The sequence below is a fragment of the Pseudomonas sp. NPDC087029 genome (assembly GCF_044745345.1).
GTDB lineage: Bacteria > Pseudomonadota > Gammaproteobacteria > Pseudomonadales > Pseudomonadaceae > Aquipseudomonas > Aquipseudomonas faucium.
On the sequence record NZ_JBIVAB010000006.1, the window covers coordinates 56,978 to 282,224 of the forward strand.

General features: G+C 63.9%; 210 protein-coding genes, 1 tRNA gene, 1 other RNA gene and 5 pseudogenes (2 of these 217 cut by a window edge). 101 read left to right on the forward strand and 116 right to left on the reverse strand.

Features of this window, described 5'->3' with window-relative positions:
- The 3 genes from ACIPG5_RS12390 to ACIPG5_RS12400 form a co-directional block, all read left to right on the forward strand.
- On the forward strand, positions 1-703 hold the 3' portion of the coding sequence (locus ACIPG5_RS12390; protein WP_176511038.1) for a transglycosylase domain-containing protein. 2,435 nt of this gene lie to the left of the window's left edge; only the last 703 of its 3,138 coding nucleotides appear in the window; its start codon lies beyond the left edge, outside the window; the stop codon is at positions 701-703.
- Between the two features lie 88 nt (positions 704-791).
- Complete coding sequence (locus ACIPG5_RS12395) at positions 792-1,337, forward strand: PadR family transcriptional regulator (protein WP_176511037.1); 546 nt, start codon at positions 792-794, stop codon at positions 1,335-1,337.
- Complete coding sequence (locus tag ACIPG5_RS12400) at positions 1,330-2,088, forward strand: siderophore-interacting protein (protein ID WP_401375292.1); 759 nt, start codon at positions 1,330-1,332, stop codon at positions 2,086-2,088. The genes ACIPG5_RS12395 and ACIPG5_RS12400 overlap by 8 nt, the downstream gene beginning before the upstream one ends.
- A 118-nt stretch (positions 2,089-2,206) precedes the next feature.
- Here the strand turns inward: ACIPG5_RS12400 and ACIPG5_RS12405 are convergent, their stop codons facing one another.
- Together ACIPG5_RS12405 and ACIPG5_RS12410 are read right to left on the reverse strand one after the other, a co-directional pair.
- On the reverse strand, positions 2,207-2,848 hold the full coding sequence (locus tag ACIPG5_RS12405; RefSeq protein WP_401375294.1) for a Pr6Pr family membrane protein: 642 nt from the start codon (positions 2,846-2,848) through the stop codon (positions 2,207-2,209).
- A gap of 1 nt (position 2,849) precedes the next feature.
- Positions 2,850-3,071, reverse strand: a complete 222-nt coding sequence (locus tag ACIPG5_RS12410; protein ID WP_176511034.1) for a VF530 family DNA-binding protein — start codon at positions 3,069-3,071, stop codon at positions 2,850-2,852.
- A gap of 168 nt (positions 3,072-3,239) precedes the next feature.
- On the opposite strand from ACIPG5_RS12410, the gene ACIPG5_RS12415 reads away from it, so the two are divergent.
- The 5 genes from ACIPG5_RS12415 (at position 3,240) to ACIPG5_RS12435 (ending at position 12,491) form a co-directional block, all read left to right on the forward strand.
- Positions 3,240-5,291: a TonB-dependent receptor gene (locus tag ACIPG5_RS12415; RefSeq protein WP_401375297.1), complete on the forward strand. Its 2,052-nt coding sequence runs from the start codon at positions 3,240-3,242 to the stop codon at positions 5,289-5,291.
- A gap of 277 nt (positions 5,292-5,568) precedes the next feature.
- Positions 5,569-6,903, forward strand: a complete 1,335-nt coding sequence (locus tag ACIPG5_RS12420) for a carbohydrate porin (RefSeq protein ID WP_401375300.1) — start codon at positions 5,569-5,571, stop codon at positions 6,901-6,903.
- A gap of 28 nt (positions 6,904-6,931) precedes the next feature.
- Complete coding sequence (locus tag ACIPG5_RS12425) at positions 6,932-9,343, forward strand: glucose/quinate/shikimate family membrane-bound PQQ-dependent dehydrogenase (RefSeq protein ID WP_176511031.1); 2,412 nt, start codon at positions 6,932-6,934, stop codon at positions 9,341-9,343.
- Between the two features lie 183 nt (positions 9,344-9,526).
- Positions 9,527-11,947: an endopeptidase La gene (gene lon / locus ACIPG5_RS12430; RefSeq protein ID WP_401375303.1), complete on the forward strand. Its 2,421-nt coding sequence runs from the start codon at positions 9,527-9,529 to the stop codon at positions 11,945-11,947.
- A 151-nt stretch (positions 11,948-12,098) separates the two neighbouring features.
- Positions 12,099-12,491: a protease inhibitor I42 family protein gene (locus ACIPG5_RS12435; RefSeq protein WP_176511029.1), complete on the forward strand. Its 393-nt coding sequence runs from the start codon at positions 12,099-12,101 to the stop codon at positions 12,489-12,491.
- Positions 12,492-12,498: 7 nt separating this feature from the next.
- Here ACIPG5_RS12435 and ACIPG5_RS12440 read toward each other — a convergent pair whose 3' ends face one another.
- A complete protein-coding gene (locus ACIPG5_RS12440; protein WP_176511028.1) occupies positions 12,499-13,419 on the reverse strand; it encodes an alpha-xenorhabdolysin family binary toxin subunit B in 921 nt (306 codons plus the stop codon).
- A gap of 14 nt (positions 13,420-13,433) precedes the next feature.
- On the reverse strand, positions 13,434-14,621 hold the full coding sequence (locus ACIPG5_RS12445; protein WP_401375306.1) for an alpha-xenorhabdolysin family binary toxin subunit A: 1,188 nt from the start codon (positions 14,619-14,621) through the stop codon (positions 13,434-13,436).
- A gap of 258 nt (positions 14,622-14,879) precedes the next feature.
- Here ACIPG5_RS12445 and cmoA point away from each other — a divergent pair, with 258 nt between their 5' ends.
- Entirely contained in the window at positions 14,880-15,623 is a 744-nt protein-coding gene (gene cmoA / locus ACIPG5_RS12450; protein ID WP_401375308.1) for a carboxy-S-adenosyl-L-methionine synthase CmoA, read from the forward strand.
- The gene (gene cmoB / locus ACIPG5_RS12455) at positions 15,620-16,576 is read left to right on the forward strand and encodes a tRNA 5-methoxyuridine(34)/uridine 5-oxyacetic acid(34) synthase CmoB (protein ID WP_176511025.1); all 957 of its coding nucleotides are present in this window, start codon (positions 15,620-15,622) and stop codon (positions 16,574-16,576) included. The genes cmoA and cmoB overlap by 4 nt, the downstream gene beginning before the upstream one ends.
- A gap of 70 nt (positions 16,577-16,646) precedes the next feature.
- Here the strand turns inward: cmoB and ACIPG5_RS12460 are convergent, their stop codons facing one another.
- On the reverse strand, positions 16,647-16,853 hold the full coding sequence (locus tag ACIPG5_RS12460; protein ID WP_236235165.1) for a hypothetical protein: 207 nt from the start codon (positions 16,851-16,853) through the stop codon (positions 16,647-16,649).
- 334 nt (positions 16,854-17,187) lie between these two features.
- Between ACIPG5_RS12460 and ACIPG5_RS12465 the strand changes: the two genes are divergently transcribed.
- Positions 17,188-17,859, forward strand: coding sequence for a heavy metal response regulator transcription factor (locus ACIPG5_RS12465; protein ID WP_176511023.1), 672 nt, complete (start codon positions 17,188-17,190; stop codon positions 17,857-17,859).
- Positions 17,859-19,241 (forward strand): heavy metal sensor histidine kinase, encoded by a 1,383-nt coding sequence (locus ACIPG5_RS12470; protein ID WP_401375311.1) that lies wholly within the window; start codon positions 17,859-17,861, stop codon positions 19,239-19,241. The genes ACIPG5_RS12465 and ACIPG5_RS12470 overlap by 1 nt, the downstream gene beginning before the upstream one ends.
- Before the next feature lie 113 nt (positions 19,242-19,354).
- Here ACIPG5_RS12470 and pdxJ read toward each other — a convergent pair whose 3' ends face one another.
- From pdxJ to rpoE, 10 genes are all read right to left on the reverse strand, one after another.
- A complete protein-coding gene (gene pdxJ, locus ACIPG5_RS12475; protein ID WP_371871918.1) occupies positions 19,355-20,077 on the reverse strand; it encodes a pyridoxine 5'-phosphate synthase in 723 nt (240 codons plus the stop codon).
- A gap of 61 nt (positions 20,078-20,138) precedes the next feature.
- Positions 20,139-20,822: a DNA repair protein RecO gene (recO, locus tag ACIPG5_RS12480; protein ID WP_176511020.1), complete on the reverse strand. Its 684-nt coding sequence runs from the start codon at positions 20,820-20,822 to the stop codon at positions 20,139-20,141.
- Between the two features lie 53 nt (positions 20,823-20,875).
- The gene (gene era / locus ACIPG5_RS12485; protein ID WP_176511019.1) at positions 20,876-21,778 is read right to left on the reverse strand and encodes a GTPase Era; all 903 of its coding nucleotides are present in this window, start codon (positions 21,776-21,778) and stop codon (positions 20,876-20,878) included.
- Positions 21,771-22,460, reverse strand: a complete 690-nt coding sequence (rnc, locus tag ACIPG5_RS12490) for a ribonuclease III (protein WP_016395642.1) — start codon at positions 22,458-22,460, stop codon at positions 21,771-21,773. Before rnc ends, era begins: the two co-directional genes overlap by 8 nt.
- 162 nt (positions 22,461-22,622) lie before the next feature.
- The gene (gene lepB, locus ACIPG5_RS12495) at positions 22,623-23,477 is read right to left on the reverse strand and encodes a signal peptidase I (RefSeq protein WP_176511018.1); all 855 of its coding nucleotides are present in this window, start codon (positions 23,475-23,477) and stop codon (positions 22,623-22,625) included.
- A 5-nt stretch (positions 23,478-23,482) separates the two neighbouring features.
- The gene (gene lepA, locus ACIPG5_RS12500) at positions 23,483-25,282 is read right to left on the reverse strand and encodes a translation elongation factor 4 (protein ID WP_176511017.1); all 1,800 of its coding nucleotides are present in this window, start codon (positions 25,280-25,282) and stop codon (positions 23,483-23,485) included.
- 183 nt (positions 25,283-25,465) lie between these two features.
- Entirely contained in the window at positions 25,466-26,872 is a 1,407-nt protein-coding gene (locus ACIPG5_RS12505; RefSeq protein ID WP_371871917.1) for a DegQ family serine endoprotease, read from the reverse strand.
- Between the two features lie 208 nt (positions 26,873-27,080).
- The gene (locus tag ACIPG5_RS12510) at positions 27,081-28,046 is read right to left on the reverse strand and encodes a MucB/RseB C-terminal domain-containing protein (protein ID WP_401375317.1); all 966 of its coding nucleotides are present in this window, start codon (positions 28,044-28,046) and stop codon (positions 27,081-27,083) included.
- 12 nt (positions 28,047-28,058) lie between these two features.
- The gene (locus ACIPG5_RS12515; RefSeq protein ID WP_176511014.1) at positions 28,059-28,652 is read right to left on the reverse strand and encodes a sigma-E factor negative regulatory protein; all 594 of its coding nucleotides are present in this window, start codon (positions 28,650-28,652) and stop codon (positions 28,059-28,061) included.
- 31 nt (positions 28,653-28,683) lie between these two features.
- On the reverse strand, positions 28,684-29,265 hold the full coding sequence (gene rpoE, locus ACIPG5_RS12520; RefSeq protein ID WP_003252049.1) for an RNA polymerase sigma factor RpoE: 582 nt from the start codon (positions 29,263-29,265) through the stop codon (positions 28,684-28,686).
- A gap of 435 nt (positions 29,266-29,700) precedes the next feature.
- Here rpoE and nadB point away from each other — a divergent pair, with 435 nt between their 5' ends.
- The gene (nadB, locus tag ACIPG5_RS12525; RefSeq protein WP_401375320.1) at positions 29,701-31,305 is read left to right on the forward strand and encodes an L-aspartate oxidase; all 1,605 of its coding nucleotides are present in this window, start codon (positions 29,701-29,703) and stop codon (positions 31,303-31,305) included.
- A 107-nt stretch (positions 31,306-31,412) separates the two neighbouring features.
- Here nadB and ACIPG5_RS12530 read toward each other — a convergent pair whose 3' ends face one another.
- Entirely contained in the window at positions 31,413-31,871 is a 459-nt protein-coding gene (locus tag ACIPG5_RS12530; RefSeq protein WP_401375323.1) for a protein YgfX, read from the reverse strand.
- Positions 31,855-32,109 (reverse strand): succinate dehydrogenase assembly factor 2, encoded by a 255-nt coding sequence (locus ACIPG5_RS12535; RefSeq protein ID WP_008094993.1) that lies wholly within the window; start codon positions 32,107-32,109, stop codon positions 31,855-31,857. Before ACIPG5_RS12535 ends, ACIPG5_RS12530 begins: the two co-directional genes overlap by 17 nt.
- Before the next feature lie 133 nt (positions 32,110-32,242).
- Here ACIPG5_RS12535 and ACIPG5_RS12540 point away from each other — a divergent pair, with 133 nt between their 5' ends.
- Positions 32,243-33,184, forward strand: coding sequence for a YgfZ/GcvT domain-containing protein (locus ACIPG5_RS12540; RefSeq protein ID WP_401375326.1), 942 nt, complete (start codon positions 32,243-32,245; stop codon positions 33,182-33,184).
- Positions 33,185-33,215: 31 nt separating this feature from the next.
- Positions 33,216-34,022, forward strand: coding sequence for an HDOD domain-containing protein (locus ACIPG5_RS12545; RefSeq protein ID WP_176511010.1), 807 nt, complete (start codon positions 33,216-33,218; stop codon positions 34,020-34,022).
- 50 nt (positions 34,023-34,072) lie between these two features.
- Here the strand turns inward: ACIPG5_RS12545 and ACIPG5_RS12550 are convergent, their stop codons facing one another.
- Positions 34,073-35,452 carry a sensor histidine kinase gene (locus ACIPG5_RS12550; RefSeq protein ID WP_176511009.1) on the reverse strand — a complete coding sequence of 460 codons (1,380 nt, stop codon included), beginning with the start codon at positions 35,450-35,452 and terminating at the stop codon, positions 34,073-34,075.
- Complete coding sequence (locus ACIPG5_RS12555; protein ID WP_176511008.1) at positions 35,445-36,116, reverse strand: response regulator; 672 nt, start codon at positions 36,114-36,116, stop codon at positions 35,445-35,447. The genes ACIPG5_RS12550 and ACIPG5_RS12555 overlap by 8 nt, the downstream gene beginning before the upstream one ends.
- 199 nt (positions 36,117-36,315) lie before the next feature.
- Between ACIPG5_RS12555 and ACIPG5_RS12560 the strand changes: the two genes are divergently transcribed.
- From ACIPG5_RS12560 to ACIPG5_RS12580, 5 genes are all read left to right on the forward strand, one after another.
- Positions 36,316-37,605 (forward strand): OprD family porin, encoded by a 1,290-nt coding sequence (locus ACIPG5_RS12560; RefSeq protein WP_401375331.1) that lies wholly within the window; start codon positions 36,316-36,318, stop codon positions 37,603-37,605.
- Positions 37,606-37,650: 45 nt separating this feature from the next.
- Positions 37,651-38,631: a tripartite tricarboxylate transporter substrate binding protein gene (locus ACIPG5_RS12565; RefSeq protein WP_176511006.1), complete on the forward strand. Its 981-nt coding sequence runs from the start codon at positions 37,651-37,653 to the stop codon at positions 38,629-38,631.
- A 133-nt stretch (positions 38,632-38,764) separates the two neighbouring features.
- Complete coding sequence (locus tag ACIPG5_RS12570) at positions 38,765-39,223, forward strand: tripartite tricarboxylate transporter TctB family protein (protein WP_236235175.1); 459 nt, start codon at positions 38,765-38,767, stop codon at positions 39,221-39,223.
- A 3-nt stretch (positions 39,224-39,226) separates the two neighbouring features.
- Complete coding sequence (locus tag ACIPG5_RS12575; RefSeq protein ID WP_401375335.1) at positions 39,227-40,741, forward strand: tripartite tricarboxylate transporter permease; 1,515 nt, start codon at positions 39,227-39,229, stop codon at positions 40,739-40,741.
- Positions 40,734-41,765 (forward strand): AbrB family transcriptional regulator, encoded by a 1,032-nt coding sequence (locus ACIPG5_RS12580; protein WP_176511003.1) that lies wholly within the window; start codon positions 40,734-40,736, stop codon positions 41,763-41,765. The genes ACIPG5_RS12575 and ACIPG5_RS12580 overlap by 8 nt, the downstream gene beginning before the upstream one ends.
- Before the next feature lie 77 nt (positions 41,766-41,842).
- On the opposite strand, the gene ung is transcribed toward ACIPG5_RS12580, so the two are convergent.
- The gene (ung, locus tag ACIPG5_RS12585) at positions 41,843-42,535 is read right to left on the reverse strand and encodes a uracil-DNA glycosylase (RefSeq protein WP_176511002.1); all 693 of its coding nucleotides are present in this window, start codon (positions 42,533-42,535) and stop codon (positions 41,843-41,845) included.
- A gap of 127 nt (positions 42,536-42,662) precedes the next feature.
- On the opposite strand from ung, the gene ACIPG5_RS12590 reads away from it, so the two are divergent.
- Positions 42,663-43,769, forward strand: a complete 1,107-nt coding sequence (locus ACIPG5_RS12590) for an enoyl-CoA hydratase/isomerase family protein (protein WP_401375339.1) — start codon at positions 42,663-42,665, stop codon at positions 43,767-43,769.
- A 43-nt stretch (positions 43,770-43,812) separates the two neighbouring features.
- Here the strand turns inward: ACIPG5_RS12590 and ACIPG5_RS12595 are convergent, their stop codons facing one another.
- Positions 43,813-44,241, reverse strand: coding sequence for a hypothetical protein (locus tag ACIPG5_RS12595; RefSeq protein ID WP_401375342.1), 429 nt, complete (start codon positions 44,239-44,241; stop codon positions 43,813-43,815).
- 211 nt (positions 44,242-44,452) lie between these two features.
- Here ACIPG5_RS12595 and ACIPG5_RS12600 point away from each other — a divergent pair, with 211 nt between their 5' ends.
- The 6 genes from ACIPG5_RS12600 (at position 44,453) to ACIPG5_RS12625 (ending at position 50,312) form a co-directional block, all read left to right on the forward strand.
- Positions 44,453-45,943 carry a diguanylate cyclase gene (locus tag ACIPG5_RS12600; protein WP_401375345.1) on the forward strand — a complete coding sequence of 497 codons (1,491 nt, stop codon included), beginning with the start codon at positions 44,453-44,455 and terminating at the stop codon, positions 45,941-45,943.
- A complete protein-coding gene (locus ACIPG5_RS12605) occupies positions 45,936-46,184 on the forward strand; it encodes a cysteine-rich CWC family protein (RefSeq protein WP_401375348.1) in 249 nt (82 codons plus the stop codon). The genes ACIPG5_RS12600 and ACIPG5_RS12605 overlap by 8 nt, the downstream gene beginning before the upstream one ends.
- 34 nt (positions 46,185-46,218) lie before the next feature.
- A complete protein-coding gene (locus ACIPG5_RS12610; RefSeq protein WP_401375351.1) occupies positions 46,219-46,911 on the forward strand; it encodes a pseudouridine synthase in 693 nt (230 codons plus the stop codon).
- Between the two features lie 448 nt (positions 46,912-47,359).
- A complete protein-coding gene (locus tag ACIPG5_RS12615) occupies positions 47,360-48,247 on the forward strand; it encodes an alpha/beta fold hydrolase (protein ID WP_176510996.1) in 888 nt (295 codons plus the stop codon).
- 107 nt (positions 48,248-48,354) lie between these two features.
- Positions 48,355-48,428, forward strand: a tRNA-Gly gene (locus ACIPG5_RS12620).
- Positions 48,429-48,581: 153 nt separating this feature from the next.
- Positions 48,582-50,312, forward strand: coding sequence for a SulP family inorganic anion transporter (locus tag ACIPG5_RS12625; RefSeq protein ID WP_176510995.1), 1,731 nt, complete (start codon positions 48,582-48,584; stop codon positions 50,310-50,312).
- On the opposite strand, the gene ACIPG5_RS12630 is transcribed toward ACIPG5_RS12625, so the two are convergent.
- Positions 50,306-51,376: a glycerophosphodiester phosphodiesterase gene (locus ACIPG5_RS12630; RefSeq protein WP_401375355.1), complete on the reverse strand. Its 1,071-nt coding sequence runs from the start codon at positions 51,374-51,376 to the stop codon at positions 50,306-50,308. The two genes, ACIPG5_RS12625 and ACIPG5_RS12630, sit on opposite strands and share 7 nt — an antisense overlap.
- A 125-nt stretch (positions 51,377-51,501) precedes the next feature.
- Between ACIPG5_RS12630 and ACIPG5_RS12635 the strand changes: the two genes are divergently transcribed.
- Positions 51,502-52,512 (forward strand): DUF4917 family protein, encoded by a 1,011-nt coding sequence (locus tag ACIPG5_RS12635; RefSeq protein WP_401375358.1) that lies wholly within the window; start codon positions 51,502-51,504, stop codon positions 52,510-52,512.
- A 66-nt stretch (positions 52,513-52,578) separates the two neighbouring features.
- Here ACIPG5_RS12635 and ACIPG5_RS12640 read toward each other — a convergent pair whose 3' ends face one another.
- Together ACIPG5_RS12640 and ACIPG5_RS12645 are read right to left on the reverse strand one after the other, a co-directional pair.
- Entirely contained in the window at positions 52,579-53,793 is a 1,215-nt protein-coding gene (locus ACIPG5_RS12640) for a class I SAM-dependent methyltransferase (RefSeq protein WP_401375361.1), read from the reverse strand.
- A gap of 73 nt (positions 53,794-53,866) precedes the next feature.
- Positions 53,867-54,484, reverse strand: coding sequence for a TPM domain-containing protein (locus tag ACIPG5_RS12645; RefSeq protein WP_314616246.1), 618 nt, complete (start codon positions 54,482-54,484; stop codon positions 53,867-53,869).
- A 187-nt stretch (positions 54,485-54,671) separates the two neighbouring features.
- Here ACIPG5_RS12645 and bglX point away from each other — a divergent pair, with 187 nt between their 5' ends.
- The 4 genes from bglX to ACIPG5_RS12665 all read left to right on the forward strand — a co-directional run bounded on the left by bglX (position 54,672) and on the right by ACIPG5_RS12665 (position 61,746).
- Positions 54,672-56,963 carry a beta-glucosidase BglX gene (gene bglX, locus ACIPG5_RS12650; RefSeq protein ID WP_176510990.1) on the forward strand — a complete coding sequence of 764 codons (2,292 nt, stop codon included), beginning with the start codon at positions 54,672-54,674 and terminating at the stop codon, positions 56,961-56,963.
- A 145-nt stretch (positions 56,964-57,108) separates the two neighbouring features.
- Positions 57,109-58,866: an ATP-binding protein gene (locus ACIPG5_RS12655; RefSeq protein WP_401375365.1), complete on the forward strand. Its 1,758-nt coding sequence runs from the start codon at positions 57,109-57,111 to the stop codon at positions 58,864-58,866.
- Positions 58,860-60,194: a sigma-54 dependent transcriptional regulator gene (locus ACIPG5_RS12660; RefSeq protein ID WP_176517270.1), complete on the forward strand. Its 1,335-nt coding sequence runs from the start codon at positions 58,860-58,862 to the stop codon at positions 60,192-60,194. Before ACIPG5_RS12655 ends, ACIPG5_RS12660 begins: the two co-directional genes overlap by 7 nt.
- A 232-nt stretch (positions 60,195-60,426) precedes the next feature.
- On the forward strand, positions 60,427-61,746 hold the full coding sequence (locus ACIPG5_RS12665; protein WP_176517269.1) for an MFS transporter: 1,320 nt from the start codon (positions 60,427-60,429) through the stop codon (positions 61,744-61,746).
- Positions 61,747-61,902: 156 nt separating this feature from the next.
- Here ACIPG5_RS12665 and ACIPG5_RS12670 read toward each other — a convergent pair whose 3' ends face one another.
- Positions 61,903-62,655 (reverse strand): hypothetical protein, encoded by a 753-nt coding sequence (locus ACIPG5_RS12670; RefSeq protein WP_176517268.1) that lies wholly within the window; start codon positions 62,653-62,655, stop codon positions 61,903-61,905.
- 342 nt (positions 62,656-62,997) lie between these two features.
- Between ACIPG5_RS12670 and ACIPG5_RS12675 the strand changes: the two genes are divergently transcribed.
- The gene (locus ACIPG5_RS12675; RefSeq protein WP_401375370.1) at positions 62,998-63,324 is read left to right on the forward strand and encodes a hypothetical protein; all 327 of its coding nucleotides are present in this window, start codon (positions 62,998-63,000) and stop codon (positions 63,322-63,324) included.
- A gap of 116 nt (positions 63,325-63,440) precedes the next feature.
- A complete protein-coding gene (locus ACIPG5_RS12680) occupies positions 63,441-64,046 on the forward strand; it encodes a flavin reductase family protein (protein WP_176517266.1) in 606 nt (201 codons plus the stop codon).
- Here ACIPG5_RS12680 and ACIPG5_RS12685 read toward each other — a convergent pair whose 3' ends face one another.
- On the reverse strand, positions 64,047-64,280 hold the full coding sequence (locus tag ACIPG5_RS12685; RefSeq protein WP_176517265.1) for a hypothetical protein: 234 nt from the start codon (positions 64,278-64,280) through the stop codon (positions 64,047-64,049). It lies immediately after the preceding gene.
- Between the two features lie 56 nt (positions 64,281-64,336).
- Complete coding sequence (locus ACIPG5_RS12690) at positions 64,337-64,630, reverse strand: putative quinol monooxygenase (RefSeq protein ID WP_176517264.1); 294 nt, start codon at positions 64,628-64,630, stop codon at positions 64,337-64,339.
- A gap of 202 nt (positions 64,631-64,832) precedes the next feature.
- Here ACIPG5_RS12690 and ACIPG5_RS12695 point away from each other — a divergent pair, with 202 nt between their 5' ends.
- Positions 64,833-65,753 (forward strand): AraC family transcriptional regulator, encoded by a 921-nt coding sequence (locus ACIPG5_RS12695; protein ID WP_176517263.1) that lies wholly within the window; start codon positions 64,833-64,835, stop codon positions 65,751-65,753.
- Here ACIPG5_RS12695 and ACIPG5_RS12700 read toward each other — a convergent pair whose 3' ends face one another.
- Positions 65,754-67,391, reverse strand: coding sequence for a 5-guanidino-2-oxopentanoate decarboxylase (locus ACIPG5_RS12700; RefSeq protein WP_401375375.1), 1,638 nt, complete (start codon positions 67,389-67,391; stop codon positions 65,754-65,756).
- Positions 67,392-67,505: 114 nt separating this feature from the next.
- Here ACIPG5_RS12700 and ACIPG5_RS12705 point away from each other — a divergent pair, with 114 nt between their 5' ends.
- Positions 67,506-68,381 carry a LysR substrate-binding domain-containing protein gene (locus ACIPG5_RS12705; protein ID WP_314616240.1) on the forward strand — a complete coding sequence of 292 codons (876 nt, stop codon included), beginning with the start codon at positions 67,506-67,508 and terminating at the stop codon, positions 68,379-68,381.
- 128 nt (positions 68,382-68,509) lie between these two features.
- Here the strand turns inward: ACIPG5_RS12705 and ACIPG5_RS12710 are convergent, their stop codons facing one another.
- Together ACIPG5_RS12710 and ACIPG5_RS12715 are read right to left on the reverse strand one after the other, a co-directional pair.
- Positions 68,510-69,124, reverse strand: a complete 615-nt coding sequence (locus tag ACIPG5_RS12710; RefSeq protein ID WP_314616239.1) for an NAD(P)-dependent oxidoreductase — start codon at positions 69,122-69,124, stop codon at positions 68,510-68,512.
- A 27-nt stretch (positions 69,125-69,151) separates the two neighbouring features.
- Positions 69,152-70,027, reverse strand: a complete 876-nt coding sequence (locus tag ACIPG5_RS12715) for an MBL fold metallo-hydrolase (protein ID WP_401375379.1) — start codon at positions 70,025-70,027, stop codon at positions 69,152-69,154.
- A 103-nt stretch (positions 70,028-70,130) separates the two neighbouring features.
- Between ACIPG5_RS12715 and ACIPG5_RS12720 the strand changes: the two genes are divergently transcribed.
- Positions 70,131-71,030: a LysR family transcriptional regulator gene (locus ACIPG5_RS12720; protein ID WP_236235195.1), complete on the forward strand. Its 900-nt coding sequence runs from the start codon at positions 70,131-70,133 to the stop codon at positions 71,028-71,030.
- Between the two features lie 13 nt (positions 71,031-71,043).
- Here the strand turns inward: ACIPG5_RS12720 and ACIPG5_RS12725 are convergent, their stop codons facing one another.
- The gene (locus ACIPG5_RS12725; RefSeq protein ID WP_176517257.1) at positions 71,044-71,913 is read right to left on the reverse strand and encodes an oxaloacetate decarboxylase; all 870 of its coding nucleotides are present in this window, start codon (positions 71,911-71,913) and stop codon (positions 71,044-71,046) included.
- A 452-nt stretch (positions 71,914-72,365) separates the two neighbouring features.
- Here ACIPG5_RS12725 and ACIPG5_RS12730 point away from each other — a divergent pair, with 452 nt between their 5' ends.
- Positions 72,366-73,817, forward strand: a complete 1,452-nt coding sequence (locus tag ACIPG5_RS12730; RefSeq protein ID WP_401375383.1) for an MDR family MFS transporter — start codon at positions 72,366-72,368, stop codon at positions 73,815-73,817.
- Between the two features lie 58 nt (positions 73,818-73,875).
- On the opposite strand, the gene ttgR is transcribed toward ACIPG5_RS12730, so the two are convergent.
- A complete protein-coding gene (gene ttgR, locus ACIPG5_RS12735) occupies positions 73,876-74,508 on the reverse strand; it encodes an efflux transport transcriptional regulator TtgR (RefSeq protein ID WP_176517255.1) in 633 nt (210 codons plus the stop codon).
- 256 nt (positions 74,509-74,764) lie between these two features.
- Here ttgR and ttgA point away from each other — a divergent pair, with 256 nt between their 5' ends.
- The 6 genes from ttgA (at position 74,765) to ACIPG5_RS12765 (ending at position 83,751) form a co-directional block, all read left to right on the forward strand.
- The gene (gene ttgA, locus ACIPG5_RS12740; protein ID WP_176517254.1) at positions 74,765-75,931 is read left to right on the forward strand and encodes a toluene efflux RND transporter periplasmic adaptor subunit TtgA; all 1,167 of its coding nucleotides are present in this window, start codon (positions 74,765-74,767) and stop codon (positions 75,929-75,931) included.
- Positions 75,932-75,934: 3 nt separating this feature from the next.
- Positions 75,935-79,087: a multidrug efflux RND transporter permease subunit TtgB gene (gene ttgB / locus ACIPG5_RS12745; RefSeq protein ID WP_314616235.1), complete on the forward strand. Its 3,153-nt coding sequence runs from the start codon at positions 75,935-75,937 to the stop codon at positions 79,085-79,087.
- A complete protein-coding gene (locus tag ACIPG5_RS12750) occupies positions 79,084-80,538 on the forward strand; it encodes an AdeC/AdeK/OprM family multidrug efflux complex outer membrane factor (protein WP_236235198.1) in 1,455 nt (484 codons plus the stop codon). Before ttgB ends, ACIPG5_RS12750 begins: the two co-directional genes overlap by 4 nt.
- Positions 80,539-80,801: 263 nt before the next feature.
- On the forward strand, positions 80,802-82,055 hold the full coding sequence (locus ACIPG5_RS12755; protein ID WP_236193443.1) for an OprD family porin: 1,254 nt from the start codon (positions 80,802-80,804) through the stop codon (positions 82,053-82,055).
- A gap of 189 nt (positions 82,056-82,244) precedes the next feature.
- Positions 82,245-83,168 carry a LysR family transcriptional regulator gene (locus ACIPG5_RS12760; RefSeq protein ID WP_176511866.1) on the forward strand — a complete coding sequence of 308 codons (924 nt, stop codon included), beginning with the start codon at positions 82,245-82,247 and terminating at the stop codon, positions 83,166-83,168.
- Positions 83,169-83,238: 70 nt separating this feature from the next.
- The gene (locus ACIPG5_RS12765; RefSeq protein ID WP_236235200.1) at positions 83,239-83,751 is read left to right on the forward strand and encodes a DUF962 domain-containing protein; all 513 of its coding nucleotides are present in this window, start codon (positions 83,239-83,241) and stop codon (positions 83,749-83,751) included.
- A 132-nt stretch (positions 83,752-83,883) separates the two neighbouring features.
- Here the strand turns inward: ACIPG5_RS12765 and pcaC are convergent, their stop codons facing one another.
- The 9 genes from pcaC to pcaR all read right to left on the reverse strand — a co-directional run bounded on the left by pcaC (position 83,884) and on the right by pcaR (position 93,424).
- Positions 83,884-84,276: a 4-carboxymuconolactone decarboxylase gene (gene pcaC / locus ACIPG5_RS12770; RefSeq protein WP_176511868.1), complete on the reverse strand. Its 393-nt coding sequence runs from the start codon at positions 84,274-84,276 to the stop codon at positions 83,884-83,886.
- 8 nt (positions 84,277-84,284) lie between these two features.
- Positions 84,285-85,076: a 3-oxoadipate enol-lactonase gene (pcaD, locus tag ACIPG5_RS12775; protein WP_176511869.1), complete on the reverse strand. Its 792-nt coding sequence runs from the start codon at positions 85,074-85,076 to the stop codon at positions 84,285-84,287.
- Positions 85,077-85,087: 11 nt separating this feature from the next.
- Complete coding sequence (locus ACIPG5_RS12780) at positions 85,088-86,440, reverse strand: 3-carboxy-cis,cis-muconate cycloisomerase (protein ID WP_401375392.1); 1,353 nt, start codon at positions 86,438-86,440, stop codon at positions 85,088-85,090.
- Positions 86,441-86,449: 9 nt separating this feature from the next.
- The gene (locus ACIPG5_RS12785; RefSeq protein ID WP_176511871.1) at positions 86,450-87,739 is read right to left on the reverse strand and encodes an MFS family transporter; all 1,290 of its coding nucleotides are present in this window, start codon (positions 87,737-87,739) and stop codon (positions 86,450-86,452) included.
- A 187-nt stretch (positions 87,740-87,926) separates the two neighbouring features.
- Positions 87,927-89,132, reverse strand: coding sequence for a 3-oxoadipyl-CoA thiolase (gene pcaF, locus ACIPG5_RS12790; protein ID WP_401375571.1), 1,206 nt, complete (start codon positions 89,130-89,132; stop codon positions 87,927-87,929).
- Complete coding sequence (locus ACIPG5_RS12795) at positions 89,129-89,908, reverse strand: CoA-transferase subunit beta (protein WP_176511872.1); 780 nt, start codon at positions 89,906-89,908, stop codon at positions 89,129-89,131. The genes pcaF and ACIPG5_RS12795 overlap by 4 nt, the downstream gene beginning before the upstream one ends.
- On the reverse strand, positions 89,905-90,765 hold the full coding sequence (locus tag ACIPG5_RS12800; protein WP_401375396.1) for a CoA transferase subunit A: 861 nt from the start codon (positions 90,763-90,765) through the stop codon (positions 89,905-89,907). Before ACIPG5_RS12800 ends, ACIPG5_RS12795 begins: the two co-directional genes overlap by 4 nt.
- Before the next feature lie 135 nt (positions 90,766-90,900).
- Positions 90,901-92,244 carry an MFS transporter gene (locus ACIPG5_RS12805; protein ID WP_236235203.1) on the reverse strand — a complete coding sequence of 448 codons (1,344 nt, stop codon included), beginning with the start codon at positions 92,242-92,244 and terminating at the stop codon, positions 90,901-90,903.
- Between the two features lie 304 nt (positions 92,245-92,548).
- The gene (gene pcaR / locus ACIPG5_RS12810) at positions 92,549-93,424 is read right to left on the reverse strand and encodes a pca regulon transcriptional regulator PcaR (protein ID WP_236193445.1); all 876 of its coding nucleotides are present in this window, start codon (positions 93,422-93,424) and stop codon (positions 92,549-92,551) included.
- Positions 93,425-93,882: 458 nt separating this feature from the next.
- Between pcaR and ACIPG5_RS12815 the strand changes: the two genes are divergently transcribed.
- A complete protein-coding gene (locus ACIPG5_RS12815) occupies positions 93,883-94,083 on the forward strand; it encodes a hypothetical protein (protein ID WP_176511875.1) in 201 nt (66 codons plus the stop codon).
- A 290-nt stretch (positions 94,084-94,373) separates the two neighbouring features.
- On the forward strand, positions 94,374-95,846 hold the full coding sequence (locus ACIPG5_RS12820) for an inorganic phosphate transporter (RefSeq protein WP_176511876.1): 1,473 nt from the start codon (positions 94,374-94,376) through the stop codon (positions 95,844-95,846).
- Between the two features lie 113 nt (positions 95,847-95,959).
- Here the strand turns inward: ACIPG5_RS12820 and ACIPG5_RS12825 are convergent, their stop codons facing one another.
- On the reverse strand, positions 95,960-97,435 hold the full coding sequence (locus ACIPG5_RS12825; RefSeq protein ID WP_401375400.1) for a helicase HerA-like domain-containing protein: 1,476 nt from the start codon (positions 97,433-97,435) through the stop codon (positions 95,960-95,962).
- A gap of 223 nt (positions 97,436-97,658) precedes the next feature.
- Between ACIPG5_RS12825 and ACIPG5_RS12830 the strand changes: the two are divergent.
- The 5 genes and pseudogenes from ACIPG5_RS12830 to ACIPG5_RS12850 all read left to right on the forward strand — a co-directional run.
- Positions 97,659-98,618, forward strand: a pseudogene (locus ACIPG5_RS12830) (cache domain-containing protein); the annotation flags it as partial.
- Positions 98,619-98,711: 93 nt separating this feature from the next.
- Positions 98,712-99,476 carry a methyl-accepting chemotaxis protein gene (locus tag ACIPG5_RS12835; protein WP_371871925.1) on the forward strand — a complete coding sequence of 255 codons (765 nt, stop codon included), beginning with the start codon at positions 98,712-98,714 and terminating at the stop codon, positions 99,474-99,476.
- 189 nt (positions 99,477-99,665) lie between these two features.
- Positions 99,666-100,787, forward strand: a complete 1,122-nt coding sequence (locus ACIPG5_RS12840; RefSeq protein ID WP_176511879.1) for a glycosyltransferase family 1 protein — start codon at positions 99,666-99,668, stop codon at positions 100,785-100,787.
- Positions 100,780-101,544 (forward strand): DUF2334 domain-containing protein, encoded by a 765-nt coding sequence (locus ACIPG5_RS12845; RefSeq protein ID WP_176511880.1) that lies wholly within the window; start codon positions 100,780-100,782, stop codon positions 101,542-101,544. Before ACIPG5_RS12840 ends, ACIPG5_RS12845 begins: the two co-directional genes overlap by 8 nt.
- Positions 101,541-102,533, forward strand: a complete 993-nt coding sequence (locus tag ACIPG5_RS12850) for a lysylphosphatidylglycerol synthase transmembrane domain-containing protein (protein ID WP_401375404.1) — start codon at positions 101,541-101,543, stop codon at positions 102,531-102,533. The genes ACIPG5_RS12845 and ACIPG5_RS12850 overlap by 4 nt, the downstream gene beginning before the upstream one ends.
- Positions 102,534-102,795: 262 nt before the next feature.
- Here the strand turns inward: ACIPG5_RS12850 and purU are convergent, their stop codons facing one another.
- On the reverse strand, positions 102,796-103,647 hold the full coding sequence (purU, locus tag ACIPG5_RS12855) for a formyltetrahydrofolate deformylase (RefSeq protein ID WP_008097675.1): 852 nt from the start codon (positions 103,645-103,647) through the stop codon (positions 102,796-102,798).
- A gap of 297 nt (positions 103,648-103,944) precedes the next feature.
- Between purU and mvaT the strand changes: the two genes are divergently transcribed.
- On the forward strand, positions 103,945-104,322 hold the full coding sequence (gene mvaT, locus ACIPG5_RS12860; RefSeq protein WP_176511882.1) for a histone-like nucleoid-structuring protein MvaT: 378 nt from the start codon (positions 103,945-103,947) through the stop codon (positions 104,320-104,322).
- Positions 104,323-104,391: 69 nt separating this feature from the next.
- On the opposite strand, the gene sbcB is transcribed toward mvaT, so the two are convergent.
- The 3 genes from sbcB to ACIPG5_RS12875 form a co-directional block, all read right to left on the reverse strand.
- Positions 104,392-105,828, reverse strand: coding sequence for an exodeoxyribonuclease I (gene sbcB, locus ACIPG5_RS12865; protein WP_401375408.1), 1,437 nt, complete (start codon positions 105,826-105,828; stop codon positions 104,392-104,394).
- Between the two features lie 46 nt (positions 105,829-105,874).
- Positions 105,875-106,234, reverse strand: a complete 360-nt coding sequence (locus tag ACIPG5_RS12870) for a PilZ domain-containing protein (RefSeq protein ID WP_176511909.1) — start codon at positions 106,232-106,234, stop codon at positions 105,875-105,877.
- 123 nt (positions 106,235-106,357) lie between these two features.
- Positions 106,358-106,747, reverse strand: a complete 390-nt coding sequence (locus tag ACIPG5_RS12875) for a tol-pal system YbgF family protein (RefSeq protein ID WP_176511884.1) — start codon at positions 106,745-106,747, stop codon at positions 106,358-106,360.
- Positions 106,748-106,927: 180 nt separating this feature from the next.
- Between ACIPG5_RS12875 and pyk the strand changes: the two genes are divergently transcribed.
- On the forward strand, positions 106,928-108,382 hold the full coding sequence (pyk, locus tag ACIPG5_RS12880; RefSeq protein ID WP_176511885.1) for a pyruvate kinase: 1,455 nt from the start codon (positions 106,928-106,930) through the stop codon (positions 108,380-108,382).
- Between the two features lie 119 nt (positions 108,383-108,501).
- On the opposite strand, the gene ACIPG5_RS12885 is transcribed toward pyk, so the two are convergent.
- The gene (locus ACIPG5_RS12885; RefSeq protein WP_401375413.1) at positions 108,502-109,422 is read right to left on the reverse strand and encodes an iron-sulfur-binding ferredoxin reductase; all 921 of its coding nucleotides are present in this window, start codon (positions 109,420-109,422) and stop codon (positions 108,502-108,504) included.
- A 249-nt stretch (positions 109,423-109,671) separates the two neighbouring features.
- On the opposite strand from ACIPG5_RS12885, the gene ACIPG5_RS12890 reads away from it, so the two are divergent.
- The gene (locus tag ACIPG5_RS12890; protein ID WP_236235213.1) at positions 109,672-111,195 is read left to right on the forward strand and encodes a fumarate hydratase; all 1,524 of its coding nucleotides are present in this window, start codon (positions 109,672-109,674) and stop codon (positions 111,193-111,195) included.
- 113 nt (positions 111,196-111,308) lie between these two features.
- Here ACIPG5_RS12890 and ACIPG5_RS12895 read toward each other — a convergent pair whose 3' ends face one another.
- The 6 genes and pseudogenes from ACIPG5_RS12895 to ACIPG5_RS12920 all read right to left on the reverse strand — a co-directional run.
- Positions 111,309-111,899 carry a GNAT family acetyltransferase gene (locus ACIPG5_RS12895; protein WP_176511888.1) on the reverse strand — a complete coding sequence of 197 codons (591 nt, stop codon included), beginning with the start codon at positions 111,897-111,899 and terminating at the stop codon, positions 111,309-111,311.
- A 156-nt stretch (positions 111,900-112,055) separates the two neighbouring features.
- A complete protein-coding gene (locus ACIPG5_RS12900; protein ID WP_176511889.1) occupies positions 112,056-112,634 on the reverse strand; it encodes a DJ-1/PfpI family protein in 579 nt (192 codons plus the stop codon).
- A gap of 50 nt (positions 112,635-112,684) precedes the next feature.
- Positions 112,685-113,842: a phosphatidylserine/phosphatidylglycerophosphate/cardiolipin synthase family protein gene (locus ACIPG5_RS12905; RefSeq protein ID WP_176511890.1), complete on the reverse strand. Its 1,158-nt coding sequence runs from the start codon at positions 113,840-113,842 to the stop codon at positions 112,685-112,687.
- 1 nt (position 113,843) lies between these two features.
- Complete coding sequence (locus ACIPG5_RS12910; protein WP_401375417.1) at positions 113,844-114,425, reverse strand: YceI family protein; 582 nt, start codon at positions 114,423-114,425, stop codon at positions 113,844-113,846.
- Between the two features lie 44 nt (positions 114,426-114,469).
- Complete coding sequence (locus tag ACIPG5_RS12915; protein WP_176511892.1) at positions 114,470-114,766, reverse strand: amidase; 297 nt, start codon at positions 114,764-114,766, stop codon at positions 114,470-114,472.
- Positions 114,763-115,059 (reverse strand): annotated as a pseudogene (locus tag ACIPG5_RS12920) (serine hydrolase); the annotation flags it as partial. The pseudogene ACIPG5_RS12920 and the gene ACIPG5_RS12915, both read right to left, overlap by 4 nt.
- Between ACIPG5_RS12920 and ACIPG5_RS12925 the strand changes: the two are divergent.
- Positions 115,049-115,690: pseudogene (locus tag ACIPG5_RS12925) on the forward strand (lysophospholipid acyltransferase family protein); the annotation flags it as partial. The pseudogenes ACIPG5_RS12920 and ACIPG5_RS12925 overlap by 11 nt on opposite strands.
- Before the next feature lie 108 nt (positions 115,691-115,798).
- On the opposite strand, the gene ACIPG5_RS12930 reads toward ACIPG5_RS12925, so the two are convergent.
- Entirely contained in the window at positions 115,799-116,383 is a 585-nt protein-coding gene (locus ACIPG5_RS12930) for an ACP phosphodiesterase (RefSeq protein ID WP_176511897.1), read from the reverse strand.
- 151 nt (positions 116,384-116,534) lie between these two features.
- On the opposite strand from ACIPG5_RS12930, the gene ACIPG5_RS12935 reads away from it, so the two are divergent.
- The 3 genes from ACIPG5_RS12935 to ACIPG5_RS12945 all read left to right on the forward strand — a co-directional run bounded on the left by ACIPG5_RS12935 (position 116,535) and on the right by ACIPG5_RS12945 (position 118,990).
- Positions 116,535-116,837 carry a helix-turn-helix transcriptional regulator gene (locus ACIPG5_RS12935; protein WP_176511898.1) on the forward strand — a complete coding sequence of 101 codons (303 nt, stop codon included), beginning with the start codon at positions 116,535-116,537 and terminating at the stop codon, positions 116,835-116,837.
- 17 nt (positions 116,838-116,854) lie between these two features.
- Positions 116,855-117,904: an alkene reductase gene (locus ACIPG5_RS12940; RefSeq protein ID WP_286913203.1), complete on the forward strand. Its 1,050-nt coding sequence runs from the start codon at positions 116,855-116,857 to the stop codon at positions 117,902-117,904.
- 141 nt (positions 117,905-118,045) lie between these two features.
- Positions 118,046-118,990: an RHS repeat-associated core domain-containing protein gene (locus tag ACIPG5_RS12945; protein WP_401375421.1), complete on the forward strand. Its 945-nt coding sequence runs from the start codon at positions 118,046-118,048 to the stop codon at positions 118,988-118,990.
- Between the two features lie 6 nt (positions 118,991-118,996).
- On the opposite strand, the gene ACIPG5_RS12950 is transcribed toward ACIPG5_RS12945, so the two are convergent.
- The 3 genes from ACIPG5_RS12950 to ACIPG5_RS12960 all read right to left on the reverse strand — a co-directional run bounded on the left by ACIPG5_RS12950 (position 118,997) and on the right by ACIPG5_RS12960 (position 121,840).
- Positions 118,997-119,821, reverse strand: a complete 825-nt coding sequence (locus tag ACIPG5_RS12950) for an ATPase (RefSeq protein WP_176511900.1) — start codon at positions 119,819-119,821, stop codon at positions 118,997-118,999.
- 87 nt (positions 119,822-119,908) lie between these two features.
- Positions 119,909-120,904, reverse strand: coding sequence for an NAD(P)-dependent oxidoreductase (locus ACIPG5_RS12955; protein WP_286913201.1), 996 nt, complete (start codon positions 120,902-120,904; stop codon positions 119,909-119,911).
- A gap of 45 nt (positions 120,905-120,949) precedes the next feature.
- Positions 120,950-121,840: a LysR family transcriptional regulator ArgP gene (locus ACIPG5_RS12960; RefSeq protein WP_176511902.1), complete on the reverse strand. Its 891-nt coding sequence runs from the start codon at positions 121,838-121,840 to the stop codon at positions 120,950-120,952.
- 89 nt (positions 121,841-121,929) lie between these two features.
- Here ACIPG5_RS12960 and ACIPG5_RS12965 point away from each other — a divergent pair, with 89 nt between their 5' ends.
- From ACIPG5_RS12965 to ACIPG5_RS13005, 9 genes are all read left to right on the forward strand, one after another.
- Complete coding sequence (locus ACIPG5_RS12965; protein ID WP_176511903.1) at positions 121,930-122,529, forward strand: LysE/ArgO family amino acid transporter; 600 nt, start codon at positions 121,930-121,932, stop codon at positions 122,527-122,529.
- 193 nt (positions 122,530-122,722) lie between these two features.
- The gene (locus tag ACIPG5_RS12970; protein WP_054899300.1) at positions 122,723-123,319 is read left to right on the forward strand and encodes a superoxide dismutase; all 597 of its coding nucleotides are present in this window, start codon (positions 122,723-122,725) and stop codon (positions 123,317-123,319) included.
- A 257-nt stretch (positions 123,320-123,576) separates the two neighbouring features.
- Positions 123,577-125,628, forward strand: a complete 2,052-nt coding sequence (locus ACIPG5_RS12975; protein ID WP_176511905.1) for a bifunctional diguanylate cyclase/phosphodiesterase — start codon at positions 123,577-123,579, stop codon at positions 125,626-125,628.
- Positions 125,629-125,787: 159 nt separating this feature from the next.
- A complete protein-coding gene (locus ACIPG5_RS12980) occupies positions 125,788-127,125 on the forward strand; it encodes an imelysin family protein (RefSeq protein ID WP_176511906.1) in 1,338 nt (445 codons plus the stop codon).
- A 202-nt stretch (positions 127,126-127,327) separates the two neighbouring features.
- Positions 127,328-128,755 carry a di-heme oxidoredictase family protein gene (locus ACIPG5_RS12985; protein ID WP_314617874.1) on the forward strand — a complete coding sequence of 476 codons (1,428 nt, stop codon included), beginning with the start codon at positions 127,328-127,330 and terminating at the stop codon, positions 128,753-128,755.
- A 19-nt stretch (positions 128,756-128,774) separates the two neighbouring features.
- The gene (locus tag ACIPG5_RS12990; protein ID WP_401375429.1) at positions 128,775-129,839 is read left to right on the forward strand and encodes an imelysin family protein; all 1,065 of its coding nucleotides are present in this window, start codon (positions 128,775-128,777) and stop codon (positions 129,837-129,839) included.
- A 2-nt stretch (positions 129,840-129,841) separates the two neighbouring features.
- Positions 129,842-130,939: a DUF1513 domain-containing protein gene (locus ACIPG5_RS12995; RefSeq protein ID WP_286913195.1), complete on the forward strand. Its 1,098-nt coding sequence runs from the start codon at positions 129,842-129,844 to the stop codon at positions 130,937-130,939.
- Between the two features lie 175 nt (positions 130,940-131,114).
- A complete protein-coding gene (locus tag ACIPG5_RS13000; protein ID WP_401375433.1) occupies positions 131,115-132,263 on the forward strand; it encodes an efflux RND transporter periplasmic adaptor subunit in 1,149 nt (382 codons plus the stop codon).
- A 13-nt stretch (positions 132,264-132,276) separates the two neighbouring features.
- Entirely contained in the window at positions 132,277-135,321 is a 3,045-nt protein-coding gene (locus ACIPG5_RS13005) for a multidrug efflux RND transporter permease subunit (RefSeq protein ID WP_401375436.1), read from the forward strand.
- A 137-nt stretch (positions 135,322-135,458) separates the two neighbouring features.
- On the opposite strand, the gene ACIPG5_RS13010 is transcribed toward ACIPG5_RS13005, so the two are convergent.
- The 5 genes from ACIPG5_RS13010 to colR all read right to left on the reverse strand — a co-directional run bounded on the left by ACIPG5_RS13010 (position 135,459) and on the right by colR (position 139,162).
- Entirely contained in the window at positions 135,459-135,689 is a 231-nt protein-coding gene (locus tag ACIPG5_RS13010) for a hypothetical protein (RefSeq protein WP_176512430.1), read from the reverse strand.
- A complete protein-coding gene (locus ACIPG5_RS13015; protein ID WP_176512428.1) occupies positions 135,686-136,387 on the reverse strand; it encodes a lipopolysaccharide kinase InaA family protein in 702 nt (233 codons plus the stop codon). The genes ACIPG5_RS13010 and ACIPG5_RS13015 overlap by 4 nt, the downstream gene beginning before the upstream one ends.
- 6 nt (positions 136,388-136,393) lie before the next feature.
- Positions 136,394-137,074: a class I SAM-dependent methyltransferase gene (locus ACIPG5_RS13020; RefSeq protein WP_176512427.1), complete on the reverse strand. Its 681-nt coding sequence runs from the start codon at positions 137,072-137,074 to the stop codon at positions 136,394-136,396.
- Positions 137,075-137,184: 110 nt separating this feature from the next.
- Positions 137,185-138,489 carry a HAMP domain-containing sensor histidine kinase gene (locus ACIPG5_RS13025; RefSeq protein WP_176512425.1) on the reverse strand — a complete coding sequence of 435 codons (1,305 nt, stop codon included), beginning with the start codon at positions 138,487-138,489 and terminating at the stop codon, positions 137,185-137,187.
- The gene (gene colR, locus ACIPG5_RS13030; protein WP_003255215.1) at positions 138,479-139,162 is read right to left on the reverse strand and encodes a two-component system response regulator ColR; all 684 of its coding nucleotides are present in this window, start codon (positions 139,160-139,162) and stop codon (positions 138,479-138,481) included. Before colR ends, ACIPG5_RS13025 begins: the two co-directional genes overlap by 11 nt.
- A gap of 180 nt (positions 139,163-139,342) precedes the next feature.
- Between colR and ACIPG5_RS13035 the strand changes: the two genes are divergently transcribed.
- The gene (locus tag ACIPG5_RS13035; RefSeq protein ID WP_176512423.1) at positions 139,343-140,071 is read left to right on the forward strand and encodes a phosphatase PAP2 family protein; all 729 of its coding nucleotides are present in this window, start codon (positions 139,343-139,345) and stop codon (positions 140,069-140,071) included.
- Between the two features lie 76 nt (positions 140,072-140,147).
- On the opposite strand, the gene groL is transcribed toward ACIPG5_RS13035, so the two are convergent.
- The 5 genes from groL to ACIPG5_RS13060 form a co-directional block, all read right to left on the reverse strand.
- On the reverse strand, positions 140,148-141,788 hold the full coding sequence (groL, locus tag ACIPG5_RS13040; protein ID WP_176512422.1) for a chaperonin GroEL: 1,641 nt from the start codon (positions 141,786-141,788) through the stop codon (positions 140,148-140,150).
- A gap of 48 nt (positions 141,789-141,836) precedes the next feature.
- Positions 141,837-142,130, reverse strand: a complete 294-nt coding sequence (locus ACIPG5_RS13045) for a co-chaperone GroES (RefSeq protein WP_003260750.1) — start codon at positions 142,128-142,130, stop codon at positions 141,837-141,839.
- 245 nt (positions 142,131-142,375) lie between these two features.
- Positions 142,376-142,837 carry an FxsA family protein gene (locus tag ACIPG5_RS13050; RefSeq protein ID WP_176512420.1) on the reverse strand — a complete coding sequence of 154 codons (462 nt, stop codon included), beginning with the start codon at positions 142,835-142,837 and terminating at the stop codon, positions 142,376-142,378.
- 67 nt (positions 142,838-142,904) lie between these two features.
- The gene (locus tag ACIPG5_RS13055) at positions 142,905-143,636 is read right to left on the reverse strand and encodes a HugZ family protein (protein WP_176512419.1); all 732 of its coding nucleotides are present in this window, start codon (positions 143,634-143,636) and stop codon (positions 142,905-142,907) included.
- 86 nt (positions 143,637-143,722) lie between these two features.
- The gene (locus ACIPG5_RS13060; protein ID WP_176512418.1) at positions 143,723-144,733 is read right to left on the reverse strand and encodes a DUF481 domain-containing protein; all 1,011 of its coding nucleotides are present in this window, start codon (positions 144,731-144,733) and stop codon (positions 143,723-143,725) included.
- A gap of 152 nt (positions 144,734-144,885) precedes the next feature.
- On the opposite strand from ACIPG5_RS13060, the gene ACIPG5_RS13065 reads away from it, so the two are divergent.
- The gene (locus ACIPG5_RS13065; RefSeq protein WP_236235238.1) at positions 144,886-145,239 is read left to right on the forward strand and encodes an MGMT family protein; all 354 of its coding nucleotides are present in this window, start codon (positions 144,886-144,888) and stop codon (positions 145,237-145,239) included.
- Positions 145,240-145,282: 43 nt separating this feature from the next.
- Positions 145,283-146,830 carry an AmpG family muropeptide MFS transporter gene (locus ACIPG5_RS13070; protein WP_176512415.1) on the forward strand — a complete coding sequence of 516 codons (1,548 nt, stop codon included), beginning with the start codon at positions 145,283-145,285 and terminating at the stop codon, positions 146,828-146,830.
- A 114-nt stretch (positions 146,831-146,944) separates the two neighbouring features.
- Here ACIPG5_RS13070 and ACIPG5_RS13075 read toward each other — a convergent pair whose 3' ends face one another.
- The 3 genes from ACIPG5_RS13075 to ACIPG5_RS13085 form a co-directional block, all read right to left on the reverse strand.
- Entirely contained in the window at positions 146,945-148,189 is a 1,245-nt protein-coding gene (locus tag ACIPG5_RS13075; RefSeq protein ID WP_176512414.1) for an MFS transporter, read from the reverse strand.
- A 203-nt stretch (positions 148,190-148,392) separates the two neighbouring features.
- Complete coding sequence (locus ACIPG5_RS13080) at positions 148,393-149,232, reverse strand: mechanosensitive ion channel family protein (protein ID WP_236235239.1); 840 nt, start codon at positions 149,230-149,232, stop codon at positions 148,393-148,395.
- 112 nt (positions 149,233-149,344) lie between these two features.
- The gene (locus tag ACIPG5_RS13085; protein WP_176512412.1) at positions 149,345-149,830 is read right to left on the reverse strand and encodes a YajQ family cyclic di-GMP-binding protein; all 486 of its coding nucleotides are present in this window, start codon (positions 149,828-149,830) and stop codon (positions 149,345-149,347) included.
- Between the two features lie 100 nt (positions 149,831-149,930).
- Between ACIPG5_RS13085 and ACIPG5_RS13090 the strand changes: the two genes are divergently transcribed.
- The 3 genes from ACIPG5_RS13090 to ACIPG5_RS13100 are packed head-to-tail and all read left to right on the forward strand — an operon-like array spanning position 149,931 to position 153,484.
- The gene (locus ACIPG5_RS13090) at positions 149,931-150,848 is read left to right on the forward strand and encodes a putative 2-dehydropantoate 2-reductase (RefSeq protein WP_176512411.1); all 918 of its coding nucleotides are present in this window, start codon (positions 149,931-149,933) and stop codon (positions 150,846-150,848) included.
- A gap of 37 nt (positions 150,849-150,885) precedes the next feature.
- The gene (locus tag ACIPG5_RS13095; protein WP_176512410.1) at positions 150,886-152,916 is read left to right on the forward strand and encodes an ATP-binding protein; all 2,031 of its coding nucleotides are present in this window, start codon (positions 150,886-150,888) and stop codon (positions 152,914-152,916) included.
- 1 nt (position 152,917) lies between these two features.
- Positions 152,918-153,484, forward strand: a complete 567-nt coding sequence (locus ACIPG5_RS13100) for a cob(I)yrinic acid a,c-diamide adenosyltransferase (protein WP_176512408.1) — start codon at positions 152,918-152,920, stop codon at positions 153,482-153,484.
- A 121-nt stretch (positions 153,485-153,605) separates the two neighbouring features.
- Here the strand turns inward: ACIPG5_RS13100 and ACIPG5_RS13105 are convergent, their stop codons facing one another.
- The 4 genes from ACIPG5_RS13105 to secA form a co-directional block, all read right to left on the reverse strand.
- Positions 153,606-154,550, reverse strand: a complete 945-nt coding sequence (locus tag ACIPG5_RS13105; RefSeq protein ID WP_401375447.1) for a Nudix family hydrolase — start codon at positions 154,548-154,550, stop codon at positions 153,606-153,608.
- Positions 154,547-155,179 (reverse strand): glutathione S-transferase family protein, encoded by a 633-nt coding sequence (locus ACIPG5_RS13110; protein WP_176512404.1) that lies wholly within the window; start codon positions 155,177-155,179, stop codon positions 154,547-154,549. Before ACIPG5_RS13110 ends, ACIPG5_RS13105 begins: the two co-directional genes overlap by 4 nt.
- 113 nt (positions 155,180-155,292) lie before the next feature.
- Positions 155,293-156,510 (reverse strand): bifunctional glutamate N-acetyltransferase/amino-acid acetyltransferase ArgJ, encoded by a 1,218-nt coding sequence (argJ, locus tag ACIPG5_RS13115; protein WP_176512402.1) that lies wholly within the window; start codon positions 156,508-156,510, stop codon positions 155,293-155,295.
- An 87-nt stretch (positions 156,511-156,597) separates the two neighbouring features.
- Complete coding sequence (gene secA, locus ACIPG5_RS13120) at positions 156,598-159,333, reverse strand: preprotein translocase subunit SecA (protein WP_176512400.1); 2,736 nt, start codon at positions 159,331-159,333, stop codon at positions 156,598-156,600.
- Positions 159,334-159,634: 301 nt separating this feature from the next.
- On the opposite strand from secA, the gene ACIPG5_RS13125 reads away from it, so the two are divergent.
- A complete protein-coding gene (locus ACIPG5_RS13125; protein ID WP_176512399.1) occupies positions 159,635-160,090 on the forward strand; it encodes a DUF721 domain-containing protein in 456 nt (151 codons plus the stop codon).
- Between the two features lie 47 nt (positions 160,091-160,137).
- On the opposite strand, the gene lpxC is transcribed toward ACIPG5_RS13125, so the two are convergent.
- The 18 genes from lpxC to rsmI all read right to left on the reverse strand — a co-directional run bounded on the left by lpxC (position 160,138) and on the right by rsmI (position 179,557).
- Complete coding sequence (gene lpxC, locus ACIPG5_RS13130; RefSeq protein ID WP_176512397.1) at positions 160,138-161,049, reverse strand: UDP-3-O-acyl-N-acetylglucosamine deacetylase; 912 nt, start codon at positions 161,047-161,049, stop codon at positions 160,138-160,140.
- A gap of 112 nt (positions 161,050-161,161) precedes the next feature.
- Positions 161,162-162,358, reverse strand: coding sequence for a cell division protein FtsZ (gene ftsZ, locus ACIPG5_RS13135; protein ID WP_003251871.1), 1,197 nt, complete (start codon positions 162,356-162,358; stop codon positions 161,162-161,164).
- Between the two features lie 55 nt (positions 162,359-162,413).
- Positions 162,414-163,676 (reverse strand): cell division protein FtsA, encoded by a 1,263-nt coding sequence (ftsA, locus tag ACIPG5_RS13140; protein ID WP_008097595.1) that lies wholly within the window; start codon positions 163,674-163,676, stop codon positions 162,414-162,416.
- 14 nt (positions 163,677-163,690) lie between these two features.
- A complete protein-coding gene (locus ACIPG5_RS13145; RefSeq protein ID WP_176512395.1) occupies positions 163,691-164,560 on the reverse strand; it encodes a cell division protein FtsQ/DivIB in 870 nt (289 codons plus the stop codon).
- Positions 164,561-164,566: 6 nt separating this feature from the next.
- Complete coding sequence (locus ACIPG5_RS13150) at positions 164,567-165,523, reverse strand: D-alanine--D-alanine ligase (protein ID WP_176512394.1); 957 nt, start codon at positions 165,521-165,523, stop codon at positions 164,567-164,569.
- Positions 165,520-166,968 (reverse strand): UDP-N-acetylmuramate--L-alanine ligase, encoded by a 1,449-nt coding sequence (gene murC, locus ACIPG5_RS13155; protein ID WP_176512392.1) that lies wholly within the window; start codon positions 166,966-166,968, stop codon positions 165,520-165,522. Before murC ends, ACIPG5_RS13150 begins: the two co-directional genes overlap by 4 nt.
- Complete coding sequence (murG, locus tag ACIPG5_RS13160; protein ID WP_176512391.1) at positions 166,961-168,040, reverse strand: undecaprenyldiphospho-muramoylpentapeptide beta-N-acetylglucosaminyltransferase; 1,080 nt, start codon at positions 168,038-168,040, stop codon at positions 166,961-166,963. Before murG ends, murC begins: the two co-directional genes overlap by 8 nt.
- On the reverse strand, positions 168,030-169,244 hold the full coding sequence (gene ftsW / locus ACIPG5_RS13165) for a putative lipid II flippase FtsW (RefSeq protein WP_371871938.1): 1,215 nt from the start codon (positions 169,242-169,244) through the stop codon (positions 168,030-168,032). Before ftsW ends, murG begins: the two co-directional genes overlap by 11 nt.
- A complete protein-coding gene (gene murD, locus ACIPG5_RS13170) occupies positions 169,241-170,587 on the reverse strand; it encodes a UDP-N-acetylmuramoyl-L-alanine--D-glutamate ligase (protein WP_401375455.1) in 1,347 nt (448 codons plus the stop codon). The genes ftsW and murD overlap by 4 nt, the downstream gene beginning before the upstream one ends.
- A gap of 6 nt (positions 170,588-170,593) precedes the next feature.
- On the reverse strand, positions 170,594-171,676 hold the full coding sequence (mraY, locus tag ACIPG5_RS13175) for a phospho-N-acetylmuramoyl-pentapeptide-transferase (protein ID WP_401375457.1): 1,083 nt from the start codon (positions 171,674-171,676) through the stop codon (positions 170,594-170,596).
- The gene (gene murF, locus ACIPG5_RS13180) at positions 171,676-173,043 is read right to left on the reverse strand and encodes a UDP-N-acetylmuramoyl-tripeptide--D-alanyl-D-alanine ligase (RefSeq protein WP_176512386.1); all 1,368 of its coding nucleotides are present in this window, start codon (positions 173,041-173,043) and stop codon (positions 171,676-171,678) included. Before murF ends, mraY begins: the two co-directional genes overlap by 1 nt.
- A complete protein-coding gene (locus tag ACIPG5_RS13185) occupies positions 173,036-174,526 on the reverse strand; it encodes a UDP-N-acetylmuramoyl-L-alanyl-D-glutamate--2,6-diaminopimelate ligase (RefSeq protein ID WP_401375460.1) in 1,491 nt (496 codons plus the stop codon). The genes murF and ACIPG5_RS13185 overlap by 8 nt, the downstream gene beginning before the upstream one ends.
- Positions 174,523-176,256 (reverse strand): penicillin-binding protein 2, encoded by a 1,734-nt coding sequence (locus ACIPG5_RS13190; RefSeq protein ID WP_176512966.1) that lies wholly within the window; start codon positions 176,254-176,256, stop codon positions 174,523-174,525. The genes ACIPG5_RS13185 and ACIPG5_RS13190 overlap by 4 nt, the downstream gene beginning before the upstream one ends.
- A complete protein-coding gene (gene ftsL / locus ACIPG5_RS13195) occupies positions 176,256-176,549 on the reverse strand; it encodes a cell division protein FtsL (protein WP_176512381.1) in 294 nt (97 codons plus the stop codon). The genes ACIPG5_RS13190 and ftsL overlap by 1 nt, the downstream gene beginning before the upstream one ends.
- The gene (gene rsmH / locus ACIPG5_RS13200) at positions 176,546-177,493 is read right to left on the reverse strand and encodes a 16S rRNA (cytosine(1402)-N(4))-methyltransferase RsmH (protein WP_371871936.1); all 948 of its coding nucleotides are present in this window, start codon (positions 177,491-177,493) and stop codon (positions 176,546-176,548) included. Before rsmH ends, ftsL begins: the two co-directional genes overlap by 4 nt.
- Complete coding sequence (mraZ, locus tag ACIPG5_RS13205) at positions 177,490-177,945, reverse strand: division/cell wall cluster transcriptional repressor MraZ (protein WP_016395508.1); 456 nt, start codon at positions 177,943-177,945, stop codon at positions 177,490-177,492. Before mraZ ends, rsmH begins: the two co-directional genes overlap by 4 nt.
- A gap of 309 nt (positions 177,946-178,254) precedes the next feature.
- An RNA gene (gene rnpB, locus ACIPG5_RS13210) (RNase P RNA component class A) lies at positions 178,255-178,614 on the reverse strand.
- A gap of 67 nt (positions 178,615-178,681) precedes the next feature.
- Positions 178,682-179,557 (reverse strand): 16S rRNA (cytidine(1402)-2'-O)-methyltransferase, encoded by an 876-nt coding sequence (rsmI, locus tag ACIPG5_RS13215; RefSeq protein ID WP_176512380.1) that lies wholly within the window; start codon positions 179,555-179,557, stop codon positions 178,682-178,684.
- A 188-nt stretch (positions 179,558-179,745) separates the two neighbouring features.
- On the opposite strand from rsmI, the gene ACIPG5_RS13220 reads away from it, so the two are divergent.
- The 5 genes from ACIPG5_RS13220 (at position 179,746) to ACIPG5_RS13240 (ending at position 183,561) form a co-directional block, all read left to right on the forward strand.
- Positions 179,746-181,563, forward strand: a complete 1,818-nt coding sequence (locus ACIPG5_RS13220; protein WP_286914637.1) for a penicillin-binding protein activator — start codon at positions 179,746-179,748, stop codon at positions 181,561-181,563.
- Positions 181,563-181,934: a YraN family protein gene (locus tag ACIPG5_RS13225; RefSeq protein ID WP_176512376.1), complete on the forward strand. Its 372-nt coding sequence runs from the start codon at positions 181,563-181,565 to the stop codon at positions 181,932-181,934. The genes ACIPG5_RS13220 and ACIPG5_RS13225 overlap by 1 nt, the downstream gene beginning before the upstream one ends.
- 86 nt (positions 181,935-182,020) lie before the next feature.
- A complete protein-coding gene (locus ACIPG5_RS13230) occupies positions 182,021-182,614 on the forward strand; it encodes a phosphoheptose isomerase (protein ID WP_012274070.1) in 594 nt (197 codons plus the stop codon).
- Complete coding sequence (locus ACIPG5_RS13235) at positions 182,611-183,189, forward strand: BON domain-containing protein (protein ID WP_236235251.1); 579 nt, start codon at positions 182,611-182,613, stop codon at positions 183,187-183,189. Before ACIPG5_RS13230 ends, ACIPG5_RS13235 begins: the two co-directional genes overlap by 4 nt.
- A gap of 153 nt (positions 183,190-183,342) precedes the next feature.
- The gene (locus tag ACIPG5_RS13240) at positions 183,343-183,561 is read left to right on the forward strand and encodes a YgdI/YgdR family lipoprotein (RefSeq protein ID WP_176512373.1); all 219 of its coding nucleotides are present in this window, start codon (positions 183,343-183,345) and stop codon (positions 183,559-183,561) included.
- A gap of 48 nt (positions 183,562-183,609) precedes the next feature.
- On the opposite strand, the gene ACIPG5_RS13245 is transcribed toward ACIPG5_RS13240, so the two are convergent.
- From ACIPG5_RS13245 to rplM, 7 genes are all read right to left on the reverse strand, one after another.
- Positions 183,610-184,041 carry a ClpXP protease specificity-enhancing factor gene (locus tag ACIPG5_RS13245; RefSeq protein WP_176512370.1) on the reverse strand — a complete coding sequence of 144 codons (432 nt, stop codon included), beginning with the start codon at positions 184,039-184,041 and terminating at the stop codon, positions 183,610-183,612.
- A gap of 10 nt (positions 184,042-184,051) precedes the next feature.
- Positions 184,052-184,675 carry a glutathione S-transferase N-terminal domain-containing protein gene (locus tag ACIPG5_RS13250; protein WP_176512368.1) on the reverse strand — a complete coding sequence of 208 codons (624 nt, stop codon included), beginning with the start codon at positions 184,673-184,675 and terminating at the stop codon, positions 184,052-184,054.
- A 117-nt stretch (positions 184,676-184,792) separates the two neighbouring features.
- Entirely contained in the window at positions 184,793-185,572 is a 780-nt protein-coding gene (locus ACIPG5_RS13255; protein WP_176512366.1) for a cytochrome c1, read from the reverse strand.
- Entirely contained in the window at positions 185,572-186,783 is a 1,212-nt protein-coding gene (locus ACIPG5_RS13260) for a cytochrome bc complex cytochrome b subunit (protein WP_043273975.1), read from the reverse strand. The genes ACIPG5_RS13255 and ACIPG5_RS13260 overlap by 1 nt, the downstream gene beginning before the upstream one ends.
- Complete coding sequence (gene petA / locus ACIPG5_RS13265) at positions 186,783-187,376, reverse strand: ubiquinol-cytochrome c reductase iron-sulfur subunit (RefSeq protein ID WP_176512364.1); 594 nt, start codon at positions 187,374-187,376, stop codon at positions 186,783-186,785. The genes ACIPG5_RS13260 and petA overlap by 1 nt, the downstream gene beginning before the upstream one ends.
- Positions 187,377-187,639: 263 nt before the next feature.
- On the reverse strand, positions 187,640-188,032 hold the full coding sequence (gene rpsI, locus ACIPG5_RS13270; RefSeq protein WP_003260797.1) for a 30S ribosomal protein S9: 393 nt from the start codon (positions 188,030-188,032) through the stop codon (positions 187,640-187,642).
- Between the two features lie 14 nt (positions 188,033-188,046).
- Positions 188,047-188,475: a 50S ribosomal protein L13 gene (gene rplM, locus ACIPG5_RS13275; RefSeq protein WP_176512363.1), complete on the reverse strand. Its 429-nt coding sequence runs from the start codon at positions 188,473-188,475 to the stop codon at positions 188,047-188,049.
- Positions 188,476-188,733: 258 nt separating this feature from the next.
- Here rplM and ACIPG5_RS13280 point away from each other — a divergent pair, with 258 nt between their 5' ends.
- Together ACIPG5_RS13280 and ACIPG5_RS13285 are read left to right on the forward strand one after the other, a co-directional pair.
- Positions 188,734-189,774 (forward strand): NADP(H)-dependent aldo-keto reductase, encoded by a 1,041-nt coding sequence (locus ACIPG5_RS13280; protein WP_401375468.1) that lies wholly within the window; start codon positions 188,734-188,736, stop codon positions 189,772-189,774.
- A 187-nt stretch (positions 189,775-189,961) separates the two neighbouring features.
- A complete protein-coding gene (locus tag ACIPG5_RS13285) occupies positions 189,962-190,882 on the forward strand; it encodes a GlxA family transcriptional regulator (RefSeq protein ID WP_176512962.1) in 921 nt (306 codons plus the stop codon).
- Positions 190,883-190,987: 105 nt separating this feature from the next.
- On the opposite strand, the gene zapE is transcribed toward ACIPG5_RS13285, so the two are convergent.
- From zapE to ACIPG5_RS13300, 3 genes are all read right to left on the reverse strand, one after another.
- Positions 190,988-192,082, reverse strand: a complete 1,095-nt coding sequence (zapE, locus tag ACIPG5_RS13290; protein WP_176512359.1) for a cell division protein ZapE — start codon at positions 192,080-192,082, stop codon at positions 190,988-190,990.
- A gap of 129 nt (positions 192,083-192,211) precedes the next feature.
- A complete protein-coding gene (locus ACIPG5_RS13295; RefSeq protein ID WP_236235253.1) occupies positions 192,212-193,561 on the reverse strand; it encodes a tryptophan--tRNA ligase in 1,350 nt (449 codons plus the stop codon).
- 25 nt (positions 193,562-193,586) lie between these two features.
- Positions 193,587-194,222, reverse strand: coding sequence for an alpha/beta hydrolase (locus tag ACIPG5_RS13300; RefSeq protein WP_176512355.1), 636 nt, complete (start codon positions 194,220-194,222; stop codon positions 193,587-193,589).
- 135 nt (positions 194,223-194,357) lie between these two features.
- Here ACIPG5_RS13300 and ACIPG5_RS13305 point away from each other — a divergent pair, with 135 nt between their 5' ends.
- On the forward strand, positions 194,358-194,792 hold the full coding sequence (locus tag ACIPG5_RS13305) for a YhcB family protein (RefSeq protein WP_401375472.1): 435 nt from the start codon (positions 194,358-194,360) through the stop codon (positions 194,790-194,792).
- Between the two features lie 147 nt (positions 194,793-194,939).
- Here the strand turns inward: ACIPG5_RS13305 and ACIPG5_RS13310 are convergent, their stop codons facing one another.
- Positions 194,940-196,139 (reverse strand): methionine gamma-lyase, encoded by a 1,200-nt coding sequence (locus tag ACIPG5_RS13310; protein WP_401375475.1) that lies wholly within the window; start codon positions 196,137-196,139, stop codon positions 194,940-194,942.
- A gap of 127 nt (positions 196,140-196,266) precedes the next feature.
- On the opposite strand from ACIPG5_RS13310, the gene ACIPG5_RS13315 reads away from it, so the two are divergent.
- The 7 genes from ACIPG5_RS13315 (at position 196,267) to ACIPG5_RS13345 (ending at position 199,862) form a co-directional block, all read left to right on the forward strand.
- Positions 196,267-196,746 (forward strand): Lrp/AsnC family transcriptional regulator, encoded by a 480-nt coding sequence (locus ACIPG5_RS13315; RefSeq protein WP_176512351.1) that lies wholly within the window; start codon positions 196,267-196,269, stop codon positions 196,744-196,746.
- 370 nt (positions 196,747-197,116) lie between these two features.
- Complete coding sequence (locus ACIPG5_RS13320) at positions 197,117-197,377, forward strand: bacteriocin immunity protein (RefSeq protein WP_401375478.1); 261 nt, start codon at positions 197,117-197,119, stop codon at positions 197,375-197,377.
- 512 nt (positions 197,378-197,889) lie between these two features.
- The gene (locus ACIPG5_RS13325; protein ID WP_401375481.1) at positions 197,890-198,153 is read left to right on the forward strand and encodes a bacteriocin immunity protein; all 264 of its coding nucleotides are present in this window, start codon (positions 197,890-197,892) and stop codon (positions 198,151-198,153) included.
- Positions 198,154-198,442: 289 nt separating this feature from the next.
- A complete protein-coding gene (locus ACIPG5_RS13330) occupies positions 198,443-198,706 on the forward strand; it encodes a bacteriocin immunity protein (RefSeq protein ID WP_401375484.1) in 264 nt (87 codons plus the stop codon).
- Between the two features lie 103 nt (positions 198,707-198,809).
- Positions 198,810-199,073, forward strand: coding sequence for a bacteriocin immunity protein (locus ACIPG5_RS13335; RefSeq protein WP_401375487.1), 264 nt, complete (start codon positions 198,810-198,812; stop codon positions 199,071-199,073).
- A 158-nt stretch (positions 199,074-199,231) separates the two neighbouring features.
- Positions 199,232-199,495, forward strand: a complete 264-nt coding sequence (locus ACIPG5_RS13340) for a bacteriocin immunity protein (protein ID WP_401375490.1) — start codon at positions 199,232-199,234, stop codon at positions 199,493-199,495.
- A gap of 103 nt (positions 199,496-199,598) precedes the next feature.
- Positions 199,599-199,862 (forward strand): bacteriocin immunity protein, encoded by a 264-nt coding sequence (locus ACIPG5_RS13345; protein WP_401375493.1) that lies wholly within the window; start codon positions 199,599-199,601, stop codon positions 199,860-199,862.
- A 487-nt stretch (positions 199,863-200,349) separates the two neighbouring features.
- Here ACIPG5_RS13345 and ACIPG5_RS13350 read toward each other — a convergent pair.
- Positions 200,350-200,520, reverse strand: a pseudogene (locus ACIPG5_RS13350) (hypothetical protein); the annotation flags it as partial.
- Here ACIPG5_RS13350 and ACIPG5_RS13355 point away from each other — a divergent pair.
- The 4 genes and pseudogenes from ACIPG5_RS13355 to ACIPG5_RS13370 all read left to right on the forward strand — a co-directional run.
- Positions 200,515-200,708 (forward strand): annotated as a pseudogene (locus ACIPG5_RS13355) (Lrp/AsnC ligand binding domain-containing protein); the annotation flags it as partial. The pseudogenes ACIPG5_RS13350 and ACIPG5_RS13355 overlap by 6 nt on opposite strands.
- Positions 200,709-201,595: 887 nt before the next feature.
- Positions 201,596-201,805: a hypothetical protein gene (locus ACIPG5_RS13360; protein ID WP_401375496.1), complete on the forward strand. Its 210-nt coding sequence runs from the start codon at positions 201,596-201,598 to the stop codon at positions 201,803-201,805.
- Entirely contained in the window at positions 201,745-202,020 is a 276-nt protein-coding gene (locus ACIPG5_RS13365) for a bacteriocin immunity protein (protein ID WP_401375498.1), read from the forward strand. Before ACIPG5_RS13360 ends, ACIPG5_RS13365 begins: the two co-directional genes overlap by 61 nt.
- Positions 202,020-202,202 carry a hypothetical protein gene (locus tag ACIPG5_RS13370; RefSeq protein WP_401375501.1) on the forward strand — a complete coding sequence of 61 codons (183 nt, stop codon included), beginning with the start codon at positions 202,020-202,022 and terminating at the stop codon, positions 202,200-202,202. Before ACIPG5_RS13365 ends, ACIPG5_RS13370 begins: the two co-directional genes overlap by 1 nt.
- Positions 202,203-202,289: 87 nt before the next feature.
- Here ACIPG5_RS13370 and cysN read toward each other — a convergent pair whose 3' ends face one another.
- The 3 genes from cysN to ACIPG5_RS13385 form a co-directional block, all read right to left on the reverse strand.
- Positions 202,290-204,191: a sulfate adenylyltransferase subunit CysN gene (cysN, locus tag ACIPG5_RS13375; RefSeq protein WP_401375504.1), complete on the reverse strand. Its 1,902-nt coding sequence runs from the start codon at positions 204,189-204,191 to the stop codon at positions 202,290-202,292.
- 16 nt (positions 204,192-204,207) lie between these two features.
- On the reverse strand, positions 204,208-205,125 hold the full coding sequence (cysD, locus tag ACIPG5_RS13380) for a sulfate adenylyltransferase subunit CysD (RefSeq protein WP_003251799.1): 918 nt from the start codon (positions 205,123-205,125) through the stop codon (positions 204,208-204,210).
- Between the two features lie 256 nt (positions 205,126-205,381).
- Complete coding sequence (locus tag ACIPG5_RS13385) at positions 205,382-206,140, reverse strand: Nif3-like dinuclear metal center hexameric protein (protein WP_176512331.1); 759 nt, start codon at positions 206,138-206,140, stop codon at positions 205,382-205,384.
- A 159-nt stretch (positions 206,141-206,299) separates the two neighbouring features.
- Between ACIPG5_RS13385 and algW the strand changes: the two genes are divergently transcribed.
- Positions 206,300-207,460, forward strand: coding sequence for a Do family serine endopeptidase AlgW (gene algW / locus ACIPG5_RS13390; protein WP_176512329.1), 1,161 nt, complete (start codon positions 206,300-206,302; stop codon positions 207,458-207,460).
- Between the two features lie 129 nt (positions 207,461-207,589).
- On the opposite strand, the gene ACIPG5_RS13395 is transcribed toward algW, so the two are convergent.
- The 4 genes from ACIPG5_RS13395 to ACIPG5_RS13410 form a co-directional block, all read right to left on the reverse strand.
- A complete protein-coding gene (locus ACIPG5_RS13395) occupies positions 207,590-208,354 on the reverse strand; it encodes an amino acid ABC transporter ATP-binding protein (protein ID WP_003251792.1) in 765 nt (254 codons plus the stop codon).
- A 10-nt stretch (positions 208,355-208,364) separates the two neighbouring features.
- Positions 208,365-209,462, reverse strand: coding sequence for an amino acid ABC transporter permease (locus tag ACIPG5_RS13400; RefSeq protein WP_176512327.1), 1,098 nt, complete (start codon positions 209,460-209,462; stop codon positions 208,365-208,367).
- A 10-nt stretch (positions 209,463-209,472) separates the two neighbouring features.
- Positions 209,473-210,651 carry an amino acid ABC transporter permease gene (locus tag ACIPG5_RS13405; protein WP_176512325.1) on the reverse strand — a complete coding sequence of 393 codons (1,179 nt, stop codon included), beginning with the start codon at positions 210,649-210,651 and terminating at the stop codon, positions 209,473-209,475.
- Positions 210,652-210,718: 67 nt separating this feature from the next.
- Positions 210,719-211,747 (reverse strand): amino acid ABC transporter substrate-binding protein, encoded by a 1,029-nt coding sequence (locus ACIPG5_RS13410; RefSeq protein ID WP_176512323.1) that lies wholly within the window; start codon positions 211,745-211,747, stop codon positions 210,719-210,721.
- A 333-nt stretch (positions 211,748-212,080) separates the two neighbouring features.
- Here ACIPG5_RS13410 and ACIPG5_RS13415 point away from each other — a divergent pair, with 333 nt between their 5' ends.
- Together ACIPG5_RS13415 and rhlB are read left to right on the forward strand one after the other, a co-directional pair.
- Positions 212,081-212,737 carry an alpha/beta hydrolase gene (locus ACIPG5_RS13415; protein WP_176512321.1) on the forward strand — a complete coding sequence of 219 codons (657 nt, stop codon included), beginning with the start codon at positions 212,081-212,083 and terminating at the stop codon, positions 212,735-212,737.
- A gap of 100 nt (positions 212,738-212,837) precedes the next feature.
- Positions 212,838-214,298: an ATP-dependent RNA helicase RhlB gene (gene rhlB, locus ACIPG5_RS13420; protein WP_401375510.1), complete on the forward strand. Its 1,461-nt coding sequence runs from the start codon at positions 212,838-212,840 to the stop codon at positions 214,296-214,298.
- Between the two features lie 143 nt (positions 214,299-214,441).
- Here rhlB and moaE read toward each other — a convergent pair whose 3' ends face one another.
- From moaE to ACIPG5_RS13445, 5 genes are all read right to left on the reverse strand, one after another.
- The gene (moaE, locus tag ACIPG5_RS13425) at positions 214,442-214,888 is read right to left on the reverse strand and encodes a molybdopterin synthase catalytic subunit MoaE (RefSeq protein WP_401375513.1); all 447 of its coding nucleotides are present in this window, start codon (positions 214,886-214,888) and stop codon (positions 214,442-214,444) included.
- A gap of 2 nt (positions 214,889-214,890) precedes the next feature.
- Positions 214,891-215,136 carry a MoaD/ThiS family protein gene (locus ACIPG5_RS13430; protein WP_286914405.1) on the reverse strand — a complete coding sequence of 82 codons (246 nt, stop codon included), beginning with the start codon at positions 215,134-215,136 and terminating at the stop codon, positions 214,891-214,893.
- Complete coding sequence (gene moaC / locus ACIPG5_RS13435; protein ID WP_176512312.1) at positions 215,136-215,606, reverse strand: cyclic pyranopterin monophosphate synthase MoaC; 471 nt, start codon at positions 215,604-215,606, stop codon at positions 215,136-215,138. Before moaC ends, ACIPG5_RS13430 begins: the two co-directional genes overlap by 1 nt.
- A 104-nt stretch (positions 215,607-215,710) precedes the next feature.
- On the reverse strand, positions 215,711-217,105 hold the full coding sequence (locus ACIPG5_RS13440) for a PhoH family protein (protein WP_176512310.1): 1,395 nt from the start codon (positions 217,103-217,105) through the stop codon (positions 215,711-215,713).
- Between the two features lie 281 nt (positions 217,106-217,386).
- Positions 217,387-218,514: a polysaccharide deacetylase family protein gene (locus tag ACIPG5_RS13445; protein WP_176512308.1), complete on the reverse strand. Its 1,128-nt coding sequence runs from the start codon at positions 218,512-218,514 to the stop codon at positions 217,387-217,389.
- A gap of 136 nt (positions 218,515-218,650) precedes the next feature.
- On the opposite strand from ACIPG5_RS13445, the gene yaaA reads away from it, so the two are divergent.
- The 5 genes from yaaA to algK all read left to right on the forward strand — a co-directional run.
- Positions 218,651-219,430 (forward strand): peroxide stress protein YaaA, encoded by a 780-nt coding sequence (gene yaaA / locus ACIPG5_RS13450; RefSeq protein WP_401375516.1) that lies wholly within the window; start codon positions 218,651-218,653, stop codon positions 219,428-219,430.
- Between the two features lie 997 nt (positions 219,431-220,427).
- Positions 220,428-221,744 (forward strand): nucleotide sugar dehydrogenase, encoded by a 1,317-nt coding sequence (locus ACIPG5_RS13455; protein ID WP_176512305.1) that lies wholly within the window; start codon positions 220,428-220,430, stop codon positions 221,742-221,744.
- A 74-nt stretch (positions 221,745-221,818) separates the two neighbouring features.
- Positions 221,819-223,300, forward strand: a complete 1,482-nt coding sequence (alg8, locus tag ACIPG5_RS13460; protein WP_236235272.1) for a mannuronan synthase — start codon at positions 221,819-221,821, stop codon at positions 223,298-223,300.
- Between the two features lie 37 nt (positions 223,301-223,337).
- The gene (locus tag ACIPG5_RS13465) at positions 223,338-224,501 is read left to right on the forward strand and encodes a PilZ domain-containing protein (protein ID WP_401375520.1); all 1,164 of its coding nucleotides are present in this window, start codon (positions 223,338-223,340) and stop codon (positions 224,499-224,501) included.
- 171 nt (positions 224,502-224,672) lie between these two features.
- Positions 224,673-225,247, forward strand: partial view of an alginate biosynthesis TPR repeat lipoprotein AlgK gene (gene algK / locus ACIPG5_RS13470; protein WP_401375576.1) — the 5' portion only. The gene runs 799 nt beyond the window's last position; 575 of the gene's 1,374 nt are visible here — the first part of the coding sequence; it begins with the start codon at positions 224,673-224,675; the stop codon falls past the right edge of the window.

Below are 225,247 nucleotides of genomic sequence, written 5' to 3' on the forward strand. Positions count from 1 at the left end.
CCGTGACAGCCGCATCCGCACCATGGTCGAGATCGAGGCCTTCACCGACATCCACCAGCGCTGGAAGCGCGTGGGCTACCCCTTCGACCACCTGGTGCCGTCGCTGGCGACCGCCATCGGCAGCTCGGGCGACCGCCCGGCGGCCTTGTCGGAACTGGTCGGGATCATCCAGAACGACGGCATCCGCCTGCCGACCCTGCGCATCGACACCCTGCACTTCGCCGCCAACACGCCCTACGAAACCAAGCTGGTCAGCGACCCCGACCGCGGCCAGCGGATCCTGCCGGTGGAAGTGGCCCGCGCGCTCAAGGGCGCGATGTCGCAAGTGGTCGATGCCGGTACCGCGCGGCGCATCTCCGGCAGCTTCAAGCTGCATGACGGCACGCCGCTGGTGATGGGCGGCAAGACCGGCACCGGCGACAACCGCATCGAGAGCTTCGGCGCGGGCGGGCGGCTGATCGGCTCGCGCTCGCTGAACCGCACCGCCACCTTCGTGTTCTTCCTCGGCGACAACCACTTCGGCACCCTGACCGCGTTCGTGCCGGGGCGCTCGGCCGAGGCGTTCAAGTTCACCTCGGCGCTGCCCGTGCAAGTGCTCAAGGGCATGGCGCCGATCCTCATGCCCTACCTGGAGCCGGGCAACCCCAACGAATGCAAGGCGCCGCAAGTGGCCATGCACGAAAAGGACTCATCGAATATTTAGATGATAATCATCCGCATTTAGAGTCTTGTCTTTAGATATATCTTGAGTAATATCTTGCGATATATCTAAACGACGGAGCCTCACCTTCATGCGCGACCCTTACGCCCATGACCCCTTCGAACGCCGCCCCGGCCGCGGTGAGCGCGGCCCTCGGGTATTCGCCCCCGGCGACCTGAAACTGCTGATGCTGTCGCTGCTGGCCGAACAGCCCGGGCACGGCTACGACCTGATCCGCCAGATCGAAAACCTCTTCGACGGCAGCTACACACCCAGCCCCGGGGTCATCTACCCCACCCTCAATTTCCTCGAGGAAGCCGAATTGATCAGCGGCCAGGTGCAGGGCAGCAAACGCCTGTACGCCATCACCGACGCCGGCCGCAGCGCCCTCGGTGAACAGGCCGTGGCCCTTGACGGCGTGCGCATGCGCATCGAAGTCAGCAAGCGCGCCCTGCGTGGTCACGACCGCCCGCCACAGATCCATGAAGCGGTCGGCAACCTGCGCCATGCCCTGCACATGCACAGCGGCCACTGGAGCCCCGATGAAATCCAGCGGGTGCGCAACCTGCTCAACGAAACCGCCAAGGCCATCGCCGCCGGGCCGGCCGACACCGCTACGGAGATTCCCCATGAGTGACAGCATCCACCGCGTCAACCACGAAATCCGCCAGCGCAGCCTGCAGGTGCTGCGGGTCACCGAACTGACCCCGCGCATGCGCCGCATCACCTTGGGTGGCGCGCAGCTGCAAGGCTTCACCAGCCTGGGCAGCGACGACCACATCAAGCTGCTGTTTGCCGAAACGCCCGAGCAGCAGCAGGCCATCGACGCCGGCAACCTGGGGCGCGACGGCGCCGTGCGGCCGACCATGCGCGAATACACGCCGCGGCGCATCGACCTGGCCAACCTCGAACTGGACATCGACTTCGTGCTGCACGGCGATGGCCCGGCCTCGACCTGGGCAGCCCAGGCGGCGCCCGGGCAGACGCTGAACATTGCCGGGCCGCGCGCCTCGATGGTGGTGCCGAATATCTTCGACAGCTACCTGCTGATTGGCGACGAGACGGCCATCCCGGCCATCGGCCGACGCCTGGAGGAACTGCCGGCAGGGCGCCGGGTGCTGGCAGTGGTGCAGATCGAGGATGAGCAGGAGCGCCAGCCGTTGCCGAGCCGGGCGCAGGTCGAGGTGCTCTGGGTGAGGCGCGATGAGGATTTGCTGGCGTTGCTGGAGGGGCTGAGCTTGCCCGAAGGCAAGCTGTACAGCTGGGTAGCCCTGGAGAAGTCGCTGACCCGGCAGGCCAAGGCCTTGTTGCTGGAGAAGGGGGTTGCCGAAGATGCCCTCAAGGCGGCGGCCTACTGGCGAGCGGAAGGTTCTGCTGACGACGAGTGATCGGCTTGGTCTTCACCGGCCCTATCGCCGGCAAGCCGGCTCCCACAGGTACCCCCACAATGTCAATCATGTGGGGAACCCGTGGGAGCCGGCTTGCCGGCGATAGGGCCGCTACAGGCTAAGCAAATGTACGCACCCGCCGCCCTTTCCAGCGATCAAGCCCCAACAGCACCAGCCCAATCCCCCAGAACCCCGCCAGCACCCCCAGCGCATTGAGCATCACCTGCCCAAAACCCAGGCTCGCCACATCGATGAACGGATACGCATACAGCCCGATCTCGCTGCCCCGCCACAGCGCATAGGCAAAGTACACCGCCGGGTACAACGCCCACACCGCCAGGTGCCAGAGCCGCAAGTGGCCCTTGGGCACGGCAAACCACCAGTACAGCGCGTACAGCGCCGGCATCACATCGTGCAGCAGCTCGTCCGCCAGCCACTGCCACCCCTGCGGGTGCCACAGATGGCGCAGCAACAGGCTGTAGGCCAGCGCCACCAGGATGATGCTGGCGGCCACGGCCGAGCTCACCGCTGGCGACAGGAACAAGCGCTTGGCGCCGCCTTCGCGGCCGAATGCCGCGTAGCTCACCACCGTCGCCACCAAGGTATTGGTCAGCACCGTGAAATAGCCGAACAGGTTGATCAGCCCACCGATGAGGCTGGCCTGCTCCTGCCAGCGCGCCAGCAGCACCAGGTACACCTGCACCGCGAGCCCCAGCCAGCCCAGCACGGCCATCGCGGTCAGCCAGGGATGGCGCGGCATGTCAGGCCTTGCGCTGCAGTTTCACGTAGAGCTGCTCGACCTTCTCCCGCGCCCAGGGCGTCTTGCGCAGGAAGGTCAGGCTCGACTTGATGCTCGGGTTGCTCTTGAAACAGCGCACGTCCACGCGCTCGGCCAGCCCCTCCCATTGGTAGTGCGCCACCAGCTCGGTGAGGATCTGTTCGAGGGTCTTGCCGTGCAGCGCGTTGTGTTGGGCCGTGCTCATGCCAGTGCTCCAGCGGGGAAAAGATGCGCACCTTACACGAGTGTAGTGGCGGGTGGGACCTGCGGTGGCCGGTGAAAAAGCGCTGGCCAGGGGTAAATCCTCTGTGCTGAAATAGTGATGTTATATTGTAACAACACAAAAGCATCTGCCAAGGAACGTCACAGCCCCATGCTGCACATCCCGCTCCGCCTCTCCCCCCTCACCCTCGCCCTGTGGTTCGCCGCCTCGCCCAGCCAGGCCGTGGAACTAGAACCCCAGGTCATCACCGCCAACCCGCTGGGCAACCACCAACTCGCGGCGCCGAGCACGGTGCTCGCCGGTGACGACCTGCTGCAACAGCAACACGGCAGCCTCGGCGAGACCCTCAACAAACAGCCTGGCGTGGCCTCGACCTGGTTCGGCCCGGGCGCCAGCCGCCCGGTCATCCGTGGCCTGGACGGCGACCGCATCCGCATCCTGCGTAACGGGGTCGGCGCCCTGGACGCCTCGTCGCTGTCCTACGACCACGCCGTGCCACTCGACCCCGTCACCGTCGAGCGCGTGGAAATCGTCCGCGGCCCCGCCGCCCTGCTGTATGGCGGCAACGCCATTGGCGGCGTGGTCAACACCTTCGACAACCGCATCCCGGACGCGCCGATCGAAGGCATCCACGGCGCCGGTGAGCTGCGTTACGGCGGCGCCGACACCACCCGCAGCAGCGCCGGCAAGCTCGAGGCCGGCGACGGCGCCTTCGCCCTGCACCTGGACGCCAACAGCCGCCAGTTCAACGACCTGCGCATCCCCGGTTACGCGCGCAGCTCGAACGTGCGCAGCGCCGACGACACCGGCAGCAAGCACCGCCTGGACAACAGCGACGGCCGCCAGGATGGCGGGGCGATCGGCGGCGCCTACCACTGGGACCACGGCTACACCGGCCTGTCCTACAGCCGCTACGACAGCAACTACGGCTCGGTCGCCGAGCCCGGCGTGCGCCTGGACATGCAGCAGGACCACTACGGTTTCGCCTCCGAGCTGCGCGACCTGGACGGCCCGTTCAGTTCGGTCAAGGTCGATGCCGGCTATACCGACTACCAGCACCGTGAAATCGAAAGCGGCGAGGTGCACACCACCTTCAAGAACAAGGGCTACGAGGCGCGCGTCGAGGCTCGCCACCAACCCCTGGGGCCCATCGAAGGCGTGGTCGGCGCCCAGGTCAGCCGCAACGAGTTCTCGGCACTGGGCGAAGAAGCCTTCGTGCCGCACACCGACACCGACAGCCTGGCGCTGTTCATGCTCGAGCAATGGCAAGCCACCGAACGCTTGAACCTGAGCCTGGGCGCGCGCCTGGAACATACCCGCGTGGACCCGGACGCCAAGGGCAACGACACCTTCGCCGACGCCGACAGCACCAGCAGCTTCAACGCCTACAGCCTGTCTTCCGGGGCGCTGTACCAGCTCGACCCGGTCTGGTCGCTGGCGGCCAACCTCGGCTACACCGAACGGGCCCCGACGTTCTACGAGCTGTACGCCAACGGCGCCCACGTCGCCACCGGGGCCTACGAGGTCGGCGATGCGAGCCTGAACAAGGAAAAGGCGATTTCCGCCGACCTGGCCCTGCGCTTCGACAACGGCACCCACAAGGGCAGCGTCGGGGTCTTCTATAGCCACTTTCGCAACTACATCGGGCTGATCGGCACCGGCAACCTGCGCGAAGGCCACGACCATGACCATGGCGACGAGGACCATGACCACGACCACGATCACGACCATGGCGACTTCCCCGAATACCAGTACCAGGGCGTGCGGGCGCGGTTCTATGGCATCGAGGCCCAGGACCGCTGGCAACTGCTGCAAAACCAATATGGCAACTTTGCCCTGGAGCTGTCGGGCGATTACACCCGGGCGAAGAACCTCGACAGTGGCGAGCCGTTGCCGCGCATTGCACCGCTGCGCCTGAACAGCGGCCTGGTGTGGGAACTGGAGCGCTGGCAGGCACGGGTGGATGTGCAACATGCCGCCTCGCAGCACCGCACGCCGGCCAACGAAACCAGCACCGACGGCTATACCACGCTGGGGGCGAGCGTTGGTTACCGCTTCGACATCGGCCAGAGCCAGTGGCTGGCCTTCGTGCGCGGCGAGAACCTGACGGACCAGACCGTGCGCTATGCCAGCTCGATCCTGCGCGACATTGCACCGGCACCTGGGCGTAGCGTTGAGGTGGGTTTACGCACGACCTTCTGATCCGCTGCACCTTCATCGCCGGCAAGCCGGCTCCTACAGAGCGGGGAATACCTGTGGGAGCCGGCTTGCCGGCGATGGGGCTGCAAGGCAGCCCACTATTACCCGTTCAGCAACAATCCACTGCGACAATTTGTCTTTTTTTCTTACAAATTCCCCTATATCCTCCCCACCGCAAGCTGAATCGCTTCATCTAACCCCTTTGTCGCCCTATCCATTGAAGGTCCACACCTTCGATGCGCTTGCGGTTTTTTCAATAATCAGAAGATAGCGCTATCTCATGCTCCAACTGCCCAAACCCTGCTACATCGGCCTGGCCCTCGGCGCCCTGGCCACCCCTGCCAGCGCCAGCGAACCCTTCGCCAGCGATTCCCCCTGGATGCTCGGTGACTGGGGCGGCATCCGCAGCGAGCTGCTGGAAAAAGGCTACGCATTCACCCTCGGCTACACCGGCGAAATGGGCAGCAACCTGCACGGCGGCTACGACCATGACCGCACCGCGCGCTACAGCGACCAGTTCACCTTTGGCAGCCACCTGGACCTGGAGAAGATCCTCGGCTGGCAAGCCACCGAACTGCAGCTGACGGTCACCGAACGCCACGGCGACAACATCAGCAACGACCGCATCAACGACCCGCGTGTCGGCGGCTTCACCTCCGCCCAGGAGGTCTGGGGCCGGGGCGAAACCTGGCGGCTGACGCAGATGTGGATCAAGCAGAAGTACTTCGACGGCGCCCTGGACGTGAAATTCGGCCGCTTCGGCCAAGGCGAGGACTTCAACAGCTTCCCCTGCGACTTCCAGAACCTGGCCTTCTGCGGCTCGCAGGTGGGCAACTGGGCCGGCAGCATCTGGTACAACTGGCCGGTCAGCCAGTGGGCCCTGCGCGTGCGCTACAACCTCAGCGACGCCCTCTACGCCCAGGTTGGCGTGTTCGAGCAGAACCCCTCCAACCTCGAGTCGGGCAATGGCTTCAAGCTCAGCGGCAGCGGCACCCAAGGCGCCGTGATGCCGGTCGAACTGGTGTGGAGCCCGGCGGTCAATGGCCTGAAAGGGGAATATCGCGCCGGCTACTACTACAGTAATGCCAAGGCACAGGATGTTCTCAAGGACAGCAACGGCCAGCCGGCCGCCATCAGTGGCGCCGCCTACCGCAGCAGTTCGAGCAAGCACGGCCTGTGGATCGGTGCCCAGCAGCAGATCACTGCGCAGGCATCCGACCGGTCGCGCGGCCTGAGCCTGTTCGCCAACGCCACGGTGCACGACAAGAAGACCAATGCCATCGACAACTATGTTCAGGCAGGACTGCTATTCAAGGGCCCCTTCGACGCCCGCAGCCAGGACGACATCGGTTTCGCCCTGGCCCGCGTGCACGTCAATCCCGCCTACCGCAAGAACGCCCGCCTGGCCAACCAGGCCGCCGGGCTCGACGACTACGACAATCCCGGCTACCTGCCCGTGCAGGACACCGAGTACAGCGCCGAACTCTATTACGGCATTCACCTGGCCGACTGGCTCACCGTGCGCCCGAACCTGCAGTACATCCGCCATCCGGGCGGGGTGTCGCAGGTCGACGACGCGGTGATCGCCGGCCTGAAGATCCAGAGCACGTTCTGACAACTTTCAACCTAACGGAGAACATACGATGAGCACTGACGGTGCCAAGAATGGAAGCCGCTGGCTACCGCGCCTCGTGGGCGTACTGCTGTTGCTGATGGGCCTGGCCCTGTTGGCCGGCGGGATCAAGCTGAGCCAGCTCGGCGGGTCGCTTTACTACGTGATTGCCGGTATCGGCTTTGCCCTCTCGGGCGCCCTGCTGCTGGCTCGCCGGCGCATCGCCCTGGGCCTGTATGGCCTGGTGCTGCTGGGCAGTACAGTGTGGGCCTTGCTCGAAGTGGGCCTGGACTGGTGGCAGCTGGTGCCGCGCCTTTCCTTGTGGTTCGCCATCGGCGTGGTGCTGCTGCTGCCGTGGGCACGCCGCCCGCTGATCGGCCCGGCGGCCAAGGCCAACACCGCGCTGCTCGGCGTTGCCGTGCTGGCCTCGGGCGCCTGTGCCCTGGGCAGCCAGTTCACCCACCCAGGTGAGGTGTTTGGCGAACTCGGCCGCGACAACAGCGAAATGGGCAGTGCCGCCCCGGCCATGCCCGACGGCGACTGGCAGGCCTATGGCCGCACCGAGCATGGCGACCGTTATTCGCCGCTGCGCCAGATCACCCCGCAGAACGCCTATCGCCTGGAAGAAGCCTGGCGCATCCGCACCGGCGACCTGCCAACCGACAAGGACCCGGTCGAGCTGACCAACGAGAACACCCCGCTCAAGGCCAACGGCATGCTCTATGCCTGCACGCCGCACAGCAAGGTGCTGGCCCTGGACCCGGACACCGGTGCCGAGATCTGGCGCTTCGACCCGCAGATCAAGACCCCGGTCGGCACCTTCAAGGGCTTTGCCCACATGACCTGCCGCGGCGTCTCGTACTATGACGAAAATGCCTACGTCAGCCGTGACGGCAGCCCCGCGCCGAAAGTCTCCGACGCCGGCCAAGCCGTGGCCCAGGCCTGCCCGCGCCGCCTCTACCTGCCCACCGCCGATGCCCGCCTGATCGCCATCAATGCCGACAACGGCAAGGTCTGCGAAGGCTTCGCCAACCAGGGCGCGATCGACCTGACCACCGGCATCGGCCCGTTCACCGCCGGCGGCTACTACTCCACCTCGCCGGTGGCGATTACCCGCAGCCTGGTGATCATCGGCGGCCACGTCACCGACAACGAGTCGACCAACGAGCCGTCCGGCGTCATCCGCGCCTACGACGTGCACGACGGGCGCCTGGTGTGGAACTGGGACAGCAACAACCCCGACGACACCAAGCCCCTGGCCCCCGGCAAGCAGTACAGCCGCAACTCGGCCAACATGTGGTCGCTGGCCAGCGTCGATGAAGAACTGGGCATGGTCTACCTGCCCCTGGGCAACCAGACCCCTGACCAGTGGGGCGCCGACCGCACCCCGGGCGCCGAGAAGTACAGCGCCGGCGTGGTCGCCCTGGACCTGGCCACCGGCAAGGCCCGCTGGAACTACCAGTTCACCCACCACGACCTGTGGGACATGGACGTTGGCAGCCAGCCGACCCTGGTGCACCTGAAGACCAAGGACGACGTGAAGCCGGCGATCATCGTGCCGACCAAGCAGGGCAGCCTGTACGTGCTGGACCGCCGCGACGGCACGCCGATCGTGCCGATCCGCGAGATCCCGGTGCCGCAGGGCGCGGTCAAGGGTGACCACACCGCGCCGACCCAGGCCCGCTCCGACCTCAACCTGCTCGGCCCCGAGCTGACCGAACAGGCCATGTGGGGCGCCACGCCGTTCGACCAGATGCTGTGCCGCATCCAGTTCCGCGAACTGCGCTACGAAGGCCAGTACACCCCGCCGTCCGAACAGGGCAGCCTGGTGTACCCGGGCAACGTGGGCGTGTTCAACTGGGGCAGCGTGTCGGTCGACCCGGTGCGCCAGCTGCTGTTCACCTCGCCCAACTACATGGCCTTCGTGTCCAAGATGGTGCCGCGTGAACAAGTGGCCGCCGGCAGCAAGCGCGAAAGCGAGACCAGCGGCGTGCAGCCCAACACCGGCGCACCCTATGCTGTGACCATGCACCCGTTCATGTCGCCGCTGGGCGTGCCGTGCCAGGCACCGGCCTGGGGCTACGTGGCCGCCATCGACCTGTTCACCAACAAGGTGGTGTGGAAGCGCAAGAACGGCACCACCCGTGACAGCACCCCGGTGCCGATCGGCCTGCCAGTGGGCGTGCCGAGCATGGGCGGCTCGATCGTCACCGCAGGTGGCGTGGGCTTCCTCAGCGGTACCCTGGACCAGTACCTGCGCGCCTATGACGTGAACAACGGCAAGGAGCTGTGGAAATCGCGCCTGCCAGCGGGTGGCCAGGCCACGCCGATGACCTACACCGGCAAGGACGGCAAGCAGTACGTGCTGATCGTCGCCGGCGGCCACGGCTCGCTGGGCACCAAGATGGGCGATTACATCATCGCTTACAAATTGGCTGAGTAAGCCACTGCCGCCATCGCCGGCAAGCCGGCTGCCACAGGGGCTCTACCTGTGGGAGCCGGCTTGCCGGCGATGTGGCCGGTACGGGCGCGAAGATGAAAGCGCTCCCCTGCTGCCTTCGTCTACCATTGAAACCCTTCCCCCCGCGCCCCATCTAAGCACCATAGTCATTCACGCAGGTGCCCCATGAGCGACCAGCAGGATTTCCCGGAACAACCCGACGAACACCGCGAAGCCGAACACCTCGATGCCCAGGCCGAAGCCGGCCACGCCCTCGCCCTGCCCGGCCAGCAACTGCCGGACAAGGTCTACGTGATCCCGATCCACAACCGCCCGTTCTTCCCGGCCCAGGTGCTGCCGGTGATCGTCAACGAAGAACCGTGGGCCGAAACCCTCGACCTGGTGGCCAAGACCCCGCACCACTCGCTGGCGCTGTTCTTCATGGACACCCCGCCTGAAGACCACCGCCACTTCGACACCTCGGCGCTGCCGGAGTACGGCACCCTGGTCAAGGTGCATCACGCCAGCCGCGAGAACGGCAAGCTGCAGTTCGTTGCCCAGGGCCTGACCCGGGTACGCATCCGCACCTGGCTCAAGCACCATCGCCCGCCGTACCTGGTCGAGGTCGAATACCCGCGCCAACTGGCCGAGCCGACCGACGAGGTCAAGGCCTATGGCATGGCCCTGATCAATGCGATCAAGGAACTGCTGCCGCTCAACCCGCTGTACAGCGAAGAGCTGAAGAACTACCTCAACCGCTTCAGCCCCAACGACCCGTCGCCGCTCACCGACTTCGCCGCGGCGCTGACCTCGGCCACCGGCAACCAGCTGCAGGAAGTGCTCGACTGTGTGCCCATGCTCAAGCGCATGGAAAAGGTCCTGCCGATGCTGCGCAAGGAAGTCGAGGTGGCGCGCCTGCAGAACGAGATTTCCGCCGAGGTCAACCGGCAGATCGGCGAGCACCAGCGCGAGTTCTTCCTCAAGGAGCAGCTCAAGGTCATCCAGCAGGAGCTGGGCCTGACCAAGGACGACCGCAGCGCCGACCTCGAGCAGTTCGAGCAGCGCCTGCAAGGCAAGACCCTGCCCGAGCAGGCCAAGAAGCGTATCGACGAAGAGATGGGCAAGCTGGCCATCCTGGAAACCGGCTCGCCCGAATACGCCGTTACCCGCAACTACCTGGAATGGGCCACCGCCCTGCCCTGGGGCGTGTATGGCAAGGACAAGCTCGACCTCAAGCATGCGCGCAAGGTGCTCGACCAGCACCATGCCGGCCTTGACGACATCAAGGAACGCATCCTCGAATTCCTCGCCGTGGGCGCCTGGAAGGGCGAAATCAGCGGCTCCATCGTGCTCTTGGTCGGCCCGCCTGGGGTGGGCAAGACCAGCATCGGCAAGTCCATCGCCGAATCCCTCGGCCGGCCGTTCTACCGCTTCAGTGTCGGCGGCATGCGCGACGAGGCGGAGATCAAGGGCCATCGCCGCACCTACATCGGCGCCCAGCCGGGCAAGCTGGTGCAGGCGTTGAAGGATGTCGAGGTGATGAACCCGGTGATCATGCTCGACGAAATCGACAAGATGGGCCAGAGCTACCAGGGCGACCCCGCCTCGGCGCTGCTCGAAACCCTCGACCCCGAGCAGAACGTCGATTTCCTCGACCACTACCTGGACCTGCGCCTGGACCTGTCCAAGGTGCTGTTCGTGTGCACCGCCAACACCCTGGACTCGATCCCCGGGCCGCTGCTCGACCGCATGGAAGTCATCCGCCTCTCGGGCTACATCACCGAAGAGAAGCTGGCCATCGCCAAGCGCCACCTGTGGCCCAAGCAACTGGACAAGGCCGGCGTCGCCAAGGCCAGCCTGAGCATCAGCGACAGCGCCCTGCGCATGGTAATCGAGGGCTATGCCCGCGAAGCCGGCGTGCGGCAGCTGGAAAAACAGCTGGGCAAGCTGGTGCGCAAGGCCGTGCTCAAGTTGCTGGAAGACCCGGATGCCAAGCTCAAGATCGGCACCAAGGACCTTGAAGCCGCACTGGGCATGCCGGTGTTTCGCAGCGAACAGGTGCTGGCCGGCAAGGGCGTCATCACGGGCCTGGCCTGGACCAGCATGGGCGGCGCCACGCTGCCGATCGAGGCGACCCGGATCCACACCCTCAACCGTGGCTTCAAGCTCACCGGCAAGCTGGGTGACGTGATGAAGGAGTCCGCTGAAATCGCCTACAGCTACGTCAGCTCCAACCTCAAGCAGTTCGGCGGGGATCCGGCCTTCTTCAATGAGGCCTTCATCCACCTGCACGTCCCCGAGGGCGCCACGCCCAAGGACGGCCCGAGTGCTGGCATCACCATGGCCAGCGCCCTGCTGTCGCTGGCCCGCGACCAGGCGCCGAAAAAAGGCGTGGCGATGACCGGCGAGCTGACGCTCACCGGCCAGGTGCTGCCGATTGGCGGCGTGCGCGAGAAGGTGATTGCGGCGCGGCGGCAGAAGATTTTCGAGCTGATTCTGCCCGAGCCCAACCGTGGCGACTTCGAGGAACTGCCGGAGTACCTGCGTGAAGGGCTGACGGTGCATTTCGCCAAACGCTTTGCCGACGTGGCCAAAGTGCTGTTCTGACCTGCGCTAGCCTGATCGCCGGCAAGCCGGCTGCCACGGGTTTGGCGAGATCCCGTGGGAGCCGGCTTGCCGGCGATCAGGCTTCAAGCACCAGCACAAATTCTCATCAGCTTCGGTTATCCTCAGGCCCTCGCCAGCCTTCGGAGCCACCATGACCGCCCCTCGTCTGCTCGTTCCCCTGAGCCTCGCCCTGCTCACCGCCTGCGCCCAGCAGCCCAAACAAGCTGTGGAGCTGGACGCCGAAAGCGAGTGCCCCAAGCGCCTGCAAGTTGGCCAGGCGCTGACCCTGACCCTCCCCAGCAACCCCACCACCGGCTACCGCTGGCTGGTGCAGAACCCCGCCTCGAACGTGCTGCGCAGCCTCGGCCCCGAGGTCTACAGCGCCCCCGAGGACGCCGGTATCGTTGGCAGCTCGGGTATTTCCAGCTGGCGCTTCGAAGCCCGCGCAGCCGGTGAGGGGCATCTGGTGTTGGTGTATCAGCAGCCGTGGGCGCCGGAAGTACGCCCTGTGCAAACGTTCGATTGTGCCATCAAGGTGAATTGAAGGCCGTTCAGGCCGCTTCGAAACGCCGGCGCAAGGCAAGCAGGTAATCACGTGCTTGCCTTAATGCAGACTCCAGCGCCTGCGTAGTGGAAGCATTCAATGCACGCTCATGAACTTGCCATGCATCGCTGAACTTGCTGGCTTCCTCCACCCAGGGTGTACGTTTTTCTAGCAGTTCCTGGACACTGTAGAACTGGCCGGCGGTCTGCTGGGCCTTTTCCTGTTGCTCTTGAAGCTGCTTCAAGGTTCTTTCCTGGTCAGCCCGGGCAGCGCTGAGCCGCTTTCTGGCCGCTACGACATCGGCGAACGTTCGTCCTTCCTCCAGCAGGTCCAGGTGTTTGTTGAGTTTGTTCAAGGCCGCCTTGACCAGCTCTGGGCTTAGCGTTGGGTCTTTGAACGTCTTCAGCAGCGCGTCTATGTCGCTTTCATCCGGAATGGTGTTGCGCAAGGCCTTGCGTACCGAAGGTCGATCGAGCGTCTCCAGTAGAGCATCGACCTCTTCGAGTTTTGCCGCCTTGTCGGCGAGCAACTTTTCGACCTCTGTAATGTTCTTGCGCAGCGCCACGGCAGCGGCCTCATGCTCTTGTTGAAGTTCCTGAACATGCGGTGAGCGATACCGGCGCACTCGCTCTATCGCTTCGATAATATCGCTGACCGCCGCACACACATCCTGTCGGGTGCGCAGCAGCTCTGGCTCATCCAATTGCGACAGCGTGTCTTTAAGATCCAGGTTCAATTCGACCAAACTGGCCACTGCTTTTTCCCGAAGGGCGTCATTGCCGGCCTTGACCAGATTGATCAGGTCCAGCAAGCGCTCACGCACGGCCGGCAGCATGGCTGTAGAGTCGCTGTAGTAAAGATGATGCATCCGTGCCTCGACCTGCAGCATCACACCAACATCAGGCAGTTCATCTATTTTTATTTCCATGACAGCAGCGCTCCTTAAAGACCAACGGATTCATTGAAAAGTTTAGAGATGTGACCGGTAATACCTACGATTTCCGTCCACGGAGAGATAACCCGCTGGAAGCCTCTGACAAAGCGCTTAAACTCCAATTGCGTCGACAGGCCTTCAACCTTCTTCAGCGAACTGTTCGCATAGGCTTCCAATAGTACCCAAACATCTTCCAGGTTTTTGGTCGCCGTACTGACTTCGACCAACCTGAATTGCATATCCCGTAAAAGACTCTTGATGCTTTCGAATTGGTCCACTCCTCCCCCCAGCAACGCATTTTTACGCGCTGAAAGCTGCACATGTTTATCGATTAATTCATTTTTATCAGCCCGTACCGCTTCAGCTTTAGCACCATAGATCCCGCCCGTAATGGCGAGCCCGATAGGCCCGAAAAGCAGGCCAAAGAATGCTGAGCCGACAAGCCCACTGTACTCTGAGAGTTTTTGCTCAATGGCTTCACTCAGTGAGGCCAGTTCCGTTTCTATTTCCAGCAATTTTTTTGCCGCATCGTGGCCGTCGAACCTGCCATACAAGCCTCTGGCCTCCGGCTCCAAGCTATCGGTAATCATGTCGCCAAAGCGATCGATGAGTTTTCTGACGTGCCGGATACTCTCGAGCCTGTGGGCGATATCTTCGGCGATGTTCCGTAAGTAAGTATCCACACTGTCATTGAATATTTTACTATCGCCTTCAGAAAGCTTGACAGCCTCGTGAACAGCTAAGTCTTCAGCGACTACTTTCCAGGAATCGCTTTTTTCAATAGCCTTTAAAAATTGCTCACCATCATCGATGAGGCCCTCCGCAAACACATGAAGTTCAGCGCCTATGTCTTTGCAGGCGTCTTCAACTTCACCCCAGAATCTTACGTGCGCACGCAGGTTATCAAAAAGATGGTTAACGTCCGTTGCGTCAAGCCCAAGGATAGCCAGTGCCCCCTCGCCTACCACTTTTTCATGCCCTGGCAAACGATTAACCTGCGTCGTGTAACGCTTGATCGTTGTCAGGTTTTCTTGGCTGAAGATAAAGGCTGGTGCTTCCCTCTTGAAGTTAAATATCTGGCTCGGAATCAATATGGCCCGCTGCTCTTCCGTCAGCTGATCAAATGGCTTTTTCTCATCAGGCTTTGCGTCGCCACCTTGCGATAGAGGTAAATCTTCCACACTGCCGCTGCTCATACAACACCTCCACGGTGGGTCTAAAATATTCAAAGCAGAAATGAAACCGCTCAAATAAAGTAGCGCTGGCCGTTGATTACTGAAGTCAGGGTATTGTCGATAACTTGCCTGAAAATTCACCGGGCGTGGCAAGACCCGGGAGTAGCGGAACCCTCTCCTCCCCATGGCGGCCTTGTATCACTTCGGTCTGATAAATAGGCAGCCACGGCCGCTTTTGGCTAGAATATTGCCCCCTCATCACCCACGCTTGAGCCTGCCGTGAGCCAAAACCCCGACCGCCTCTTCTCTCAACCTCTGGAACAGGTGCCCGACTTCGCCTTCAACGAAGACGTGGTGCGCGTGTTCCCGGACATGATCAAGCGCTCGGTGCCCGGCTACCCGACCATCGTCGAGAACCTCGGCGTGCTCGCGGCGCGTTTCGCCCAGCCGCACACCAGGCTGTACGACCTCGGCGCCTCGTTGGGTGCCGTCACCCAGTCGCTGCGCCGCCATGTGCGCAGCGAGGGCTGCCAGGTGATTGCCGTGGACAACTCGGCGGCCATGGTCGACCGCTGCCGGCAGTACCTCACCGCGCAAGACTCGATGTTCCAGGAACTGCTGCCGGTGCAGGTGCTGGAGGCCGACATCCTGGCCCTGCCCTTCGAGCCTGCCTCGGTGGTGGCGATGAACTTCACCCTGCAGTTCATCGCCCCCGATCAGCGCCTGGCGCTGCTGGGCCGCATCCGCCAAGCCCTGCTCCCCGGCGGCGCACTGATCCTCTCGGAGAAACTGCGTTTTGCCGACGACGAGGAACAGGCCCTGCTCAATGAACTGCACCTGGACTTCAAACGCGCCAATGGCTACAGCGAGCTGGAAATCGCCCAGAAACGCAGTGCCATCGAGAACGTGATGAAGCCCGACACCCTGCAGGCCCACACCGAGCGCTTGCGTGCGGCAGGCTTCAGCAAGGTGGTGCCGTGGTTCCAATGCCTTAACTTTGCCTCGTTGATAGCCCTGCCATGATCGATCTGTCTCCCCTCGTCCGCCGCCTGGCGGGCACGCCCCTGGCTTCCTGGTCGCAAGGCCTGCAAGCGCAACTGGATGCCAAGCTGGAAAAAGGCCACGGCGACCTCGACCGCTGGCGCGGCGCGCTGGACGCCTTGCCAGCCCTGCAACCGAGCGTGGTCGACCTGGCCGAAGGCCTGCGCCTGGATTGCGACTGCGACGACGCCACCCGCGCCCAAGTGCGCGATGCGCTGATGGGGCTGTCGCCCTGGCGCAAAGGGCCGTTCGACCTGTTCGGCGTGCACGTGGACACCGAATGGCGCTCGGACTGGAAGTGGTCGCGGGTCGGCCCGCACCTGGACCTCAAGGGCAAGCGCGTGCTCGACGTGGGCTGTGGCAATGGCTACTACCAGTGGCGGATGCTCGGCGCCGGTGCCGACATGGTCATCGGCGTCGACCCCAACTGGCTGTTCTTCTGCCAGTTCCAGGCCGTGCAGCAGTACCTGCCCGAGCTGCCCGCCTGGCACCTGCCCTTCGCCCTGGAAGACCTGCCGGCCAACCTCGAAGGGTTCGACACGGTGTTCTCCATGGGCGTGTTCTACCACCGCCGCGCGCCCATCGAGCACTTGCTGGCGCTCAAGGACTGCCTGGTCAAGGGCGGCGAGCTGGTGCTGGAGACGCTGGTGATCGAAGGTGACGAGCAGCAAGTGCTGGTGCCCGAGGACCGCTACGCGCAGATGCGCAACGTCTGGTACCTGCCCTCGGTGCCGGCGCTGGAGCGCTGGCTGCGGCGTGCCGGTTTCAGCGACGTGCGCTGCGTGGATGTGAGCGTGACCAGCGTCGAGGAACAGCGCAGCACCGAGTGGATGCGCTACCAGTCGCTGGGCGACTTCCTCGACCCGCACGACCACAGCAAGACCGTCGAAGGCCTGCCGGCCCCGCGCCGCGCCACGTTGTTGGCGCGCAAATAAAAAAAGCGCCCCTTGGGGCGCCCAAATCACACCTGTGCCGAGGAGCTGTTCCGGCGCAGGTGCCGTTGCCTCAGTCCTGCGCCACCTTGCGCGCGTTTTCCTGGGCCTTGCGCTCACGCTCGGCGAGCGCCTGCTGCTTGTCGTCGCCGTGCAGGCGCTGCTGGTCCTGGCGGAAGGCTTCCCAGAATTGCCGGGAGCGCTCCGCGCCCCCTTCGGCATAGACGCTGGCGCTGCCCAAGGCGAGGGTCGCCAGCAACAGGTATTTGCTCAGGTTCATCGTGCTTGCCTCGTGATAACCGATCAGACAGGGCCATCCTAGCCACGCGCAGCTAACGCCAAGGTGAGGGGGGGATTACAGTCTTGCAATGTGGCGTCAGCGCTGACCCTATCGCCGGCAAGCCGGCTCCCACAGGGGTCTTTGCTGGTTTCATCGATCTTTGTGGGAGCCGGCTTGCCGGCGATAGGGCCCTGGCAGACAGCCAGATAACACCAGGATTACAAATCCGTTATCTGCCCCGTTTCCGCTTTCGCATGCCGTAACATCCTGCCGCTTGACCCTGATCCAGCTACAGGGTCGAGAATCGCCCCCCTTCCATTGCCCCGAGCCCCCCATGCGCCTACTCATCATCGAGGACGAACTGCGAACCGCCGATTACCTGCAGCAGGGCCTGCGCGAGAACGGCTACGTGGTCGATTGCGCCCACACCGGCACCGACGGCCTGCACATGGCTCGCCAGCAGCCTTATGACCTGGTCATCCTCGACGTCAACCTGCCAGAACTCGATGGCTGGACCGTGCTGCAGCGCCTGCGCGCCGAATCGCCCACGCGCATCATGATGCTCACCGCCCACGGCCGTCTGGCCGACCGGGTCAAGGGCCTGGACCTGGGCGCCGATGACTACCTGCTCAAGCCGTTCGAGTTTCCCGAGCTGCTGGCGCGCATCCGCAGCCTGCTGCGCCGCAACGACCAGCAGATGCAGCCCAGCACCTTGCGCGTTGCCGACCTGGAACTGGACCCCGGCCGCCACCGCGCCTACCGGGGCGGGCAGCGCATCGACCTGACCGCCAAGGAGTTCGCCCTGCTGCACCTGCTGATGCGCCAGAGCGGCGAAGTGCTGTCGCGCACGCAGATCATCTCCTTGGTGTGGGACATGAACTTCGACTGCGACACCAACGTGGTCGAGGTGTCGATCCGCCGCTTGCGCGCCAAGATCGACGACCCGTTCGAAGACAAGCTGATCCACACCCTGCGCGGCGTGGGCTACGTGTTGGAGGCGCGCTGATGCGCCAGGCCAGCCTGTCGCTGCGCCTGGGCCTGGGCGTGACCCTGATGGGCGCCGCGCTGGTGCTGTTGCTGGCCTGCCTGGCGGTGTTCGCCCTCGAGCATGAACTCGACAGCCGCGCCCGCAAGGACCTGGCGCGCAAGATGCTGCAGGTCGAGCACAACCTGCGGGTCGACCTGCGCAGCGAAGACTTGGGCAGCCGCGCCCACCCGCTGCTCGACCTGGTGATGGGGCACGACAACCTGAGCCTCAGCGTGCTCGCCCTCGATGGCCGCCACCCGCACCTGCTGAGCCTCGGCCCGGCCCTGGAGTCGCGGGTGGGCGAGCTGTACACCGACAACCAGCTGCGCTTTCACCAATGGCGCGACAGCAGCGGCCAGCAGTTGCTCACCGCCAGCCGGCAGATGCGCCTGCGCGACGACACCCCGGTGCGGGTGATGATGTCGCTCAACCGCGCAGACGACAACGACCTGCTGCAGGCCTACCTGCACTCGACCTTGCTGGCCCTGCCGCTGCTGTTGCTGCTGATCGGCGCCGGCGCCTGGTGGCTGGTGCAACGCGGCTTGAAACCGCTGCGCCACTTCCGCCGCATCGCCGGCAGGGTATCGGCCCAGGACCTGCAGCACCGGCTGCCCGACCATGGCTTGCCGCCAGAGCTGGCCGAACTGGCCACCAGCATCAATGTCATGCTCGACCGCCTGGACCAGGGCGTGCGCCAGCTGTCGCAGTTTTCCGACGACCTGGCCCATGAGCTGCGCACGCCCTTGAGCAACCTGATGGGCAAGGCCCAGGTGACCCTGGCCCGCGAGCGCGACAGCGAGCAGTACCGGGAAGTGCTGGCCGACAGCATCGATGAGCTGACCCGCCTGAGCCGCATCATCAACGACATGCTGTTTCTCGCCCAGGTCAGCCAGCCCCAGATGCAAATGGCGCTCAAGCCCTTGGCCCTGGCTGACGAGGCGCAGCAGGTGCTGGAACTGTTTGCCTTCAGCGCCGAACACAAGGGGCTGACGCTGCGGTTGCAGGGCTGGGGCACGGCCCTGGGCGACCGGCTGATGTTCCAGCGCGCGCTGTCGAACCTGCTGAGCAATGCGATTCGCCATAGCCCGCAAGGCTGTGAAGTCAGCCTGGGCATCGAACGGCATGGCAACGAGGTGTGGCTGTGGGTGGCGAACGAGGGGCCGGGGATTGCCGATGAACACCTGCCGCGCTTGTTCGAGCGGTTCTACCGGGCGGGGTCGGGGCGCTCGCGGCTGGAGGGTGGCACGGGGCTGGGGCTGGCGATCGTGGAGTCGATCATGCAGTTGCATGGGGGGCGGGTCGAAGTCGCCAGCAAGTCAGCGGGGCCGACGCGGTTTTCCTTGGTGTTTTGCGCCGAATAGGTCATTGCCAGTACTGGCCCCATCGCCGGCAAGCCGGCTCCCACCATTGGAACAGTGACATCCCTGTGGGAGCCGGCTTGCCGGCGATGAGGCCAGTACAGACAACCCACAAATCAGCGCGAAGCCTGAACGATCAGCGCCTTCATCTCCGCCACCGCCGCCTTGAAGCCGACGAACAGCGCATGCGCCACCAGCGCATGGCCGATGTTCAGTTCATTGATGCCCTTGATCGCCGCCACCGCCTCCACGTTGTGGTAGTGCAGGCCATGGCCGGCGTTGACGATCAAGCCCTGGCCAACACCAAACGCGACGCCATCGACGATGCGTTTGAGCTCTTCGGCCACTTCGCTGGGCGTATGCGCATCGGCATAGCGGCCAGTGTGCAGTTCGATGGCCGGCGCGCCGACCCGGCGCGAGGCCTCGATCTGCCGCTCGTCGGCATCGATGAACAGCGACACCTCGGCGCCCGTGCGCGACAGGCGCTCGACCGCAGCCTTGATCCGTGCCTCCTGGCCGGCCACGTCCAGGCCGCCCTCGGTGGTCAGCTCCTGGCGCGTCTCCGGCACCAGGCAGATGTGCGCCGGGCGGATCTTCTCGGCGAACAGCATCATCTCTTCGGTCACGCCCATCTCGAAATTCATGCGCGTCTGCAGCACGTCCTTGAGCACCAGCACATCGCGCTCCTGGATGTGCCGGCGGTCTTCGCGCAGGTGCACGGTGATGCCGTCGGCGCCGGCCTCTTCGGCGTCCAGCGCGGCTTTGACCGGGTCCGGGTAGCGGGTGCCGCGGGCCTGGCGCAAGGTCGCCACGTGGTCGATGTTGACGCCCAGAAGCATGCGGTTGCTGTGAGTCACGGAAGGCTCTCCTGAAGATTTAGCCCCACAGCATACGACGTGCTCAGCGCTTGCGAAACAGTTCCCGGCTGACCAGTGGTTTTGCCCCCAGGTGCACCGCCAATGCCTGGCGCATCAAGCGCTTGGCCGCAAGCAAGGCGCCGGGGGCCTGCCAGTCGGCCTGGCCCAGGGCCAGCAGCTCGGTGCCGTGAAACAGGCCGGGCTGCACCAGGTACACCCGCTCAAGGCCAGCGTCGACCCGCAGACGATAGAGGCCATCGGCCGCGATGGGGTCGTCGTTGATGTCGTGGCTGAGCGAAAAGGCATAGCCCAGGTCGTCCAGCAGGCGCCATTCGAAGGCGCGCAGCAGCGGCTCCAGCGGCCTTCCTGCGGCCAGCGCCTGCAAGGTCAGGGCATAGTGCTCGAACAGCTCCGGCTGAGGCGCCTCGGCGGGCAGCAGGCGCATCAGCAGCTCATTGAGGTACAGGCCACTGAACAGCGCATCGCCATGCAGCCAGGCGGCGATGCCGACGCTGTCCAGGCGCCCGACATTCTTCAGCTCGCCGCGCCCGCGCAACTCCACTTCCAGCGGCACGAACGGCCGAACCAGGCTGCCGCCTTTGCCGCGCGCGCGGCGCAACACCGCGCGCATGCGGCCCTGGGGGGTGAAGAAATCCACCAGCGCGCTGGTTTCCTTGTAGGCACGGCTATGCAGCACGTAGGCCGGCTGGGCGACGGGTTGTTCCATGGAAAATCGCCTGGAAAGGCAGAGGCCCGGAGATATCCGGGCCTCTGGAGGGGTTACAAGTCGCCGTAGCCCAGCGAACGCAAGGCGCGCTCGTCATCGGACCAGCCGCCTTTGACCTTGACCCACAGGTTGAGCATGACCTTGGCGTCGAACAGGGTTTCCATGTCCTTGCGCGCATCGGAGCCGATACGCTTGATGCGCTCGCCCTTGTCGCCAATGATGATCTTCTTCTGGCCGTCCCGCTCGACCAGGATCAGGGCATGGATGTGCAGCACGTGGCCTTGCTGCTTGAACTCTTCGATTTCCACGGTGATCTGGTACGGCAGCTCTGCACCCAGCTGGCGCATGATCTTCTCACGCACCAGTTCGGCGGCCAGGAAGCGGCTGCTGCGGTCGGTGATCTGGTCTTCCGGGAAGAAGTGCTCGTTTTCCGGCAGGTGCTTGGCGATCAGCGCTTCCAGCGACTCCAGGTTGTGCCCCTGCTGGGCCGAAATCGGCACGATCTCGGCATTGGGCAGTTGCTCCTGCAGCCACTTGAGGTGCGGGATCAGCTCGGCCTTCTCGTCCATGCGGTCGGTCTTGTTCACCGCCAGGATCACCGGGCCGGTCACGTACTGGATGCGCTCGAGCACCAGTTGGTCCTCGTCGGTCCAGCGCGTGCGGTCGACCACGAAGATCACCACATCGACGTCCTTCAGGGCCGCCGAGGCATTGCGGTTCATGTAGCGGTTCAAGGCCTTGTCGTTGGCCTTGTGCATGCCGGGGGTGTCGACATAGATCGCCTGCACGTCACCCTCGGTCTTGATGCCGAGCATGTTGTGGCGGGTGGTCTGCGGCTTGCGCGAGGTGATCGCCAGCTTCTGCCCGAGGATGTGGTTGAGCAGGGTCGACTTGCCCACGTTGGGGCGGCCAACGATGGCCACATAGCCGCAGCGGGTCGGGTTGTTCTCAGTCATTGCCATTCTCCACGCCCAGGGCGATCAATGCGGCGGCGGCGGCGACTTGCTCGGCAATACGCCGGCTCACGCCCTGGCCACGGCTCTTGTTGTTCAGCAGCACCACTTCGCATTCGACGAAGAAGGTGCGGCAGTGCGGTTCGCCCTGGATGTCCACCACCTCGTAACGTGGCAGCTCGCAGCTACGCGACTGCAGAAACTCCTGCAGGCGGGTTTTCGGGTCCTTGTTGGTATCGACCAGCGTCAGGCTGTCGAATTCGTCGGTCAGCCAGGCCAGGATGCGCTCGCGCGCCGTCTGCATGTCGGCGTCCAGATAGATGGCACCAATCAGTGCTTCCAGGGCATCGGCCAGGATCGACTCGCGGCGAAAGCCACCACTCTTGAGCTCTCCCGAGCCCAGGCGCAGGTATTCACCCAGGTCGAAACCCCGGGCCAGGCGGGCCAGGGTCTCGCCCTTCACCAGGCGGGCACGCAGGCGCGACAGTTGGCCTTCGCGGGCCTGCGGGAAGCGCTCGAACAGCGCCTCGGCAGCGACGAAGTTGAGAATGGAGTCACCGAGAAACTCCAGGCGCTCGTTGTTGCGCCCGGCGTAGCTGCGGTGGGTCAGGGCCAGCAACATCTGGTCCTGGTTCTTGAAGGTGTAGCCGAGCTTGCGCTCGAGACGGGCAAGGGGAGCAGTCATGCAGCCACCCGTGGGTTATTCAACGCGTTGTTCAAATCAACATCCTGGAAGACTGTTGGGCTGTGGTCCGTCGCGGCGAGCGGCGAAACTCTCGATCCTTGAGAACACAGCCTATGTCAGAAATGCATTCGGCGCTGTCTTCAGGACAGCGCCGATGGGGTATCAATGGATCAGGCCAACCCGCGACAGGTTGGGCAGGTGGCTGAGTTTCGGCTCTGGCCAGCTCATCCACACCGCGAAGGCCTTGCCGACGATGTTCCGGTCCGGAACCATGCCGTGCAGCTCCTTGGGAATGTTCGGGTCATCCCAGTAGCGGCTGTCGTTGGAGTTGTCGCGGTTGTCGCCCATCATGAAGTAATGGCCGGCCGGCACGGTCCATTGCTGGTCCGGCGGCATGCGATAACGGGTCATCTCCTTGCGGATCAGGTGCTCGGCGGCGCCGAGTTTTTCCTTGTACAGCTCGGCGCTGCCCAGGGTGCCTGGCTCGGCGCCAACCAGCTGCTCGGCAATCGGCTGGCCATTGACGAACAGCCGCTTGTCGCTGGTGTAGCGCACCTGGTCGCCCGGCAGGCCAACCACACGCTTGATGTAGTTGACGTTCGGGTCGCTTGGGTAGCGGAACACCATCACATCGCCGCGCTGCGGGTCACCGACCTCGATGACCTTCTTGTCGATCACCGGCAGGCGAATGCCATACGAGAACTTGTTCACCAGGATGAAGTCGCCCACTTCCAGGGTCGGTTTCATCGACCCCGACGGAATCTGGAACGGCTCGACCAGGAACGAACGCAACACCAGCACGATGAACAGCACCGGGAAGAACGACTTGCCGTACTCCACCAGCAGCGGTTCCTTGTTCAGGCGCTCGACCACCGCCATTTCTGGCTGGTTGACGCTACCCTGGTAGTTGGCGACCGCCGCCCGCCGGCGCGGGGCCAGGAACAGCAGGTCGATCAAGCCCAACAGGCCGCAGACGGCTACGGCGATGACTAGCAACAGCGGGAAATTTAGCGACATAGGACCTAGCTATCCAACCTGAGCACGGCGAGGAAGGCTTCTTGTGGAATTTCCACGTTGCCGACCTGTTTCATGCGTTTCTTACCGGCCTTCTGCTTCTCCAGCAGCTTCTTCTTACGGCTGACGTCGCCACCGTAGCACTTGGCCAGTACGTTCTTTCTGAGTGCCTTGACCGTCGTCCGCGCGATGATCTGGCCGCCAATGGCTGCCTGGATCGCCACGTCGAACATCTGCCGAGGGATCAGTTCCTTCATCTTTTCGGTCAACGCACGGCCCTTGTAGGCCGCGTTGTCGCGGTGCACGATCAATGCCAGGGCATCGACCTTGTCGCCGTTGATCAGTACATCCAGCTTGACCAGGTTGGCCGACTGGTAGCGATCGAAATGATAGTCCAGCGAAGCATAGCCGCGGCTGGTCGACTTCAGGCGGTCGAAGAAGTCCAGTACCACTTCGTTCATCGGCATGTCGTAGCGCACCTGCACCTGGCTGCCGAGGAACTGCATGTCGCGCTGTACGCCACGCTTCTCGATGCACAGGGTGATGACGTTGCCCAGGTGCTCTTGAGGCACGAGGATGGTCGCGGTGACGATCGGCTCGCGGAAGTCGGCGACTGCCGACACGTCCGGCAGCTTCGACGGGTTGTCGACGATGATGGTTTCGCCGGTCTTGAGCTCGAGCTCGTAGATCACGCTCGGTGCGGTGGTGATCAGGTCCAGGTCGTACTCGCGCTCCAGGCGCTCCTGGATGATCTCCATGTGCAGCATGCCGAGGAAGCCGCAACGGAAGCCGAAGCCCAGGGCATCGGAGCTCTCTGGCATGTACTGCAGCGACGAGTCGTTGAGGGTCAGCTTCTGCAGCGCATCGCGGAAGTCCTCGAAATCGTCGGAGCTGACCGGGAACAGGCCGGCATAGACCTGCGGCTGGATCTTCTTGAAGCCTGGCAGCACTTCCACTTCAGGGGTGGTGGACAGGGTCAGGGTGTCACCGACCGGTGCACCGTGGATGTCCTTGATGCTGCCGATGATGAAGCCTACTTCACCGGCCTTGAGGTCAGCGGTCTGGGTGTGCTTGGGGGTGAATACGCCCACGCTGTCGACCAGGTGCGTCTTGCCGGTCGACTTGACCAGGATCTTGTCGCCCTTCTTGACGCGGCCCTGGCGCACACGCACCAGCGAGACCACGCCCAGGTAGTTGTCGAACCAGGAGTCGATGATCAGCGCCTGCAACGGCGCGTCGATGTCGCCTTCCGGCGCCGGGATGGTCTGCACCAGGCGCTCGAGCACCTCGTCGACGCCCATGCCGCTCTTGGCGCTGCAGGCCACGGCATCGGTGGCGTCGATGCCGATGATCTTCTCGATCTCGTCCTTGACGCGGTCCGGGTCGGCTTGCGGCAGGTCCATCTTGTTCAGGACCGGCATCACCTCCAGGCCCTGCTCGATGGCGGTGTAGCAGTTGGCCACGGACTGGGCTTCGACGCCCTGGCCGGCGTCCACCACCAGCAAGGCACCTTCGCAGGCCGCCAGCGAGCGCGAGACTTCATAGGTGAAGTCGACGTGGCCGGGGGTGTCGATGAAGTTGAGCTGGTAGACCTTGCCGTCCTGCGCCTTGTAGTTCAGCGTGACGCTGTGGGCCTTGATGGTGATACCGCGTTCACGCTCAAGGTCCATGGAATCGAGAACCTGGGCTTCCATTTCGCGCGCCGACAGGCCACCGCACATCTGGATGAAACGGTCGGCCAGCGTCGACTTGCCATGGTCGATGTGGGCGATGATGGAGAAATTGCGGATATGACTCAAATCACTCACGGGTCAACACTCGAAAAGGCTGCGAGCCGGAACGCCCGCCGAAAAATAGCCGGGAATTGTACCTGAAGCCGCAGGGATATGGGAGATTCCTCTGTCGCACAGTGTCCGCGCATTTTCGCCAAGAATTGTGAAATCTCATGAAAAAGGGCAGCCGAAGCTGCCCTTTCCTCCTTCAGGCCCGGCTTATTCCGCCAGCTTGAAGGTGATGAAGCTGGCGCGCCCCTGGCGCAGTACGCGCATGGACACCGAACGGTTCTTCGGCAGGTCCTTGGCAATTTCGGTGAACTGCTTGGCCGAAGCGATCGCCTGGTTGTTCAGGTGGCTGATGACATCACCCGGACGCAGGCCGATCATCGCTGCCGGGCCGTCCTGTACTTCCTTGATGACCACGCCGCCCTTGAGCTCCAGCGACTTCTTCTGCTCGGCGGTCAGGTCGGAGACGGAGACGCCCAGGCGGTTGCTGCTGCGCTCGGCACTGCCTTCTGCGCCGCTGCCGGTGCCGATGTCGGCGTCGTCATCGGGCATCGCGCCAATGGTCACATCCAGGGTCTGGCGCTTGCCGTTGCGGATGATCTCCAGCTTGGCCTTCTCGTCGGCCTTCAAGGTACCGACCAGGTGCGGCAGGTCAGCCGACATGACGATCGGCTGGCCGTTCATGCTCAGGATCACGTCGCCCACCTGCAGGCCGCTCTTGGCTGCCGGGCCATCTTCCAGCACCTGGGCCACCAGGGCACCGGCCGGCTTGTCGAGGCCGAAGGACTCCGCGAGGTCCTTGTTGACCTCCTGGATCACCACGCCCAGCCAGCCACGGCTGACCTTGCCGTCTTTCTTCAGCTGGTTGGACACATCGATCGCCACGTCGATCGGGATGGCGAAGGACAGGCCCATGAAGCCGCCCGAACGGGTGAAGATCTGCGAGTTGATACCCACCACTTCGCCCTTCATGTTGAACAGCGGCCCGCCGGAGTTGCCCGGGTTGATGGCAACGTCGGTCTGGATGAAGGGTACATAGGTGTCATTGGGCAGGGTGCGGCCCTTGGCGCTGACGATACCTTTGGTCACCGAGTGGTCGAAACCGAATGGCGAACCGATGGCCAGCACCCACTCACCGACCTTGAGCTTCTCGGAGTCACCCAGCTTGACGGTCGGCAGGTCCTTGCCCTCGACCTTGAGCAACGCCACGTCGGTGCGCGGGTCGGTGCCGACCAGCTTGGCCTGCAGCTCGCTGCGGTCCGACAGGCGCACGATGATTTCGTCGGCATCGGCAACCACGTGGTTGTTGGTCAGCACGTAGCCATCGCTGGAAATGATGAAGCCAGAGCCCAGCGACTGCGCCTCACGCTGGCGATCACCACGCGGCGAACGCGGCTGCTGCGGCATGTTGCGCTCGAAGAACTCGCGGAACATCGGCGGCAGGCCTTCGAGGTCCGGCATCTGCCCGGAAGCGACGCGCCGGTCTGGCAGCTTCTGCTTGGTACTGATGTTGACCACCGCCGGCGAGGCCTGCTCGACCAGGGTGGTGAAGTCTGGCAGGGCTTCTTCGGCCTGGGCGCTGAGCACCTGGCCGAGCATCAGCACGGCGGCGAACATCGTTAGGTAGGATTTCAAGCGTGGTATTGACATACGGCTCCCGTCACAACGAGCGTAGTTAGCGTAAGGCCCCTGCAGAAGCAGGAAAGGCCAGGCTCCAAGAAGCCTGACCTATAGGAAATTTGCCAATGGATTGCAAATGACAATGCTTTAATTTCATTTCAGCCGCAGCATCGCAAGGTTTGGCACGTCCAGAAAAAACGCGCCATCACTGGCGCGCCTGAGCATCCTGGGGCCGCATCGACAGCGCGATGCGCTCTGCGGTACCCAGTGGAATCTCGCCGACAACGGTCACCATCACCTTGCCCTTGGGCGTATTCAAACGGCGCGATACCGCCACGGTCGGGCCGAGCTGAGTACGTACATCGGCGCCGGAATCGTCCTTCACAGGCTCCAGGAACACCGAAAAACGGGCCAGGCCATCGTCGTACATCAGGCTGCTGATGGTGCTGTCGCGTGCCGGGTCGCGGCGAACGGTGCTATTGATGAGCTCGAAGCCGTCGGGGAGCCAATCCGAACGCCAGCCGGCCACCGCATCGGTCTTGGTGCTGGCCACACGCTCTACCGGCTTGCACGCCGCGCTCGGGTGCAGGTCCTGGTCAGTGGGCGGGTTGTCAGTTTCCAGGCGGGTCATCTGGAAGCGTTCGAGCAACTGCCCCTTGTCATTGAGCATCAATGAACGCAGGGGCAGGCCTGTCTGGCGATCCAGGTGCAACTCGAAGGCGTAGCGGTGCTGGTCCCGCGGGGTCAGGGTAACGATCACGGCATCGCGCCCGGCGACGCGCGCCTTGCCTGCAAGACGCAGGTCGTACCAGCTCATGAGCTTGAGAGGATCGAGCACTCGCGTACCCGCATCAGGCGGCGTACCTACGCCACTGACCAGGGCACCACTGACGCACTGCACCTTGCCATCCACGCGCACGATTTCCTGGGCGGCGCCATCGAGCTGCAGCAGCCGCTCGCTGACCTTGCCGTCCTGAACCCGGTGCCAGATATCGTGGGAAGAGAAGCTGCCGTTACGCTCGTAGACGAAGGAGCCCTGGTAACTCTGTTTTTGCTCGGCCTGTGCCAGCTTGTTCAACCATTCGTTCGCCTCGGGCGAAGAGTTGGCCGCCAACGCTGGCACCATCACGCAGCTGCCTATCAGCAGCGACAGAAGAGGTAGCGCGCGCATGATCCTCCTTACTTAGCGGTTTTCCAGGCTGGCAGCGCGAGCATAAGGCAGTGCGGTTTCAGTGCCTTTGAGCGCAGATTCCTGGGCATGCTGGCGCAGGTAGCCTGGCAGACGCTGATCCCAGCCGGCCTGATTCTGCAGCACACCGTTGGCCATTGGCCCGGTCGGTTGCTCACTGCTCTCACTATAGCCTGCCAGAACGGCCGGGCCCTGAGTTTGTGGCATGCTCAGGCCTTGTTGCGCAGGCTGCTGGGAAGAAGCCAGCTCGGCACCGGTGATTTCGTCCTGGTTGTACATGCGCACACCCGCCAGCACCGCAACGGTCACCGACGCTGCAACGGCCAGGCGGCCGATGCTGCGCCAAGGGCCTTGCTTGACCTTGGCAGGCACGGCTTCGTCAGCCAGTGCGGCAGACACCGCCGAGGCGATATCCAGCTTGGGCAGCAGCAGCTCCTTGTGCATCGCTGCGCGGGCTACCTGGTAACGCGACCAGGTGGCACGGGTTTCGGCATCGTCGACGGCATTCAGCACCCGACGCAATTCCAGTTCGTCCGCTTCGTTATCCATCACCGCGGACAGCGATTCCTGCAAAGCTTCACGACTCATGGCGGTTCCTCTCTTGGCTGTCGCCGCTGTCTCAGGTTTCCTGCAACAACGGCTGCAGGGCTTTATCTATGGCCTCCCGAGCGCGGAAGATTCGAGAGCGCACGGTACCCACCGGACATTGCATGACACTGGCAATGTCTTCGTAACTCAACCCGTCGAATTCACGCAGGGTCAATGCCGTGCGCAGATCTTCGGGCAGTTGCTGGATGGTGCGATGGACAGTGCCTTCGATTTCATCCCGCAACAACGAGCGCTCTGGGGACTCGAGATCCTTGAGACCATGATCGCCGTCGTAAAACTCCGCATCCTCGGAGCTCACATCACTGTCTGGAGGCCGTCTTCCACGGGACACCAGGTAATTCTTCGCCGTGTTGATGGCGATGCGGTACAGCCAAGTGTAAAACGCACTGTCTCCGCGGAAATTGCCAAGCGCACGGTAGGCCTTGATAAAGGCTTCCTGCGCCACATCCTGGGCTTCGTGGGTATCGTGAACGAACCGCACGATCAACCCGAGAATCTTGTGCTGATACTTCAGCACCAACAGATCGAACGCTCGCCTGTCGCCGCGCTGCACGCGCTCGACAAGCTGCTGATCCTCTTCCTGGGTTAGCATGAACACTCCTCAGTGAACTTGAAGGAGCGTTGCAAAAGCCATCGTTCAGGCTTGCAAACATAGACTCGGGCTTTTCGCAAAAGTTCTCTCCTCCAAGCAAGTTTCCTGCGGCCCTTGGTCGGCTCGCACGGAAGACGCGGCGCGGGCACGGCCGGCTGCGTCGATAATCAGGTTTCGGATACGCAGGTGTCAGCCCGGATAGAGCTGCCGCCACGCGTCGCCGCGCGAAATTCTGGCGCACGGGCAGCCTTCATAGGATTTCCAGGCGTACAGGAAAGTTCCCCCGAAGATCGCCGTAACGTCGCAGGTGGCATGGAAATTGTCTACCGCAGGCTGCTATAAAGGCAGCCCGGCCTGCGTTCACGATAGTTTCACAATGCCATCTGCGCGTGACTATTGTGCCGCGCCCCTTTCCAAGATTACTAGTGTCCCGACATGAGCCAACAATTCCAACATGATGTCCTGGTGATCGGCAGCGGCGCCGCCGGTCTCAGCTTGGCACTTAACCTTCCCGGCCATTTGCGCATTGCCGTGCTGAGCAAGGGCGACCTGGCCAACGGTTCGACCTTCTGGGCCCAGGGCGGCGTCGCCGCGGTGCTGGACGATACCGATACCGTGCAGTCCCATGTCGAGGACACGCTCAATGCCGGCGGCGGCCTGTGCGACGAAGCCGCGGTGCGCTTCACCGTCGAGCACAGCCGCGAAGCCATCGAGTGGCTGATCGAACAAGGCGTGCCGTTCACCCGTGACGAGCATTCCAGCGTCGACGATGGCGGTTTCGAGTTCCACCTGACCCGCGAAGGCGGCCACAGCCATCGGCGCATCATCCATGCCGCCGATGCCACCGGCGCGGCCATCTTCACCACGCTGCTGGCCCAGGCGCGCCAGCGTCCGAACATCGAGCTGCTCGAACAGCGCGTGGCGGTGGACCTGATCACCGAACGGCGGCTGGGCCAGGCCGGTGACCGCTGCCTGGGGGCCTACGTGCTGAACCGCAACAGCGGTGAAGTGGACACCTTTGGCGCGCGCTTCACCGTGCTGGCGACCGGCGGCGCGGCCAAGGTCTACCTCTATACCAGCAACCCCGACGGCGCCTGTGGCGACGGCATCGCCATGGCCTGGCGCGCCGGTTGCCGGGTCGCGAACCTGGAATTCAACCAGTTCCACCCCACCTGCCTGTATCACCCACAAGCCAAGAGCTTCCTGATCACCGAAGCCCTGCGCGGCGAAGGCGCCCTGTTGCGCCTGCCCAATGGCGAGCGCTTCATGCCGCGCTTCGACCCGCGCGAGGAGCTGGCCCCACGCGATATCGTCGCCCGCGCCATCGACCACGAGATGAAGCGCCTGGGCGTGGACTGCGTCTACCTGGACATCACCCACAAGCCAGCCGATTTCATCAAGAGCCACTTCCCCACCGTCTACGAGCGCTGCCTGACCTTCGGCATCGACATCACCCGCCAGCCGATCCCGGTGGTGCCAGCGGCCCACTACACCTGCGGCGGGGTGGTGGTCGACGATCGCGGGCACACCGACGTGCCCGGCCTGTACGCCATCGGCGAAACCAGCTGCACCGGCCTGCACGGCGCCAACCGCATGGCCAGCAACTCGCTGCTCGAATGCTTCGTCTATGGCCGCGCCGCTGCTGCGGACATCCAGGCGCACCTGGCGCAGATCAAGATGCCCAGCGCCCTGCCCGGCTGGGATGCCAGCCAGGTGACCGACTCGGACGAAGACGTGATCATCGCGCACAACTGGGACGAGTTGCGCCGCTTCATGTGGGACTACGTGGGCATCGTGCGCACCAGCAAGCGCCTGCAGCGCGCCGAACACCGCGTGCGCCTGCTGCTTGACGAGATCGACGAGTTCTACAGCAACTACAAGGTCAGCCGCGACCTGATCGAACTGCGCAACCTGGCCCAGGTGGCGGAGCTGATGATCCGCTCGGCGATGCAGCGCAAGGAAAGCCGTGGGCTGCACTACACCCTGGATTACCCGGGGATGCTGCCCGAGGCCAAGGACACCATCCTCAGCCCGGTCTGAAAATCCGCGGTGCTTCCATCTCCGGCAAGCCGGCTCCCACAGGAACAGTACAGGCCAAGATCCCTGTGGGAGCCGGCTTGCCGGCGATGGAACGGCTCACAACCTGTTCATTGCCCCAATGCCTCTGCCCACCTGCGCCGACTGAACTTGAGCCTGACCCGCAGCCGGCGATGCTGATCGGCCGCCAGCGCATCGCGAGGCACGCACTGGCTCTGGCCAAACCACCGCCCTGCCCTGACGAACCGCAACACCACCAGCCCAGGCAGCGCCACGCTGTCTCGGCACAAGCGCACCGGCTGCCAACCTTGTGCACGGCTGAACACCCGCCAGCCAAGCGCGTCTCGGCGCACACCGGTGATGGCGTGGTTATCGTTCAGCAGGATTCGTCGGGGAATGGCCCAGCAAGCGTGGGCGATACAGGCAGCCAGAACGGCAAGGCAGCACCACCAGGGCAGCACACTCGGCCACAAGGCCATCTGCGCCAGCACCTGGCAGGCCAGGTAGGCCGTCAGCAGCAGGCGTGAGCCCTGCCAACGGCACTCGAAGGATTCACTTGGGCTGGACACGGTCCAGGATGATGCGGACCATGCGCTGCAGCTCCGGGTCTTCGGACTCGGTACGCTCCATGAACCAGCCGAACATGTCCTGGTCCTCGCAGCTCAACAGGCGAACGTAGAGCTCGCGGTCGGCTTCGCTGAGGGTCGGATAGACTTCCTGGGTGAATGGCACCAGCAGCACGTCCAGTTCCAGCATGCCGCGGCGGCTGTGCCAGAAAAGCCGGTTGAGTTCAGTTTGTTCGACCATGGGGCCCTCCTCGAATGGTCGCGCAGTATACCGCGCCAAACCGCGCGCGACACCGGGCGTTGGTCTAGTCACCTACCTATTTTGTTACCGGCGTTCTATGATGGCCGCCAGACTTTAGCCACCGCGATGACCCATGGCCGATTCCGCTTTCTTCAGCCCCCTGTCCCACGAGGGCATCCTCGCCGTCCGCGGCTCCGACGCCGGCAAGTTCCTGCAGGGCCAGCTGACCTGCAACATCAACTACCTGAGCCTCGAGCACGCCGGCCTCGGCGCCCGCTGCATGGTCAAGGGGCGGATGCAGTCGAGCTTTCGCATCCTTCCCGAGGGCAATGGCTACCTGCTGGCGATGGCCAGCGACCTGCTCGAGGCGCAACTGGCCGACCTGAAGAAATACGCAGTGTTTTCCAAAGCCACGCTCAGCGACGAAAGCGCGGCCTGGGTGCGCTTCGGCCTGCAGCAAGGCGATGCCGCGCTGCAAGCCCTGGGTTTGAGCGTGCCGGCCAGCGCCGGCGCCACCGTGCGCCATGACGGCCTGATCGCCATCACCGCCTCCGCCGGCCGTGTCGAGCTGTGGGTACCGGCCGACAGCGCCGCCCGCGTGCGCGAAACATTGGCCGCCACCTTGCCTGAAGGCAGCCTCAACGACTGGTTGCTGGGGCAGATCCGCGCCGGTATCGGCCAGGTCATGGGCCCGACCCGCGAGCTGTTCATCCCGCAGATGATCAACCTGCAGGCGGTCGACGGCGTCAGCTTCAAGAAAGGCTGCTACACCGGCCAGGAAATCGTCGCGCGCATGCAGTACCTGGGCAAGCTCAAGCGCCGCCAGTATCGCCTGGCCCTGGCCGAGCAGCAGGTCCCTGCGCCGGGCACGGAAATCTTCTCGCCCACCCACGGCTCCTCGGTTGGCGAAGTGGTGCTTGCGGCCAGCACCAGCCAGGGCTGCGAGCTGCTGGCAGTGCTGAGCGCCGATGCGGTGGAAGATGACAACTTGCACCTGGGCAGCCTGCAAGGGCCGCGCCTGGCGCTGTTGAGCCTGCCTTACGAACTGGACCGCGACCGGGAAATCCAGCGCTGACCAGCACGCCACCACTGCGGTAGAGAAGTTCATGAACAAGCTGGCCGAGACGGTTCAAGCACAGTTGCTCGCTGCCATCGACAACGATGACCTGGTCCTGCCGACCTTGCCGGAAGTCGCCCTGAGCATCCGCGAGGCCGCCGAAGACACGGAAATCAGCGTTGCCGCGCTGAGCAAGGTGATCGGCCGCGACGCGGCGCTTTCGGCACGCCTGATCAAGGTGGTCAACAGCCCGCTGCTGCGTGCGGCGGTCGAAGTCACCGACCTGCACACCGCCATCACCCGCCTGGGTATCAACTACAGCTGCAACCTGGCCATCGGCCTGGTGATCGAGCAGATTTTCCATGCCCGGTCTTCGGCTGTAGAGCAGAAACTTCGCGATATCTGGGCCAATAGCCTGGAAGTGGCAGGCATCAGCTATGAACTGTGCCGACGCTACACCCAGCTCAAACCCGACCAGGCGACCCTGGGCGGGTTGGTCCACCAGATTGGCGCGCTGCCGGTGCTGATCTACGCCGAAGAGCACAACGAGCTGCTTTCCGACCCGGTCTGCCTGCACTATGTGATCGAGCAGATCCAGCCAGTACTGGGCGACAAGATCCTGTCTTCCTGGGAGTTTCCCGAGCAGCTGGTCAACCTGCCGAGCCAGGTCCAGGACCTGGACCGCAGCACCGACAAGGTCGACTACATCGACGTGGTGCAGATTGCCCGCTGCCTGAGCCAGCGCGCGCGCAGCCGGCCGCTGGCGGCGCTGCCGGCCTATCGTCACCTGGGCTTGCCGTATGGCACCGAGCTGGAAATCGCCGAGCTGCTCGAAGCGCGGAGCATGTTGCGCTGATCAGCGGATGACCGCTCTGGCCCCGCGAAGGGGCCGGCATTGCCAACCCTTCAATCGGCGATGAAACTCACCCGCACCTTCAGCCCACCCTGCTCGCCATCATGCAGGCTGATCTGCGCCAGATGCGCCCGGCAGATCTCGCCGACGATGGCCAGCCCCAGGCCACTGCCCTGGGCTCCGCGCCGATAGAAGCGCTCGAACACCCGCTCGCGCTCATCCTCGGGAATCCCTGGCCCATCGTCCTCGACCTCCAGCACCGCCGGCGCCAGCACCCGCAGGATCACATTGCCGCCTGCCGGGGTATGCGCCAGGGCATTGTCCACCAGATTGCTCAGCAACTCGTTGAGCAAGGTCGGTTCGCCCTTGAGCCACACCGGCGCCTCGGCTTCCAGCGCCAATGCCACGCCGCGGTTATGCGCCAGTGGCGCCATGGCCATGCCCAGCTCGCGCGCCAGCTGGCTCAGGTCCAGGCGCTGCGCGCCGCCTTCGGCAATCGCCCGGGCGCCGTTTTCCACGCGCGCCAGCGACAGCAACTGGTTGGCCAGGTGCGTCAGGCGATCGGTACCCTGAGCGGCCGATTCCAGGGTCTGGCGCCACTGCTCGGGCTGCTGAGAGCGCAGGCCCAGCTCGACCCGCGCCTTGAGCGCGGCCAGCGGCGTGCGCAATTCGTGCGCGGCCTCGGCGATGAACTGCGCCTGGCGCTCGAACTGCCCGCGCAAGCGCTCGGTGAAGTGGTTCAGGGCATGCACCAGTGGCCCGAGTTCGCGCTGCACCTGCACCACCGGCAGCGCCCGCAGGTCGTCCGGCTGGCGCTCTTCCACCGCCGTGCGCAGGCGCTCCAGGGGCCGCAGCGCGGCGCTCACGGCAAACCACACCATCACCAGCGCCCCCAGCGCCAGCAAGCCCAGGCGCAGCAAGGTGTCGGCCATCAGCCCGCGGGCCATGCGCACCCGCGCCTCTTCGGTCTCGGCCACGCGGATTTCCGCCATGCCGTTCATGTTCGGCTCACTCACCGCCTTGAGCAGGCTGACCACGCGTACATCCTGGCCCAGGTAGGAGGCGTCGTAGAAACGCGCCAGCGCCGGGTAGTCGTCGGTGCGCGGGGTGCCGGGCGGCGGCGGCGGCAGCTTCTCGTAGCCCGAGATCAGCTTCTGGTTGATGTCCAGCACCTGGTAGTAGATGCGCCCGGCGCTGTCGTAGGCGAAGGTGTCGAGCGCCACGTAGGGCACATCCGCGCTCAGGGTGCCGTCGCGCTGGGACAGCCCGGCGGCGATGGTCCTGGCCGAGGCCAGCAAGGTCCGGTCGTAGGCGGTGTCGGCAGCTTCGCGGCCATTCCAGTAGGCGCTCAGGCCACTGGCCAGCATCAGCACCACCAGCAACAACGCCAGGTTGCCCAGGAGCCGCCCGCGCAGGCTGCCGTTGTCACGCATCGCGATGCTCGAGCAAGTAGCCCAGGCCACGGAAGGTGACGATGGCCACCGGCTGGCCATCGAGTTTCTTGCGCAGCCGGTGGATGTAGATTTCGATGGCATCGGGGCTGGCTTCCTCATCCAGGCCGAACACCTGGGCGGCCAGCTGCTCCTTGCTCATCACCCGGCCCGGGCGGGCGATCAGCGCCTCCAGCACACTCTGCTCGCGCGAGGTCAGGGTCAGGTTGTCTTCACCCAGGGTAAAGCGGCGGGTGTCCAGGTCATACACCAGCGGCCCGCAACGCTGCTGGCGCTCGCCACCGAGCACGCTTCGGCGCAGCAACGCCTTGACCCGCGCCTCCAGCTCGGTGAGCTCGAAGGGTTTGGCCAGGTAGTCGTCGGCGCCAAGGTTCAGGCCGTGCACGCGGTCCTTCACATCGCTGCGCGCGGTGAGCATCAACACCGGCAGGGTCTTGCCCCGGCTGCGCAGGCGCGCCAGCACCTCGAAACCGTCCATGCGCGGCAGGCCCACGTCGAGCACGGCAACGGCGTATTCCTCGCTGGCCAAGGCCAGATCGGCGGCCACGCCATCGTGCAATACATCCACGGTCAGGCCATGGCTTTTCAGGGCCTGGGCCACGCTTTCGGCCAGTTGCAGGTGGTCTTCGACCAGCAGCACACGCATCGGATTCTCCCTGCTCGGGTGGGGCGGTGGCGCGGAGTGTACCGCTGTCGCCCGGCCTGTGAAGCCCTTTGTGACAAACCTTTCGCGCTGAAAGGTTAGCGAAAGGTTGGTTGCCTAGCATCGCACCACGGTCGCCCCATGCGCCGAAAAAAGCACCAGCAAGGTGCAACGAATAAGAACAATAAACGGAGCCATCCCGATGCTGTCATCGCAGCCGCAGGCATTCGCACCTGCCCGTTCCCTGTCCGCACGCCCCTCGGCCATCGCCAGTGCCCTGGCCCTCGCCGGTGTCGCCCCAATGAGCCAGGCCGCCTTCTTCGAAGACAGCACGGCGACCTTCGAAACCCGCAACATGTACTTCAACCGCGACTTCCGCGACGGCACCAGCGCGCAGCAATCCAAGCGCGACGAATGGGCCCAGGGTTTCATGCTCAACTTCGAGTCCGGCTATACCGAAGGCCCGGTCGGTTTCGGCCTGGATGCGCTGGGGATGATGGGCATCAAGCTCGACTCCAGCCCCGACCGCACCGACACCGGCCTGCTGCCGACCCACGACGACGGCAAGGCCGCCGACGAATACTCCAAGCTCGGCCTGACCGGCAAGGTGAAGGTGTCCAGGACCGAACTGAAGATCGGCACCCTGATCCCTGAACTGCCGACCCTGCAGCCCAACGACGGCCGCATCCTGCCGCAAACCTTCGAAGGTGGCCTGCTCACCTCCCAGGAAATCAAGGGCCTGACCTTCACCGGCGGGCGCCTGGACAAGGCCAAGGACCGCAACGACACCAACTGGGAAGACCTGGCGCTCAACAACAAGAACGGGCGCTTCGGTGGCACCTTCACGGCCGACAACCTCGACCTGGCCGGCCTCGACTACACGTTCACCGACCGCATCACCGGCAGCTACCACTTCGCCCAGCTCGACGACATCTACCGCCAGCACTTCATCGGCCTGCTCGCCACCCAGCCCTGGGGCCCGGGCACCTTCGGCGCCGACCTGCGCCTGGCGCTCAGCGACGACGCCGGCGCCGCCAAGGCCGGGCGCATCGACAACACCACCTTCAACGGCATGCTCAGCTACAGCCTGGGCGGGCACAAGGTCAGCGCCGCCTGGCAGCAGCTGTCGGGCGACAGCGCCTTCCCCTACGTCGACGGTGCCGACCCCTACCTGGTCAACTTCGTCCAGATCAACGACTTCGCCGGCGCCGACGAGCGCTCCTGGCAGGCGCGCTACGACTACAACTTCGCCGCCCTGGGCATCCCCGGCCTGACCTTCATGACCCGCTACCTCAGCGGTGACAACGTCAGCCGCGCCGCCGGTGGCGAGGGCAAGGAGTGGGAGCGCAACACCGAGTTCAAGTACGTGGTACAAAGCGGCCCGTTGAAAGACGTCGCCGTGCGCCTGCGCAACGCCACCTTCCGCTCCAACTTCGCCCGCGATGCCGACGAAGTGCGGCTGTTGGTGAGCTACAGCGTGGCCCTTTGGTAAGCCAGTAGCGGTAACCCATAACAACAATGCTCACGGAGATAGACGATGACCTTTTCACTGCGCCACCTCGTTCTGGCTACCGGTTGCCTGCTGTTGGCCGGCAATGCCCTGGCCGCTGAACCGAAACGCCCCGAATGCATCGCCCCGGCCTCGCCCGGCGGCGGTTTCGACCTGACTTGCAAGCTGGTGCAGAGCGCCCTGGTGCAGGAAAAGATCCTCAGCAAGCCGATGCGCGTGACCTACATGCCAGGCGGTGTCGGCGCCGTGGCCTACAACGCCGTGGTCGCCCAGCGCCCGGCCGATGCCGGCACCCTGGTGGCCTGGTCCAGCGGCTCGCTGCTGAACCTGGCCCAGGGCAAGTTCGGCCGCTTCGATGAGAACGCGGTGAAGTGGCTGGCGGCGGTGGGCACCAGCTACGGCGCCATCGCGGTGAAAAGCGATTCGCCCTACAAAACCCTCGACGACCTGGTCGCGGCGCTGAAGAAGGACCCGAGCAAGGTGGTGATCGGCTCCGGCGGCACCGTCGGCAGCCAGGACTGGATGCAGACCGCACTGATCGCCAAGGCCGCCGGCATCAACCCGCGCGACCTGCGCTACGTGGCCCTGGAAGGCGGCGGCGAAATTGCCACCGCGCTGCTCGGTGGCCACATCCAGGTAGGCTCCACCGACATTTCCGACTCCATGCCGCATATCCAGAGCGGCAACATGCGCATCCTCGCGGTGTTCTCGGAAAACCGCCTGGACGAGCCGGAAATGAAGAACATCCCCACCGCCAAGGAGCAGGGCTACGACATCGTCTGGCCGGTGGTGCGCGGCTTCTACCTGGGGCCGAAGGTCAGCGACGAAGACTACGCCTGGTGGAAGCAGTCGTTCGACAAGATGCTCGCCTCCGAGGACTTCGCCCAGCTGCGTGACCAGCGCGAGCTGTTCCCGTTCGCCATGACCGGTGAAGAGCTGGACGGCTATGTGAAGAAGCAGGTGGCCGACTACAAGGCGCTGGCCAAGGAATTCGGCCTGATCCAGTAAGCCCGGATGGCCGGTACTGGCCTCATCGCTGGCAAGCCAGCTCCCACAGCTACAGCCGTGCTCCCTCTGTGGGAGCCGGCTTGCCGGCGATGAGGCCAGCACAGCCTCTACCTGCCCCCACGAGGATTCCCCGATGATCCTGCAACGTATCTTCGCCCTGGCCCTGCTGGCGATCTGCGCCGCGCTGGCCGTGATGGCCTGGCCCTACCAGGCCGCGTTTTCCTATGAACCGGTGGGCCCGCGCGCCTACCCGCTGCTGATGCTCGGCCTGATGGGCCTGGGCCTGCTGTACCTGGCCATCCGCCCGACGCCGATCGTGCGCAAGGACGACGAGCCGGCGCTGGACCGCGAAACCCTGACCAAGATCGGTTTCTGCGTCGGCCTGCTGATCGTCTTCGCCGCCACCTTCGAGGCCCTGGGCTTCATCCTCAGCGCCATCCTGGTCGGCATCCCCATGGCCCGCCTGTACGGCGGCCGCTGGCTGCACAGCGCCATCGTGGTGGTGGGCATGAGCCTGTTCCTCTACTGGCTGTTCGACCGCGTGATGGATGTGCCCCTGCCCCTTGGCCTGCTGAGCGTACTGGAGAACTGACACATGGATACCTTGAGCTACCTGGGCCAGGGCTTCGGCGTCGCCCTGAGCCCGTACAACCTGGTCACCGCCCTGTCGGGCACGCTGATCGGCACCGTGGTCGGCCTGCTGCCGGGCCTGGGCCCGATCAACGGCGTGGCCTTGCTGATCCCGATCGCCTTCGCCCTCGGCCTGCCGCCCGAATCGGCGCTGATCCTGCTGGCTGCGGTGTACCTGGGTTGTGAGTACGGCGGGCGGATCAGTTCGATCCTGCTGAACATCCCCGGCGAAGCCTCGACCGTGATGACCACCCTCGACGGCTACCCGATGGCGCGCAACGGCCTGGCCGGCGTGGCCCTGTCGCTGTCGGCGTGGAGTTCGTTCATCGGCGCCTTCATCGCCACCTGCGGCATGGTGCTGTTCGCCCCGCTGCTGGCGAAATGGGCGATCGCCTTCGGCCCGGCGGAGTACTTCGTGCTGATGGTGTTCGCCATCGTCGCGCTCGGCGGCATGGCCGGCGACAAGCCGCTGAAGACCTTCATTGCCGCCCTGATCGGCCTGTTCCTCTCGGCGGTCGGCATCGATGCCAACAGCGGCGTGTACCGCTTCACCGGTGACAGCGTGCACCTGGCCGATGGCATCCAGTTCGTGGTGCTGGTACTGGGCCTGTTCTCCATCAGCGAAATCCTCCTGCTGCTGGAGAAGACCCACCATGGCCACCAGGCGGTCAAGGCCACCGGGCGCATGCTGTTCAACTTCAAGGAAGCGGCCTCGGTGTTCGTGGTCAACCTGCGCTGCGGCCTGCTCGGCTTCATCATGGGCGTGCTGCCGGGGGCCGGCGCTACCCTGGCCAGTGCCGTTGCCTACATGACCGAGAAACGCATCGCCGGCGAAAGCGGCAAGTTCGGCAAGGGCGACGCCCGCGGCCTGGCCGCGCCGGAAACCGCCATCGGTGCCTCCTGCTGCGGCGCCCTGGTGCCGATGCTGACCCTGGGCGTACCAGGCTCGGGCACCACGGCGGTGATGATCGGCGCGCTGACCCTGTACAACATCACCCCCGGCCCGCTGCTGTTCGAACAGCAGCCGGACATCGTCTGGGGCCTGATCGCTTCGCTGTTCATCGCCAACATCATGCTGGTGATCCTGAACATCCCGATGATCCGCATCTTCACCCGCATCCTGGCCGTGCCGAACTGGGCCCTGGTGCCAGTGATCGCGATCATCACCGCGATCGGTGTGTACGCCGTGCATGCCACCACCTTCGACCTGTTCCTGATGGTCGGCATCGGCATCATGGGCTACATCCTGCGCAAGCTGGACTTCCCCCTGTCGCCGATCCTGCTCGGCTTCATCCTCGGCGGGCTGATGGAGCAGAACCTGCGCCGGGCGCTGTCGATTTCCAACGGCGAGCTGGACATCCTCTGGTCGAGCCCGATCAGCATGGGCGTGTGGGTGCTGGTGGTGTGCATGCTTGGCCTGCCGCTGCTGCGCATCTGGCGCAAACGCAGCCTGCAGCGCCGGGCCATGGCCGATGCCTGATCGGTCGCTGCCGCTGTTCGTTGCGACCGGGCTGGTCGGCCTTGCGGGCGGGTATCTCGCCAGCAAGGTCGGCTGGCCTTTGCCGTGGATGGTAGGCTCATTGCTGGCGATCATCCTGGTGCGCTGCCTGACGCCCTGGCAGTTGTCGGAAATCCCCCATGGCCGCAAATGCGGCCAGTGCATCATCGGCCTGGGCATTGGCCTGCACTTCACCCCGGCGGTGATCGAGCAGGTGGCCAGCCATTTCCTGCTGATCTTCTTTGCCGCGCTGTTCACCACGGTGTCCAGCGGGGTTGGCGTGTGGCTGCTGCGGCGCACCGGTGAAGACCGCGCCACGGCGTTTTTCGCCAGCATGCCTGGCGGCTCGGGGGAGATGGTCAACCTGGGCGCGCGCAACGGCGCGGTGCTCAGCCAGGTGGCGGCGGCGCAGAGCTTGCGCGTGCTGGCGGTGGTGCTGTGCGTGCCGGCGCTGTTCAAGTTGCTGATTGGGGATGGCGTGGCGCTCAATCACGCCGGCAGTGTCAGCTGGGGCTGGCTGGCGTTGATCGTGCCACTGGGGGTGGCGGTCGGTTTCCTCTGGCAGCGCCTGCGCCAGCCCAACCCCTGGCTGTTCGGGCCGTTGCTGGTGGCGGCGACGCTGAGCCTGGCGGCCAACCTGCAGATCGCCCTGCCCAATGGCGCCAGCCAGGTCGGCCAATGGCTGATCGGCAGCGGCCTGGCCTGCCACTTCAACCGCGCGTTCTTCCGCCGGGCGCCGTCGTTTCTGGGGCGCACACTAGTAGCCACTGGGTTGTGCATGCTGATTGCCGGCGCTGCGGCCTGGGGTTTGAGCCTGATGACGGCGCTGGACTTGCGCTCGCTGACCTTGGGCATGATGCCCGGGGGCATTGCCGAAATGAGCCTGACGGCGGAGACCTTGCAGTTGTCGGTGCCACTGGTGACGGCGCTGCAGGTGATGCGCTTGCTGTTCGTGCTGTTTCTGGCGGAGCCGTTATTCAGGCTGTGGAATGCTGACCCGCAGTAGAGGGAAGCGCTTTCATCGCCGGCAAGCCGGCTCTCACATGACCTGTGGGAGCCGGCTTGCCGGCGATGGGCCCACCGCTACAGCGGCGGCAACACCCAGTTGATCGGCGCCAACCCACGCTGCTCGAGAAAACCATTGGTGCGGCTGAAGTGCCCACACCCCAGGAACCCGCGGTAAGCCGACAACGGCGACGGGTGCACCGATTTCAGCACCAGGTGCTTGGTGCCATCGATCAGCTTCTGCTTGCTCTGGGCATGGGCGCCCCACAGCAGGAACACCACGTTCGGGCACTGCTCGCTGACCACCTGGATGACCCGGTCGGTAAAGAACTCCCAGCCTTTCTTGGCATGCGAAGCTGCATTGGCGCGCTCGACGGTCATGGTCGTGTTGAGCAGCAGCACCCCCTGCTCGGCCCAGCTCTGCAGGTAGCCGTGGCTGGCGATGGGGATGTTCAGGTCACGCTGCAGCTCTTTGTAGATGTTCACCAGCGACGGCGGCGTCGGCACGCCCGGCTGCACCGAAAAGCACAGGCCGTGGGCCTGGCCCGGGCCGTGGTACGGGTCCTGGCCGAGGATCACCACCTTCACCTGCTCCAGCGGCGTGGAGTTGAGCGCATTGAAGATCATCGGCCCCGGCGGGTAGATCTCCTTGCCGGCCGCATATTCCTGGCGCAGGAATTCGCGCAGCTGGTGCATGTAGGGCTGGTCGAACTCGGCGCGCAGTGCAGCCTTCCAACCGGGTTCGAGTTTGATGCGATCGTCGTCAGTCATGGGGCCATCCGTAAACAATGGGCGCGACACTAGGTAAGCCACCCGCCCTTGTCAATCGATCCGACCGCCGACCGGCATGATCGGCCACGCAGGCCATACTAGGGTGATGACCTGTGCGAGGTAGTCCATGTCCATTCATTGCGAGGTACTCACCGGCGTCGATGGCGCCCGCATCGGCGTTGCCACCCTGGATGCGCCCAAGGCGCTCAACGCCCTCAACCTGCCGATGATCGAAGTGCTCGGCGAGCAGCTGCACGAATGGGCCCGCGACCCGGGCGTGGTCTGCGTGCTGCTGCGCGGCAACGGCGCCAAGGCGTTCTGCGCCGGGGGCGATGTGCGGGCGCTGGCCCAGGCTTGCCGCGACCACCCAGGCAGCGTGCCACCGCTGGCCGCCACCTTCTTTGCGGCCGAATATCGCCTCGACTACCTGCTGCACACCTACCCAAAGCCGCTGCTGTGCTGGGGCCACGGGCATGTGCTGGGTGGCGGCATGGGGCTGCTGCAGGGCGCCAACGTGCGGATCGTCACGCCCAGCAGCCGCCTGGCGATGCCGGAGATCAGCATTGGCCTGTACCCCGACGTCGGTGCGAGCTGGTTCCTCGCCCGGCTGCCGGGCAAGCTGGGGCTGTTCCTGGGCCTGACCGGCGCTCCGATCAATGCGCGCGATGCCCTCGACCTGGGCCTTGCCGACCGCTTCTTCGGCGAGCACCAGCAGGAGGAATTGATCGATGAGCTGCTGCAACTGAACTGGCAGGAACAGACCGAGCTGCAGCTCAACAGCCTGCTCAAGGCCGAGCAGCACCGCGCCTGCGAGCAACTGCCCCAGGCGCAATGGCTGCCCCGGCGCCAGGTGATCGACCAATTGCTCGATGTCGCCGACCCCGCCGCTGCATGGCATGCCCTGCAAGGCCTGAAGCACCACAGCGACCCGCTGCTGGCCGAAGCGGGTAACCGCCTGCACGAGGGTTGCCCGCTGACTGCGCACCTGGTGTGGGAGCAGATCCACCGGGCCCGGCACCTGTCGCTGGCGCAGGTGTTCCAGATGGAGTACGGCATGAGCCTCAATTGCTGCCGTCATCCGGAATTCAGCGAGGGCGTGCGTGCGCGCCTGCTGGACAAGGACAACCAGCCTCGCTGGCACTGGCCGGATGTGGCGCAGGTGCCGGCGGCGGTGGTCGAGGCGCACTTCGTGAAGGTATGGGAGGGGCGCCATCCGTTGGCTGACCTGGCCTGATGGGGCTGCCCCGCGAATGGGCCGCAGCGCGGCCCTGTGTGCATTATCTCTGCCAGTTGCGCCCACCATCGGGCTGATGATCACGATTGCCCCAGCCGTTGGAGTGCGAGTGGTCATTCTGATAACGCTGGCTACCATTTCGATAGTCGTTGCGGTCACGGTCCCGGCCATAGTCATCCCGCTGGCGATTGCCATAGTCATAGCGCGGGTTGCCATGCCACTGGTTCATGCCCGGCTGCGGATAGGGCCGGTATTGCGGCACCGGCGCCGGGTGGTAGTAACGCGGCGCGGGCTGGTAGTAGTAGCGCGGCTGCGGCGCTACATAGTAGCGGTCATACCGGTAGTAGCCCGGCACCACATAGCGATCGGTGGTGTAGTAATCCGAACGGTAATAGCTGCCGCTCCCGTAATAGGGCGCACAGGCGCTGGTCATCAAGGCCAACACGGCAATCAGCAATATTCGATAGGACATGGCGGCCTCCTGGACCGCAGGGGTGCCCGAACAGCGGCGCTGGCGAGCGTCGATCGAAAAGCGTTCATCGACATTGAATAAGACCGTTGCGCCAAGGTGCAGTGCCATTTCTGCAACAATTGGAAACAGCTCCGATAACCCCAAAAAAGCTGCAGTCTTTTTCCGGTCATATCACTAGAATGAGCGCCTCGGCACACATCACGGGACGATCATGCCTTCACGCACTGCCCTGTTCTCACAGCGCTCGCTGATTTTCGCCCTGCTGATGCTGCTGGCCTGCGGCTTTCTCGCCACTTCGCTGCTCAGCTACTTCGCTTCGCGCAGTGCGATCCGCGATGGCATCGTCAATACCGAGCTGCCGCTGACCTCCGACACGGTCTATTCGGAAATCCAGAAGGACCTGATCCGCCCGGTGCTGATCGCCTCGATGATGGCCCAGGACACCTTCCTGCGCGACTGGCTGCTGGCCGGCGAGCAAGACCCGCTGCGCATCACCCGCTACCTGGGTGAAGTCATGGCCAAGCAGGCCACGGTCACCTCGTTCGTCGTCTCCGACCGCAGCCTCACCTACTACCAGGCCAAGGGCGTGCTCAAGCGGGTCGAGCCCGGCACCTGGCGTGATGCCTGGTACTTTCGTTTGCGCGAACTCAACGCGCCCTATGAAATCAACGTCGACCTGGACATGGCCAACCAGGACAGCCTGACGGTGTTCATCAACTACCGGATACTGGACTACCAGCACCGCTTCATCGGCGCGGCCGGGGTCGGCCTGAGCGTGGATGCGGTGGTCAAGCTGATCGACAACTACCAGCGGCGCTACCAGCGCTCGGTGTTCTTCACCGACGCCCAGGGCAAGGTCCTGCTCACCGGCTCCGATGGCGGGCCGCATGGCCTGCGGGTGGGCCAGGTGTTGCAGGGCAACGCCGACCTGGCCGAGCTGCTGGCAGAGCAAGCGGTGCCCGGCGAGGGCAGCCACGAATACCGCGACAGCACCGGCCACAGCCATTTCCTCAATGTGCGCCAGCTGCCGGAACTTGGCTGGTACCTGCTGGTGGACAAGCGCGAAACCGGCACCCTCGACCGCATCCGCCATTCGCTTTACCTGAACCTGGCCATCTGCGCCATGATCACCCTGGTGGTGCTGTCGTTGCTGCATGCCATGCTCAGGCGCCACCAGGCCAGCACTGAGGCGCTGGCCACCCTCGACAGCCTCACCGGCCTGCCCAACCGGCGCAGTTTCGACCTGCTGGCGGCGCAGGCGCTGCAACAGGCCCAGCGCGATTGCGCGCCACTGGTGGCATTGCTGATCGACCTGGACCACTTCAAGGTCCTCAACGACACCCACGGCCACCTGGCCGGCGACGAAGTGCTGCGCCAGTTCGCCAATGTGCTGCAGGGCAGCCTGCGCCAGTCGGATATACTGTGCCGCTGGGGCGGCGAGGAATTCATCGTGCTGCTGCGCGAAACCCAGGGCCGGCAAGCCATCGACGTTGCGCAGAAGATCCGCCGGCGCACCGAGCAGTTGACCTTCAGCTACGATGACCAACCCCTGCGCCTGACCACCAGCATCGGCCTGAGCAGCCTGCAGCCAGGCGACACCCTGCATGCCCTGCTCAGCCGCGCCGACCGTGCGCTTTATCGTGCCAAGCAGGCCGGCCGCAACCGCGTCTGCAGTGAAACTCCCGGAACCGAGCATGAATGACCCCCAGCATTGCCCCGCCTGCGGCGCCCTCAACCAGTGCGCCCTGGCCGACCCGCGCAGCGCCACGCAAGCCTGCTGGTGCTATGCCGTGACCATCGACCCTGCGGTGCTCCAGGCGCTGCCCGCCGAGCTGCGGAACAAGGCCTGCCTGTGCCCGCGCTGCGCCCAGGTGCTGGAGCAACTGGCGGAACAAGGCAAGCAGGCGACCAAGCCCGCCCCGATCAACCCGGAAAACCGCTAGACTGCGCGCCCACCCACACCCCTGCCTTGCCGCCATGCGCCTCGACCGCTTCCTCGCCAACCTGCCCTGCTACAACCGCCAGCAAGTGCGCCTGCTGCTGGTGCAGCGCCGTGTGCGCGTGGATGCCGAGGTGGTCACCGACCCGCAGGCCGAAGTGCGCGAGTTCAGCCGCGTCGAAGTGGACGACCAGCTGCTGCAGGCTGGCCGGCCGGCGCGCTACCTGATGCTGCACAAGCCAGCGGGGTGCGTGAGCGCCACCCAGGACCCGCAACACCGCACCGTGCTGGACTTGCTGCCCGCCGAGCTGCGCGGCGACCTGCACATTGCCGGGCGCCTGGACTTCAATACCACCGGCCTGCTGATCCTGACCAACGATGGCCAATGGTCACGGCGCCTGACCCAGCCCGCCACCAAGCTGCCCAAGCATTACCTGGTCGAGACCGAGGATGAAATCGGCGCGCATTACGTCGACAAATTCCGCCAGGGCTTCTACTTCGCCTTCGAAGACCTCACCACCCAACCCGCCCAGCTCGACATCCTCGGCCCGCGCCAGGCGCGGCTGGCGATCGTCGAGGGGCGATATCACCAGGTCAAGCGCATGTTCGGGCACTTCGACAACAAGGTGGTGGGGCTGCATCGGGAAAGCATGGGGGCGATCCGGCTGGATCCGCAGTTGGCGCCGGGGGCGTTCAGGGCGCTGACGACTGAGGAAATCGCCGCGGTCTAGGTTGCCTGCTGCGGCCCCATCGCCGGCAAGCCGGCTCCCACAGGTATGCCACCAGCCCGAGGCATCGTGGGCTTTTGTGGGAGCCGGCTTGCCGGCGATAGGGCCGCAACAGACGGCCCGCGCTCGCCATACGACCGCCCAGCGGCAAAAGTCACATATTTGCGCAAACGGCACTTGCGAGAACCGCAACCCACTGCTTGAATCCTAACTCGTCAGTCTGCCCGTGACCAACCAGTCACAACCGCAGTCGAAGACACCTTTTCGCCGGCTACCCAAGGCCTAGATGCCTTGGGGCACGGTGAATTGCCCGCCTAAAACAATACCGTCGACACGTGTACGAAGGATCGACACAGGGCCCCGGTTTTATCTTCAGGCAAATGCCTACCTGTCATAAAGAACGTGCACCCTAGGTGACGCGAATACCCTTTTTGCGCCAGGAGTCGATGACATGAGGCCAGAAATCGCTGTACTTGATATCCAAGGTCAGTATCGGGTTTACACGGAGTTCCATCGCGCGGATGCGGCTGAAAAAACGATCATCCTGATCAACGGCTCGCTGGCCACCACGGCCTCGTTCGCCCAGACGGTGCGCAACCTGCACCCGCAATTCAACGTCGTGCTCTACGACCAGCCCTACGCCGGCAAGTCCAAGCCGCACAACCGCCAGGAACGCCTGATCAGCAAGGAGACCGAGGCGCACATCCTGCTGGAGCTGATCGAGCACTTCCAGGCCGACCACGTGATGTCGTTCTCCTGGGGCGGGGCCTGCACCCTGCTGGCGCTGGCGCACCAGCCGCGGCAGGTGAAGAAGGCCGTGGTCAGTTCGTTCTCGCCGGTCATCAACGCGCCGATGCGCGACTACCTCGACCGGGGCTGCCAATACCTGGCCGCCTGCGATCGCTACCAGGTCGGCAACCTGGTCAACGACACCATCGGCAAGCACCTGCCCTCGCTGTTCAAACGCTTCAACTACCGCCACGTCAGCGGGCTGGACAGCCACGAATACGCGCAGATGCACTTCCACATCAACCAGGTGCTCGAGCATGACCTGGAGCGTGCATTGAACGGCGCGCGCAACATCGACATCCCGGTGCTTTTCATCAATGGCGACCGTGACGAGTACACCACCGCCGAAGACGCCCGCCAGTTCGGCCGGCATGTGGACCAGAGCCACTTCACGGTGATCCGCGATGCCGGGCACTTCCTCGACATGGAGAACAAGGCCGCCTGCGAAGACACCCGCAGCGCCCTGCTCGGTTTCCTCAAGCCGACCATGCGCGAAACCCGCGCGCGCAACCCATACGCCTCACAAGGGCAGCATGCATGGGCCATCTGAGTGAATCGGCGCCCCGTGGCCACCACCCGCAGGCTGTGGGCGCCGTCAATTTTTATAACTTGGGCTTCTAATTCGCTGAGGGTTCTGGTAAAAAGTCGAGCGCAGATGCGGGTATAGTTTAATGGTAGAACAGTAGCTTCCCAAGCTTCCGACGAGGGTTCGATTCCCTCTACCCGCTCCACACCGCATTCCCGCATGGCGTTCCAGCAACGTCATCGCTGTCAAAAGGAGCCTTGGCTCCTTTTTTCGTTTCTGCCCGCCTGCCACTTGCCAGCAGCCCGTCTTGTAGCGCATATGCTCTGTGCATTAGCGAAACATTTCGAAAGGACTGCGCATGTTTCTGTCACGCTGGCTTCCCGGCCTTGCCAACCTCCTGCACTACCGCCGCGAGTGGTTCCATGCCGACCTGCAGGCCGGCTTGTCGGTGGCCGCCATCCAGATCCCGATTGCCATCGCCTACGCACAGATCGTCGGCCTGCCGCCGCAGTACGGCCTGTATGCCTGCGTGCTGCCGATGATGATCTACGCCCTGGTGGGCAGTTCACGGCAGCTGATGGTCGGCCCGGACGCCGCCACCTGCGCGATGATCGCCGGGGCCGTGGCGCCGCTGGCCATGGGCGACCCGCAGCGCACCGCGGAGCTTGCGGTGATCGTCACCGTGCTGGTGGGGGTGATGCTGATTGGAGCCGGGCTGGCCCGGGCCGGGTTCATCGCCAGCTTCTTCTCGCGGCCGATCCTGATCGGCTACCTCAACGGCATCGGCCTGAGCCTGATCGCCGGGCAGCTGTCCAAGGTGGTGGGGTTCAAGATCGAGGGTGACGGCTTCGTCCTCAGCCTGATCAACTTCATGCAGCGGCTGGGGGAAATCCACTGGCTGACCCTGGCCATCGGCGTGGCCGGGCTGGCCCTGTTGATCTGGCTGCCGCGGCGCTACCCGCGCCTGCCCGCCGCGCTGGTCACCGTGGCGGTGTTCACCGCGCTGGCAGGCCTGCTCGGGCTGGACCGCCTCGGCGTTGCCATCCTCGGCCCGGTGCCGGCCGGCATCCCGCAACTGGCCTGGCCGCAGAGCAACCTGGCAGAAACCAAGAGCCTGCTGCGCGATGCCCTGGGTATCGCCACTGTCAGCTTCTGCAGCGCCATGCTCACGGCGCGCAGCTTCGCCGCCCGGCACGGCTACGCGATCAATGCCAACCACGAATTCGTCGCCCTTGGCGTGAGCAACCTGGCGGCGGGTATTTCCCAGGGGTTTGCCATCAGCGGCGCCGACTCGCGCACGGCGGTCAACGACATGGTCGGCGGCAAGAGCCAGCTGGTGGGCATCATCGCCGCGCTGGTGATCGCGCTGATCCTGCTGTTCTTCACCGCGCCCATGGCGTGGATCCCCCAGGCCGCACTGGGCGCGGTACTGCTGATGGCTGGCTGGGGGCTGATCGACATCAAGTCACTGGGGCGCATCCGACGCCTGAGCCGTTTCGAGTTCTGGCTGTGCCTGCTGACCACGGCCGGCGTGCTCGGCCTGGGCGTGTTGCCGGGGATCGTGTTTGCCGTGACCCTGGCCATCCTGCGCTTGCTCTACAGCATCTACCAACCCACCGACGCGGTACTCGGCTGGCTGCCTGGCACCGAGGGCCAGGTGGACATCCGCAAGCACAAGGAGGCGCGCACGGTACCGGGCCTGGTGGTGTATCGCTTCGATGACGCGATCCTGTTCTTCAATGCCGACTACTTCAAGATGCGCCTGCTCGAAGCCGTGCAGAGCCAGGCCGAGCCCAAGGCGGTGCTGTTCGACGCCGAGGCCGTGAGCAGCATCGACGTCAGCGGCATTGCCGCCTTGCGCGAGGTGCGCGACACCCTGGCGGCGCAAGGGATCTTCTTCGCCATCGCCCGCGCCCGCGGCACCTTCCTGCGCATGCTGGTGCGCTCGGGGATGGCCCGGGAGATGGAGGAAAAACTGCTGTTCGGCTCGGTACGGGCGGGGATTCGGGCGTATCGGGTATGGCGCAACAGGAGCCGCCAGGCGCCAGTGGCCAATCAAAAGCCACTGGCAAGCCCCGAGGGTCAATAACCCAAGGTTTTCAGCAATTCGGATTCGGATCGCTTGACTGTTCGCTGCTGGAAGCGCAGTAGCTCTCCAGGCCGATTGGTGAAGATCCCGTCGACACCGGCCTTCATGGCTTTCTGGAAATCGACCCGGTCATCGAGGGTGTAGACGTGAACCAACAGGCCGCGCTCGTGGGTGGCCTGGTTCATCCAAGGCTGGATCAGGTCACTGTAACTCTGCTCGCCCAGATGCGTACGGGTGGCCGAGGGGCCGGTGCCAATGGCGCCGCCCTGCTTTGCATGGTCGAGCCAGCGCAGGAACGCCGCCTTGTCCTTGGGCTGCTGACGTGCATAGAAGGTGGCTTTGTCTTGCTTGCCCGACGGGTCGTAAGTTTGCCCGGATGCCGATGGGATGCCTCGGTTGCCCAGCCACAGGAGGAGGATCTTCGGCACCTGGGGCATCGCTTCATTCAGCAGTTTCAGCCTGTTGCGGTCGAAGGTCTGCAGTACCACTCGCCCTGGCCGATCGAGCCAGCCACGGACTTGGAGACGTGCCTTCAGGTCCTTCTCGATGCCGGGGTACTGGCCAGGCACCTTGGTCTCGATATACAGCCCTGGGTGGCGGTCATGGCTGCCTTCGGCGATATCGATGACTTCATCCAGCGTCAATACCGACAAATGCTTGAACGATGGCCGGGCACGTTCGGGATAAGCCCGGTTGAACCAGCTGCCGACATCCAGCGACTTCAGCTCCGCGAGGGTGAAAGCACTCACTGGGCTCTTGCTGCGCTCGGGGAATCGTTCGGCGACATTGCTGGTGCGCGACAGCTCATCATCATGGACTACCACCAACACACCATCGCGGGTGCGCTGCAGATCCACTTCCAGATAATCGGCGCCCAGTTGGCGGGCCAGCAGATAGGCGGGTTTGGTGGATTCGGGGGCATCGTAGGAAGCGCCGCGGTGGGCGATCACGGCCGGGTAAGGAATACCTTGGGCGGCAGCCAAGGCCTGGCCGTCGCTGGCCGAAGCCAGTGAAGCAGAAAACAGCGTACCCATGGCCAAGGTACGCAGCAGCGGGTTGTGCATGAAGACATCCTCTTTCATCCTGCAGTAAATGCAGCGCAAGGCGGCAATGTAAGCAGCAACCCTCGCACCCCTTGCATGACATGCTACAGTCCCCGCCGTTTCCCGCACCACCGAACGGACCGCACATGCCAGCTCTCGACGCCCGCCTCGCCTCTTGGCCAGACCTCAACCAACGCCACCCCTGCAGTGCACTGCTGCTGGGCAACGGCGCCAGCCGGGCGCTGTGGAAGCCCTTCGGCTACTTCTCGCTGTTCGAAGAAGCCCAGCGCGCCGGGCGCAAGAAAGGCCTGGCGATCAGCGACCAGGCCTTGTTCAAGTCGCTGGGCACCGAGTTGTTCGAGCCGGTACTGAGCACGCTCAACCACACCGTGCGCGCCAACGCCGCCCTGGCCATCAACTCGACCGCGCCGCTGAACCGCTACTACTCGATCAAGGAAGGCCTGATCCACGCCGTGCGCACCGTGCACCTGCCCTGGCCACTGATGCCGGCGGCCACCCTGGCCTCGATCAACCAGGCCCTGCGCAGCTACCGCAGTGTCTACACCAGCAACTACGACCTGCTGCTGCCCTGGGCCATGCAACATGCCCCGCAAGGCTTCGCCAAACTGTTCGACGAGCAGGGCTTCTTCGACGTGCGCCGCACCCGCAGCCAAGGCACCCGGGTCATGCACCTGCATGGCGGCCTGCACCTGCTCAAGCTGCCCGATGGCACTACCCGCCAACGCAGCGCCGAAAGCGCCGAGCTGCTCGATGGTTTTGCCGTGAACATTCCCGGTGAAGTGCCTTTGTTCATCAACGAAGACCGCAGCGAAGAGAAGCTGCGGGCGATTCGCAGCTCGGATTACCTGGCTTGGTGCCTGGGTCAGCTGGCGCAGGAGAACAACGGGCTTTGCCTGTTCGGCCAGCATCTGGATGCCAGTGACCAGCACCTGCTCGAGGCCATCCGCCAGGCGCGGCCGGCGCATCTGTCGATTGCCATACGGCCGTTGGGCGAGGCTTCGGTGGTCAATCAGAAGCGGCATTTCGTCGAGCGGTTCGCTGATCTGACGGCAACCGAGCTGCATTTCTTCGACTCGAGTAGTCATCCGCTAGGCTTGGTGGCGGTTACCATCGACACGGCAAAGGGCAGGCCTTGAGTCATGCAGCGTTGTTGAAATCGAGCGCCATCCACCCTGGGCTCGATTTCAACAGCCCGGCCACACTCAAGCAGGAATCAACCCATCCCCCCGCAACAACGTCTCCAGGCAATGTTCCTGCACCCCGTAGAACGCCTTGAGCTGCGCGATCTTCTCCAGCAGCGCCCCCGGCGCCACCGGCTGCTTGCGCTTCACCGCAAGAATCATCTTGTTCTTGTTGGTGTGCTCCAGCGAGATGAACTCGAACACCTTGGTCTCGTAGCCACAGGCTTCCAGGTACAGGGCACGCAAGCTGTCGGTCAGCATCTCGGCCTGCTGCCCCAGGTGCAGGCCGTATTGCAGCATCGGCTGCAGCAGCCCCGGGCTGTGCAGTTGCGGGCGGATCTGCTTGTGGCAGCACGGCGAGCACATGATGATCGCCGCGTTGCAGCGGATACCGGTGTGGATGGCGTAGTCGGTGGCGATGTCGCAGGCATGCAGGGCGATCATCACCTCGATGGCCTCGGGGACCACGCTGCGCACGTCGCCGCACTGGAATTCCAGGCCCGGGTGCTGCAGGCGCGCGGCGGCGGCGTTGCACAGGTCGACCATGTCCTGGCGCAGTTCCACACCGGTCACCTGTGCATCGCGGCCCAGGGTGTTGCGCAGGTAGTCGTGCATGGCGAAGGTCAGGTAGCCCTTGCCCGAGCCGAAGTCGGCCACCCGCAGCGCCTGCTGCGCCGGGGCATTGGCCAGGGCGTGGTCGAAGACTTCGATGAACTTGTTGATCTGCTTCCACTTGCGCGACATCGACGGGATCAGCGCGCCCTGTGCATCGGTCACGCCCAAGTCGCGCAGAAACGGCCGCGACAGCTCCAGGTAGCGTTTCTTCTCCCGATCATGGCCGGCATTGGCGCCAACCTCGCGGGGTGCCTGCGCGCCATGGCGCTGAAGCATCGGCTTGCCCTTCTTGCTGAAGGTCAGCTGCACTTCGCCATCGGCGTCGAACAGGTGGGCATTGCGAAAGCTCTCCGGCAGCAGCTCGGCGACCAGCGCCAAGGCCTGGTCCACCGGCAGGTTGCGGGTGATGTCGCGGGTCTGGTGGCGGTAGACCAGCGAAAGGTTGGCCTGCCCTTTCACCTGCAAGGGTTTGCCGATGATGCGCTGCAAGCTCTGGTCGGCGCCGACATGGCGCGCCAGCACCAGCTTGACCAGCGTATTGCCGTGCACAGCGGCACTGAGCAGGTCGAGGAACTGGGCGCGCGCATCCGGCGCGGGGGAAGCGGAAGGACTGGCGGACATGGAAAACGGGTGCCTCGGATAACAGGGGCGCGTTGCGCGATGCCGCGCATTCTACACCCTGCAACCCCTCGCTTCAGTCGAGAATCACCAGGCGGTTGGGCAGTTCATTGCGCGCATGGGTGCGCGGCACGTGCTCGCACAATAGCTCGCCGCACGCCTCGATGCACTCGACAAAGCCCTGCAAGGTCCGCCCTTGACGCACCTGTTCGGCGAAACGCGCAACCATCAAGGCCCGGGCCTGGGCATCGAGGTGGCGGTCGATGCCCCGGTCGACCAGGATCTCCACATGCCGCTCTGCCTCGGCGACGAAAATCAGCACCCCCGTGGCAGCCGCGGTGCCCTGCAGGTTCTGTTCGCGAAACTGCTGGCGCGCCAGGCTCGACGCACGCCACCTGCGCAACGCGCCAGGGATCAGCCAGGCGGCCAGGCGCGGGCTGCGCAGCAGCAGGCACAGGCCGATGAACAACAGCACGTTGGCCACCAGCAGCCCGCGCACACCTGGCCAACCGAGCAGCCACTGCAGCAGCCCAGGCACGGCCAGCGCCAGCACGGCGGCCCAGAACAAGGGCAGGTAGGCATAGTCATCGGCGCGCCGCGCCAGCACGGTCACCAGTTGCGCGTCGGTGCGCCGCTCGACGCGGGCGATGGCCTCGGCGACCTGGCGCTGCTCGTATTCATTCAGAGGGGTCATGCCTTCGGTCTCATCTGCATTCTTATTGTTGTTTTCCCGGCATTCGGGTGTTCCTCCGCGGGCGAGATATTCAGGCATAATCCGCCGCTGGAACTAATACCCGCGAATCGTACAACAATAGCCGCCTGAAAACTTCGGCCGCGCGCGTATCACCGTGGATACGGCACAGGCCTCGACAACGGAATTCATGATGAAACTGTCTTTGCTGGGCCTGGCCATGGGCCTTGCCAGTCAGGCGGCCCTCGCCGCCCCTACCGCCCCGCCCCTGCAGGACAAGCAGGCATTCATCGAACACCTGATCAGCCAGATGACCGAAGCCGAGAAGATCGGCCAGTTGCGCCTGATCAGCATCGGCCCGGAAATGCCACGCGACAAGATCCGCGAAGAAATCGCCGCCGGGCGCATCGGCGGCACCTTCAACTCGCGCACCGCCCCGGAAAACCGGCCGATGCAGGACGCTGCCATGCGCAGCCGCCTGAAAATTCCGATGTTCTTCGCCTACGACACCATCCACGGCGAACGCACCATCTTCCCGATCGGCCTGGGCCTGGCCGCCAGCTGGGACATGGACGCCATCGCCAAGGTCGGCCGCACCTCGGCCATCGAGGCGTCCGCCGACGCCCTGGACATGACCTTCGCGCCCATGGTCGACATCGCCCGCGACCCGCGCTGGGGCCGCACCAGCGAAGGCTTCGGTGAAGACACCTACCTGACCTCGAAGATCGGCCAGGTGATGGTCCGCTCGTTCCAGGGCAGCAGCCCGGCCAATGCCGACAGCATCATGGCCATCGTCAAGCACTTCGCCCTGTATGGCGCGGTCGAGGGCGGGCGCGACTACAACACCGTCGATATGAGCCTGCCGAAGATGTACAACGACTACCTGCCGCCCTACCGCGCCGCGCTCGACGCCGGTGCCGGCGGCGTGATGGTGGCGCTGAACTCGATCAACGGCGTGCCGGCCACCTCCAACACCTGGCTGATGAACGACCTGCTGCGCAAGGAATGGGGCTTCAAGGGCGTGACCATCAGCGACCACGGCGCCATCCAGGAGCTGATCCGCCACGGCGTCGCCCGCGATGGCCGTGAAGCGGCCAAGCTGGCGATCAAGGCCGGCATCGACATGAGCATGAACGACACCCTGTACGGCGAAGAGCTGCCAGGGCTGCTGAAGTCCGGCGAAGTGACCCAGCGCGAGCTGGACCAGGCCGTGCGCGAAGTGCTGGGGGCCAAGTACGACATGGGCCTGTTCAAGGACCCTTACGTGCGCATCGGCAAGGCCGAAACCGACCTCAAGGATTACTACGGCGACGACCGCCTGCACCGCGACGCCGCGCGCGACGTGGCGCGCCGCAGCCTGGTGCTGCTGGAAAACAAGCAGCAGACCCTGCCGCTGAAGAAGGCTGGCACCATCGCCCTGGTCGGCCCGCTGGCCGATGCACCGATCGACATGATGGGCAGCTGGGCCGCCGACGGCAAACCGATGCACTCGGTGACCGTGCGCGAAGGCCTGCGCCGCGCCGTCGAGGGCAAGGCGAAGCTGGTGTACGCCAAAGGCTCCAACGTCACCGGCGACAAGGCGATCCTCGACTACCTGAACTTCCTCAACTTCGACGCCCCGGAAATCGTCGACGACCCTCGCCCGGCCGCCGTGCTGATCGACGAAGCGGTCAAGGCTGCCCAGCAGTCTGACGTCGTGGTGGCCGTGGTCGGTGAGTCGCGCGGCATGTCCCACGAATCGTCCAGCCGCACCACCCTGGAAATTCCAGCCAGCCAACGCGAACTGATCAAGGCCTTGAAAGCCACTGGCAAGCCGCTGGTGCTGGTGCTGATGAACGGCCGCCCGCTGTCGATCGCCTGGGAGCGCGAGCAGGCCGACGCCATCCTCGAAACCTGGTTCTCCGGCACCGAAGGCGGCAACGCCATCGCCGACGTGCTGTTCGGCGACTACAACCCGTCGGGCAAGCTGGCCATCACCTTCCCGCGCTCGGTCGGGCAGATCCCGATGTACTACAACCACACCCGCATCGGCCGCCCGTTCACCCCAGGCAAGCCGGGCAACTACACCTCGCAGTACTTCGAAGAGCCCAACGGCCCGCTGTACCCGTTCGGTTACGGCCTGAGCTACAGCAGCTTCGAGCTGTCCGGGCTGAGCCTGTCGAGCAGCACCCTCAAGCAGGGCGGCAAGCTGGAGGCCAAGGTGACGGTGAAGAACACCGGCAAGGTGGATGGCGAAACCGTGGTGCAGCTGTACCTGCAGGATGTTTCGGCGTCCATGAGCCGCCCGGTCAAGGAGCTGAAGAACTTCCAGAAACTGATGCTCAAGGCCGGTGAATCGCGGACCTTGACCTTCGGCATCAGCGAAGACGACCTGAAGTTCTACAATGGCCGCCTGCAGCATGTGGCCGAGCCTGGCGAGTTCAACGTCCAGGTCGGGTTGGATTCCGAGGCCGTGCAGCAACAGAGTTTCGAACTGCTGTAAGCGATTTGCAGGCAGTGCCGGCCCCCATCGCCGGCAAGCCGGCTCCCACAGGTGATGTGCAGTCAGATGGCGCTGCGCTGTACTGTGGGAGCCGGCTTGCCGGCGATGGGGCCCGCCTGACAACCCCACCACCCGGACCCGCCCCATGCCCTTTACCTTTCGCGCCCTGCGTCTGGGGCTGATCACCCTGCTGATCCTCGCCGGCACCGCACTGAGCGCCGGCTGGGCCATGCACCAGGCCAAGCGCCAGGCCATGGAAGACGACGCCCGCCGCGCCAGCCAGCAGTTGGGGTTGTACGCCAATTCGCTGCACACCCTGATCGAACGCTACCGCGCATTGCCTGCGGTGCTGGCGCTGGACCCGGAGCTCATCGAAGCCTTGCGCGGCCCGGTCGGCGAAGCGGTGCAGGACGCCCTCAACCGCAAGCTCGAACGCATCAACGGCGCCGCCAACTCCTCCACCCTGGAGCTGCTCGACCGCACCGGCCTTGCGGTAGCGGCCAGCAACTGGCGCCTGCCGACCACCTACGTGGGTTCCAACTACGGCTTTCGCCCCTATTTCAAACAGACCCGCAGCCAGGGCAGCGGCCGCTTCTATGCGGTCGGCGTGACCAGTGGCGTGCCGGGCTACTTTCTTGCCAGCGCGGTCAATGACGAACACGGGCGCTTTCTCGGTGCCATGGTGGTCAAGCTCGAGTTCCCCGAGCTGGAACGCGAATGGCGCCAGGGCAGCGATATCCTCCTGGTCAGCGACGCACGCGGCATCACCTTCATCGCCAACCAGGACGGCTGGCGCTACCGCGAACTGCAACCGCTCAGCGGCGCCGACCGCGCCGAACTTGCCGAAACCCGGCAGTACGACAAGCAGCCACTGGTACCCCTGCAGCATCAGGTGCTGACCCACTTTGCCAGCAACAGCCAGCTCACCCGCGTGCAAGGCCCCGACGGGCCTGCCGAGTACCTGTGGGAAAGCCTGCCGCTGGAGGGTGAAGGCTGGACCTTGCACCTGCTGCGCAAGCCGCAAGTGGCAGCCGATGGCCGCAACGCCGCCCTCGGCGCTGCCGCCGTGTGGTTGAGCCTGGTCTTCGCCGCGCTGTTCGTCAGCCAGCGCTGGCGCCTGGCCCGCCTGCGCCAGCGCAGCCGCGATGAACTCAAGCGCCAGGTCGAGGAACGTACCCGCGAGCTGCGCACCGCCCAGGAGGGCCTGGTGCAGTCGGCCAAGCTGGCGGCCCTGGGGCAGATGTCCGCGGCCATGGCCCACGAGATCAACCAGCCCCTGACCACCCAGCGCATGCAACTGGAAACCCTGCGCCTGCTGCTCGACCATGGTCGCTACGAAGAAGCGCGCAAGGCCCTGGAGCCGCTGGAGCAGATGCTCACGCGCATGGCCGCGCTGACCGGCCACCTGAAGACCTTCGCCCGCAACAGCCCAGGCGGCCTGCGCGAACGGCTGGACCTGGCCACCGTGGTCGATCAGGCCCTGCAGTTGCTCGACACCCGCATCCGTGGCGACGGCGTCGAAGTGGCCCTGTACCTGGCGCGCCCGGCCTGGGTGCGCGGCGATGCGATCCGCCTGGAGCAGGTGCTGATCAACCTGCTGCGCAATGCCCTCGACGCCATGGCCGACAAGCGCTACAAGCGCCTGGAGATCCGCATCGAGCCCGACGGCACGCAGTGGCGTCTGAGCGTGCTCGATTCAGGCGGCGGCATCGCCGACGCCGACCTGGCCAAGGTCTTCGACCCGTTCTTCACCACCAAGCCGGTGGGCGAAGGCCTCGGCCTGGGCCTGGCCATTTCCTATGGCATCATCATCGATGCCGGCGGCCAGCTGCAGGCCGAGAACCTGCCAGGCGGCGCCCGCCTGAGCCTTGCCCTGCCCCGTGACCTGGAGCCTGTATGTTGAATTCGGTGATCGTCGTCGATGATGAAGCAAGCATCCGCAGCGCCGTCGAACAGTGGTTGAGCCTGTCCGGCTTCAGCGTGCAGCTGTACGCCCGCGCCGAGGAATGCCTGGCGCACCTGCCGCGGCATTTTCCCGGGGTGATCATCAGCGATGTGCGCATGCCCGGCATGGGCGGCCTGCAGTTGCTCGAACGCCTGCAGGCCGATGACCCGGACCTGCCGGTGATCCTGCTGACCGGCCATGGCGATGTGCCAATGGCGGTGGAGGCCATGCGCAACGGGGCCTACGACTTCCTGGAAAAACCCTTTACCCCGCAGCATCTGCTGGGCAGCCTGCGCCGGGCCCTGGAGAAACGCCAGCTGGTGCTGGAGAACCGCCGCCTGCATGAACAGGCCGACCTCAAGTCGCGCCTGGAAGCCACCCTGCTGGGGATGTCCCAGGGCCTGCAGCAGCTGCGCCGCCAGGTGCTGGACCTGGCCAACCTGCCGGTCAATGTGCTGATCCGGGGCGAGACCGGCAGCGGCAAGGAACGCGTCGCCCGCTGCCTGCACGACTTCGGCCCACGGGCCGGCAAGCCCTTCGTCGCGCTCAACTGCGCGGCGATCCCCGAGTCGCTGTTCGAGGCCGAGCTGTTCGGCCACGAGAGCGGCGCGTTCACCGGGGCGCAAGGCAAGCGCATCGGCAAGCTGGAATACGCCAATGGCGGCACGGTGTTTCTCGACGAGATCGAAAGCATGCCCTTGGCCCAGCAAGCCAAATTGCTGCGCGTGATCCAGGAACAGAAACTGGAGCGGCTGGGGGCCAACCAGAGCATCAGCGTCGACTTGCGGATCATCGCCGCCACCAAGCCCGACCTGCTCGAGGAGGCGCGCGCCGGGCGTTTTCGCGAAGACCTGGCCTATCGCCTGAACGTCGCCGAACTGCGCCTGGCGCCGCTGCGCGAACGGCGCGAGGACATCCCGTTGTTGTTCGAGCATTTCGCCCGGGCGGCAGCCGAAAAGCTCGGCCGCAGCGCACCGCCGCTGGCCGGGGCGCAATTGGCCCAGCTGCTGTCGCACGACTGGCCGGGCAATGTGCGCGAGCTGGCCAATGCGGCGGAGCGGCATGCCCTGGGCCTGGGTTCGCCGAGCCTGGAAGGCGCGCCTGCCAGCCAGTCACTGGCCGAACAGATCGAAGCCTTCGAGGCGCAATGCCTGCGCGCGGCGCTGCGTGCGCACAAGGGTGAGATCAAGGGCGTGATGGAAGCGCTGCAGCTGCCACGGCGGACATTGAACGAGAAGATGCAGCGCCATGGCCTGGTGCGCGAGGATTTCGTCTCGCGCGAATAAGCGGAAATCCGCCTATTGGGCGCATTGGATGAGCGGGAAACCGCTTATCCTCGGGTTTTTCGGGGCTGCTTTGCAGCCCATCGCGGCCAGGCCCGCGCCTACGCAGTACGCGTCACACGTGGGCTGATGCCCTCGAATGGATCGCTGTGCACCCAATTGGCACAGCTCGTGCAAAACCCTTCTCAAGCTGCGCCCAGGCGCGCTCCACAAAAACAACGAGAAGGTATCCCTGATGGATAACGCCACCTCCCTGCCCGCCGGGGCGGCCATCGCGCCCGCCGCAGAAAAAACCACCGCCAGCCGCCTCAAGTCGATCTTCAGTGGCTCCATCGGCAACATGGTCGAATGGTACGACTGGTACGTCTACGCCGCATTCTCGCTGTACTTCGCCAAGGCCTTCTTCCCCGCCGGCGACTCCACCGCGCAACTGCTCAACACCGCCGCGATCTTCGCCGTGGGCTTCCTCATGCGCCCGATCGGTGGCTGGCTGATGGGCCTGTATGCCGACCGCAAGGGCCGCAAGGCCGCACTGATGGCCTCGGTATTGCTGATGTGCGCAGGCTCGCTGGTCATCGCCCTGACCCCGGGCTATGAAACCATCGGCGTCGCCGCCCCCGTGCTGCTGGTCATCGCCCGCCTGATGCAAGGCCTGTCGGTGGGTGGCGAATACGGCACCTCGGCCACCTACCTGAGCGAAATGGCCAGCAAGGACCGCCGCGGCTTCTTCTCCAGCTTCCAGTACGTGACGCTGATCTCCGGCCAGCTCATCGCCCTGGCGGTGCTGATCGTGCTGCAGCAGACCCTGACCACCGAGCAGCTGTATGCCTGGGGCTGGCGCGTACCCTTCGTGATCGGCGCGCTGTGCGCGGTGGTTGCCCTGTACCTGCGCCGCGGCATGGAAGAAACCGCCTCCTTCACCAAGAAGGAAAAGGCCAAGGAAAGCCTGATGCGCACCCTGATGCGCCACCCCAAGGAATTGATGACCGTGGTCGGCCTGACCATGGGCGGTACCCTGGCCTTCTACACCTACACCACCTACATGCAGAAGTACCTGGTCAACACCGTGGGCATGAGCATCAGCGACTCGACCACCATCTCGGCGGCCACGCTGTTCCTGTTCATGTGCCTGCAGCCGGTCATCGGCGGCCTCTCGGACAAGATCGGCCGGCGCCCGATCCTGATCGCCTTCGGCGTGCTCGGCACCCTGTTCACCGTGCCGATCCTCAGCACCCTGCACACCATCCAGACCTGGTGGGGTGCGTTCTTCCTGATCATGGCGGCGCTGATCATCGTCAGCGGCTACACCTCGATCAACGCCGTGGTCAAGGCCGAGCTGTTCCCCACCGAGATCCGCGCCCTGGGCGTCGGCCTGCCGTATGCGCTGACCGTCTCGATCTTCGGCGGCACCGCCGAGTACGTGGCCCTGTGGTTCAAGAGCGCGGGCATGGAAAGCGGCTTCTACTGGTATGTGACGGCGTGCATCGCCTGCTCGCTGCTGGTGTACGCGACCATGAAGGACACCAAGCAGCATTCGCGGATTACCACTGACTGACGGTGATTGCGGTTAAAAAAGGCGCTCCGTATGAACGGGGCGCCTTTTTTTTGAAGCCTGAAAACCTCGATGCATGCGAATGAGCCGATTAAAAGCGCTATTCGGCTCATTTCGTGAGCCGAATAGCCGGCCTAATCGGCTCATCCGCTCGTTTACTCAGGACATCTCCAACGCCTGACGTGGCTCACGGCGCTGGTACCAGGTCGCCATCAGCACCAGCACCAGCAGCACGCCGCCCAATACGGCGGAAGAACCGATGGTGCCGAAGTCCAGCCCGCCTTTCTCGTGCGGCTTGGTCAGGAAGTCGCCCAGGGTGGCGCCAAACGGGCGGGTCAGTACGAAGGCGACCCAGAACAGCACCACGCCGGGGATGCGCGTCCAGTAGCGGGCCAGCACCACCAGGGCGATGGCGCTGCCGATCAGCAGGGCACCGCCGGCAAAGCCCAGGCCCGAATCATCGGCCAGGTAGTCGCCCAGCGCCGTACCCAGGGTGTTGGAGAACAGGATCGCCACCCAGTAGAACAGCTCACCCGTGCGCGTCTTGATGCGGGTGACGTCCAGCGGGTTGCCGCTCAGGCGCCAGACCAGGAAGGTCAGCAAGAGGATGCCGATGAGGATCGCCGAACCCGCTGCATAACCCAGGCCCAGGGTGCGGTCCATGAAGTCGGACATGGTGGTGCCGGCGGTGCTGGTGGAGAGGATCACCAGCCAGTAGAGCATCGGGTGGTAGCGGCGCGAGTAGAGTTGGCCGAGCAAGGTCAGCAGGAACACGCTGATCAGCAGCATCGAGCTGACGGCATAGCCAACGTTCAGGGTCATCGACAGCAGGTCGCCGGCCGTCTCGCCCAGGGTGGTTGCGCAGATCTTCATGACCCAGAAGGCCAGGGTGATTTGCGGAAGTTTGTTCATTGTTTGCCGCTCCGGGAAAAGGTGCGGCGATGGTGATGAGCGGTACCTGAAAAATCGGTTGGCGGTTTATGAAAAAAGCGTTGATCCCTTCGTTGCCAATTCATTTAGGCGCCTTAACCCCTGATTAATGCCACCACGGCATCCTGCCTGCGCTGACAAAAGCGAATTACTCCGTGGATACGCAACAGGCCACACCTGCTGCGAAATCACGATAGCGGCATTCTTAATAATCGATTTAATCGATCATTTAACGTCAATTTTTGCGCTTTTTTATCGATTTAATCGGCGTAGCATTAAACCCATAGAAACAAACAACCTCTCGCACCCAACGGAGCAACGACCATGAAAAACAAACTGATCCTTACCCTGGCCTTCTCGGTTTTCGCCACTGGCGCCTTCGCCGAAGATGGCTTCGACCGCACCAACGCCCACAGCTTCGCAGCGGCCCAGAGCCAAGCGGCCACTTACGCTGAAGATGGTTTTGATCGCACTGGCGCACAACGTTTCGCCGAAGACGGCTTCGATCGCACCGGCGCTCAACGTTTCGCCGAAGACGGCTTCGATCGCACCGGCGCCCAGCGCTTCGCCGAAGACGGCTTCGACCGCACCGGCGCCCAGCGCTTTGCCGAAGATGGCTTTGACCGCACCAACGCCCACCGCATCAGCTGATCCCTGATGCGAGCAACCAGCCCGGCCTCGGCCGGGCTTGATCATTTCCAGGCGGGCACAAGCTTGGCACACTAGGCGCCTCGTCCCCTCTGGAGGTAGGGCCACAAGCCCGACAGATGTACTACTACGAACCCGCCAAAGGCCACGGCCTGCCCCACGATCCGTTCAACGCCATTGTCGGCCCGCGCCCGATCGGCTGGATCTCCTCCCAGGACCGCGAAGGCCGCCTGAACCTTGCGCCCTACAGCTTCTTCAACGCCTTCAACTACATCCCACCGATCATCGGTTTCTGCAGCGTCGGGCGCAAAGACAGCCTGAACAACATCGAGCAGACCGGCGAGTTCGTCTGGAACCTGGCCACCCGCCCCCTGGCCGAAGCCATGAACCAGAGCTGCGCAGCCGTACCGGCAGAGGTGAACGAGTTCGACCTGAGCGGCTTGACCGCAACCCCGTCGAGCCTGGTCAAGGTGCCCCGCGTGGGCGAAACCCCGGTGGCCTTCGAATGCAAGGTGAGCCAGATCGTCCAGCTCAAGCGGGCCGACCAGGAGTTGGTGCCGAGCTGGCTGATCCTTGGCGAGGTGGTGGCCGTGCACATCGCCGAGCACCTGCTCAAGGACGGCATCTACGACACCGCGGCCGCCGAGCCGATCTTGCGCGGCGGTGGCCCGGCGGACTACTTCGAACTGGGCAACCTGTTCAAGATGCGCAGGCCACAGGTGTGATCACCAGATCAGCTCGCCTTCCTCGCCCACGCCATTGAGGCGTTGCAGCTCAGCGCAGGCGGCCTCGTCGGCCGCCATGGCGCTGCTGAACACCTGGCCATCAAGCACCTTGTGAAAGCGCGGCGCACCGCCCATGTTCAGGGCCTTGACCGCGATGGCGGCGTTGTAGCCACCGCCTTGCACCGGGACCATCGCCGAAACCGCTTCGAAATGCGGGAATTCTCTACGTGCCATGTCGCTATCCGCGTCGTTGATCGAGGGGCGGCATTCTACCCCGTGCAGCGGGGCATTCAATCGAAGGTATGCAGGTCGAGGCTGCTGACCACCTGGGCCTGCACCAGCTCGCCGAATACCTCCAGGGTTGGCGAGGCGAAGTAGCCGCTCATCGCCTGCTGGTCGCACCAGCTGCCGCTGAGCAGCCACAGGTCGGCGTCGGCCTGCGAGCGCTGCACGCTGAAACTCAGGCAGCCCGGGGTGCGCAACGAGGGCTCGAGCAAGTCGCGCAGGCGCGCGCCGAGCTCTGCCGAACGGCCGTTGCTGGCGCGGATGAAAGCCAAGTGAGTGACCGGTTGTCGTAGGGCCATTGCACGATCTCCTTGAAGCACACGGACGGAAAAACCAGGCTGCCAAGGTTAGGGGCTGGCCCGCGCGGCGCGTTAGGCCATTACTGCACGTCGATTGCCTGATTCTGCCGCGCGGCAGGATCAGGCAATCGACGTGCAGCTTTCGACTAGCGCCGGCCATTGCCCAAACCTATGCTGCGTCGGTCAGCAGAGGAAAGCCATCATGACCACCGCCCCGTCCCTCGACCCGACCCTGGAAGTGCAACGCCAGGAACTGGCCGAGCTGATCCGCCGACATGCCGGCGAACCCCATGGCCCGGCCTCGGCCATCGACGACTTGTACCTGGTGCGCTACACCGAAAACGTGCGGTCGGTGCCGACCCTGGCGCAACCGGCCCTGTGCATCCTCGCCCAGGGCAGCAAGAGCCTGTTCCTGGGCGATGAGCAATACGCCTACGACCCATTGCACTACATGGTGGTTTCGGTGACCTTGCCGTTGAGCGGCGTCAAGCTCGACGCCAGCCCGGAGCAGCCCAGCCTTGGCCTGCGCCTGGACCTCGACCCGGCCGAGATCAGCCAGCTGATTGCCGAAAGCGGGCCGATGCTGGTGCCCAGCCTGCCCTCGGGGCGCGGCCTGTACGTGGAAAGGACCGACCCGCAGATGCTCGATGCCCTGCTGCGCCTGATCCGCCTGCTGGATACGCCGCGCGACATTGCCATGCTGGCACCGCTGTTTCGCCGGGAAATCCTCTACCGCCTGCTGCGTGGGCCGCAGGGCTACCGCCTGTATGAAATCGCCCTGGCCAACAGCCAGACGCACCGGGTGTGCCAGGCCATCACCTGGCTCAACCAGAACTTCCAGCAACCGCTGCGCATCGAGGACCTGGCACGGGAAGTCAACCTCAGCACCTCGACCTTGCACCACCGGTTCAAGGCCGTGACGTCGATGAGCCCGCTGCAGTATCAGAAGCAGCTGCGCCTGCAGGAGGCGCGGCGGCTGATGCTCAATGACGGGCTGGAAGCGGCGGTGGCGGGCTATCGGGTGGGGTATGAAAGCCCGTCGCAGTTCAGCCGGGAGTACAGCCGGCTGTACGGGGCGCCGCCGATTCGCGATGTGGCGCGGTTGCGCGCCAGTGCCGGCTGATCAGCCGGCTACCGCCGCCTGCCAGCGGTTCTGGTCCACCTCGATCAAGGTCGGCCCCTTGCGCTCTGCGGCGCGCCCCAGGGCAGCCTGCAGTTGCTGCACGTCGGCAACCGCCTCGGCCTCGGCCCCCAGTGCCTTGGCCACGCCAATGAAGTCCGGCGTGTGGATGTCCACCCCGACCGGTTCGATGGCGCGGTTGACCATGTACTTCTTGATCTCCTCATAGCCCTGGTTATTCCACAGCAGCACGATCAGCGGCACCTGCGCCTCCACCGCGCTGGCCAGCTCCGGCAGGGTGAACTGCAGGCCACCATCGCCAATCAGGCACACCGCAGGCGCGCGCTCGGCCAGCTGCTCGGCACTGCCCAGCCAGGCGCCCATCGCCGCAGGCAGCGCATAGCCCAGGGTGCCGTAGCCGGTCGAGGCGTTGAACCAGCGCCGGGGCGCGGGCATGTCCAGGGTCAGGTTGCCGGTGTACACCGGCTGGGTCGAATCCCCCACCAGGATGGCATTGGGCAGGCGCTCGAGGATGCTGGTCAGCAGGCGTGTCTGGCTCAGGGTCGGCTGGTCCCAGCTGGCCGCCAGGGTGTCGCGCAGCCGCTGTGCACGCGCCGCGCCCCACTGGCTGTCATGGCCTGGGGCTGGCAACACCTGCAAGGCGTCCAGCAACGCCTGCGCGGCCAGCTCGGCATCGGCGACCAAGGCCAGCTCCGGCAGGTAATTGCGCACGGTCTGGTCCGGGTCGATATCGACCCGCAGCAGGCTGCCAGGGATCTCGAAGCCACCTTTGAACGTCACGTCGTAATCGGTTTCGCCAAGCTCGGTGCCGATCGCCAGCACCACGTCGGCTTCGGCCACCAGCGCGCGGGTGGCCACCAGCGACTGGGTCGAGCCGATCTGCAGCGGGTGCTCGGCCGGCAACAGGCCTTTGGCGTTGATGGTCAGGGCCACCGGCGCCTGCAGGTACTCGGCCAGGCGCGCCAGCGGCGCACCTGCGGCCAAGGCGCCGCCACCGGCGAGGATCAGCGGCTTGCGTGCCTTGGCCAGGCGTTCGGCCATCTGCGCCACGGCCTGCGGCGCCGCGCCTGCACGGCTGCTGCGCACCGGGCGGCCCGGCAGCAGGTGGTCGGCGGGCTCGACCAGCACATCCAGCGGGATTTCGATGTGCACCGGGCGCGGGCGCGCGCCGTCGAACACGGCAAAGGCGCGAGCCAGCACCTGCGGCAGGTCGTCGGCGCTCATCAGCGTCTGCGAGAAGGCCGCCACACCGGCCACCAGCGCGCCCTGGTTGGGCAGCTCGTGCAGCTTGCCTCGGCCACCGCCCAGTTGATCACGCGACTGCACGCTGGAAATCACCAGCATGGGGATCGAGTCGGCATAGGCCTGGCCCATGGCAGTGGTGATGTTGGTCATGCCGGGGCCGGTGATGATGAAGCACACGCCGGGTTTGCCACGGGTACGTGCGTAGCCATCAGCCATGAAACCAGCGCCCTGCTCGTGGCGCGGGGTGATGTGGCGGATGGATGAAGCCGCCAGGCCTCGGTACAGCTCCACGGTGTGCACACCGGGAATGCCGAAGACATGGTCCACACCATAGCCTTCAAGGAGTTTGACCAGTACTTCGCCGCAGGTTGCCATGGGTTTCACCTTGCATCTTGTTGGAGATCTGCGCCCATTGGACCCAACCCGCGGCTATCGCCACAATGCAAAAAAACACATACTAGCCATGTCCTGTAATCATGGCTTATCGCAATGAAACGCCTACCGCCCCTGCCCGCCCTGCATACGTTTCTGGTCACCGCCCAGCACTGCAATTTCACCCGCGCCGCCCAGCAGCTGCATATCACCCAGGGCGCGGTCAGCCGGCAGATTGCCGGGCTCGAAGAGCACCTGGGCTATGCCCTGTTCCAGCGCCAGGCGCGTGGCCTGAGCCTGACCCGCGAGGGCCAGGACTGGCTGCCGCGGGTGCAGCAGGTATTTGCATTGATCGAGCAAGGCGTGCGCGAGGTGGGTGGGCGCAGCGCCACCTTGCAGCTCAAGGCACCGACCTGCGTGATGCGCTGGCTGCTGCCGCGCCTGATGGAATGGCAGGCGCTGCGCCCGGACGTGCCGGTGGAGCTGACCACCACGGTGCAGCACGGCGTGGATTTTCGCCGCGAGGGCTTCGATGCGGCGGTGGTCTATGGCGACGCGCCCAATCATGGGCTGCACGTGCGCAAGCTGTTCGACGAGCAACTGACCCCGGTGTGTGCGCCCTCGCTGCTGGCGGGGCCTGTGCCGCTGAGGGAGGTCGCCGACCTCAAGCGCCATATGCTGCTGCACCCCTCGCGCGACGAGCATGACTGGCGGCTATGGCTGCAGGCCGCAGGTGCCGCCCTGGATGGCCAAGGGCCCAGGCAGCATTTCGAAACCCTGGACATGGCCATGGCGATGGCCTCGCAGGGGACCGGAGTGGCCATTGGTGATCGGGCGCTGATCGGCGACGACCTCAACAGCGGCAGGCTGTGCATGCCGTTCGGGCTCAAGGTGCTGACGGGCAAGGGCTATTACCTGGCGTGTCAGCCGAGGAATGTGCCGGCGGGGTTGGTCGAATTGATGGATTGGTTGCAGGGCCGGGCTGAGCAGTAAAGAGCCGTGCAAGCCCTTGTGGGAGCCGGCTTGCCGGCGATGAGGCCAGGGCAGGCAATGCCGGCTCGCCTGTGCGGGCCCTATCGCCGGCAAGCCGGCTCCCACAGAGAGGGTGGAGCAGCGCCGGCTCAGTAGCCGACGGTGAACCGCTGCCGCGAGTGCGCCGGCTTTTCCAGCTCATCGATCATGGCGATGGCGTAGTCGGCAAAGCTGATCCAGCTCTTGCCATCGGCGCCGATCAGCAAATGGTCCTTGCCCAAGGTGTAGTGCCCGGTGCGCTCGCCTTCGACGAACTCCGCCGACGGCGACAGGAAGGTCCAGTCCAGGTTCTGCTCCTGGCGCAATTGCTCGAGGAACCTTGCCCCGGCACTCGCTTCTGCCTTGTAGGCCTCTGGAAAGTCCGGGCTGTCGATGACCCGGTGCCCGGAAGGCAGCAGCAGGCTGCCGGCGCCGCCCACCACCAGCAGGCGCTTGACCCCGGCCCGCTTGACCGGCTCGATGATCGCGTGCGGCTCGATGGTGGCGAAATGTGCCGCGCTCAGCACCGCGTCCACCCCTGCCAGCGCCTTTTGCAGCGCCGCGCTGTCGGTGACATCCAGCGCCTGTACCGTGACGCCCTCGCGGCCCTGCAGCCGTGAAGGGTCACGGGCAATGGCCAGCACACTGTGCCCGCGGCGCAGGGCTTCTTCCAGCAGTTGGCTGCCAGCCCGGCCGGTAGCGCCGATGATTGCAATCTTGCTCATGGGAAACACTCCATCAAGTGAACGGAATTACCACTTCATCTCGCCCTTGGCGACCTTGGCGCTAAGCTCCAGCGAGCTTTCATCGGCAAGGCCCGGGTAACGCTTGCTCATGGCCGCGACCAACGCCCCGGCATCTTTTGCCTTGGCGGTTTCGGCATCGAAGTCACGAATGTAGTTCGCGGTGAAGCGCACTGCCTCCAGCGAACGGCTGCTTTGGCCCATGAAGTGGCCGGGGATGACCGTGCGCGGCGCCAGCTTTTCGATCTGCGCCAGCGTGCCGAGCCAGTCGGCATGGGACTTGGGCGACTGGGTGTCGGCCATCCACACATGGATGTTCTCTGCCACCACCACGCCGCCGACCACGGCCTTGATCGACGGGATCCAGACGAAACTGCGGTCAGGTTGCGGGCCATCCAGGCCCATCACCTCGAGGGCCTGGCCTTCCAGCAACAGCCGGTTGCCATCGAGCACCTGCGGCACCACCAGCCTGGCGGGTTTGTCGGCGCCCATCTGCGGGCCCCAGTAGGCCAGCTTGGCGTCCTTGGTCTGGCGGATATGCGCCACCGTGGCCGCCGAGGCCAGGACCTTGGCATCCGGGAAGGCCTGGGTCAGGGTGTCGAGGCCGAAGTAGTAGTCCGGGTCGCCATGGCTGATGTAGATGGTCTTCAACTGCTTGCCGCTGGCCCGCAGGCGCTGCGCCAGCTGCTCGGCCTGGGCCTTGCCGAACTGGGCATCGACCAGGATCGCGTCCTTCTTGCCGGTCACGATCACCGAGCTGACCGGAAAGATCGCCTCGTGCCCGGGGTTGTAGACTTCAAGGTGCAGCGGCTCGGCCGCCAGCACCGGGCCGGTCAGCGCAACACAGGCCAGCAACAGGCCGCGCAAAGGCGTGAAAAGAGACATCGCAAGCACTCACTCGTAGAAGAATGCCTCACAGCTTAGTTGCCCGATCCGTCACAAAAAATGCGATGCTCAGACATAGTTTGTTTCTGAAATCGGGCAAATCATGGACCGTCTCAACGCCATGCGCGTATTCGTCACCGTCGTCGACCTGGGCAGCCAATCGGCGGCGGCGGATCATCTGCAACTGTCACGGCCAGTGGTTTCACGCTATTTGGCCGAGCTGGAAGACTGGGTCGGCGCGCGGCTGATGCAGCGCACCACGCGCAAGCTGAGCCTGACCGCTGCCGGCCAGCAGACCCTGCCCCGCTGCCGCCAGCTGCTGGAGCTGGCCGGCGACCTGCAAACCGCCGTGCGCCAACCCGATGACGCGCCACGCGGGCAGTTGCGCATCAGCGTCAGCACCTCGTTCGGCCAGGCGCAGTTGGTGGACGCAGTGGCCGAGTACGTGCGCCGCTATCCCGGCGTGAAGGTGGAGCTGCAGATGCTCGACCGCACCGTGAACCTGGTGGACGAGCGCATCGACCTGGCCATCCGCACCAGCAACGACCTGGACCCCAACCTGATCGCCCGGCGCCTGACCGTGTGCCGCTCGGTGGTGTGCGCGGCCCCGGCCTACCTGCGCGAGCGCGGCACACCGCAGCGGGTCGAGGAGTTGAGCCAGCACAATTGCCTGACCCACGCCTACTTCGGCCACAGCCTCTGGCATTTCGAGGTGGACGGCCAGCAGGTCGCGGTGCCGGTGGACGGCAACATCAGCGCCAACGAAGCGATGACCTTGCAAAAGGCGGCGCTGGCCGGCGCGGGGGTCGCCATGCTGCCGACCTACCAGGCCGCAGCAGCCCTGCACAGCGGCGAGCTGGTGCGCCTGCTGCCCGAGGCGCGGCCACGGGAGCTGAACTTGAATGCGGTGTACACGTCCCGCAAGCACATGCCGGCAACCTTGCGCAGCATGCTGGACTTTCTCGCGCAGCGCTTCACCGCGGAGCCTGAGTGGGACCGCTAGCCGGCGGCGCCGGTCACTCCTCGACGCTCATGTATTCCTTGGCCCAGCGGATGTAGTCCTCAGGCTGGGTGTAGGTGTGCGAGAGCTCGGTGGCGCTGAGGTTCTCGGACTTGTTCTGCTGGCCACGCTGCAGGCGCAGGCAATCGTAGGTGGCCTTGATCGAGGCGAAGTAGGCGGCGTGGCCGTCGACCACGATGCGCACGCCCAGGCGCGCCAGGCGCTCGTCGTCGCGCAGGTTGGGGTTGGCGTAGGTCACCAGCATCAGCGGCACGGTCAGGTGCTCGGCGATCTGCTCGAGCTGCTCGAAATCCTTCACCCCCACCATGCAGATACCGTCGGCGCCGGCCTTCTGGTAGCTCTGGGTGCGCACGATGATCTCTTCGGTGCTGAGCACGCCGGCATTGGTGCGGGCGATGATTGACAGCGAGGAATCGACCCGCGCCTCCAGCGCTGCGCGGATCTTGCCGACACCCTCGTCCACCGGGATCAGGTCGGTGGACTTGCGCCCGAACTGGGCCGGCAGCAGGGTGTCCTCGATGGTCAGCGCGGCCACGCCGGCACGCTCGAGCTCGATGACCGTGCGCATCACATTGAGCGCATTGCCGTAGCCGTGGTCGGCGTCGGCCAGCACCGGCAACTGGGCCACGCGGCCGATGCGGGTCGCCTGCTCGACGAATTCGCTGAGGGTGATCAGGGCGAAGTCCGGCGCTGCCAGTACCTGCAAGGACGCGACCGAACCGCCAAGAATGCCGACTTCGAAGCCCAGGTCAGCGGCAATGCGCGCCGACATCGGGTCGAACACCGAAGCTGTGTGGTAGCAGGCACCTGAAGCGAGCAGCTCGCGGAAGGCAAAACGCAGATCTTGATGGGAAGCCTTGGGCATGATCACTCCGCTAAATACGTGAAAATTGAACGGTTGCTACCGACCCCTGAATCGGGTCTACCTGACCTGTTCCAACCGTCGCCATCTGGGCGGTCATGCTCGACATGCAGGCAGAGGAATAAAAGGTGTGGGAGACAGCGACACGCAAACCGGCGGCTCTTGGTTGCACCAAGCTGGTGCGAGCCCCGGTTTTCAGCCTCTGCGGTACAGCCACGATATCACGCGGCCATGCAGCACTGGATGAATGCGCCAATGCCGATCTTGCATAGGGGATGCAGATAGTACATAGGAAGCTACCTAAGTCGGGTTACAATTCGATGGCCTCTTTGCGGGGCAAGCCCGCTCCCACAGTCATTGTGCCGTCTCAAGGGCAGTGCAGTACCTGTGGGAGCGGGCTTGCCCCGCGAAGAGGCCGCTACAGGCAACCCACAGCCTATGACAAGGTAATTCTCGTGACCGCCGCCCTGCCCCCAACCGCTCTGCGCAACGTGCTCACCGCCTTGATGCTGGCGATCTTTCTCGGAGCCCTCGACCAGACCATCGTCGCCGTCTCCCTGCCCGCCATCTCGGCCCAGTTCAACGACGTTGGCCTGCTGGCCTGGGTGATCTCCGGCTACATGGTGGCGATGACCGTGGCCGTGCCCATCTACGGCAAGCTGGGCGACCTGTATGGCCGGCGGCGCATGATCCTCACCGGCATCAGCCTGTTCACCCTGGCCTCGATCGCCTGCGCGCTGGCCCAGGACATGCAGCAACTGGTGCTGGCGCGGGTGCTGCAAGGCATTGGCGCGGGGGGCATGGTTTCGGTGAGCCAGGCGATCATCGGCGACTTCGTGCCGCCGCGCGAGCGCGGCCGCTACCAGGGCTATTTCAGCAGCATGTACGCGGTGGCCAGCGTCGCTGGGCCGGTACTCGGCGGCTGGCTGACCGCCTACCTGTCGTGGCGCTGGGTGTTCTGGGTCAACTTGCCACTGGGGCTGGTTGCCCTGTGGGCCATCCGCCGCGCCTTGGCCGGCATGCCGGTACAGCGCCGCCAGGCGCGGGTGGACTATTTGGGTGCGCTGCTGCTGATCGTGGGCCTGGGCAGCCTGCTGCTGGGCATCACCCTGGTCGGCCAGGGCCATGCCTGGGCCGCGCCGCCGGTGCTGGCGCTGTTCGGCTGCGCCGGGCTTGGCCTGGTGCTGTTCATCCAGCATGAGCGGCGCTGCCAGGAACCCTTGCTGCCGCTGGGCCTGTTCGGCAACCGGGTCGCCGTGCTGTGCTGGGGAGTGATCTTCTTCGCCAGCTTCCAGTCGATCTCGCTGACCATGCTGATGCCCCTGCGCTACCAGGGCATCACCGGCGCCGGTGCCGACAGCGCCGCGCTGCACCTGCTGCCGCTGGCCATCGGGCTGCCCATTGGGGCCTTCACCGGCGGGCGCATGACCAGCTTCACCGGGCGTTACAAGCCACAGATTCTTGCCGGCGCGCTGATGATGCCGGTCGCCATCTTCGCCATGGCCATCACCCCGCCGCAGTCGGCGCTGCTCAGCGGCGTGTTCATGCTGCTGACCGGGATCGCCTGTGGCCTGCAATTCCCCACATCGCTGGTGGGCACGCAGAGCGCGGTGGACATCAAGGACATCGGCGTGGCCACCAGTACCACCAACCTGTTCCGCTCGCTGGGCGGCGCCATGGGCGTGGCGTGCATGTCCAGCCTGCTGCTGGCGCTGCTGCACCAGGGTGGCCTGGAAATGCTGGGTAATCCGTTGCTGGGCAGCTTGCAGGCGGGCGCACCGGAACCTGCGACGCAGGCGCGGCTGCTGGAGAGCTTCCGCCACCTGCTGATGGGCAGCGCCGTGGTGTCGCTGCTCGGGTTGGTCGCGGCGTCGGTTTTGCCTGATAGGCAATTGCGAGGGCGATAGTGTTTAATTCCCCCTTAATCAATAAGGGAAACACTTCCTCACAATCCTTAACAAAGTGTCATTTGCGCAGTGCGGGGCTCAAGCGCAGCATATCCAGCCCGGTATCGACCCACTGTTCGGCACCACGCAGCAGGTCGAAGCTGTCCGGCAGCAGCAACCAGCGCCCGATCAGGCCATCGACATAGGCAAAAAGGGCAATCGCCGCGCGCTCGACATCCAGCTCGGCAGGCAACTGCCCACGGCGCACGGCATTGGCCAATGCCAAGGTAATGCCCTCGTGGCAATCCAGCACCGCACCTTGGCGCTGCTGGCGAATTTCACACATGTCATCGGTGAACTCGCACTTGTGATGCAGGATTTCATTGATACGCCGGGTTCGGGCATCAAGCACCAACTCGTTGAACACTTGCAGCAGCAGCTTGTGCATGCAGCCAAGCGGGTCCAGTTCGTCCTCGCTTTCGCTGGCGCGCGCCAGGTGGTCATGGGTTTCGTGCAGGCTGTCGAGCAACGCCTGCACCAACTCCGCCTTGTTGTTGAAATGCCAGTAGATTGCCCCCCGGGTGACGCCCGCCAGCTCGGCGATGTCGGCCAGTGTGGTACGCGCAACCCCGCGCTTGTAGAAGGCCTTTTCCGCTGCCTCTATGATCTGGGCGCGGGTTTCCTGGGCTTCTTCTTTGGTTCGACGGACCATGGCAGTACAACCTCATCTGGGCCCGCAGGCACTGTGCGTGCGGGGAATCCGCCGGGGGCACCTCTGCAGGGTACCTACCGGATTGGCTAATCGACGGCTGGGGACGACATCTGGTAGCACCCAGCGCTATTTACAAACAACCGTGAATGTAAGTATATTCGTTAGTAAGCTATTTATCCACCGGATAGATTTTTTTCTGACAAGACTCTTCCATTACTCTTGAGCGTCTCCCAGCTCTAGCGACCCGAGGATCCTCATGCAATTCAAGCCAGCCGTTACCGCTCTGGTTTCCGCCGTCGCCCTGGCAACCCTGCTAAGTGGCTGTAAGAAAGAAGAAGCCGCGCCCGCAGCGCAGGCTCCTCTGGTCGGCGTCGTTACCTTGCAACCGCAAGCCTTCACCCTGACCTCGGAACTGCCGGGGCGCACCAGCGCCTTCCGCGTCGCCGAAGTGCGCCCGCAGGTCAATGGCATCATCCTCAAGCGCCTGTTCAAGGAAGGCAGCGACGTCAAGGAAGGGCAGCAGCTCTACCAGATCGACCCAGCCGTGTACGAGGCCAACCTGGCCAACGCCCAGGCCAACCTGCAGGCGACCCGCTCGCTGGCCGAGCGCTACAAGCAGCTGATCGACGAGCAAGCCGTTTCCAAGCAGGAATACGACGACGCCAATGCCAAACGATTGCAAGCCGACGCCTCGCTCAAGAGCGCCCAGATCGACCTGCGCTACACCAAGGTACTGGCACCGATCAGCGGCCGCATCGGCCGTTCCTCGTTCACCGAAGGTGCACTGGTGAGCAACGGCCAGACCAACGCCATGGCCACCATCCAGCAGCTCGACCCGATCTACGTCGACGTCACCCAGTCCACTGCCGAGCTGCTCAAGCTGCGCCGTGACCTGGAAAGCGGCCAGCTGCAGAAGGCTGGCGACAACGCCGCCTCGGTACAGCTGGTGCTCGAAGACGGCAGCCTGTTCAAGCAGGAAGGCCGCCTGGAATTCTCCGAAGTCGCGGTCGACGAGACCACCGGCTCGGTGACCCTGCGTGCCATCTTCGCCAACCCCGACCACACCCTGCTGCCTGGCATGTTCGTGCATGCGCGGCTCAAGGCCGGGGTCAACAGCAATGCCATCCTGGCCCCGCAGCAAGGCGTGACCCGTGACCTCAAGGGCGCCCCCACCGCGCTGGTGGTCAACCAGGAAAACAAGGTCGAACTGCGCCAGCTCAAGGCCAGCCGCACCCTGGGCAGCGACTGGCTGATCGAAGAAGGCCTCAACCCGGGCGACCGCCTGATCACCGAAGGCCTGCAGTACGTGCGCCCTGGCGTCGAAGTCAAGGTCAGCGATGCCACCAACGTCAAGAAGCCGGGCGGCCCTGATCAGGCCAACGCGGCCAAAGCAGACGCAAAAGCAGACGCCAAAGCGGAGTAAACCATGTCGAAGTTCTTTATCGATCGCCCGATCTTCGCCTGGGTGATCGCCTTGGTGATCATGCTGGTCGGCGCCTTGTCGATCCTGAAGCTGCCGATCAACCAGTACCCGAGCATCGCGCCGCCGGCCATCGCCATCGCCGTGACCTACCCGGGCGCCTCGGCGCAAACCGTGCAGGACACCGTGGTACAGGTGATCGAGCAGCAGCTCAACGGTATCGACAACCTGCGTTATGTGTCCTCGGAGTCCAACTCCGACGGCAGCATGACCATCACCGCGACCTTCGAGCAGGGCACCAACCCTGACACCGCGCAGGTCCAGGTGCAGAACAAGCTGAACCTGGCCACCCCGCTGCTGCCGCAGGAAGTGCAGCAGCAAGGTATCCGCGTCACCAAGGCAGTGAAGAACTTCCTGCTGGTGATCGGCCTGGTGTCCGAAGACGGCAGCATGACCAAGGACGACCTGGCCAACTACATCGTCTCCAACATGCAGGACCCGATCTCGCGTACTGCCGGTGTCGGTGACTTCCAGGTGTTCGGTGCCCAGTACGCCATGCGTATCTGGCTCGATCCGGCCAAGCTGAACAAGTTCCAGCTGACCCCGGTCGACGTCAGGACCGCGGTCGCCGCGCAGAACGTGCAGGTGTCCTCCGGCCAGCTCGGCGGCCTGCCAGCCATGCCGGGTACCCAGCTCAACGCCACCATCATCGGCAAGACCCGCCTGCAGACTGCCGAGCAGTTCGAGAAGATCCTGCTCAAGGTCAACAAGGATGGCTCGCAGGTACGCCTGGGTGATGTTGCCGAGGTCGGCCTGGGTGGCGAGAACTACGCCGTCAGCGCCCAGTTCAACGGCAAGCCGGCGTCGGGCCTGGCGGTCAAGCTGGCCACTGGCGCCAACGCCCTGGACACCGCCAAGGCCCTGCGCCAGACCGTCAACGACCTGGAGCCGTTCTTCCCGCCTGGGGTGAAGGCAGTGTTCCCGTATGACACCACGCCGGTGGTCACCGAATCGATCAGCGGGGTAATCCACACCCTGATCGAAGCCGTGGTCCTGGTGTTCCTGGTGATGTACCTGTTCCTGCAGAACTTCCGCGCCACCATCATCACCACCATGACCGTACCGGTGGTATTGCTCGGTACCTTCGGCATCCTTGCCGCCGCCGGCTTCAGCATCAACACCCTGACCATGTTCGCCATGGTCCTGGCCATCGGCTTGCTGGTGGACGATGCCATCGTCGTGGTGGAGAACGTCGAGCGGGTCATGTCCGAGGAAGGCTTGCCGCCCAAGGAGGCGACCAAGCGCTCCATGGAGCAGATCCAGGGTGCGCTGGTCGGTATCGCCCTGGTGCTGTCGGCGGTACTGCTGCCCATGGCCTTCTTCGGCGGTTCCACCGGTGTGATCTACCGGCAGTTCTCCATCACCATCGTCTCGGCCATGGGCCTGTCGGTGCTGGTGGCGCTGATCTTCACCCCGGCCCTGTGCGCCACCATGCTCAAGCCGCTGAAGAAGGGCGAGCACCATGTGGCCAAGGGTGGTTTCTTCGGCTGGTTCAACCGCAACTTCGACCGCAGCGTGAACGGCTACGAGCGCAGCGTCGGTGCCATCCTGCGCAACAAGGTGCCGTTCCTGCTCGCCTACGCGCTGATCGTGGTCGGCATGATCTGGCTGTTCGCCCGCATCCCCACCGCGTTCCTGCCAGAGGAAGACCAGGGCGTGCTGTTCGCCCAGGTGCAGACCCCGGCCGGCTCCAGTGCCGAGCGCACCCAGGTGGTGGTCGACCAGATGCGCGAGTACCTGCTCAAGGACGAAGCCGATACCGTTGCCTCGGTGTTCACCGTCAACGGCTTCAACTTCGCCGGCCGTGGCCAGAGCTCGGGCATGGCGTTCATCATGCTCAAGCCGTGGGATGAGCGCTCCAAGGAGAACAGCGTGTTCGCCCTGGCCCAGCGCGCCCAGCAGCACTTCTTCGGCTTCCGCGATGCGATGGTGTTCGCCTTCGCCCCGCCTGCCGTACTCGAACTGGGTAACGCCACCGGCTTCGACGTGTTCCTTCAGGACCGCGGCGGTGTCGGCCATGAAAAACTCATGGAAGCGCGCAACCAGTTCCTCGCCAAGGCCGCCCAGAGCAAGGTACTCAGTGCCGTGCGCCCCAACGGCCTGAACGATGAGCCGCAGTACCAGCTGACCATCGATGACGAACGTGCCAGCGCCCTGGGCGTGACCATCGCCGACATCAACAACACCCTGTCGATTGCCCTGGGTGCCAGCTACGTCAACGACTTCATCGACCGCGGCCGGGTCAAGAAGGTGTACATCCAGGGTGAAGCCAACTCGCGGATGAGCCCGGAAGACCTGCAGAAGTGGTACGTGCGCAACGGCGCAGGCGAGATGGTGCCGTTCTCCTCCTTCGCCAAAGGCGAGTGGAGCTACGGTTCGCCGAAGCTTTCGCGCTACAACGGCGTCGAAGCGATGGAAATTCTCGGTGCGCCAGCCCCTGGCTACAGTACCGGTGAAGCCATGGCCGAGGTGGAACGCATCGCCGGCGAGCTGCCTGACGGCATCGGCTTCTCCTGGACCGGCATGTCCTACGAGGAAAAACTCTCCGGCTCGCAAATGCCGGCACTGTTCGCGCTCTCGGTCCTGTTCGTGTTCCTCTGCCTGGCAGCCCTGTACGAAAGCTGGTCGATCCCGATCGCGGTCGTGCTGGTAGTGCCACTGGGTATCATCGGTGCACTGATCGCCACCAGCCTGCGCGGGTTGTCGAACGACGTGTACTTCCTGGTCGGCCTGTTGACCACCATCGGCCTGGCGGCGAAGAACGCCATCCTGATCGTGGAATTCGCCAAGGAACTGCATGAGCAAGGCCGCAGCCTGTATGACGCGGCGATCGAGGCGTGCCGCATGCGTCTGCGCCCGATCATCATGACCTCGCTGGCGTTCATCCTCGGGGTGGTACCGTTGACCATCGCCAGCGGCGCTGGCGCCGGCAGCCAGCACGCCATCGGCACCGGCGTGATCGGCGGCATGATCAGTGCGACCATCCTGGCTATCTTCTGGGTACCGCTATTCTTCGTCGCAGTGTCGTCGGTGTTCGGCAGCAAAGAGCCGGAAAAAGACGCCACCCCTGAAACTCCACGTTATGAGGCTGGGCAATGACCAAGTCTTTGTTGTCCCTGGCGGTAACCGCTTTCATTCTTGGCGGCTGCTCGCTGATCCCTGATTACCAGACCCCGGAGTCGCCGGTGGCTGCGCAGTGGCCGCAAGGCCCTGCGTACTCCCCGGCCCAGTCGGCCGAGGTTGCTGCCGCCGAACAGGGCTGGCGCCAGTTCTTCCACGACCCGGCGCTGCAGCAGCTGATCCAGACCTCGCTGGTCAACAACCGCGACCTGCGCGTGGCCGCGTTGAACATCGACGCCTACCGCGCCCAGTACCGCATCCAGCGTGCCGACCTGTTCCCGGCGGTTTCCGCCACGGGCAGCGGCAGCCGCCAGCGGGTGCCGGCGAACATGTCGCAGACCGGCGAGTCGGGCATCACCAGCCAGTACTCGGCCACTTTGGGCGTCAGCGCCTATGAGCTGGACCTGTTCGGCCGGGTGCGCAGCCTCACCGAGCAGGCCCTGGAAACCTACCTGTCCAGCGAGCAGGCGCGCCGCTCCACGCAGATCGCCCTGGTGGCCAGCGTGGCCAACGCCTACTACACCTGGCAGGCCGACCAGGCGCTGTTCAAGCTGACCGAGGACACCCTCAAGACCTACGAGGAAAGCTACAACCTCACGCGTCGCAGCAATGAAGTGGGCGTCGCCTCGGCCCTCGACGTCAGCCAGGCGCGCACCGCCGTGGAAGGCGCGCGGGTCAAGTACTCGCAGTACCAGCGCCTGGTCGCCCAGGACGCCAACAGCCTGGCCGTGCTGATCGGCACCGGCATTCCTGCAGACTTGGCCAAGCCGCTCGAGCTCAATGCCGACCAGCTCGCCGACGTGCCGGCCGGCCTGTCGTCGGACGTGCTGCGCCGCCGCCCGGACATCCAGGAAGCCGAGCACCTGCTCAAGGCCGCCAACGCCAATATCGGTGCAGCCCGGGCCGCGTTCTTCCCGAGCATCAGCCTGACCGCCAACGCCGGCAGCCTGAGCCCCGACATGGGCCACCTGTTCTCGGGCGGGCAAGGCACCTGGCTGTTCCAGCCGCAGATCAACCTGCCGATCTTCAACGCCGGCAGCCTGAAGGCCAGCCTGGACTACTCGAAGATCCAGAAGGACATCAACGTCGCCAAGTACGAAAAGACCATCCAGACCGCCTTCCAGGAAGTCTCCGATGGCCTGGCGGCGCGCAAGACCTTCGAAGAGCAGCTGCAGGCGCAACGCGACCTGGTGCAGGCGAACCAGGATTACTACCGCCTGGCAGAGCGTCGCTACCGCATCGGTATCGACAGCAACCTGACCTTCCTCGACGCCCAGCGCAACCTGTTCAGCGCCCAGCAGTCGCTGATCACCGACCGCCTTTCGCAGCTGACCAGCGAGGTCAACCTGTACAAGGCGCTCGGCGGTGGCTGGTACGAGCAGTCCGGGCAGGCCAATCAGCAGGCTTCGGTGGCTACGCCGAACAGCTGATTCGTTCTGGCAACAGCATCAAGCCCACCCTTGCGGTGGGCTTTTTGTTGATGCCGGCAAGGCCCGCAGCCACAACAATTAACCCGCTGGAACATAGCGTTCGATTATCGCCCGATTCCGCTTGCGGCGAATTGCCCCATCCCCGCCCTGCCCCTCACCATCGCTCACGCAACGTTGCACCGGTTCATCAAACAGCCCCGCCCCTGCAGGCCCGCACCCTGCAGCGCACAGGCTCGCCAATAAAAACAAGAGATCCACCACCGATGAGCACTTTGCAACCCGCACGCCAGCTGCTGCCCGGCTTGTTGGCCATGTCCTGCGCCCTCCCCGTGTACGCCGCCGAAGGCGGTTTCATGGAAGACGCCAAGGCCAGCCTCAACCTGCGCAACTTCTACATCAACCGCAATTTCGTCGACCCGGCCCACCCCCAGGCCAAGGGCGAGGAATGGACCCAGAGCTTCATCCTCGATGCCCGCTCGGGCTTCACCCAGGGCACGCTAGGCTTTGGCGTCGATGTGCTGGGCCTGTACTCGGTCAAGCTCGATGGCGGCAAGGGCACCACCAATACCCACTTGCTGCCGGTACACGACGATGGCCGCCCCGCCGACGACTTCGGCCGCCTCGGCGTTGCCTTGAAGGCCAAACTCTCCGAGACCGAACTGAAGGTCGGCGAGTGGATGCCGGTGTTGCCGATCCTGCGTGCCGACGATGGCCGCTCGCTGCCGCAGACCTTCCGCGGCGGCCAGCTCACCTCCCGGGAAATCGCCGGCCTGACCTTGTACGCCGGCCAGTTGCGCGGCAACAGCCCGCGCAACGACGCCAGCATGGACGACATGTCGCTCAACGGCCGCGCAGCCTTTACCTCCGATCGCTTCAACTTCGCCGGCGGTGAATACAGCTTCAACGACAAACGCACTCTGGTCGGCCTGTGGGACGCCCAGCTCAAGGACATCTACCGCCAGCAGTACCTCAACCTGGTGCACAGCCAGCCACTGGGTGAATGGACCCTGGGCGCCAACCTGGGCTACTTCATCGGCAAGGAAGACGGCGCCGAGCGCGCCGGGCAACTGGACAACCGCACGGCTTCGGCGATGCTCTCGGCACGGTACAAAGGCAACACCTTTTATGTCGGCCTGCAGAAAGTCAGTGGCGACGACGCCTGGTTGAGGGTCAACGGCACCAGCGGCGGCACCCTGGCCAACGACAGCTACAACTCGAGCTTCGACAATGCCAAGGAGCGCTCCTGGCAGGTGCGCCATGACTTCAACTTCGTGACGCTGGGCTTCCCGGGGCTGACCTTGATGAACCGCTACATCAAGGGCGACAAGGTGACGGCGGGTGGGGTCGACGATGGCAAGGAATGGGCGCGTGAGACCGAGCTGGCCTACGTGGTGCAGTCGGGGTCGTTCAAGGATTTGTCGGTGAAGTGGCGCAACTCGACCATGCGGCGGGACTTCAGCACCAATTCGTTTGATGAGAACCGCTTGATTGTGAGTTATCCGTTGAATCTGCTTTGAGGTTGCGGCCCCATCGCGGATGAATCCGCTCCTACAACGGCCGCGCTGCCCTCCGTAGGAGCGGATTCATCCGCGATGAAGCCCACACAAACAAATAACTAAAACGAATAAATAAACAATAAATCCTTCATTGACGACATATGAGGTAACCGTTTAAATCGGCCTCTCTCCCCGCCGCAGAGCCTCGACATGGACCTTCGCCAACTGCGCTACTTCATCGCCCTCACCGAGTACCGCAGTTTCGTCCGTGCCGCCGAAGCCATGGGCATCACCCAGCCGGCCTTCAGCCGCGCCATCCAGGGCCTGGAGCAAAGTTTCGGCTGCCCCTTGGTCGACCGCGCCAGCAAAGCCCTGCCGCCCACCCCCGAAGGCCTGGTGGTGCTGCAGCACGCCCGCCGCCTGGTACAAGGCGCTGCGCAACTGAGCAACGACGTGCTGCAAATGACCAAGCTCGACGCCGGCGAGCTGCACTTCGGCAGCGGCCCGGCGCTGGCCGTGCGCCTGGTGCCGCAGGCCCTGCAGCAGTTCATCGCGCGCCACCCCGGCATCCGCACCTCGCTGACCGTCGACAACGGCGAACGCCTGGGCCAGGCGTTGCGCCGCGAGCAGATCGAGTTCTTCGTCGACGACATCCGCCCCTTCGAAGCCGACCCCAATTTCCACACCGAGCCGCTCAGCCCTCGCCCTGGGCTGTTCTTCTGCCGCCCCGGCCACCCGCTGCTGGCCAAGGACAGCCTGTCGACCAACGACCTGTTCGCCTACCCCCTGGCCAGCGCCCTGCTCACCCCCGGGGTGCGCAAGCGCCTGGCCAACCTGAGCGGGCGCAGCGATTTCACCCCGCACCTGCAGACCGAACACCTGGCCGTGCTGCGCAGCGTGGTGCAGGCCAGCGATGCCATCGGCACCGCCAGCGAAGAAGCGGTGGCCGACGACCTGGCCGCGGGCAACCTGGTGCGCCTGCACTGGCGCAACCTGCCGCCGGCACTGGAGGTGCTGAGCGTGCGCTGCGGGGTGGTCAGCCGCAGCGGCTATCGCCTGTCGCCAGCGGCGCGGGCGATGATCGAGACCCTGGTGGGGCTGGATATGCCGGTGCGAGCTGCTGCCATTCGCTGAGCTGATGATGCTTCGACTGCGGGCTATTCTCAGCAATAGTGGGCCAATGGCTACCCAAGGAGGCACAACAATGAAAAACCTCGTCGAACACCTGAGCCAGTACGCCGCCTACCACCGCGACCCGCGCAACATCGCCACCCACTTCGTCGGCATTCCGTTGATCGTGGTGGCGGTGACCATCCTGCTGTCGCGCCCAGGCTGGGATGTGGCAGGCATCTGGCTGTCACCCGCGCTGCTTGCCGCGGCCGCTTCGGTGTGGTTCTACCTGCGCCTGGACCTGCGCTTGGGGCTGGTGATGGGCCTGCTGCTGGGGCTGTGCCTGTGGGTTGGCCAGGCACTGGCGGTGCAAGGCACGGCAGTGTGGCTCAGTGCGGGGGTGGGTGCGTTCGTGGTGGGCTGGATCATCCAGTTCGTCGGGCACTATTACGAAGGGCGCAAGCCAGCGTTCGTCGATGATGTCAGCGGGCTGATCATCGGGCCGTTGTTCGTGGTGGCGGAAGCGGGGTTCATGCTTGGGCTGTGCCCGAATCTGAAGCGTGCCGTGGAGGCCAATGCCGGGCCGGTGGCGCTGCGCTCTGTGTAGGAGCGGCCTTGTGTCGCGACAGGGCTGCGCAGCGGCCCGAGTTTTCAGCTTCGCCGCAATGATCGAAGGGGCCGCTTTGCGGCCCTTTCGCGACACAAGGCCGCTCCTACAGCGGTTGCGTGACGCCGAGGGTTACTTCCTCGACTCCACACCCAACTCATCCCACACCGACTCGGCCAGGTGGAAGGTGGCATTGGCCGCCGGAATCCCGCAGTAGATCGCGCTCTGCATCAGCACTTCCTTGATCTCCTCGCGGGTCACGCCGTTGTTGGCCGCCGCACGCAGGTGCAGCTTGAGCTCGTCGTTGCGGTTCATGCCGATCAGCATGGCAATGGTGACCAGGCTGCGGGTGTGCCGCGGCAGGCCCGGGCGGGTCCAGATATCACCCCAGGCGTGGCGGGTGATCATCTCCTGGAACTCGCCATTGAAGTCGTTGAGCTTCTCCAGGCTGCGGTCCACATGGGCATCGCCAAGTACCGCGCGGCGTACCTGCATGCCGGCGTCGTAACGTTGTTTCTCGTCCATCGGATACCTCAGCGGGCCAGCAGAAAATCGAGCACGCGGCGGCTGAAGGCCTCGCCGATCTCGACGTTGGACAGGTGCGCAGCCGGGAACTCGGCATAGGTGGCACCGACGATGTTGGCCTGCATGAAGCGGCCATGTTCCGGGGTGGTGACCACGTCCTCGGTGCCGGCGACGATCAGCGTCGGCACCTGGATGCGGCCCAGCTGCTCACGGAAATCGGCATCGCGCACCGCCGCGCAGTTGGCGGCATAGCCCTGGGGCGAGGTCTGCGCCAGCATCTGGCAGATGCGCTGCGCCTGCTCAGGCTGGGCCTTGGCAAACGCCGGGGTGAACCAGCGGGCGATGGAGGCGTCGCGCAAGTCGGCCATGGCTTGCTGGCCGCCCTTGAGCACGGTGTCGATGCGGGTGTTCCACACCTCGTCGTTGGCAATTTTCGCCGCCGTGTTGCACAGGGTCAGGCTGTGCAGGCGCTGGCCGGCATGGATGCCCAGCCACTGGCCGATCAGGCCGCCCATCGACAGGCCGACGAAGTGCGCGTGGGCGATATCCAGGGTATCGAGCAGCGCCAGCACATCGCGGCCCAGCTGCTCGATGCGGTAAGGGCCCTCGGTCACCAGCGAGGCGCCATGGCCGCGGGTGTCGTAGCGCAGCACGCGAAAATGCTCGCTCCACAGCGGGATCTGGCTGTCCCACATGCCAAGGTCGGTGCCCAGCGAGTTGGACAGCACCAGCACCGGGGCATCTTCCGGGCCATCGAATCGATAGTTCAGTACGCCATCGGCCAGTTGCAATTGCGCCACAGCGGTCTCCTTCAGGCAGTGAAACGTTGATGTTCAGCCACCGCCCGCGCCACCCAGACGCGGGCCTGGCCGAGGTAGTGGGCGGGGTCGAGCAGGCGGTCGAGTTCTTCTGCCGACAGCTCGGCGCTGACCTGCGGCTCATCCCCCAGCACGGCACGCAAGTGGCGCTGCTCGGCGACGGCACGCTGGCAGCATTGCTCCAGCAGATGGTGGGCGCGGTCACGGCCCAGGCGCTGGGCGAGGACGATGCTCACCGCCTCGGCCAGCACCAGGCCCTGGGTCAGGTCGAGGTTGCGGCGCATGCGTTCGGCATCCACTTGCATGCCTTCGGCGATCACCTGTGCCTGGCGCAGGGCACCGGACACCAGGCAGCAGATATCCGGCAGCGTTTCCCACTCGGCATGCCACAGGCCCAGGCTGCGTTCGTGCTCCTGGGGCATGGCGGCATACAGCGTCGAAAGCAGGCCCGGCACGCGCGTGGCGGCGCCGATCAGCACCGCCGCGCCCACCGGGTTGCGCTTGTGCGGCATGGTCGACGAGCCGCCCTTGCCCGGTGCCGAAGGCTCGAACACCTCGCCCGCCTCGGTCTGCATCAACAGGCTGATGTCGCGGCCGAACTTGCCCAGGCTGCCGGCGATCAAGCCCAGCACCGAGGCAAACTCCACCAGGCGGTCTCGCTGGGTGTGCCAGGGTTGTTCCGGCAGGTTCAGCTTGAGGTGCGCGGCCAAGGCCTCGGCCACCGGCATGGCCTTGCTGCCCAGTGCGGCCAGGCTGCCGGAAGCCCCGCCGAACTGCAGCACCAGCAAGCGCGGGCGCAGCTCCTGCAGGCGTTGGCGGTGGCGCGTGAGGGCGCCGAGCACACCGGCCAGCTTCATGCCCAGGGTCACCGGCGTGGCATGCTGCAGCCAGGTGCGCCCCACCAGCGGGGTGTCGGCATGCTGCAGGGCCTGCTGCGCCAGGGTGTCGGCCAGCTTGGCAAGGTAGGCTTCGATCAGCTCGAGCGCGGCGCGCAGCTGCAGCACCAGGCCTGTGTCCATGGCGTCCTGGCTGGTGGCGCCCAGGTGCACGTAGCGCTCGGCTTCCGGCACGCCGCTGGCGATCACCTTGCCCAACGCCTTGACCAGCGGTATGGCCGAGTTGCCCGCCGTGGCGATGGCATCGGCCAGCGCACGGGTGTCGTAGCGCTCGGCCTGGCAGGCCGCTTCGATGGCCGCTACCGCGCTGTGCGGCACCAGCCCGGCGCTGGCCTGGGCACGGGCCAGGGCCGCTTCGAAGTCGAGCATGCCCTGCAGGCGGCCACGGTCGCAGAACACCTCGCGCATGGCCGGGGCGGTGAAGTAGGCGTCGAACAGTTGGTTGCTCATGCAGCGTCCTTAGTCGTCATGGTGCAAGTACGCCGCTTGTTTCGGCAGCCGCAGGCTGAACAGGAAGGCGATCGCCATCATGGCGGTCACGTACCAGTAGAAGGTGTTCTCCATGCCCATGGTTTTCAAGCCCAGCGCCACGTATTCGGCCGAGCCGCCAAATACCGCGTTGGCCACCGCATAGGCCAGGCCCACGCCCAGCGCACGCACTTGCGGCGGGAACATCTCGGCCTTCACCAGGCCACTGATCGAGGTGTAGAAACTGACGATGCACAGCGCCAGGGTCACCAGCACGAAGGCCATGAACGGGCTGCTGACGGTCTTCAGTGCCATCAGCAGCGGCACAGTGAACAGCGTGCCCAAAGCGCCGAACAGCAGCATCGAGTTGCGCCGGCCGATGCGGTCGGAGAGCATGCCGAAGAACGGCTGCAGCACCATGAACAGGAACAGTGCGCCGGTCATCACGAAGCTGGCGTTTTTCGCCGTCATGCCGGCGGTATTGACCAGGTATTTCTGCATGTAGGTGGTGAAGGTGTAGAAGATCAGCGAGCCGCCGGCGGTGTAGCCGAGCACGGTGATGAAGGCCGCGGCGTGGTTGCGGAACAGGCCCTTGATCGAACCTGCGTCCTTGTCCTTGCGGGTTTCGGCGCTGCTGGTCTCGTGCAGCGAACGGCGCAACATCAGCGAGATCAGTGCGGCGATGGCGCCGACCACGAACGGAACGCGCCAGCCCCAGGCGCGCAGCTCGTCTTCGCTGAGCAGCTGCTGCAGCACCACCACCACCAGCACCGCGAGCAACTGGCCGCCGATCAGGGTGACGTACTGGAACGAGGCGAAGAAGCCGCGCTGCCCGCGCAGGGCCACTTCACTCATGTAGGTGGCGGTGGTGCCGTATTCGCCGCCCACCGACAGGCCCTGGATCAGGCGTGCCAGCAACAGCAGCGCCGGCGCCCAGGTGCCGATGGCGGAATAGGTGGGCAGGCAGGCGATCATCAGCGAGCCGAAACACATCATCAGCACCGAGATCATCAGCGAATTCTTGCGCCCGTGGCGGTCGGCCAGGCGGCCGAAGATCCAGCCGCCGATGGGGCGCATCAGAAAGCCTGCGGCGAACACCCCGGCCGTGTTGAGCAGCTGCACGGTGGGGTCGTCGGAGGGGAAGAAGGCCGGGGCGAAGTAGATCGCGCAGAAGGCATAGACGTAGAAGTCGAACCATTCCACCAGGTTGCCTGAAGAGGCGCCGACGATGGCGAAGATGCGCTTACTGCGTTCTTCGCCGGTGTAATAGGCTGAGGTCATGACGGTTTTACTCCTGGAGGGTCCTAGGTAAGTCTAGACATACCTAGTAACACACTCGTTCCGCTGTGGGGCTGGCCATTAGCCTTGTGTCGTAAGCACCGGCCTCATCGCCGGCAAGCCGGCTCCCACAGGGATAGGCGTGGTTTTCCCTGTGGGAGCCGGCTTGCCGGCGATGAGGCCGGTAAGATCAAACTCGCTCGATGGCCAACGCCAAGCCTTGGCCAACGCCCACGCACATGGTCGCCAGGCCCTTGCGCCCACCACGCTTCTCAAGCTGGTGCAACGCGGTCAGCACCAGGCGCGCCCCGCTCATGCCCAGCGGGTGCCCCAGGGCAATCGCGCCGCCATTGGGGTTCACCTGCGGCGCATCATCGGCCACACCCAGTTCACGCAGCACTGCCAGGCCTTGGCTGGCGAAGGCTTCGTTGAGCTCGATCACATCGAAATCACTCACCGCCACGCCCAGGCGCTCGGTCAGCTTGCGCACTGCCGGTACCGGGCCGATGCCCATCACGCGTGGCGCCACGCCGGCACTGGCCATGCCCAGCACGCGGGCCCGCGGGGTCAGGCCGTGCTTCTTCACCGCCTCGGCCGAGGCCAGGATCAAAGCTGCGGCGCCGTCGTTGACGCCCGAGGCGTTGCCGGCGGTGACAGTCTTGTCCTGGCCATTGACCGGCTTGAGCTTGGTCAGCGCTTCAAGGGTGGTGTCCGGGCGCAGGTGTTCATCGCGCTCGACCACAGTCTCGCCCTTCTTGTGGGCAATGCGCACCGGCACGATCTCTTCGGCGAAAAAGCCTGCAGCCTGGGCCGCCGCGGCCTTCTGCTGGCTGCGCAGGGCGAAGGCGTCCTGGTCGGCGCGCGACACCTGGTAATCGTCGGCCACGTTGTCGGCGGTTTCCGGCATCGCGTCCACGCCGTACTGGCTTTTCATCAGCGGGTTGATGAAGCGCCAGCCGATGGTCGTGTCTTCGAGCTTCATGTTGCGCGAATAGCCACTCTCGGCCTTGCCCATGACGAACGGGGCCCGCGACATGGACTCCACGCCCCCGGCGATGGCCAGCTCCATTTCACCACTGGCGATGGCACGGAACGCGGTGCCGATGGCATCCATGCCCGAGGCGCACAGGCGGTTGAGGGTCACCCCCGGCACGCTTTGCGGCAGGCCCGCCAGCAGCAGCGCCATGCGCGCCACGTTGCGGTTGTCTTCACCGGCCTGGTTGGCGCAGCCGAAGAACACTTCGTCGAGCTGGTCCCACTGCACGTTCGGGTTGCGCTCGATCAGCGCCTTGAGCGGTACTGCCGCCAGGTCGTCGGCACGCACACCGGCCAGGGCGCCACCGAAGCGGCCGATCGGGGTGCGGATGGCGTCACAGATGAATACGTCGCGCATCAGGCTTCTCCTGCCACCTGGCCATGGGCCGCGGCGGTACGGGCTTCGAGGTCGCGCAGCGCGCCCAGCTCGGTTTCCGTTGGCGCGGCGGTGGTCTGCACATCGTCGGCGAAACGAATGGCCCAGCCGGTGGCGGCGACGATCTGCTCACGGGTCACGCCCGGGTGGATGGCAGTGACGATGAATTCGTGGGTGCCGGCTTCCGGCTCCATGATGCACAGGTCGGTGATGATGCCGACCGGGCCTTCGCCGGGCAGGCCGAGGCGCTTGCGCGAATCGCCGCCTTCACCGTGGCCGACCGAGGTGATGAAGTCGAGCTTGTCGACGAAGGCTCGTGGCGACTGCTTGAGGATGATCAGCACCTGCTTGGCCGAGCCTGCGATCTCCGGCGCGCCGCCGGCACCTGGCAGGCGGGTCTTGGGCGCGTGGTAGTCACCGACCACGGTGGTGTTGATGTTGCCGAAGCGGTCGACCTGGGCGGCGCCAAGGAAGCCGACATCGATGCGCCCGCCTTGCAGCCAGTAGCGGAAGATCTCGCCGGTCGGCACCACGGTGTCGGCGGTTTCGGCCAGCTCGCCATCGCCGATCGACAGCGGCAGCACGCTCGGCTTGGCCCCGATCGGGCCGGACTCGTAGATCAGCACCACGTCGGGCGACGAGGTCAGGCGCGCCAGGTTGGCAGCCTTGGACGGCAGGCCGATGCCGACGAAGCACACGGCGCCATTGCGCAGGCGGCGGGCAGCGGCCACGGTCATCATTTCAGAGGTGGAGTAGCTCATTGTGCAGCCTCCGCGGTGCTGGCCAGCTTGGCCTTGAATGCGTTGAAGTCGGCGGTGCCACGGATGTAGGTGTCGATCCAGGCGGTGAACGTTTCGCGGTTGCGCGCGATCGGGTCCCATGCCTGGTAGAAGCGGTTGTCACGTTCGTAGTAGCCATGGGCATAGGACGGGTGGGCGCCACCGGGCACCAGGCACACCGCGCTGAGGGCCCAGGTCGGCAGCACGCAGGCGTTCATCGGCGCCTGCAGGTCATCGACGATTTCTTCGACGGTGACGATGCAGCGCTTGGCCGCCAGGGCCGCTTCCTTCTGCACGCCGAGGATGCCCCAGAGCAGCACGTTGCCCTTGCGGTCGGCCTTCTGCGCGTGGATCACGGTGACGTCCGGGCGTACCGACGGCACCGCCGCCAGCACTTCGCCGGTGAACGGGCAGGTGACGCTCTTGATCAGTGGGTTGACCTTGGGCAGGTCGGAGCCGGCGTAGGCACGCAGCACCGCGAACGGCAGGCCGGAGGCACCGGCAACGTAGGCGTTGGCGAGGTCGGCGTGGCTGTGCTCCTCAATCTCGATGGCGTGCGGCCACTGCTTCTCGACGGCATCGCGCAGGCGGTGCAGCGAACCGACACCCGGGTTGCCGCCCCAGGAGAAGATCAGCTTGGAGGCGCAGCCGGCGCCGATCAGCTGGTCGTAGATCAGGTCCGGGGTCATGCGCACCAGGGTCAGGCCGCGCTTGCCCTGACGGATGATCTCGTGGCCGGCGGCAGTCGGGATCAGGTGGGTGAAGCCTTCGAGGGCGACGGTATCGCCATCCTGGATGAACTGCTTCACGGCTTCGTGAAGCGGGAGAATTGCAGCCATTTGGAGACTCCTGGTCAGGGTGCTACGTTGCGTTCAGATTAAGGAGAGAGGTGGGGGGCTTACAATCCGATAATCGACTATTCGTGCGATTATCGAACCGATTATTGCGCCCCTACCTATCTCCGCCTGGCCCACTCACGTGGCGTCGGCGTGGCTGACCAAGCCCTTCACGATCACCCCGACCGTCGCCAATGCCGCCGGCACCAGCAGCGCCGTCAGCACCTGTTCGAAGTTCCAACCAAGACCCAGCAACGTCGCCCCGCTCCATGCCCCCAGAATGGCGCCGAAGCGGCCGATGCCGAGCATCCAGGACACCCCGGTGGCACGCCCCTGGGTCGGGTAGAAGCGTGCCGCCAGCGAAGGCATGGCCGATTGCGCGCCGTTCACGCACATGCCGGCAACCAGCACCAACGTGGCCAGCACGGTGATGTTGCCCAGGCTCTGCCCCACCGCATAGGCGAACACCCCCGCCAGCAGGTAGAACACGCCAATGACCTTGTGCGGGTTGAAGCGGTCCATGGCCCAGCCCACCGCCACCGCGCTGAGCACGCCACCGAACTGGAACAACGCACCGATGAAGGCGGCCTGCTCCATGCTCGCGCCACTGTCGCGCATCAGCGTCGGCAGCCAGCTGGTCAGCAGGTAGACGATCACCAGGCCCATGAAGTAGGTCAGCCACAGCAGCAGCGTGCCCAGGCCGTAGGTGCCGGAGAAGATCACCGCGAACACGTTGCGCGCGGCCACCACCTTCTGTTCCGGCACGCTGAAGCTGCCCGCCTGGGCCACCACGGCCGGGGCGATCGGCGCCAGGGTCTTGCGCACCTTGTCATTGCCGCGGTTGCGCACCACCAGAAACCGCGCCGACTCCGGCAGCCAGAACAGCAGCACCACCGCCAGCAGCAACGGCAACACCCCACCGACAACCAGCAAGCTGTGCCAGCCGTAAGCCGGGATCATCTTGGCGGAAATGAAACCACCCCCGGCCATGCCCAGGTTGAAGCCGCAGAACATGCTGGTGACCAGCAACGACTTGAGGCGCTCGGGGGTGTATTCGGAGAGCAGCGTGGTGGCATTGGGCATGCCGGCCCCCAGGCCCAATCCGGTAAGAAAACGCAGCACCAACAGTTGGTCGACGTTGCTGGCATAGGCCGAGGCCAGGCTGAAGCCACCGAACACCAGCACCGCCGCCACCAGCACGCCCTTGCGGCCGAAACGGTCGGCCAGCGGCCCCGAACCCAGGGCGCCGAACACCATGCCGATCAGCGCGGCGCTCATCACCGGGCCAAGGCTTGCGCGGTCGATGCCCCACTCCTGGGACAATGCAGGGGCGATGAAACCCATGGCCGCGGTGTCCAGGCCGTCGAGAAAGACGATAAGAAAGCAGAGCATCACCACCCGCCACTGATAACGCGACAGCGGTTGTTCATTAATGAAGGACTGTACGTCGAGGCAATGCCCGACTGCGTGGGGTTTGTTCATTGTTGTTATCCAGAAGTTGGGCACGGGCGGGCCACTGCAACAGTGCAGGGGCAAGTACGGGCAAGTGCGAGCTTGGGTCAGCCTGGAAACAACGGCACTGCAAGCGGGTACGGCCGCGGCAGCGAAGGGACAGTGAGCATGAAGGTGCGCCTCTTATGTTTTTCTTGTTCGGTCGGCAAGGCCGACCGTTGCGAGAGACATTAATCAGCGAATGGAGGGGGTGCAATTCACCGGGAACGACACTGTGCGTTTATCGAACAGGAAACAGTGCCGGGGGGGCCGCAAAGCGACCCCATAGCGCATTTCAGCCAAACAGCTGATGGCAAAGATCGCGGCTGGCCGCCAGCAAAATCGGCAGGAAACGCTGCTCCAGTTCGCTGCGGCTCACCCGCCCGACATGGGTACTGACATTCAGCGCCGCCAGCACCTGGCCCGAAGCGTCGTAGATCGGCACCGCGATCGAGCGCAAGCCCTGCTCCAGCTCCTGGTCGACCACGCACCAGCCTTGCGCCCGTACCTGCTGGATGCAGGCGAACAGCGATTCGGCGTCATGCAGGGTGCGGCTGGTGCGGGCCTTGAGGTCGGCGCGATCGAGGTATTCGCGCAGGCTGGTGTCGTCCATCGCCGCCAGCAGGATGCGCCCCATCGACGTGCAATAGGCCGGCAAGCGCCCACCCACCGACAGGTCGACCGAGATCAGCCGCTCGACCGTGGCCGAGCGCGCTATATAAAGGATGTCGTCGCCTTCGAGGGTGGCCATGTTGGCCGCCTCGTGGAGTTGGTCGCTGATGCGGTCCAGGTAGGGCTGGGCCGATACCGCCAGCGGCGTCGAGGACAGGTAGGCGTGGCCCAGGGTCAGCACCTTGGGCAGCAGCGAATAGGTGCGGCCATCGGTGGTGGCGTAGCCAAGCTTGATCAGCGTGTGCAGGCAGCGGCGCACGGCGGCCCGGGGGATTTCGGTGCGGTGGCTGATCTGGGCGATGGTCAGGTGGCGCTTGCGCTCCTGGAAGGCCTGGATCACCGCCAGCCCCCGGGCCAGCGAGGTCATGAAGTCGGGGTCGCCGGTAAAGGCCTGGATACGCTTGGCCGGCGAAGCCACGATCGGCGGCGCCAGTGCCGGCGAACTCGGGCGGGGCGCCTCGGGGTTGTCGGATTCGTTGGCCTGGGTTTGGTCGCTCATCGCTCACCTCAAAAAAATCGCTAGCTCGTGCGATTATCGAACGAACGGCCGATAATCGCAATTGACCGCTGACAAATTTACTTATACCTTTCTCCTGCCACTTGTGGCTTCTTTGGAGAGACTGGTCAGGTACCCACCGTAGAAGTCCCGGGCAGCGGCCTCGCCTAGTGCGAGGCCGTTTTTGTTTTCCCCGCCTGCCCTGCCTCACCATCGTGCTGAACTTTACCCCGCCTTGTTCGCTCAAAGTTTGCACACGCCGGCAACTTGCAAACCGTGATGTCAACGGGACGTAAATAACCCTGTTTGGCACTTTATCGATTGCTATAATCGATTCTGCTGGCACCGATCGATACACCGGCACTGCAGGCATTACCGACATTGGCCATCCAGCACACTCAGTGCATGGGCAACTAGCGCCTGCATACAACATCAGCACTATTACGCATTCAGGTATTACTGTGACGAAAGAAGAACTGCGCGCGGAACTCGAGCGCCAGGCTGAACGTTACAAGGAAGTTTACGGTGGCGAAGTCACCACCTACGCCGCTCAACCCGACCCGGAACGCAAACCCTGGCGCAAACGTGCCACGGTTCAGGATCAGGTGTTCAGCCAGGAACTGGAAAAGATGGAAAAGGAACTGCGCAGCGACGAGCCCTGATCGCTGCCAGGCCCCTTGCGGCGCGCCGATCTTTACCGATCGGCCGCCGATGAAATGGAATTACACAAATTTCATACAAGCGTTTGAACAGTGGAACGCCCTGGCCTTTTTCGTAAATTTGGCGAAATTCATCTGATTTTGTGTTTTTTAGCGGAACTTTTTCCGTTTCAGCACGTCATTTCAGGCACTGAGAGGCGCTTCACAAGCCTGCCGCTGGTCTGCAGTGGGTGCATCGATTGCCAAGGTTTTCTGGCATAATCCCGCCCCCCTATGACCGCCAGACAACCTTCATGATCGATTTATTCAGCGGACTGGATGCCTGGGTATTGGTGAGCCTGCTGCTCGCCTTGACCTTCGTGCTCGCCTTCGAGTTCATCAATGGCTTTCATGACACCGCCAACGCGGTAGCCACCGTCATCTATACCAAAGCCATGCCACCGCACCTGGCCGTATTCTTCTCCGGGGTGTTCAACTTCCTCGGCGTTCTGCTCGGCGGTGTCGGCGTGGCCTACGCCATCGTCCACCTGTTGCCGGTGGAACTGCTGATCAACGTGAACACCGGCCATGGCCTGGCCATGGTCTTCTCGTTGCTGGCCGCGGCCATCACCTGGAACCTGGGCACCTGGTACTTCGGCATCCCCGCCTCCAGCTCGCACACCCTGATCGGTTCGATCCTCGGTGTGGGCCTGGCCAACGCCATGATCAACGACATCCCCCTGGGTGATGGCGTCAACTGGCAGAAGGCGATCGACATCGCCATGTCGCTGGTGGTCTCGCCCATGGCCGGCTTCGCTGTCGCAGCCCTGTTGCTGCTCGGCCTGAAGTGGTGGCGCCCGCTGTCGAAGATGCACAAGACCCCGGAGCAACGCCGCAAGCTCGACGACAAGAAGCACCCACCCTTCTGGAACCGCCTGGTACTGGTGATTTCGGCCATGGGCGTGAGCTTCGTGCACGGCTCCAACGATGGCCAGAAAGGCATCGGCCTGATCATGCTGGTGCTGATCGGTATCGTGCCGGCCAAGTTCGTCCTCGACCTGAACAGCACCACCTACCAGATCGAGCGCACCCGTGACGCCACCACCCACCTGAGCCAGTTCTACCAGCGCAACGCCGGCACCCTGGGCGAGTTCCTGGCACTGGGCAAGGCCCAGCCAAGCGACCTGCCGGAGCAGTTCAGCTGCAACCCGCAGCAGACCGAGCCGACCATCGCCGCGCTGCAGACCTCGCTGCAAGGTGTGACCGACTACCGCGCCCTCAGCGCCGACAAGCGCGTCGAAGTGCGCCGCTACCTGCTGTGCCTGGACGACACGGCGAAGAAGGTCGGCAAGCTGCCAGGCCTGGAAGCCCGTGAAAAGGCTGACCTGGAGAAGCTGCGCAAAGACCTCACCGCCACCACCGAATACGCCCCGTTCTGGGTGATCGTGGCCGTCGCCCTGGCCCTGGGCCTGGGCACCATGGTTGGCTGGAAGCGTGTGGTGCTGACCGTGGGCGAGAAGATCGGCAAGCAAGGCATGACCTATGCCCAGGGCATGTCGGCGCAGATCACCGCGGCCTGTGCCATCGGCCTGGCCAACGTGTTTGCCCTGCCCGTGTCGACCACCCATGTGTTGTCGTCCGGTGTGGCCGGCACCATGGTCGCCAACAAGAGCGGCCTGCAAGGCGGCACGGTGAAAACCATCCTGCTGGCCTGGGTGCTGACCCTGCCTGCCTCCATGGGCCTGGCTGCCGGCCTGTTCTGGCTGGCGTCCAAGGCGCTGGGCTAAGCAATATCGCTGCAATGAAAAAGGCGCCCTCGAGGCGCCTTTTTCATTGGCTTGCCTGGCCACCTCGCCCCCTGTGGGAGCCGGCTTGCCGGCGATGAGGCCAGCGCAGGCAGCTAGCGCTTCTTGCCCCCCAACAACGACCCCATCAACCCCCGCACCAACTGGCGCCCCAACTGGTTCGCCGCCTGGCGCACCGCCGACTTGATCGCCTGCCCCGCCGCACTCTGCAAAAACTCCCCGGCCTTGTCGGCCAGGCTTTCTTCATCGGCCTTGGGCACCGGCGCCGGCTCCACCGGCTCGCCCTTGCGCTGGGTGAGCATTTCATACGCCGACTCCCGATCGATCGGCTTGTCATAGCGCCCCAGCAACGGCGACCGGGCAATCAGCGCGGCCCGCTCGGCCGCGCTCAATGGGCCGATACGCGACTGCGGCGGGGCAATCAGCACCCGCTGCACCATCGCCGGGGTGCCCTTTTCCTCCAGGGTGCCGACCAACGCCTCGCCGATGCCAAGCTCGGTGAGCACCGACAGGCTGTCGAACGCAGGGTTGGGGCGAAAACCATCGGCCACCGCGCGCAACGACTTCTGCTCCTTGGCGGTGAACGCACGCAGGCCATGCTGGATACGCAAGCCCAGCTGGGCCAGCACGGTATCGGGCAGGTCGCTCGGCGACTGGGTGACGAAATACACCCCCACGCCCTTGGAGCGAATCAGCCGCACCACCTGCTCCAGCCGGTCCTGCAGCGCCTTGGGCGTGCCATTGAACAGCAGGTGCGCCTCGTCGAAGAACAGTGCCAGCACAGGTTTTTCGGCATCGCCGCGTTCGGGCAACTGTTCGAACAGTTCGGCCAGCAACCACAGCAGGAAGGTGGCATAGACCTTGGGCGCGTCGTGCACCAGCCGGCTGGCATCGAGCAGGTGGATACGCCCGCGCCCATCGCCGTCGGGCCTGAGCAAGTCTTCCAGTTGCAGCGCCGGCTCGCCGAACAACGCCTCGGCGCCTTGCTGCTCCAGGGTTGCCAGGCGCCGCAAGAGGGCCTGGGTCGAGCCGCTGGTCATCAAGGCGCTGTCATCGCCGAGCAGTTGCGGGTTGTCCTTCAGGTGCGCGAGCAGCGCTTTGAGGTCTTTCAGGTCGAGCAGCAGCAGCCCTTCCCGGTCGGCCACCTTGAATGCCGCATAAAGAGCGGCCTGCTGGCTGTCGGTCAGCTCCAAGAGATTGCCGAGCAACAACGGCCCCATTTCGCTGAGGGTGGTGCGCAGCGGATGGCCGGATTGCCCGGCGATGTCCCACAAGGTGACCGGGTAGGCACGCGGCCCATAATCGAGCCAGGGCATCCCGGCTATGCGCTCGGCCACTTTGCCCTGCGGGGCGCCGGCGGCGCCAAGGCCACACAGGTCGCCTTTGACATCCGCCGCGAACACCGCCACGCCAGCATCGCTGAACACTTCCGCCAGGTGCTGCAGGGTCACGGTCTTGCCGGTACCGGTGGCACCCGCCACCAACCCATGGCGATTGGCCAGGCGCATGGCTTGCTTGACCGGCTCGCCATCCGTGCCTGCGCCGATAACTATGGTCGAAGAATCCGACATCTTTTTGATCCTCTTCTCAAGCTTTAACACTTAGTGGCCGATACCTCGGGGTGATATTCGCCATTGAAGACAGGAACAACCCAAAGGACTTCCCGGGATGTTGCACTGTTTTACTGCTGTATTCGTGCGAACGCCCGATAAAAACCTTAGCGGAACCGATTACGCCATGAACAAAAGCCTTCGTTTCAGCCACAAGATTCTTTTGGCGGCATCACTGATCGTGATGCTCGCCTTCAGCCTGTTTACCCTCTACAACGATTACCTCCAGCGTAATGCGATCCGCGAGAATCTGGAGAATTATCTGGCTGAAATGGGCGAGTCCACTTCGACCAACATTCGCAACCTGTTCGAAGGCCGCATCAAGTTGGTGGAAAACCTGGCGCAGAACATTGCCCAGCAACCCGACCAGGCCGAAACCCTGATGGGCCAGCGCGCACTGATCTCGAGTTTTCTGACGGTCTACCTGGGCAAGGTCGACGGTGGCTTCAGCGTGCGCCCCGACTCGAAGATGCCCGACGGCTACGACCCGCGCACCCGCCCCTGGTACAAGGACGGCATGAACGCCCAGGGCGTGACCCTCACCGAACCCTACATGGACATGACCACCAACAAGATGGTCATCGGCATCCTCAGCAAGGTTTCCTCCAGTGTTGGCGTGGTCGGCGGTGACCTGGCCCTCGACGGCCTGGTGCAGATCATCAACTCGCTGAACTTCGGCGGCATGGGCTACGCCTTCCTGGTCAACGACCAAGGCAAGGTGCTGGTTCACCCCGACCAGCAGATGGTCATGAAGTCGCTGTCGGACCTGTTCCCGCAGCACACGCCGAAACTGTCCGGCGAGCTGACCGAAGTGCAGGCCGACGGCCAGACCCGCCTGCTGACCTTCACCCCGATCAAGGGCCTGCCTTCGGCCAACTGGTACATCGGCCTGTCGGTGGACAAGGACAAGGCCTTCGCCATGCTCAGCACCTTCCGCACCTCGGCGGTGATCGCCACCGTGGTGGCGGTGGTGATCATCATCGGCCTGCTGGGCCTGCTGATCCGCGTGCTGATGCAACCGCTGCTGACCATGACCCGCGCCATGGAAGACATCGCCGAAGGCGAAGGCGACCTGACCAAGCGCCTGAGCATCCACAACCACGACGAGTTCGGCGTGCTGGGCACCGCCTTCAACCGCTTCGTCGAGCGGATCCACGGCTCGATCCGCGAAGTGTCCTCGGCCACCGAGCAGGTCAACGAAGTGGCCCTGCGGGTGATCAGCGCCTCCAACTCGTCGATGACCAACTCCGACGAGCAGTCCAACCGCACCAACAGTGTCGCCGCCGCCATCAACGAACTGGGCGCCGCCGCCCAGGAGATCGCCGGCAACGCCGCCCAGGCTTCGCAACACGCAACCTCTGCACGCCTGCTGGCCGAGGAAGGGCAGCAGGTGGTCGAGCGCAACATCGCGGCGATGAACCGCTTGTCCGACCTGATCGTCACCTCCAGCGCGCACATCGAGACGCTCAACAGCAAGACCGTCAATATCGGCCAGATTCTCGAGGTGATCACCAGCATTTCCCAGCAGACCAACCTGCTGGCGCTGAACGCCGCGATCGAAGCCGCACGTGCCGGTGAAGCCGGCCGCGGGTTCGCCGTGGTGGCCGATGAAGTGCGCAACCTGGCCCACCGCACCCAGGAATCGGCGCAGCAAGTGCAGAGCATGATCGAAGAGCTGCAGGTCGGCGCCCGCGAGTCGGTCGAGACCATGGGCCAGAGCCAGCGCCACAGCCAGGACAGCGTGCAGATCGCCAACCAGGCCGGTGAACGCCTGGACAGCGTCACCGTGCGCATCGGCGAGATCGACGGCATGAACCAGTCGGTGGCCACGGCCACCGAAGAGCAGACCGCCGTGGTCGACTCGATCAACATGGACATCAACGAAATCAACATGCTCAACCAGGAAGGCGTCGAAAACCTGCAGGCCACCCTGCGCGCGTGCTCCGACCTTGAACAGCAGGCCTCGCGCCTGAAACAGCTGGTCGGCAGCTTCCGCATCTGACCCGCGCTCATCACCGCCAAGCCGGCTCCCCACCCAGCCCTGTGGGAGCCGGCTAGCCGGCGATGGCTGCCCCCCTCCCCCCAACTCAACCCGATCGAACAAACTATCCTTCAGGAAGGTCAACCTTTAGGCGCGTCATCGTCGGCTTTATTACCGCCGCATGACAGACCCGAAGACGATCCCGGAGGGATGCTGATCGTGCACATCGCTGACATCACCATGTTCTATGCCCCCGCCAGCGGCGGCGTACGGACTTATCTTGATGCCAAACACCATCGCCTCGACGCCCTCCAGGGCGTGCGCCACAGCCTGCTGATCCCAGGCCCCAGTGCCCGCCACACCAATGGCGTGTACGAGGTACCGGCCCCGCCCCTGCCCTTTGGCAACGGCTACCGCTTTCCGGTGCGCCTGGGCCCCTGGTGCACGGTGCTGCGCCGCCTCAAGCCCGACCTGATCGAAGTCGGCGACCCCTACCTGACCGCCTGGGCCGCCCTCGAAGCGCGCCGCCAGCTGGACGTGCCGGTGATCGGCTTCTACCACTCCGACTTGCCGCTGCTGGTCAGCAACCGCATGGGCAACTGGTTCACGCCCAATGTCGAAGCCTATGTCAGCAAGCTCTACGGCAATTTCGACCGGGTACTGGCGCCAAGCCAGGTGATGGCCGACAAGCTGCGCCGCCTGGGCGTGCGCGACGTGCATGTGCAGCGCCTGGGCGTGGACCTGGCCACCTTCAACCCGGCACGCCGCGACCCGCAGTTGCGCGCCCAGCTGGGCATCCCCGATACCAGCCGGCTGCTGGTGTTCGCCGGCCGTGGCTCGCGGGAAAAGAACCTGCCGGTGCTGCTCGACTGCATGCAGCACCTGGGGCGCCCCTACCACTTGCTGCTGGTGGGCTCGAACATGCCGGCCAGCGTGCCTGGCAACGTCAGTGTGATCGACCACTTCTGCCCGCTCGAGGAGGTCGCCCGGCTGGTGGCCAGCGCCGACCTGCTGGTGCATGCCGGCGACCAGGAAACCTTCGGCCTGGTGATCCTCGAGGCGATGGCCAGCGCCACGCCGGTGGTGGCGGTACGCGCCGGCGCCTTCAGCGAAATCGTCAACGAACAGTGCGGCCGCCTGTGCAACGCCAACGATGGCCGGGCCATGGCCACGGCGGTGCGCGAAGCGTTCGAAGAGGGGGTGCGCAAGCTCGGTGCCCAGGCTCGCCAGCATGTCGAGCAGCATTACTCGTGGGACAACGTGGTCAGCGGCCTGCTCCAGCATTACCAGGCCGTGCTCGGCCACCAGCCGCAGGTGCGCGCCCATGGCTGAGGCCGAAGGTTCGTCGCGCAGCCTGATGCTGGTGCTGCACGACATCGCCCCGGAAACCTGGCCGGACTACCAGCCATTCGTGCAGGCGGTCGACGAAATGGGCAACGTGCCGATGACCTGGCTGGTGGTGCCGGATTTTCACCACCGCAACCCTCTGGCACGCTCACCGACCTTCTGCCGGCTGCTAGAAAAGCGCCTGGCGCGCGGCGACGAGCTGGCCCTGCATGGCTTCTACCACGCCGACGACGGCCCCACGCCGCGCAGCCTCGGCGAGTACTTCATGCGCCGCCTCTACACCCACGAAGGCGAGTTCTATGCGCTGGACCAGGCCCAGGCGCTGCAGCGCCTGGAACAGGGCCTGGCGTTGTTCGCCCGGCAGGGCTGGCCGGTGGCAGGCTTCGTCGCCCCGGCCTGGCTGATGAGCCAGGGCACGCGCCAGGCCTTGTGCCAATTGCCGCTGCGCTACACCAGCACACCGCAGCATTTGTATCGCCTGCCCGACTTCACCGCCTTCGATGCCCCCGGGCTGGTCTGGAGCGCCCGCAGCGCCTGGCGCCGGGGCCTGTCACGGGTGGTCTGCAACTGGCAGCAGCAACGCTGGCGCGAAGCGGATACCTTGCGCCTCGGGCTGCACCCGGTGGACATGCGCCACCGCTCGTCGCGCAACTACTGGCTGACGACGCTCGAAACCTTGTTGCTGCAAGGCCGTGAACCCTTGACCAAATCGGCCTGGCTGGAGCGCCAGGTGCTCGCATGAATCGCCTGACCTGGCTGGGCCTGGCCCTGCTCTGCGCCCTGCTGGTGCCGGCCTTGCTCGGCGGCAGCGAGCTGCTGCCAAGGCTGCAGGCCTTTGACCCCGGCCTGATGCTCACCCTGCTCGGGATGATCCTGCTGTGCTGGGTGATCAACGCCTTGCGCCTGCGCCTGCTGCTCGGCCAGCACGGGGCCAAACTTGGCCACGTGCGCAGCCTTGGCGTGGTGATGGCTACCGAATTCGCCATCTGCACCACGCCCGGTGGCAGCGGTGGGCCGTTGACGCTGATGGCCTTGCTCGCCCGCGACCGCATTGGCCCGGCCCGCAGTGGCGCGGTGTTCGCCATGGACCAGCTGAACGACTTGCTGTTCTTCTTCTGCGCGATGCTGGCCATCGCCGGCTATGCCCTGTTCCACAGCCTGGGGCGCAGCCAGGAAAGCCTGTTGCTGGGCAGCGCCTTGCTGCTGAGCTGCGCACTGGCGGTGGTCGTGGCGTTGCTGCGCTATCGGCGCCAGCTGATGCGTTGCAATGGCCGGCTGCTGCAGCGCCTGGGCGTGGCCCCACGGCGCAAGCGGCGCTGGGCGCGCAAGTTCTTGCACTTCGTCGCCGCCCTGGCCCAGACCTGGCGGCTGCCCAAGCGCACCTTGGCGCTGGTGTTCACCCTCACCTGTGCGCACTGGAGCCTGCGCTACAGCGTGCTGTACCTGGTGTTGAGGGGGTTGGGCGTGGAGCTGTCGTGGGTGCCGAGCTTCCTGGTGCAGATGCTGTCGCTCAGCGCCGGGCAGTTCAGCCTGATGCCGGGCGGTGCCGGGGCTGCCGAACTGACGTCGGCGAGCCTCTTGGCGCCGATGGTCGGCAGCTCGACAGCCGCAGCGGCGATCCTGATCTGGCGGGCGGTTACCTACTATTTTTATCTGCTGGCGGGCGGGCCGGTGTTCGTCTACCTGCTGGCGCGTCCGTTGCTGGAGCGCTGGCGGGGTCAGGCGGGTTGAGCTGGCGCCAGAGTTCGGCGGCGCCTGGGAAGTCGGTGCCGTCGTCGTCATCGAGGGCGTCGGGGTCGTAGCGCGCGAGGCAGCCTTCACCGAGGGTGGGGGGAGGTGTGGCAGCGGGCTTGTTGCGGGAATTCGCCAAGGGGACTCCTCGGGGCGCTGTGCGCCCCAATCGCCGGCAAGCCGGCTCCCACAGAAGACTTGTGCAGTAACGGTGGGAGCCGGCTTGCCGGCGATTGGGCGGCGAAGCGGCCCTATGCTCGAATCAGTCGAACACCACGGTCTTGTTGCCGTGCACCAGCACGCGGTCTTCCAGGTGATAACGCAGGCCGCGGGCCAACACCATCTTCTCGACATCGCGGCCGAAGCGGACCATGTCCTCGATGCTGTCGGCGTGGCTGACGCGCACCACGTCCTGCTCGATGATCGGGCCGGCATCCAGCTCTTCGGTCACGTAGTGACAGGTGGCGCCGATCAGTTTCACGCCGCGCAGGGCAGCCTGGTGATAAGGCTTGGCGCCGACGAACGAAGGCAGGAAGCTGTGGTGGATGTTGATGACCTTTTCGGCGTAATCCTGGCACAGCTGCGGCGGCAGGATCTGCATGTAGCGCGCCAGCACCACCACATCGGCGGCATGCTCCTGGACCAGGCGCGACACTTCGGCAAACGCCGGCGCCTTGTCTTTGGGGTCGACCGGTACATGGAAGAACGGAATGCCATGCCACTCGACCATGCTGCGCAGGTCGTTGTGGTTGGAAATCACGCAAGGAATCTCGCAATCCAGCTCGTCGGTGTGCCACCGGTGCAGCAGGTCGGCCAGGCAATGCGATTCACGGCTGGCCATCAGCACCACGCGCTTCTTCTGCGCAGAATCGGTAACACGCCAAGTCATGGAGAACTCTTCGGCGATCGGCGCGAAGGCTTCGCGGAAGGCCTCGATACCGAACGGCAACGATTCGGCGCGAATTTCATGGCGCATGAAGAACCAACCACTCTGTTCATCGGAGTGGTGGCTGGCTTCGTTGATCCAGCCATTGTAAAGGGCCAGGAAATTACTGACTTTCGCCACGATGCCAACACGGTCGGGGCAGGCGATCACCAGACGATAGGTGCGCATGAATAAGACTCCAGAACTTCGCAAAGGCGCTCATTCTAGCGGCCCGGCCCAAAAAACGCAGTAAGCATTGCACCGACCGGTAACCCGGCTTGGCCGATGCGCCCCCTTGCGCCCGCTATCAAGTGGCTTGCGCACATGCCCGGGCAATTGACCAGGCTTATGTAAAAATTTCTTAATGTTGAGATAATTTGTCACAGGGTAATTAACAGTTCGGCCGGGTATTAATATGTTTACTTGAGTGTATGGCCTGTCTATTATTGCCCCACACATTTCTGAACACGCATTAAGGAACACTCCATGTCCCTGATCAACGAGTACCGCGCTACCGAAGAAGCCATCAAGGAACTTCAGGCCCGCCTGGCCAACCTGTCGCAGGATGACAAGCTGAAAAAAGAACTGGAGTTCGAAGGCAAACTGCGCACGCTGATGGGTGAATACTCCAAGTCGCTGCGTGATGTCATCGCCCTGCTCGACCCAGAGTCGAAACTGAGCAAAGCCCCGCGTGGCGCAGTCAAGACCACCGGCACCAAGCGTGCTCGCAAGGTCAAGCAATACAAGAACCCGCACAACGGTGAAGTGATCGAAACCAAAGGCGGCAACCACAAGACCCTGAAAGAATGGAAAGCCAAGTGGGGTGGTGATGTGGTTGAAGGCTGGGCAACCCTGCTGGACTGATAGTCCGCACTCGCCCAGTTTGTTGAAATGAAAAACGCCGGCACGCTGCCGGCGTTTTTCGTTTGTGCCTCAATGGTTGATGGCAAATTGTTCCGACAACCTGCGGGCATGCACTTGCCAGGCGTCCAGCACCCGGCGCCCGGCCTCGTCGGCATCGGCCCAGGCGCTCTGCCGGGCCTGCTCGAAGTCGCCCAGGGTATTGGGCGCGCCCCACACAGGGTCACTCAAGCGCTGCTGGCAGAATGCATGCCAACGCTGGCGCTCGTCGCTGTTCAAGGTCTCGGGGAAGTTTCGAGCGCGGTAACGGAACAGCAACTCAGGCATGCGCGGGTCGTCGAACATCCAATGGCCATGCGCCAATTGTGCAGGGTCCAGTGTGCGAACTTGCTCGCACAGGCGCCGGTCCCGGTCGCCGAGAAATCCGTCATACAATTGCTGTTCAGGGTCTTCATTCGGGGCAAACTCTTCCTGCCCATAAATATGTGCCAGCTTGTCTTGCCACGCCTCTTGTTGATTGGCCAGCGCTTCACCACGTGCCTGCAACTGCGGCAAGTCGATACCCAGCCGTTGCTGATCCACCGGGCGCAATACCGACAACGGCGCCAGCACCGGGCAACGGTTGATCTGCACCAACTTGAGCGGCACCGGTAATTGCCCTTCTGCCAATTGGTCATGCCGCGTATACAAGCGCTGACGAAGTACCTCGGCACTTTCCCTTAATAACGGTAGGGTTTCCTGATGCAGGTCGCACACAATCAGTGCATTGCGATTACGCGGGTGCCAGGCCAGGGGCAAGACCACACCCAGGTAATGACGCGCCGCCGAAAAGCGCCCGGAAATATGCACCAGCGGTTGCAACAAACGCACCTGCTCCATCACTTTGTGTTTGCTGCGCAACTGGAACAACCATTCATACAGTTTGGGTTGTTTTTGCCGTATCAAGCGCGCCAGGGCGATGGTTGCCCGCACGTCGGAAAGCGCTTCGTGCGCATGCCCGTGGTCGATGCCGTTGGCCTTGCTCAGCAACTCCAGGCGCAGGCTGGTGCGGCCATCCTGTTGCGGCCATTCGATACCTTCCGGGCGAAGCGCATAGGCCGTGCGCACCACATCGATCAAATCCCAGCGGCTGTTGCCGCCCTGCCATTCGCGGGCATAGGGGTCGAAGAAGTTGCGATAGAGGCTGTAGCGGGTCACTTCGTCGTCGAAGCGCAAGGTGTTGTAACCCGCGCTGCAGGTGCCTGGGCGCGCCAGTTGCTCATGCACGCGGGTCATGAACTCGGCTTCGCACAAGCCTTGGGTGGCCAGTTGCTGCGGGGTGATGCCGGTCACCAGGCAAGCGGCCGGGTGCGGCAGGATGTCGTCGGAGGGGCGGCAATAAAGGTTGATCGGCGCCTCGATCTCGTTGAGGTCGAAATCGGTGCGCACGCCAGCCACCTGCAGCGGCCGGTCGCAGCGCGGGTTGATGCCGGTGGTTTCGTAGTCGTGCCAGAAAATGCTGGAAGTCACGGGGTCATCCTGAAGCGAGGTTGACCCGATTCTAGCGGACCACGCCTCAGACGGAAGCGTTGGCCGGGAGGAAACTGAAATAGTCACGCAGCGAGCGCACGAAGTCATCGTACTCGCGCGGCGCCTGCAGCAGCATGAAGCCCGAATCGTAATGGCCCGGCGTCTGGTCTTCGCGGCACCACAGGCAACTGGCGGTCAGGTTGATGAACTGCAAGCCGCCACCGGCCAGCGGCACGCGCAGCTGCAGTTCGTAATCCGGCCCGACCAGCACAGGCAATTGGCTGATCACCATCAGCCCGTCTTCGGAGGCATTACCCAACTGGCCGATCGGCTGATCGGTGAAGCGATTGAACACCCTCAGCGCGCAGGGCAGTTGATGGCGTTCGATGTGGCGCTTGTTGAACATGGTCACAAGTGCAGTCCGTACCCGATGCCAGGAATGCAAGGTACTGGCGATTGTTGTAACAACTTAGTTACAGGTTAACGCAGCTCGCCGTGCAAATCCCATGAATTTATCGACACCTTGGTGTTAACGCCAAGGAGAGGTATTCACAGGGCTGGCCACCGCCGTCTGGCCGCTGCGGTAGTGGCCCAGCTTCTCCAGGGTCTGCAGGCGCGCCTTGGCGCGGAAGGCGTATTCGTTGTTCGGATACTGCTGAATCAGGTACTCGTAGGTCTGCGCAGCATCCACGTACAGCTGCTGGCGTTCCAGGCACTGGCCACGCAGCAGCGACACTTCCGGGTGGATGAACGGGCGGGCGCGGCTGGTGCGGTCGACCTGCGACAACTCCAGCATGACCTTCTGGCAATCGCCCCGGTCGTAGGCGCGGTAGGCGTTGTTCAGGTGATGGTCCATGGACCAGCGGGTGCAGCCGACGGTGCTGGCCGCCGCCAGGGCTAAAACGATGAGGGCTCGCATGGGGGATCTCCTTTGATACCAGTGTATCGGCCTTTGCCCGCAAATCTTCACAGCCTTTTGCCAGGATACCTTGCCCGTTCATATGCCACCCTGCGTGCCTTGCAGGTAGTGCAACGGAACAATGACTACAGCGCGATTCAGGAGTAGCCTTTCGCTGCGCTTCACTATAGGAGTCTGTGCATGACCATCCGCCGTACCAAAATCGTCGCCACCCTTGGCCCCGCCAGCAATTCGCCGGAAGTGATCGAACAGCTGATCCTCGCCGGCCTGGACGTGGCACGCCTGAACTTTTCCCACGGCACTCCGGACGAGCACAAGGCGCGCGCCCGCCTGATCCGTGACATCGCCGCCAAGAACGGCCGCCATGTCGCGCTGCTGGGTGACCTGCAGGGTCCGAAGATCCGCATCGCCAAGTTCGCCAACAAGCGCATCGAATTGAAGATCGGTGACAAGTTCACCTTCTCCACCGCCCACCCGCTGACCGAAGGCAACCAGGACATCGTCGGTATCGACTACCCCGACCTGGTCAAGGACTGCGGCGTCGGTGACGAACTGCTGCTCGACGATGGCCGCGTGGTCATGCGCGTCGAGACCGCCACCGCAGATGCCCTGCACTGCGTGGTGATCATCGGTGGCCCGCTGTCGGACCACAAAGGCATCAACCGCAAAGGTGGCGGCCTGACCGCACCGGCCCTGACCGAAAAAGACAAGGCCGACATCAAGCTGGCCGCGGAAATGGACCTGGACTACCTGGCCGTGTCCTTCCCGCGTGACGCCAGCGACATGGAATACGCCCGCAAGCTGCGCGACGAGTCCGGCGGCAGCGCCTGGCTGGTGGCCAAGATCGAGCGCGCCGAAGCCGTTGCCGACGACGAGACCCTGGACAAGCTGATCGCCGCCTCCGACGCGGTGATGGTTGCCCGTGGCGACCTGGGTGTGGAAATCGGCGATGCCGAGCTGATCGCCATCCAGAAGAAGATCATCCAGCACGCCCGCCGCAACAACAAGGCGGTGATCGTGGCGACCCAGATGATGGAGTCGATGATCCAGAACCCGATGCCGACCCGCGCCGAAGTGTCCGACGTGGCCAACGCCGTCTTGGACAACACCGATGCGGTGATGCTGTCGGCCGAAAGCGCCGCCGGTTCCTACCCGATCGAAGCGGTTCAGGCCATGGCCCGCATCTGCCTGGGCGCCGAGAAGCACCCGACCAGCCAGAAGTCCAGCCACCGCCTGCACACCACCTTCGAGCGCTGCGACGAAAGCATCGCCCTGGCGGCCATGTACACCGCCAACCACTTCCCGGGCGTGAAGGCGATCATCGCCCTGACCGAAAGTGGCTACACCCCGCTGATCATGTCGCGCCTGCGTTCGCACGTGCCGATCTACGCGCTGTCGCCGCACCGCGCTACCCAGGCTCGCGCCTCGATGTTCCGCGGCGTCTACCCGATCGCCTTCGACCCGGCCTCGCTGCCGGCCGACAAGGTGAGCCAGGCGGCGGTCGACGAGCTGCTCAAGCGTGGGCTGGTGGAGCAAGGTGACTGGGTGATCCTGACCAAGGGTGACAGCTACCACACCATCGGTGGCACCAACGGCATGAAGATCCTGCATGTCGGTGACCCGCTGGTTGGGTGATAGCCCCGGGGGCCGCTTTGCGGCCCTTTCGCGACACAAGGCCGCTCCTACAGGAGATCGCATTCACCTGTAGGAGCGGCCTTGTGTCGCGAAAGGAGGGCAAAGCCCTCCCTGCTCACTCAAGCATGCTCCACGAACACATCGGCAAACACCTGCCCCCGCGGCACCCCCGCAATGAATAGCCGCCGCGCAAACCGCTCCACACTCCCCGGCGAGCCACACAGCAGCGCAACGGTCTGCCGTGATGACGGCCGCAACCCCGCCAGCGCATCTTCGAGCTGATCGACCAGCACCGGCTCGACCCTCACCCCTTCAATTTCCGCCAGCGGCCCGGCCAGATAATGCCCGGCGTGCTCGTGCGCCACATGCATCACCCTGATCTCGCCCTGATGCCCCTGGCGCAGCGCCTCGCGCAAGATGCCCCACAACGGCGCCAGCCCGGTGCCGGCCGCCAGCAGCCACAAGGGCCGTGCGTGCCAGTCCGGGTCGTAATGCAGCGCCCCGCCCCTGAGCTCGCCCAGGCGCAAGGTATCGCCCAGCTGCAACCCCCGCGCCTTGTCGCTGAAGGCACCGGGCCGGCGGCAGTCGATATGGAATTCGAGAAAGTCATCCTCGCCCGGCAGGCTCGCCAGGGAATAAGGCCGCGCCACCGACCCGCTCCACAGCACCAGGTGCTGGCCAGCCTGGTAACGCAGCGCACGCGCAGGCTGCAGGCGCAGGCGCAGCACATCGCCATACCAGTCCAGCGCACGGACCTGGGCGGCAATGCCGTCCTGCAGCGGGTCGAACACCGCCACGCGCAAGTCGTCCACCACCCGGCACTGGCACGCCAGGCGCCAGCCCTGTGCGTGCTTTTCCAGGGCCAGGGCCTCGGGCAAGGCATCCGCCGGCTGGCCGTCCAGGCAATGCACCAAACAGGCATGGCAGCTGCCGGCGCGGCAACTGTAGGGCACGTTCAGCCCGGCCTCGTTCAGGGCATCGAGCAGGTTGCTGCCGGTGGGCACCGTCCAGCGGCGCTCGCCCACGCATAGTTCGGGCATGGTCGGTGTTTCTCCATATGACTGCGGCTCACTGTAAGCCAAGCGCTCGATGGCAGCAAAAAGGATGCCCGCCGGTGGCCGACCATGGTCCAGACCGGCCGCAGGTGTGCCCGGCACCGATGCGCGCTATACTGCCGCGCCTTTTTCCGTCGGCCTGACCTGCCGGCGCCTTGCAAGGCGCTTCGACACGCTGGTCGGCATTGTCGAGCGTCTTTTTGAATGTTCCCGTCTTTAAGAGGAGCGCGCTGCATGACCGTGATCAAGCAAGACGACCTGATTCAGAGCGTCGCCGACGCCCTGCAATTCATCTCGTACTACCACCCCGTCGATTTCATCCAGGCGATGCACGAGGCCTACCTGCGCGAAGAGTCGCCAGCGGCACGTGACTCGATCGCCCAGATCCTGATCAACTCGCGCATGTGCGCCACCGGCCACCGCCCGATCTGCCAGGACACCGGTATCGTCACCGTGTTCGTGCGCGTGGGCATGGACGTGCGCTGGGACGGCGCCACCCTGAGCGTCGACGACATGATCAACGAGGGTGTGCGTCGCGCCTACAACCTGCCTGAAAACGTCCTGCGTGCCTCGATCCTGGCCGACCCGGCCGGTGCCCGCAAGAACACCAAGGACAACACCCCGGCCGTCATCCACTACTCGATCGTCCCTGGCGACAAGGTCGAAGTCGATGTTGCAGCCAAGGGCGGCGGCTCCGAGAACAAGTCGAAGATGGCCATGCTCAACCCGTCCGACTCGATCGTCGACTGGGTGCTGAAGACCGTGCCGACCATGGGCGCTGGCTGGTGCCCGCCTGGCATGCTCGGCATCGGTATCGGCGGCACCGCCGAGAAGGCTGCGGTGATGGCCAAGGAAGTGTTGATGGAATCCATCGACATCCACGAGCTGAAGGCCCGCGGCCCGCAGAACCGCATCGAAGAGATCCGCCTGGAGCTGTTCGAGAAGGTCAACCAGCTGGGCATCGGCGCCCAGGGCCTGGGCGGCCTGACCACCGTGCTCGACGTCAAGATCATGGACTACCCGACCCACGCCGCCTCGCTGCCGGTGTGCATGATCCCCAACTGCGCCGCCACCCGCCACGCGCACTTCGTGCTCGATGGCTCCGGCCCGGCCGAGCTGGAAGCGCCGTCGCTGGACGCCTACCCGGAAATCGTCTGGGAAGCTGGCCCGAGCGCCCGTCGCGTCAACCTCGATGCCATCACCCCGGAAGAAGTCGCCAGCTGGAAGCCGGGCGAGACCATCCTGCTCAACGGCAAGATGCTCACTGGCCGCGACGCTGCGCACAAGCGCATGGTCGAGATGCTCAACCGTGGCGAAGAACTGCCGGTCGACCTCAAGGGCCGCTTCATCTACTACGTCGGCCCGGTCGACCCGGTCGGTGACGAAGTGGTAGGCCCAGCCGGCCCGACCACCGCCACCCGCATGGACAAGTTCACCCGCCAGATCCTCGAGCAGACCGGCCTGCTGGGCATGATCGGCAAGTCCGAGCGTGGCCCGACCGCCATCGAGGCGATCAAGGACAACAAGGCCGTGTACCTGATGGCCGTCGGCGGCGCTGCCTACCTGGTGGCCCAGGCGATCCGCAAGTCCAAGGTCCTGGCCTTCGCCGAACTGGGCATGGAAGCGATCTACGAGTTCGAAGTGAAAGACATGCCGGTGACTGTCGCGGTCGACAGCAACGGTGAGTCGGTGCACATCACTGGCCCTGCCCTGTGGCAGAGCAAGATTGCCCAGAGCCTGGCAGTCGAAGTGAAGTAAACCTGATGTAACAGCGGCGGCCCCTTCGCGGGGCAAGCCCGCTCCCACAGGTACGACATCGAACCTGTGGGCGCGGGCTTGCCCCGTGAAGGGGCCGCCGTCGTTTCAGCGCATCAGATCGGCAACGCCTTGACCCAGAACGCCATGATCTTCTCCGAACTTTCCTGCTCGCCCAGGTCGCGCCAGGCGCTGTGGGTACGCAGTGACGGATCATGCAGGAAGCCACGGTTGCGCCAAAAACCATGCAACGGCTTGTACTGCGCCGGCCGCAGCGGGTGCCCGCCGGGCCGCTCCACCGCACAGAACGCGCAGTAATCGAACTCGGCAAGCTTGTGGGCATAGGACTCGCGCTCGATGAAAAAGCGCACGCCCAGGCCCTGCCCCCGGTATGCCGGCAACAGCAGTGACTCACCGAAGTAATAGACGCAGGCGGGGTCGCGCCCCTGGGCCAGGAAGGGCTGCTGGAATTCAGGCGCCACGTCCAGCAGCGGCACAGCCGTGCTGGCACCCACCACCTGGCCTTGGTCCAGCGCCAGCACCACCAGGCTGCGCCCGGAGCGCACGTAGCTTGCCAGGTAGTTGGCTTCGCACTCCGGGGTACTGTCGTAGAGGTAGGGAAACTCGCGAAACACGGTCAGGCGCAGGCGAGCGAGGTCATCGAGGTAAGGCGCGATAGCGGCGCCGTGCAACAGGCGTATTTCCATGCTGGGCGGTCGTTCTGTCGAGGTGGATGACGCGTTCGGCTAAGCCGGGCTTGAGGGCAAACCCTATCATCCGAGCCAACGCCCCGCCTTTTCCCAACACGACAGGTACTGTTCCATCACCGCTACCAAGCAGGCCTGCCCCGCGCAGAGGCGCGGTCAGGAAATACGCGTGCCCAGCACCTTCAGAAACGCCGCCAACCAGGCCGGATGCGCAGGCCACGCCGGCGCCGTCACCAGGTTGCCGTCCACGTGCGCCTGGTCCACGGCGATGTCGATGAACTTGCCACCCGCCAGCCGCACCTCCGGCGCACAGGCCGGGTACGCACTGCACTCGCGCCCTTCCAGCACCCCGGCCGCCGCCAGCAGCTGCGCCCCGTGGCACACCGCGGCAATCGGCTTGCCGGCCTGGTCGAAGGCCTTGACCAGCGCCAGCACCTTCTCGTCCAGGCGCAGGTACTCCGGCGCACGCCCACCCGGAATCAGCAGCGCGTCGTAGCTCTCGGCACGCACCCGGACGAAGTCGTAGTTCAGGGCAAAGTTGTGCCCTGGCTTCTCGCTGTAGGTCTGCTCACCCTCGAAGTCGTGGATCGCCGTGCGCACGGTCTGGCCCGCGACCTTTTCCGGGCACACCGCATGCACCGTGTGGCCCACCATGGTCAATGCCTGGAACGGCACCATCGCCTCGTAATCCTCGACGTAGTCGCCCACCAGCATGAGAATCTTCTTCGCCGTCATCGCAGTCACCCTTGGATTACTTTTGGACAGTCACTGCACGATAGTCGCTGTCAGTCACGTCGGTCGAGCAAATTGACCACCAGCCGGTCCAGCCAGCCCCATATCCGCTGCTTGACCCGGCGCCAGAGCGGGCGGGCATTCCAGTGGTCGAGGTCGACCACCTCGCTCAAGGCGAAATCGCGCTCGAAGCTGGCCTGCACGGCGGCGGTCAGCGGCGGGTCGAGCGCCTCGATGTTGGCCTCCAGGTTGAAGCGCAGGTTCCAGTGGTCGAAGTTGCACGAGCCGATGCTGACCCAGTCGTCGATCAGCACCATCTTCAGGTGCAAGAAGCACGGCTGGTATTCGTAGATGCGCACCCCGGCGCGCAGCAGGCGCGGGTAATAGCGGTGCCCGGCGTAACGCACCGAAGGGTGATCGGTACGCGGCCCGGTCAGCAGCAGGCGCACATCGACGCCCTTGCTGGCGGCGCGGCGCAGGGAGCGGCGCACGCTCCAGGTCGGCAGGAAGTACGGCGTGGCCAGCCACACCCGCTGCTTGCCGCTGTTCAGCCCGCGCACCAGCGAATGCAGGATGTCCTGGTGCTGGCGGGCGTCGGCATAGGCCACCCGGCCCATGCCCTGGCCCTGCGCTGGCACCTTGGGCAGGCGCGGCAGGCCGAAGCCCTCGGCCGGGCGCCAGGCGGTGCGGCGGTTGTTGGCGTGCCACTGGCGGTCGAACAGCAACTGCCAGTCGCTGACCACCGCCCCCTGCATCTGCACCATCACTTCATGCCACTCGCTGGCCGCCTCGCCGGGCGTCCAGAACTCGTCGGTGACCCCGGTGCCGCCCACCACCGCCCAGCGCTCGTCGACCAGCAGCAGTTTGCGATGGTCGCGGTAGAGGTTGCGAAAACCACGCTTCCAGCGCAGGCGGTTGTACCAGCGCAGCAGCACCCCGGCCTCCAGCAGGCGCTGGCGCAGCGCCGTGGTAAAGGCCAGCGAGCCATAGTCGTCGAACAGGCAGCGCACCCGCACGCCGCGCCGCGCCGCCTGCTCCAGCACCTCGACCACCGCCTCGGCGCAGGCCCCGGCCTCGACCAGGTACAACTCCAGGTCGACCTGGTACTGGGCCTGCGCAATCGCCTGGAGCATGCGCGGAAAGAACTCGGGGCCGTCGATCAGCAGTTCGAACTGGTTGCCATCGCGCCAGGGGAAGACCGGCCCCGGCATGTCAGCGGGCGTTGAAGATCAGCACCGCATTGACCGGTACCGTGGGGTTGATGGACTTGAGCTTGGCGAACTTGCGCAGGGTTTCCAGCCCTGGCAGCAAAGCGAAGTCGTTGGCATTGAGGATCAGCGGCTCCAGGGTCACCACCTGAAAGCGCCGCTCATCGAGGCGGGTCGCCAGCAGCAGTGCGTTGTAGCTGTGCGACTGGCCATGCAGGCTGACGGTGAGCGGCAGGCGCAACTCGATCTGCGCACCGTTGGCCAGGTCGTTGATCGGGCGCAGGTCGATCTGCGCCTTGATCGTGGCTTCGGCGAAACGCTCGACCTCGAACAGGTCATCACGCATGCGCTCGTCGCGCAGCGGGATGCCGCTGCTGACCGAGTCCATCTCGATGCGCAGCGCCGCCGCGCCCTTGCGGTCCACCGAGCCATGCAACACCAGGAAGCGATGCACCTCGGCGGTGTCGCCGTTCTTGCCGCTGATGAACGACAGGCGTGACGATTCACCATCGAGGTGCCAGTTGGCGTGGGCGGGCAGACACAGGGCCAGCAGCAGGGCCGGCAGAAGACGGGGCAGCTTGAACATGACAGATCTCGTGAAACTTGACCGCCAACCTTAACCGCCCACCGTCATGGCAGCAAGCGGCAACCCTGCTGCGCGCCCTGCCAGGCCGCGCGGCTGCGCTGGCCCAGCCCGGCGGCGCTGACCCTGCGCTGTTGGCTGTCTTCTTCCAGCTCGCTCAAGGGTAGCCACTGTTTCACGTAGGCGCGGCAATACGCCTGCTCGAAGCCCATGACGAAGCGGCACGAGCAGTACTCCTTGGCCGAATATGCCGAAAGGATGCCGGGGAAATCCGCCAGCGCCTGGCGCTCCAGCCAGGCCCAGCCAAGCAGCGCGACAAGTGCCAGTAACGCCAGACGTTTCATGCGCCCTCCCCGGCCAGCGCCGCCAGCACCCGTTTGAGCAACTCGTTGTGGCTGTAGCTGCCATCGCGGTCATCGCCGTAGCGCACGATCACCAGCTGCTGCGCGGGCAGGATGTAGAGCGCCTGGCCCCAGTGGCCGAGCGCCGCGTAGGCATCTGCCGGGGCGTCGGGCCATGGCCGTGCAGCGCCTTGTGCGAGCGGCTGGTTGAGCCACCAATGGCCGCCAGGGTTGGCTTCGCCGGGGATGGCCTGGGCCTGGGTGAACACGGCGCGGTTGAACGCCATGAAACGCCTGGTGGCGGCCCTGCCCTTCGATGTGCGGGTGGTGGGCGAGCTGCCGAAGCGGCCGATGCTGTGGGTCAGCAACCATGTGTCGTGGGCCGACATTCCCCTGCTTGGCATGCTGCTGCCGTTGTCGTTCCTGTCCAAGGCCGAAGTGCGCCAGTGGCCGCTGGCCGGCTGGCTGGCGGAAAAGGCCGGCACGCTGTTCATACGCCGCGGCGGTGGCGACGGCCAGCGCCTGCGCGAGCAGATCGGGGCACAGCTGGGCCAGGCGCGGCCGCTGCTGATCTTCCCTGAAGGCACCACCACCGACGGGCGCCAGTTGCGTACCTTCCACGGCCGCTTGCTGGCCGGTGCCATCGACCGGGGTGTGGCCGTGCAGCCGGTGGCCATCCAGTACCTGCGCAACGGTGAGGCGGACCCGATCGCGCCGTTCATTGGCGACGATGACCTGGTTTCGCACCTGATGCGGCTGTTTGCGGCGCCTCGGGGTGAGGTGTGCATTGAGTTGCTGGCGCCGATCAGCAGTATTGGCAAAGAGCGGGCGGCGTTGGCGTTTCAGGCGCAGCAGGCCATTCACATGGCGTTGTTCGGGGTCGAGGATGTCGACGTGGCGCCGCGCCGGCAGGCGCGGGCTGCTTGATGGCGCTTGGCTGCGCTGGCCTCATCGCCGGCAAGCCGGCTCCCACAGGGATCTTCACAGGTTTCGGTATGATGTGGGAGCCGGCTTGCCGGCGATGAGGCCAAAGGATCAGCGCTCGGATACCCGCCCCGCCGCCGCAAATACCTGCAACTGCGGATAGAACTCGCGAAAATCCGCCAGCAGCGGCTCGTACAACCGCTCCAGCTCCCCCATCACTCCGCTCATCCCCTCCGGCCGCGACAAGCGCCGGGCAATCCCGTTGAACACCTGCTCCAGGGTGTCGAAATCGCCATACGCCCCCAGCCAGTCATCCGCCGCCATGAACGGCGCAATCCGCGCCAACCGCCCCGGCAACTCAGGCTCTGCCAGCAACACCCGGTAGAAGTCACCGGTGAACTGAGCCAGCGGCTGCTCGGCGTAATCGCCCCAATGCCGCGCCAGGCAATGGTCGAAGAACACATCCAGAACGATCCCGGCAAAGCGTCGCCGCTCCCTGGGAAAGCGCGCGAGCGCGGCCAGTACCAGGGGGTGCCGGTCGGTGTAGCTGTCGATGTGCCGGTGCAGCCGAATCGCCGCTTCAAGCTCTGGCGCAAAGCGCCCTTCCAGCGAGCCTTTGACGAAATCGCCATACAGGCTGCCAAGCAGTTGTTGCGGCGCGGGGCCGCCCAGGTGCAGGTGTGCGAGGTAGTTCATGCCCGCAGTCTAGCACCGGCAGCGTCAATATCGTTATAACGCGATATAGCGATTCGCGCTCAGCTCAGAGCCTATCGGTATTTCAATATCGCGAAATACCGATTTATATTTCGACCCATCGCGATATACCGGTACAACACGAGTGACAACCATGCCCCTCGATCTCGACGAAATCATCAAAGCCCTGGCCCACCCGGTGCGGCGCGAAATCCTGCACTGGCTGAAAGACCCGGCCACGCAGTTTCCCGACCAGCACCACAGCACCGAACAGGGCGTGTGTGCCGGGCAGATCGATCAGCGCTGCGGCTTGTCGCAGTCGACCGTTTCCGCCCACCTGGCGACCTTGCAACGGGCTGGCCTGATCAGCAGCCAGAAGGTCGGCCAATGGCACTTCTTCAAACGTAACGAAACCACTATCCAGGCATTTCTCGAACAACTGCGCCAAGCACTCTGACAAGGCAGGTAACTTTCATGACCACGCTTTTCGATCCGATCACGCTGGGCGACGTGCAACTGCCCAACCGCATCATCATGGCGCCGCTGACCCGCTGCCGCGCCGACGAGGGCCGGGTGCCCAACGCGCTTATGGCCGAATACTACGTGCAACGCGCCAGCGCCGGGCTGATCCTCAGCGAGGCGACCTCGGTGTCGCCCATGGGTGTGGGCTACCCGGACACGCCCGGTATCTGGAACGACCAGCAGGTACGCGGCTGGAACAACGTGACCAAGGCCGTGCACGCCGCTGGCGGGCGCATCTTCCTGCAGCTGTGGCACGTTGGCCGCATCTCCCACCCCAGCTACCTGAACGGCGAATTGCCGGTGGCGCCCAGCGCGATCCAGCCCAAGGGCCATGTCAGCCTGGTGCGCCCGATCACCGAGTACCCCACCCCACGTGCGCTGGAAACCGAAGAGATCGCCGACATCGTCGAGGCCTACCGCAGCGGCGCCGAAAACGCCAAGGCGGCGGGCTTTGACGGCGTGGAGATTCATGGCGCCAACGGCTACCTGCTCGACCAGTTCCTGCAGAGCAGCACCAACCAGCGCAACGACCGTTACGGTGGCTCGCTGGAAAACCGCGCGCGGCTGCTGCTGGAAGTGACCGATGCGGCCATCGAGGTATGGGGTGCCGGGCGTGTGGGCGTGCACCTGGCACCGCGTGCCGACTCGCATGACATGGGCGACGCCGACCGCGCCGAGACCTTCACCTACGTGGCGCGGGAGCTGGGCAAGCGTGGCATCGCCTTCATCTGCTCGCGGGAGAAGGAGGCCGATGACAGCATTGGCCCACTGATCAAGCAAGCGTTCGGCGGCCCGTACATCGTCAACGAACGGTTCGACAAGGCCAGTGCCAATGCGGCGTTGGCCAGTGGCCGGGCCGATGCGGTGGCGTTTGGCGTGCCGTTCATTGCCAACCCGGACCTGCCGGCGCGGCTCGCGGCCGATGCGCCGTTGAACCAGGCGCATCCGGAGACGTTCTATGGAAAGGGGCCGGTGGGGTATATCGATTATCCACGGCTGTAATCGCGAACGCGGGGGCCGCTTTGCGGTCCCTAGCACTTAAATGCCTTCACCTCAATGACGCCGCTGACTGGTATTTTTGATAGTTGTCGCTGCCTTTAATGACTCAGATAATCCAAACAAAGTATTGCAGGGTAATGGGTCATGTTCTATTTCTACCAACATACCGGCATGACCACACTGCTGGCTCCCGACAACCAGCTTTCTGTGTTACGCCCAGGCCTGCGGCCGGTGGCGCTCATCACTGACAACTGTCACCAGAAAACAGTGAGCTTACCCTGCTGCGACTTCCAACTTTCCTGCCTTTCACTTATCCAGGCCAGCGCCGTAACGGCGACGTGCTACGCGCCTTACGGCCATTCCTCATCCCCACCCGCCGTGGCATTCCAAGGAGAACACCCAGACGCCAATAATGGGAACTATCTTCTCGGCACGGGTTACCGCGCGCTGAACCCAGCATTGCGCAGATTCAATAGCCCAGACAATCTCAGCCCGTTCGGTCACGGAGGGATCAATGCTTACGCATTTGTTTCGGGAGACCCTATCAACTACAGCGACCCGAGTGGGCATGTCAGGGGGTTGGCACATCTCCATGTACCGGGGAAAACAAACACACGCAATGATCCGGGCCTGACTGTATTCACCCACAAGCATTTTACAGGCAAAAAAACGTTATATGTGATTGCTCACGGTAGTGGTAGCCAAGCCGTGGTCGGTGGAAAAAAACTCGCTAACAGCGAGTTGTTCAACAAGATCCACGAAGCCGTGCCTAACCTCAACGGCTACGAGGGTTTCGTCATGAATATCTGCACATCGGCTGATATCAACCCTGCGACAGGCACGTCACTTGGACAGGACTTTGCCAACCGCTTCAAACTCAAAGGCACCGCCTACCATGGAAATGTGAAGGGCAACCTCAATCTAACGCCAACCCCCAAAGGCGTTAGCGTTGATTACGAAGTCCATAAGAAAAACCACTTACGCCCCGGCGATCCTGGTTATGACAACTTTAATTACAGACCCGCCGTCATGACGCCTGATGTTACGAGCCAGGCCTCGGATCTGCGTACTTCGAGTACAAGACGATAACCCCCGTCAATGGCGGGCATTGATCTGCTGTTGCAGGTTCTGGATCTGGCTCTGCAGGGTGTTGAGGTTGCGCGTGGTCTGCCCACGAAACGCATCGAACTCCTGCACCGACGCACCGCCCGAATTGGCAGCCGGCCGGTTGTCAGCCTGGCTCTTCAACACCAGCACATCCTGCTCCAGGCTCTCGATGGCGGCCTTCTGGTTACCCTGCTTCTTCAACGCCGCCACTTCATCGTTCAGGCTCTTGAGCTGGCCATCGAGCTTGCCGCCATCGACTTGCGCCGACTTCAGTGCCGCCAGCTCGCCGTTCACCGCTTTGAGTTGCGCCTGTAACTGCGTCTGCAGCTCGGTCACCACCTTCTGCTGTTCACGGGTATCGGCCAGCACCTGCTCCAGGCGCTTGCCCAAATCGCCCGTCTGCCCGGCCACGCCTTGCTGCTGGGCGCCCTGCTCGGCCAGGCTGGCCTGCAGCTGGCGAATCTGCAGTTTCAGCGCCTCGCTGCCGGTATTGACCGTCGACTCGCTGGCCTCGACCTTGCCGCTGATGGCCTGCAGGCGCCCGGCGGCTTCCTCGCTGATGCGCGCGAAGCTTTCCTGGGTGGCCACCAACTGCTGCTCCATCAACGAAATCTGCTGGAAGCTCCACCAGCCCAGCCCCGCCAGGGCGATGAACGAAGCCCCCAGCAGCGCCCACAGCGGCGCCGTGCTGGCGGGCTTGGCGGCTTTCTGACGGCTGCGCGACACGTGCGCTGGCAGCAGTTCGTCGTCATCGGGGGTACCGGCCCGCAAGGTGGGCACATCGTCGAAATCGTCGTGAGCATCGTTACGCATAGGTGGGGTCAACCGCGGTAGTAGCAAAGAGGCATGAGTATAAACCGCTCGCGCGGCGCTCAGATGACCATCATCAACCGGCCAGGTTCACTGGCCGAGCGGCTGGTGCTTCCACCAGGCGCAGAATTCATCCAGCGCCGTCCACAGGCTGACCTTGGGCTGGTAGTCCAGGTACTGGCGGGCACGGCTGATGTCCAGGGTGAAATCGCGGCTCATCACCTGCATCCCCAGGCGCGACAGGGTTGGCTGCGGGCGCCCGGGCCAGAGCATGCAGGCGCCCTCGTTCAGCGCCGCCAGGCTGTAGGCCAGGCCGTAGGAGCGGTAACGGGTCACCTGGGGCAGGTGCATCTGGCGCATCACGTAGTTCACCACATCCCACAGCGGCAACGGGTGGCCGTTGCTGATGTTGTAGGCCTGGCCCAGGGCGCGGTCCTCGGCGAACAGGGCACTGAGCAACGCGTCGTTGAGGTTGTGCACGCTGGTGAAGTCGACCTTGTTCAGGCCGTTGCCGATGATCGAGACACGGCCCTTGCGCTGCATCTGCATCAAGCGCGGGAAGATGCTCGCATCGCCCGCCCCGGTGACGAAGCGCGGGCGCAGCGCCAGCACTTCCAGGCCGAATTCCTGGGCACCGAAGACCTTCTGCTCGGCCAGGTGCTTGGTCAGCGCGTAGTGGTCGTGGAAGCGGCGCGGCACCTGGTCTTCGCGAATATCCAGGCGCGAGCGGCCGTTGAAATAGATCGACGGCGACGACAGGTGCACCAGGCGCCGCACATGCTCCTTCAGGCACCCCTCGACGACGTTTTCGGTGACCACCACGTTGCCCTGGTGGAAGTCCTGGTAGCGCCCCCAGCTGCCCACCGCGCCCGCGCAGTGCACCACCGCCTCGACGCCCTGGCACAGGCGCCGGGCCAGTTCGGCATCGCCCAGGTCGCCGGGGATGAACTGCGCGCCGCGCTTGACCAGGTGCTCGACCCCCTCGGCGCGACGGCCGCTGACCCGCACGTCCAGGCCCTGCTCCAGGGCAAAGCGCGCAAAGCGCCCGCCAATGAAGCCGCTCGCGCCGGTGACCAGAATTCGCATGTATGACTCCGCCTTGATTTCAGATGCAACAGACGCCGACCGCGGCTACAAGGGCACCAGCCAATGCCGTGCCGTGTGCCGCAGGTGCTCGGTCAGTTGCGCGAGCAGTTGCCCGCCGTTGCGCCAATGATGCCAGTACAACGGCACGTCGATGGGAGTATCGGCGCAGATTTCCACCAACTGCCCGTTCGCCAGCTGCTCGCGGGCCTGCAACTCGGGCACCAGGCCCCAGCCCAGGCCCGCCTCGGTCATGCGCAGGAAGCCTTCGGACGAGGGGCACAGGTGGTGCAAGAAACCGTCCTGTATCCCCAGCGACGCCAGGTAACGGTGCTGCAGGAAATCGTCCGGGCCATAGACGATGGCCGGGGTGCGCGCCAGGCGCTGCACCTCGAAGCCCCTGGGGAAGTAGCGCGCCATGAACCCTGGGCTTGCCAGCGCCCGATAGCGCATGGCCCCCAGCGGCAGGCTGCGTGCCCCGGCCACCGGCCGCTCGCTGCCGCACAGGCAGGCCGCCACATCGCCCGCGCGCATGCGCTTGAGGCCGACCTCCTGGTCTTCCACCACCAGGTCGGTCAACAGATGATGCTCGGCGCAGAACACGCCCACCGCACCGGCCCACCAGGTGGCCAGGCTGTCGGCGTTGAGGGCGATGCGCAGGCGCTCGGGCATGCCCTCCTCGTCCAGGGCCGGCACCTGGCGCTGCAGGTCGCGCTCCAGCAGGCGCACCTGCTGCACATGGTTGAGCAGCTGGCGGCCCACCTCGGTCGGGCTCGGCGGCGCGGCGCGCACCAGCACCGGTTGGCCGACCCGCGCCTCGAGCAGCTTGATGCGCTGCGAGATAGCCGATTGCGACAGCCCCAGCACCTGCGCGGCGCGCTCGAAACCGCCTTGCTCGATCACCGCCGCGAGGGCGGCCAGCAGCTTGTAGTCGAACATCGATTTTCCTAATGACGGATCAGCGTTATTTGTTTTTCTTATACAGCGCCGATCCGCACAATGGCCACATCTTCTTTGGAGTACCTGCCATGTGGCAAAGCTATTTGAACGGCATGTTGGTGGCCTTCGGCCTGATCATGGCCATCGGCGCGCAGAACGCCTTCGTCCTCGCCCAGAGCCTGCGGCGTGAACACCACCTGCCGGTGGCCTTGCTGTGCATCGTTTGTGATGCCCTGCTGGTGGCGGCCGGGGTATTCGGCCTGGCCACGGTGCTGGCGCACAACCCGACGCTGCTGGCCATCGCCCGCTGGGGCGGCGCGGTGTTCCTGATCTGGTACGGCGCCAAGGCGCTGCGCAGCGCCTGCTCCAAACAGAGCCTGCAGCACCAGCAAGGCCAGGGCGTGCGCTCGCGCCGCGCGGTGCTGCTCAGCGCCTTGGCGGTGACCCTGCTCAACCCCCATGTGTACCTGGACACGGTGCTGCTGATCGGCTCGCTCGGCGCCCAGCAAACCGTGCCTGGCGCCTATGTGGCCGGTGCCGCCAGTGCCTCGGCGCTGTGGTTCACCACCCTGGCATTAGGGGCTGCGTGGCTGGCGCCATGGCTGGCCCGCCCGGCCACCTGGCGCATGCTCGACCTGATGGTGGCAGTGATGATGTTCGCCGTTGCCGCGCAGCTGATCTTCACCTGAGCTGCCACCCGTCGGCGTTCGCCAAGCGCTCTGGAACCTCTATTCCCTATCTTTGTTGCGTGGTTATGCGCCGGGGCTGGTGCTATGATCCAGCCCTTGCGTCGCAAAGAGTACAAACTCGCCGACGCACCTAGGGCCGCCCGTGATCGGCCTTGCGCAAACCGCGAACTAGACCTGAATCAGGAGATCCACCATGGCTTTTGAATTGCCGCCGCTGCCATACGCCCACGATGCTCTGCAGCCGCACATCTCCAAGGAAACCCTGGAGTATCACCACGACAAGCACCACAACACCTATGTCGTGAACCTGAACAACCTGGTCCCAGGCACCGAGTTCGAAGGCAAGACCCTGGAAGAGATCGTCAAGACCTCTTCGGGCGGCATCTTCAACAACGCCGCTCAAGTCTGGAACCACACCTTCTACTGGAACTGCCTGGCGCCAAACGCCGGTGGCCAGCCGACCGGTGCCCTGGCTGACGCCATCAACGCTGCGTTCGGTTCCTTCGACAAGTTCAAGGAAGAGTTCACCAAGACTTCGGTTGGCACCTTCGGTTCCGGCTGGGGCTGGCTGGTGAAGAAAGCCGACGGTTCCCTGGCCCTGGCCAGCACCATCGGCGCCGGCTGCCCGCTGACCAGCGGCGACACCCCGCTGCTGACCTGCGACGTCTGGGAACACGCCTACTACATCGACTACCGCAACCTGCGTCCCAAGTACGTCGAGGCGTTCTGGAACCTGGTCAACTGGAAGTTCGTTGCCGAGCAGTTCGAAGGCAAAACCTTCAAGGCCTGATGCGTTCAGCCTTGATCGAAAAACCCGGCCTTGCGCCGGGTTTTTTTATGGCTTGGAAGTTGGCAGCGGCAGTTTGCCCAGCGCTCTTGCTCCCCCCGCATAGCACGCTAACATCAAACGTCTGGACATTCGCCACGGCGTTCTCAAGTTGCACGGTCAGGCAACCGATACACTGCTCAGGAGAGCCGCGCGGCCGATAGTGTATTGCCGACGTTGATGGCAAAATGATGCCACTGGCATGGATTAAGGAAACCCCATTGAAGCTGGAATTGCGCAACAGCTTGTCGGTCAAGTTGCTCAGGGTCGTGCTCCTTTCGGCGCTGGCGGTCGGTGTCGTGCTCAGTTGCGCGCAGATCGTCTACGACACCTACAAGACCCGCCAGGCCGTCAACAATGACGCCCAGCGCATCCTCGACATGTTCCGCGACCCCTCTACCCAGGCGGTGTACAGCCTCGACCGGGAAATGGGCATGCAGGTGATGGAAGGCCTGTTCCAGGACGAATCGGTACGCCAGGCCTCCATCGGCCACCCCAACGAAACCATGCTTGCGGAAAAATCACGCCCGCTGCAGGACATGTCCATGCGCTGGCTGACCGACCTGATCCTCGGCCAGGAACGCACCTACACCATCCAGCTGGTCGGCCGCGGCCCCTACAGCGAGTACTACGGCGACCTGAGCATCACCCTCGACACCGCCGCCTACGGTGAAGACTTCCTGGTCAACGCCATCATCATCTTCATCTCCGGCGTGCTGCGCGCCCTGGCCATGGGCCTGGTGCTGTACCTGGTGTACCACTGGCTGCTGACCAAACCGCTGTCCAAGATCATCGAGCACCTTACCCAGATCAACCCCGACCGCCCCAGCCAGCACCAGATCCCGCTGCTAAAGGGCCACGAGAAGAACGAGCTGGGTATCTGGGTCAATACCGCCAACCAGCTGCTGGCCTCGATCGAACGCAACACCCACCTGCGCCACGAGGCCGAGAACAGCCTGCAGCGCATGGCCCAGTACGACTTCCTCACCGGCCTGCCCAACCGCCAGCAACTGCAGGAGCAGCTCGACAAGATCCTCGCCGACGCCGGCCGCCTGCAGCACCGCGTGGCCGTGCTGTGCGTTGGCCTGGACGATTTCAAGGGCATCAACGAGCAGTTCAGCTACCAGGTGGGCGACCAGTTGCTGCTGGCCCTGGCCGACCGCCTGCGGGCCCACAGCGGCCGGCTGGGCGCCCTGGCACGGCTGGGCGGCGACCAGTTCGCGCTGGTGCAGGCCAACATCGAACAGCCCTACGAAGCGGCGGAGCTGGCGCAGAGCATCCTCGACGATCTCGAGGCGCCGTTCGGCCTCGACCACCAGCAGATCCGCCTGCGCGCCACCATCGGCATCACCCTGTTCCCCGAAGATGGCGACAGCACCGAAAAGCTGCTGCAAAAGGCCGAGCAGACCATGACCCTGGCCAAGGCGCGCTCGCGCAACCGCTACCAGTTCTACATCGCCAGCGTCGACAGCGAAATGCGCCGGCGCCGCGAGCTGGAAAAGGACCTGCGCGAGGCCTTGCCGCGCAACCAGCTGTACCTCGTCTACCAACCGCAGATCAGCTACCGCGACCATCGCGTGGTCGGGGTCGAGGCGCTGCTGCGCTGGCAGCACCCGGAGCTGGGCATGGTCCCGCCCGACCAGTTCATCCCGCTGGCCGAGCAGAACGGCAGCATCATCAGCATCGGCGAATGGGTGCTCGACCAGGCCTGCCGGCAGCTGCGCGAATGGCACGACCTGGGCTTCAGCGAACTGCGCATGGCGGTCAACCTGTCCACCGTGCAACTGCACCACAACGAGCTGCCACGGGTGGTCAACAACCTGCTGCAGGCCTACCGCCTGCCCACCCGCAGCCTGGAGCTGGAAGTGACCGAAACCGGCCTGATGGAAGACATCAGCACCGCCGCCCAGCACCTGTTGAGCCTGCGCCGCTCGGGGGCGATGATCGCCATCGACGACTTCGGCACCGGCTACTCGTCGCTGAGCTACCTCAAATCGCTGCCGCTGGACAAGATCAAGATCGACAAGAGCTTCGTCCAGGACCTGCTCGACGACGATGACGACGCCACCATCGTTCGCGCCATCATCCAGCTGGGCAAGAGCCTGGGCATGCAGGTGATCGCCGAGGGCGTGGAAACCGCCGAGCAGGAAAGCTACATCATCGCCCAGGGTTGCCACGAGGGTCAGGGCTACCACTACAGCAAGCCGCTGTCGGCGCGCGAGCTGACGCATTTTCTCAAGCAGGCGCAGCGCAACCAGGTGTCGGCGCTGTAACCCTGCCCTGCCGCTTACAAGCCATGACGCGCATTTACATGAATTGCGCGTCTGGCCCCTTTACAGCAAATGCAAATCTTTCGCATGATGTTGCGGTTTCGCGTGCCACGGCGCACGGCATAACCCTTGGTCCAACCACACGACGCAGGAAAACCAATAATGATTCGTATGCCTCTGGCTTCCGCCAGTCTGCTGGCCATCGCCATCGCCCTCGCCGGTTGCGGCGAAGGCAAGGATGACAAGGCCGCCGCCCCGCAAGCTCAGGCACCTGCTGCCGCCAGCACCACCGCCGCGGCGCCTGGGGCTGTCGACGAAGCGGCCGGCAAGGCCGTGGTCAAGCATTACACCGACATGGTCTACGCCGTGTACAGCGACTCGCTGAGCACCGCCAAGACCCTGCAGAGCGCCATCGACGCCTTCCTCGCCAAGCCCAACGACGACACCCTCAAAGCCGCCAAGGCTGCCTGGGCCGCCGCACGCGTACCGTACCTGCAGAGCGAGGCGTTCCGCTTCGGCAACACCATCATCGACGACTGGGAAGGCCAGGTGAACGCCTGGCCCCTGGACGAAGGCCTGATCGACTACGTCGACCAGAGCTACGAGCACGCCCTGGGCAACCCGGCTGCCAGCGCCAACATCATCGCCAACACCGAGATCCAGGTCGGCGAAGAGAAGGTCGACGTCAAGGACATCACCCCGGAGAAACTGGCCAGCCTCAACGAGCTGGGCGGCTCCGAAGCCAACGTCGCCACCGGCTACCACGCCATCGAATTCCTGCTCTGGGGCCAGGACCTCAACGGCACCGGCCCAGGCGCGGGCAACCGCCCAGCGTCCGACTACCTCGAAGGCCAAGGCGCCACCGGCGGCCACAACGACCGTCGCCGCGCCTACCTGAAGGCGGTGACTGACCTGCTGGTCAAGGACCTCGAAGAGATGGTCGGCAACTGGGCACCGAACGTCGCCGACAACTACCGCGCCACCCTGGAAGCCGAGCCTGTGGCCGACGGCCTGCGCAAGATGCTGTTCGGCATGGGCAGCCTGTCGCTGGGCGAACTGGCCGGCGAGCGCATGAAAGTTTCGCTGGAAGCCAACTCGCCGGAAGACGAGCAGGACTGCTTCAGCGACAACACCCACTACTCGCACTTCTACGACGCCAAGGGCATCCGCAACGTCTACCTGGGCGAGTACACCCGTGTCGACGGCAGCAAGATGACCGGCCCGAGCCTGTCGTCGCTGGTGGCCAAGGCCGATCCTGCAACCGACGCTACCCTGAAGGCCGACCTGGAAAACACCGAGGCGAAGATCCAGGTGATCGTCGACCACGCCCTCAAGGGCGAGCACTACGACCAGCTGATCGCCGCCGACAACGCGGCCGGCAACCAGATCGTGCGCGACGCCATCGCCTCGCTGGTCAAGCAGACCGGTGCCATCGAGCAGGCGGCAGGCAAGCTGGGCATTGCCAACCTGAACCCGGATACCGCCGACCACGAATTCTGATTCGGGCGGTTGTGGTTGTGAAAGAGGCGGCCTTCGGGCCGCCTTTTTTCTGTGCCGGCCCCGCGAAAAGGCCGAAGAAGGCCATGAAAATGCTGGCATTTTCACAACCTTTTCACCCAGGTAATTGCAAATTGCTCTTATTCAAATATCGCCAGCCTGCTAAGCTTGCACGCCGGTTTTTCGTCCACGCCCAGGATTTTGCATGTCCTCGTCGCTGTCCCGACTTTCCCCCTTGCTGCTGACCCTCGCCCTCGCCGCCTGTGACGACGCACCGCGTTTCACCCAGGCCGAGCCCGGCGAAGCGTTGTCCGGTGGCCAGGCGACCGTGCAGCGCAGCGACCGCAATGCCTTTTCCCTGCCCTCGGCCAACCTGTCGCCCGAGCGGCGCCTGGACTTTGCCGTGGGCAACAGTTTCTTTCGCAGCCCTTGGGTGATCGCGCCCTCCACCACCACCGCGCGCGACGGCCTCGGCCCACTGTTCAACACCAACGCCTGCCAGAACTGCCATGTGCGTGATGGCCGCGGCCACCCGCCCGAGCCCGGCGACAGCAACGCGGTGTCGATGCTGGTGCGCCTGTCGATCCCTGACCAGCCGTACCTGGCCAAGGAAATCGAACGCCTGGGCGTGGTCCCCGAGCCGGTCTACGGCACCCAGCTGCAGGACATGGCCATCCCAGGCGTTGCGCCCGAGGGCAAGGTGCGGGTGACCTACACCACGCAAACCGTGGCCTTCAAGGACGGCCACCCGGTCGAACTGCGCCGCCCGACCTTGCAGATCACCCAGCTCGGCTACGGCCCGATGCACCCCGACACCCGTTTCTCGGCCCGCGTGGCGCCGCCGATGATCGGCCTGGGCCTGCTCGAAGCCATCCCCGAAGCCGACATCCTGGCCAACGAAGACCCCGATGACCGCAACCGCGACGGCATTCGTGGCCGCGCCAACCGGGTGTGGGACGACGCCCAGGGCAAGACCGTGGTCGGCCGCTTCGGCTGGAAGGCCGGGCAGCCCAACGTCAACCAGCAGAACGTGCACGCCTTTGCCGGCGACATGGGCCTGACCAGCACCCTGCAACCCAAGGACGACTGCACCCCGGCCCAGGCTGCCTGCCTGGCGGCGCCCAACGGCGACGGTGCAGGTGACGAAAAGGAAGTCAGCGACAACATCCTGCGCCTGGTCACCTTCTACACCCGCAACCTCGGCGTGCCGGCCCGGCGCGACGTGGGTGCGCCGCAGGTGCTGGCGGGCAAGAACCTGTTCTTCCAGGCCGGCTGCCAGGGCTGCCACACCCCGCAGTTCACCACCGCCCGCGATGCCGCCGAGCCCGAGCTGGCCGGGCAGGTGATCCGCCCCTACAGCGACCTGCTGCTGCACGACATGGGCCCGGGCCTGGCCGACGAGCGCACCGAATTCGCCGCCAACGGCCAGGACTGGCGCACGCCACCGCTGTGGGGCATCGGCCTGACCCAGGCGGTCAGTGGCCACACCCAGTATCTGCATGACGGCCGCGCCCGCGACCTGCTCGAAGCCGTGCTCTGGCACGGCGGCGAAGCCCAGGCGGCGCGCGACCATGTATTGACCTTCAATGCCGAGCAGCGCGCCGCGCTGCTGGCGTTCCTGAACTCACTTTAAAACGCGCAAGGAGCCGGGCATGTTCCGACCCAAACTGTTGTTCACCAGCCTCGCCGCACTCGCTCTCGGTGCCTGCTCGCCCCAGGACCCGCAGGCCGTGACTTCCGCCGCCATCGCCAAGCAGGTGATCCTGCCGACCTACAGCCGCTGGGTCGAAGCCGACCGCCAGCTGGCCAGCAGCGCCCTGGCCTACTGCGAAGGCAAGGCCAGCCTGGAAACCGCGCGCGCCGACTTCCTCAACGCTCAGAAAGCCTGGGCCGAGCTGCAGCCCTTGCTGGTCGGCCCGCTGGCCGAAGGCAACCGTGCCTGGCAAGTGCAGTTCTGGCCCGACAAAAAGAACCTGGTCGGCCGCCAGGTCGAGCAGCTGGTCAATGGCGACAAGCCGGTCGACGCCACCGCCCTGGGCAAGGCCAGCGTGGTCGTGCGCGGCCTCTCGGCCTACGAGTACATCCTCTTCGACAGCAAGCCGGACATCGCCACCGCCGAGCAGAAGGCCCGCTACTGCCCGCTGCTGGTGGCCATCGGTGAGCACCAGAAGGCACTGGCCGAAGACATCCTCAAGAGCTGGAACAGCACCGACGGCATGCTCTCGCAGATGACCAAGTTCCCCAACCAGCGCTACGCCGATTCCCACGAAGCGATCGCCGACCTGCTGCGTGCCCAGGTCACCGCCCTGGACACCCTGAAGAAGAAACTCGGCGCGCCGATGGGCCGCCAGAGCAAGGGCATCCCGCAGCCGCTGCAGGCCGAAGCCTGGCGCAGCCACTCCTCGCTCAAGAGCCTGGAAGCCAGCCTCAAGGCCGCCCAGGCGGTCTGGGTCGGCGTCGACAACCAGGGCCTGCGCGGCCTGCTGGGCAGCGATCAGAAAGCCCTGGCGCAAAAAATCGACGACGCCTACGCTAGCGCCCTCAAGCTGTTGGCCGACAACCAGAAGTCGCTGGGCGAGCTGCTGGCCGACGACGCCGGGCAACAGAGCCTGAACCAGATCTACGACGCGCTGAACACCGTGCACCGCCTGCATGAGGGCGACCTGGCCAAGGCGCTGAACATCCAACTGGGCTTCAATGCCAACGACGGTGACTGACCATGCTGCGACGCCAGGCAATCAAACTCGGTAGCGTATTGCTCAGCGCCCTGACCCTGGGTGGCTGGAGCCTGTTTCGCAACAAAGGCAGCGAACCCCTGCTGCTGTCGGCGCGTGACGATGGCGACGGCAAGCATTACGCGGTCGGGTTCCGCCTGGACGGCAGCCAGGTGTTCAGCACCCAGGTGGCCCAGCGTTGCCATGCCATCATCAACCACCCGAGCCTGCCGATCGCCCTGTTCGTCGCACGCCGCCCCGGTACCGAAAGCTACCTGGTCGACCTGCGTGACGGGCGCCTGCTGCAGACCATCACCTCGCAGCCGAACCGGCACTTCTATGGCCATGCGGTGATCCACAGCGGCGGTGAATGGCTGTACGCCACCGAGAACGACACCACCGACCCTGGCCGGGGCGTATTGGGCGTGTACCGCTTCGAGGGCGAGCGCCTGGTGCACACCGGCGAGATCCCGACCCACGGCATCGGCCCCCACGAAGTGGCCTGGCTGCCCGACGGCGAAACCCTGGTGGTGGCCAACGGTGGCATCCGCACCGAGGCCGAAAGCCGGGTCGAGATGAACCTTGACGCCATGCAGCCAAGCCTGGTGCTGATGCAGCGCGACGGCACCCTGCTGAGCAAGGAAACCCTGGCCCAGCAGATGAACAGCGTGCGCCACCTGGCGGTGGGCAGCGACGGTACCGTGGTGGCCTGCCAGCAGTTCATGGGCGATGCCGACGAAACCGCCGAGCTGCTGGCGATCAAGCGCCCGGGCGAGCCGTTCAAGGCCTTCCCGGTGGCGGAGCGGCAACTGCAGTCGATGGCCCAGTACACCGCCAGCGTGGCCCTGCACAGCGACCTGCGCCTGGTGGCGCTGACCGCACCGCGGGCCAACCGGCTGTTCATCTGGGACCTGGACAGCGGCGCGGTGAAGCTCGATGCACCGATGCCGGACTGCGCCGGCGTGGGCGCGGTGAAGGATGGTTTCGTGGTCACTTCCGGGCAGGGGCGCTGCCGCTTCTATGATTGCCGCAAGGCCGAATTGATCGGGCAACCGATGAACCTGCCTTCCGGGTTCTGGGACAACCACCTGCACCTGGCCTGACCCGTTGGCTGCCTGAACGGGCCCTATCGCCGGCAAGCCGGCGATAGCGCCCTTACAGCCAATACATCTCCCATCCTGGCAAAAACAGTCAATACTTCCCCCATCCACACGTGGGCAGGATCGCCCGTTGTCGTGCCACCACGAATAACAATCACGTATCCAAGGAACCGGACTTATGCTGCGCCGCCGCATGCTCATCATGTTGGCCGTCGTCGTGCTGATCGTGCTGGCCCTGGGGGGCTACAAGGCATTCTCGATCTACCAGCAGATCCAGATGTTCAGCGCCCCGAGGCCACCCATCACCGTGGCCGCGGCCCTGGCTGAAGAACGCCAGTGGCAGGAACGCCTGCCCGCCGTCGGCAGCCTCAAGGCCCTGCAAGGCGTCGAGCTGAGCCTGGAGGTCGAAGGGATCGTCAAGTCGTTGCACTTCGACTCCGGGCAGAAGGTCAAGGCCGGGCAGTTGCTGCTGCAGCTCAACGACGACCAGGAAAGCGCCTTGCTCGGCACCGCCCAGGCCGACCTGGGCCTGGCCAAGGTCGACTTCGGCCGCGGCAGCCAGCTGGTTGGCGACTCGGCCATCTCGCGCGGCGAGTACGACCGCCTCACCGCCCAGTACCGGCGCAACCAGGCCGTGGTCGACCAGCTCAAGGCATCGAAGACCAAGAAGAGCATCAGTGCCCCGTTCAGCGGCACCATCGGCATCCGCCAGGTGGATGTCGGCGACTACCTGGCGGCGGGCGCGGTGATCGCCACCTTGCAGGACCTGTCCAGCCTGTATGTCGATTTCAACGTGCCGGAGCAGGCCCTGCCGCAGCTGAGCCTTGGCCAGCAGGTGCAAGTGCAGGTGGCCGCGTATCCGGGCCAGACCTTCGCCGCCAGCCTCAGCGCGATCAACCCCAAGGTCGAGGAAAGCACCCGCAACCTGCTGGTCCGCGCGACCATGGCCAACCCCGACGGCAAGCTGCTGCCGGGCATGTTCGCCAACCTGCTGGTGCTGCTGCCCGACCCGCGCCCGCAAGTGGTGGTGCCGGAAAGCGCCATCACCTACACCCTGTATGGCAACTCGGTGTATGTCGCCACGCCCAAGCAGGACAAGGACGGCAAAGCGCTGACGGACGACCAGGGCCACGCCCAGCTCATTGCCGAACAACGCACCGTGCAGACCGGCGAGCGCCGCGATGGCGTGGTGGTGGTCAGCAAGGGGCTCAAGGCCGGCGAGCAGGTGGTGACCGCCGGGCAGCTCAAACTCACCCCCGGCGCGGCCATCCGCATCGGCCAGGACAATGCGCTCAAGCCCCAGCAGGGCTCCCCGCGCGCGGACTGACCAGGAGGCAGGCATGGCATTCACCGACCCGTTCATCCGCCGCCCGGTGCTGGCCAGCGTGGTCAGCCTGCTGATCCTGCTGCTGGGCTTCCAGGCCTGGAGCAAGCTGCAGATCCGCCAGTACCCGCAGATGGAAAACGCCCTGATCACGGTGACCACCGCCTACCCCGGGGCCAACGCCGAAACCATCCAGGGCTACATCACCCAGCCGCTGCAACAGAGCCTGGCCAGCGCCGAAGGCATCGACTACATGACCTCGGTGAGCCGGCAGAACTTCTCGATCATTTCCATCTATGCGCGGATCGGCGCCGACAGCGACCGGCTGTTCACCGAGCTCTTGGCCAAGGCCAACGAGGTGCGCAACCAGCTGCCGCAAGATTCCGAGGACCCGGTACTGAGCAAGGAAGCCGCCGACGCCTCGGCGCTGATGTACATCAGCTTCTACAGCAAGGAAATGAGCAACCCGCAGATCACCGACTACCTGTCCCGGGTGATCCAGCCCAAGCTGGCTACCCTGCCCGGCATGGCCGAGGCGGAAATCCTCGGCAACCAGGTGTTTGCCATGCGCATCTGGATCGACCCGGTAAAGCTCGCAGGCTTTGGCCTCTCGGCCACAGACGTGACCAGCGCCGTGCGCCGCTACAACTTCCTTTCCGCGGCCGGTGAGGTGAAAGGCGAGTACGTGGTCACCAGCATCAATGCCAGCACCGAGCTCAAGTCGGCCGAGGCCTTTGCCGCCCTGCCGGTCAAGACCACCGGCGACAGCCGGGTGCTGCTGGGCGATGTGGCGCGGGTCGAGATGGGCGCGGAGAACTACGACACGGTCAGCTCGTTCGACGGCATCCCGTCGGTCTATATCGGCATCAAGGCCACCCCTGCCGCCAACCCGCTGGAGGTGATCAAGGAGGTGCGGCGGATCATGCCGGAGCTCGAGAGCCAGCTGCCGTCGGCGCTGAAGGTGTCGATCGCCTACGACGCCACGCTGTTCATCCAGGCCTCCATCGACGAAGTGATCAAGACCCTGGGCGAGGCGGTGCTGATCGTCATCGTGGTGGTGTTCCTGTTCCTTGGCGCCCTGCGCTCGGTGCTGATCCCGGTGGTGACCATTCCGTTGTCGATGATCGGCGTGCTGTTCTTCATGCAGATGATGGGCTATTCGCTGAACCTGCTGACACTGCTGGCGATGGTGCTGGCGATCGGCCTGGTGGTGGACGATGCCATCGTCGTGGTGGAGAACATCCACCGGCACATGGAAGAAGGCAAATCGCCGTTCGACGCCGCCCTTGAAGGCGCCCGGGAAATCGCCATGCCGGTGGTGTCGATGACCATCACCCTGGCGGCGGTGTACGCGCCGATCGGTTTTCTCACCGGGCTCACCGGCGCCCTGTTCAAGGAGTTCGCCTTGACCCTGGCCGGCGCGGTGGTGATCTCGGGCATCGTCGCCCTGACCTTGTCGCCGATGATGTGCGCCCTGCTGCTGCGCCGGGAGCAGAACCCCAGCGGCCTGGCCCACCGCCTCGACCAGCTGTTCGAGCGCCTGAAAGTACGCTACCAGCGCATCCTCCACGCCACCCTGGACAGCCGCCCGGTGGTGCTGGTGTTCGCGGTGATCATCCTGTGCCTGATCCCGCTGCTGCTCAAGTTCACCCAGAACGAACTGGCACCGAACGAGGACCAGGGGGTGATCTTCATGATGAGCAGTTCACCGCAGCCGGCCAACCTCGACTACCTCAATGCCTACACCGACCAGTTCACGCCGCTGTTCAAGGCCTTCCCCGAGTATTACTCATCGTTCCAGATCAACGGCTTCAATGGCGTGCAAAGCGGTATCGGCGGCTTTTTGCTCAAGCCCTGGAACGAGCGCGACCGCACGCAGATGGAGCTGCTGCCGCAGGTGCAAGCCAAGCTCGAGGAAATTGGCGGGCTGCAGATCTTCGGCTTCAACCTGCCGTCGCTACCCGGTACGGGCGAGGGCCTGCCGTTCCAGTTCGTGATCAACACCGCTGGCGACTACCCGGCCCTGCTGGAAGTGGCCCAGCGGGTCAAGGAGCGTGCCCAGGCCTCGGGCAAGTTCGCCTTCCTCGACATCGACCTGGCCTTCGACAAACCCGAGGTGGTGGTCGACATCGACCGCGCCAAGGCCGCGCAGATGGGCGTGTCCATGGACACCCTGGGCTCAACCCTGGCGACCTTGCTGGGTGAGGCCGAGATCAACCGCTTCACCCTCGAAGGGCGCAGCTACAAGGTGATTGCCCAGGTCGAGCGGCCCTACCGCGACAGCGCCGGCTGGCTCAACAGCTACTACGTCAAGAACGACCAGGGCCAGTTGCTGGCGCTGTCGACGCTGATCAGCCTCAGCGAGCGCGCCCGCCCGCGCCAGCTCAACCAGTTCCAGCAGCTGAACTCGGCGATCATCCAGGGCGTGCCGATGGTCAGCATCGGCGAAGCGCTGCAGACCGTGACCGATATCGCCCGCGAGGAAGCGCCGGAGGGCTTCTCGTTCGATTACGCCGGGGCCGCGCGCCAATATGTGCAGGAAGGCAGTGCGCTGTGGGTGACCTTCGGCCTGGCGCTGGCGATCATCTTCCTGGTGCTGGCCGCCCAGTTCGAAAGCTTCCGCGACCCGCTGGTGATCCTGGTAACGGTGCCGCTGTCGATCTGCGGGGCGCTGTTGCCGTTGTTCCTGGGCATTTCCAGCATGAACATCTACACCCAGGTGGGGTTGGTGACGCTGATCGGCTTGATCAGCAAGCACGGCATCCTGATCGTCGAGTTTGCCAACCAGTTGCGCGAGGAAAAGGGCCTGGGCGTGCGCGAGGCCATCGAGGAAGCGGCGGCCATTCGCCTGCGGCCGGTGCTGATGACCACGGCGGCGATGGTGTTTGGCATGGTACCGCTGATTCTGGCGACAGGTGCGGGGGCGGTGAGCCGGTTTGATATCGGTACGGTGATCGCGACCGGGATGTCGATCGGGACCTTGTTCACCTTGTTCGTGTTGCCGTGCATCTACACGCTGTTGGCGCACAAGGCGGTGGCCAGGGAGACTGCCGCCGCCTGATCTGGCCCTATCGCCGGCAAGCCGGTTCCCACACTGGAGGCGCATGCTGAACCTGTGGGAGCCGGCTTGCCGGCGATAGGGCCGCCACCAATACAAAGGCCCCGCAATAGCGGGGCCTCGGTTTGCTCGAGCCAGGCTCAGCCGAACGGCCGCAACCCTTGGTGCATGCCGAACAGGAACAGCAGCAGGTCCTCGTCCGCACGGGCCTGCGCATGCGCCTGCTTGACGACCCGTGGCACTGCGCACTGGTCCGCCATGTCGGCCTTGCTGAATACCACTGGCCGTGGCTCTTCCCAGGCAGCTACCGCCGCCGTGGTCACAGCCAACCCAGCCACCAGGAATAAAGCTCGAGCGATTTCTAGTTTCATTGCCCTAACCCTTTGACAGCGCTGCCAAACGCCATCTGGTAAAAATAGAGCAGCGATTGCCATTCCGCGTCATTGAGCGACGAATGGCGGCGCAGCTGGCGAAGGTCATTACCCGCCGCGCGCTGACAACTGATGCGCCGGCGGCATTTTTCAAGATCGAGCAAGGCAACCTCGACCCGGGCCTGTTCGCCCTCGCCGATCACCTTGATAAACACGTGCTTGCCATACAGGCAACCATGCTGCCAATGCCCCAGGTGCATGCGCGCCAGGTTGTCGGCCAGATCCTTGAGCATGCGCTCGTGCACCACCTGCGGGTAACGTTCGCGGGCGCCTTCGGCGTGCCAGGTGTCGAGTTCGACGAAACCGTCCAGCGCCTCGCTGACCAGCAGCGCACGCCATTGCTTGTCGGCATCACGCTCGGCGCCACAAAAGACGATGCGCGGCACCCGCACGCCCAGCTGTTCGCAGCTGGTCAGCGCATCGAGTTCGCGCAGCACGGTCGGCCGGCCGAACGGGTGCAGCAGGCTGCGGTAGATATGCCCGACCTGGCGCTTGGCATACAGCAGCTTGCCATTGCCATCGTCGAGCCGTTGCACGCCACTTTCACCGCCGCGCCGCTGGTTGGGCTCCTCGACCCATTCGCCCTGCTGGCGCCAGTAATAATCGAACCGTGACTCGTCACGCTGGGCTACAGCCATCAAACACTACCCCTTACGTAATACATAAACCCGCCACATGGCATAGAACGGCAGGAAGTCGAGGCGTTCCTGGATCCTGAAGCCGGCGGCCTTGAATTCTTCTTCAACTGTCTCTGCCGGTAACACAAAACGGTTCTGGTAACTGTCCGGCTCGGCCCTGGCGCTGCGCCGCTGCTCGAGCTTCTTGCGCCGCCAAGCCTTGAAGTTACCATCGACCCACAATGACAGGATTACGCTGTCGCGGCTAACCCTTTGGAATTCCGAGAGAATTGTCTTGCGGTGGGCCGCTTCGCCAATGTGGTGGAACAGCCGCATGCAGAAAATGCTGTCGACCGAGTTGTCGGGCAGGTCGATGGCAAATGCCGATGTCTGCAAAGGCCGTACCCGAGCCACCACTTCCGGCGGTTGAGCGGCACAGGCTGTCTCGATCATCGCCTCGGAGTTGTCGGCGCCGATGATCACCCGGTTCGGCTTTTCGGCCAACAGCGGCCAGAAGCGGCCAGCACCGCAAGGCAGGTCAAGCACCAACCCCGGCTCTCCCGCCAGCGCCAGGGCACGGCGCGCCAGTTGCTCGTCGCGGCTGTGCGACAGGCGACGGGCCAGGCCATCCTGGTGCTTGAGGAAGTACTCCTGAGCATGTTGCTGGTCGTACTTCTCGGAAAATTCGAGTTTGATCGGGCTACGCATTGGGCATCTCCTGGCTCCATTGCGCTTACCTTAAGTAGCCAAGCGTGGGCAACAGGTTATGCCAATGTGAAAAAAATGTTATCGGCCGAGCGACATGTTTCAGCTCATTTCTAAAGCGCCGTGGGGTCGATTTTCTCCGAACTCTGGCTGAGGTCGACCTGGAAGCGGCAGCCATGGGGCGCCGTCGAAGTCAGCGTGACGCGCCAGCCCTGGTCATCGCAAATACGTTGCACCAACGAAAGGCCCAGGCCCAGGCCCTCGCCACGCCGCTCATCACCGCGCACGAAGGGTTGGAACATGGCTTCGCGCTGCTCCTCGGGGATGCCCACGCCGCTGTCTTCCACCGTGAAGCCCGTGGGTTGCAGGCTCAGCCGGATGTAGCCGCCGTCGGTGTAGTGCGCGGCGTTGCGCAGCAGGTTACCCATCACCGATTGCAGGAAGGTGGCGTTGTACAACAGGGGGCCGGCACTGACCCGGCCGTCGTAATACAGGGTCAGGCCCTTCTGTTCGATGGTGTCGCGCCACACGCCGATCAGGTCGTCGGCCACCTCGCGCAGGTTGGCCTGGGACGCCACCGCGCCCTGGTCGCGCTGGGCACGGGCGAGCATCAGGAAGGTCTTGACCAGCTCGCGCATTTCTTCGGTGGCACGGGCAATGCGCTCTACCTGGCTGCGCGCACGGGTATCCAGGCCTGGGTTTTCCATCAGCAGTTCGCACGAGGTGGCCAGCACCATCAGCGGCGTGCGCAATTCGTGGCTGACGTCGCTGGTGAACAGCCGCTCGCGGGTCAGGGCATCGCGCAGGCGGCCGAGGGTATCGTCGAAGGCCACGGCCAGCTGGCCGACTTCGTCGGCCGCGTAATCCGGCGCCAGCGGCGGCGCCAGGCCGAGCAGCTGGTCGCGGTGACGCACCTGGCGGGCCAGGCGGATGACCGGCGCCATCACCCGACGGGCCAGCAGCCAACCCAGCACCACGGCCAGCACCAGGCTGAGCACAAAGCCCACCACGACCACGGCGAACAACACCCGCTCGCGCTCTTCAAAATCGCTCTGGTCCTGCAGCAGCACGTAGCGCCGGCCATCCACGATCTCGACCATGGCGTGGTAGGACAGCTGATCGCGAAACACTTCATGGAAGCCGACATCGAGGTGGCGCAGGTCTTTGGGCAGCTCGAAGTCGTCACGCCCACCGCTGAAGTAGAACAGCTGGTCAGGCCGCGGCCGATGGCTCCAGTCGCTGACGCTGTCCATGCGCAACAGGCGCTGCAGGTCACCGCCCAGCACCGAGGAGATCAAGCGCTCCTCCACCAGGTGCACGGTGGCGACGATGCCGAAGGCGAAGGCCCCTGCCACCAAAGCGCTCATCAGCGCAAAGGCGATGATGATGCGCTGTGCAAGGCTTTGCTTAAACTCCATCGCGACCCTCGGCGAGGCGATAGCCGACGCCATGGACGGTATGCAGCAGCGGTTTTTCGAACGGTTTGTCGATCACCTGGCGCAGCTGGTGCACATGGCTGCGCAGGCTGTCGCTGTCTGGGCAGTCGTCGCCCCACAGGGCTTCTTCCAGCACTTCGCGGCGCAGCACGTGCGGGCTCTTCTGCATCAGCACGGCCAGTAGCTTCAGGCCAACCGGGTTGAGCTTGAGCAGGCGGCCCTGGCGAGTCACCTCGAGGGTGTCGAGGTCGTAGCTCAGGTCGGCGACCTGCAGGGTACGGCGGCCGCCGCCCTGGGCACGGCGCAGTACCGCTTCGATGCGCGCGGCCAGCTCCGAAAGCGCGAATGGCTTGAGCAGGTAGTCGTCGGCACCGGAGCGGAAGCCCTGCAGGCGGTCGTCGAGCTGGTCGCGGGCGGTGAGCATGATCACCGGGGTGTCGCGACGGGCGTCTTCGCGCAGGCGCTTGCACAGGGTGTAGCCATCGATGCCGGGCAGCATGATGTCGAGCACGATCAGGTCGTAGTGCTCGGTGGCGGCCAGGTGCAGGCCGGACAGGCCGTCCTGGGCGCAGTCGACCGTGTAGCCTTTCATGCCCAGGTAATCGGCCAGGTTGGCGAGGATATCGCGGTTGTCTTCAACCAAAAGAATGCGCATCGGGTTCTCCTGTGCGGCGCTTCGCGGGGTGCGCGGCAGGCGCAGCTTAAGGCCATCGCCCGCACTGTGCCACCCCCAAGGCAAATTCAGCGAAGTTGACAGTTTTTTCACTGATCCTTCACGGACACAGGATAGCGGGCACTCGACAATGCCCGGTCTTTTTCGCGTGCTGGAGTCGTCATGCAACCTCCCCTTCGTCCTCGTCCGATCAACTACTGGCTGTACCTTGGTATTCCGCTGGCCACGGCAGTGGCCTTGATCCTGCTCGAACTGACGTCGGTCGACATGGACGTGGCCAACTTGTTCTTCGATCGAACGGCCGGCGAGTTCATCGGCCGCCACAGTTATTTGCTGGAAAACATCCTGCACGATCGCGTCAAGGAAGTGGTGATCCTGCTTGGCCTGCTGTCAGTGGCCGCGTTCGCTGCGAGCTTCTACTGGAAGCGCCTGTACGGCTGGCGCCGCGAGCTGGGTTGCCTGGTGCTGGCGCTGGGCCTGTCCACCGCGTTTGTCACGCCGCTGAAAAAGGTTACCCAGGTGCAGTGCCCGTGGAGCCTGACCCAGTTCGGCGGCAAGGAAACCTACAGCAAGCTGCTGGAACCGCGCCCGGCCACCAACAAGCCTGGCATGTGCTGGCCAGGTGGGCATGCGGCAACCGGCTTCTGCCTGTTCGGGCTGTTCTTCATGTTGCGTGACCGCCGGCCGCGCCTGGCACGGGTGGCGTTCGGGGTGGCGCTGGTGGCCGGTTCGGTGCTGTCGGTCAGCAGGATGATGCAGGGCGCGCACTTTCTTTCGCACAACATCTGGACGGCGGTGTTCTGCTGGCTGATCGGTTTGGGGTCGTACTACCTGATTCTCTACCGACGCGGCATGGTGCAAGTACCTGTAGCCGAGCGCAGTGTGGCCTGAGCCTTATCTGCAGTAACGAAAAAGCCCCGGCTCTTGCGAGCCGGGGCTTTTTCTTGGTGCAGGGGGTAAGGCTGGCTTACATCATGCCGCCCATGCCACCCATGCCGCCCATGTCTGGCATGCCGCCAGCTGGCTTGTCTTCCGGCAGGTCAGCAACCATGGCTTCGGTGGTGATCATCAGACCGCCGATCGAAGCAGCTGCTTGCAGGGCCGAACGGGTGACCTTGGCTGGGTCGAGGATACCCATCTGGATCATGTCGCCGTATTCGCCGGTAGCAGCGTTGTAGCCGAAGTTGCCCGAACCCTGCTTGACCTTGTCGGCCACAACGCTTGGCTCGTCGCCGGCGTTGGCAGTGATCTGGCGCAGCGGCGCTTCAACGGCACGACGCAGCAGGGCGATACCGACGTTCTGGTCTTCGTTGTCGCCCTTGAGGTCGACAATGGCAGCCAGGGCGCGAACCAGGGCAACACCACCGCCAGGCACCACGCCTTCTTCGACGGCTGCACGGGTAGCGTGCAGGGCGTCTTCAACGCGGGCTTTCTTCTCTTTCATTTCAACTTCGGTGCCAGCACCGACCTTGATCACGGCAACACCGCCAGCCAGCTTGGCCAGACGCTCTTGCAGCTTCTCGCGGTCGTAGTCCGAGGTTGTGTCTTCGACCTGGGCACGGATCTGCTTGACGCGTGCTTCGATGTCGCCGTCAACGCCAGCACCGTCGATGATGGTGGTGTTTTCCTTGGACAGGATCACGCGCTTGGCGTTACCCAGGTGCTCCAGGGTGGTGGTTTCCAGGGTCAGGCCGATTTCTTCGGAGATGACCTGGCCGCCAGTCAGAACGGCGATGTCCTGCAGCATGGCCTTGCGGCGGTCGCCGAAGCCAGGAGCCTTGACCGCGGCAACCTTGACGATGCCACGCATGTTGTTGACTACCAGGGTAGCCAGCGCTTCGCCTTCGACGTCCTCGGCTACGATCAGCAGCGGACGGCCGGCCTTGGCAACGGCTTCCAGCACTGGCAGCAGCTCGCGGATGTTCGAGATCTTCTTGTCGACCAGCAGCAGCAGCGGGCCTTCCAGCTCGGCAACCATGGTGTCCGGCTTGTTCACGAAGTAAGGCGACAGGTAGCCACGGTCGAACTGCATGCCTTCAACGACCGACAGTTCGTTTTCCAGGCCCGAGCCTTCTTCAACGGTGATCACGCCTTCTTTACCGACTTTTTCCATGGCTTCGGCGATGATTTCACCGATGGAGTTGTCGGAGTTGGCGGAGATGGTGCCAACCTGAGCGATGGCCTTGGAGTCGGCGCATGGCTTGGACAGGTTCTTCAGCTCGGCAACGACGGCAGCGGTGGCCTTGTCGATGCCGCGCTTGAGGTCCATCGGGTTCATGCCGGCAGCGACGGCTTTCAGGCCTTCGTTGACGATGGCCTGAGCCAGGACGGTAGCGGTGGTGGTGCCGTCACCGGCAGCGTCGTTGGCCTTGGAAGCGACTTCCTTGACCAGCTGGGCGCCCATGTTTTCGAAGGCGTCTTTGAGCTCGATCTCTTTGGCGACGGAAACGCCGTCCTTGGTGATGGTCGGCGCGCCGAAGCTCTTGGCCAGAACCACGTTACGGCCTTTCGGGCCCAGGGTCGCTTTTACCGCGTCAGCCAGAACGTTGACACCAACCAGCATTTTCTTACGGGCGGAATCGCCGAATTTTACGTCTTTAGCAGCCATGATCGTTTAATCCTTGAATTGCTTTGGAGTAACGGGAAGTCGGAGAAATCAGCCTTCGATAACGGCGAGGATTTCGTTCTCGGCCATGACCAGCAGGTCTTCGCCATCGACTTTCACGGTGTTGCTGCCCGAGTAAGGGCCGAAAACCACTTTGTCACCCACTTTGACGGCCAGCGCACGTACTTCGCCGTTGTCCAGGATGCGACCGGTGCCGACGGCGACGACTTCGCCGCGGTTTGGTTTTTCAGCGGCCGAACCCGGCAGGACGATACCGCCAGCGGTTTTCGATTCTTCTTCGCTGCGACGGATGACTACGCGGTCATGCAGAGGACGAAGCTTCATTGTCGATCTCTCCCAAATTGTGGTTTTCATCGGCCGGTATCGACACCGGCGGGTTGATGCGGTCCGGCGGTGCCGGGGGTGGCTCGCAACGGGCGAACCACCTGTGTCATGTCTGGTGCAACACCAGAAACCTTGCGGTGACCACATACATGAGGCCGCCATATTCAATTACAAGGCTTGCCCTGGAAATTTTTTCACACACACAAAAAGACTGGGGCCGCTCAGCGGCCCCAGGGGTGATGGGTTTACTTGTCGCGGCGCTCGTACTCGCCTTCGATCACGTTCGGCCGATGGCCGCTGTCGCGGGGCTGCGCCTGGAACGGGTCATCCTGAAAGGCACGCTGGCGCATGGCCTGGGCCTCGGCCCGCTCGCGCATCTTGCGCGCAGCCAGGCGGCGGGTGAATGGCAGCAGGCAGAGCACGCCCAGCACGTCGCTGATGAAGCCCGGCAGCAGCAGCAGGCCACCACCGACCGCCAGCATCAGGCCCTGGAACATGTCCTCGGCGGGCAGTTCGCCGCGCTGCAGGCTCTCGCGGGCACGCAGGGCGGTGGCAAGGCCGGCCACACGCATCACCAGCACACCCAGGGCGGAACCCGCGATGATCAGCAGCAGCGCCGGGAAGAACCCGATGGCCGCGCTGACCTTGACGAAAACGAACAGCTCCAGCACAGGGAACAGGAGAAACAGCAATAGAAAAGCACGCATCAAAGCATTCCTCGATGGAAGACAACCTTCCTGTAAGACCATCACATGGATGCGTGCATTCGCATTTTCAAGCTTCGACTTCAGTCGCAGCCGGCCATTGGTCGGCGCGCGCCAGCAAAACCAGGGCTTCGCGAACTTGTGTCGGCGTATTGCAAACATTTGGGAACGGCAGCCAGTAAATGCCCTGGCCAATGCGCAGGTGCATGCCTTCGCTGTCGATGCCGACCATCTCTGCCGGGGTGCCGCGCGGCAGCTCGCCGAGCTCGACGTAATGGGCGATGGCGCTGGCGTGGTCGCTGTTCATGTGTTCGATCATGCTGGCCTCGGCCTTGCCCGCGAACGGGTTGGCCAAGGTCACCTGGTCGAGCCAGTGGATGGCACCGAAGCCACCGATGTAGCGATGGCGCACCGGCTGCAGCACCCAGAAATCGAAATCATGGGCCTTGTGGTAGTTGGCGGCATCGGGGAAGTAACGGTAGTAACGCGCGGCCGCGGCCTCGATGGCCGCGTCATCGACCAGCTTGTGCGCCTCGGCCATCACCGTCAGGCGGCCAACGGCCTGCACGTCCTCGGCTTCGCGCTCGCCCACCAGCAGCGAGCACTTGGGGTCTTTCTGCAGGTTGTGGGTGTGCTGGGCGATGCGGCTGATCAGGATCAGCGGGTTGCCCTGGGCATCCAGGCAATACGGCACCACGGAGCCGAACGGGAAACCGGGCATCGACTTGGAATGGGTCGAAAGCACGCCGCGGTATTCCTTGAGCAGCAGTTCCCGGGCGGGGCGAATGGCGTTGGTACTCACTGAAGGTGCTCCTGGCGGCGGACTGGATGGGTGACAAGATAAGCATTATCACCCGCCGCTGCCACTGCCAGCTCAGCTGGCCTGCCTTACCAGGTCACGCCGAAGCCTGCGGTATAGCGGGTCTTGTCCAGGTCGCTTTCGCGGGTGCCGCTGATGATGTCCTTCTCCGCCTTGAGGTTGAGCGACGCCCATTCGGTGACCTTGTAGCGCAGCCCGACCTCGGCATCCAGCGAGTAGTTGGCAACGCCGCCCAGCGGCTTGGCAACCTCGCCGTTGGTGAACAGCTGCACGTTCTTGCCGATCAGGTAGCGGGTGTAGTCCCACTTGACCGCGGCCGAATAGAAGTTGTCCTTGGCGCCATCCTGGTATTCGAAGTCGGTGCGGTTGACCAGCGAGCCGAGCGAGAAGGCGCCCAGTTCGTCGTCCCAGAACTGGTAGCCAGGGCCGGTACCCACGGTGCGCTGGCGCGACAGGTCCTCGATGTGGTCGCGCTTGTACTCAAGGCGCCCCTGCCAGAACCACTTCTCGGTGAGGAAGCGATCGAGCGCGTACTCGGCGCTCCAGTTGTTGGTGGTGGTGACGTCGTCCTTGGACTCGCGGTTGTACTCGCCCTCGGCATTGTGCCGCCAGCGGCCGTGGCGGGCGGTGGTCTTGAAGTCGATGTCGTAGTCGTCGCTGTCGCTTTCGGCACGCTTGTAGTCCATGGCCACGTCGACATTGCCCTTCCACAGGAAATCCTCGACCAGCGGCTTGGGCTTCATGATCTGCTGGATGCTGGCCAGCTCGACGGTCTTGGGCGCCTCGCCATTGGCCAGGGTCACCTTGCCCGCCTCGGCGGCCTTCAGCGACTTGGCCTTCTCGCCGTTGTAGGCATCCTGCTTGACCAGCAGCTCCTGGTCGCTCTCCAGCGTCTGCACCTGTTTCCAGTCCAGCGAGATCGAGCCACCGTAAGGGGTCTCGAGCAGCAGCTTGCCGCCATCGAACAGGCGGATCTTGCCGCTCAGGCGGTCGCCGTTCTTCATCCACACGGTATCGGCGAAGGCCGGGGCGGCACACAGGGAGGCGGTCAACAGGCACAACAACGATCTAGAATACATAAGCGGGCTACAGGTTCGATTCGACGAAAAAAGCCGGGCATTATCCAGATACCAACGACCAGAGCAAGGACAGACCGAGCACATGCCATTGAGTTCAACTCTCATTTGCCGCCACCATTCGTCCGGTTTCATTCCAGGCCAGGGCTGCCCTGATGTCTGAGCCGTATGAACATGCCCTGGACAGCCCCGAGGCCCGACGAACGGCGCTGTATTCGGTACTTGGCCAGGTGCCGGAGGGCAAGGTGGTCAGCTATGGGCAATTGGCCGAACTGGCCGGGCTGGGCCGCGCGGCGCGCTGGGTCGGCCGCACCCTCGGCCAGTTGCCCGGCGATACCCGCCTGCCCTGGCACCGGGTGCTGGGTGCCGGTGGCCGGCTGAGCCTGGCGCTGGGTACGCCGGGCGGAGATGAACAACGTGCACGGCTACGTGCGGAGGGCGTCAATGTAACCAATAATCGTGTGGATATGACGCGCCATGGCTGGCGCCCAATGGAGCACAGCGGTTAGAGTGCGCGCTTTGTTTTCGCAAATTTGAGGCAGATGTTGGCCCATGCCCCGTAAAACCTGGCGCGCTGCGCTTGCCGCCTATGCCAGCCCGTCTACCCTGGTACTTTTGCTGCTGGGCTTCGCCGCCGGCCTGCCCTACATGCTGGTGTTCTCGACCCTTTCTGTGTGGTTGCGCGAAGCGGGCGTGGCCCGCGAGACCATTGGCTACGCCAGCCTGATCGGCCTGGCCTATGCCTTCAAGTGGGTCTGGTCGCCGCTGCTCGACCAATGGCGCCTGCCCCTGCTGGGCGGCCTGGGGCGGCGCCGTTCGTGGCTGCTGCTGTCGCAGGCGCTGGTGGTGATCGGCCTGGTCGGCATGAGCCTGTGCGACCCGCAACAACACCTTTCCTGGCTGATCGCCCTGGCGGTGCTGGTGGCCTTCGCCTCGGCCACCCAGGACATCGCCGTGGATGCCTATCGCCTGGAGATCGCCGACGATCAGCGCCAGGCAGCCCTGGCTGCCAGCTACATGGCCGGGTACCGGGTGGCCGCCCTGCTCGCCACCGCCGGTGCGCTGTTCTTCGCCGAATGGTTCGGCTCCACCGGTTTCAGCTACCTGCACAAGGCCTGGGCCGGCACCTACGTGCTGTTCGGCGTGCTGATGGTGCCTGCGCTGTTCACCACCCTGGTGATGCGCGAGCCGCCGGTGCCGATGCGCACCCAGCTCTCGGCCGCCCGCTATGGCCTGATGCACCAGATGGCCTCGGTGTTCGTGTTGATCATTCTGCTGGTGTCGGTGCCTGCCAGCTTCACCCAGATGTTCAACACCGGCTGGTCCAGTGTGATTTCCGGTGATGCCACGCCGCTTGACCTGCTGCTCGAAGACCGTGCGTTCCTGCGCCTGATCCTCTACGTGCTGCTGACCTGGGCGTGCCTGTCGAGCCTGGGCCGCCGCGGCCTGGCGCCGGTGCTCACGCCAGTCAACGACTTCATCGCCCGCTACCGCTGGCAAGCCCTGCTGCTGCTCGGGCTGATCGCCACCTATCGCATGTCGGACACGGTGATGGGGGTGATGGCCAACGTGTTCTACATCGACATGGGCTTCACCAAGGACCAGATCGCCAGCGTCAGCAAGATCTTCGGCCTGATCATGACCCTGGTCGGCGCCGGCGTCGGCGGCCTGCTGATCGTGCGCTTCGGCATCCTGCCGATCCTGTTCATCGGCGGCGCAGCCTCGGCGGCCACCAACATCCTCTTCGTGATGCTGGCCGACATGGGCCCGAACCTTGAAATGCTGGTAGTGACCATCTCCCTGGACAACTTCAGCTCAGGCCTGGCCACCTCGGCGTTCGTCGCCTACCTGTCGAGCCTGACCAACCTGAAGTTCTCGGCCACGCAATATGCGCTGCTGAGCTCGATCATGCTGCTGTTGCCACGGCTGATCGGCGGCTATTCGGGGGTGATGGTGGAGAAGTTCGGTTACCACGATTTCTTCATGATTACCGCGCTGCTGGGCGTGCCGACACTGATCCTGATCGCCTTGCACTGGCGTCAGGAAGTTGGGCGAGGGAAACAGGTGCCGGTAGAGAACTCGGCGGCCGAGCGGCCCTGAAAACCGCATGGCCCCTATCGCCGGCAAGCCGGCTCCCACAGCTGCTGCACAGGCTTCAAGCCTTGTGAAATACCTGTGGGAGCCGGCTTGCCGGCGATAGGGGCAGCACAGATCCTACTGCGCCACAGCCCCTTCCCCAGGCCGCCCACCCACGACAAACCACAACGGCCACAGCGCCAGCGCCCCCGCCACCCCTGCCGCCAGGGCAAAGTGCAGCAGGCTGGCACCGGCCCCGATCATCGCCATCAGCGCACCGCCAAGCCCCAGCAAGGCGATGGTGATCATGCCCAGCATCGCCGACACCAAGCCCTTGCTCTGCTCGCTGGAGAACAGCGTCATGCGGTACAGCACCGCGTTGGCCACGCCCAGGCCCAGTGCATACAGCGACATGCCCGCGACCACGCTGGTCACCGACGGCCAGTACCAGGTCGCCAGCACCAGCAGGCACAAGCCGGCCAGGTAGGGCCACAAGGCGCCACGCACCAGGCTCGCCAACGGGTAGCGATCGGCGATGCGGTTGATGATCAGGTTGCCCAGGATCAGCCCGCCGAACACCGGCAGCTGCCACAGCGCGTAGGCCATGGTGCTCAGGCCCTCATCGTGGATCAGCAACACCGGCGACAGGCCGATCCAGCCGATCAGCGGCAGGCCGACCAGGCCAAGTGCCGCGCTGCCTGCGACGAACTTGCGGTTGGCCAGCAGCTGGCCGTAGCCGGCGAGCAGCGGCAGCAGGTGGATGGGCGTGAACGCCAGGCGCGAGCCATCGCGGCGCTCCACCCCCAGGGTTTCCGGCATCAGCCGGTACAGCAGCAGCCAACACAGCACCGCGCCCACGGCAAACGCCACGAACAGCCAGCGCCAGTCCAGCCATTGCAGCATCAAGGTGCCCACCAGCGGGCCCAGCAGCGGCGAGAGCAAGGCGATGTTGGCCAGCAGGGCCATCATCCGCACCGCGTCGGCTTCGCTGAACGCTTCGTTCAGCGCCGGGTAGCTGACGGTCACCACAAACCCCAGGCCTATGCCCTGCAGCAGGCGCAGCAGGTTGAACAGGCCGATGTCCTGCACCCAGTAAGTCGCCAGGCACGCCACGCCAAAGAACGCGCAACCGGCCAGCAGCAGCGGGCGGCGGCCATAGCGGTCGGCCAGCGGGCCGATCAGCCACTGCAGCACCACACCGCCGAGCAGGTACAGGTTCAAGGCATGCGGGATGTATTGCGGGCTGGCGTTCAGGTGATCGACCACCACCGGCATGGCCGGCATGACCGCGTCGCTGGCGAGGTAGGTCAGCAGCTCGAACAGGGCCAGGGTCAGGCCGAACAGCAGGGCTCTGAGGGGGGTGATGTACAGCAGTGGTTTCATGATGGCGTTCAGGCAAAGACAGGTGGGGTCAGGCTATATGCCAGAAATGCCGGGGCTTGGCTGTGAACAAGTGTAAAAGCAAGGGGCCGCTGCGCGCCCCAATCGCCGGCAAGCCGGCTCCCACAGGGGTTTGACGAAGACCCTGTGGGAGCCGGCTTGCCGGCGATCGGGCCGCACAGCGGCCCCTGCTGCAACGGCGCGGTTTACTGCGCCGCCGCCTCCTGCACCACGCGAATCACGCGTTGCGGAAACGGAATGTCGATGCCCTCGGCCTTCAGCCGGTCACGGGCATGCTCGTTGAGCATGAACATCACATCCCAGTAGTCGCTGGTCTTGGTCCACAGGCGCAGCGACACGGTGATCGAGCTGTCACCCAGGGTCGCGACCACCGCCTGTGGCGCCGGGTCTGGCAGCACCCGTGGGTCCTGCGCCAGCTCCAGCAGCACGTTGCGCGCCTTCTGCAGGTCGGCCTCGTAGTCCACGCCCACGTCGAACACCACCTTGCGTGTCGGCTGGCGGTTGGTGTTGGTGATGATGCCGTTGGACAGGCTGCCGTTGGGCATGATCACGGTCTTGTTGTCACCGGTGCGCAGCACGGTGTGGAAGATCTGGATGCTGTCGACGGTACCGGACACACCCTGGGCCTCGATCCAGTCACCGATGCGGAACGGGCGGAACATCAGGATCAGCACGCCACCGGCGAAGTTCGCCAGGCTGCCCTGCAAGGCCAGGCCGATGGCCAGGCCGGCAGCACCGATGGCCGCGACGAACGAGGTGGTCTCGATGCCGATCATCGACGCCACGCTGACCATCAGCAGCACCTTGAGCACGATGTTGGCCAAGGTGCTGATGAAGCCTTGCAGCGCCACGTCGGCGCGCAGCCCGACCAGCTTGCCAAGGCGCGCGCTGAGCTTGTTGATCAACCACCAGCCGATGGCCAGTGTCAGCAGCGCCAGCAACAGCCGGCTGCCGTATTGCATGATCATCGGGATCCAGGTCTGCGACTGGCGGACCAGCTGATCCACCTCAGCATTCAAATCCATATTCATCTCCTGATGCCGAGCGGCACGTACACGTAAATCGGGCCGCGCGCATTTGCGCGGCCATGGACCCCATGGACATCATTGCGCCATCGGGGTTCCGGCAACGCTTCGATCAGTCGCGGAAGTTGTTGAACTGCAGCGGCATGTCGAATTCCTTGGCGCGCAGGGCGGCGATGGCTTCTTGCAGGTCATCACGCTTCTTGCCGGTCACACGCACCTGCTCACCCTGGATGGAGGCCTGGACCTTGAGCTTGGCGTCCTTGATGTGGGCGACGATCTTCTTCGCCAGGTCCTTGTCGATGCCTTCGCGGAACTTGGCTTCCTGCTTCATCTCCTTGCCGGAGGGGTAGGCGTCCTTGGTTTCCAGGCACTTGACGTCGATCTTGCGCTTGACCAGGGCCAGGCGCAGGATTTCGATCATCGCCTCGAGCTGGAACTCGGCCTCGGCCGTCAGCATCACGGTCTGCTCCTTGTCCTTGAACTCGAAGCTACCCTTGCCCTTGAGGTCGTAACGGCGGTCGAGCTCCTTCATGGCGTTTTCGACAGCGTTCTGCACTTCGTGCTTGTCCAGTTCCGATACCACGTCGAACGACGGCATGGTTGATCTCCCAAAATAAAAGCGCGCTCGGCGTGACGATGGAGCGCGCGGGGTTTGAAGGTTAAAATGCGGACTCATTATAACGGGTTGCGAAACGCAGATGAGCAGCACCTGGCATATTCTCGGCGCCGGTAGCCTCGGCAGCCTCTGGGCCTGCCGCCTGGCACGGGCTGGCAAGGCAACCCGGCTGATCCTGCGCGACCGGCAGCGGCTCGCCGCCTACCAGCAGGCCGGCGGCCTGACCCTGGCCGAACAGGACCAGGCCACGCGCTTTGCGATCCCCGCCGAAACCGCTGACGCCAGCGGGCCAATCCACCGCCTGCTGCTGGCCTGCAAGGCCTATGACGCCGCGCCTGCCGTCGCCCGCCTGGCCCCGCGCCTGGCCGAGGGCGCCGAGATCGTGCTGCTGCAAAATGGCCTGGGCAGCCAGGACGAAGTCGCCGACCAGGTGCCCCATGCCCGCTGCATCTTCGCCTCCAGCACCGAAGGGGCGTTTCGCGAGGACGACTGGCGGGTACGCTTTGCCGGGCAAGGGTTCAACTGGCTGGGCGACCCGGCCAACCCTGCCCTGCCGCAATGGTTCGACGACCTGGGCGACGCCGGCATCCCCGCCGAATGGACGGTGGACATCCTCACCCGCCTGTGGCGCAAGCTCGCGCTGAACTGCGCCATCAACCCCCTGACCGTGCTGCACGACTGCCAGAACGGCGGCCTGCTGGGGCACTTGGGCGAAATCGACAGCCTGTGCGCCGAACTTGGCCAGCTGTTGCAACGCTGCGGCCAGCCCAAGGCCGCCGATGACCTGAGCGAGGAAGTGCAACGGGTGATCCTCGCCACCGCCGCCAACTACTCTTCCATGTACCAGGATGTGCGTGCCGGCCGGCGCACCGAGGTGCACTACCTGCTTGGCCACGCCTGCCGGGCGGCAGCGCGCCACGCCATGGTGCTGCCACAGCTGGAACACCTGCACCAGCGGCTGGTCGATAACCTGCGAGCCCGTGACTTGCCCTGCGCCTGACGCAGCCCTACAACCGGATACGGACATTGCCTAGCCCATGACCCTGCGCCAACGCCTGGAAAACCTCCCGGTCGGGCAAAAGTTGCTGGCCGCCCTGCTGGTGCTGCTGGTGACCATCCTCCTGGTTGCCAACCTGACCTTCATCAGCGCCGCCTACTGGATCACCCAGGAGAGCATGGCGCCCCAGGCCCTGCAGACCATCGGCCGGCTGGTGGCCAACCCGCAGCTGTCGATGCGCGCCGGTGACAACACGGAAAACGCCACCGCCCTGCTCAAGGAACTGGACAGCTACACGCCGCTGCGCGCCGCCGCCGTCTATGGCGGCGATGGGCGCCTGCTGGCGCAGCTGCAGCATGGTGAAGCGCTGGCCCTGCCCAAGCACTACCGCAATATCGATAGCTGGCGCCTGATGGAGTTTCGCAGCACCCAGCTCATCCGCATCCCACGTGAAGCCAGCCCCCCCGCACACCTGCTGCTGGTGGCCAGCAGCGAATTGCCGACCGCCTTCTACACCGGCACCCTCAGCGCCAGCCTGGCGATCCTGGTGTTCAGCGTGCTGCTGTGGCTGGTGATCGCACGGCAGATCAAGCGCCTGATCACCCAACCGATCAACCAGCTCGAAGAGCTCAGCCGCCAGGTCACCCGCGAAGAAAGCTACGCCCTGCGCGCCACCCGCGGCAACGACGACGAAATCGGCAGCCTGGCACAGGCCTTCAACACCATGCTGTCGCGCATCGAAGCCCGCGAGCAGCAGCTCAAGCGCACCCGTGACGAGTTCCAGATGGCCTACGACCAGGCCCAGGGCCTGGCCGAGGAAACCCGTCACACCAACCGCAAGCTGGAGCTGGAAGTCCAGGTGCGCAGCAAGATCGAGAAAAAGCTCACAGGCTTTCAGAACTACCTCAACAGCATCATCGACTCCATGCCTTCGGCGCTGATCGCCCTCGACGAACAGCTCTACGTCACGCAGTGGAACCACGAAGCCACGGTGCTCTCCGGCACGCCGCTGGACGAGGCGCTGAACCAGCCGGTGTTCATCGCTTTCGAGCCGCTCAAGCCGTTTCTGCCGCAGCTCAAGGAGACCGTGGAAAAGCACCGGGTGGCGAAGATCGAGCGGGTCACCTGGCCCAAGGACGACGACCTGCGCCATTACGCCCTGACCTTCTACCCGCTGATGGGCGGTGGCGGGCGTGGCGTGGTGATCCGCATCGACGACATCACCCAGCGCCTGTCGCTGGAAGAAATGATGGTGCAGTCGGAAAAGATGCTTTCGGTCGGCGGCCTGGCCGCCGGCATGGCCCACGAAATCAACAACCCGCTGGGGGCGATCCTGCACAACGTGCAGAACATCCGCCGGCGCCTGTCGCCGGAGCTGCCGCGCAACCAGGAGCAGGCAAGCGAGCTGGGCATCGACCTGCCGAGCGTCAACCGCTACCTGGAAAGCCGCGAAGTGCCGCAACTGCTCGATGGCATCCAGCAGGCCGGCGCCCGGGCCGCCAAGATCGTCACCCACATGCTCAGCTTCAGCCGCCGCAGCAACCGCCAGCTGGTGCCCTGCGACCTGCCGTCATTGATCGACCAGGCGGTGGACATCGCCGGCAACGACTTCGACCTGACCATCGGCTTCGACTTCAAGGGCCAGGCCATCGTCCGCCAGTTCGACCCTGCCCTGGGGCCTGTGCCCTGCACCGCCAACGAACTGGAGCAGGTCCTGCTCAACCTGTTGAAGAACGCCGCGCAGGCCATCCACCAGCGGCCACAGCCCAGCGAGCCCGGGCGCATCATCCTGCGTACCCGGCTCAACCCGCCCTGGGCCGAAATCCAGGTCGAGGACAACGGCATCGGCATGCCCGAAGCGGTGCGCAAGCGCACCTTCGAGCCGTTCTTCACCACCAAGGAAATCGGCCAGGGCACCGGGCTTGGCCTGTCGGTTTCGTACTTCATCATCACCAACAACCACAAGGGGCAGATGGAAGTGCAGTCCACGCCCGGCCAGGGCACCTGCTTCACCCTGCGCCTGCCCCTCGGCCAGCCGACAACGGCGGCGCCGACCACCACGGAGGCATGACATGGGCTATCGCCTGTCGAAGATCTACACCCGCACCGGCGACAAGGGCGAAACCGGCCTGGGCGACGGCCGCCGGGTGCCCAAGGACCATCCGCGGATCGAAGCGATCGGCGAGGTGGACAGCCTCAACAGCCAGCTCGGGCTATTGCTCGCCGGGCTGGCCGAGCAGGGGCTGGATGAGCTGAGTGCGGTTCTGGCGCCTTGCCAGCACCGCCTGTTCGACCTGGGTGGGGAGCTGGCCATGCCCAGCTACCAGGCCTTGAACCAGGCAGAGGTGGAGCGCCTGGAAGCGGCCATCGATGTGTGGAACGAGGAGCTGGGGCCGCTGAAGAACTTCATCCTGCCCAGTGGTTCGGCATTGATTGCCCAGGCCCATGTTTGCCGCAGCCTGGCGCGCAGTGCCGAGCGCCGGTGTCAGCAGTTGAATGCCGTGGAGCCGCTGGAGGGGGTGGGGTTGGCGTATATCAATCGGCTGTCCGATCTGTTGTTCGTGGCAGCGCGGATCATCGGGCGGCGGCAGGGGGTGGCTGAGGTGCTTTGGCAGCCTGCGCAAAAACCGCAGGGTTGAAATAGCGGGGGCTGCTTTGCAGCCCAATCGCCGGCAAGCCGGCTCCCACAGGTTAAGGTTCAGCACATGACCTGTGGGAGCCGGCTTGCCGGCGATTGGGCCGCACAGCGGCCCCAGTTGCTCAGGCCTCAGGCCAGAACGCCCGAATCCCGGCAACCCCTTGAGCCCCGGCCTCCCAGGCCTTTTCCCGGTCGCACGGCCCAACGCCACCGAGCAAGAACACAGGGTGGGTAAACCCGGCAATCAGCCGCTGCGCCTCATCCCAACCCAGCGGCTGCGCCTCGGGATGGGTCTGGGTCGGCTGTACCGGCGACAAGGTGACGAAATCCACCCCCATCTGCTCGGCCAACGCCAGTTCCTCGGCACTGTGGCACGACGCCGCCAGCCAGCGTTCTTTCGGGAATGGCCGGCCCTTGGCGGCGTACTTGCGCAGTTGCGCCGCAGTCAGGTGCCAGCCAGCCGCCGGGAAGTCGCCCAGCCATTCCAATGGCCCCTTGAGCATCAACTGCGCCTTGCCCGCACACAGGCCGACCGCATCCACCGCCACGTCGCGGTACTTGGGGTCGTACATGTCCGGTGCGCGCAGCTGGATCAGGCGCACGCCTGAGGCCACCGCACGCTGGATGCCCTTGAGCATCTCGGGCACTTCCAGGCCGTCCGGGGTAATCAGGTACTGGTCCGGCAGGCGCGCCGCCGCGACGATCGGCTTGTTGGCCTCGGGGAAGTCGTATTGCGCCAGCTCCCGCGGGGCGGCCCAGGCCAACGGCTGGCCCTCGGCGCCGTGGGGCTCGCCGGAAAATGCCTGGACTTCGCGCACGTCCAGCAGCACCTGCTTGTCCGGGTAGTCGTGGCTGACCTTGATCAGCGCCCGCGAGCGGGTCACCTCGATGCCCAGTTCTTCGCGCAGCTCACGGGCCAGCGCGGCTTCGACGCTCTCGCCCTGCTCCACCTTGCCGCCGGGGAATTCCCACAGGCCGCCCTGGTGTTGGCTATCGGCGCGCCGGGCTATCAGGATCCGGCCATCGGTGCCGCGAATCACGGCAGCTACTACATGAATGCGTTTCACCCTTCACGCTCCGCCAGCCCAGCTTGCTGCCAGGCCTTGAAGGCCGGCCACTGGTAAATGGTCTCGATATAAGTTGCCGCCGCTGCCGGCACGTCCACGCGGTAGCCACGCAAGCGCACGGCCACCGGGGCGAAGAAGGCGTCGGCCAGGGTCGGCTTGCCGAACAGGAACGGCCCGCTGTCCTTGGCCACCAAGCGGCATTCGGACCACAGCGCGACGATACGGTCGATGTCGACCTGCACCTCCAACGGGATTGCCTCCAGCGCTTCGTCGCGCGACAGGTCGAACGGCATCGCCCCGCGCAGGGCGAAGAAGCCACTGTGCATCTGCGCGCAGGCCGAACGGGCCTGGGCACGGGCGGCTGTATCCGCCGGCCAGAGCTGCGCCTGGGGGTGCTGTTCGTTGAGGTATTCGGCGATGGCCAGCGAGTCGGCGATCACGCCGTGCTCGGTCTTGAGCAACGGCACCTTGCCGGTGGCGGAGAAGGCGAGAAGGCGTAGGCGGGTGTCGGGCTGGTTCAGCTTGATCAGGGTTTCTTCGTAGGGCACGCCAGCCAGCTCGAGGGCCAGGGCGCCGCGTAGCGACCAGGAGGAATACAGCTTGTCGCCGATGATCAGGTGATAGCTCATGGGTCGGCTCCACTTCTTTGAAATTTTGCGGCTGAGCATCGCCGGCAAGCCGGCTCCCACAGGTTTTGCGGTGCTGTTGTGGGAGCCGGCTTGCCGGCGATGAGGCCGTTGAATCAGGTACGGTATTCGGCGTTGATCTTCACGTACTCGTGGGACAGGTCAGTGGTCCAGATGGTTTCGCTGCACTGGCCACGGCCCAGCTCGATGCGGATGGTGATCTCTTCCTGGGCCATCACTGCCGAGCCTTGCGCCTCGGTGTAGCTCGGGCTGCGCCCGCCTTGGCTGGCGATGCAGACGTTGTCCAGGTACACATCGATCAGGCTGACATCCAGCTCCGGCACGCCGGCACGGCCCACGGCCGCGAGGATACGGCCCCAGTTCGGGTCGGAGGCGAACAGCGCGGTCTTGATCAGCGGCGAGTGGGCCACGGCGTAACCGACGTCCAGGCACTCCTGGTGGTTGCCGCCGCCGTTGACCTGCACGGTCACGAACTTGGTGGCGCCTTCGCCGTCACGGACGATGGCCTGGGCCACTTCCATGCACACCTCGAACACCGCCTTTTTCAGCGCGTCGAACAGTGCGCCGCTGGCTTCAGTGACTTCCGGCAGGTTGGCCTTGCCGGTGGCGATCAGCATGCAGCAGTCGTTGGTCGAGGTGTCGCCGTCGATGGTGATGCGGTTGAACGACTTGTTGGCGCCGTCGAGCATCAGGTCCTTGAGCACAGCCGGCGCGACCTTGGCGTCGGTGGCGATGTAGCCGAGCATGGTCGCCATGTTCGGGCGAATCATGCCGGCGCCTTTGCTGATGCCGGTGACGGTGACGGTCACGCCTTCGTGCTGGAACTGGCGGCTGGCACCTTTGGGCAGAGTGTCGGTGGTCATGATGCCGGTGGCAGCTTCAGCCCAGTTGTTCTCCGACAGGTCGTCCAGCGCAGCCTGCAGGGCGCCTTCGATCTTTTCCACCGGCAGCGGCTCGCCGATCACACCAGTGGAGAATGGCAGTACCGCTTCGGCCGGTACGCCGGCAAGCTCGGCCAGCTTGGCGCAGGTGCGCTCGGCAGCGGCCAGGCCTGGCGCGCCGGTGCCGGCGTTGGCGTTGCCGGTGTTGGTCAGCAGGTAGCGCACGGTGCCCTGCACGCGCTGCTTGGAGAGGATCACGGGCGCGGCGCAGAACGCGTTGAGGGTGAACACGCCGGCAACGCTGGAGCCTTCGGCACAGCGCATCACCACTACGTCCTTGCGCCCCGGGCGCTTGATGCCCGCGGATGCGATGCCGAGTTCAAAACCCGGAACCGGGTGCAGGGTGGGCAAAGGACCAAGACCAACAGCCATTAGAGCGCTCCTAGAATACGGTGAATATGGAAAAAGGGGGCCGCAATGCGGCCCCCAGGTTTGTCACGATACAGCAATCAGGTCAGATCACTCGATTTGACCATGGCAATGCTTGAATTTCTTGCCCGAACCACACCAGCACGGCTCGTTGCGGCCCAGCTTCTGCTCGTTGCGCACCGGGGCTGCGGCCACGGCCACTTCAGCACCCTCCTCGCTCAGCTGCTCGCTTTCCAGGCCCGGCGCCGGGGCGTGCTGGAACTGCATGCGGCTGGCCAGTTCTTCGGCTTCGCGGCGCAGGCGTGCTTCTTCCTCGGCCGGGTCTTCGCGGCGAACCTGCACGTGCGAGAGCACGCGGATGGTGTCGCGCTTGATCGACTCCAGCAGCTCCTGGAACAGGGTGAACGACTCGCGCTTGTATTCCTGCTTCGGGTTCTTCTGCGCATAGCCACGCAGGTGGATACCGTGGCGCAGGTGGTCCATGGTCGACAGGTGGTCTTTCCACAGGTCGTCCAGCACGCGCAGCAGGATCTGCTTCTCGAAGGTGCGCAGGGCGTCGATACCGGCCTGGTCTTCCTTCTCGGTGTAGGCGTCGGTGATTTCCTTGAGCAGCTTCTCGCGCAGGGTCTCTTCGTAGAGGTGGTCATCCTCGTCGAGCCACTGCTGGATCGGCAGCTTCATGGCGAAGTCGCTGTTCAGCGAAGCTTCCAGGCCAGCCACGTCCCACTGCTCGGGCAGCGACTGCGGCGGAATGTGCTGGCTGATGGTGGCGTCGAGCACTTCCTTGCGGAATTCCTCGATGGTGTCGCCGATGTTCTCGGCAGCCAGCAGGCTGTTGCGCATGTGGTAGATCACCTTGCGCTGTTCGTTGGCCACGTCGTCGTATTCGAGCAGCTGCTTGCGGATGTCGAAGTTGCGGCCTTCGACCTTGCGCTGCGCCTTTTCGATGGCGTTGGTGACCATGCGGTGCTCGATGGCCTCGCCGGACTGCATGCCCAGGGCCTTCATGAAATTCTTCACCCGGTCGGAGGCGAAGATGCGCATCAGGCTGTCTTCCAGCGACAGGTAGAAGCGGCTCGAACCCGGGTCGCCCTGACGGCCGGAACGGCCACGCAGCTGGTTGTCGATACGGCGCGACTCGTGGCGCTCGGAGGCGATCACGTGCAGGCCGCCCGACTCGATCACCTGCTGGTGGCGCTTCTGCCAATCGGCCTTGATCTGGGCAATCTGCTCGGCGCTGGGGTTTTCCAGGGCCGCCACTTCGGCTTCCCAGTTGCCGCCCAGGAGAATGTCGGTACCACGGCCGGCCATGTTGGTGGCGATGGTCAGTGCGCCCGGCGCACCGGCCTGGGCGATGATCTCGGCTTCCTTCTCGTGGTACTTGGCGTTGAGCACCTTGTGGTCGATACCTTCCTTCTTCAGCAGGTTCGACATGTGCTCGGAGGTTTCGATGGTCGCCGTACCCACCAGCACCGGGCGGCTCAGGGCCATGCTTTCCTTGATGTCGGCGATGATCGCGGCGTACTTCTCGTCGGCGGTCAGGTACACCAGGTCGTTGAAGTCCTTGCGCGCCAGCGGCTTGTTCGGCGGGATGACCATCACGTTGAGGCCGTAGATCGACTGGAACTCGAACGCTTCGGTGTCGGCGGTACCGGTCATGCCGGACAGCTTGGTGTAGAGGCGGAAGTAGTTCTGGAAGGTGGTCGACGCCAGGGTCTGGCTCTCGGCCTGGATGTTCAGGTTCTCTTTCGCCTCGATGGCCTGGTGCAGGCCCTCGGACAGGCGACGGCCCGGCATGGTACGGCCGGTGTGCTCGTCGATCAGCAGGACCTGGCCGTCCTGGACGATGTACTCGACGTTGCGGTGGAACAGCTTGTGCGCACGCAGGCCAGCGTAGACGTGGGTCAGCAGGCCCAGGTTGTGCGCCGAGTAGAGGCTCTCGCCTTCGGCCAGCAGGCCGGCCTGGGTGAGCATCTCTTCGATGAACTGGTGACCGGCTTCGTTGAGCTCGACCTGGCGGCTCTTCTCGTCGATGGTGAAGTGGCCTTCCTGGGTGACCTGGCCTTCGACTTCTTCGATGTGCTGGGTCAGGCGCGGGATCAGGCGGTTGATCTCGATGTACAGCTTGGAGCTGTCTTCGGCCTGGCCGGAAATGATCAGCGGGGTACGGGCTTCGTCGATGAGGATCGAGTCGACTTCGTCGATCACGGCGAAGTTCAGGTCGCGCTGGAACTTCTCTTCCTGGCTGAACGCCATGTTGTCGCGCAGGTAGTCGAAGCCGAATTCGTTGTTGGTGCCGTAGGTGATGTCGGCGGCATAGGCGGCGCGCTTTTCTTCCGGCGGCTGGAAGGCCGAGACGATACCCACGGACAGGCCGAGGAATTCGTACAGCGGGCGCATCCAGTTGGCGTCACGACGGGCCAGGTAGTCGTTGACCGTGACCACGTGCACGCCTTTGCCGGACAGCGCGTTGAGGTAGACGGCCAGGGTACCGACCAAGGTCTTGCCTTCACCGGTACGCATTTCTGCGATCATGCCCTCGTGCAGGGTCATGCCGCCGATCAGCTGCACGTCGAAGTGGCGCATGCCCATCACGCGCTTGCCGGCCTCGCGGGCCACGGCGAAGGCTTCGGGCAGCAGTTGGTCCAGTGTCTCGCCTTTGGCCAGGCGCTCCTTGAACTCTGCGGTCTTGGCGCGCAGTTGCTCATCGGAGAGGGCGACCATTTTCTCTTCGAAGGCATTGACGATGTTCACCGTCTTGAGCATGCGTTTGACTTCACGCTCGTTCTTGCTTCCAAAAAGTTTCTTTAACAAAGGCGCAAACATATCGGCAGGATCTTCCACACGTAGGGATGGAGGGCGGCCCCATGAGTCGCCCGTGCAGCCCTGAGGCCGCATGCGAACGAGCATTCTACCCGGAAACGATGGTGAGGAAAGTGGTGGATTTCCACGATGCTGGCACAGCGCTTTAGGCGGGGCTTTTCTAAGATAGGGGCATTTTCCCTGAGTTCAACCCAGGGGATGATGAAACGTATTGAGAATGCGTCTTGCAGGTGCCTGCGTCTTGCCGGTGGTCCAGACGACAGAGGTGTTAGACTGGCGATCTTGTAACCTCATGCGTACCTCCATGGCCTTCAAACCCTCCCCCGCCCAGCCGCCGTCCGCCTTGCTGCGCCAGGTTCGCCCGCTGCGCCTGCTGCTCAACCAGGCCGAACGCCTGGAACACCTGCAGCGTCTGCTGGAAAGCCAGCTGCAGCCGGCTGCGCGCCAGCATTGCCACGTCGCCTCGTGGCGCGATGGCACCCTGTTGCTGGTGGTCACCGACGGGCATTGGGCCACGCGCCTGCGCTACCAGCAGAAACGGCTGATGCGCCAGCTCCAGGCACTGGAGGCCTTCGGCAACCTGCAACGCATCCTGTACAAGGTGCAGCCGCCGCTGGTGCCGGCCAAGCGCGGCGGCAATACCACAGCGCTGTCGCACAACGCCGCCGAAAGCATTCGCGATACCGCCGAAGGCATCGCCGACCCCAAGTTGCGCGAAGCACTCGAGCGCCTGGCCGCCCACGCCAAGGGCAAGCCATAAAAAAGGCCACCCGAAGGTGGCCTTAATGAACTAGAGAGTGTTCGAACTTACACGGCCGCAACAGGGCGCATGTACGAGATCGGTGCCGTGCTGGCATCTTCGAAAGTGACCACTTCCCAGGCATCGGTTTCAGCAATGAGCTTGCGCAGCAGCTGGTTGTTCAGCGCGTGCCCGGACTTGTAGCCCTTGAACTCGCCGATCAGGCTGTTGCCCAGCAGGTAGAGGTCGCCGATGGCGTCGAGGATCTTGTGCTTGACGAATTCGTCTTCATAGCGAAGGCCGTCTTCGTTGAGCACGCCGTCTTCATCGACCACGATGGCGTTCTCGACACTGCCACCCAACGCAAGGTTGTGCTTGCGCAGGTACTCGATGTCACGCATGAAACCAAAGGTGCGGGCGCGGCTGACTTCCTTCACGAACGACGTGCTGGAAAAGTCGACGCTGGCACTCTGGGTCCGACCGCTGACGACCGGATGATCGAAGTCGATCTCGAAGCTCACCTTGAACCCTTCGAAAGGCAGGAAGGTAGCGCGCTTGTCGCCGTCCTCCACTGTCACTTCACGCAGGATGCGGATGAACTTCTTGGCTGCGTCCTGTTCTTCCAGGCCGGCAGACTGAATCAGGAATACGAAGGGACCGGCGCTGCCATCCATGATCGGCACTTCCGAGGCGGAGAGCTCGACGTAGGCGTTATCGATGCCCAGGCCCGCCATGGCGGAGAGCAGGTGCTCGACCGTATCGACTTTGACGTCACCGTTGACCAGTGTGGTGGACATGGTGGTCTCACCGACATTGGCCGCACGCGCCGGGATTTCGACCACAGGGTCGAGGTCGGCGCGACGGAAGACGATGCCGGTATCGACAGGCGCAGGCTTGAGGGTCAGGTAGACCTTCTCCCCGGAGTGCAGGCCGACGCCTGTGGCACGGATGGTATTCTTCAGGGTGCGTTGTCTAATCATGGCATTGGCCGCTTCAGCGCAAATTGCGAACAGGTATCAACAAAGGCTGGGGATGATAACAGACCCGGCCTTTGCTGAACACCAATCACCCTTATACCCCTGATAAATTCCATTAATCAGCCTGACGACGCAGGAAGGCTGGGATATCCAGGTAGTCCAGGTCATCCTGAGGGTTGAGTTTAGCTGCCGCTGCGGCACCTGCGTGGGCCTGGTTGCGCATCACGGTCGGGCGCTCCAGGTCACGGTAGTTGACCGCAGGCTGCTCCTGGCGTACCGGGGCCGGGTTGGAGGCCTCGTAAGCCTGCTGGGCGGTCTGCAGGGTGTTGTCGACGACCTTGACCGGCTTCTCGATGCGCGCGCCCAGGCCAGTGGCCACCACGGTCACGTGCAGCTCGTCACGCATGTCGGGGTCGATCACGGTGCCGACCTTGACCATCGCGTGGTCGGAGGCGAAGGCTTCGATGATGCTACCCACATCGGAGTATTCACCCAGCGACAGGTCAGGACCTGCGGTGATGTTCACCAGGATGCCGCGGGCGCCCTGCAGGTTGACGTCTTCGAGCAGCGGGTTGCGGATTGCCGCTTCGGTGGCTTCGCGCGCGCGGTTCGGGCCGCTTGCGCAACCGGTACCCATCATCGCCATGCCCATTTCGCCCATCACGGTGCGCACGTCGGCGAAGTCGACGTTGATCATGCCCGGGCGCTTGATGATGTCGGAGATACCGCGAACGGCACCGGCCAGTACATCGTCGGCCTTGGCAAAGGCGGACAGCAGGCTGGCATCCTTGCCCAGGATGGTCAGCAGCTTCTCGTTGGGGATGGTGATGAGCGAGTCGACGCTCTCAGCCAGCATGCGGATGCCTTCATCGGCGATCTGCATACGTTTGCGGCCCTCGAACGGGAACGGACGGGTCACCACCGCAACGGTGAGGATGCCCATTTCCTTGGCCACTTCGGCGATGATCGGTGCTGCACCGGTACCGGTACCGCCGCCCATGCCAGTGGTGATGAACACCATGTTGGTGCCTTGCAGCACTTCGGCGATGCGCTCACGGTCTTCCAGCGCGGCCTGACGGCCGACTTCCGGATTGGCGCCGGCACCCAGACCTTTGGTCACGCCGGTACCCAGTTGCAGGATGGTGCGTGCGCCGATGTTTTTCAGCGCCTGGGCATCGGTGTTGGCGCAGATGAACTCGACGCCTTCGATGCTGCTCTTCACCATGTGGTTGACGGCGTTGCCGCCGCCACCGCCGACGCCGATCACTTTGATGACCGGGCTTTGCGGGACGTTGTCTACGAGCTCGAACATTTTCCCTCTCCTTACAGTTCTCTAGTTGTCGCGCCTACCACTACTGCTTTGAAACTTAGAAGTTGCCCTGGACCCAGCGCTTGAAGCGTTCAAGCACTGGGGCCTTCGGTTCATCGCCATAGCTGTTGTTGCTGCTGTTGCTGTTACCGGTCAGGACCATGTCCTCGGACTGCTTGAGCAGGCCGTAGGTGAGCAGGCCCACGCCGGTGGAATAGATCGGGTTGCGCACCACGTCGCTGAGCCCCCGAACGCTGTGCGGCACGCCCAGGCGTACCGGCATGTGGAAGATTTCCTCGGCCAGTTCCACGGCGCCTTCCATCTTCGCGGTGCCGCCGGTGAGGACGATGCCGGCTGGCACCAGGTCCTCGTAGCCGCTGCGGCGCAGCTCGGCCTGGATCAGGGTGAAGAGCTCGTCGTAACGCGGCTCCACCACCTCGGCCAGGGCCTGGCGCGACAGCTCGCGAGGTGGGCGGTCACCCACGCTCGGCACCTTGATGGTCTCGCCGGCGCCGGCCAGCTTGGCCAGGGCGCAGGCGTAGCGGATCTTGATTTCCTCGGCGTACTGGGTCGGCGTGCGCAGGGCCATGGCGATGTCGTTGGTCACCTGGTCGCCGGCAATCGGGATCACCGCGGTGTGGCGGATGGCGCCTTCGGTGAAGATGGCGATGTCGGTGGTGCCGCCGCCGATGTCCACCAGGCACACGCCCAGTTCCTTTTCATCGTCGGTCAGCACCGAGTAGGCCGAAGCCAGCTGCTCGAGGATGATGTCGTCGATTTCCAGGCCACAGCGGCGCACGCATTTTTCGATGTTCTGCGCCGCGTTGACTGCGCAGGTGACCACGTGGACCTTGGCTTCCAGGCGCACGCCGGACATGCCCAGCGGCTCGCGCACGCCTTCCTGGTTGTCGATCACGTAGTCCTGCGGCAGGGTGTGCAGCACGCGCTGGTCGGCCGGAATGGCCACGGCCTGGGCGGCGTCGAGCACGCGCTCGAGGTCGGCCACGCTGACCTCGCGGTCGCGGATGGCGACGATGCCGTGGGAGTTCAGGCTGCGGATGTGGTTGCCGGCCACGCCGACGAACGCCGAGTGGATGCGGCAGCCGGCCATCAGTTGGGCTTCTTCCACCGCACGCTGGATCGACTGCACGGTCGACTCGATGTTCACCACCACGCCCTTCTTCAGGCCGCGGGACGGATGGGTACCGATACCCACGATCTCCAGGGTGCCGTCTTCGCCCACTTCACCCACCAGCGCCACCACCTTGGAGGTGCCGATGTCCAGCCCGACGATCATTTTGCCGCTATGCGCGTTTGCCATGGTCCTGCCTCTCTCTAATTCTTCGCAACGGCGGGTTGGGCCGTCGTCGGTGCGTTCGGTTCCCGCCAACCAACGGCAAGTCCGTTGGCATAACGCAGATCAATGCGGGCGATGTTGGTGATCTGCTCTTTGAGTGTCTTGTCGTAAATGGCAATGAAACGGCGCATCTTCTCCACCAGATGGTCGCGCCCCAGCAGCAGCTCGATGCCCGGCCCGGTGCTGCCGGCACCGGTGGTCAGGAACCAGCTGCCGCGCTCGCGCAGCTCCAGGCGAGCGATGGAAAAGCCCAGGGGGCGCAGCATCTGGCTCAGTACCTGATACTGCTGCATGACTTGTTGCTGGGCACGCTGCGGCCCGGCCAGCTGCGGCAGGTGTTCGTAGTTGGCCAGCTCGCGCGGGGTAAAGGCCTGGCCCTGGTTGTTGAGCAAGGCTTCATCACCCCAGCGCGCCACCGGCAGCTGTTCTTCCAGGCGGATCACCACCTCGTCCGGCCACACCCGGCGCACTTCGGCGTGGGCGATCCACGGCATCTGCTCGAGCTCCGCGCGCATCGCCGTGAGGTCGACGCTGAAGAAGCTCGCCGCGACATACGGGGCGATGCGCTGCTGCACCGACTGCTGGCTGATGTAGCTGAGGTCGCCCTGCACGTCGATCTTGGTGATCGGGCGGTCGGCGTAGGGCATCAGGCGAATGGCACCTTCATAGGCGCCAAAGCCTGCGGCCACCAGCAACACCGGCCACAGCAGGCGCTTGAGGCCGCCCAGGCTCGGCCGCGGCAGGCGCGCCGATACGGGCTCGTCGGCCACCAGTCGGCTGGCACCGCGCGGCACCGGCTTGCTACGGCCGGTAACGGGTTGCTGCTGACGTATCATCGCGCCTTGCATGATGGGTTAACCTCGCGTCGCGACGCTGTCGGCCAGGATCGCCAGCACCAGTTGCTGGAAGTCCAGGCCGGCCGCGCGGGCCGCCATGGGCACCAGGCTATGATCAGTCATGCCCGGTGCGGTGTTGACTTCGAGCAGCCAGAACCGGCCCTGCTCGTCCTGCATCACGTCCAGCCGGCCCCAGCCTTCGATGCCGATGGCATCACAGGCGCGCGCGGTCAGGGCGATCAGTTCCTGCTCCTTGGCACTGTCCAGGCCGCATGGGATGCGGTACTGGGTGTCATTGGCGATGTACTTGGCGTCGTAGTCGTAGAACACGTGCGGGGTGCCCAGGGCGATCGGCGGCAGCACCTGGCCACGCAGAACGGCGATGGTGAACTCCGGGCCGTGGATCCACTGTTCGACCAGAACCTGCGAATCGTAATTGGCGGCATCCTGCCAGGCGGCGACCAGCTCTTGCACGCTGTTCACCTTGGCCATGCCGATGCTGGAACCTTCATGGGCAGGTTTGACGATCAACGGGAAGCCCAGTTCCGCACCCGCGGCAATACAATCCTGTTCGCTGGCCAGCACGGCGTGGCGCGGGGTCGGAATGCCCAGGCTCTGCCACACCTGCTTGGTGCGCAGCTTGTCCATGGCCAGGGCGGAAGCGAGGATGCCGCTGCCGGTGTAGGGGATGCCCAGGCACTCGAGCAGGCCCTGCATGCTGCCGTCTTCGCCGCCACGGCCGTGGAGGATGATGAAGGCGCGGTCGATCTTCTCGCTCTGCAGGCGCGCCAGCAGGTCGTCGCCCACATCGATGGCGACCACGTCGACACCGGCGCTGCTCAGCGCCTCGATCACCGCCTTGCCCGACTTCAGGGAAACCTCGCGCTCGGCGCTCTTGCCGCCGTACAGCACGGCCACGCGGCCGAAGGCCTTGACGTCGAGGGTGGAGTGCAGCTTGTCGTAGGCGCTGGTCATTTCGACTTCTCCTGCTTGGCGCCTGCGAACAGCGGGCTTTTCATCAGTTGCGGGGCCAGGCCACCGACGTCACCGGCACCCTGGCACAGCAGGATGTCGCCGGCGCGCAGCAGCGGCTGCACCAGCGGCGCCAGCTCGGCGCCACGTTCGATGTAGATCGGGTCGAGCTTGCCGCGCTGGCGGATGCTGTGGCACAGCTGGCGGCTGTCGGCGCCCGGGATCGGCTCTTCGCCGGCCGGGTAGACCTCCATCAGCAGCAGCACGTTGGCATCGCCCAGCACTTGTACGAAATCGTCGTACAGGTCGCGGGTGCGGCTATAGCGGTGCGGCTGGTAGACAATGACCAGGCGACGGCTTGGCCAGCCACCGCGCACGGCCTTGATCACCGCGGCCACTTCGGTCGGGTGGTGGCCGTAGTCGTCGACCAGCATCACGCTGCCGCCCTCGACCGGCAGTTCGCCGTAGACCTGGAAGCGTCGGCCAACGCCCTGGAAGCCGGACAGGCCCTGGACGATGGCTTCGTCGCTGATGCCTTCGTCAGTGGCGATGGCGATGGTGGCCAAGGCATTGAGCACGTTGTGGTTGCCCGGCATGTTCACCGACACGTCCAGCGGCTCGCAGTCACGGCGCAGCACGGTGAAGTGGGTCTGCATGCCTTGCTGGCGCACGTTGATGGCGCGGATGTCGGCCTCTTCGCTGAAGCCGTAGGTGACGGTCGGGCGCTTGACCTGCGGCAGGATCTCGCGCACCACCGGGTCGTCCAGGCACATCACGGCCAGGCCGTAGAACGGCAGGTTGTGCAGGAATTCGACGAAGGTTTTCTTCAGCTTGTTGAAGTCACCTTCGTAGGTGGCCATGTGGTCGGCGTCGATGTTGGTGACGACGGCAACCATCGGCTGCAGGTGCAGGAAGCTGGCGTCGCTCTCATCGGCTTCGGCGATCAGGTAGCGGCTGGTGCCCAGCTGCGCGTTGGTGCCGGCTGCGGTCAGGCGGCCACCGATGACGAAGGTCGGGTCCAGGCCGCCGGCGGCGAACACCGAGGCCAGCAGGCTGGTAGTGGTGGTCTTGCCGTGGGTACCGGCCACCGCCACGCCATGGCGATAGCGCATCAGCTCGGCGAGCATCTCGGCGCGCGGCACCACCGGAATGCGCCGCTCCAGGGCGGTGGCAACTTCCGGGTTGGCCGGGTTGATGGCGCTGGACACGACCAGCACATCGGCATTGGCTGCGTTCTCGGCACGGTGGCCGACGAAGATCTCGGCGCCGAACGACTCCAGCCGCTCGGTGACCGGCGATGCCTTGAGGTCGGAACCGGACACTTCATAGCCCAGGTTCAGCAGCACTTCGGCGATGCCGCACATGCCCACGCCGCCGATACCGACGAAGTGGATGCGACGGATGCGGCCCATCTTCGGCTGGGGCATGGCTTTCTGGCTTTCAACCATGGGCCACCTCCAGGCAGATATCGACCACGGTGCTGGTTGCAGCAGGTTTGGCCAGGCGCCGTGCGGTGCCTGCCATGGTGTTGAGTTTCTCGGGTTGCATCAGCACCTCGTTCAGGCGTTCAGCGAGTTGCGCTGCGCCAGTTGTCGCTTGTGGCATGAGGAAGGCGGCGCCTTCCCGAGCCAGATATTGGGCGTTGTGGGTCTGGTGGTCGTCGATCGCATGGGGCAATGGCACCAGCATCGAAGGCAGGCCCGCCGCGGCGAGTTCGCTGACGGTCAGGGCACCTGCCCGGCACACCACCATGTCGGCCCAGCCATAGGCATGGGCCATGTCCTTGATGAACGGTTCTACCTGGGCCTCGACACCGGCCTCTTGATAACGCTCGGCGGTGATCGGCGCGTGGTTCTTGCCGGCCTGGTGGAACACCTCGGGGCGCAGGCCCGCGGGCACTTCGGACAGGGCCTTAGGCAACAATTTGTTCAATGGTTCCGCACCCAGGCTGCCGCCCATGACCAGCAGGCGCGCACGGCGCTCGGCCAGGGGTGGGCGCTGGGCGTCCATGAACAGTTCGGCACGCACCGGGTTGCCGGTGGTACGCAGCTTGTCGCTGGCCTCGAAAGTGCCCGGGAAAGCTTCGCAGACTCGCGCCGACAGCGGCACCAGCAGCCGATTGGCGGTACCGGCACGGGCGTTCTGTTCGTGGATCACCAGCGGCACCCCGCACAACCGTGCAGCCACGCCGCCAGGGCCGGTCACATAACCGCCGAAGCCCAGCACGCAGACCGGCTTGAGCTGGCGAATGATGCGCCGCGCCTGGAGCACGGCCTTGACCAGGGTGAACGGCGCCTTGAGCAGCGACAGCTTGCCCTTGCCGCGCAGGCCGGTGACCTGGATCAGGTGCAGCGGCAGGCCGGCCTGGGGCACCAGTTCGTTCTCGATGCCACGTGGCGTGCCCAGCCAGTGCACGCTGTAACCGCGTGCCTGGAACTCGCGGGCGCAGGCCAGGGCCGGGAACACGTGGCCGCCGGTACCGCCCGCCATGATCAAGACATTTTTGCCGTCAGCGGCCATGGCTGGTCTCCTCGGCAAAATCGCTTTCCTTGAATTCGTGCTCTTCGCTGCCCAGGTGCGTGCGGCTCTCCCACTCGATGCGCAGCAACAGGCCCACGCAGGCACAGCAGATCACCAGCGAGCTGCCCCCGTAGCTGAGGAACGGCAGGGTCAGGCCCTTGGTCGGCAGCAGGCCGACGTTCACCCCAATGTTGATCAGGAACTGGCCGATCCACAAAAATGCCAGGCCGAAGGCCATGTAGGCGGCGAAGAACTGCTTGGCCTTCTCGGCCCACAGGCCGATGTACAGAGCCCGCACGGTGACGAAGACGAACAGTGCGATGGTCACCAGCGAACCGACCACGCCCAGTTCTTCGGCCAATACCGAGAACACGAAGTCGGTGTGCGCTTCGGGCAGGTAGAACTGCTTCTGCACGCTGTTGCCCAGGCCCACGCCCAGCCACTCGCCACGACCGAAGGCGATCAGCGCCTGGGTCAGCTGGTAGCCGGAGCCGAACTGGTCGGACCAGGGGTCGGTGAAGGTGATCAGACGCGCCATTCGGTAGGGCTGCGCCTGAACCAGCACGAACACCGCCAGCACCGCCAGCACTACCATCAGGCTGAAGCGGAACAGCCCCACCCCACCCAGGAACAGCATGGCCGCCGCCGCCCCCATCATCACCACGGTGGCGCCGAAGTCCGGCTCCATCAGCAGCAAGGCGGCCATGGGCAGCAACACGATGAACGGCTTGAAGAAGCCCATCCAGGTTTCGCGCACCTCGGTCTGCCGACGCACCAGATAGCCGGCCAGGTAGATGACCACGAACACCTTGGCGATTTCCGAAGGCTGCACGTTGAAGAAGCTGAAGCCGATCCAGCGCATCGAGCCGTTCACCTCGCGCCCGATGCCGGGCACCAGCACCATCACCAGCAGGCCGAAGGCGCCGATCAGCATCATGAAGCCCATGCGCTGCCAGGTGGCGATCGGCACCAGCATGGTGGCGCCGCAGGCGACCAGGCCGAGGAACACGTACACCAGGTGGCGGAACATGTGGTACAGCGGGTTGCCGGACTGAACGGCGGCCACTTCCGAGGACGCCGAGGTGATCATCACCAGGCCCAGGCCAAGCAGCGCCAGGCAGCCGGCCAGCAGCGGGAAGTCGAGGTCGATGCCACGGCCGCTGATCAGCGGCGACGGATACGGCTTGAGGATGCCGAAGATCATGCCAGCCCCCCCGCCGCCTGGGCGAACAGGCGCCCGCGTTCTTCGTAGTTCTTGAACATGTCGAAGCTGGCACAGGCAGGCGACAGCAGCACGGCGTCGCCAGGCTGGGCCAGCGCGGCGCATTGCTGCACAGCATCGTCGAGGCTGGTGGCCCACACCTGAGGCACGGCATCGCCCAAGGCGTCGGCGATGAGCTGGGCATCACGGCCCATCAGCACCACGGCGCGGCAGAAGCGCGCTACCGGCTCGCGCAGCCCGGCAAAATCGGCGCCCTTGCCGTCGCCACCGGCGATCAGCACCAGCTTGCCTTCGATGTCGGCGCCCAGGCCTTCGATGGCAGCCAGGGCCGCGCCGACGTTGGTGGCCTTGGAATCGTCGTACCAGTTGACGCCGTTGCGCTCACGTACCCACTGGCAGCGATGGACGAGGCCGCCGAATTCGCGCAGCGCCTGCAGCATCGGCTCGAACGGCAGGCCAGCGGCATGGCCCAGGGCCAGGGCGGCCAGGGCGTTGCTCTGGTTGTGCGCGCCGCGGATCTTCAGCTCACGCGCCGGCATCAGGTTCTGGAATTCGAAGGCCAGGTACTTCTCGCCATCCACTTCACGCAGGCCGAAGGCCTTGAAGTCCGGCGCATTGAGGCCGAAGGTCCAGCATGGGCGGCCTTCCACCGGCAGCGGCCGGCTCAGCGCGTCCTGGCGGTTGACCACCACCTGGCGGGCACCACGGAAGATCCGGTGCTTGGCCAGGTGATAGGCCGGCAGCCCGCTGTAGCGGTCCATGTGGTCTTCGCTGATGTTCAGCACGGTGGCCACTTCGGCATTGAGCTGATCGGTGGTTTCCAGCTGGAAGCTCGACAGCTCCATGACGTACAGCTCGACGTCATCACTGAGCAGGTCCAGGGCTGGCGTGCCCAGGTTGCCGCCGACAGCCACACGTTTGCCTGCCCGGGCGGCCATCTCGCCGACCAGGGTGGTTACCGTGCTCTTGGCGTTGGAACCGCTGATGGCGATGATCGGCGCCTTGGCATGGCGGGCGAACAGCTCGATATCGCCGGACAGCTTCACGCCGCGCGCCGCCGCCTGCTGCAGGGCCGGTGTGGCCAGGGCCAGGCCGGGGCTCACGTACAGCTCGCTGGCGCGGCACAGGAAGTCCACGTCCAGTTCCCCACAACGCACTTCCACCTGCGGGTAGTCACGGCGCAGGGTGTCCAGTTCCGGCGGTTGCTCGCGGGTGTCGGCGACCGCAAAGGCAATGCCCCGGCTCGCCAGGAAGCGAACCAGGGACATGCCGCTCTTGCCGAGGCCGACAACGATGCGGAATTGGTCGGAAGCGATCAGTGACACGCTCGTCTACCTCAGTTTCAGGGTTGCAAGGCCGATCAGCACCAGAATCACGGTGATGATCCAGAAGCGGACGATCACGCGTGGCTCGGGCCAACCCTTGAGTTCAAAGTGGTGGTGGATCGGTGCCATGCGGAACACGCGCTTGCCGGTCAGCTTGAAGGAGGCGACCTGGATCACCACCGACAGGGTTTCCACGACGAAGATGCCGCCCATGATGAACAGGACGATTTCCTGGCGCACGATCACCGCGATGGTGCCCAGCGCAGCACCGAGTGCCAGCGCACCGACGTCACCCATGAACACTTGCGCCGGGTAGGTGTTGAACCACAAGAAGCCCAGGCCGGCACCGATCAGCGCGCCGCAGAACACGACCAGCTCGCCCGAGCCCGGCACGTAGGGGATCAGCAGGTACTCGGCGAATTTCACGTTGCCCGACAGGTAGCAGAAGATGCCCAGGGCACCGCCGACCATCACCGTCGGCATGATCGCCAGGCCGTCGAGGCCATCGGTCAGGTTGACCGCGTTGCTCGAACCGACGATGACGAAGTAGGTCAGCACGACGAAGCCGATACCCAGCGGGATGGTGACGTCCTTGAGGAACGGCACGATCAGCGTGGTCTCGACGCTGGTCGGCGCGGTCATGTAGAGGAACACCGCCGCGCCCAGGCCGAATACCGACTGCCAGAAGTACTTCCAGCGGCTGGGCAGGCCACGCGAGTTCTTTTCGATCACCTTGCGGTAGTCGTCGACCCAGCCGATGGCACCGAACAGCAAGGTGACGATCAGCACCACCCAGACGTAGCGGTTGCTCAGGTCGGCCCACAGCAAGGTGCTGACGCCGATGGCGGAAAGGATCAAGGCACCGCCCATGGTGGGGGTGCCGGATTTGGACAGGTGCGATTGCGGGCCGTCATTACGAACGGCCTGACCGATCTGGCGGATCTGCAGGGTACGGATCATCCACGGGCCCAGCCACAGCGCCAGCGACAACGCGGTCAGTACACCGAGGATCCCGCGCAGGGACAGGTACTGGAAGACCGCGAAGCCTTTGTGGAACTGTTGCAGATACTCAGCCAACAGCAGCAGCATTAATGTTTCTCCCCGCTGGCACCGCACAAAGCCGCCACGACGTTTTCCATCGCAGCGCTGCGCGAGCCCTTGATCAAGATAGTGGTGTCGCTGGCTGTCTCGGCCTGAACGGCTTCGATCAACTCAGCTTGAGTAGCGAAATGGCGGCCATTGGCGCCGAACGCCTTGACCGCATGTGCCATGTTGGTGCCCACCGCGTACAGGGCGTCGACCTTGCCACGTGCGTAGTCGCCCACCTGACGGTGGCCTTCTTCGGCCCATTGGCCCAGCTCGCCGATATCCCCCAGCACCAGAACGGTGCGCCCGGAAAAGCCGGCGAGTATATCAATGGCCGCGCACATCGAGGTGGGATTTGCGTTGTAGCTGTCGTCGATCACCCGCACACCGTTAGCGGCAATCTGCGCCACGGTACGGCCCTTGACCGGCTGCACCGCGTTCAGGCCGGCAGCAATGCCGCTCAGGCTCAGACCAACGGCATGGGCGGCGGCAGCGGCGGCCAGGGCGTTGCTGACGTTGTGCTCGCCCAGCACGTTGAGCTGCACGTCCACCGAATCCCCGGCGCCATGCAGCCTGAAGGATGGGCAACCACGCGCATCGCGACCGATGCCGGTGGCGTAGAAGTCGGCGCGCACGTCCTTGCGGGCAAAGCTGATGACCTTGTGCATACCGGCACGCGCCTTCCAGGTGGCGAAGGCCTTGTCGTCCAGGTTGAGAATGGCAATGCCGCCCTCGCCCAGGCCTTCGAGGATTTCGCCCTTGGCTTCGACGATCTTTTCCGGGCCGCCGAACTCGCCCACGTGGGCAGTGCCGGCGTTATTGATGACGACCACCTGCGGCTGGGTCAGGCCAACGGTGTAGCGGATTTCGCCGATGCGCGAAGCGCCCAGCTCGATCACTGCGGCGCTGTGCTCGGCAGCGATTTCCAGCAGGGTCAGCGGAGCACCGAGGTCGTTGTTCAGGTTGCCGCGGGTAGCGTGTACCAGGCCACGGGTGCGCAGGATGCTGGCGAGCATTTCCTTGACCGTGGTCTTGCCACTGGAGCCGGTGATGGCCACGACGGGCTTGTCGAACGCAGCGCGGTTCAACGCGCCGAGCTGGCCCAGAGCCAGGCGGCTGTCGGCGACCACCAGCTGAGGCAGGTCGACGCCTGCGACCTCGCGCTCGACCAGCGCGGCGACCGCGCCCTTGGCTTTCACGTCGGCCAGGTAGTCATGGCCGTCGAAACGTGGCCCCGCGAGGGCGACGAACAACTGCCCGGCACCCACGCTGCGGCTGTCGATGCTGACGCCGGTGAAGCTGGCATCGGCGCCGACCTGGCGAGCACCCAGTGCCGTGGTCAGCTGGCTGAGTGTCATGGGTTCAAGCATGTGGAGCCTCCCAGGCTGCAAGTGCCTTCTCGGCTTCGACCAGATCGGAGAAATCATGGCGTTCGCCATTGATCTCCTGGTAATCCTCGTGCCCCTTGCCGGCTAGGACGATCACATCGTTGGCGCCGGCGGAGGCGATCAGGTGGGCAATGGCCTCACCGCGGCCAGCGACGAACTCGACGTCGGTAGGCTGGGCGAAACCAGGGCGAATATCGGCGAAGATGCCTTGCGGGTCTTCGGTACGCGGGTTGTCGTCGGTGACCAGTACGCGGTCAGCCAGGCGCTCGGCCACTTGCGCCATCAGCGGGCGCTTGCCGCGATCGCGGTCGCCGCCACAGCCGAACAGGCACAGCAGCTGCCCATGGGCATGTGGGCGCAAGGCTTCGAGTACCTTTTCCAGGGCATCGGGGGTGTGGGCGTAATCCACCACCACCAATGGCTTGTCACCGCCGCCCAGGCGCTGCATGCGGCCTACCGGGCCTTGCAGCTGCGGGGTGACCTTGAGGATTTCGTCGAGCGAATAGTCCAGGGCCAGCAGCGTGGCAACCGCAGCCAGCACGTTGCTCAGGTTGAAACGCCCCAGCAGCTGGCTGCGCAGGGTGCGCTCGCCCTGGGCGGTCACCAGCGTGGCGCGCACACCATCGTCACTGAACGCAGCTTCGCGGCAGAACAGCGAGGCGTCGGGGTTTTCCAGGCTGTAGCTGAGCAGGCGGGTTTCGACGTGATCGGCACTCGGCCGGCGGGCGAAGTCATCTGCCAGGCGGCGACCGAAGGCATCATCGAGATTGACCACCTGGCAACGCAGGCTCGGCCAGGCGAACAGCTTGGCCTTGGCGGCCTCGTAGGCCTCCATGCTGCCGTGGTAGTCGAGGTGGTCGCGGGACAGGTTGGTCATCACCGCGATATCGAATTCCAGCGCAGCGACCCGCCCTTGCTCCAGGGCATGCGAGGAAACCTCCATGGCCACGGCCTTGGCGCCGGCCTTCTTGAGGTCGTACAGGGTCGACTGCACCGCGATCGGGTCAGGCGTGGTCAAGCGGCCGCTCTGCAGCTCACCGAAGAAACCGGTACCCAAGGTGCCGATCAGGCCGCAACGCTGGCCAAGCGCATCGAGCGCCTGGGCCACCAGCTGGGTGACGCTGGTCTTGCCGTTGGTGCCGGTCACGCCCACCAGGTTCAGCTGGCGGCTTGGCTCGCCATAGAAGCTGCCGGCGATGCGCGAAAGCTGCGAAACCAGGCCCTTGACCGGAATCAGCGGCGCATCGGTGATCGGCAGCACGCTGGCGCCCTGCTCTTCATAGGCCACCGCGGCGGCACCACGGGCCAGGGCGTCGGCGATATGGTCACGGCCATCGACCTTGGCACCCGGCACGGCCAGGAACAGGTCGCCCGGGCGCACGGCGCGGCTGTCCAGAGTCAGTTCACGAATCAGCGGATCGCGGCTGGCGTGGGCGAAAAGCTTGCTCAATGGCATTGTCATCATCCACGCCCTCCCTTGGCGGGTGCTGCATTCACTTGTTGCTGTTCGGTCGTCGGCGGCAGGTTGTCCGGCGGCACGTTCATCAGCCGCAGGGTGCCCGACATGACCTTGCTGAACACCGGCGCCGATACCAGGCCACCGAAGTAGCCACCCTTGCTCGGCTCGTCGATGACCACGACGATGGCGTAGCGCGGGTCGCTCATCGGGCCGAAGCCGGCGAACAGCGAGCGGTAGGCGTTTTCGGTGTAGCCCTTGGAGCCGACGGTGGCCTTGCGCGCGGTACCGGACTTGCCGGCCACGTGGTAGAACGGCACCTGGGCACGGAATACCCCGCGCGGCGCCTCGATCACCTGCTGCAGCATGCCTTGCACGGTTTCGGCGGTTTCCTTGGGGATCGCCTGCACCGCTTCCGGCGCCTTGTCGACCTTGAGGATCGACAGCGGCACCATCTTGCCGTCGTTGGCCAGTGCCGCGTAGGCGTGCACCAGTTGCAGGGCGGTCACCGACACGCCGTAGCCGTAGGACAGGGTCGCGGTTTCGGCCTTGCGCCACTCGCGGTGGTTGGGCAGGTTGCCCACGCGCTCGCCCGGGAAGCCCAGGCCGGTGTACTGGCCCAGGCCGACCTGGGACATGACCCGGTAGATGGCCTCGCCACCGATATCGAAGGCGATCTTGCTCATGCCCACGTTACTGGAGTTGATCAGGATGCCGGTCAGGTCGAGGATCGGGCCTTCGCTTCTGGACACGTCCTTGATGGTGTAGCGGCCGATCTGCAGGCTACCCGGGTACACCTCGACCTTGTCGGTAGGCTTCCAGCGCCCGCTCTGCAGGGCGGCGCTCATGGAAATCGGCTTGACCGTCGAGCCCGGCTCGAACACGTCGATGATCGCCCGGTTGCGCATGGCCGCCGGGAACATGCTGCGGCGGTTGTTCGGGTTGTAGGTCGGCTGGTTGACCATGGCCAGGACTTCACCGGTCTTGACGTCCATGATCACCAGGCTGCCGGCCTTGGCGTCCTGCTCGGCGATGGCGTTGCGCAGCTCGCGGGTGGCCAGGTATTGCAGGCGCAGGTCGATGGACAACGCCAAGGTCTTGCCGGCCTTGGCGTTCTTGGTCACCTGGATGTCCTTGATCAGCCGGCCGCGCCGGTCCTTGATCACCTGCCGCTTGCCGGGCACCCCGGCGAGCCACTCATCGTAGGCCAGCTCCACCCCTTCACGGCCGTGGTCGTCGAGGTCGGTGAAGCCGACCATGTGCGCGGTGACGTCACCGGCCGGGTAGAAGCGGCGGAATTCCTCGAGGCCATAGACACCAGGCATCTTCAGGTCGAGCACGTGCTGGCCCTGCTCCGGGGTGAGGCCGCGGACCAGGTAGATGAATTCCTTGTTGGCTTGCTGGGTCAGGCGCTCGGTCAGCTGCTGGGCGTTCTGCCCCAGCGCGGCGGCGAGCTGCGGCCAGCGGTCCTTGGAGGCCTGCATTTCCTTGGGGTTGGCCCACAGGGTGGTGACCGGGGTACTGACGGCCAGGGGCTCGCCGTTGCGGTCGGTGATCAGGCCACGGTGCGCCGGAATCGGGATATGCCGCAGGCTGCGGGCATCGCCCTGGCCCTTGAGGAAGTCACGGTCGACCACCTGCAGGTCGATGATGCGCCAGCAGATGGCACCCACCATCACGGCCAGCAAGCCGATCACCACGCGGAAGCGCCACGGGTAGAGTGCGCCTTCGAGCTTCATCATGGCGCCACCATCCGCACTTCGTCAGCCGCCGGCACGCGCATTTTCAACTGCTCGGACGCCAGGTTCTCGATGCGGCTGGCGGCGGTCCAGGTGCTTTGCTCGAGAATCAGCCGGCCCCACTCGGCCTGGGCCTTGTCGCGTTCGCTCAACTCGCCGTAAAGGGTGTTGAGCAGTTGACGATTCCAATGCGCGCTGTAGGACACCGCGATGGCCGAAACGAGCACAGCGACGAACAGCAGAAGCATCAGGAAGCTTCCGCCTGGCAAAGGTTTGGCAAAGAGCCGGCTCACCGAAGCTTCTCCGCCACCCGCATCACGGCGCTGCGCGACCGCGGGTTGGCCTTGAGTTCGGCTTCGGAGGCGAACTGTGCCTTGCCGATGAGTTTGATCTTGGGCTCGAAGGCCTTGTGCTGTACCGGCAGGTTGCGTGGCAGGTTGTCGGCCTCGCCCTTGACCAGCTTGCGCATGAACAGCTTGACGATGCGGTCTTCGAGCGAGTGGAAGCTGATCACCGCCAGGCGGCCGCCGACTTCCAAGGCATCGAGCGCCGCTTCAAGGCCGGCCTCGAGGTCGCCCAGTTCGTTGTTGACATGAATGCGCAGGCCCTGGAAGGCGCGAGTAGCCGGGTTCTTGCCCTTTTCCCACGCCGGGTTGGCGACCTTGAGCACTTCGGCCAGGTCGGCGGTACGGGTGAACGGCTGCTTTTCGCGGCGCTCGACCACGGCACGCGCCATGCGCCCGGCAAAGCGCTCTTCGCCGTATTCCTTGAATACCCGGGCGATTTCCTCCACGGGCGCGGTCGCAATGAACTCGGCGGCGCTGATGCCCTGGTCAGGGTTCATGCGCATGTCCAGCGGGCCATCGTTGAGGAAGCTGAAGCCGCGCTCGGGGTCATCCAGCTGCGGCGAGGACACGCCCAGGTCGAGCAGAATGCCGCTGACCTTGCCGGCCAGGCCGCGCTCGGCCACTTCGGCGCCCAGCTCGGCAAAGCTGCGCTGCACAATGACAAAGCGGCCGTCTTCGGCCGCCAGCGCTTGCCCGGTGGCAATCGCTTGAGGATCTTTGTCGAAGCCCAGCAGCCGCCCTTGCGGCCCGAGCTTGCTGAGGATCAGGCGGCTGTGCCCGCCTCGGCCGAAGGTGCCGTCCAGATAGCAACCGTCGGCGCGCAGGGCCAATGCCTCGACAGCTTCGTCGAGCAGGACGGTAATGTGGTTGAAGCCGCTATCTATGGTCACAGGATCAGGTCACGCAAATCGTCGGGCATGGCGCCCGGTTGTTGGATAGCTGCAAGGTCGGCTGCCGAAACCACGTTCCAGGCATCCTCATCCCACAGCTGGAATTTGTTCAGCTGCCCCACCAGCATCGCCTTCTTGTCCAGCTTGGCGTACTCACGCAGGCGGGGCGGTACCAGGAAACGACCACTGCCATCGAGCTCCAGGTCAACCGCATTGCCGATCAGCAAACGCTGCAGGCGGCGGTTTTCCTCACGCAACGACGGCAAGGCACGCAACTTGGCTTCAATCTGTTCCCACTCATCGAGGGGATACACACACAAGCAGGGGTCAACGGCGTCGATGGTCACGATCAGCTGACCATTGCAACGCGAATCGAGCTCGTCACGGTACCGGCTCGGCATGGCGAGACGGCCTTTTGCATCGAGGCTGACGGCGTTGGCTCCGCGGAACACGGCTGCGATTCCCCACAATGTTAGCTTTTTTGTGCCAGAAAACCCACTTCATCCCACTTTCTGCCACTTGCGCACACTATAGGAATCCGTCCGCTGCACCGTCAAGGCACGTTCATAAGGAAAACCCTTACAGGACCGAGATTTAGCGCGATATAGGAAGGTGGAAGGAATACCGGAGGATGAAAAACACGTGAAAAATCAAACCGACGCAAACACATGCAGTTCGAAGTTAAAGTGATTTATTAAGAGTAAGATTTTTTCGGTATTACCAGAGGGGGATCTGCTATCGATCAAGCAGGAGGGAGGGAGGTGGAGAGTCGATCTGTAAGCCGGGTTTTGTCGAGGACAGTCATTCCTCTACGACGGCCATCACTGGACGCCTCTAGCAACCTACCCGGTTCCGACGCGGGCCACGCCTAATGGAACCCTATTTGGTCTTGCTCCGAGTGGGGTTTACCTAGCCACGAACTGTTGCCAGCCGTGCGGTGCGCTCTTACCGCACCTTTTCACCCTTACCGGCACCGAAGTGCTTAGGCGGTTATTTTCTGTGGCACTTTCCGTAGGCTCGCGCCTCCCAGGCGTTACCTGGCACTCTGCCCTATGGAGCCCGGACTTTCCTCCCCCTTCCTTTGCGGAACAAAAGAAGGCAGCGACTGTCCGATCGACTCTCCGCCGACAAGGTTAACGGCAGCCGCGCCCAAGAACAAGCGACAGTGCAAATTATATCAAAGTGCCACTACTGAAGTTTCTGCTTTTCCAGGGCCAGTTGATACAACACGTTCTTGCGCACACCGGTAATTTCAGCCGCCAAGGCCGCCGCACGCTTGAGTGGCAATTCCGCCAGCAGCAAGTCCAGCACGCGTTGCGCGTCGGCGCTGACGCCCTCCTCGCCTTCCGGCGCGCTCCAGCCACCGACCAGCACCACGCACTCACCGCGCTGCTGGTTGCTGTCGCCTGCGACGAATGCGCGCAGCTCACCCAGCGGCAGGCCCTTGAGGGTCTCGAAGGCCTTGGTCAGCTCACGGGCCAGCAACGCCGGGCGCTCGGTACCGAAGACCAGCTCCATGTCCTCCAGGCATTCGAGGATACGGTGTGGCGCCTCGTAGAAGATCAGCGTGCGCGGCTCTTCCTTGACCTGCTCCAGGCGCGCACGACGGCCTGCGGCCTTGGCCGGCAGGAAACCTTCGAAGATGAACCGGTCCGAAGGCATGCCAGCAGCGGACAGCGCGGCAATCAGCGCGCAGGCACCGGGCACCGGCACCACCTTGACCCCTGCGGCGCGGGCCTGGCGCACCAGGTGATAGCCCGGGTCGGAAATCAGCGGCGTACCAGCATCGGAAACCAGCGCCACATCCTCCCCCGCCAACAGCTTGCCGATGAAACGCCCACCCTCGTCACGCTCGTTGTGCTCATGGCAGGCCGCCAGGGGTGTGTCGATGCCGAAATGCTGCAGCAGGCGAATCGAATGCCGGGTGTCTTCGGCGGCGATCAAGGCAACGTCGGCCAATACCTTCAAGGCCCTGGCGCTCATGTCATCCAGGTTGCCGATCGGGGTAGCGACCACATACAGCGTCCCCACGGTGGATTTCGAAACCCCTGCCACATCAGTCACTGCGCACACCTGTCTTTCGGATCAAAGGCGCCATTGTAGCCCGAGCACCGGCAACAGGGCGCAAAGAACTTCGCCAACGGCCCGCGCCTGGGCACCTATAGTGAAGGTTCGGCATACAGCAACATCGCGCCCGGGCCGCCGCTTGGGTACAATTGCCGGCCAACTTGATCGAGTAACAGGACCTTTACATGATCGCTTGCCTGCGGCTGTTCACAGCCCTCTGCCTCGCCGCCCTGCTGGCAGCCTGCGCCAGCTCGCCCTCATCCAGCCTGGGCGAACTGCCACGCACGCCGGACGCCAGCATCGAGCAACTGCTCGAAAAGGCGGCCACCAGCAAGTCCGCGCAAGACGCCGCCCTGCTGCGCCTGAGCGCCGCCGACCTGGCCTACAAGCAGAAGGACTACCCACGCGCCGCACGCATCCTCGAGCAAGTGCCGATGGACACGCTCAAGCCTGCCCAGCAGATCTTCGCCGCCACCCTCGGCGCCGAGCTGGCGATGAGCCGCAACCAGCCCAAGGCCGCCCTGGCCGCCTTGTCGCACCCAAGCCTGCAACATATCGGTGAACTGCCGGAAGAACAGCAGGTACGCACCTACAGCGTGCACGCCGCCGCCCTGGAAGCCGATGGCCAGGCCCTCGCCGCCGCCCAGCAGCGCGTGCTGTTGACCCCGCTGCTCAGCGGCCAGGCCGCCAGCGCCAACAACGATGCCATCTGGGCGCTGGTCGCCTCGCTGCCGCCCGAGCAATTGCAGCAGCCGGCCAACAACGAAACCCTGGCCGGCTGGACCAGCCTGGCCCTGGCAGTAAAAAGCGCCGGTACCCTGGAACAGCAACAGGCGGCCATCGACACCTGGCGCAAGCAGCACCCGGACCACCCCGCTGCCAAGCAACTGCCACTGGCCCTGACCAAGCTCAAGGAGCTGGCCAGCCAGCCGCTGACCAAGATCGGCCTGCTGCTGCCCCAGGAAGGCCCGCTGGCCGGTGTTGCCCGCGCCCTGCGTGACGGCTTCATGGCTGCGCACTTCCAGGCTCAGCAGGCAGGCCAGCAAGCGCCGGCAGTTCAGGTCTACGACAGCTCGCGCATCGGCTCGCTCGACGACTTCTACCGCCAGGCCCAGGCCGACGGCGTGCAGCTGGTCATCGGCCCGCTGGAAAAGCCACTGGTCAAGAAGCTCGCCGCCAATACCCAGCTGCCGATCAACACCCTCGCCCTGAACTACGCCGACGCGGGCCAGAAGGCTCCGCCACAACTGTTCCAGTTCGGCCTTGCCGCCGAGGACGAAGCCCGCGAAGTGTCCCGCCGCGCCCGCGCCGACGGCATGGTCCGTGCCGTGGCCCTGGTGCCGAGCGGCGAATGGGGCGACCGCGTACTGGCTGCCTTCCGTCAGGACTGGGAAGGCAACGGCGGCACCATCATCGCTGCCGAGCGCATCGCCCAGCCGGTCGCCCTGGCCCAGCAGATCGCCAACCTGTTCCAACTGCGCCAGAGCGAAAGCCGTGCACAGAGCCTGCAGAGCACCGTAGGCGGCAGCATCGCCGCGCAGCCGTCGCGCCGCCAGGACATCGATTTCATCTTCCTCGCCTCGACCCCACAACAGGCGCAGCAGATCAAGCCGACCCTGAACTTCCAGTACGCCGGTGACGTGCCGGTCTACGCCACCTCGAACCTGTACAGCGCCAGCGGTGACGTGAACCAGTACAACGATATGAACGGCATTCGCTTCTGCGAAACCCCGTGGCTGCTCGACACCAGCAACAGCCTGCGCCAGCAGGTGGTGCAGCAATGGCCACAAGCCGCCGGCAGCCTCGGCCGCCTGTACGCCATGGGCGTCGATGCCTACAGCCTGGCGCCACGCCTGGGCCAGCTGAAGGCACTGCCGGACAACCGCGTACAAGGCCTCTCCGGCAGCCTGAGCATGAATGCCAGCCAGCGCATCGAGCGCCAGCTGCCATGGGCCGAGTTCTCCGGCGGCCAGGTCAAGCGCCTGCCGGACACCAGCCGCTGATGCCGGACGCATCGCCCACCAGCGCTGGCCAGGCTGCCGAACAGCAAGCCCTTGAGCACCTTCAAGGGCAAGGCTTGCAGCTGCTGACGCGCAATTGGCGATGCAAAGGTGGCGAGCTTGATCTGGTCATGCTCGACGCCGATACAGTAGTATTCGTCGAAGTCCGCTACCGGTTGCATGCGGGCTTTGGCGGCGCCCTCGGCAGTATCGACGGGCGCAAGCAGAAACGGTTGGTGCTTGCCGCCAGCCTGTTCCTGCAGAAGGAGTCCCGCTGGGCCGATTACCCCTGCCGCTTTGACGTTGTCGCCCTGCAGGGCAGCCACCATGCAGGCCTTCCGCTTCAATGGCTGAAAAACGCCTTCGAATGCTGAACCCACTCCACTATTTTTGCTCTATGTTTCGCGGGCTGGTCCCTGTTGCGCGTAGCAAAGGCCACCGCCCCACTTAAGGTCACCAGATGGACATGCAATCCCGAATTCGCCGGCTGTTCCAGGCCAGCATCGACACCAAGCAACAGGCAATGGACATCCTGGCACCGCACATCGAGCAGGCCAGCCTGGTCATGGTCAATGCGCTACTCAACGAGGGCAAGATGCTCGCCTGCGGCAACGGCGGCTCGGCTGGCGACGCCCAGCACTTCTCGTCGGAGCTGCTCAACCGCTTCGAGCGCGAGCGCCCGAGCCTGCCGGCCATCGCCCTGACCACCGACAGCTCGACGCTGACCTCGATCGCCAACGACTACAGCTACAACGAAGTCTTCTCCAAGCAGATTCGCGCCCTGGGCCAGCCCGGCGACGTTCTGCTGGCGATTTCTACCAGTGGCAACTCGGCCAACGTGATTCAAGCGATCCAGGCGGCACATGATCGCGAAATGATTGTCGTAGCATTGACCGGGCGTGACGGTGGCGGCATGGCATCGCTGCTGCTGCCGGAAGATGTGGAAATCCGCGTCCCTTCGACGGTCACTGCACGTATTCAGGAAGTCCACCTGCTGGCGATCCACTGCCTGTGCGATCTGATCGACAGCCAACTGTTCGGGAGTGAAGAATGATCCCCAAGCGCCTCGGCCTGATGGCCCTGACCCTGTGCCTGAGCGTCACCGGCTGCAGCTCGGTACTGACCTCGACCCGCAATTCGCCGATCGAGGATGATCGCGGCACACGCACCATCGGCAGCAAGATCGACGACTCGCTGATCGAGACCAAAGCCTCGGTGAACATCGCCAAGGCCAGCCCAGACCTGGACAAGAGCTCGCACATCGTCGTCAGCAGCTACAACGGCATCGTGCTGCTGGCCGGGCAAACCCCGCGCGCCGACCTCAAGAGCCTGGCCGAGCAGACTGCCAGCCAGGTGCAACGGGTCAAGAAGGTGCACAACGAACTGCAGGTGATGCAGCCCTCCTCCATCCTCGCGCGCAACAACGACGCCTGGCTGACCACCAAGATCAAGACGCAGATGCTGACCGACAACGCCGTGCCCAGCTCGCGCATCAAGGTCATCACCGAGAACGGTATCGTCTACCTGCTCGGCCTGGTGACCCAGCAGGAGGCCAACTCGGCCACTGCCGTGGTGCAGGGTGTGTCGGGCGTGCAGAAGATCGTCAAGCTGTTCGAGTACATCGACTGATTTCACCGATCTGTTCGGGCCTCATCGCCGGCAAGCCGGCTCCCACAAGAGCCCACAAACTTCGAGATTGTGGCGTTTCTGTGGGAGCCGGCTTGTCGGCGATGAGGCCCTAACAGGCAACGCCTTACCCTTCAGAACCCCAGGAAACACCGCATGAAAAAGCTTCTGCTGCCTGCCCTGCTGATCGGCGCTTTCGCCACCCTGGCCGGCTGCTCCACCCCCAGCCTGATCACCCTCAACGACGGCCGCGAATTCCAGGCAGTCGACGCGCCGCGCTACGAGAAGGCCACCGGCTTCTACGAGTTCCAGCAGCTCGACGGCAAGCGCACCCGCATCAACAAGGACCAGGTACGCACCATCAGCGACCTGTAATGACGGGCCGGCAATGAAAAAGGCGATCCATTCGGATCGCCTTTTTTGTTACTTGACCACCTTCAGGCTTGGCCGGCCACTTGGGCGCGGCGGCTGCCCACCGCCTTCTGGCGGGCCATCGTCGTCAGGCTCGACACCTTCTTCCTCTAGCTCGTCATCTTGCATGACCGGCGGCTCCAGCTCGAAGACCATGCCCTGGCCATTTTCACGGGCATAGATCCCGAGAATGGCAGCGGCCGGCACGAACAGCGAATGGGACACACCACTGAAACGCCCCTCGAAGCTCACCGCTTCGTTGTCCATGTGCAGGTTGCGCACGGCACTGGGGGAGATGTTCAGGACGATCTGGCCGTCACTGGCGAAGCCTTGCGGCACCTGGACAGCCGGGTACTCGGCATTGACCAGCATATGAGGGGTGCAATCGTTGTCGACGATCCACTCGTACAGTGCTCGAACCAGATAGGGGCGACTGGAGTTCATCAACGGCTCCTTAAAGCTTGCGCATTTCACGTTCAACGGAGGACAGGCTCGCCAGAAATGGCTCGCGGGCGAACTGTCGCTCCATGTAATCCAGCAGCGGCTTGGCTTGCCGCGGCAGTTCGATACCCAACACCGGCAAACGCCAGAGTATGGGCAGTAGACAGCAATCGACCAGGCTTTGCTCATCGCTCATGAAACAGGCGAATTCGCCGAACAGAGGCGACACGCCCGTGAGGCTCTCGCGCAGCGCCTTGCGTGCCTCGGTGCGGGCGGCATCCTTGCTGCGCGGGTCGAGTATGGTATCAGCCAGGGCGCACCAGTCGCGCTGGATGCGATGCATCAGCAAGCGGCTGTTACCGCGCGCCACCGGGTACACCGGCATCAATGGCGGATGTGGATAACGCTCCTCGAGGTATTCCATCACCACGGTCGATTCATACAACGCCAGGTCACGATCGACCAGGGTCGGCACAGTGCCGTAAGGGTTTACTTCAACCAGCTTCGGCGGAAGGCGAGCGGGATCGACGTCGATGACCTGCACGCTGACGCCTTTCTCGGCGAGCACGAGGCGTACCCGATGAGAATAATGGTCAGCGGGGTCGGAATAGCAGGCTAACCGGTTGGTTGCGCCCATGTAGCGCCTCCTCGCAAGGGATGCTTGTGAAACTGTAAATGAAAACGCGCCCGGGGCGTCCTGGCAAAATTGCCAGGACGCCCCGGGCGCGTTCAACAACCAGAAATTACTGCGTGATCAATGCACGTCCTTCCAGTATTCACGCTTGAGCAAATAGGCGAATACGAAGAAGAAAGCCAGGTACAGCAACACGTAGGTACCAATGCGCTGGCTTTCCAGTTTGACCGGGTTGGCCGAATAGGCCAGGAAGGTCACCAGGTTCTTGACCTTCTCGTCGAACTGCTCGGTGGTCAGGGTACCGGAATTCGGCGTGATGGTCAGCTGGTCACAGGCTTCATGGGTCAGCGGGCTCCCCGTCAATGGGTCGAATTGTTTCTTGCCATCGACCACGGTCTGCACCTGCTTGCAGCCAACCACCTGGTTGCCCTGCAGGCCGACCAGCACGTTGGGCATGCCGACGTTGGGGAAGACCTTGTTGTTCACCCCGTAAGGCCGCGACTTGTCCTCGTAGAAGCTGCGCAGGTAGGTGTACAACCAGTCGGTGCCGCGCACCCGGGCAACCAGGGTCAGGTCAGGTGGCGCAGCACCGAACCAGGCCTTGGCGTCGGCTGGCTGCATGCCGATGTTCATGTGGTCGCCGATCTTGGCACCGGTGAACACCAGCTTCTCCAGCATCAGTTCATGGGGGATCCCCAAGTCGTCGGCAACCCGCTCGTAGCGCTGGAACTTGGCGCTGTGGCAGCCCATGCAATAGTTGGCGAACGTGCGCGCACCATCCTGCATGGCGGCCTTGTCAGCCAGGTCGATATCGACCTTGTCCAGCTCCAGGCCATGTTCGGCAGCGAAGGAAAAGGCAGGCATCACTGCCAGCAAAAATACTGCAATCAACTTTTTCATCAGCCAGTCACCCTTTCCGGAACCGGTTTGGTCTTCTCGAGCCTTGTGTAGAACGGCATCAGCAGGAAGTAGGCGAAGTACAGCACCGTGCACACCTGCGACAGCAAGGTACGCCCAGGCGTCGGTGCCAGCACGCCGAGCACGCCGAGAATCACGAAGGCCACGCAGAACACCAGCAGGAAGACCTTGCTGATCCAGCCCTTGTAGCGCATCGAGCGCACAGGGCTGCGGTCCAGCCAGGGCAGCACGAACAGCACAGCGATCGCCGCACCCATGGCGATGACGCCAAACAGCTTGTCAGGCACCGCACGCAAGATCGCGTAGAACGGCGTGAAGTACCACACCGGGGCAATATGCTCAGGCGTCTTGAACGCGTTGGCCTGTTCGAAGTTGGGTTTTTCCAGGAAGTAACCGCCCATTTCCGGGAAGAAGAACACCACGGCGCAGAACACGAACAGGAATACCACCACGCCGACGATGTCTTTCACGGTGTAGTAAGGGTGGAACGGGATGCCATCCAGGGGAATGCCGTTCTCGTCCTTCTTCTTCTTGATGTCGACGCCATCGGGGTTGTTCGAACCCACTTCGTGCAGCGCCAGGATGTGCAGCACCACTAGGCCCAGAATCACGATCGGCAGGGCCACCACATGCAGGGCGAAGAAGCGGTTCAGGGTGATGCCCGAAATCAGGTAGTCACCACGGATCCACTGGGTGAGGTCGCCGCCGATCACCGGGATGGCGCCGAACAGCGAAATGATCACCTGGGCACCCCAGTACGACATCTGCCCCCACGGCAGCAGGTAGCCCATGAAGGCCTCTGCCATCAGCGCCAGGTAGATCAGCATGCCGAACAGCCAGACCAGCTCGCGCGGCTTCTGGTAGGAGCCGTAGAGCAGGCCGCGGAACATGTGCAGGTAGACCACGATGAAGAACGCCGAGGCGCCCGTGGAGTGCAGGTAGCGCAGGATCCAGCCGTACTCGACGTCACGCATGATGTACTCGACCGAGGCGAAGGCCTCTTCTGCCGAGGGCGTGAAACTCATGGTCAGCCATACGCCGGTGACGATCTGGTTGACCAGCACCAGCAGGGCCAGGGAGCCGAAGAAGTACAGGAAGTTGAAGTTCTTGGGCGCGTAATACTTGCTCAGGTGGTCTTCCCACATCTTGGTCGCGGGGAAGCGAGCATCAATCCAGTCCATGAACTTGCTCATCATGCTTTCTCCTGGTCGACGCCGATGACGATGATGTCATCCGACTCGTAAGAGTGCGGCGGCACTGGCAGGTTGAGAGGCGCTGGCTGCGACTTGTAGACACGCCCAGCCAGGTCGTAATGGGAGCCGTGGCACGGGCAGAAGTAGCCGCCCACCCATTTCGGGCCGAGGTCGGCAGGGGCGACTTCCGGGCGGAAGGTCGGCGAGCAGCCCAGGTGGGTGCACAGGCCGACGAGAATGAGGATTTCCGGCTTGATCGAGCGCACCTCGGGGTCGACATAGGCCGGCTGCTCCGACGCTTTGGACTCCGGGTCGGACAGCTCGCCCGTGATCTTCTTGAGGTTGCCCAGGATCTCTTGCGTTCGCCGCACGATGAATACGGGCTGGCCGCGCCACTCAGCGACCATTTGCTGCCCAGGTTCGACCTTGGCGATATTGACCTTCACCGGTGCACCGGCCGCTTTCGCCTTGGCACTGGGAAACCATGACCCCACGAACGGTACCGCAGCCCCCACTGCCCCCGCTGCCCCGACCACGGATGTCGCGGCTACGAGGAAGCGGCGCCGGCCTGCGTTGACGCCGTCATTGCTCATTCAGTCCTCTCCCATCAGCTTGCTTGGCCTGTTGGATCAGGCCTGTACTTAGGTAATGTCTGTGGCACTAAAAATTGGTCGTCATGGTAAGTAACAAATCCACACAATGACAAGGTGATTACCCCCACTACAGGCTGTAACCCTCGCTTTGCTTGATCTGCGTCTATGCGCCAAGTCGCCACCGACATGCTGACAGGTTAGTTCAAGACATAAAAAAAGCCCGGTTCCAAGGAACCGGGCTTTTTTTGACTGCCGAAGCGGTATTAACGCTTGGAGTACTGAGGACGCTTACGCGCTTTACGCAGACCCACTTTCTTACGCTCGACTTCACGAGCGTCGCGGGTGACGTAGCCAGCACGACGCAGAGCGCCACGCAGGGTTTCGTCGTATTCCATCAGAGCGCGGGTGATACCGTGACGGATCGCACCGGCTTGACCGCTGACACCACCACCGGAAACGGTGACGTAGATGTCGAACTTCTCAACGGTCTCGGTCAGTTCCAGCGGCTGGCGAACAACCATGCGAGCGGTTTCGCGACCGAAGAACACGTCCAGAGAACGGTTGTTGATGGAGATGTTACCAGTACCCGGACGCAGGAAAACGCGAGCGGTTGCGGTCTTGCGACGGCCAGTGCCGTAATTTTGAGTCGCCGACATAATGAACTATCCCGTTAGATCTTCAGTTCTTGAGGCTGCTGAGCAGTGTGTGGGTGAGCAGCACCCGCGTACACTTTCAGCTTGCGGTACATGTCGCGACCCAGCGGGTTCTTCGGCAGCATGCCTTTGACCGCGGTTTCGATAACACGCTCAGGGGCTTTGGCGATCAACTTCTCGAAGTTGATTTCCTTGATGCCACCTGGGAAGCCGGAGTGGGAGTAGTACATCTTGTCGGAAGACTTGGCGCCAGTTACACGGATCTGCTCGGCGTTGATGACGACGATGTAGTCGCCGGTGTCAACGTGAGGGGTGTATTCTGGTTTGTGTTTGCCACGCAGACGGGTAGCGATTTCGGTAGCCAGACGACCCAGGGTCTGGCCAGCGGCGTCGACTACGAACCACTCGCGCTTTACTGTTTCCGGTTTAGCAGTAAAAGTTTTCATTCTCTAAAGCCTCAGAGGCCGCCCAGCGAAAAATAGACGGCGAATCTTACTGGATAGTGCACACCTTGCCAAGGGCAAGCGCGCAGCCGAACACAGGCGCTATTGGGGGCTCGGGTCGGGCACGCCAATGTTCGACGGGGTTCATCCTGCGTGGTGGTGCATCACTTCCTCCACACGGAGAGGGGCCGAATTATCCAGATTGCGCGAAAAATTTCAACCTGCTTTTATGGATGTCTTTGCCCAAGGAGTGCTTTCCCGATGGAATACCGCAAGCTCGGCCGTACCGACCTGGATGTCAGCGCCCTGTGCCTGGGCACCATGACCTGGGGCGAACAGAACGATGGCGCCGAGGCCTTCGCCCAGATCGCCATGGCCAAGGCCTATGGCGTCAACTTCATCGACACCGCCGAAATGTACCCGGTGCCGCCGCGCCCCGAGACCTACGCCGCCACCGAGCGCATCATCGGCAACTGGTTCCGCCAGCAGGGTGACCGCGACGACTGGATCCTCGCCAGCAAGGTCGCCGGCCCCGGCAACGGCATCAGCCACATCCGCGACGGCCAGCTCAAGCACAACCGCGCGCACATCGTTGCCGCGCTGGACGAAAGCCTCAAGCGCCTGCACACCGACCGCATCGACCTGTACCAGCTGCACTGGCCCGAGCGCAGCACCAACTTCTTCGGCAAGCTGGGCTACCAGCACCTGGCCAATGACCTGTTCACGCCGCTGGAAGAAACCCTCGAGGTGCTCGACGAGCAGGTGCGCGCCGGCAAGATCCGCCATATCGGCCTGTCCAACGAAACGCCCTGGGGCACCATGAAGTTCCTGCAGTTGGCGGAAAGCCGCGGCTGGCCGCGGGCGGTGTCGATCCAGAACCCGTACAACCTGCTCAACCGCAGCTTCGAGGTGGGCCTGGCGGAGGTGGCGATTCGCGAGCAGTGCGGCCTGCTGGCCTATTCGCCGCTGGCGTTCGGCATGCTGTCGGGCAAGTACGAAAACGGCGCCCGCCCGGCCACTGCCCGCCTGTCCTTGTTCAGCCGCTTTGCCCGCTACTCCAACCCGCAGACCGTGGCAGCCTGCAGCCGCTACATCAAGCTGGCGCGCGACCATGGGCTGGACCCGGCGCAGATGGCCCTGGCGTTCGTCACCCGGCAACCGTTCGTGACCAGCAACATCATCGGCGCCACCGACCTGGTGCAACTGGAGAGCAACCTCAAGAGCCTGCAACTGAGCCTGAGCGACGAGCTGCTGGCAGCGATCGAGGCGGTTCACCAGGACCAGCCGAACCCGGCGCCCTGACCTGCAAGGGCCGCTTTGCGGCCCGCTGTTACACGGGGTAGACACAATCGCCAAAAAATAAGACGATCCAGCCGGTGATTGACCACTCTACCCTATAAGAACAATGACAATGATGTTTACCCAACCCTCGGCGTCGCTGCGGCGCGTCAGCATCCTGGCCATTGACAAGGTCTTTGCTTCGACCCTGATGCAGGCCAAGGATTTCTTCCACCTCGCCAGCTTGCGCTACAGCAAACAGCTGGGCCTGGGCCTGCAGCCGATGTTCGACATCAGCCTGGTGAGCCCCGACGGCCAGCCGGTGGACAGCTTCAGCAACGTGCAACTGCCGGTCGACGGCGGCCTCGACGATGCCGACGTGATCATCCTCCCGGCCTTCTGGGAAGATTTCGACACCCTCTTGCAACGCTACCCCCAGGTATTGCCATGGCTGCGCCAGCAGCATGCCCGTGGCGCGGTCCTGTGCGCAGAGGCAAGCGGCGTGTTCTGGCTGGCCGAGGCGGGCCTGCTCGACGGCAAGGAGGCAACCACCTACTGGCGCTTCTTCGCCAGCTTCGCCGAGCGTTTCCCCAAGATCCGGCTCAACCAGGACAAGCACCTGACCGATGCCGACAACCTGTACTGCGCAGGCGGCACCACCTCGGCCTGCGACCTGTACATCTACCTGATCGAGCGTTTCTGCGGGGCCAACGTGGCCCGCGCGGTGGCCCGTGACATCCTCTATGAAGTGCAGCGCAACTACACCCCGGGGCGCATGGGCTTCGGTGGGCAGAAGCTGCACCAGGACCTGATCATCCTGCAGATCCAGCACTGGCTGGAGGAGCATTTCGCCGACAAGTTCCGCTTCGAGGATGTGGCCCGCAACCATGGCATGAGCATCCGCAACTTCATGCGCCGCTTCCAGGGGGCGACCGGCGACAAGCCGTTGCATTACCTGCAGCGCTTGCGCATCGAGACGGCCAAGGGGCTGCTGTCGAGCACGCGCAAGAGCATCAAGACCATCAGCTACGAAGTGGGCTATGACGATGCCAGCTTCTTTGCGCGGTTGTTCCGCCAGCACACGGAGTTGTCGCCGAACCAGTATCGCCAGCAGTTCATGCAGGAAGCCTGAAACCACTGGGGCCGCTTCGTGCCCCATCGCCGGCAAGCCGGCCCCCACACCTTTCTCTGTGGGAGCCGGCTTGCCGGCGATGGGCCGCAAAGCGGCCCCGGTTGTTTACGGCTTGTGTGCGCGCGACAGGAATTCGTGCGACTGCATCTCCAGCAACCGGCTCAGGGTGCGCTGGAATTCGAACGCCAAGCGCCCGCCGGTGTACAAGTCCTTGAGCTCCACCTCAGCCGAGATGATCAGCTTGACGTTGCGGTCGTAGAACTCGTCGACCATGTTGATGAAGCGCCGGGCGATGTCGTCGGTGGTGACGCTCATCTGCTCGACGTTGCTCAGCAGCACGGCGTGGAAGATCTTGCCCAGCTCGATGTAGTCGTTCTGGCTGCGCGGCCCGTCGCACAGGGCACGGAAGTCGAACCAGGCAACATCGTCACAGGTGCGCAGGGCGTGGATCGGGCGGTTTTCGATCATCAGCACGTCGTTGTCGACCGCCTGGGTGCACTCCGGCGTCAGCGCCTTGAAGCTTGCGCGCATGCTCTGCTCCGCCGCTTCGTTCAGCGGGAAGTGGAACAGCTCGGCCTGTTCCAGGTGGCGCAGGCGGTAGTCGACGCCGCTGTCGACGTTCACCACATCGGTGTACTGCTTGATCATGGCGATGGCCGGCAGGAAGCGCGCACGCTGCAAGCCATCCTTGTACAGGCCGTCGGGGACGATGTTGGAGGTCGCCACCAGCGAGACGCCGTTCTTGAACAGCTCTTCCATCAGGGTGCCGAGGATCATGGCATCGGTGATGTCGGAAACGAAGAACTCATCGAAGCAGATGACCCTGGCTTCTTCGCTAAAGCGCTTGGCAATGATGGTCAGCGGGTTCTTCTCGCCCTTGAGGGTCTTCATCTCCTCGTGGACGCGCTTCATGAAGCGGTGGAAGTGCGTACGCATCTTCTGCTTGAACGGCAGCGCCTCGAAGAACGTATCGACCAGGTAGGTCTTGCCGCGCCCTACTCCACCCCAGAAATACAGGCCCTTGACCGGCGTCTGCTCCTTCTTGCCGAACAGCTTGCCGAACACGCCCGGCTTGTTGTTCTGCGCAGCGATCAGGTCGTCGTACAGACGCTGCAGGTGACGCACCGCAGTTTCCTGCGCCGCATCATGGAAGAAGTCGGGACGTTTCAGATCTGCTTGATATCGTTCTAGGGGCGTCATGATTTCGTTAGCGAGGCAACAAAAAACGGGCCGTCACTGTAGCGACAGGCCCGCTTAATGGCAATGCGACTTGCGTCAATATGCCTCATTCAAGGCAGTAATCCGCTGCATGGCACCGGCGCCAGGAGGTCAGTCCTGGGCCGGGGTCAAGGCCTCGCGCAGGCTCTCGATCGCCGCATCACGGGCCTCTGCGCCCTCGAACTGCGGCCCCTGGGCGACCTGCTCGCCGTCCAGCCACAAGCTGAAGCCCAGGCCTTCGACGCGCACATCGGCGTCGCCACCTTGCTGCAACTGCTTGCTCACCGCGCCAGCGCTCTTGCCGTCGGCGAAGCTGCGCGACAGCAGCAATTGCTCGCCATCGGCGGCCAGCAGGCGGAAGCGGAAGCTGCCGTCCTCGTCACGGAAGCTGACGAAGCGCGCGCTCTTGGCGGCTTTCTTCTTCACTTCGGTGCTGGCCTGCACGCTGCTGCGGAACGAACGCAGGCCAACGGCCTCGCGCAGTTGCTCGAGGAACGGGGTAGCAATCTTGCGCGCCTTCGCGGCACCGGCCAGGAGGATGTCCTCCAGGTCCGACGGGCGCGAAATGAGCTGGTGGTAGTGCTCGCGTTTTTCCGCCAGCTGGCCGTCGAGCAACTGGTACAGGCGCTGCTTGGCTTCACCCCAACCCAGGCCCTGCAGCAGTTCTTCGCGGAACTCGGCGCACTGGGCTGGCGTGGAGAAGGCCTGGAACAGGGTGAACAGGTGGGCGTTGTCCGGGTCCTTGGCTTCGCCTGGAGCGCGCGAGTCGGTGACGATGCGCGAGATGGCGTCCTTCATGTCCTTGGCACTGGTGAACAATGGGATGGTGTTGTCGTAGCTCTTGGACATCTTGCGACCGTCCAGGCCCGGCAAGGTCGCCACGCTCTCCTCGATCACCGCTTCCGGCAGGGCGAAGAAGTCCTTGCCCTGGCCGAACAGGTGGTTGAAACGCTGGCCGATGTCGCGGGCCATTTCCACGTGCTGGATCTGGTCACGGCCGACCGGCACCTTGTTGGCATTGAACATCAGGATGTCCGCGGCCATCAGCACCGGGTAGCTGAACAGGCCCATGGTCACGCCGGCGTCCGGGTCTTCGCCGTTCTCCACGTTCTTGTCCACCGAGGCCTTGTAGGCGTGGGCGCGGTTGAGCAGGCCCTTGGCGGCTACGCAGGTCAGCAGCCAGGTCAGCTCGGGGATTTCGGGGATGTCGGACTGGCGGTAGAAGGTCACCTTCTGCGGGTCGAGGCCGCCGGCCAGCCAGGTCGCGGCGATTTCCAGACGCGAGCGCTGGATGCGCAGCGGGTCATCGCACTTGATCAGGGCGTGGTAGTCGGCCAGGAAGTAGAACGAGTCGGCACCAGGCTGCTGGCTGGCGACGATCGCCGGGCGGATGGCGCCCGCGTAGTTGCCCAGGTGCGGGGTGCCGGTGGTGGTGATACCAGTGAGAATGCGCGTGGTCATGGGTGTTCGCTTATTCAGGCTTGGCTCAATTCGAAAGGCGCGGCAGCAGCAGATCCTTCAGATCGGTCAGCTTGCCATGGAAGAAGTGTCCGCATTCTGCCACTTTCAGCAGCTCATGGGGGCGCGACAGGCTGTCGGACCAATCGTAAACCAGCTGCGGCGCCACGACTTCGTCGGCGTCAGGCTGCACCACCGTGATCGGGCAGCGCTGCGGCAACGGGAATTCATCGCTCAGGCGCATCACCGCCGGGGCAATCATGAACAGGTGCTGCAGCGACACATCGGCCGCTTCCAGGCGCCCGGCCAGGCTGGTGGCGACGAAACCACCGAACGAGAAGCCCATCAGCACCAGCGGCAACTGCGGGTGCTGCTCGCGCAGCCAGGCCGCGGCGGCTTCGGCATCGGCCACCTCGCCCGCGCCCATGTCGTGGCTGCCGGCGCTCTGGCCGACGCCGCGGTAGTTGAAGCGCAAGGTGACGTAGCCGGCATCACGGGCAGTACGCTGCAGGGTCGAGACCACCTTGTTGAGCATGGTGCCGCCCTGGACCGGGTTCGGGTGGCAGATCAGCACCGCACCGCGGGCATCGGCCACGTCCAGGTACAAGGCTTCCAGCTGGCCCACGGGGCCATCGATGAACAAGGGGGTTTCGCGGACAAGCAAGGCACTACTCCGTGACCTCGAAGGGGGTCGATTCGTCTAGGTGTGGAATTCTGTTCTGATTTGCGATCGCTCGCGGTATACAGCGCAGGTCTGAGCCGTTAACGTAAAGCAAAGCCGTTTATAGAGGAAGGACTCGTGGAACTCTCGCTCCTTGTTTGGTTGTTGCCAACCCTGGCCCTGGTCATTGGCGTCGCCATCGGCTTCGTCGTGGCGCGCCTGCTGCCCAATGCTGCGCCGAGCAGCACCCAGCGTCAGCTGGACGATATCCAGAAGCGCTTCGACAGTTACCAGAACGAAGTGGTCACCCACTTCAACAGCACCGCCGTGCTGGTCAAGAAACTGACCCAGAGCTACCAGGATGTGCAAGATCACCTGGCCGAAGGTGCCAACAGCCTGGCCCTCGATGACGTCACCCGCCAGCGCCTGCTGGCTGCCCTGCATTCCGAAGCGGGCCAGGGCCCACGCGATCGCCTGACCCCACCGCGCGACACCGAAGTGCCGCGCGACTACGCGCCGAAGTCGCCGAACTCGCCGGGCATGCTCGACGAGAGCTACGGGCTCAAGCGCTGATTCGCTGAAATGAACAAGGCCTCGAAAGAGGCCTTTTTCTTGTGTGAAATTCACCGTCCTCATCGCCGGCAAGCCGGCTCCCACAGAGGGAATCGATGCTGTACCTGTGGGAGCCGGCTTGCCGGCGATAGGGCCAATGCAGACAAATCAACTACAAGCCTTCAACGCCTGCTCAACATCCGCCAGCAGATCCTCAACATCCTCCAGCCCCACCGACAACCGCACCAGCCCCTCCGAGATCCCATGATGCGCACGCTCTTCAGGCGTATAGCTCGAATGAGTCATGCTCGCCGGATGCTGCGCCAGCGACTCGGCATCCCCCAGGCTCACCGCCCGGGCAAACAGCTGCAACGCATTCATGAAGCGCCGCCCTGCCTCGATGCCGCCCTTGAGCTCGAAGGCGATCATCCCGCCCGGCAAACGCATCTGCCGCTGGGCCAGCGCATACTGGCCGAACGTCGGCAGCCCCGGATAGTGAATCAACTCGACCTGCGGCTGGCGCGCCAGGTACTCCGCCACTTGCTGGGCATTGGCGCAATGGCGGTCCATACGCAACGCCAAGGTCTTGATGCCGCGCATCAGCAACGACGCATCGTGCGGTGACAGCACCGCGCCGGTCAGGTCTTTGAGGCCTTCCAGTCGAATCCGGTCGATCAACGCCTTGTGCCCGATCACCAGCCCCGCAGTGATGTCGCCATGGCCGCTGAGGTACTTGGTGGCCGAATGCACCACCAGGTCGGCGCCAAGCTCCAGCGGCCGTTGCAGGTAGGGCGTGCAGTAGGTGTTGTCGACAACGATGTGGATGTCATGCCCGCGCGCCGCTTCGGCCACGGCAGCGATATCGACCAGCTGCATGTTGGGGTTGGCCGGCGTTTCGAAGTAGATGATCCGCGTCTTGCGGGTGATCGCCGCCTTGAGCGCCTTGCTGTCGTTGAGGTCTACGTGGCGAATCTTCACCCCGAACTCGCCGATGCCATGGTGCAGGAATGCGAAGGTACAGCCGTACAGCGTGGTGCCGACGATCAATTCATCGCCAGGCCGCAGCAGGGTCCACAAGGTCGAGGTGATGGCGCCCATGCCCGATGCCAGGGCCAGCCCGGCCTCGCCGCCTTCCAGGGAGGCCATGCGCTGCTCCAGCAGGGCCAGGGTCGGGTTGGAGATCCGGCTGTAGAAATGCCCGCCCTCCTCTCCGGCAAAGCACGCTGCGCCATATTCCACCGTCGCGAAGGCATAGGTTGCGCTCTGGTACACCGGCGGCACCAGCGCGCCACCGTGGGAAAGCGGGTCGTAGCCATGGTGAATGGCTCGGGTGGAAAAACCGGTGTTGTTGTTATGGGAGCCGCGCATGGCAACAGCCTCTGGTGGTTTGTTCTAAGCTTATGCCACCGCACTGCCTGATTTTTTCCAAAATTGCCCACGCATTCGCGGGCGTATTGGAACAAAAACAATAAAAACCTCAACCTGAGGGCAAACCATGCCTATTACCCTCGACCGCACCGATCGCGCCCTGCTCGCCGCCCTGCAAGATAACGCCCGCCTCACCGTATCCGAACTCGCCGACAAGGTCGCACTGACCACTTCGCCTTGCTGGCGCCGGGTCAAGTTGTTGGAAGACCACGGCTACATCACCGGCTACCAGGCGATTCTCTCGCCCAAGTCATTGGGGTTCGGGGTAACTGCGTTCGTCAGCATCATGATGGATTCGCACACCAAGGACATGGCCTTGGCGTTCGAGCGGCGGCTGATGGAGATTCCCGAGATTGTGGCCTGCCACAACATCTCCGGACGCTATGACTTCCTGCTGGAGATTCTGGCGCGGGACCTGGAATCGTTCGGCGAATTTACCCGGGAAGTGTTGCAGCGGTTGCCGGGGGTGAAAGAGATCTACTCGAGCTTTTCCTACAAGGCGGTTAAGGAAAAACGGGTGATTCCTGTGTCTGAAGTACACATTTGAATCAGATCTTTCAAGTCGGTGGGAAGCCTCCTACCGATTGACAGCCCGCGCCTGACATACACGAGAAACCAGCCATAGCACGCTTGCCATGTAGCGATTAGGAGGATGACTACATGGCTCAAAATGAAACTATCAAATTTGGTGAACCATTCCGTGATTCGGGCGGTGCCCTGCATTTAAATGAGGGGCTCTGGATAAACGAGCAAGCCCCAGACCGAACACCGCTCCCTCCTCTTTCCGGCGGCGGGGGACCAGGCTACGGCGGCTGGGGCTTGGACGCAGGGCGGCCCAGAGGTACTGGGGGGCCAAGCCGAGGGAAAATTGTTTGGAAAGTTCAGGGTCGTTAGCCACAGCTTCCCAGGAAATAAACATGATTTTAAAAGATCAGATTACTGACTACACCGAACAAGAATTTGTCGAATTCTTGTACGAAATTAATCGAGCCATTGAAGATGAACCCGACAAGATATTGATCCCCCTGATTGGACACTTTGAAAAAATAACTGAACACCCTTCTGGCAGTGATCTATTCTTCAGACCACAAGGGAGCAGCCAAGGCGAACCTGAACAGGTCCTTAAAATCATAAAGGATTGGCGACTGGCCAACAACAAAGAAGGATTTAGATCATAAATATCCACAACCCCGCCTCGGCGGGGTATTTCTTATCAGGCAAGGCGTAGATTGTAGCCTTACACCCCGCTTCGTGGGAAGGCACTCCGAACTGGTGCTGTAACTTTCCTAGAAACTTATAAAGTGGTGATTAGTCAAAACTCTCCCTTACAAATTACACGCGAGCCGAATTTAGGACTGTGGTTGAGAATTGCTACAGGCATCCGGTACCTCGGCTTGGCAGGATCGCTTGCTCGAACACTTTATCGAGATTGCCGGACACTCGGATGGCTCTGACCACCCTACTACCCGGCAAACGACCTCGAGGGCTGCGCCGAAGGGGATCGCACAGATCATTGCTTGGCGAAAATCAAAGGAACTTCTCCTGTTCAAGGACCTGCAATGAACAAATCTGTATGGGTGTCGATACTGCTTCTATCCGGTTGCGCCGATGGCAGAATCCTTCTTCTGCCTGATCGGCATAACCAGAAATTCACCTGCGATATCAATCCTTACCATTACGGAGAAAAGCCATGATACTCAAGGAAAACCTAAGTGATTACACAGAGCAGGAATTCCTGGAGTTCCTAGCTGAAATCGACAGAGCAAACGAGGACGAGCCGGACGCTGTGCTAGCTCCTCTGCTACTACATTTCAGAAAAATCACTGAGCATCCCTCTGGAATTAATCTTTTGTACAAGCCTGCGTCCAGCAAAGAGGGTGAGCCAGAGGAAATACTCAGAATCGTCAAGGAATGGCGTCTGGCTAACGGTAAGGATGGCTTCAAGCCGTCCTGAAAGGCACTATTCAGAGGTCCTGATAACTCAGGCCCTCTGCCTTCCCCACGCTTGCAATTGAAAATTCCTACACATTATTAGAAAACGCCCCACAGCCAAATTGGCCCTACATAAGTTTACAGCCTTTGAAAACTACGCCACCATCTTTTGACACCTGCTCAAAAGAACCATCTTATGGCCGCGCACCTTCCAGAGCCTTTATTTCAACTTAATGCCATCAACGTCAAACTGGCAGTATTAGTTCGGCCACACCGGCTGCGCACAGTCAAATTCACTGAAGGACATCAGAATGAACGAGAAATCCAACATTTCCGATTTTACCGAAGCCGAATTCCTTCAATTAATTTTTTCAATTAGCGACCCAGAAGACGGGCTTAGTGAAGAAGAGTTGGATTTACGAATATTTAAATTTGAAGAACTATGCGAACATCCTAACGGATCCGATCTGATTTTTTGGCCTGACGCCGATGAGCTTGACACCCCAGCAGCGATCATTCGGATCATAAAACAGTGGCGCGCCGCCGAAGGTCGCGCCGGGTTCAAGCCTGAGTAAAATTGCTGCCCCGCTTCATCGGGGCAATCCTATATTTCAAATTAACCTCATCAAACAAGGTTACTCCATCTGCGCACCACATAACTCATTATAGAGATAAAGCATGAGGCTGAAGAATAGCTACAGCGATTACACAGAGTCTGGATTTATCGACTTCCTAAAGGAGGTTTACCGTGCCAACGCTGAAGAGCCTGATGAAGTACTAGCCCCCCTTCTTAAACATTTTTCTGATGTAACGGAGCATCCTAGCGGAACAGACTTGATCTATTGGCCGGAGAGTGACGATCAAGGTGAACTGGAGGCAGTACTGGGCATTGTTAAAAAGTGGCGAACTGATAACGGAAAACTAGGATTTAGAGAAGACTGAGACGGAATCACAATCGAGTGCAGAAACTACCCTGCGCTTGCAGGGTAGCCTTAACTATTCACCAACCCAATTTCGGAAGGTGGAGCCGTCTACGAGGTAGATAACATAAGAGTGGTGAGACCAGAGGCTCACAACTGAATCCACTACGGGACATCGCAATGAAAGACCACAAGATATTTTCCGACTTCACCGAGGCTGAATTCCTTGAGTTCATTACCTCCATCACCGATCCGGCAGATGATGTAAGCGAAAAAGAACTGGATTTGCGCATTTTGAAATTCAAAGAAATCTCTGAGCACCCCAGCGGATCCGACCTTATTTATTGGCCCGAATCCGATGGACTTGACACCCCTGAAGAGATCATTCGAATCATAAAACAGTGGCGCGCCGCCGAAGGTCGCGCCGGGTTCAAGCCCGAGTAAAATTACTGGCCCGCTCCATCGGGGCAATCCTATATTTCAAATTAACCTCATCAAACAAGGTTGCTCCATCTGCGCACCACAAAATCCAATATGGAGATAAGCCGTGATCCTTAAACCCAGCTACGCAGAATATACGGAATTGGAGTTCATTGAGTTCCTAAAGGAAATTTATCGTGCCAATGCCGAGGAACCGGATGAAGTATTGGATCCTTTATTGGAGCACTTTTCTACAATAACCGAGCACCCTAGCGGCACCGACTTAATTTACTGGCCCGAAAATGATGACCAAGGGGAGCTTGAAGCAGTTTTAAGCATTATCAAAACTTGGCGCGCAGATAACGGAAAGCCTGGATTCAGGGAGGTCTGAACCCTACACCCCGTTTCGGTGGGGTGCTTTCATCTCGTGATGCTTGATATCAGCTACCTGCCTATGGATTGCCAAGAAATAGCGTGATGGCTTCCAAGTGCCTGTCTTGAGTTGTGCAGCGGTGCACAAATCGAGCGCCGCCCGCGCGGCGCATCGCGGATAAATCCGCTCCCACATTTGTTGCAACGTGGCCATGCCTGATAGGCCATGGTTGTCAGCCTTGTGTGTTCGGCTGGATTTTGAGATTGGCGCTGACGCCGCTGCGCAAGTTTCAAGACATGCGCCAAGGCAGGCAACTCTGACCTTACAGGTTCGGCACGTTGCAACAAATGTAGGAGCGGATTTATCCGCGATGCACCGCGCGGGCGGCGCTCGATTTCATAGGCGCTGAAAATGCCACGGCAAGCGCCCGGCAGCCGAAAATACACCTTCCCGCCCGACAAACAAAAAACCCCGCCGAAGCGGGGTTCTTCACAAACACCAGTACTTAGATAGCGCCACGCTGACGCAGCACATCCAGCACCAGCTTCACGTCTTCTTCAACACTGACGCTCTGGGTATCGATCACCAGATCAGCATCGAGCGGCACATCGAACGGGAAGCTCTCACCCGGGTTATCGCCACCGACAGCATACAGCCCCTCCGGGCCACGCTTGCGGCCTGCCACAACATCTCCGGGCGCTATGACTTCCTGCTGGAGATTCTGGCGCGGGACCTGGAATCTTTCGGGGAATTTACCCGGAAAGTGCTTCAACGCCTGCCTAGGGTCCAAGAGGTTTATTCAATTTTTTCTACAAGGCCGTTAAGGAGAAACGAATAATCCCCGTAACAGAAACGCATATCTGAATATGCTTGCTCACTCCCATTATCTGCCAACGGCCTCCAAGCCACCTTAAGCAAACCAAAACACTTGGCTTGGAGACCGAAAAACTAGAAACCCAGTAGCTTCTTATGGAAAGTCATGGGGTATCTTAATCAAAGGATTGGGTACAGGCGGATAATCATCTGGATATATTTTGGGATTGCGAGGTAGACGTCCCGGCACGTACCCATGTCGCGCCCATCGAACCTCACCGTTGCGCCCGTCAAATATCAGAATATTTCCCGTGTCGGTTACTCTCAGATAATTGTTAGTCCAATACGATTGATCCAGCGTCTCAGTGCTCTGCGCGGACCATAAGCGATCTCGTAACGGATCATATAAAAAGCCTGAGTTGCTCACAACGAACTGAAGAGGCTCACGCGATCGGTTACGGAACGTAGAACTGTATGGCTGTGTGTGATCTGCGACCCAAACCACCGCGCCATCATCTTCCAATACCAGATTGCCATCGCTTCTCAGACGAAGCACAAATCTACCGTTATCTGATTTTATGAATTGCCCCTCTCGCATGGCCTGGTTAGGGGGGAGCAATACGCCTCCTGAATCCTGGAACGGTTGATACTGTATCTGCTTATATTTATTTTTTCCCATAACAAAATCCTTATTTAGATGAAAACTCGGCCACCCCTTTTACAGTGGGCCGTGCCCATCATCCAAAACCCCTACCCATCATTGCACCCAGAAAAAATTCCCACCCAGCGCAATAGAAATGTCCTACGACTCAATAAAACCTTACCTACACCCTTTTACAACAAGTCGACTTTAGAAATCAGGCAGAATCATCTGATCGAAAGCTTCAGCTATCAATCGCGACATTTAAAATCAACCTCGAACCCGGGATGGAAGCCCCATGTTCAATGCAGAAAAATATGCCAAGCAGGTTGCCATAACCATCACACTCGCCCTATCTGGATGCAGCGTCGATACACCTACGGTACTGCTGCTGCCCAATAGAGAAGACATCAATTTCAAGTGCGACGTGGACCCTTACAAGCAAGGGTGCGAAAGAATGATGGATTACCAAGAGCATTTCCGCTCGATCAAAAAGCCTTCGATCTAAAGCCAGTCCACTCGCGTCCCTCGCTGGAGGCAACCGGCACCTCAGCCTGGCAGGATTGCTTGCTGGAACACTTCATTGAACTGGCCGGACACCCTGAGGGATCGGACCTGATCTACAACCCGGTGAATCCACAGGCTGGCTGCGCAGAAGGCCTGATCGCAAGTATCATAGGCTGGCAAAAATCGAACGGACTTCCCTTGTTCAAGGATGAGTGATGAAAAAATTTCCACTGGCGTTGGCACTGCTGCTATCCGGCTGCGTCGATGGCAAATTTTTCCTTTTGCCTGATCAACAAGATATGAAATTCGGCTGTGACATGGACCCTTATAAGCAAGGCTGCGAAAGGCAAAGCGACTACGACCAGCACTTCAAATCCGTCGAGTCCAAGAAGAACTAAGCCGCTTGCTCCAGCGCTTGGCGCCGCGTGAATCGAGCGCCCACAAAAAACCCCGCCGAAGCGGGGTTTTCAGTACAACGCTAACGCTTAGATCGCACCACGCTGACGCAGCACATCCAGCACCCGCTTCACGCCTTCTTCAACACTGACGCTCTGGGTATCGATCACCAGGTCGGCATCCAGCGGCACATCGAACGGGAAGCTCTCACCCGGGATGTTGTCGCCACCGGCAGCATACAGGCCCTGCGGGTCACGCTCGCGGCACGCCAGCGGCGAGGCCTGAACGTAAACGGTCACCAGGCGGTCCTTGCCGATCAGTGCCTTGGCCTGTTCGCGGCCTTCGGCATCCGGGGCGACGAACGCAGCCAGGGTCAGCAGGCCAGCTTCGTTGAACTGGCGCGCCACGTGGGCGGCGCGACGCCAGTTCTCGGTGCGGCCGGCGCGGTCCTGTGGCAGGCCCTTGTTCAGATCGTGGCGCAGGTTCTGGCCATCGAGCACGTAGACCGCACGGCCCATGTCGAACAGCTTGCGCTCCACGGCATAGGCCAGGGTGCTCTTGCCCGCGCCGGACAGGCCGCTGAACAGTACGGTGGCCGGTTGCTGGCCGAAGCGCAGGGCGCGCTCTTCGGTGGACACGTGCGCCTGCTTGCCATGCTGGCCAGTGCTGCCGTGCGGCAATACAGGCTGGGCGATGATCATGCCGGCGCCCACGGTGCCGTTGGTCAGGCGGTCGATGACGATGAAGGCACCCGTGGTGCGGTTGCTGTCGTAACCGTCCAGGGCGATCGGGGCGTCCAGGGCCACCTTGACGCGGCCGATCTCGTTCAGTTGCAGCGCGCTGGCAGCGCCCTGCTCCAGGGTGTTCACATCGACCTTGTGGGTGATGCTGGCAATCGAGCCTGGCACGTAGCTGGTGGCGCGCTTGATGTCGTATTTCTTGCCCGGCAGCATCGGCTCTTCGGCCATCCACACCAGCATGGCGTCGAACTGGTCGGTCACCGGCGGCACGTTGTCGGCATGCACCAGCAGGTCGCCACGGGAGATGTCGATCTCGTCTTCCATGGTCAAAGTCACGGCCTGGCCTGGGCCGGCATTCTCCAGCTCACCTTCGTAGGTGACGATGGACTTGACCCGGCTGCTCTTGCCCGACGGCAGCACCACGATGTCGTCGCCCTTGTGCACCACGCCGCTGGCGATGGTACCGGCGAAACCGCGGAAGTTCAGGTTCGGGCGGTTGACGTACTGCACCGGGAAGCGCAGGTCGGTGACGTTGCGGTCGGCCGACACTTCGACGGTTTCGAGGATTTCCATCAGCGCAGGGCCGGTGTACCACGGCGAACGCTCGCTGCGGTTGACCACGTTGTCGCCCTTGAGCGCCGACATCGGCACGAAGTGCAGGCTCGACGGCTGCAGGTTGATGGCTTCGGCAAACTTCAGGTAGTCGGCCTTGATCGACTCGAACACCTGCTCGTCGAAGCCCTTGAGGTCCATCTTGTTGACCGCGACGACGATGTGCTTGATGCCCAGCAGCGAGGCGATGTAGCTGTGCCGGCGGGTCTGGGTCTGCACGCCGTAGCGGGCATCGACCAGGATGATCGCCAAATCGCAGGTCGAGGCGCCGGTGGCCATGTTGCGGGTGTACTGCTCGTGGCCCGGGGTGTCGGCGATGATGAACTTGCGCTTGGCGGTGGAGAAGTAGCGGTACGCGACATCGATGGTGATGCCCTGCTCACGCTCGGCCTGCAGGCCATCGACCAGCAGCGCCAGGTCGACTTCCTCGCCGGTGGTGCCGGACTTCTTCGAATCGCGGGTGATGGCCTCGAGGTGGTCCTCGTAGATCATCTTCGAATCGTGCAGCAGGCGCCCGATCAGGGTGCTCTTGCCGTCATCCACGTTGCCGCAGGTGAGGAAACGCAGCAGTTCTTTGCGCTCGTGCTGAGCCAGATAAGCGAGGATGTCTTCGCTGATCAAATCGGATTGGTGCGACATGGAGTAACCCTGAAAATTAGAAGTAGCCCTGACGTTTCTTGTCTTCCATGGAACCGGCGCCATCGTGGTCGATGACTCGGCCCTGGCGCTCGGAAGTGCGCGTCAGGAGCATTTCCTGAATGATGTCGGTGAGCGTTTCGGCTTCGGACTCGACCGCACCCGTCAACGGGTAGCAGCCCAGGGTACGGAAACGCACCTTCTTCTTGACGATGCGCGCCTTCTCTTCCTCGGAGAGGTGCTCGAGGATGCGCTCGTCGTCGATCATGATCAGGGTGCCGTTCTTCTCGATCACTTCGCGCTCGGCGGCGAAGTACAGCGGCACGATCGGGATGCCTTCGAGGTAGATGTACTGCCAGATGTCCAGCTCGGTCCAGTTGGACAGCGGGAACACGCGGATCGACTCGCCCTTGTTGACCTTGCCGTTGTACACGTTCCACAGCTCGGGGCGCTGGTTCTTCGGGTCCCAGCGGTGCTTGCTGTCACGGAACGAGTACACGCGTTCCTTGGCCCGCGACTTCTCTTCGTCGCGGCGCGCGCCACCGAAGGCGGCGTCGAAACCATGCTTGTCCAGTGCCTGCTTGAGGCCCTGGGTCTTCATGATGTCGGTGTGCTTGGAGCTGCCATGGGTGAACGGGTTGATGCCCTGCGCCACACCCTCTGGGTTGACGTGGGTGATCAGCTCCAGGCCCATTTCCTCGACCATCTTGTCGCGGAAACTGTACATCTCCTGGAATTTCCACTGGGTGTCGACGTGCATCACCGGGAACGGCAGCTTGCCCGGGAAGAAGGCCTTGCGCGCCAGGTGCAGCATCACGGCGGAGTCCTTGCCGATCGAGTACAGCATCACCGGGTTGTCGAACTCGGCGGCCACCTCGCGGATGATGTGGATGCTCTCCGCCTCCAGCTGTTTCAAGTGCGTCAGTTTGTCGACCATGGCTACTCACGAAAAACGATCTTATGGACGGCCAGCGGGCCGTGTTCGAGCGAGCCACTTTATCACAGCGGCTGATTCTATTTAGGCGGCGGGCTAGATCGAAAAAGTCTAACGATATGACTGGGGGTTTGGCTGTCAGAGGCCCGCCCTGCGGCCTCATCGCCGGCAAGCCGGCTCCCACAGATTCACCACAAACCTTGAAATCTGCAGTATTCCTGTGGGAGCCGGCTTGCCGGCGATGAGGCCGAAACAGATCTCAGATCGGATTCGGGCAATCGATGAACAGGTGCTCCAGGGCAAAGCGCCGCGCCAGGTAATCGCCCAGCGCCTGCACGCCGTAGCGCTCGGTGGCATGGTGCCCGGCGGCGATGAAGCTGACGCCGTTCTCGCGGGCGCTGTGGTAGGTCTGCTCGGACGCCTCGCCGCTGATGAACAGGTCCACCCCGGCAGCGATGGCGGTGTCGATATAGCCCTGCCCGCCGCCGGTGCACCAGCCGACCCGGCGGATCATCTGCTCGCCTTCGACCAGCAGCGGCTCACGGCCCATGACGTCCTGCACGCGGCGGGCGAAGTCGCGCGCGGTCATCGGCTCGGCCAGCGAACCGACCAGGCCGACCACCTTGGGGTTGGCAGGGTCCAGCGGCCCTTCCACGGTGATGTCCAGCTGGCGAGCCAGCTGCACGTTGTTGCCCACTTCCGGGTGAACATCCAGCGGCAGGTGAAACGCCAGCAGGCTGATGTCGTGCTTGAGCAGGGTCTTCAGGCGGCGCTGCTTGATCCCGGTGATGCACGGGTTCTCGCCCTTCCAGAAATAACCGTGGTGCACCAGCACCAGGTCGGCCTCGGCCTCGACCGCGGCATCCAGCAGCGCCTGGCTGGCCGTGACCCCGGAAACGATGCGGCTGACCTGTGGCCGGCCCTCCACCTGCAGGCCATTGGGGCAGTAATCCTGGATCTTCGCGCTGGCCAGGTAGCGCTCGGCTTCCTCGACCAGGGTATTGAGGGCGACAGCCATGGAAAATCTCCTCGAAATCTGCACGTTCAACGGGAACAACGCCCGTATAATGGCCGCCATTATGGGCCGTCGCCGGCGTTGGGGAAACCGGTGTATGATCGCGCGCGCTTGCGCTCTGGCGCGTCACTTCTGGCCCTTGCCCACTCCCAGGATTCGTTCATGTTCAAGGCTTTGCGTTATTTTGGCTGGCCCCTGCTTACCGGCGTTTTGATCGCCATGCTGATCATCCAGCGTTTCCCGCAATGGGTCGGCCTGCCCAGCCAGGACGTCAACCTGCAACAGGCACCGCAGACCACGAAAATCATGCAGGGCCCGGTGTCCTATGCCGACGCCGTGACCCTGGCCGCGCCGGCGGTGGTCAACCTGTACACCACCAAGGTGGTCAACAAGAGCGCCCACCCGCTGTTCGAAGACCCGCAGTTCCGCCGCTTCTTCGGTGACAACCTGCCCAAGCAGCGGCGCTGGGAATCGAGCCTGGGCTCGGCAGTGATCATGAGCCCCGAGGGCTACCTGCTGACCAACAACCACGTCACCAGCGGCGCCGACCAGATCGTGGTGGCGTTGAAGGACGGCCGTGAAACCCTGGCCCGGGTGATCGGCAGCGACCCCGAGACCGACCTTGCGGTGCTGAAGATCGACCTGAAGAACCTGCCGGCCATCACCATCGGCCGCTCCGACAACATCCACATCGGCGACGTGACCCTGGCCATCGGCAACCCCTTCGGCGTCGGCCAGACCGTGACCATGGGCATCATCAGCGCCACCGGCCGCAACCAGCTGGGCCTGAACAACTACGAAGACTTCATCCAGACGGATGCGGCGATCAACCCGGGCAACTCCGGCGGTGCGCTGGTCGATGCCAACGGCAACCTGGTGGGCATCAACACCGCGATCTTCTCCAAGTCCGGCGGCTCCCAGGGCATTGGCTTCGCCATCCCGGTCAAGCTGGCGCTGGAGGTGATGAAGTCGATCGTCGAGCATGGCCAGGTGATCCGTGGCTGGCTGGGCATCGAAGTGCAGCCGTTGAGCCAGGAGCTGGCCGAGTCGTTCGGCATGCAGGGCCGCCCGGGCATCGTGGTGGCGGGGATCTTCCGCGACGGGCCGGCGCAGAAGGCCGGCTTGCAGTTGGGCGATGTGATCCTGAGCATCAATGGCGAGCCGGCTGGCGATGGGCGCAAGTCGATGAACCAGGTGGCGCGGATCAAGCCCAACGAGAAGATCACCATCGAGGTGATGCGCAACGGGCAGCAGCTCAAACTGGTCGCCGAGGTGGGGCTGCGGCCGCCGCCGGCGCCGGCGGCCACGCAAGAAGAGAAGTAAGACTGGGGCTGCTTTGCAGCCCATCGCCGGCAAGCCGGCTCCCACAGGGATTGCACAGTGCTCAAGGGCGGTGCAGCCCCTGTGGGAGCCGGCTTGCCGGCGATGGGCCGCAAGGCGGCCCCAACAGCATCAATGCAGGATCTGGCTCAGGAACAACTTGGTCCGATCACTGCGCGGCCGGTCGAAGAAGTCATCCGGCGCCGCCTGCTCCACGATCTCCCCCTTGTCCATGAAGATCACCCGGTTCGCCACGGTGCGGGCAAAGCCCATCTCGTGGGTCACGCAGAGCATGGTCATGCCGTCCTCGGCCAGGCCCACCATGGTGTCCAGCACTTCCTTGACCATTTCCGGGTCGAGCGCCGAAGTCGGCTCGTCGAACAGCATGATCTTCGGCTTCATGCACAGCGCCCGGGCAATCGCCACGCGCTGCTGCTGGCCACCGCTCAACTGCCCCGGGTACTTGTGCGCCTGCTCCGGGATACGCACCCGCTCCAGGTAGTGCATGGCAATTTCCTCGGCCTTGCGCCGCGGCATCTTGCGCACCCACATGGGCGCCAGGGTGCAGTTTTCGAGGATGCTCAGGTGCGGGAACAGGTTGAAGTGCTGGAACACCATGCCCACCTCGCGGCGGATCGCTTCGATCTGCTTGAGGTCGTTGGTCAGCTCCACCCCATCGACCACGATGCGGCCCTGCTGGTGTTCCTCCAGCCGGTTCAGGCAACGGATGGTGGTGGACTTGCCCGAGCCGGAAGGCCCGCACAAGACGATACGCTCGCCCTGACGCACGTTCAGGTTGATGTCCTTGAGCACATGGAACTGGCCGTACCACTTGTTCACGCCCTGCATCTGGATGATGCCTTCGGGGCCGGCAGGCTGCTTGATCGCTTCACTCATTTGGAGACTCCTAACGCTTGTGGCCAGTGTCCAGCTTGCGCTCCAGGTGCATGGAGTAGCGGGACATACCGAAACAGAAAATCCAGAACACCAGGGCCGCGAACACGTAGCCCTCGGTCGCCATGCCCAGCCAGGCCGGGTCGGCCGCGGCCTGCTTGACGCTGTTGAGCAGGTCGAACAGGCCGATGATGATGACCAGGCTGGTGTCCTTGAACAGGGCGATGAAGGTGTTGACGATGCCGGGGATCACCAGCTTGAGCGCCTGGGGCAGGATCACCAGGCCCATCGAGCGCCAGTAGCCCAGGCCCATGGCCGCGGCAGCTTCGTACTGGCCCTTGGGGATGGCCTGCAGGCCGCCGCGCACCACCTCGGCGATGTACGCCGACTGGAACAGGATCACCCCGATCATCGCCCGCAGCAGCTTGTCGAAGCTCATGCCCTCAGGCAGGAACAGCGGCAGCATCACCGACGACATGAACAGCACGGTAATCAGCGGCACGCCGCGCCAGAACTCGATGAAGGTCACGCACACCACCTTCACCGCCGGCATCCGCGAACGCCGCCCCAGGGCCAGCAGGATGCCCAGCGGCAAGGCACCGACGATGCCCACGGTGGCGATCACCAGGGTCAGCATCAGCCCGCCCCACTGGCTGGTGGGGACTGTGTCCAGGCCCAGGTAGCCGCCGTGCAGCAAGGTGTAGGCCAGCACCGGGTACAGCACCAGAAAGCCCAGGCCGTAGAGCGCCTTGCGCGGGAAGCGCTTGATGAACAGCGGCGCGGCGCCCAGCACGGCCAGCCACACGGTCAGGTCCACGCGCCAGCGCAGCTCCACCGGGTAGTAGCCGTACATGAACTGGCCGAAGCGCTGCTGCACGAACACCCAGCAGGCGCCCTGCTTGGTGCAGTCGGCGCGGGTGGTGCCGACCCAGTTGGCATCGATGAACGCCCATTGCACCAGCGGCGGCACGATCAGCCACACCAGGTACAAGGCGAACAGGGTCAGCAAGGTGTTGAGCCAGCTGGAGAACAGGTTGGCCCGCATCCAGGCGAGCACGCCGACGGTTTTCACCGGTGGCGGCATGTCAGGTTTGAAAACATGGGCATTCACGGGCGTATCCTCACCGCTCGATCAGCGCGATGCGCTTGTTGTACCAGTTCATCAGCAGCGAAATGCTGATGCTGATGGCGAGATAGACACTCATGGTGATGGCGATCACCTCGATGGCCTGGCCGGTCTGGTTGAGCACGGTACCGGCGAACAGCGAGACCATCTCCGGGTAGCCGATACCGGCTGCCAGCGACGAGTTCTTCGCCAGGTTCAGGTACTGGCTGGTCAGCGGCGGAATGATCACCCGCAGGGCCTGGGGGATGATCACCTTGCGCAGCGTCGGGCCTTCGCGCAGGCCCAGCGAGCGGGCGGCTTCGGTCTGGCCATGGCTGACCGAACGAATACCCGAGCGCACGATTTCGGCGATGAACGCAGCGGTATAGATAGTCAGTGCCAGGGTCAGCGCCAGCAGTTCGGGTATCAGCACCCAGCCGCCGACGAAGTTGAAGCCCTTCAGTTGCGGCACTTCCCAGTGCACCGGGCTGCCGAACAGCAGCACGCAGGCCCCTGGAATCACCAGCAGCAGCGCCAGCCCAACCCAGAACTTGTGGAACGGCTTGCCGGTTTCGTTGAAGCGCTTGTTGGCGTAACGCACCATCGCCACGATGGCCACGATCGCCAGCACCACGGCAACCACGAACGGCCAGAAGCCCTCGGCCATCGAGGCGCCCGGCATGTTCAGGCCACGGTTGCTGATGAAGAAGGTGTCGTCGATGTTGATGCTGCCCCGTGGCCCCGGCAGGGTCAGGAACACGGCGAAGTACCAGAACAGGATCTGCAGCAGTGGCGGAATGTTGCGGAAGGTTTCGACATAGACCGTCGCCAGCTTGTTGATCATCCAGTTCGGCGACAACCGCGCCACCCCGATGACAAAGCCGAGGACGGTTGCCAGGATGACGCCGATGAAGGTGACCAGCAGGGTATTGAGCAGGCCGATGACGAACACCCGCGCGTAGCTGTCGGACTCCACATACGGGATCAGATGCTGGGCGATGCCGAAGCCGGCGCTGCGCTCGAGGAAGTCGAAGCCGGAGGTGATGCCCCGGTGTTGCAAGTTGGTTTGCGTGTTGTGGAACAAGTACCAGCCCAGGCCCACCACCAAGAGGATGGTGAGGATCTGGAACAGCCACGCGCGCACACGCGGATCGTTAAGGGAAAGCCCCTTTTGTGCGCCGATTCGATTTTGCATGAAGTGCCCCGGACAGTAGGGATTCGAACAGCCTGCGGCGGCGGGATGCCGCCGCAGGGTGCAACCATCAGCGCACAGGTGGCGCGTACTGGATGCCGCCGTTGTTCCACAGGGCGTTCATGCCACGGTCGATCTTCAGGTCAGTGCTCTGGCCCAGGTTCTTCTCGAACACTTCGCCATAGTTGCCGACTTGCTTGACGATCTGCACTACCCAGTCTTTGGGCAGCTTGAGGTCCTTGCCGTATTCCCCGTCGGCGCCGAGCAGGCGGGCAACGTCCGGGTTCTTGGTGGCCTTGGCCTCGGCCTCGACGTTCTTCGAGGTAATGCCCGCCTCTTCGGCGTTGAGCATGGCGAACAGGGTCCACTTGACGATGCTGAACCACTCCTCGTCGCCCTTGCGCACCACCGGGCCCAGCGGTTCCTTGGAGATGGTCTCCGGCAGCACCACGTAGTCGGTAGGCGTGGCCAGCTTGGAGCGCTGGGCGAACAGCTGCGACTTGTCCGAGGTCAGCACGTCGCAACGGCCGGACTCCAGCGACTTGGCGCTTTCGTCGGAGGTGTCGAAGGTGATCGGGGTGTACTTCAGGTTGTTGGCGCGGAAGTAGTCGGACACGTTCAGCTCGGTGGTGGTGCCGGCCTGGATGCAGATGGTCGCGCCATCGAGCTCCTTGGCACTGGAAACACCGAGCTTCTTGTTGACCAGGAAGCCCACGCCGTCGTAGTAGGTGACGCCAGCGAACACCAGGCCCATGCCGGCATCGCGCGAGCTGGTCCAGGTGGTGTTGCGCGACAGCACGTCGACTTCGCCGGACTGCAGCGCGGTGAAGCGCTCCTTGGCGTTGAGCTGGCTGAACTTGACCTTGCTGGCGTCGCCGAACACGGCAGCTGCCACGGCGCGGCAGACATCGGCATCGATGCCGACGATCTTGCCCTGCGCATCAGGTACCGAGAAGCCTGGAAGACCATCGCTCACGCCACACTGGACGAAGCCCTTCTTCTTTACCGCATCGAGGGTGGCGCCGGCCTGGGCAGTGCTCACGGCGCCCAGTGCGGCGGCAGCGGTCAGGACTGCCAGGGTGGTTTTCAGCATCTTCATTCACAACCTCCAAATCGCTCTTGTTGTATTGAGCCGGAATTGCACCGCACCCTTATGAGGCGCATCCGACCCGTGTTGGCTTGTTATTGGGTCAATTGGCGCAATGGGCCGTTCTATGACAGCCTTCGCTTACAAAGGGTGTTACCGTCTGGGTTTGCCCCTTCGTATCGAATGTTTCATAGCAAAGCGCGTACCACAGTCGAAGGCTGGAGCGTTTAAGCACGCGTCAAGTACCGAAACTTGTATCGTTGCGACATTCTTTTTCCGACAATTAATTCCCACGCCTCTTTTTCAAGCACTTAACAACAAGGCACGCACACTTTCGGAGCAGTCATGACCAACCCGCTGATTCTCGAACCGCAGAAAACCGCAGACGCCTGTGTGATCTGGTTGCACGGCCTGGGGGCCGACCGTTACGACTTCCTACCGGTGGCTGAATTCATGCAGGAACGACTGCTCAGCACCCGCTTCATCATGCCCCAGGCGCCGACCCGCCCGGTGACCATCAATGGCGGCTATGCCATGCCCAGCTGGTACGACATCAAGGCCATGACCCCGGCCCGTGCCATCGACGAAGCGCAGCTGGACGAATCGGCCGACCAGGTGATCGCGCTGATCAAGGCCGAACAGGCCAAGGGCATCAGCTTGTCGCGGATCTTCCTGGCCGGTTTCTCCCAGGGCGGCGCGGTGGTGCTGCACACGGCCTATATAAAGTGGCAGGAAGCACTGGGCGGGGTGATTGCCCTGTCCACCTACGCGCCCACCTTCAGCGACGGCCACCAGCTCAGCGCCTGCCAGCAGCGCACCCCGGCCCTGTGCCTGCATGGCGTGCACGATTCGGTGGTGATCCCGGCCATGGGCCGCACCGCCTTCGAGTACCTGAACACCTGGGGCATCGCCGCCCAGTGGCACGAGTACCCGATGGAGCATGAAGTGGCCGTCGAGGAACTGAGCGACATCCACGACTGGCTGAGCAAGCAGTTGCAATAAGCAGGCTCGCCTGTAGTTGTAGGAGTATTCCGCTACGCCGCGCCCGGATCTTGCATTACACTGCCGGGCGTACATTCCTTAACCAGTTGACGAGACGATCGTGCTCAAGGCACTCAAGAAAATATTCGGCAAGGGAGACGCCGCGCCTCAGGCCGTCGCTCCTGCTGCCAGCGTCACGCCGCCTGCGCCTGCCGCAGCCCCCGCGGCCCAGCCTGAGCCTCAGCGCCAGCCCGCCCCCGGCAAAACCAGCGTCAAGGCCGAAACGCCCGCCACCGCACCTGCCGCCGAGACACCGGCCAAGGACAAACCGCGCCGCGAACGCAAGCCCAAGCCCCAGGCCAGCCTGTGGAAGCCGGAAGACTTCGTGGTCGAGCCGCAGGAAGGCAAGACCCGCTTCCATGACTTCAAGCTCTCCGACGAGCTGATGCATGCCATCCACGACCTCGGTTTCCCGTACTGCACGCCGATCCAGGCCCAGGTGCTGGGTTACACCCTGCGCGGCCAGGACGCCATCGGCCGCGCCCAGACCGGCACCGGCAAGACCGCCGCCTTCCTCATCTCGATCATCTCCCAGTTGCAGCAGACGCCGCCGCCCAAGGAACGCTACATGGGCGAACCGCGCGCGCTGATCATCGCGCCGACCCGCGAGCTGGTGGTGCAGATCGCCAAGGACGCCGCGGCCCTGACCAAGTACACCGGGCTGAACGTGATGAGCTTCGTCGGCGGCATGGACTTCGACAAGCAGCTCAAGGCCCTGGAAGCGCGCCACTGCGACATCCTGGTGGCCACCCCGGGCCGCCTGCTGGACTTCAACCAGCGCGGCGAGGTGCACCTGGACATGGTCGAGGTGATGGTGCTGGACGAGGCCGACCGCATGCTCGACATGGGTTTCATCCCCCAGGTTCGGCAGATCATCCGCCAGACCCCACCGAAGAGCGAACGCCAGACCCTGCTGTTCTCCGCCACCTTCACCGACGATGTGATGAACCTGGCCAAGCAGTGGACCACCAACCCGGCCGTGGTCGAGATCGAGCCGGAAAACGTCGCCAGCGAAACCGTCGAGCAGCACGTCTACGCGGTGGCCGGCAGCGACAAGTACAAGCTGCTGTACAACCTGGTGACGCAGAACAAGTGGGAACGGGTCATGGTCTTTGCCAACCGCAAGGACGAGGTGCGGCGCATCGAAGAGAAGCTGGTGCGCGATGGCATCAACGCCGCGCAGCTGTCGGGCGACGTGCCGCAGCACAAGCGCATCCGCACCCTGGAAAACTTCCGTGAAGGCCGTATCACCGTGCTGGTGGCCACCGATGTGGCTGGGCGCGGGATCCACATCGATGGCATCAGCCACGTGATCAACTTCACCCTGCCGGAAGACCCGGACGACTACGTGCACCGCATTGGCCGTACCGGCCGTGCCGGCAGCAGCGGGGTGTCGATCAGCTTTGCCGGTGAGGATGATTCCTACCAGCTGCCTGCCATCGAAGAGCTGCTGGGCCGCAAGATCAAGTGCGAGATGCCGCCGGACGAGCTATTGAAGCCGGTGCCGCGCAAGCATCATTGACCGGCCTGTAGGAGCGGCCTTGTGTCGCGAAAGGGCCGCGAAGCGGCCCCATCAGTTGTTGCAGCGCCGCTTGAATCCTGGGGCCGCTTCGCGGCCCTTTCGCGACACAAGGCCGCTCCTACCAAACCATGGCGCGACCTGACCTACCAACGCCCCGCCGCATCCTGGTCACTCTGCTTCCCTTCCACCCACCTGGGCCCCTCCTGGGTACTCTCCTTCTTCCAGAACGGCGCCCGCGTCTTCAGGTAGTCCATGATGAAGTTGCAGGCCTCGAACGCCGCCTGCCGATGGGCACTGGCCACCCCGACGAAAACGATCGGTTCGCCCGGCTCCAGCGCCCCGATCCGGTGCAGCACCTCGACCTTGAGCAACGGCCAACGCTGCTCGGCCTCGATCACGATCTTGGCCAGGGCCTTCTCGGTCATGCCCGGGTAGTGTTCGAGAAACATGCCCGCCACGTCGAGGCCGTCGTTGAAATCACGCACATAGCCCACAAAACCGACCACGGCCCCCACACCGACATTCGCGGCATGCATGGCATTGACCTCGTGCCCCGGGTCAAAGGCCGCTTGCTGTACTCGCACCGCCATCATCAGCCTCCGGTCACCGGTGGGAAGAACGCCACCTCGTCGCCCTCTTCCAGCGGCTCGTCGAGCCTGCACAGCTCTTCGTTGCGCGCGCACATCAGGTTCTGCTCGGCCAGCACCTGATACTCCCCACCCTTGGCCACCAGCGCCTGGCGCACATCGTCGAGCACCTTGAAATCACCCGCCAGGTGCTCGGCATCGAGGCCCAGCAATTCGCGATAGCGGGCGAAATACATCACCTTGACCTTCATCACGCCTCCACCTTGTAGTGGCCGCTCTTGCCGCCGAGCTTCTCCAAAAGGCGCACCTGCTCGATGACCATGCCCTTGTCCACGGCCTTGCACATGTCGTAGATCGTCAGCGCGGCCACGCTGGCGGCGGTCAGTGCTTCCATTTCCACGCCGGTCTGCCCGGCCAGCTTGCAGCGCGCGACGATGCGCACGGCATCGGCGCCTTCGGCGCTGAGCTCGACCTTGACGCTGGTCAGCATCAGCGGGTGGCACAGCGGGATCAGGTCGCTGGTCTTCTTCGCCGCCTGGATGCCGGCGATGCGCGCCACGGCGAACACATCGCCCTTGGGGTGCTCACCGTCGACGATCATCTGCAAGGTCTGCGGCAACATCCGCACCCGCGCCTCGGCCGTGGCCTCGCGCTCGGTCACGGCCTTTTCGGTGACGTCGACCATGTTGGCGCGCCCCTGGGAATCAAGATGTGTCAGCACTGCTCTGCTCCTGTGAAGGGAACTGAGAGTTTAAACCCGTGGGTCAGGTTTGAGCAGCGGAATGTGTCGGCAGGGCCGGGCGGCGTACCGCCCGGCGGCTGGGGTTACAGATGCGACTCGGCGTACTCGGCCAGTACCGAGCGTGGCACCCCTTGCAGGGTGATGTGCACGCCATGGGGGAAGTCCTTGAAGCGCTCGGTGAGGTAGGTCAGGCCCGAGCTGGTCGCGGACAGGTAGGGGGTATCGATCTGCGCCAGGTTGCCCAGGCACACCACCTTGGACCCGGAACCGGCACGGGTGATGATGGTTTTCATCTGGTGCGGGGTCAGGTTCTGGCACTCGTCGATCAGGATCAGGCTCTGCTGGAAGCTGCGCCCGCGGATGTAGTTCAGCGACTTGAACTGCAGCGGTACCCGCTCGAGGATGTACTCGACGCTGCCGTGGGTGCTCTCGTCATCCATGTGCAAGGCTTCGAGGTTGTCGGTGATGGCGCCCAGCCAAGGCTCCATCTTCTCCGCCTCGGTGCCTGGCAGGAAGCCGATCTCCTGGTCCAGCCCCTGCACGCTGCGGGTGGCGATGATGCGCCGGTAGCGCTTGCTGACCATGGTCTGCTCGATGGCCGCGGCCAAAGCCAGGATGGTCTTGCCGGAGCCGGCGGCGCCGGTCAGGTTGACCAGGTGGATATCCGGGTCGAGCAGCGCGAACAGCGCCAGGCTCTGGTGGATGTCCCGCGGCTTGAGGCCCCAGGCCTCCTGGTGCAGCAGCGGTTCCTGGTGCAGGTCGAGCAGCAGCAGTTCGTCGTTGCGGATGCCCTTCACCCAGCCGACGAAGCCTTGTTCATCGATGATGAACTCATTGATGTGCACGGCGGGCAGGTTGTCGATCATCTGCACCCGATGCCAGGTGCGGCCACGCTCCTGGCGGGTATCGACCTTGCTGACCCGGTCCCAGAACGAGCCTGTGACCGAGTGGTAGCCCTTGGACAGCAAGGAAACGTCATCGACCAGCTGGTCGGTGCTGTAGTCCTCAGCCGCGATCCCGCAGGCGCGCGCCTTCAGGCGCATGTTGATGTCTTTGGTCACCAGCACCACGTCCAGGTCGGCGCGCCGGCTGCGTACTTCGAGCAGGGTGTTGATGATGATGTTGTCGTTGAGGTTTTCCGGCAGCAGCTTGCTGGGTTCGTTGCGCGGGCTCATCAGGATCGACAGGTAACCCTTGGGCCCGCTCTTGCCACGCTGGATCGGCACGCCCTGCTCGACATCGCTGGGCGAAGCGTCACCGAGGGTCTGGTCGATCAGGCGGATGGCCTGGCGGCATTCGGCGGCGATGGTCTGTTTACCGGTCTTGAGCTTGTCGAGTTCCTCCAGCACCGTCATCGGAATGGCGACGTGATGCTCCTCGAAGTTGAGCAATGCGTTGGGGTCGTGAATCAGGACGTTGGTATCGAGCACATAGAGGATTGGCTTGCTGGAGGAAGGGTTGCGTCCTTGGTCATCCATACTCGGTCACCTTATGTCGAAGCCACACGGCGCGTTCTGTTGCGCCGCAGAGTGACCGCCGGTCTTCCCGTATCCGCGTTGCTACGGGCGGGAAGCGGACCTGGCAAGGTGGGCCTGGATGACGCCACCTGTGCTGCAGGAATCGGCTGTCTGGTTTCTTCATACCGCAAAAACCATGAACGAAAAAAGCTTTTTTACGTACCGGTGAAGTTTATTTTTCCGATTGACGAACAGGGCTTGGCGGGGGCATCAGACGGGTCTACAGTCAGAAGTCAGACCCACTAGTCTCGATAGCCGTATTCCCGGCAATCTTCCCAGCCGATGCCGCTCTGCGCCGTGCTGTGCAGCAACCACTCCACCGCTGGCTGCGCCTTGGGCAAGGCGTCATGGAACTGGATCACGCCCTTGCGCCACAGCAGCATCAAGGTCACCACCCGCTGCGCCGAGGCTTCTGCACTCAGCGCCGTGTCATCCTGCGCATCGATGTCCCACAGCGAAACCCGCAGCTGCTGGCTGGCCATGAACGCTTCGCCATCGGAGCGGCGCTGGCCATAGGGCGGGCGGAACAACGGCACATATTGCTCGGGCAGGTCGGCCTGGACCCGCGCCTGGCTGCGCTTGAGCGAATCCTGCCAGCCGTTCCACTGCGCGTGGGAGCGGTACTCCCAGCCCTGGATCCCCACGCACTGCGCGCCGTAGAGCTGGCTCAAGGCATTGGCCGGGCCACGGTCGCGGCGTTGCTGCAGGCGGTTGCCAAGGACGAAGAAGGTGCCCTGCAGTTTCTGCTTGTTCAGGTAGTCGGCCAGCGTATCGGTGCTGCCACCCTCCGGCCCCGGGCCACCGACGAAGGTCAGCAGGAACATGCGGTCGTTCAGCTCATCGCCATTGCGTTCACGGCTGGACAGGCGCTCGACTTCGCTGCTGGTCTGCGGCAGCAGGGCCGCCTTGCGCAATTGCTCATCCAGGTAACGCACATTGAACTGGTGGCTGGGTTCGATCCAGCCTGTATAGAACGTGCCGACATCTGCAGCGAACGTCGCCGCTTGCCTGCGCAAATCCTCCATCGACTCCACCGGGTAGCAGAACGACGCATCCTCGGTGCAACTGCGCTGGGCCTGTTGATAACCCTGCCACAAGCGCTGCCACATGCCGGCCCTGATTGCGCGAACCTTCTGCAGGTTGATCTGCCGCAGCCCCAGGCGCGCAGCCAGGGCACCATCGTCGAGCAGCTCGCTCTCGTGCAGCACCTGGGCAAACGACAGGATCTGCGCCCGCGAGGCAACGTCGAACAGCGCCGGGCTGTCCAGTTGTTCGGGCCACAGGCTGCGGTCGAGGCTGGCCGGGGGGATGGGGGCGGCCTGGGCGGCCAGGCTCAACAACGAGGCCAGCAAGGCAGCGGCAATGCGCACGATGGGGCTCTCCATGACGGCGAAACGCGCACTATAGCGCCTGCCTTGGCGATGGTCTGTGACTATTGTCGCCATAGTTTGGCGTTGCCCGCCCCAGTCCGTAGAATCCCCGGCAACGATTCCAGGAGCCGACCCGATGCTGACGGTGATTTCCCCCGCCAAGACCCTCGACTACGACACCAAGCCGGTCACCGACCGCTTCACCCTGCCGCAGTACCTGGACGACTCGCAGGTGCTGATCCAGCAGCTGCGCGAGCTGTCGCCGGCGCAGATCAGCGAACTGATGCACCTGTCCGACAAGCTGGCCGGCCTCAACGCCGCGCGCTTCGGCAGCTGGACGCCGGATTTCACCCCGGCCAACGCCAAGCAGGCGCTGCTGGCGTTCAAGGGCGACGTGTACACCGGGCTGGACGCCGAAACCCTCACTGAAGACGACTTCAGCCATGCCCAGCAGCACCTGCGCATGCTCTCGGGCCTGTATGGCCTGCTGCGCCCGCTCGACCTGATGCAGCCCTACCGCCTGGAAATGGGCACCAAGCTGGCCAACGCCCGCGGCAAGGACCTGTATGCGTTCTGGGGCACGCGCATCAGCGAATGGCTGAACCAGGCCCTGGCCGACCAGGGCGACGACCTGCTGCTGAACCTGGCCAGCAACGAGTACTTCAGCGCGGTGAAACGCAGCGCCCTCAAGGGCCGGGTGATCAACGTCGACTTCAAGGACCTGAAGAACGGCCAGTACAAGATCATCAGTTTCTATGCCAAGAAAGCCCGCGGCATGATGAGCCGCTTCGTGATCCAGGAACGGGTTGACGACCCGGAGCGGCTCAAGCAGTTCGATGTGCAGGGCTACTTCTATAGCGCCGAGCAGTCCAAGCCGGACCACCTGGTGTTCCTGCGCGACCACCCGGCCGAGTAGTCCTGCGTTCGCTTGGGTTTTCGCTGATTTCGAGACCGAGCGCCGCCCGCGCGGCGCATCGCGGATGAATCCGCTCCTACATTTGCTGCAACGTACCTATGCCTGATAGGCCATGGTTGCCAGCCTTGTCTGTACGACGCAATTTCTCGACGGGCGCCAAAGGCGGACAACCATGGCCTGACAGGCCATGGCACGTTGCAACAAATGTAGGAGCGGATTCATCCGCGATGCGCCGCGCGGGCGGCGCTCGATTTCATGGCCACAACAAAACTCAAACCAACCCCCTCCACCGCCATTTTAATGACGCCAAAAAACCACCAGTCATAGCCTTATCGCCAAACGCCATAAGACCGTTCGTACTTTTTTGACGAATTTTGAAAAAATTTTTCCCATGCTGGCATAAAAACATCCCCCCTCAGTTTCGCCCTTTATATACAGGGGTGCGTCTGCCCCGTGCCATCAAAGTGAAAGTATCCGCCACTGAAAAAATATTTAGAAATCTTTCATGCAGGCACTTTTCACCCAGGAACTTCTCCCGCAGCCAATCGCTCATAGTGCCGTAACGAATTTCACGCCTCTGCGGTGTGAGAAATGACTTACAGATGACAACCGGCAGTAATCCACTGCCCGCCCCGATTAGTTCGACAGGCGCAACGGATTACCCTGTATGCCCCGTTCCATGGAGGACAGACGCGCCCTTACAAAACGTCCTAGTGGTTGATTTCAAAGGATTTATCCACTTGAAAAAACAAGCACAGCAACGCGCCAAGTAGCGCCTTGCAATAAAGACGGCTGCATTTCAGGGCACGCCTTTTAATTACTGGCCTTTTACTGCCAACTTTGAGTGCACAACTTGGTGCGCTCCAAACTTATTCATGCCTGCGCTCGGCGAAGTGTGCATTCGCCCATGGATCCGTGCGCCTTGAAATTGTTGTTAATCCACCCAGTCCGGCTCTTCCCGGAGGAGCTGGCGTGATAAACACATGAGGTGATAGCGATGCGTATCAGCATCTTTGGTTTGGGTTATGTGGGTGCGGTCTGTGCAGGCTGCCTGACGGCGCGAGGCCATGACGTGATCGGTGTGGACGTGTCCAGCACCAAGATCGACCTGATCAACCAGGGCAAGTCGCCCATCGTCGAACCTGGCCTGGAAGCACTGCTGCAGCAAGGCATCGCCAATGGCCGCCTGCGAGGCACCACCGACTTCGCCGAGGCCATCCGCGCCAGCGACGTGTCGATGATCTGCGTCGGCACCCCAAGCAAGAAAAACGGCGACCTGGGCCTGGAGTACATCGAGTCGGTGTGCCGCGAAATCGGCTACGTGCTGCGTGACACCAGCCGCCGCCACACCATCGTGGTGCGCAGCACCGTGCTGCCAGGCACGGTCAAGAACGTGGTCATCCCGATCCTCGAAGACTGCTCGGGCAAAAAGGCCGGCATCGACTTCGGTGTTGCGGTCAACCCCGAGTTCCTGCGTGAAAGCACCGCGATCAAGGACTACGACCACCCACCGATGACGGTCATCGGTGAACTCGACAGCGCCAGCGGCGATGTGCTGCAAAGCCTGTACGAAGAGCTCGACGCCCCGGTCATCCGCAAGCCGATCGAAGTGGCCGAGATGATCAAGTACACCTGCAACGTGTGGCACGCCACCAAGGTCACCTTCGCCAACGAGATCGGCAACATCGCCAAGGCGGTGGGGGTCGATGGCCGCGATGTGATGGACGTGGTCTGCCAGGACAAGGTGCTGAACCTGTCCCAGTACTACATGCGCCCAGGCTTCGCCTTCGGCGGTTCGTGCCTGCCCAAGGACGTGCGCGCCCTCACCTACCGCGCTGCCAGCCTCGACGTGCGGGCACCGCTGCTCGACTCGCTGATGCGCAGCAACGAATCGCAGGTGCAAAACGCCTTCGAACTGATCGAGGCCCATGACAAGCGCAAGGTCGCCCTGCTCGGCCTGAGCTTCAAGGCCGGCACCGACGACCTGCGCGAAAGCCCGCTGGTGGAACTGGCCGAGCGCCTGATCGGCAAGGGCTACCAGCTGGACATCTACGACGAGAACGTCGAGTACGCCCGCGTCCACGGGGCGAACAAAGAGTACATCGAGTCGAAGATCCCGCATGTCTCGTCGCTGCTCAACGCCAACTTCCAGAAGGTCATCGACAACGCCGACATCATCGTCCTGGGCAACCGTGACGAGCAGTTCCGCGCCCTTGCCCAGCAAGCGCCGGAAGGCAAGCAGGTGATCGACCTGGTCGGCTTCATGAGCAAACCGACCTGCTCCACCAGCCGTACCGAAGGCATTTGCTGGTAAGGCCAAGGCCCGGGCAACGCCGCCTCCCCACGGCGTTGCCCTCCTCCCCCAAGAATTCTCCACGGATGCTGAACATGCAAAGGCTCCAGACAGTGCTGTTGCAGTGCGCCGGTTGGCTGCTCTACATGAGCCTGCTCATGTTGATCGCCCTGGCCCTGCCAGCCGATATCTTCGACTCGCAGTCGAAGCACTTCATCTTCCTGGTCGGCGCAGTCGGCATCTGGCGCTACTCCATGGGCGCCACCCATTTCATCCGCGGCATGATCTTCCTCTACGGCGTGTACCCCTACCTGCGCCGCAAGGTGCAGAAGATGGGCGAGGCCGCCGCGCCGTCGCACGTGTACCTGATGGTCACCAGCTTTCGCATCGAAGCCCTGACCACCGCCCAGGTGTACAGCTCGGTGATTCGCGAGGCGATCGACTGCGGCTACCCCACCACCGTGGTCTGCTCGCTGGTGGAAATGTCCGATGAACTGCTGGTCAAGAGCCTGTGGGCCAAGTACAACCCGCCCGCCCACGTCAAGCTGGACATCGTGCGCATCGCCGGCACCGGCAAGCGTGACGGCCTGGCCTATGGTTTTCGCGCCATCTCGCGGATGCTGCCGGACGAAAACGCGGTGGTCGCGGTGATCGACGGCGACACCGTGCTCGGCCAGGGCGTGGTGCGCAAGACCGTGCCGTGGTTCAAGCTGTTCCCCAACGTCGGTGGCCTGACCACCAACGAATTCTGCGAAGTGCGCGGCGGCTACATCATGAGCGAGTGGCACAAGCTGCGCTTCGCCCAGCGCCACATCAACATGTGCTCGATGGCCCTGAGCAAGCGCGTGCTGACCATGACCGGGCGCATGTCGATGTTCCGCGCAAGCGTGGTGACCAACCCCGAGTTCATCGCCGACGTCGAAAGCGACTCGCTGATGCACTGGCGCCTGGGCCGCTTCAAGTTCCTTACCGGTGACGACAAGTCGAGCTGGTTCAGCCTCATGCGCCTGGGCTACGACACCTTCTACGTGCCCGACGCCGCCATCAACACGGTCGAGCACCCGCCGGAAAAAAGCTTCCTCAAGGCCAGCCGCAAGCTGATGTACCGCTGGTACGGCAACAACCTGCGGCAGAACTCCCGCGCCCTGGGGCTGGGCATGCGCCGCCTGGGCCTGTTCACCAGCGTGGTGCTGTTCGACCAGCGCGTGTCGATGTGGACCAGCCTGCTGGGCCTGACCGTGGCGGTGATCGCCAGCCTCAAGTTCGGCATGGCCTACCTGCTGGTGTACCTGCTGTGGATCGGCATCACCCGCCTGATCCTCACCATCATGCTGCTGTGCTCGGGCCACAACGTCGGCCCCGCCTACCCGCTGATCCTCTATTACAACCAGATCGTCGGCGCGCTGATGAAGATCTACGTGTTCTTCCGCCTCGACAAGCAGTCCTGGACCCGCCAACCGACTGCCCTCAAGCGTGACCTCGCCAGCTTTCAACAATGGTTCAACACCTGGTCCTCGCGGACCATGACCTTCTCGGCTGCCAGCATCTTCGTCGCTGTGCTGTTCATGGTCGTGTGAGCCCAACCCGGATCGGATCTAACAGGAACAAACCACCATGAATACCGCCGTGAACGTCAATGTCGTGCATGAGTCCGAAGCCCAGCGCCAACACGCCCGGGTGCGCATCCCTGCCAAGCTGCGCTTTCTGGACAATGAGCGCCAAGCCCACGAAGTGAAGGTCGAAGACCTTTCCGCCGGTGGCCTGAGCTTCCACTCCAAGCCACCACTGGCAGTGGGCGAGGTGCTGCGCGGGCGCCTGCAGTTCGTGGTCGACAACCTCGGCCTGTCGATGGACATCGAGTTCCAGGTGCGCTCCTACAACGCCGCCAGCGGCCGTACCGGTGCGCAGTTCCAGAACCTCGAACCGCGCGACATCGCCACCCTGCGCCACATCATCACCAGCCACCTGTCCGGCGAGCTGATCAGCATCGGCGATGTGCTCAGCACCCTGCAGCGCGACAACTTCACCAAGGCGCGCAAGCAGAAGGACGGCGGCTCGGGCCTGTCGGCCTTCGGCCGGCTCAAGGCGGTGACGGTCACCCTCGGCGTGTTCGTGGTCGGCGTGGCCGCCTTCGGCTTCGTCGCCAAGTCGCTGTACGGCATGTACTTCATCAGCCACGCCGAGGCCGGTGTGGTCGCCGTGCCCACCACCACCATCACCATGCCCCGCGACGGCACCGTCAGCAGCCTGGTCGAAAGCGGTGGCCAAGTGATCAAGGGCGCGCCGCTGGCAAGCTTCAGCACCAGCATGCTGGACATGCTCAAGGGCCACCTGGACGACTCGCAACTGGAGCCGGCCAAGGTCGAGGAGCTGTTCGGCAAGCAGCTCTCCGGCACCCTCACCAGCCCCTGCGACTGCGTGGTCGCCCAGCAGCTGGTGAACGACGGCCAGTACGCCGCCAAGGGCCAGCCGATCTTCCAGCTGATCCCGCGCACCACCAACCCGATGGTCGAGGCCCGCTTCAGCTACCGCCAGTTCGACGAGGTCAAGCCAGGTACCCGGGTCAACTTCCAGGTCGCCGGCGAAAGCGAAGTGCGCAGCGGCCAGATCGTCAGCAGCAGCCTTGACAGCGAAAACCTGGCCTCCGACATCCGCGTGCAGATCAAGCCCGACAGCAGCCTGCCTGCAGAGCTTGCCGGGCGCCCGGCGTCGGTCAACAGCGACCGCGGCCCTTCGCTCGACTGGCTGATCGACAAAGCCGTGGCCCGTGGGCTGTAAGAGGACACGTCGATGACCATCAAACGACTCGATACCGGTGGGAGCTGGCTTGCCAGCGATCGAGCGCACAGCGCTCGCCCGGCAGATGCTTCGCCTGCACTGGCCATTCGCCGGCAAGCCGGCTCCCACAAAGTGCGCGTGAACCTTGGCTTGTGCGCCCTGACTGCCGCCATGGTGCTGGCCGGCTGTGCCGGCCTGCCCGATCAGCGCCTGGCCAACGAAGCCCTCAAGCGCGGCGACACCGCGCTGGCCGAGCGCAACTACAAGGCCCTGGCCGATTTGGGCTACAGCGACGCGCAAGTGGGCCTGGCCGATATCAAGGTGTCCAGCGGCGACCCGGCGCAGTTCAAGCAAGCCGAGGCGACCTACCGCGCCGCCGCCGCCACCTCGCCGCGTGCCCAGGTGCGCCTGGGCCGCCTGCTGGTGGCCAAGCCCGACAGCACCCAGGCCAAACGCGAAGAAGCGGAAAAACTGCTCAAGTCCGCCGCCGCCCAGGGCGAGAACAAGACCCTGATCCCGCTGGCGATGCTCTACCTGCTGTACCCGCAGAGCTTCCCCAACGTCAATGCCCAGCAGCAGATCGACCAATGGCGCGCCGCCGGCTACCCGGAAGCGGGCCTGGCGCAGATCCTGCTGTACCGCACCCAGGGCACCTACGACCAGAACCTCGACAAGGTCGAGACGCTCTGCAAACAGGCCCTGGCGACCATGGACGTGTGCTATGCCGAACTCGCCACCGTGTACCA

Bases quoted from the DNA above. Each gene is read 5' to 3' on its own strand.
- rpsI (WP_003260797.1), bottom strand. From the start codon at position 188,032: ATGTCGGCGACTCAAAATTACGGCACTGGCCGTCGCAAGACCGCAACC.
- ACIPG5_RS12970 (WP_054899300.1), top strand. From the start codon at position 122,723: ATGGCTTTTGAATTGCCGCCGCTGCCATACGCCCACGATGCTCTGCAG.
- ACIPG5_RS13455 (WP_176512305.1), top strand. From the start codon at position 220,428: ATGCGTATCAGCATCTTTGGTTTGGGTTATGTGGGTGCGGTCTGTGCA.
- ACIPG5_RS12690 (WP_176517264.1), bottom strand. From the start codon at position 64,630: ATGGCCCTACGACAACCGGTCACTCACTTGGCTTTCATCCGCGCCAGC.
- ACIPG5_RS13095 (WP_176512410.1), top strand. From the start codon at position 150,886: ATGACCCTGCGCCAACGCCTGGAAAACCTCCCGGTCGGGCAAAAGTTG.
- ACIPG5_RS12660 (WP_176517270.1), top strand. From the start codon at position 58,860: ATGTTGAATTCGGTGATCGTCGTCGATGATGAAGCAAGCATCCGCAGC.
- ACIPG5_RS12545 (WP_176511010.1), top strand. From the start codon at position 33,216: ATGAACAAGCTGGCCGAGACGGTTCAAGCACAGTTGCTCGCTGCCATC.
- ACIPG5_RS12900 (WP_176511889.1), bottom strand. From the start codon at position 112,634: ATGACGGCGAAGAAGATTCTCATGCTGGTGGGCGACTACGTCGAGGAT.
- ttgA (WP_176517254.1), top strand. From the start codon at position 74,765: ATGCAATTCAAGCCAGCCGTTACCGCTCTGGTTTCCGCCGTCGCCCTG.
- ACIPG5_RS13295 (WP_236235253.1), bottom strand. From the start codon at position 193,561: ATGACCACGCGCATTCTCACTGGTATCACCACCACCGGCACCCCGCAC.
- ACIPG5_RS12640 (WP_401375361.1), bottom strand. From the start codon at position 53,793: ATGTCCGCCAGTCCTTCCGCTTCCCCCGCGCCGGATGCGCGCGCCCAG.
- ACIPG5_RS12575 (WP_401375335.1), top strand. From the start codon at position 39,227: ATGGATACCTTGAGCTACCTGGGCCAGGGCTTCGGCGTCGCCCTGAGC.
- pcaR (WP_236193445.1), bottom strand. From the start codon at position 93,424: ATGAGCGACCAAACCCAGGCCAACGAATCCGACAACCCCGAGGCGCCC.
- ACIPG5_RS13285 (WP_176512962.1), top strand. From the start codon at position 189,962: ATGCAGGCCAAGGATTTCTTCCACCTCGCCAGCTTGCGCTACAGCAAA.
- ACIPG5_RS12910 (WP_401375417.1), bottom strand. From the start codon at position 114,425: ATGTTCAAGCTGCCCCGTCTTCTGCCGGCCCTGCTGCTGGCCCTGTGT.
- ACIPG5_RS13415 (WP_176512321.1), top strand. From the start codon at position 212,081: ATGACCAACCCGCTGATTCTCGAACCGCAGAAAACCGCAGACGCCTGT.
- ACIPG5_RS12595 (WP_401375342.1), bottom strand. From the start codon at position 44,241: ATGTCCTATCGAATATTGCTGATTGCCGTGTTGGCCTTGATGACCAGC.
- ACIPG5_RS12930 (WP_176511897.1), bottom strand. From the start codon at position 116,383: ATGAACTACCTCGCACACCTGCACCTGGGCGGCCCCGCGCCGCAACAA.
- ACIPG5_RS12425 (WP_176511031.1), top strand. From the start codon at position 6,932: ATGAGCACTGACGGTGCCAAGAATGGAAGCCGCTGGCTACCGCGCCTC.
- ACIPG5_RS12615 (WP_176510996.1), top strand. From the start codon at position 47,360: ATGAGGCCAGAAATCGCTGTACTTGATATCCAAGGTCAGTATCGGGTT.
- ACIPG5_RS12625 (WP_176510995.1), top strand. From the start codon at position 48,582: ATGTTTCTGTCACGCTGGCTTCCCGGCCTTGCCAACCTCCTGCACTAC.
- ACIPG5_RS13020 (WP_176512427.1), bottom strand. From the start codon at position 137,074: ATGCGTAGCCCGATCAAACTCGAATTTTCCGAGAAGTACGACCAGCAA.
- ACIPG5_RS12415 (WP_401375297.1), top strand. From the start codon at position 3,240: ATGCTGCACATCCCGCTCCGCCTCTCCCCCCTCACCCTCGCCCTGTGG.
- ACIPG5_RS13085 (WP_176512412.1), bottom strand. From the start codon at position 149,830: ATGCCGTCGTTCGACGTGGTATCGGAACTGGACAAGCACGAAGTGCAG.
- ACIPG5_RS12950 (WP_176511900.1), bottom strand. From the start codon at position 119,821: ATGCGTAACGATGCTCACGACGATTTCGACGATGTGCCCACCTTGCGG.
- ACIPG5_RS13315 (WP_176512351.1), top strand. From the start codon at position 196,267: ATGCCTATTACCCTCGACCGCACCGATCGCGCCCTGCTCGCCGCCCTG.
- ACIPG5_RS12725 (WP_176517257.1), bottom strand. From the start codon at position 71,913: ATGCCCAAGGCTTCCCATCAAGATCTGCGTTTTGCCTTCCGCGAGCTG.
- lpxC (WP_176512397.1), bottom strand. From the start codon at position 161,049: ATGATTAGACAACGCACCCTGAAGAATACCATCCGTGCCACAGGCGTC.
- ACIPG5_RS12505 (WP_371871917.1), bottom strand. From the start codon at position 26,872: ATGTTCGCCGCCGTGCTGATGCTCGGCCAGGTGCTCAGCGCCCAGGCC.
- ACIPG5_RS13145 (WP_176512395.1), bottom strand. From the start codon at position 164,560: ATGCAAGGCGCGATGATACGTCAGCAGCAACCCGTTACCGGCCGTAGC.
- ACIPG5_RS12605 (WP_401375348.1), top strand. From the start codon at position 45,936: ATGAATGACCCCCAGCATTGCCCCGCCTGCGGCGCCCTCAACCAGTGC.
- ACIPG5_RS12670 (WP_176517268.1), bottom strand. From the start codon at position 62,655: ATGAACAAACTTCCGCAAATCACCCTGGCCTTCTGGGTCATGAAGATC.
- cysN (WP_401375504.1), bottom strand. From the start codon at position 204,191: ATGTCGCACCAATCCGATTTGATCAGCGAAGACATCCTCGCTTATCTG.
- ACIPG5_RS13255 (WP_176512366.1), bottom strand. From the start codon at position 185,572: ATGAAAAAGTTGATTGCAGTATTTTTGCTGGCAGTGATGCCTGCCTTT.
- ACIPG5_RS12470 (WP_401375311.1), top strand. From the start codon at position 17,859: ATGCGCCAGGCCAGCCTGTCGCTGCGCCTGGGCCTGGGCGTGACCCTG.
- ACIPG5_RS12600 (WP_401375345.1), top strand. From the start codon at position 44,453: ATGCCTTCACGCACTGCCCTGTTCTCACAGCGCTCGCTGATTTTCGCC.
- ACIPG5_RS13050 (WP_176512420.1), bottom strand. From the start codon at position 142,837: ATGCGTGCTTTTCTATTGCTGTTTCTCCTGTTCCCTGTGCTGGAGCTG.
- ACIPG5_RS13090 (WP_176512411.1), top strand. From the start codon at position 149,931: ATGAGCAGCACCTGGCATATTCTCGGCGCCGGTAGCCTCGGCAGCCTC.
- ACIPG5_RS13325 (WP_401375481.1), top strand. From the start codon at position 197,890: ATGATACTCAAGGAAAACCTAAGTGATTACACAGAGCAGGAATTCCTG.
- ung (WP_176511002.1), bottom strand. From the start codon at position 42,535: ATGACTGACGACGATCGCATCAAACTCGAACCCGGTTGGAAGGCTGCA.
- ACIPG5_RS13385 (WP_176512331.1), bottom strand. From the start codon at position 206,140: ATGGCTGTCGCCCTCAATACCCTGGTCGAGGAAGCCGAGCGCTACCTG.
- ACIPG5_RS13405 (WP_176512325.1), bottom strand. From the start codon at position 210,651: ATGCAAAATCGAATCGGCGCACAAAAGGGGCTTTCCCTTAACGATCCG.
- ACIPG5_RS13250 (WP_176512368.1), bottom strand. From the start codon at position 184,675: ATGGGCGCAACCAACCGGTTAGCCTGCTATTCCGACCCCGCTGACCAT.
- ACIPG5_RS12695 (WP_176517263.1), top strand. From the start codon at position 64,833: ATGACCACCGCCCCGTCCCTCGACCCGACCCTGGAAGTGCAACGCCAG.
- ACIPG5_RS13245 (WP_176512370.1), bottom strand. From the start codon at position 184,041: ATGAACTCCAGTCGCCCCTATCTGGTTCGAGCACTGTACGAGTGGATC.
- ACIPG5_RS12805 (WP_236235203.1), bottom strand. From the start codon at position 92,244: ATGAACAAACCCCACGCAGTCGGGCATTGCCTCGACGTACAGTCCTTC.
- recO (WP_176511020.1), bottom strand. From the start codon at position 20,822: ATGGAACAACCCGTCGCCCAGCCGGCCTACGTGCTGCATAGCCGTGCC.
- ACIPG5_RS12795 (WP_176511872.1), bottom strand. From the start codon at position 89,908: ATGAGCTACTCCACCTCTGAAATGATGACCGTGGCCGCTGCCCGCCGC.
- ACIPG5_RS13080 (WP_236235239.1), bottom strand. From the start codon at position 149,232: ATGGATTTGAATGCTGAGGTGGATCAGCTGGTCCGCCAGTCGCAGACC.
- ttgR (WP_176517255.1), bottom strand. From the start codon at position 74,508: ATGGTCCGTCGAACCAAAGAAGAAGCCCAGGAAACCCGCGCCCAGATC.
- ACIPG5_RS13310 (WP_401375475.1), bottom strand. From the start codon at position 196,139: ATGCGCGGCTCCCATAACAACAACACCGGTTTTTCCACCCGAGCCATT.
- mvaT (WP_176511882.1), top strand. From the start codon at position 103,945: ATGTCCCTGATCAACGAGTACCGCGCTACCGAAGAAGCCATCAAGGAA.
- ACIPG5_RS12420 (WP_401375300.1), top strand. From the start codon at position 5,569: ATGCTCCAACTGCCCAAACCCTGCTACATCGGCCTGGCCCTCGGCGCC.
- ACIPG5_RS12555 (WP_176511008.1), bottom strand. From the start codon at position 36,116: ATGCGTGTGCTGCTGGTCGAAGACCACCTGCAACTGGCCGAAAGCGTG.
- ACIPG5_RS12715 (WP_401375379.1), bottom strand. From the start codon at position 70,027: ATGTCTCTTTTCACGCCTTTGCGCGGCCTGTTGCTGGCCTGTGTTGCG.
- cysD (WP_003251799.1), bottom strand. From the start codon at position 205,125: ATGGTCGACAAACTGACGCACTTGAAACAGCTGGAGGCGGAGAGCATC.
- yaaA (WP_401375516.1), top strand. From the start codon at position 218,651: ATGCTGACGGTGATTTCCCCCGCCAAGACCCTCGACTACGACACCAAG.
- ACIPG5_RS12720 (WP_236235195.1), top strand. From the start codon at position 70,131: ATGGACCGTCTCAACGCCATGCGCGTATTCGTCACCGTCGTCGACCTG.
- cmoB (WP_176511025.1), top strand. From the start codon at position 15,620: ATGATCGATCTGTCTCCCCTCGTCCGCCGCCTGGCGGGCACGCCCCTG.
- ACIPG5_RS12850 (WP_401375404.1), top strand. From the start codon at position 101,541: ATGAATCGCCTGACCTGGCTGGGCCTGGCCCTGCTCTGCGCCCTGCTG.
- ACIPG5_RS13465 (WP_401375520.1), top strand. From the start codon at position 223,338: ATGAATACCGCCGTGAACGTCAATGTCGTGCATGAGTCCGAAGCCCAG.
- ACIPG5_RS13330 (WP_401375484.1), top strand. From the start codon at position 198,443: ATGAACGAGAAATCCAACATTTCCGATTTTACCGAAGCCGAATTCCTT.
- ACIPG5_RS13060 (WP_176512418.1), bottom strand. From the start codon at position 144,733: ATGTATTCTAGATCGTTGTTGTGCCTGTTGACCGCCTCCCTGTGTGCC.
- ACIPG5_RS13000 (WP_401375433.1), top strand. From the start codon at position 131,115: ATGCTGCGCCGCCGCATGCTCATCATGTTGGCCGTCGTCGTGCTGATC.
- ACIPG5_RS12560 (WP_401375331.1), top strand. From the start codon at position 36,316: ATGCTGTCATCGCAGCCGCAGGCATTCGCACCTGCCCGTTCCCTGTCC.
- ACIPG5_RS12445 (WP_401375306.1), bottom strand. From the start codon at position 14,621: ATGAGCAGCGGCAGTGTGGAAGATTTACCTCTATCGCAAGGTGGCGAC.
- ACIPG5_RS13100 (WP_176512408.1), top strand. From the start codon at position 152,918: ATGGGCTATCGCCTGTCGAAGATCTACACCCGCACCGGCGACAAGGGC.
- rnc (WP_016395642.1), bottom strand. From the start codon at position 22,460: ATGACTGCTCCCCTTGCCCGTCTCGAGCGCAAGCTCGGCTACACCTTC.
- ACIPG5_RS13240 (WP_176512373.1), top strand. From the start codon at position 183,343: ATGAAAAAGCTTCTGCTGCCTGCCCTGCTGATCGGCGCTTTCGCCACC.
- murF (WP_176512386.1), bottom strand. From the start codon at position 173,043: ATGCTTGAACCCATGACACTCAGCCAGCTGACCACGGCACTGGGTGCT.
- ACIPG5_RS12765 (WP_236235200.1), top strand. From the start codon at position 83,239: ATGAAAAACCTCGTCGAACACCTGAGCCAGTACGCCGCCTACCACCGC.
- rpoE (WP_003252049.1), bottom strand. From the start codon at position 29,265: ATGCTAACCCAGGAAGAGGATCAGCAGCTTGTCGAGCGCGTGCAGCGC.
- ACIPG5_RS12885 (WP_401375413.1), bottom strand. From the start codon at position 109,422: ATGCCCGAACTATGCGTGGGCGAGCGCCGCTGGACGGTGCCCACCGGC.
- ACIPG5_RS12590 (WP_401375339.1), top strand. From the start codon at position 42,663: ATGTCCATTCATTGCGAGGTACTCACCGGCGTCGATGGCGCCCGCATC.
- petA (WP_176512364.1), bottom strand. From the start codon at position 187,376: ATGAGCAATGACGGCGTCAACGCAGGCCGGCGCCGCTTCCTCGTAGCC.
- ACIPG5_RS12755 (WP_236193443.1), top strand. From the start codon at position 80,802: ATGAGCACTTTGCAACCCGCACGCCAGCTGCTGCCCGGCTTGTTGGCC.
- colR (WP_003255215.1), bottom strand. From the start codon at position 139,162: ATGCGCATTCTTTTGGTTGAAGACAACCGCGATATCCTCGCCAACCTG.
- ACIPG5_RS12820 (WP_176511876.1), top strand. From the start codon at position 94,374: ATGATCGATTTATTCAGCGGACTGGATGCCTGGGTATTGGTGAGCCTG.
- era (WP_176511019.1), bottom strand. From the start codon at position 21,778: ATGACTGAGAACAACCCGACCCGCTGCGGCTATGTGGCCATCGTTGGC.
- algW (WP_176512329.1), top strand. From the start codon at position 206,300: ATGTTCAAGGCTTTGCGTTATTTTGGCTGGCCCCTGCTTACCGGCGTT.
- murG (WP_176512391.1), bottom strand. From the start codon at position 168,040: ATGGCCGCTGACGGCAAAAATGTCTTGATCATGGCGGGCGGTACCGGC.
- ACIPG5_RS12990 (WP_401375429.1), top strand. From the start codon at position 128,775: ATGTTCCGACCCAAACTGTTGTTCACCAGCCTCGCCGCACTCGCTCTC.
- lon (WP_401375303.1), top strand. From the start codon at position 9,527: ATGAGCGACCAGCAGGATTTCCCGGAACAACCCGACGAACACCGCGAA.
- purU (WP_008097675.1), bottom strand. From the start codon at position 103,647: ATGCGCACCTATCGTCTGGTGATCGCCTGCCCCGACCGTGTTGGCATC.
- ACIPG5_RS12435 (WP_176511029.1), top strand. From the start codon at position 12,099: ATGACCGCCCCTCGTCTGCTCGTTCCCCTGAGCCTCGCCCTGCTCACC.
- ACIPG5_RS12960 (WP_176511902.1), bottom strand. From the start codon at position 121,840: ATGTTCGACTACAAGCTGCTGGCCGCCCTCGCGGCGGTGATCGAGCAA.
- ACIPG5_RS12440 (WP_176511028.1), bottom strand. From the start codon at position 13,419: ATGGAAATAAAAATAGATGAACTGCCTGATGTTGGTGTGATGCTGCAG.
- ACIPG5_RS12875 (WP_176511884.1), bottom strand. From the start codon at position 106,747: ATGCGAGCCCTCATCGTTTTAGCCCTGGCGGCGGCCAGCACCGTCGGC.
- ACIPG5_RS12935 (WP_176511898.1), top strand. From the start codon at position 116,535: ATGCCCCTCGATCTCGACGAAATCATCAAAGCCCTGGCCCACCCGGTG.
- ACIPG5_RS12995 (WP_286913195.1), top strand. From the start codon at position 129,842: ATGCTGCGACGCCAGGCAATCAAACTCGGTAGCGTATTGCTCAGCGCC.
- ACIPG5_RS12510 (WP_401375317.1), bottom strand. From the start codon at position 28,046: ATGCGCGCGCTACCTCTTCTGTCGCTGCTGATAGGCAGCTGCGTGATG.
- ACIPG5_RS12610 (WP_401375351.1), top strand. From the start codon at position 46,219: ATGCGCCTCGACCGCTTCCTCGCCAACCTGCCCTGCTACAACCGCCAG.
- ACIPG5_RS12400 (WP_401375292.1), top strand. From the start codon at position 1,330: ATGAGTGACAGCATCCACCGCGTCAACCACGAAATCCGCCAGCGCAGC.
- ACIPG5_RS12460 (WP_236235165.1), bottom strand. From the start codon at position 16,853: ATGAACCTGAGCAAATACCTGTTGCTGGCGACCCTCGCCTTGGGCAGC.
- ACIPG5_RS13125 (WP_176512399.1), top strand. From the start codon at position 159,635: ATGGCCTTCAAACCCTCCCCCGCCCAGCCGCCGTCCGCCTTGCTGCGC.
- ACIPG5_RS12835 (WP_371871925.1), top strand. From the start codon at position 98,712: ATGACCAACTCCGACGAGCAGTCCAACCGCACCAACAGTGTCGCCGCC.
- ACIPG5_RS13430 (WP_286914405.1), bottom strand. From the start codon at position 215,136: ATGAAGGTCAAGGTGATGTATTTCGCCCGCTATCGCGAATTGCTGGGC.
- ACIPG5_RS12800 (WP_401375396.1), bottom strand. From the start codon at position 90,765: ATGGCTGCAATTCTCCCGCTTCACGAAGCCGTGAAGCAGTTCATCCAG.
- ACIPG5_RS12955 (WP_286913201.1), bottom strand. From the start codon at position 120,904: ATGCGAATTCTGGTCACCGGCGCGAGCGGCTTCATTGGCGGGCGCTTT.
- ACIPG5_RS12665 (WP_176517269.1), top strand. From the start codon at position 60,427: ATGGATAACGCCACCTCCCTGCCCGCCGGGGCGGCCATCGCGCCCGCC.
- ACIPG5_RS12540 (WP_401375326.1), top strand. From the start codon at position 32,243: ATGGCCGATTCCGCTTTCTTCAGCCCCCTGTCCCACGAGGGCATCCTC.
- ACIPG5_RS12840 (WP_176511879.1), top strand. From the start codon at position 99,666: ATGCTGATCGTGCACATCGCTGACATCACCATGTTCTATGCCCCCGCC.
- ACIPG5_RS12890 (WP_236235213.1), top strand. From the start codon at position 109,672: ATGACCGTGATCAAGCAAGACGACCTGATTCAGAGCGTCGCCGACGCC.
- murC (WP_176512392.1), bottom strand. From the start codon at position 166,968: ATGGTTGAAAGCCAGAAAGCCATGCCCCAGCCGAAGATGGGCCGCATC.
- ACIPG5_RS12945 (WP_401375421.1), top strand. From the start codon at position 118,046: ATGTTCTATTTCTACCAACATACCGGCATGACCACACTGCTGGCTCCC.
- ACIPG5_RS12785 (WP_176511871.1), bottom strand. From the start codon at position 87,739: ATGACCTCAGCCTATTACACCGGCGAAGAACGCAGTAAGCGCATCTTC.
- ACIPG5_RS13340 (WP_401375490.1), top strand. From the start codon at position 199,232: ATGAAAGACCACAAGATATTTTCCGACTTCACCGAGGCTGAATTCCTT.
- ACIPG5_RS13110 (WP_176512404.1), bottom strand. From the start codon at position 155,179: ATGAGCTATCACCTGATCATCGGCGACAAGCTGTATTCCTCCTGGTCG.
- rplM (WP_176512363.1), bottom strand. From the start codon at position 188,475: ATGAAAACTTTTACTGCTAAACCGGAAACAGTAAAGCGCGAGTGGTTC.
- ACIPG5_RS12395 (WP_176511037.1), top strand. From the start codon at position 792: ATGCGCGACCCTTACGCCCATGACCCCTTCGAACGCCGCCCCGGCCGC.
- ACIPG5_RS12680 (WP_176517266.1), top strand. From the start codon at position 63,441: ATGTACTACTACGAACCCGCCAAAGGCCACGGCCTGCCCCACGATCCG.
- ACIPG5_RS13440 (WP_176512310.1), bottom strand. From the start codon at position 217,105: ATGGATGACCAAGGACGCAACCCTTCCTCCAGCAAGCCAATCCTCTAT.
- argJ (WP_176512402.1), bottom strand. From the start codon at position 156,510: ATGGCTGTTGGTCTTGGTCCTTTGCCCACCCTGCACCCGGTTCCGGGT.
- pdxJ (WP_371871918.1), bottom strand. From the start codon at position 20,077: ATGCTTCTGGGCGTCAACATCGACCACGTGGCGACCTTGCGCCAGGCC.
- ACIPG5_RS13075 (WP_176512414.1), bottom strand. From the start codon at position 148,189: ATGAAACCACTGCTGTACATCACCCCCCTCAGAGCCCTGCTGTTCGGC.
- ACIPG5_RS12965 (WP_176511903.1), top strand. From the start codon at position 121,930: ATGTGGCAAAGCTATTTGAACGGCATGTTGGTGGCCTTCGGCCTGATC.
- pcaC (WP_176511868.1), bottom strand. From the start codon at position 84,276: ATGGACGAGAAACAACGTTACGACGCCGGCATGCAGGTACGCCGCGCG.
- ACIPG5_RS12535 (WP_008094993.1), bottom strand. From the start codon at position 32,109: ATGGTCGAACAAACTGAACTCAACCGGCTTTTCTGGCACAGCCGCCGC.
- ACIPG5_RS12760 (WP_176511866.1), top strand. From the start codon at position 82,245: ATGGACCTTCGCCAACTGCGCTACTTCATCGCCCTCACCGAGTACCGC.
- ACIPG5_RS13235 (WP_236235251.1), top strand. From the start codon at position 182,611: ATGATCCCCAAGCGCCTCGGCCTGATGGCCCTGACCCTGTGCCTGAGC.
- ACIPG5_RS12915 (WP_176511892.1), bottom strand. From the start codon at position 114,766: ATGAAACGTCTGGCGTTACTGGCACTTGTCGCGCTGCTTGGCTGGGCC.
- ACIPG5_RS12905 (WP_176511890.1), bottom strand. From the start codon at position 113,842: ATGCCGGGGCCGGTCTTCCCCTGGCGCGATGGCAACCAGTTCGAACTG.
- ACIPG5_RS12780 (WP_401375392.1), bottom strand. From the start codon at position 86,440: ATGAGCAACCAACTGTTCGACGCCTACTTCACCGCCCCGGCCATGCGC.
- ACIPG5_RS12655 (WP_401375365.1), top strand. From the start codon at position 57,109: ATGCCCTTTACCTTTCGCGCCCTGCGTCTGGGGCTGATCACCCTGCTG.
- moaE (WP_401375513.1), bottom strand. From the start codon at position 214,888: ATGGCGGTGCGAGTACAGCAAGCGGCCTTTGACCCGGGGCACGAGGTC.
- secA (WP_176512400.1), bottom strand. From the start codon at position 159,333: ATGTTTGCGCCTTTGTTAAAGAAACTTTTTGGAAGCAAGAACGAGCGT.
- ACIPG5_RS13005 (WP_401375436.1), top strand. From the start codon at position 132,277: ATGGCATTCACCGACCCGTTCATCCGCCGCCCGGTGCTGGCCAGCGTG.
- alg8 (WP_236235272.1), top strand. From the start codon at position 221,819: ATGCAAAGGCTCCAGACAGTGCTGTTGCAGTGCGCCGGTTGGCTGCTC.
- ACIPG5_RS13025 (WP_176512425.1), bottom strand. From the start codon at position 138,489: ATGGAGTTTAAGCAAAGCCTTGCACAGCGCATCATCATCGCCTTTGCG.
- ACIPG5_RS12825 (WP_401375400.1), bottom strand. From the start codon at position 97,435: ATGTCGGATTCTTCGACCATAGTTATCGGCGCAGGCACGGATGGCGAG.
- ACIPG5_RS12410 (WP_176511034.1), bottom strand. From the start codon at position 3,071: ATGAGCACGGCCCAACACAACGCGCTGCACGGCAAGACCCTCGAACAG.
- ACIPG5_RS13225 (WP_176512376.1), top strand. From the start codon at position 181,563: ATGCCGGACGCATCGCCCACCAGCGCTGGCCAGGCTGCCGAACAGCAA.
- ACIPG5_RS13370 (WP_401375501.1), top strand. From the start codon at position 202,020: ATGAAAAAATTTCCACTGGCGTTGGCACTGCTGCTATCCGGCTGCGTC.
- ACIPG5_RS13220 (WP_286914637.1), top strand. From the start codon at position 179,746: ATGATCGCTTGCCTGCGGCTGTTCACAGCCCTCTGCCTCGCCGCCCTG.
- ACIPG5_RS13260 (WP_043273975.1), bottom strand. From the start codon at position 186,783: ATGAGCAAGTTCATGGACTGGATTGATGCTCGCTTCCCCGCGACCAAG.
- ACIPG5_RS12405 (WP_401375294.1), bottom strand. From the start codon at position 2,848: ATGCCGCGCCATCCCTGGCTGACCGCGATGGCCGTGCTGGGCTGGCTG.
- ttgB (WP_314616235.1), top strand. From the start codon at position 75,935: ATGTCGAAGTTCTTTATCGATCGCCCGATCTTCGCCTGGGTGATCGCC.
- ACIPG5_RS12980 (WP_176511906.1), top strand. From the start codon at position 125,788: ATGATTCGTATGCCTCTGGCTTCCGCCAGTCTGCTGGCCATCGCCATC.
- ACIPG5_RS12940 (WP_286913203.1), top strand. From the start codon at position 116,855: ATGACCACGCTTTTCGATCCGATCACGCTGGGCGACGTGCAACTGCCC.
- lepB (WP_176511018.1), bottom strand. From the start codon at position 23,477: ATGTCGCTAAATTTCCCGCTGTTGCTAGTCATCGCCGTAGCCGTCTGC.
- zapE (WP_176512359.1), bottom strand. From the start codon at position 192,082: ATGACGCCCCTAGAACGATATCAAGCAGATCTGAAACGTCCCGACTTC.
- ACIPG5_RS12710 (WP_314616239.1), bottom strand. From the start codon at position 69,124: ATGAGCAAGATTGCAATCATCGGCGCTACCGGCCGGGCTGGCAGCCAA.
- nadB (WP_401375320.1), top strand. From the start codon at position 29,701: ATGAGCCAACAATTCCAACATGATGTCCTGGTGATCGGCAGCGGCGCC.
- mraY (WP_401375457.1), bottom strand. From the start codon at position 171,676: ATGCTGCTGCTGTTGGCTGAGTATCTGCAACAGTTCCACAAAGGCTTC.
- ACIPG5_RS13185 (WP_401375460.1), bottom strand. From the start codon at position 174,526: ATGATGACAATGCCATTGAGCAAGCTTTTCGCCCACGCCAGCCGCGAT.
- ACIPG5_RS13230 (WP_012274070.1), top strand. From the start codon at position 182,021: ATGGACATGCAATCCCGAATTCGCCGGCTGTTCCAGGCCAGCATCGAC.
- pyk (WP_176511885.1), top strand. From the start codon at position 106,928: ATGACCATCCGCCGTACCAAAATCGTCGCCACCCTTGGCCCCGCCAGC.
- ACIPG5_RS12580 (WP_176511003.1), top strand. From the start codon at position 40,734: ATGCCTGATCGGTCGCTGCCGCTGTTCGTTGCGACCGGGCTGGTCGGC.
- ACIPG5_RS12565 (WP_176511006.1), top strand. From the start codon at position 37,651: ATGACCTTTTCACTGCGCCACCTCGTTCTGGCTACCGGTTGCCTGCTG.
- ACIPG5_RS13035 (WP_176512423.1), top strand. From the start codon at position 139,343: ATGCAACCTCCCCTTCGTCCTCGTCCGATCAACTACTGGCTGTACCTT.
- ftsZ (WP_003251871.1), bottom strand. From the start codon at position 162,358: ATGTTCGAGCTCGTAGACAACGTCCCGCAAAGCCCGGTCATCAAAGTG.
- ACIPG5_RS12700 (WP_401375375.1), bottom strand. From the start codon at position 67,391: ATGGCAACCTGCGGCGAAGTACTGGTCAAACTCCTTGAAGGCTATGGT.
- ACIPG5_RS12870 (WP_176511909.1), bottom strand. From the start codon at position 106,234: ATGTTCAACAAGCGCCACATCGAACGCCATCAACTGCCCTGCGCGCTG.
- ftsA (WP_008097595.1), bottom strand. From the start codon at position 163,676: ATGGCAAACGCGCATAGCGGCAAAATGATCGTCGGGCTGGACATCGGC.
- ACIPG5_RS13410 (WP_176512323.1), bottom strand. From the start codon at position 211,747: ATGAAGATGCTGAAAACCACCCTGGCAGTCCTGACCGCTGCCGCCGCA.
- ACIPG5_RS12630 (WP_401375355.1), bottom strand. From the start codon at position 51,376: ATGCACAACCCGCTGCTGCGTACCTTGGCCATGGGTACGCTGTTTTCT.
- ACIPG5_RS12705 (WP_314616240.1), top strand. From the start codon at position 67,506: ATGAAACGCCTACCGCCCCTGCCCGCCCTGCATACGTTTCTGGTCACC.
- ACIPG5_RS13045 (WP_003260750.1), bottom strand. From the start codon at position 142,130: ATGAAGCTTCGTCCTCTGCATGACCGCGTAGTCATCCGTCGCAGCGAA.
- ACIPG5_RS13395 (WP_003251792.1), bottom strand. From the start codon at position 208,354: ATGAGTGAAGCGATCAAGCAGCCTGCCGGCCCCGAAGGCATCATCCAG.
- ACIPG5_RS12515 (WP_176511014.1), bottom strand. From the start codon at position 28,652: ATGAGTCGTGAAGCTTTGCAGGAATCGCTGTCCGCGGTGATGGATAAC.
- ACIPG5_RS12895 (WP_176511888.1), bottom strand. From the start codon at position 111,899: ATGGAAATACGCCTGTTGCACGGCGCCGCTATCGCGCCTTACCTCGAT.
- ACIPG5_RS13190 (WP_176512966.1), bottom strand. From the start codon at position 176,256: ATGAAGCTCGAAGGCGCACTCTACCCGTGGCGCTTCCGCGTGGTGATC.
- ACIPG5_RS12635 (WP_401375358.1), top strand. From the start codon at position 51,502: ATGCCAGCTCTCGACGCCCGCCTCGCCTCTTGGCCAGACCTCAACCAA.
- ACIPG5_RS12845 (WP_176511880.1), top strand. From the start codon at position 100,780: ATGGCTGAGGCCGAAGGTTCGTCGCGCAGCCTGATGCTGGTGCTGCAC.
- ACIPG5_RS12985 (WP_314617874.1), top strand. From the start codon at position 127,328: ATGTCCTCGTCGCTGTCCCGACTTTCCCCCTTGCTGCTGACCCTCGCC.
- ACIPG5_RS13015 (WP_176512428.1), bottom strand. From the start codon at position 136,387: ATGGCTGTAGCCCAGCGTGACGAGTCACGGTTCGATTATTACTGGCGC.
- ACIPG5_RS12675 (WP_401375370.1), top strand. From the start codon at position 62,998: ATGAAAAACAAACTGATCCTTACCCTGGCCTTCTCGGTTTTCGCCACT.
- ACIPG5_RS12550 (WP_176511009.1), bottom strand. From the start codon at position 35,452: ATGCGTGACAACGGCAGCCTGCGCGGGCGGCTCCTGGGCAACCTGGCG.
- bglX (WP_176510990.1), top strand. From the start codon at position 54,672: ATGATGAAACTGTCTTTGCTGGGCCTGGCCATGGGCCTTGCCAGTCAG.
- ACIPG5_RS12750 (WP_236235198.1), top strand. From the start codon at position 79,084: ATGACCAAGTCTTTGTTGTCCCTGGCGGTAACCGCTTTCATTCTTGGC.
- ACIPG5_RS13335 (WP_401375487.1), top strand. From the start codon at position 198,810: ATGAGGCTGAAGAATAGCTACAGCGATTACACAGAGTCTGGATTTATC.
- ACIPG5_RS13320 (WP_401375478.1), top strand. From the start codon at position 197,117: ATGATTTTAAAAGATCAGATTACTGACTACACCGAACAAGAATTTGTC.
- ACIPG5_RS12685 (WP_176517265.1), bottom strand. From the start codon at position 64,280: ATGGCACGTAGAGAATTCCCGCATTTCGAAGCGGTTTCGGCGATGGTC.
- ACIPG5_RS13150 (WP_176512394.1), bottom strand. From the start codon at position 165,523: ATGACCAGCGCCTACGACAAGCTGCACTCCACCCTCGACGTCAAGGCC.
- groL (WP_176512422.1), bottom strand. From the start codon at position 141,788: ATGGCTGCTAAAGACGTAAAATTCGGCGATTCCGCCCGTAAGAAAATG.
- ACIPG5_RS13070 (WP_176512415.1), top strand. From the start codon at position 145,283: ATGCCCCGTAAAACCTGGCGCGCTGCGCTTGCCGCCTATGCCAGCCCG.
- ACIPG5_RS13360 (WP_401375496.1), top strand. From the start codon at position 201,596: ATGTTCAATGCAGAAAAATATGCCAAGCAGGTTGCCATAACCATCACA.
- ftsW (WP_371871938.1), bottom strand. From the start codon at position 169,244: ATGATCTTCGGCATCCTCAAGCCGTATCCGTCGCCGCTGATCAGCGGC.
- ACIPG5_RS12645 (WP_314616246.1), bottom strand. From the start codon at position 54,484: ATGACCCCTCTGAATGAATACGAGCAGCGCCAGGTCGCCGAGGCCATC.
- ACIPG5_RS13280 (WP_401375468.1), top strand. From the start codon at position 188,734: ATGGAATACCGCAAGCTCGGCCGTACCGACCTGGATGTCAGCGCCCTG.
- ACIPG5_RS12570 (WP_236235175.1), top strand. From the start codon at position 38,765: ATGATCCTGCAACGTATCTTCGCCCTGGCCCTGCTGGCGATCTGCGCC.
- ACIPG5_RS13065 (WP_236235238.1), top strand. From the start codon at position 144,886: ATGTCTGAGCCGTATGAACATGCCCTGGACAGCCCCGAGGCCCGACGA.
- ACIPG5_RS13010 (WP_176512430.1), bottom strand. From the start codon at position 135,689: ATGAAACTAGAAATCGCTCGAGCTTTATTCCTGGTGGCTGGGTTGGCT.
- ACIPG5_RS12465 (WP_176511023.1), top strand. From the start codon at position 17,188: ATGCGCCTACTCATCATCGAGGACGAACTGCGAACCGCCGATTACCTG.